This window comes from Serratia sp. P2ACOL2 (assembly GCF_003691565.1).
Classification (GTDB): Bacteria; Pseudomonadota; Gammaproteobacteria; order Enterobacterales; family Enterobacteriaceae; genus Serratia; species Serratia liquefaciens.
Genome location: NZ_CP033162.1, coordinates 2,003,787 through 2,231,885, shown reverse-complemented (window position 1 = coordinate 2,231,885; position 228,099 = coordinate 2,003,787). Strand labels below are relative to the sequence as shown.

Here is a 228,099-nt window from a genome sequence, read left to right as displayed (position 1 = left end):
CTGCCGGGCCCACGGTGGCGGCGGCAATCCTCTCGGTGGCCTCGTGGCAATGGCTGTTTGCCATCAACTTGCCGATCGGCATTGTGGCGTTGCTGCTGGGGATGAAATATCTTCCCGCCAATAGTCAGAAGAGCACCAATCAGCGTTTCGACCCAACCAGTGCGGTGATGAACGCCCTGACTTTCGGGCTGCTGATCACCGCCATCAGTGGCTTTGCCCAGGGCCAGAGCCTGACGTTGATTTTCAGTGAAATCGCCGCGCTGCTGGTCATCGGCTTCTTCTTTGTCCGCCGCCAGCTGCGCCAGGAATTTCCGCTGCTGCCGGTAGACCTGCTGCGTATCCCGATTTTCGCCCTGTCGATGGGCACCTCAATTTGTTCCTTTACCGCACAAATGCTGGCGATGGTCTCGTTACCTTTCTTTCTGCAAGGGACGCTGGGCCGCGATGAGGTCGCCACCGGGCTGTTGCTGACCCCCTGGCCGCTGGCGATTATCGTCATGGCACCATTGGCCGGGCGGCTGGTGGAGCGGATCCACGCCGGATTATTGGGTTGTATCGGCCTGGCGGTGTTTGCATTGGGGTTATTCTTGCTGGCATTGCTGCCGCATAACCCTTCCGATCTGGATATCATTTGGCGCATGATGCTGTGCGGCGCCGGCTTCGGGCTGTTTCAATCGCCCAACAACCACACCATTATTTCCGCCGCCCCGCGCAACCGCAGCGGCGGCGCCAGCGGGATGTTGGGTACCGCCCGACTATTGGGGCAGACTTCCGGTGCCGCACTGGTGGCGCTGATGTTCAATTTGTTCCCCACTTCCGGTACCCACGCTTCGTTGATTCTGGCCGGTACCTTTGCCACGCTGGCGGCGGCAGTCAGCAGCCTGCGCATTACCCAACCGCGTGCGCAAGCGGTAGAAAACAGTGAGCAAGCCAAATAGCAGGCATAAAAATGTTATCGGCCAGTAATTGCGTAGCGAAGATGACGTTGACGTTTTTTCCTGAGGTCTTGAGCCATTGCCGGATGCGGGCCGTGAAAGACGGCTCATCAAGGAATAGCCACGCTTCCTTGAGAATCAGCAACGCGGGCACGCTGTCGAAACAGACGCGCGGTTCAGGCGTGTGCCGGGCGTGGTTCGTGCGAACGAACCATGCCCAGTTCTTAGGCTACGGCAAGCAACGGAAATGCCGCAGCGCCATCGTCATTCCCTCTTGGAGGGTTGCATTGTGCGAGGTTCGCCAAGAACCGCCAACGCCTTGAACACGAACAATCCGCCCACGCCTGCGACCAGGGCCAGCGCGATGGCGAACAGCGTGGCGCCGCCCGCCAGCCCAAGCCTGTCGATCAGATAGCCGGCCGCAACCGGCAGCAGCCCCGCCGGGATATAGCCGCCGATGTTGAACACTGCATTCGCCTCGGCGCGCCGTCCGTCGGGCACATGCAGACCAATCAGGGTCAGGCCACCCAACTGACCCAGGCCCTGCCCGGCCCCCGCCAGCAGCGCCGCAACCACCAGCATCGATGCGAGCGAGGCATGCACGGCGATGCCCAGACTCGCCATCGCCAATACCGTGGCCGTGGTGCTGGCCAGGAAGATCGAGCGTATCGGCCAGTGGCGCACCGCGAACTGCACGCCTGTGGCGGTCAGGAACATGGCGCAGGCCATGCCGCCGGCGATAATGGGGCTACGCACGTCGAGCAGCCGGGACAGCAGCGATGGCCCCAGCGCCAACACAAACGAGGTTGCAGTGATACCCGGCCCAAAAGTGGCGATGCCGCAGGCCAAATGCCGCCGATTGGCGACGGGCACCGTGGGTAGCCGAAGGCGCAATGGTTGGCCGCCGGATCGAGCCGGACGGCACAAAGGCAGCAAGCAGGCAACGGCCAGCGCACTGCCGAGGACGGCCAGTTCGGTGGCGAACACCGACAGGATCGGATGCGCCCGCGTTTGCGCCAAGCCCCCCGCGAGCAGCGGGCCCAGTCCGGCTCCGAACACCATCGACACCGAAGCCAGCAACGCCGCCTGGCGCCTGCGATCGCTGCCGCCCAGATCGCCGACGGCCGCCATGCCAGCCGATACCATGACGCCCACGGCGATGCCCGTCAGCAGTCGGGCAATGCCCAAAGCCAGCACTGACTGCGCACCGGCGAACAGCAGGCAGGCCGTCAGCGCGGCCAGCAGGCCCGGCAGCAGGATCGGCCTGCGGCCATAGCGGTCGGACAACTGCCCGGCGACCAGCAAGGTGCCCAGCAACCCGGCGATGTAGAGGGCGAAGATAACCGTCAGCATGCCGGTGGAGAATCCGATTTCCTGCTGCCAGTAGACGTACAGCGGCGTCGGCGAGTTGGACAGCATGAACACGGCCGTCACCAGCCATGCCGCACCCCACATGGACACCGTCGATGGGCGGCCGGTCATGGATGAGCCTCTCCGGCGTTCTGCATCGCTGCGTCGACCACCCCGATGGGAAACTCCGACAGCGCGTATTCCGCCAAAACTTCGGCGGTGGTACGCCGCATCGGTTTCAGATTCAACGCGACGAGGGCCACCCCTTGCGCCTGTTGCCGCATCCAAAGGGAGACCCGCGCATAGGCCCGATGCTGGGTAAGGTCGCTCGGTAAGGAACCTGTCCCGGCCTGGCTCATACCGCCGCTCCCACATCTTCATGGGCACGCGAACGGCCGAGCAAGGCAAACACCAGCAATGCCGTCAGTGCCGACGACGCGGCCAGGACGTACAAGACCCAGCGGAATGCGTGGTCGTAGGTTGCCAACAGCAAGGCGCGTTCACCGGGCACCAGCGCGGACGCCTGCGCCAGATCGCCCAGCGCCGCACGGTTGGCGGCCTCGATCACAACGGCTGGAGCAGCCGCGTCCAAGGCGCCGAGCAATCCAGCCTGGAGCAGGAACGACAACAGCGCACCCGCCACTGCAATGGCAATACCGTCAGCCGAGACGCGCACGCAGTTGAAGATCCCTGTCGCCATGCCCGCGCGTTCTTTCTCCACTACGCTCACGGCCATGCCATCCATCAACCCCCACGGCAGGCCAATACCGATACCGATAAGCGCCAGCGGCACCACCAACGCGGCACCAGCCCCTCCCGCCAGCACCTGGCCCAGCCAGATCAGCCCGACCGCCACCAGCAGAAGCCCGACGCCGGACAATATGCCGGAGGTAAACCAGCGCGACAGTAGCGCGGCAAGGAACGGCACCACCAGCAGCGGCGCAGCCAGGGCAATCATCATTTGCCCCGCTTCGAGCGCGCCCAGCCCGTCGATACCGATGAAACGGCCTGGCAGCATCACGATCAGCGTGACGAAAAAGAAGGCCGGCGACGCGCCCAGCACCTGCACGCCGACGAAACGCGCACGGCTGAACAACGATAGGTCGAGCATAGGGCGGGCGACACGACGCTCGATCCGCACGAAGGCCACGAACAGCACGACCGCCGCCAGCAGCGAGCCGATGACCGCGGCGCTGCGCCAGCCGTCCTCCGGCGCCAGCAGGATGCCGTAGGTGAACAAAGTTAGTGCGGCGGTGAAGCTGATAGCGCCCGGCCAGTCCAGGCCCTTGGCCTGCGGGTCACGGGACTCCGTGGCGCTGGCCCAAACCAGCCCGAAGCCGGCCACACCGATCAGTGCCGTCGCCAGGAACACCCAGCGCCAGCCGGCAATTTCCACCAACCCGCCCGCCGCCAGCGGCCCGAAGGCCAAACCGATGCCGAACGTGGTGCCAAGCAGGCTGAATACCCGTGTGCGGATCGAGCCATGGAAGGTCTGCGCCAGCGAAGACATGGCGCCGGCGAAGGCGGCTGCGCCACCCAGGCCTTGAGCCAGGCGCAGGCCGTCGATCCAGCCGACCGAGGGTGCCAGCGGAATGGCGAACGTCACCAGCACGAACAGCGCCAGCCCAACCAGCCACACGCGCTTGCGGCCATAGGTATCGGTCAGACTTCCGGCCGCCATCATGGCGCTGCCGTAGGTCAGGATGTAGCCATTAACCACCCAGTTCAATTGCACTGCCGTCCCGCCCAGCTCCTGGCTGATGGACGGCAGCACGACGGCTGGCCCGGTGAAGCACAACGGGATCAGGATGCCGGTGAGGCAAGCGGCCAGCAGTTGCAGCCAGTCGCGGCCGTTAGTACCGCCAATGGCGGCCGAGGCGTGTGTCATGGAAAAACTCCGCTAAAGAATCCGTGAAGGGACAGGCAGACACCAAAGCCATAGCTCGAAAGACAAGACAGCCGCATCCAACCTGTGCAGCCGTCAGCGTATGCGTTCGCACGGTTAAGAAAAATAGGCTAAGGTTCCGAACATATCGGACAAATATTCCTAGATGGGCGACACAATGGATTTCCTCAACGGCATCGAGTTCTTCGTGCAGGCGGCCGAAGCCCGCAGCTTTTCTGAGGCTGGGCGAGTGCTCGGCATCTCGTCTTCCGCCGTAGGCAAGAGCGTAGCGCGGCTTGAAGAACGGCTGGGTGTGCGCCTGTTCCATCGCAGCACGCGCAGCATCACACTAACGGCCGAAGGCGCTTTGTTCCTTGAGCGTTGCCGGCGTATCCTCTCCGAAGTCGAAGCCGCGGAGCTGGAACTGTCGGAAACCCGGCAGGCGCCCCGAGGCAAGCTGCGCGTGAGCCTGCCGTTGGTCAGCGGCCTGGTCATGCCGGCGCTGACGGCCTTCATGCACCGCTACCCGGCCATCGAGCTGGATGTGGATTTCTCGGATCGGATGGTCGATGTGATCGAGGATGGATTCGATGCCGTCATTCGCACCGGGGAGCCAGCGGACTCCCGGCTGATGTCGCGTCCACTGGGCACCTTTAAGCTGCTGCTGATCGGTGCGCCCCGGTACTTCGCCGCACGCGGCACGCCAAGTGTGCCGTCCGGCCTCACGGGCCATTCCTGCCTGCAACACAAGTTCCCGAGCACCGGAAAGTTCGAGCCGTGGCCCTTGCGCATGCGGGAGGGCGAAGCGGAACCTGTCCTCCCGGCCTCGATGGTGTGCAATACCACCGAGGCCCTGGTTCACGTCGCCCGCGATGGCCTCGGGATCGCCTGCCTGCCGGACTTCATGGTGTGCGACGCGATCATGGCGGGCGAGCTGGTGACGGTGTTGGACGACTTCAACCAGCATCAGGGCACCTTCCGCATGCTCTGGCCGTCGAGCAAGCACCTGGCGCCGAAGCTGCGCGCGTTCATCGACTTCATGAGCGCGGAGCTTTTTAAGTCCTGATGGTTCACGATCGGCTCGAGGGAGATCGAATCAATCTTACCCAATGAACAGCGTGGCCTGCGCAGGCGTTCGCCTCTGTCTGCTTGTATGAAAGCTTCTCCATCAGCCCGGCGACGCCTGAAATAAAAAACCCCGGCAAGCCGGGGTTTTTTACGTTCTTTGGGTTACTTCAGGTACTGGCCTGAACGCAGCGCTTCGATACGCTTATCGAGCGGCGGGTGAGACATGAAGAGTTCGCTGAACGACTTGGATTTGCCGTTAATGCAAAACGCCATCATGCTGCCTGCTTCCTGCGGTTCATAGCTGGTTTTCAGCCGTTGCAGCGCCGCGATCATCTTCTCGCGGCCCACCAGTTTGGCGGAGCCTGCGTCGGCGTAGAACTCACGGTGACGCGAGAACCACATGGTGATGATGCTGGCCAGGATACCGAACACCAGTTCCAACACCATCGACACGGCAAAATAGATCATCGGGTTGCCGTTACCTTCCCCTTCACCGTCACGGTTACCCAGGAAGCCGGCGGCCACCTGCGCAATCAGGCGCGAGATAAAGATCACGAAGGTGTTCACGATACCCTGAATCAGCGTCATGGTCACCATGTCACCGTTAGCGACGTGACTGATTTCATGGGCGATAACCGCCTCCGCTTCGTCACGGCTCATGCTCTGCAGCAGACCGGTACTGACGGCGACCAACGAAGCGTTGCGACGCGCGCCGGTGGCGAAGGCGTTAATGTCCGGTGCGTGATAAATAGCGACCTGCGGCATGGCAATGCCCGCCTGCTGCGACTGACGACGTACCGTTTCCAGCAGCCAGTTTTCGGTTTCGTTACGCGGCTGTTCAATCACTTCCCCGCCAACGGAGCGCAGCGCCATCCATTTGGACATCAGCAGTGAGACAAAAGAACCGCCGAAGCCGAACAGACCGGCCATGATCATCAGGCCCTGAACGCTACTGGATTGGATTCCTGTCAGGCTGAGCACCAGCCCGAAAACCAACATCACCGCCAGGTTGGTGAGCAGGAACAGAGCTATACGCATCATAAAATGTTTACTTCCTCATAAATGTTAACAAAACGCTGCCTTGGATACCCTAGATCGTATGGGCATTCATCACAGTTTCAAGAGTTGCACGCCATTAACCTACTAAAAATACGAAACTTTACAAAAACGGCGCTTCAGCAATACTCCCCAAATTGTAAACGACTGTTGCGTAAAGCGGCGAGTTTTTATGGGAATTTTATCTGCGACCCAATCCGATCAACCGAACAAAATTCCGTCCTCTGCACAGGAAGCAAAGTGTCCGCCAGCCCCAGCCGGTAAGATTTACGTCACAAAGCGCTACCCTTACCGTCGCTCCCTGATCTATTTCCTCGCCGGCGGCAACTGGGCTTACGCAACCGCAAGAAAGTGGGCTGCACACCGGCCTCGCACTTCGAGGGGGCGGTATTTTAACGCTGTGGTTTACGTCCCAGCCCGCCCAGATGGGTATCTGCAAAGCCGCTAGCGTATTTCAGCCCATAACCCAAGGCTCGATCAAAACCGATATGCGCGCCCCAAATCAACGCCGCCATCAACCAGTGTGGCTGTTGGGTTCCCGCAAATACCAGGCCGCACAACGCCGGTCCAATATAAGAGTGGGCAAGGTTATAGCCGATGGCCCCCGCTTTTTTACCCAATACATAGGCCAGAAAAGAGATGTCGGGGATCAGGAAACAGGCGGCAAACAATCCCCAACTGTAGTGTTGTCCGTGGTATATCACCACGGACAGTATCAACACCAGCACGGCTTCAAAACGGAGTACAGCGCGCATTGGCGGGCTTAAGTCGCTCATCGTGACCTCACAAAACGTTTAATTTCGACTCGGGGCCCTGACCGCGCCCATTAAAAAACGCACCCGAAGGTGCGTTTTTCTTTTTGGTGCTTGGCTGCGTTACTTCGCTGCCGCTGGCTGCGCCTGTTCAAGGTGCGCCAGATCCAGAGCGATATGCACGGTTTCATCCAGGTATGGGTCGGGCTCCTGGTAATCCTTCGGCAGATCCTCCAGCTTCTTCAACGGCTTTTTACCGGCGCGCTGCAGGCGGTCATTAATGCGCTGCAGACGGGTAGCGTCATCATCGTGGTTTTCTTTCTCGCGCTGGGCAAGATTGAGTGAAACGATGTTGCGCTTGTCCTTCAGCGCCTTGTAATGCGCGATATCCTGCGCGATGTACTGGAACTCAGGATCCTTGGCGATACGCTGCTCGTGATCTTTCAGCAATTCAGGATCGAAAGGCTTCAGATCGCCAGTTTTGGTGTAGGTCGCCGCATTAATACTGTCCCACGGCATCGCATTGTCTTCAAAGGCTTCACCGGTTTCCGCCGGATCAATGCCGCTCGGCATCAGGATATCCGGGGTTACGCCTTTACGCTGGGTACTGCCGCCATTCACGCGGTAGAACTTCTGAATGGTGTATTGCACCGAGCCCAACGCCGGCCATTCCGGACGCAGCATCTGGTCGTAAATGCGGTTCAGCGAACGGTACTGTTGGACGGTGCCTTTACCGAAGGTCGGTTCACCGACGATCAGCGCGCGGCCGTAGTCCTGCATCGCCGCAGCAAAGATCTCGGAAGCCGAGGCGCTGAAGCGGTCAACCAGCACCACCAGCGGCCCTTTGTAGTAGGTCACGCCGTCGGTGTCCGCGTCTTCACGCACCTTGCCGTTGTTGTCACGCACCTGCACCACCGGGCCGCTCGGAATGAACAGACCGGACAGTGATACCGCTTCGGTCAGCGCGCCGCCGCCGTTGGTGCGCAGATCGATGATCAGGCTCTTGACGTTCTGCTTGGCCATCTTCTGCAACTGAACTTTCACATCATCGGTCAGGCCAACGTAGAAGCCTGGGATGTCCATCACCGCAACTTTCTCTTTGCCGACGGTCTTGATGGTCATCTTCACCGCGCGATCTTCCAGACGAATGCGCTCGCGGGTCAGCGTCACCACACGGGTTTTGGTGCCCTTGCCCGCAGGCAGGATATCCAGGCGCACCTTGCTGCCCTTCGGCCCTTTGATCAGCGAAACCACATCGTCCAGACGCCAGCCGATAACATCGACCATAGGTTTACCCGCCTGGCCAACGCCGACAATACGGTCACCCACGGTGATCGCCTTGCTCTTCGCCGCCGGGCCACCCGGTACCATGGAGTTGATCAGGGTGTAGTCGTCATCCATCTGCAGCACTGCACCGATGCCTTCCAATGACAGGCTCATCTCAGTGTTGAACTGTTCGGTATTGCGCGGGGACAGATAATTGGTATGCGGGTCGATTTCATGCGCGAAGGCATTCATCGCCAGTTGGAATACGTCTTCGCTGTTGCTTTGCGTCAGGCGCTTGATGGCGAACTGATAGCGTTTGGTCAGCGTTTCGCGAATTTCCTTGTCGGTCTTGCCGGTCAGTTTGAGGTTCAGCTCGTCATATTTGACTTTGGCATCCCACAGGCTGTCCAGTTCGGCCTTGTCTTTCGGCCACGGCGCTTTGCTGCGGTCGAGATCGATAGTGTCGTTGCCGGTGAAGCTCATTGGCTTTTCCAGCAGCGACAAGGCATAGGTGTAACGCTCAAAACGGCGTTTTTGGGCCAGATTGTACAGCGCGTATGGCGTATCCAGCTTACCGCTTTTCAGCTCATCGCCCAGCTGGTTGCGCTTGTCGGCGAATTGCGCCACGTCGGAGGCCAGCAACACGTTATGGTTGTAGTCCAGCATATTCAGGTAACGATCGAAGATCTTGCCTGAAAAGTCCGCATCGAGGGCAAACTGGCGGTAATGAGAGCGAGTGAAGCGCGACGTTACGCGCTCACTCACCGTTGCATGTTGCGGTTCCTGCTTAAGCTGGGGCAGTTGATCGATGCGGATGTTGGCTGTGTCCGCTCCGTAACTGACGCCCGCCCACAACAGACCCGCGACTGCTGTTAATCTGACAAATTTGTTCATGCCTTGGTTGGCCTCCGTATCAGAACTGCAAGTGTTCTGCGCGCACAATCATCGCCAGACCGGAAGAGAGCTGCACACGTACGCCATCTTTAGCGATTTCGAGTACGGTAGCATCCATCGCGCTCTTGCCTGCTCTGACTTTGATTTCTTGGCCAATTTGCAGTTTAGAGATATCCGTGACTGGCACATGGCGCTGCTGGCTTTCCTCTTTGACTTCACGAGGTTGACGAGCGGGCTGTGGGCGAGTTTGTGGGCGTGGCTTGCGGTTCTCCGGTGCGGCTCCGCCTTCGCGACGTGCAGCAGGTTTTTTACCGGCTGGACGTGGACGACGCGGTTGCGCATCGGCTGATTCGCCGGCAGCTTCACGTTTTTTGGCGTTTTGTTCGGCACGCTGTGCCTGAACGCGCGCTTTCGCTTCTTCAAGCTGTTGGCGGGCATGATCGACATGCTGCTGTTCGAGTTCACCGCACGGGTTGCCGTCTAAATCGACGCGCTGCGCGCCAACTTTGACGCCGTACAGGTAACGCCAGCTAGAGGTGTACAGGCGCAGGGCAGAACGCAATTGCGTTTTGCTGAGGTTCTCTTCCCCTTGAACACGCTCGACCAGATCCTGAAAAATACCGATTTTCAACGGGCGAGCTTCGCCCTCGGCGCTAAAGCAGAGCGGAAAACGCTCGGCAAGAAAAGCAATGACTTCTTTACTAGAGTTCAACTTAGGTTGATTTTCCATGAAATTTCCTGATTACAACGGGTTTGCCAACCAGCGCAGGCATGAACAGGCGTCATTATAATGACGCCATCGGTAAATGCCACGTTAACCGTAGATCAACTTGCTGCCACAGTGACATATTTCGCACTATCACACTGTTCCAGCTGCGCACAAAGCCCCGCCACCACTGCTTCCAGGCCCCTTTCGTCCTGTTCGTCGAAACGTTGATAAACTGTGCTGTCGATATCAAGAACGCCGATAATCTGACCGCTAACATTCAGCGGCAGCACAATTTCTGCATTACTGGCTGCATCACAGGCGATATGGCCTGGGAACGCATGGACATCACCAACACGTTGCACGCGGTTTTCCGCTACGGCAGTCCCGCACACGCCCTTGCCTACCGGAATACGGACGCAGGCGATTTTCCCCTGGAACGGACCGAGCACCAATTGCGCACCGTCCATCAGATAAAAACCTGCCCAATTGACGTCATCAAGGCGCTCGTTGATCAACGCACTGGCGTTGGACAACGCGGCGATAAAGTTGGTTTCCCCGTCAAGCAGCGCGCACAAATCACGTTTTAATTCCGCGTAGAATTGTTCTTTTGTCATGTGTTAACCATTAATACCGTGAAGATGGCCAGAAGCCCAAGTCTTAAGCCCTATAAAATAAGCATTAAATGCCTATAGCCACAAGGTTAATCATCTGTTGCTTCACAAAACCCTACCGGGCAAGGTATGTTTGCCGGTCTGAAACCCTGTTTTGCCGCCCGGCGCTTGAACCGATGAGCACGGACAGATTTATTTTTCAGCTACGCTAACTGTTGCGGCGAGCTATAGGGCAGCTTTTCTCATGATGAAAATACACGCTATCACCGGCCCACTTTCCAAAGCACGCCACCAGCGCTGTTACGAATGCGACCTGCTGTTTGTGTTGCCGCCGCTCAGCGGCAAACAGGCAGCCTACTGCCCGCGTTGTGATGCGAAGGTGGTCAGCGGACGCGACTGGTCGATGACTCGACTGACCGCCATGGCTGTCACCATGTTGCTGCTGATGCCCTTCGCCTTCAGCGAACCGCTGATCAGCATCCGCTTGCTGGGCGTACGTATCGACGCCAGCATGCTGGAAGGCATCTGGCAGATGAGCCGCCAGGGTGATCCTATCACCGCCAGCATGGTGGCGTTCTGCACCATAGGTGCTCCACTGACGTTGGCGCTGTCACTTCTGTACCTGCGTTTCGGCCATGCGCTGGGCATGAACCTGCGCCCGGTGCTGCTGATGCTGGAACGGTTAAAAGAGTGGGTGATGCTCGATATTTATTTGGTTGGTATGGCCGTGGCAACCATCAAGGTCAAAGAGTATGCCGATATCCAGGCCGGCAGCGCCCTGATCGCCTACCTGTCACTCACCCTGCTCAGCATCCTGACGCTGATCCACGTCAATCTGGAACAGCTGTGGGAACGCTACTACCCGCAAGAGCAACCAGAGGGCCCGCCGACGGCACTGCATATTTGTCTGTCGTGCCATTTCACCGGTTATCCCGATGAGCGCGGACGCTGCCCGCGCTGCCATGTGCCCATGTGTCACCGTCAGCCCTACAGCCTGCAAAAAACCTGGGCGGCGCTGATTGCGGCAATGATTTTACTGATCCCGGCCAACCTGTTGCCGATATCGATCATTTACGCCAATGGCGCCCGGATGGAAGACACTATATTCTCCGGGGTGGTGTCACTGGCAAGCTCCGGCAATGTGCCGATCGCCGCCATCGTCTTCATCGCCAGCGTGCTGGTGCCCTTTACCAAGGTCATTGTGCTGATCACGATATTGTTCAGTATTCATTTCAAAACCTCGCACAGCCTGAAAACGCGCATTCGCTTGCTGCGGCTGGTGACCTGGATCGGCCGCTGGTCAATGCTCGATTTATTCGTTATTGCACTGATGATGTCGCTGGTGAACCGCGACCAGTTGTTATCTTTTACTATGGGACCGGCAGCCTTTTACTTTGGGTCTGCGGTTATTTTAACTATTCTTGCCGTAGAGTGGCTGGATAGCCGATTGATTTGGGATGCACATGCAACAGGAAACGCCGAATACACCGACTGAAGCGCGGGTCAAAAACAAGCGCCGCATTTCGCCATTCTGGTTACTGCCGTTTATTGCCCTACTGATTGCGGGGTGGCTGGTCTATAGCAATTTCCAGGAACGCGGCACCACGGTGACCATTGATTTTCAGTCTGCGGCAGGCATCGTCGCTGGCCGTACCCCGGTGCGCTATCAAGGTGTAGAAGTCGGCACCGTGCAGAGCATCAGCCTAAGCAAGGATCTGCGCAGCATCGTGGTCGAAGCCAGCATCAAGAGCGATCTGGAAGACTCGTTGCGCGACGGCACCCAATTTTGGCTGGTTACGCCAAAAGCCTCATTGGCGGGTGTGTCAGGCCTGGATGCGCTGGTTGGCGGCAACTACATTGGCATGATGCCGGGCAGCGGGCAGCCGCAAACCCACTTCACCGCCCTCGATACTCAGCCCAAATACCGGCTGAACACCGGCGAGCTGATGATTCACCTGCATGCCGACGATCTGGGGTCGCTCAATACCGGCTCGCTGGTCTATTATCGCAAAATTCCGGTCGGCAAGGTGTATGACTACACCATCTCCGAAGGGAATAAAGGCGTCACTATCGATGTGCTGATCGATCGCCGCTTTGCCAATCTGGTGAAGGGCAACAGCCGTTTTTGGAACGTTTCCGGCTTTAAGGGCGATTTCAGCCTGTCGGGCGCCTCGGTGCAGATGGAAAGCCTGGCCGCGCTGGTTAACGGTGCCATCGCTTTTGATTCACCGCTCGACGGTCAACAGGCCAAGGCCGATCAAAGTTACACCCTCTACCCGGATCTGGCGCACAGCCAGCGTGGCGTTAACATTACGCTTGATTTGCCCAGCGGTAACAGTCTGAGTGAAAATCACACGCCGCTGATTTATCAGGGGCTGCAGGTAGGTACTTTGACCAAACTGACGCTGGAACAAGACAGTAAGGTCACCGGCGAACTGACCATCGATCCGTCGGTGGTGGATTTAATGCGCAGCGGTACGCGGATCGTCATGCGCAGCCCGCGCTTGAGCCTTAACGACGCTAAACTCAGCCAGCTGCTGACCGGCAATACGCTGGAGCTGGTGCCGGGCGAAGGCGAGCCGCAGCAGCACTTCAACGTGCTGGACAGCAGCGAAACCCTACTGCAACAGCCGGGCGTGCTGACCGTAACGCTTAACGCGCCGCAAAGTTACGGCATCGACGTCGGCCAGCCGCTGGTGGTTCATGGCGTCAAGGTCGGCCAAATAATGAGCCGCGCGCTAACCGACAGCGGCGTGGTATTCACCGCCGCCGTGGAAGCCCAATATCGCCGCCTGCTGCATAAAGACAGCAAGTTCGTGGTCAACAGCCGCGTCGACGTCAAGCTGGGGCTCGATGGCATGGAAGTGCTGGGTGCCAGCGCGCAGGAATGGCTGGACGGCGGCGTGCGCATCATCCCCGGCAGCAAAGGCGATCCAGTCGGCCAGTATCCTCTGTACGGCAACAGCGAAAAGGCCGAAGCCGGCATCGTCGGTAACAGCCCAACGCCGACCCTGACGCTGAACGCCGTCAGCCTGCCTGACGTTCAGGCCGGTTCGGTGGTGCTGTACCGCAAATTCCAGGTGGGCGAAATTGTTAACGTGCGGCCCAAAGCCAACGAGTTTGAAGTCGATGTTTATATCAGCCCGGAATACCGCAAGCTGTTGACCAGTGAAAGCATTTTCTGGGCCGAAGGTGGTGCCAAGGTGCAGTTGAACGGCAACGGTCTGACGGTACAGGCATCCCCGCTTAACCGCGCGTTGAAAGGCGCCATAAGTTTCGACAACCTGCAGGGCGTGACGCTGGACAAAGGCGCCAAACGCGTACTGTACGCCACGGAAACCGCCGCCCGCGCGGTGGGTAGCCAGATCATCCTGAAAACCTACGACGCCAGCAAACTGTCGCCGGGTATGCCGCTGCGCTATCTCGGCATCGATATCGGCCAGGTGGATTCGTTGAAGCTGGCGCCAGAGCGAAATGAAGTGTTGGCCAAGGCGGTGCTGTATCCGGAATACGTCCAGACCTTCGCACGCCTGGGCAGCCGATTCTCGATTGTCTCGCCGGAGATTTCCGCCGCCGGAGTCAGCAACCTCGATACCCTGCTGCAACCTTATATCAACGTGGAACCGGGTCGCGGGCGCGAGCTGCGCAGCTTTGAGCTGCAGGAAGCCAGCATCACCGACTCGCGCTATCTGGACGGTCTGAGCGTGATCCTTGACGCGGCCGAAACCGGCTCGCTGCAGATTGGGACCCCGGTGCTGTTCCGCGGCGTGGAAGTGGGCACCGTCACCGGTTTCTATCTGGGGGCCATGTCCGATCGCATCCACGTGGCGCTGCGCATCAGCAAGAAATACCAATATCTGGTTCGCAACAACAGCGTGTTCTGGCAAGCCTCCGGCTATAACCTGCAGTTTGGCCTGACCGGCGGCGTGATCAAGAGCGGCACCTTCCAGCAGTTCATTCGCGGCGGCATTGCTTTCGCCACCCCGCCAAGTATTCCGCTGGCGCCTAAGGCCACGCCGCACAAGCACTTTATGCTGAATGCGGAGGAACCTAAGGACTGGAGAGACTGGGGCACCGCCATCCCTAAAGAGTAAATAAGTCACCTTCTCAGGGGCTCAGCAATGCTGGGCCCCTACTGTTTCCAGCTTTGTGGTAAACTTCCGCCCTTATTTTGACAGCTGCCAGAGAGCTCACCCCGTGGCCAAACCTGCCTCCGTTTATTTGCCGCCCGCCTTTCTTGACGCGACGCGTGCCATCATGCCCGCCGACCTGTCGATGGACGATTTTATTGCCGCCTGCCAACGCCCGCTGCGCCGCAGCCTGCGAGTGAATACGCTGAAAATCAGCGTTACCCACTTTTTGACGCTGGTGCAGGATTACGACTGGCAGTTGGAGCCGATCCCCTGGTGCGCGGAAGGCTTTTGGATCGAGCGCAAAGACGAGGAACTGCGGCTGGGTAGCGCGGCGGAACACTTGAGCGGCCTGTTCTACATTCAGGAAGCCAGCTCGATGCTGCCGGTCAGCGCACTGTTCGCCGCAGGGGAAACGCCACGTCGGGTGCTGGACGTCGCCGCCGCGCCGGGTTCCAAAACCACTCAGATTGCGGCCTTGATGAACAACCAGGGTGGCATTGTGGCGAACGAATATTCCGCCAGCCGGGTCAAGGTGCTGCATGCCAACATCAGCCGCTGCGGGGTTAAAAACACGGCGCTCACCCACTTTGACGGGCGGGTATTCGGCGCCGCACTACCGGAAAGCTTCGACGCCATTCTGCTGGATGCACCCTGCTCCGGTGAAGGCGTAGTACGCAAAGATCCGGACGCCATGAGCAACTGGTCGCCGGAGAGCGTTGCCTCCATCGCCGAGACTCAGCGCGAGCTGATCGACAGCGCCTTCCATGCCCTGGCACCGGGTGGCGTCATGGTCTACTCCACCTGCACGCTCAACGCGCAGGAAAATCAGCAGATCGTCAACGGGTTGCTGGCGACCTATGGCGACGCGGTCAGCGTCGAGCCATTGGGCGAACTGTTCCCAGGCGCCAAACAGGCCCTGACCGCCGAAGGCTTCCTGCACGTGTTCCCGCAGATCTACGACAGCGAAGGCTTCTTCGTGGCCCGCCTGCGCAAACATCACTCCGTGCCCGCGTTGGCGAAACCAAGCTATAAGCTGGGCAAATTCCCGTTCGCGCCGCTTTCCGCCAAGGACTCTGCTGAAATCGCCCAGGCCGCCGCTGCTTCCGGGTTGGTGTGGGATGAAACCAGCCGCCTGTGGGCGCGCGATAAAGAGATTTGGCTGTTCCCCGCCGAGCTGGAAACGTTCGTCAACAAAGTACGTTTTTCCCGCATTGGGCTGAAACTGGCCGAACGCTTCACCAAGGGCTATCGCTGGCAGCACGAAGCGGTGATCGCGCTGGCGGCGGCTGACGGTAAGCAGCGCTTTGAGCTGGATGCCACACTGGCGCAGGAGTGGTATCACGGCCGCGACCTGTACCCGGACTCACCGCCGCTGACCGATGAATGCATCGTGACCTATCAGCAACAGCCGCTGGGGATCGCCAAACGCATCGGCAGCCGGATAAAAAACAATCTGCCCCGCGAACTGGTTCGCGACGGTGCGTTGGATTTTCATCAGTAGATGCGCTGAAACTGGCCGGAAAATGCCGGCCAGTTAATGGCGCTAATAATATTCCGATAGGGGAATATTATTATTCTAATCATTTACCCTTTTCGGCATTATCCTCCCGACTTGCCAAATATACCGACGCCTTTCAAAAATAAAGATAATTTTTGGCTCCTGACCAAGACAATTCAGCATTCTTATTCTATTAATTAAACTGTAAATAAATTAATGCGTTTAACCCGGTTCCGGGCGGCGCTTTTGTGGGATTCTCCCTTACACAGCAAGGAAACTAATATGAAAAAAACTCTGATGGCATTGACCTCGGTAGCCACCCTGCTGTGCGCAAACGGCGCAGCTAACGCAGCAGGCACTATTCAGGGCAACCTGGGCGTAACCTTAACCATCGGCGCGGGTTGCGTGGTCGGCGGTGGAAACAGCGCGGGTAGCGCCAACGACTTTGGCGCCATTAGCTTCGGGACTTACTCTTCCCTGTCCAACATTATTGACGCCAGCGCAACCGGTTCCGGCGGTGCAGGTACCCTGTCGCTGACCTGTACCACAGGCACCGCCTATACCGTGGCGTTGAATAACGGTCTGCACGTGGGTGCCGGTAACCAACGCCAAATGGCCAGTACGGCCGGCGCATTGATCAAGTACAACCTCTATCAGGATTCGGCCCGCGCTACCGCCTGGTCCAGCGGCGCCAATGCCCTGACCGGCACCGGTACCGGCTCAGCGGTTCCATTAATTGTCTATGGTCGTGTCCCGGCGGCGGCCACTACGCCAGATCCTGATACCTACAACGATACCGTGACGATGACGGTAACCTGGTAACAGTGCGGCAAGCCCTTTTTGTTTTTGGGTTGCTGACGCTGAGCCTGGCGGTGAACGCGGATAGCAAAACCGCCACCATCGGCGTCAGTGCTACCTTGTTGAAGGCCTGTGAAGCAGGCAGCAACTCGGGCGGCAATGTCAGCTTTGGTTCGCTGGACTTTGGTACGGTCTATTTCCTCACTACCAACGTCAGTATTGCCGGGCAACAAAACGCGGGCGCCATTCGTGTCAAATGCAACAACGGCACCAGTTACAACGTCCTGCTGGGCGGCGGACAAAGCGGTAACACCGCGGCGCGTTACCTGAAAAGTGCCGCTGGCCAACAGGTGAACTACAACCTGTATACCACCAGCGCCCACAGCACCATTTGGGATAATTTGACCGGAGTATCGCAAACCGCCAACGGTCAGGATAACTGGTTACCGGTGTATGGCATGATCCCGGTGCAATCCACTCCTCCGATCGGCAGCTACACCGACACCGTGCAGGTCACCATCAATTGGTAAGGGTAATGCGTATTTTAAGCGGTGGTTTACTGCTCTGGATGATAACGCCGCCGGTACTGGGCGACACGGGCGTCAACGATCAGCAAAAAACCCAGGCGCTTACCGTCAACGCGACGGTAGTGAAAGGCTGTATTTTGGGCAGCGGCAGCAGCGATGTCACCACCTTCGGCAACCTCAACTTTGGACAGATCTCCTCGTTAGCCAGCAATATCAGCATAGTTTCCAGTTCGGGGGCCGGTTCCGTGCTGTTTCGCTGCAACCCAGGTCTGAGCGTCACGTTGGCGCTTGGCATCGGCAACAATATCACCGGTTCTATCTCCGCCGGACGCAAATTGAAAAATACCCTGACCCCCGAGACCCTGATTTATCAGCTTTACCAGGACAGTAATTATTCCACCATTTGGGGCGATGGCAGTAACGGCGGCACCACAGAGGTCGTCGCCGCGACCGGTAGCACCCAGGAAATAAAAGTTTATGCCCGTTTGTTCTCGACCAGTACCCTGCCCACCAGTGGCACATACAGCGATACGGTCTTACTGACGGTCACTTATTAGTATTTTGAATAAGGATTTAGCCATGCGCATACCCTTCCGACTGCCACTGACGGCAGCGCTGCTGATTGTCGGCCAACAACAGGCTCTCGCCGCCGCGTCAATCCTGATTTGGCCCATAGATCCAGTGATTGAAGATCAACAACCCGCGACGGCGCTATGGTTGGAAAATCGGGACAGCAAGCCGGTCTATATGCAAGTGCGGGTGCTCGGCTGGAAACAGACCGCCGGTAAAGACGACTACAGCAACCAAAGCGAAGTCATCGCCAGCCCGCCGGTTGCCTCAATTGCACCAGGAAAACGCCAACTGATCCGGCTGGTTAAACAAACCCCGCCGCCCGCCGGGCAGGAGCGCGCCTACCGTATTCTGATTGATGAAGTCCCGGTAAAAGATTCAGGCAGTCAATCCGCGCCAGAAGGGGCGCAGATGGGGCTGAAATTCCAGATGCGCTATTCAGTCCCGTTGTTTGTCAGCGGTAAAGGGGTCTGGACCAAGCAAGACTCAGAAAAACCGCGCGATTACGCCACCGCCAACCAGCCGCAGCTCAGCTACCGTCTGTTGCAACAGAGTAGCCAACGTTGGCTGGAGGTGCGCAACCAGGGCATCGTACATGCACGTATCTCCAAAGTGACGATGCAGGGAAAAACGCTTAATGCCGGTCTGATGGGGTATGTGTTGCCCGGTTCGCAGATGCGCTTTGCCCTGCCGGCATCGGGCAGTTTCAGCAGCGGTCAGTTGCAAGCCACGGTCAACGATAACAAACAGCCGATAACCTTAACCGCTTATTGAGCTTGATGTGCCGTTAACCAGGATACCGTCCCCCAGGCGTAACGGGTTCGGGCTGAAGCCGTTAGCATTCGCCGTACTGTGCGCAGTGGCCACGCCGTGGCTACCGTACGCTTGCGCCGACGATTTGCCGCCGCCGCCCAGCGCCATCAGCATGCCGGATACCACCCTGTATCTGGAGCCGGTGGTCAATAGTCGTCAGACCGGGAAAGTGGTGCCAGTGACCTATCGCGGCGGCCACTATTACCTCACACCACAGCAGTTGCTCGACGCCGGCCTGCCGGTAGCGGATAAACAGGCGAAAGAAATCGCCGTCGACCAATTAGAGAAAGTGGACGTCACCTACAGCGGTGAAACCCAACAGTTGATGATCAACGTCCCCAACGACTGGCTACCCAATCAAAAATTCAACGCTCAGAACCCACTGGATCGCCTGCCGGCGCAGAGCAGCCTCGGCCTGCTGTTCAATTACGATTTGTACGCCAGCCAAAGCAGCGCCAACGGCCAGCCGGGCTCTCTTTCTGCCTGGACAGAACAACGGCTGTTCGATGGCTTTGGCGTGGTGTCGAACACCGGTATTTTCCGCGGCAGCTTTAACACCTCCGCCAACAGTGAGCAGGACAACCGTTATATCCGCTACGACAGTCAGTGGCGCTACAATGATGATGACCGCCTGCTTAGCTATACCGCCGGCGATCTCACCACCGGCGCCCTGACCTGGAGCAGTTCGGTGCGTATCGGCGGCGTCCAGCTGGCGCGTAATTTTGCTTCCCGGCCAGACCTGATCACCTATCCGCTACCGCAGTTCTCGGGCCAGGCGGCACTGCCCAGCAGCGTCGATCTGTATATCAACAGCTATAAAAACAGCAGCACCAGCGTTAACCCCGGTCCTTTCACCCTGGATACCGTGCCCTACATTAACGGCGCGGGCCAAGCCACCGTGGTCACCACCGATGCACTGGGCCGACAAGTCAGTACCGTGGTGCCGTTTTATGTCGCCAGTAACCTGTTGCAGACCGGCATGAGCGATTTCAGCCTGTCCGCCGGTGCCCTGCGACGCAATTATGGCATGAGCTCTGCCGATTATGGCCAGTGGGTGACCAGTGGCAGCGGACGTTACGGCGTCACTGACTGGTTGACTCTGGAAGGCCGCGCCGAAGGCGCAGCGGAATTGGCGGTGGGTGGCGCAGGTGCGAATATTCGCCTTGGTCAATGGGGCGTTTTCAATGCCTCGTACAGCTACAGCCAGGCCAGCGATAATGCCTTTAACGATTATCAACCTTCGCAACAACCCAACTACTACGATGCCCTGACCGGTCAACCTATCCCGCAGCCCGATCCGCAACCGGTCTATCAATACAGCTCCAATCATGGCGATCAAAGCAGCATCGGCTACACCTACAGCAACCGCTATTACAGTCTGAATGCTCAGCGCATCCTGCGCAGCGCCGGCTTCGGTGATATTTCGGTGTATAAAAGTGACTATCGTCTGAGCCGCCGTACCGATCAACTGACCGGCAGTATCGGTCTGAACCGATTCGGTAGCATTGGCGCCGGCTATTTCGATGTCCGTGACGCCATTGGCCAACGCACTCGTCTGGCCAACTTCTCCTACAGCATCTCGCTGTGGCGCAATACCAGTCTGTATGCGTCAGTGAACCGTGAAATCGGCAGCAGCGGCTATAGCGCCCAATTGCAACTGTCCATTCCCTTCGACAGTTGGGGTACCGCCAGCGTCAGCGCCTCTCGTGACAACAACAATCGCTGGAACCAACGCGTCAGCTACAGCCGTGCCGCGCCGACCGACGGTGGTTTGGGCTGGAACCTGGCCTATGCGGACGGACAGAGCAGCGACAGCTATAGCCAGGCCGATATCACCTGGCGTACCCGCCTGCTCGAAGCCCGCGGCGGGATGTACGGCAACAGCAATGATTATACCCGCTGGGGCGAAGTGAGCGGCTCGCTGGTGGCAATGAAAGGCGATCTGTATGCCACTAACACCATCAATGACGCCTTCGCCCTGATCTCTACCGAGGGCTACCCGGACATCCCGGTCCGCTATGAAAATCAGTTAATCGGGGTGACCAACGCCAAAGGCTATTTGCTGGTGCCAACCGTCACTTCCTACTACCACGCCAAATTCCAAATCGATCCGCTCAACCTGCCTGCAGACGTGGCGGTTCCCACCGTAGAGAAAACCGTGGCAATCCGCGATCACAGCGGTTTTCTGGTCGATTTTCCCATCCAGCACATTTCCGCCGCCGACGTCAAACTGGTCGACGCCCAGGGCAAACCACTGGCTAATGGCAGTGAAGTGGCCGTTATCGGCAGCAAACAGCAAAGCTACGTCGGTTGGGATGGCATGGTCTATGTGGATCCGGTGCAATTGCAAAACCGGCTGAGCGTTATCCCGGCAGACGGCAGTGCCCCTTGCCAGGCGCAATTCAACCTGACCAAAACCCAGGGTATCCAAAGTATCGGGCCGATCGTTTGCCAGTAACTCATTATGGAGACAAATATGATCCGTGGAACCAAGGCGTTATTGCTGGCGCTGCTCTTGCTCACAGCCCGCCAGGCGCTCGCCGACTGTACCACCACCAACGGTGCCGTGACGCTGCCCGGCAGCAGCTCTTTTGCCGTCTACAACGGTTCGCTCAGCGCTCAAGGTACCGCCGGGCTCAACTGCAGCGGCCTTGGCCTGTCGCTGCTGACGCAAAACACCGTGACGGTTAAAATCAACTCGACCACCCACAATATGGCGCTGGCTAACACCGACGGTTCCGGCGATCAGATTCCTTATTTGATTTACCCCGATGCGAATTACCAATATCCCTACAGCGTCGGACAAACCATCGATTACAGTTCACTGAACCTGTTGACGCTGATCCTGATCTCGCCCAACGTCAATTTCCCGCTGTATATCAAAACTACCGCCGGGGCTAACGTGCGCGCAGGTACCTATACCGATACCGTCAACCTGGTGTGGAATTACCATATCTGCGGCCTGGGTCTGATTGGGCTTTGCATCTGGTGGGACGGCACCAATAAGCCCAGCACCGTGAACATCAGCCTGACGATCACCAAAGATTGTTTGCTGGGTACTGCACAAAACGTCAATTTCGGCAGCATGGCATTGGTGGGTCAGTTTAATCCGGTGAACCAAAGCATCACCCTCACCTGCACTAAAACCGAGGGGTACAATACCTACTTTACCGATGGTAATAACCCCGTCACCGGATGGCGCCGAATGAAAAGTGGCACCAGCAACTATCTGCAGTATCAAATTTACCTGCCCAACACCACCACGGTGTGGAACAGCGCTAACAAGCAAGCAGGATCTGGCACAGGGCTGGCACAAAGCATTCCCTACCTGGCGCAAATCAACCAGGCGCAAACCGAAGTGCCGGTGGGCACCTACCAGGACAACCTGAGTTTTGTCGTGGAGTATTAAGCCCCTGCGCTAGCCGCTGAATGCTCATGTTGCCAGTTTGTATTTTTTATGTGGCATTTTTTGCTCATTTAGCTATGCTGATTAAGATGACCCAACTGGTCACACCTCATACCAGCACAGCAAGCAAGGAGTTCCAATGGGCAAAACCGTGGTGAAAATAGGCAGTTTCGAGGTTGATGACGCACATTTGTCCTCCTCGCCCGAGCAGGTCAGTACACTGGCGATCCCTTGCAAGTCGGATCCCGATTTGTGCATGCAGTTAGACGGTTGGGATGAGCACACCAGCATCCCGGCAATACTCGATGGCAAGCAATCGCTGCTGTATAAGCAGCATTACGATCGCCAGACCGATGCCTGGGTAATGCGGTTGGATTGAATGATGGAATATCTGAGAACGCGCGCTGTTTCGCTGGGAACAACGCGCGTTCTTTTATGCTATTGCGATACCGCGCCCGGCGAAAAAGCGGGCAAAGCTGCCCAACGGTAAGGTGACCTGTTGGCGCGATTGCGGCCGATCGCCAGACGGATTGTGGAATGTCACGCTCTGTACCTCAGCGGCGGTAATCAACACCAGATGGCCGCCCCGCTGTGGCGGTGTCTGTTCGGGCCAGCGGATGCCAGGGTGCACCGAGGCCATAAAATAGCGTCGCTGCGCCAACAGCTGTGGCAGCGCTTGCGCCTCAATACCCACCTGAACCTCCGCCTCCAGGGCGAACTGCTCACGCACAAAGTCGACAAAGGGCGCATAAATCAGCCCCTTGATGCGCTCCCCCTCACGCACGTAAGCCCCATAAGGCAAACTGCGGCGCGCCAGCTCCAACAGCGGCGGCGCATCGCCGTCGCGGTGGCTCAACACCATTTTCAGGCAGGCCATACCGCAAACGTGATTCGCCCATTCGATATATTCAGCCCGGTCGCGCGCGCCGCTGAGCGCCCAGTTAGCGTCATCCGCCAGCGTCACGCGCCCGGCAATCAGGTCGGCCGCCAGCTCAGGCGTCGCCCATTGGCAGACGTAAGGAACGGGGGACGTCAAATCAGAAAGTCTCTGTGACTTTGAAATTCATCAGCACCAGCGTCATGTCCGGTGAGAACAGCTCATATTCTTCAAAGAAGCTCTGCAGCTCTTTACGCCAATAAGCCAGCGAACGGTCACCTTCCCCTTCGGCAAAAGCATGGGCCTCATCAACCTGATCGTAGGTTTTCATCTCTACCGACGTCAGTTCCACCGCGCAAACCGGCTGACCTTTACCATCCACCACCACAAATACGTCACCGGCCAGCGGGATGCCTTCGCCGTCCAGATTGGAGCAGGTTGCCGTCTTGGTGCCGTCCAGGATCAGCTTGGCCACGTCGTCGGCCTGCTGCTCGGTCTTGCCGAACGCCCAACGCTCGGTGTTTTCATATTTCTTCGGAATTTCGCTCGCCATTGCCATACCTTTTTAAATAAATCATTGTGCAGACAGAATAGTACAACGTATCCGGCGCTGCCTGCACTGCCGAATTCAGCCCGCAGCCGCCTTATTGGGCTCTTTTAACGGCTGTTTGAGGTAAACCCCTGTGCCTATGCCGGGACAACAGGCATACTGTGAACGCAATTCACTCAATGGCTCTCGGCCAGGCGGTAAAATGAAGAATGACGACAAAGACCCCGATGACACCTTCAGCGACCTGTTAAAAGTTCTGGCGGTGGTGATGATTGTCATCTTTGCTATCGGCGGCTGGTATTTCAGCTGATCACTAAAACAGGAGGTCACATTGGCCACCAAACGCATGCGCAGCAAGCACTGGAAGATGTTTTTAATATTATTGCTGATCTGTCTCGCCCTACTGTTATTGCGCTGGGCGGCAATAGTTTTCGGCTAACGGCAAGGAGCAGGCCCCATGGCAAAACGAAATGGCAACGGCGTACAAATCGCCTTACTGCTGCTGGCGCTGGTTATTTTGGTCTGCGGTATTTTGATGATCACCACCGACCTGGGTCACCAGGTGCTTGAAGAGATCGAAGATATTCTCGAGTAACGCAGTCCGGCCGGATACTGACACGCCTTCTTTCAGTGTTCCCGCTTCGCGGGTTGCTTAGCCTCAGGCTCCAACAACTCGCGTAAATAGGTAATTCTCGCCTCCCCTTGCGGCAGCCATAAACGGTACAGCCAATGTTGCGCTTCAGCCCGCCGGCTCCGGCGATGGTACTCAGCCAGTTTATCGACCAGTCTCATCATTCACCCTCCAGATATTCGACACTGTTAGTATTGGACGAAAAAACCAGAAGAAATACTGATGGCTTGTTTTTTATGCATCCGGTTTTGGCATTGTGCGATCGGTACGGTGGCGCCCCCTGACCTCAACTGCTACATTGACCAAAAATCACCCAGCCGAGGTAACCCATGATGTTCTCGGAGCAGGAGATAAAAACCGTGTGGGATGAAGTGGCGCGTTTGATCGGCGACAGCGTGATGCAGTTGCGTCATCGCGGCGAGGTTTTATCGGTCGAAACGCTGGCAAAACACCTGGCGCAGCAACTGGCCGAAAGCAACGACATTGAACGCCGGATCCTGATAAGCGCGGCGATCAACATGCTGAAAGATGGAAAATGAATCGCCAACCGGATTGGTTGGCGATTCGGCAGAAGCCCGAGGTATGCAAGCCCGGCCTTCTGTGCGCTACTATGTCAGGCTAACATGACGAAATTAATAGGAATTGTCGTGTTTTTCCCAATAAAGCACTATTTTTGTTGCCTGCAACCGTCAAACCAGCACGAAATCGCTCTCCACCAGCGGCTGGCCAATCACTTTCACCAGGAAGTCACTGCTGTCGAACCCACCTCCCAGATTGATTGCCACATCGTTGACGTGATTGAGCTCATCGTAAGTTAACAAGGCTTCACCGGCCTTACCGCTGAACTGACTAACGAACTCGATGCCATTGCTGCTGCCGGTGTTGAACAGCGTCAGATCGATTTTGTCTTCACCGCTGACAAAATCCACGATCCAATCCGGCGCATCAGCACGTGATTCGTTGGCGGCGAAATAAACGAAGGTGTCCTTACCCTCATTACCAAACAGATGATCCGATTCACCGCCGCCGTACAGAATGTCGTCCCCCGCTCCGCCGATTAAAATGTTATTGGTGGCGTTGCCGATGATCACATCGTTGCCGGATCCCCCAAACGCATTTTCGATGGTCACACCGGCGGCAATTGACACGTTCCCTTCCAGGCCGCCCACGTCGGAGAAGGACTTCTCGTTGAGGTTAATACGTTGATTCTGGCTAAAGCCTGAGAAATCAAAGGTGTCCGTACCGCCTGCATCCCAGGCGCTGAACACGATTTTATCCTGCGCGTGGGTGGCGGAGAGAAAATCACGATCGGTATTGGAATTAAAGCCGTAAACCGTGTCGCCGCTGCGGGTAGACATATTGGCGCCATAGAACTGCTGGATCGCCGTAATGTCATTTAACAGCGGAGCCGAAGAGTAAGCGCCTTTGAAATCTTGGCCGGTGCTGCTTTCACCAAAGTAGCTCATCACGCTGTGGGCGCGGCTGTCTTCAAAATAGGTCGCGTCATTGTTGTAAGTGATGCTCACACCCGGGGCAGCGTTGTAATCCCCAGGGTGCTGGAGCCCCAGCGCATGGCCAATTTCATGCGTCAACGTCTGACGGCCATATTCGTTTTCATGGATCAGGTTATTGGCGAACACATTGCTTGTGGCGTTGTACCAGGTTTGCCCAGCCACCGATGGGGAGGTATCGGGGTTATAGGCGAAGGCATAGGAGCCGCGTGAACTGACATCGAACAGGCCAAATTTGATATTGGCACTTTGGGTATCGCTGGTTTCGGTAAACGTGATATTGGCCACATCCGACCAGGATTGCAGCGAAAGTTTCGCCTGTTCGCGCTGCTGTTCATTGAAACTGCTGAAGCCGCCGATCCCCATGCTAGACATGTTGCCTGGCGCCTGTTCCCAGAAGCTGTAACTCAGGTTAACCGCGGTATCGGTCACACCTTTGTCGTGCCAACTGCGGTCGCCGCGGATCAATGCCAACCCGGCATCTTCAAAACTTTTCGAAGGGTGAATGACGTTCAATTCAGGATCGCTGTCAGCCTTATAGGCTCCTTGAAGGGCCAATACGCTTGTAGCTTCTGCCGATGGGTTAACGCGTTGATTGCTTGATGACATTAGAGTATCTCCATATTCGTCATTTCAGTGAGTCGCTACGATCACTGTCGGATGGCCTTAATGGCCGTGTTCCGGTGCTGAATAAATACGGGGATCTCGCTAATGCGGTTGGCGCCCTCCATGAGCACTCTTAATGAGAACGATAATCCCTTAAAGAACAGGATAGACACTTTTTATTAAAATACAGAACTATCTGATTAAAATATTACCTTCAACTCCGACTCCGTTTGAGTGCTTATTATTAGCGGCAGGCGAAAATAAAAAAACCGGGGCAATCCACCCCGGCAATCCTTAATTTAGCCCGGATTCAAATTAACCAACCCAATAACAGCGTGGCGCCGATAACGGTAGAGGCACCGCCGATGCGCGTGGCGATTTGCGCGAACGGCATCAGCCCCATCCGGTTAGATGCGGAGAGAATGGCGACATCGCCGGTACCGCCTAAGCCACTGTGGCAGCAGGTAACAATCGCCGCTTCAACCGGGAACATTTTCAGGTAAGGCGCAATCAGGAAACTCACCAGCCCCATCGACAACACCACCGAACCGCATACCACCACATAACCGACCGAGAACACCGCCACGACACTTTCCAGCGGAACATACAGCATGCCGAGGCCAATCATCAGCGGCCACACCAACGCGGTGGAGACGAACTTATAAAAACTGTGCGCACCGGTTTCCATTGAGGTTGGGATCACCCGGCAATATTTGCACAGCACCGCAAACAGAATCATCAGCACCGGACCGGGAATATGCACGATATGTTCGAACAGGCCACCGACGATAAAGAAGGCACAAATCACCAGCAGGCCACCGCCCATCAGCTGGAAATCGACGTTGCCGCTGGTTTCCTTGATATCGAATACCGCGTTTTCCTCCGCCGAACGGATCAGCATGCCGTCGCCGCTCAACGCCTTGCGTTTCATGCCCAGTCGCGCCAGCACTCCGGCCGCGACAATGGCAAAGATATTGCCCAGCACCGCCGCCGGCGCCAGTTGCGCCACATACACGTCGGGTGTCGAACCCAGAATGGCGGAATACGCCAGCGACAGCGGCAAAATGCCCTCGCCGATACCGCCACCGATGATCGGCACGATGATAAAGAAAAAGGTGTGATAGAAGGTAAAACCAAACAGCTTGCCCACCAGCAATCCGGTTGCCACCGCCGTTACCGTGCCCACCACCAGCGGGACGAACATACGGATCATGCCCTGGATCAGAATCACCCGGTTCATGCCAAGAATACTGCCGACCACCAGGCTGGCGATCACAAAGTACAGCAGATTGGCGTCTTTCATCAGCAGATGGACGGTACCCATCACGTTCGGCTGGAAAAAATTAAAGTACACCAGCACCGAAGGCACCATCAGGCACAGAATGGCCGGGCCGCCAATATCACGCAGTACCGGAATGCTTTTACCTAAATGCGCCAGCGCAAAGCCCAGCGTCATGATCACCGCCAGGCCGCCGATCATATTCTTTGGCAGGAAGTTGGCGTAGGCCGATACGGCGACAATCGCGCAAATAGTGATAAACAGCGCAACCGGCACGGCACCGATATCCATTTTCCGCAGGTGGTTAATCAATCCTGATGAATCAGGTTGCGGTATTTCTTTCTCACAGGTCATTTCTGCATTTATCTGTTTCATTATTCACCCTGCTGACAAGCGTTCAGTGTGGAGCGGATCGACTAATGGCATATAAAATAATTTATAAGCTTTAAAAGGTACGTTTCGGAATGGGCTTATTTATAATAAATAAAATAGTGGACAGCACTGACAATATGATAAAAAATAAAAATACAAAACCAAATTACCTCTTATTAACTCAATATTGTGAGCCCCCGCCAATGTTGGCTTTAATTAATTATCGTCAGCGTTTTGTAATTAAATTAATCAGGCGCTAATTCACTGCTATGCTATAGATGGAAGTAAAAATCCGTGCGTTTATTAATGAGAACCGGAGCGGTAAATAGCTGAATCCGGTCAGCTTGTACCCGAGCCTTGCTCTGCACGCGGCACCGTGCGGAAAGCAGACACATAATATATGCCCTATCGCTTTCAAAGGCCGTGGTCAGAAAGGCGAAGGGCATAGAACTAATAAGGAAGTAGGATATGTCTTCAATCGCGATTACCCCACAAACGCTGGCCCGCTACGGTATCCACCAGGCTACCGAGATCGTCCATAATCCCAGCTATGAACAACTGTTTATCGAGGAAACCCGCGCCGACCTGCCGGCGCTGGAGCGCGGTACGTTAACGACGTTGGGCGCGGTCAACGTCGATACCGGCGAATTCACCGGCCGTTCTCCGAAAGACAAATACATCGTGCGTGACGACACCACGCGCGATACCGTTTGGTGGTCCGACAGCGGCACAGGCAAAAACGACAACCAGCCGCTGTCGCCGGAAGTGTGGCAACATCTGAAAACGCTGGTGGGTAACCAACTTTCCGGCAAGCGTCTGTTTGTGGTGGATGCCTTCTGTGGCGCCAACGCAGACACCCGCCTGAAAGTGCGTTTCATCACCGAGGTGGCCTGGCAGGCGCACTTTGTCAAAAACATGTTTATCCGCCCGTCGGATGAAGAGCTGCAGAATTTCGAGCCGGACTTTGTGGTGATGAACGGTGCCAAATGCACCAATCCTGACTGGAAACAGCAGGGGCTGCATTCGGAAAACTTCGTCGCCTTTAACCTGACCGAACGCATACAGCTGATCGGCGGGACCTGGTACGGCGGCGAAATGAAAAAGGGCCTGTTCTCGATCATGAACTACCTGCTGCCGCTGCAGGGTATTGCCTCGATGCACTGCTCAGCCAACGTGGGCGAACAGGGTGACGTGGCGGTCTTCTTCGGCCTGTCCGGCACCGGTAAAACTACCCTCTCCACCGATCCTAAACGCCAGCTGATCGGCGATGACGAGCACGGCTGGGACGACGACGGCGTATTCAACTTCGAAGGCGGCTGTTATGCCAAGACCATCAAGTTGTCTCCTCAGGCTGAGCCGGAGATTTATCAGGCTATCCGCCGGGACGCGCTGTTGGAAAACGTGCAGGTGCTGGCCGATGGCAGCATCGATTTCGATGACGCCGGCAAGACCGAAAATACCCGAGTCTCTTACCCGATCAACCACATCGAAAACATCGTCAAACCCGTGTCCAAGGCGGGACATGCCAAGAAAATAATCTTCCTGACGGCGGATGCCTTCGGCGTATTGCCGCCGGTATCACGCCTGACACCGGAACAAACCCAATATCACTTCCTGTCCGGCTTCACTGCCAAGCTGGCCGGCACTGAGCGCGGCATTACCACCCCAACCCCGACCTTCTCCGCTTGTTTCGGCGCGGCGTTCCTGACGCTGCACCCGACGCAGTACGCAGAAGTGCTGGTAAAACGCATGGAAGCGGCCGGTGCACAGGCCTATCTGGTGAATACCGGCTGGAACGGCAGCGGCAAGCGTATTTCCATTAAGGACACCCGCGGCATCATCGACGCCATTTTAAACGGGGAGATCGAGCACGCCGACACCTTCAACCTGCCAATCTTTGGCTTGGCGGTACCGAAAGCATTGCCGGGGGTAGACCCTTCGATCCTCGATCCGCGTAAAACCTACGCCGACGAATCTCTGTGGCAGGAAAAAGCCCAGGATCTGGCCCAGCGCTTTATCGATAACTTTGCCAAATACACCGTCACCCCCGCAGGGGAAAAACTGGTGAGCGCCGGGCCTAAACTTTAAGCCACAGCGCGCGTTATCATCCTTACAGGGGCCAGCAGGCCCCTTTTTTATGCCAATTGCTTATCCAGATTGATCAACGCCTGCGCCAGCACCCTGGCCCCGTCCGCCAACTGTTGCTCGGTAACCGACTCCTCGGGACAATGGCTGCGCCCATTCAGACAGGGAATAAACACCATCCCCACCGGCCCGGTCGACCCCATATAAACCGCATCATGCCCGGCACCGCTCGGCAGCCGGCGGCCGGCCAACCCCAGCGAATGAGCTGCCCCCTCGATCGCCTGCATCACCGTTTCCGCGCAGGCGGTGGGCCGTGCACGGCTGACATGCTGCAATTGCGTCTGTAAATCCAGACTCTGCAAACGTGGCCGACAGTTTTCCAACAGCGCTTCCGGGAAAGTCTCCAACAGCGCCTGACTGTCACTGCGCACCTCCAGCATCAGTTCTACCTGCCCTGGCACCGCATTGGGGACATTTGGCGTCATGGCGATGCGCCCTACGGTCGCCACCACATAATGTGGATTGCCGCTTTGCTGTAACGCCATCGCGTGCGCCTGCTCAATCACATGCGCTGCCCCGACCAAAGCATCGCGACGAATATCCATCGGCGTGGTACCGGAGTGATCCGGCTGCCCAAGCACCGTCACCAACACCCGGCGGATGCCGACGATGTGCGTCACCACGCCAATCGGCAGGTGCTGGCGCTCCAGCACTGGCCCCTGTTCAATGTGCAGCTCAACGTAAGCGGCGGTACCGCCCGGCAGGCGCAGCGGCCGGTTCAGTTTTTCCGGCTGAGCGCCAATACGCGTCATCGCCTCCGCCAGCGTTTCGCCTTGCGCGTTCCGGGAAGCCAGCATACCGCCGTCCAATTCACCGCTCATCGCCCGACTGCCCACGCAGGAAATACCGTAATCGCTGGGTTCTTCGGACAGAAAGTCGATAACCTCAAACGGGTGCTGCAAAACTATCCCCTGCTGGTGCAGACTATGGGCCATCTCAATCCCCGCTAGCACGCCGATAATGCCGTCATAGCGGCCACCGCCCACCACGGTATCGCAATGCGAGCCGGTCACCAGCGGTGGCAGATCGTTGCGCAGCCCGGCGCGCCGACCGATCAGGTTGCCGCCTTCGTCCAGCGTCACCGTCAGCCCAGCCTGCTTCATTTGTTCCGCCAGCCAGGCTCGCGCCTCGCTGAACAAGGGCGTAAAGGCCCGCCGCGTCCAGGGCACATCCGGCAAGGTCATTTGCGCCAGATGATTGACTCGCGCCCATAAGCGTTCACTGTTGATTAACTCGATCATTGGCCTGCTCCATTGGCAGCGTGCGGGCGCAGAAACTGTCCCGAGCCCGGCGAATTGAGAATGCGGCCCTCGGCAAAGACGGCCTGGCCGCGACAATAGGTGGCTTCCACCCGTACGCTGAACTCCATGCCTTCGAAGGCGCTCCATTTCACCGCCGACAAACTGTTCGCGGGATCGAATCGGTAGCGCTCGGGCCGCAATACCACAAAGTCGGCGTCCATACCTGTGTCAAACCCCCCTTTGCGATCGTCGAGCAGAAAATGCCGCGCGGGATTGCGACACAGCAGCTGCGCGACGGTGGTCGGCGCAATGCCGTGCTGCTCGCAGCCGGTCCACAACGCCGGCAACAGCGTCTCCAGCCCGGGGCCACCGGAGGCGTTTTTGAACACGTTGTCGTCCCCTTTACGCTCCAGCCCCCAACTGACGTGATCGGAAGAAACGAAGGTGCAGTCGCCCTGCGCAATATGGCTCCACAACAGTTCGGTTTCCGCTTTAGGACGGATCGGCGGGTAGTGTTTGGTCCTGGCACCAAACTGGCGCGTATGTTGTTCATGGTTGAGCATCAAATACTGTACGCAGGTTTCGATGCTGACCGGGTAGCCAGCCTGCCGATACATCCGATAAAGTTCGAAACCGCGTGAAGTGGAAACATGCACCGCATGGGCGCGAGCCCCGCTTTCCGCCCCCATTTCATAAATTAGCGCCGTTGCCAGATTTTCAATCAGCGGCGTGTGAGCACGCATAAATGCATCCCAGCCAGTGTCGCCGGCCTCGACCATTCGCTGGATATTTTTACGCGTCAGCTCCTGCATCTGGTTGTGTACCGCACAGGCCAGCCCGGTCGGCGCAATAAGTTCAAAAGCATGCATCAAGTCGTCTTCGTCCACCCGAGGAAACCGGCCCGGCGTAGCTTCAAAGGTGGAAAATTTAAAGGCACATACCCCACCTTCGATCAGTCCGGCAGCGGCATCGAACCCGTAGGTTGCGTTCAGGGTACCAAACAACGCCACGTCGACATGACAGTCACGCTCCACCTCGGCAATTTTTGCTTCCAGCAGAGCGCGGCACGCCACCGGCTGCGGATCGTCATAAGGCATATCGACCATCACGGTGATCCCCCCCGCCGCCGCCGCCCGCGACGCCCAGCCCAATCCTTCCTGATTCGCCTGACTGCCGGAATGCACCTGACCGTCAATCACCCCCGGCAGGATCCACTTGCCGCCAGCGTCGATCACCTGTGGGGCCTCCGGTGCCTGACCGCTGCCGCTGCCGCTGCCGATGATTTTACCGCCTGCGATGGCCAGCCAGCCGTCCGGAGTCACCCGCTCGGCATCCACCAGATTGCCCTTGACCACCAGCTCTGGCCGTTGACTCAGATTCATAGCGCCCCTCCCCTAATTCCATTGCATACAATAAATGCATAAAAATGCATATATCTCAGGTTATCAATCGGTCGATTGTGCCGATAGTCAGGCCAGTGTAGGGTGAGGCTGTCTATTCTGTCTTATGCTTGTTTATCACTCATGCATAACAAAATGTTAACCATTGTGGAGGGGCTGTGCGTTTAAATCTCAAGCAAATCGAAGTGTTCCGCGCCATCATGCTGACCGGCTCGATCAGCGGTGCCGCCAAGCTGCTGCACGTTTCACAACCGGCGGTCTCACGGCTGATTGGCTACACCGAACAGCGGTTGGGTCTGACGCTGTTTGAACGCATCAAGGGGCGTCTGTACCCGACCCCGGAGGCTCGTCACCTGTTTGTCGAGGTCAATTCGGTCTATCAGGGCGTTCAGCGGGTTAACGAAGTGGCTGAGGACCTGATCCAAAACCGTATGGGCCACCTGCGTATCGCCTGCAGCCCAAGTCTGGGGCAAGGCTTGATCCCCAGCGCCATCGCAAAATTCCACGCGCAATTGCCCGAAGCGCGGGTGATACTGCACACCATGATCCCGGACGTGCTGTTGCAGGCGGTGCTGACGCAACAGGTTGAACTGGGGGTCGCTTTTCTGCACGAAGGCCATCCCAACGTGCATTCGCGCCAGCTGTATGAAAACCGGCTGGTGGTGGCGTTGCCTGCTTCCCACCCATTAACCGCCAAAAATGTGATAGGTATCGAGGATCTGATCGACCAGCCTTTTATTGGCTATGGCGCCGAGATCCCGATCGGTCAACTGGTGCGCAAACTGTTAAGCGACGCCGATATCATTCTGCGCCCTACCGTCGAGGTGCAGCAGATCCACGTCGCCTGCGCACTGGTACAGGCCGGGGTTGGCATCGCGCTGATCGATGAAATTACCGCCAACGGCCCGGTGTGGACCAAGGTGGTTTTCCGGCCCATCGCCCCCACTGCCAAAACCCCCATCAGCATCGTACACGGCATGTACGAGCCCCTTTCACGACTGGCTCAGGCGTTTATTGCCACCCTCGAATCAGTGCAGATCCACTGGTCGCGCTAACGCATTTCATCACCGCTCCCCAGGGTGCTCGCGACTGATTTTTTGCGCCTGAAGCATGGGTTAACATTGTGTTATACGCAGGTGATAAAAAGTAATGCGACATTTTGGTTAACCGCCCCCTAGTATCGAATTCCGGTAGCGCAACTATTCACAGATTATTCATTCAAGCGCAATCTCACCGATACTTTCAGGAGCACAGACCATGGGGCGTGTTTTAACACTTAACGATGTGGAGGCCGCGGTAAAAGGCGGTTCGGTATTTGCCTGCGGCGGTGGCGGTTGGGTTGCCCACGGCCTGGAGCTTGGGCGACTGGCGGTGACCATTGGCCGACCGGAACTGGTCAGCCTTGAGGAATTGAACGACAACGACTGGATTGCTACCGCGGCAGCGATTGGCGCCCCCGGCGGCCTGACCGACTGGCAAATGCTCGGCGTCGACTACGTTAAGGCCGTGCAGTTGGTGCAGCAGGCACTGGGCGCCCCTATCGCCGGATTGATGGTTGGGCAGAACGGCATGTCCAGCACCCTCAACGGCTGGTTGCCTGCCGCGATCCTCGGTTGCAAGGTCGTCGATGCGGTCGGCGATCTGCGTGCCCACCCTACCGGTGACATGGGCTCCATCGGCCTGGCCTCGAGCCCTGAACCGATGATCCAGGCTGCCGTCGGCGGCAATCGGGCCAAAAACGCCTATATCGAACTAGTGGTGAAAGGCGCCACGGCGAAGGTGTCGCCGGTGCTGCGCAAAGCGGCAGACATGTCCGGCGGCTTTATCGCCAGCTGCCGCAACCCGATACCAGCCGGCTACGTGCGCCAACACGCTGCGCTGGGGGGCATCAGCCAGGCGATTGCCTTGGGCGAAAGCATTCTGGCGGCAAACGGCAACGGCATCGTCGAGACCATCTGTCGCCACACCGGCGGCAATATTATCGGCAGCGGCAAGGTTACCGCCAACAGCCTGCGTTATACCGAAGAGGCGTTCGACGTCGGCATCGTGACTGTCGGCCAGGGCAAGGACCTGCGCCGTATCCATATCATGAATGAACATATGGCGGTGGAAGACGCCCACGGTGAGCGTCTCGCCAGTTATCCAGACGTGATCACTACCCTCGACAAGGCCGGCAACCCGGTAAGCGCCGGGCAGTTAAAACCAGGCATGGAAGTGGTGATTTTCCATATGCATCATTCTCAGTTCCCGCTTTCCTCGTCGGTCACCGATCCGGCGGTTTATCCGCCGGTAGAGAAAACCCTCGGGATTGACTTACGCAGCTACCTGCCGACGGGAGATGCCGCATGAAAAGAGCCTTTAAAGTGACCTCGGGCACCGAGCTGCGCTGCCTGGGCTGGCGGCAAGAAGCGCTGTTGCGTCTATTGGAAAACGTGCTGGCCGTTGGCGAAAATCCCGACGAACTGGTGGTATATGCGGCATTGGGACGTGCGGCGCGCGACTGGCCGTCACACGATGCCATTGTTCATGCGTTAAAAACCATGCGTGAAGACCAAACCCTGCTGGTGCAATCCGGCACTGCAGACCCACGCTAATGCCCCGCTGGTGATCATGGCCAACTGCAATATGGTCGGCCAATGGGCGAAGGCGGAGAACTTCTACCGCTGGGAAAAAGAAAACCTGATCTGCTGGGGTGGACTGACCGCCGGCGACTGGCAATATATCGGTTCGCAGGGGGTGATCCAGGGGACTTATGAAATCTTCTCGCGTATCGCCGAACGGCATTTCGCTAACGATCTGCGCGGCCGCTTTATCCTCACCGCCGGGCTGGGCGGCATGGGCGGTGCGCAACCGCTGGCGGGCACCCTGGCCAACGCTGCGATTCTGACCGTCGAGGTCAATCAGGCCAGTATCGACAAACGGCTGAAAAACGGCTTTTTACAGCACCAGGCGAAAGATCTCGATCAGGCACTGGCGATGATCGCCGCCGCTCAGCAGCGCAAAGAGGCCTTGTCAGTTGGGCTGCTGGGCAATGCCGCCGAAGTCTACCCGGCGATTTTGTCCCGCGGCGTAGTTCCGGACATCGTTACCGACCAAACGGCAGCGCACGACCTGGTGTACGGCTACGTCCCCGCCGGTTACAGCCTTGAGCAAGTGGCGGCGCAACGCGAAGCGGATATCAATGCGCTGATGGACGCCAGCCGCCGCTCTATCGTGCAACACGTAGAAGCCATGATCGGCTTTATGGACCGCGGCGCGGTGGTGTTCGATAACGGGAATCTTATCCGCACCCACGCCCACCAGGGCGGCGTTGCACGCGCATTCGAGATCCCCATATTCACCGAGGCCTTCCTGCGGCCGCTGTTTTGTCGCGCCATCGGTCCGTTCCGCTGGATTGCGCTGTCCAACGACAGCAACGATATTCGGGTGATCGACGACTACCTGCTGCAGCGCTTTGCCGATAACCGCATCGTCAGCAACTGGATCACCCTGGCGCGCCAACATGTGCCCTTTGAAGGCCTGCCGGCACGCATCGCCTGGCTCGGTCACGGGGAACGCACCGAGCTGGCGCTGGAAGTGAACCGCATGGTAGCGGCCGGCCGTCTTTCCGGTCCTATCGCCTTCACCCGCGATCATCTCGACGCCGGGGCAATGGCTCACCCGAATATCATGACCGAAAAGATGAAGGACGGCTCCGATGCCATCGCCGACTGGCCGCTGCTCAATGCGTTGGTCAACTGCGCCTCCATGGCGGATTTGGTGGCAATCCACTCCGGCGGCGGCGGTTACAGCGGCTATATGACCAGTTCAGGCGTCACCACCATCGCCGATGGCAGCGCCGCTGCGGAGCAACGCCTGCAATTGTCGATGACCAACGACACCAGTACCGGCGTGATGCGATACGCCGACGCCGGTTATCAGGAGTCACTCGACGAGATTGCCGAAAAATCCCTGCCCTATATCTCACTGCCTCGCGGAGAACAACGATGAATAAAAGCACGGTTCCGCCCATCTCCCCCCTGTTGGCTGCCAACGCCGCCGATACGCCGCGCAAAAGCCGTGGGCGTAAAGCGATTGCTGCCGCTTCCATCGGCAACGCGCTGGAATGGTATGACTTCTCGGTGTACGCCTTTTTCGCCGTGTACATCGCGCAGAACTTCTTCCACCCCAACGATCCCGGCACCCAGCTGTTTGAGGCCTTTCTGGCCTTCGGTCTCGGTTTCGTCATTCGCCCACTCGGCGCCCTGGTGATCGGCGCTTATGGTGATAGGGTTGGCCGCAAGGCCGCCCTGACGCTGACCATCATGACCATGGCCGTCGGCACGGCAATCATTGCCTTTGCACCGCCGTACAGCGCTATTGGTATAGGCGCACCTTTATTGATCCTGTGTGGCCGGGTGCTGCAAGGGTTTTCCGCCGGGGGAGAGGTGGGCGGCGCGGCCGCATTTTTAATCGAGCACGCCCCCGCACACCAGAAAGGCCAATACGCCTCCTGGCTGCAGGCCAGCATGGGGATCTCCAATATCCTGGGCGCATTGGTCGCCACCGCGGTCACCCTGACGCTCAGTCACGAACAGGTAGGTGACTGGGGATGGCGTATTCCGTTCATCATCGGCTTGTCGATCGCCCCGATTGGCCTGTGGATGCGTAAAACCCTGGAAGAAACGCCGCTGTTTGCCGAAGAGCAAGCCCGGCGTCAGCGGGAACAATGCGCTCCGGAAAAGCCACTGAGACAGCTGTTCCGTACCCATCGTCAGGCCGTGCTGCTGGGCACCGGGTTGTCTATTCTGTGGGCAGTGAGCGTTTACGCGCTGATTATCTATATGCCGATTTACGTTCAGCGTGTGCTGCATTTCGAGAGCCATCAGGCGTTTTTGGCGGCACTGATCGGTAACTGCTTTATGGTGGTTTGCTGCGTAGCGGCAGGTGCCTGGTCCGATCGCATCGGTACCCTGAAAATCCTGCAGGCCGGTGCCGCCTTGTTACTGGTTGCCAGCTACCCCTTGTTATTGCTGCTTGACGCTTACCACACCACCGCAATGCTGATCCTGGTACAGACACTGTTTTGCATGCTGGTGTCGCTGTTCGTCGGCGTGGCCCCTGCGGCACTGTCCGATCTGTTTCCCACCCAGGTACGGGCCAGCGGAATGTCGGTGTCCTATAACCTGGCGGTGACGGTGTTCGGCGGCTTTGCGCCGGCGATCCTGACCTGGTTGACCCAGAATACCGGCACCCGCTTTGCACCGGCCTGGTACGTGATGATCGCCAGCTTACTGGCGCTGATCACCCTCTATTTTATCGCCCGCCGTCCGGCGCAGCAGCCCTGAAACGAATAACGCTACAACAACATAAAAATCAATAATAAGGGTTTACTTATCATGCCAGGAAAATTCGCTTTATCGCTGTTGGCCGCGCTGACGCTCGGTTACAACCCGTTTGGCTTGGCCACCGTCACGCTCGATGGACACTCTATTACCCCGCACCTGATTGCTCAGGTCGCCGACGGTGAAACGGTGAGCGTCACGCCCGTCGCCATGGAGCGCGTGACACGGTCACATCAGGTGCTGATCGAAGCTGCGCAGAGCGGGCTGAAAATCTATGGGCTGACGGTGGGCGTCGGATTAAACAAGGACCGGCCGATGGTCGACGTCCACGGAAAGCTGACGCAGGAGGTGATCGACGCATCGAAAAAATTCAACGTCGGCCTGCTGCATGCCCACTCTGGTGGCATTGGCGAAGCCATGAGCGTCCGCGTCGCGCGGGCCACCATGGTCACCCGGCTCAATGCCCTGTTGAGCGGTGGCGGCGGTGTCCAACCGGCGATTGTCGACGCCTATGTCGCTTTTCTCAACAAAGGCATCACCCCGGTGATCCCGGCGGACGGTTCGGTGGGCGAAGGAGATATCACGGTGATCAGCCACATTGGGCTGGCGATGCTCGGCGAAGGTGAAGTTTATTATCAAGGTAAAAAAGTGGCGGCCAAAGCGGTGCTGCAAAGCAGTCAGACACCGGCCATTGCCCCTTATGCCAAAGACGCGCTGGCGATCCTCAGTTCCAATGCCTATTCCGCAGCTAGCGGTGCTCTGGCTCTGGATTCGCTGTCCCACCTGATGCAGGTTAATACCTTGACCTATGCGCTCAGCCTGCAGGCGCTGAACGGTAACCTTTCTCCGTTTCTCGCCAATACTCTGGCGCTACGTCCTTACCCGGAAGTGGCGGCCATGGGGAAAAACCTGCGCGAGTTGCTGATCGGCTCCAGCCTGTGGCAGCACGATGACAGCCGTCCCTTGCAGGATCCGCTGAGTTTTCGCTCCGGCGTCTATCTGCTGGCGGAGCTCCAGCGCAGCTATCAGCAGGCTTACGACCAGTTGCTGGTGCAGTTAAACAGCTCCGACGACAACCCAGGAGTGGCACTCGACGTTACGGCACCGTCGCAGCGGCCGCAGGAGGCGGTAGGCTACGTCAGCAAAGGCAGCCTGCAAGGTGCAGTGCTGCCAAGCGCCAACTTTGAACCGCTGCCCTGGGTACTGGCCTTTGAGCAATTGGGATTGGCGCTGGCGCATAATTCGCTGGCCAGCGCTCAACAGGTGATCAAACTGAATAACCCGGCGTTTACCGGCCTGAGTCGTTTTCTCGGCACCGACCACACCGTGCACGCCTTTGGCGCGATGGAAAAGCCGGTCATGATGCTGGCGATGCGGAGCAAAGAACTCGCCATGCCGGTGTCGCTCGATTATTTCCCGGTCGCCGGCGATATTGAAGACATCGCCACCAATGCACCATCGGTGGTGGCTCGCGTTCAGCAGCAGGTGGACAACGGCTATCAATTGCTGGGGATCTTGTTGGTGCACGACGCTCAGGCAGTGGATTTGCGCCAGCAGCGACACAACGGCTTTACGCTATCCGCCCCTACCGCAGCACTCTATACCGCGGTGCGCAAGCAGGTGCCGTTTATCGAGGTTGACCGCCCGCTGGCGCCAGACTTCGCCGCGGCAGAACAGGTGCTGCGCCAGTACGGTAAAGAGTGACTTGACCACGATCAGCCTCAGGGCACGGACGACGGCGCCCTGATCAACCCCGGCAACACCAGTGCCAACGCCGCCGCTATGCGAGTGTCGATATCGCTGCCCGGCGGCAACAGGCCAAGCGCCATCTGGCGTAAGGGTTCTGCTATCACCATCGCCAGCAGCAGATCGCTGGTTTTCGCGCAATCCAGTTCACGCAGCCAACCACGCCGTTGCTGGCGCTGCAGCCAGTCAGCCACAATCGTCCTGCCCCGTTCAATGCCGTTGCGCTGATAAGCCGCCAGCAAATCTTCACGCCCCGGAAATTCACTCTGAAGCAGGCGAAACATCCCCACCGCCTGCTCGCTCAGCACCTGTCGCGCAATGGCCTGCAAGCCCTGAGACAACAGCGTCGGCAACTCTGTCGCCCGCTGGGCGTCCTGTTCAAACACCGGCGCAAAAGCGTCGGTCCAGCTAGCGATCGCCTGCGTCACCAGCGCATCGCGGTTCTCGGCAAAGCGATACAGGGTTTTCTTCGCCATGCCCGCCCGCTTCGCCACCGCGTCCACGGTGGTGGCGGTATAGCCCTGCGTCAGCAACAACGCCAGAGTGGCCTCCACTGCCGCCGCGCGTAACTCCCCTTCCGGAGCCGAGGGCCTTCCACGCGAACGCGGTTCGGCTTCCACTTTATTTGCCATCACAGTTCCTCGAAATTGTTGACAGAGTCATCATACCGGCATAGCTTTATTTAGGAAACAAATATCGTTTCCAAATAAAAAAGGATGAGCGTGATGACACATCAATCACTGATGCTGCCCTGGGGCGTAAATGATATCAACGAGTTGCTCAAACCTGAACCGCTGCGGCTGGAGATGGGGCTGACGCGCAATAGCGACGGGTGGTTGACCGTGGCAATCCGTACCGATCTGCACGGCTGCAAGGGCCGCATGCTGGATTGGTGGTTTACCTTTTTCGAAACCACCCAGCACATCCGTTGGTGGCATCCGCACGATCATGTCGAACACCGCGGCTGGGACCAGCACTGGAGAAAAGGCCAAAGCTACGTGGGTGCCAGCATCAACGCGGTGGAATGGTTAGCCGAATTGCCACCGGTTCCGGCCCGCCTCAAATTCCACGCGGCAGAAGACTTTTTTGCCCCACAAGCTTTGCAACAGGCGCGGGATGGTCAGGCGTTATCCGCCGCCGTATGCGCACGGATCGGCTTTGGCGAGCAGGTGGCGCTGGACGATAACGGCGATCCGCTCGACGGTGAAATGCTGCATCTGGCACGCGACACCTCCTATGGTTGCGTGCTACGCAGCCGTTTTCTGTTGGGGAAATCCTGTGCCAACGCACATGAAGAACTGCCGGACGAGGTTGGCTTTAATCTGATGCGCCATTGCTACAATGAATTCAGCTATCTGGCGCAATTCCTGCCTTCGCTGTACTACGCCGAAAACGGCCATGAGGCTGCCCCCTTACCCTGGTAATCATTCACCCCGGCGTTTTATTTTTCGCCGGGGTCGTTATAGTAAGCTCAACCTACAGGCTACAACGATAAACGACAGGTGAAGCGATGGAAAAACGGCGGTATTCAGGTGGCTGTCTTTGCGGGCATATCCGTTTTCAGGCCGTTGGCCAGCCCGGTAATCCCCACAGTTGCTCATGCGAGTTCTGTCAGCGCCACTCCGGCGCACCAACGTTGTGCTGGGTTGAGTTTCCGCGTGAAGCCGTCAGTTGGATCGGTACCGGCGGCGTGCCTGCCCTGTACCGTTCTTCGGACTATTCCAGCCGCGCCTTTTGCCCACGTTGCGGCAGTACTCTGGGCGCTGTCGATGACGCACCGACCGTCGCGTTGGTCACCGGCAGTTTTGATCGCGGTGAGCTAGCGGCGCTGCGCCCCACTGCGCATTCCTTTTCCGATGGCTGCCCCGACTGGTGGAAAATCGACGACATCATCTGAGGCCTTCACACTTCCCGCTTAAAATAATTGATTGTTTTGTCATAAGAATTTAGAACTGAATGACAATAATTCAAACGCACGGGAATGGGGATGGACACACAAACCACGGTTATCGACGCACGCCAGTCGCGTCAGGCCTTGCTGGCCGGATCGGTCGGCAACTTTATCGAATGGTACGAATTCGGCGTTTACGGTTTTCTCGCTACCGTGATCGCCGCCAATTTTTTCACCCTGCAGGGTGAAAGTGAAATTACCAGCCTGATCCTCACCTATGCCGCCTTCGCGCTGGCCTTTTTCTGTCGCCCGATAGGCGCCGTGATTTTCGGCCGCATCGGCGATCGCATTGGCCGCCGACCGACGCTGATCGCAGTCTTGTTGCTGATGACGGTGGCCACCGCCCTGATCGGCGTGATGCCGACCTATGCCTCCATCGGCGTTGCCGCCCCGCTGTTGCTGACCCTGTTGCGCATGTTCCAGGGGCTGTTCGCCGGCGGCGAATTCGGCGGTGCGGTTTCGCTGATGACCGAGTTCGCACCGAAGGGAAAACGTGGCCTGTTCGGGGCCTGGCAGTCGCTGACCGTGGCCTTCGGGCTGTTGGCCGGGGCCGGACTGGTAGCGCTGTTGGCTGCGCTTTTAACCCCTGAGCAGTTACATGACTGGGGCTGGCGCATCCCCTTTCTGCTGGCGTTGCCAATGGGCGCGGTAGCACTGTGGCTACGCTTAAAACTGCAAGAGACGCCGACCTTTACCCAGGCGCAACAAAACCTCGGCACCAAGGTGCAAGCCCCCGAGCTGAAGTTAAGCGGCGTGGTGAAAACTATCGCGATTGGCATTGGGCGCATGATGGGCTGGTCCGCTGCCGGTTACACCTTTCTGGTGGTGATGCCGTCCTACCTGCAAACCTCGCTGCACGCCACCTTCCAGCAGGCGCTGGTGGCGACGGTACTGGCTAACGTCGGTTTCGCCCTGACCATTCTGCCCGCCGGCATCCTCAGCGATAAGCTGGGGCGCAAAACGGTGATGCTGACGGCGGTAGTGGCGGTGATCCTGTTCACCTTCCCGCTGCTGCACCTGCTGCAGGATCCTCAAAGTTCGCTGCTGGCCAAAGGCATCGCGGTGATGATCGCCGGTGCTGTCGTCGGTTTACTGGCCGGCCCAGGTCCGGCAATGTTGGCGGAGATGTTCCCGACCCAGGTGCGTTATACCGGTCTGGGACTGGCCTATTCGCTTTCCAACGCGGTGTTTTCCGGCTCTGCCGGGCTAATCATCACCGGTCTGATCAAACAGACCGGCAACCTCGATATCCCGGCTTACTATGTGGTCGCCACCTCGGTAGTCAGCCTGTTCGCGCTGATGACCCTGCGGCGCGACGACCATCTCCGTTCACTCAACGAACGTTAACCCTGCGGGGCGCACTGCGCCCCTGTTTTATTGACAGGTGACTTGGATCACACCAACAAAATGTTAACGTTAACTTTTGTGATTAACATCGCAATCCCTGGCTTTGGCGGCTTTATTTGATTTAAAGTTAACGTTAACAATAGAGCCAATTTCATCCATCAGGGCATTCCCCATGAACCGCGAAACAAAAAAATATTATGTGCTTCTCAGCGGCCTGTTGTTTTTCTTCTTCTTCACCTGGTCATCCAGTTTTTCTCTGATCTCCATCTGGCTGAACCAAAAGATCGGCCTGAAAGGCACGGAAACCGGCCTGATCTTCTCGGCGATGTCAATCATGGCGCTGTGCGCACAGCCCCTGTACGGTTTTATTCAGGACAAGCTCGGGCTGCGTAAGCATCTGCTGCTGTTTGTCGGCGTGCTGCTGTTGCTGACCGGCCCGTTCTTTATCTACGTCTACGCCCCGCTGCTGCAAACCAACCTGGTGGCCGGTGCGCTGGTGGGCGGCGTGTTCGTCAGCCTGGCGTTCAATGCCGGCATTGGCGCGCTGGAGTCCTATACCGAAAGGGTCAGCCGGATCGTCGGTTTTGAATTTGGCCGGGCCCGCATGTGGGGTTCACTGGGCTGGGCCAGCGCGACCTTCTTCGCCGGCTTCATCTACAACATCAATCCGAATATCAACTTCTGGATCGCCTCGGCCTCGGCGGCGATATTTCTGCTGTTGCTGTGGCAGGTGCGCGAACTGAAGCCCAACGCCATGGCCGGTCTGGAATACGGCAAACCGGAAAATCTGAAGCTGCAGGACGCGCTGGCGCTGCTGCGCCTGCCGGGATTTTGGGCACTGGTGGTGTTCGTACTCGGTACCAGCATCTACGGCGTATTTGACCAGCAATTCCCGGTGTATTTTGCCTCGCAGTTCGCAACGCACGAAGAAGGCAACCGCATGTACGGTTTCCTCAATTCGCTGCAGGTGTTTCTGGAGGCTGGCGGCATGTTCCTGGCCCCCCTGCTGGTCAATCGCATCGGCATCAAACAGAGCTTGCTGCTGGCCAGCAGCGTGATGGCACTGCGCATGTTCGGTTCCGGCTTTGCCAGCGGCGCATTGATGATTTCCGCCATGAAACTGCTGCACGCCGTGGAGTTGCCTATCCTGCTGGTGGCAATGTTCAAATACATCACCACCCGCTTTGACAGCCGCCTGTCCTCGACGCTGTATCTGGTGGGCTTCCAGTTTATCAGCCAGATCGTCGCCGGCATCCTGGCGCCGCTCGCCGGTTACGGCTACGACCGTATCGGCTTTGCCGACACCTATTTGCTGATGGGCTGCGCAGTAGCCGGTACCACGCTGATTTCCTGCTTCCTGCTGCGCGGCGAAACCGTCGCCCGCACGCCCCAATTTCAATCAACGATAAAATCAAGTGAGCCAACCCAATGAAAAATGCTTTAGCTCAAGCCGATCACGCGGTCGAAGCGCTGCGCGCGCAACGTCAGGACGATTACTATCCGCAATTTCATCTGGCGGCGGCCGCCGGTTGGATCAACGACCCCAACGGTCTGGTGTACATCAACGGCGTCTACCATGCGTTCTATCAACATCATCCCTATGACCAAAACTGGGGCCCCATGCATTGGGGCCACGCCACCAGCAGGGATCTGGCGCATTGGCAGCATCAGCCGATCGCCCTGGCTCCCGGCGAAAGCTACGACAAAGACGGCTGTTTTTCCGGCTGTGCGGTGGATGACAACGGCGTATTGACGCTGCTCTACACCGGCCACGTCTGGCTGGGCAAAGAAGGCGATGACGACCAGGTACGCGAAGTGCAATGCCTGGCCACCAGCGAAGATGGCGTAAATTTCGTCAAACACGGGCCGGTGTTGCTGCCGCCGGAAGGCATTCAGCACTTTCGCGATCCGAAAGTCTGGCGTGCAGCTGATCGCTGGTGGATGGTGGTGGGCGCCAAAGAAAACGGGTTAGGCCAGGCTCGACTTTACCGTTCGAATGACCTGCGCGACTGGCAGTTCGATCGCGTCCTGGCGGGGGCACAATCGCCGCACCAGGGCTATATGTGGGAATGTCCGGATTTCTTCCCGCTCGCTGAAAAGCAGGTTCTGCTGTTCTCGCCGCAGGGACTGACAGCGCAGGGTTATCGCAATCGTAACCGCTTCCAGAGCGGCTATCTGCTCGGCCACTGGCGGCCCGATGAGGATTTCAGCGTCACCCAGTCATTCTGCGAGCTGGATGGCGGGCACGATTTCTACGCACCGCAAACCTTCACCGCCGCCGACGGTCGCCGCATGCTGTTCGCCTGGATGGACATGTGGGAATCGCCTATGCCGAGCAAACCCCACGGTTGGGCCGGTGCACTCACCCTGCCCCGTGAATTGACGCTGTCATGTGAAGGCAACGTACTGATGAGTCCGGCGCGTGAGCTGACAGCGTTGCGCGGCGAGCAACAGTCGTTTGACGCCGTGTCTGTACGTAACCAGCGGCAGGTGTTGACTGACGGGGTGCAAGAACTGACATTGACGCTAAACGTCGCCGCCAGCGATGCAGAGCGCTACGGCATCGTTATAGGCACCGCCGCACGGCTGTACGTCGATAATCAAACGCATCGACTGGTATTGGAACGTTTCAGTGAAGATCCGGGCCTGTGCGGCTGCCGCAGCGTGCCGCTGCCTGAGGCGGACATTTTGTCGCTGCGCGTCTTTATCGACCGCTCATCGCTGGAAGTGTTCGTTAATCAGGGCGAGGCCTGCCTGACCAGCCGTATCTACCCAACCGACGGGCAACGCAGCGTCACCCTGTTCGCCGAAGGCGGATTGGCGCAGTTTGGGGCGGCACAGGCCTGGGAACTGGAAAACATCTGGGAGTGATCTGAGACCAACTCAATGTGCAGGGCGCGGCGGTGAATAAACTGCGCCCTGTTGGGTTACAGCGACCCACGCAGTAATAACGGGCAGGCCACCTTCACCCTGTCGCTGTGATCCAATTGATTAATCAGATGCAGTGCCGCCTGTCGGCCCAGCTCATAATGCGGTAACTGCACCGTGGTCAGCGGCGGAAGGAACAACTGGCCAATACCAACCATATTGTCGTAGCCCAGCACCCCGACCTGTTGCGGGATTTCCCAGCCCTGCGCCAGCAACACCTGATACACCAAAAACGCCACCCGATCGTTGCCACACACCACCACATCGCAGTCGCGCCGCCCCGGCGAGAAGTGCCGTTCCAGCAATGCCACGCTGTCGCGGTAATGCTCGTCGCCTTCGGTCAGATCGAGATGATATTGCCGTAATTGATCGACGTCTCCACCCGCTTCACGCCAGGCGCGCTCCAGCCCGCGACGGCGCAACCCGGCCGCCAGGGTCGTTTCCGGCAGGTGAATACACAGCGGTGCGCGATAGCCTTTGGCGATCAAAGCACGCATGGCGTCATACTGGCCCTGCTCGTCATCGGGAATGTAACTGGCTACCGGGTGTTCCGGGCTGATGCAGTTGGCCAGCACCAGTTTTTTATCCAGCAACTTGGCCGGTATATCTACCTGGCGTAGCCCCATGGTAGTGAATATCACCCCGTCCGGCCGGTGTGCCAGCAGCAAATCTACGGTATGTTCCGCGCTGTCGTCGGCAAACAGGTTGACCACGAAGCTGTTCCAGCCGTGTTCACGCGCCGTTTTTTCAATCGACAGGATCATCTCTACCGAGAAGGGGGTTGTCGCGGTATCCAGCGCCAGCACGCCGAGGGTCTGAACCCGACTGCTGTCGCCGCGAATGCGTCGCGCCGCAAGATCGGGCACGTATTCCAGTTGGTCGATCGCCAGTTTGACGCGTTGGTAGGTTTCCGGCCGCAGCTTATCGGGCTCGTTGATGGCGCGGGATACCGTCATCAGGGATACCCCGGCAAGTTTTGCAACGTCTTTCAGCGAGGCCATGCGCCCTTCTCAATCTGGGATAAGTGTGGGATAGAAGTACAGATCATCCCACAACTTAGCGCTGGACTCTAGCCCGGTTTAGCAGGCTGTGATGTCGGCCCACAGAATGACGCTATCTTCCTCCAGAGGGGCCAGCGTCCCGCTAAACTCGCCCGCCGGCCACCAACCGCCCTGGCGTGCAGTCAGGGTAACGCCATCCGCCAGCAACCAGCGTCCCTGCAGCACGTACAGCACACCGGCATGCGGTGTCGGCAGCTCGATTGCCTTAGTCACTCGCTGCACGTCGGCTGCCCAGCGGCCGCGACGGGTCATGATATTGAAGTCCTGGCTACTGCCGCCCAACAAGGTCGCGCCCAACGCCACATCGCCGGAGAAGGCGAACGGTTCGCCAACCTGCGATAAATGATGGTCAACGTGCCCGGCGCTGAACAAATGCACGCCATCGCCTTCCAACAGCGTGATCGAACGATCTATGCCGTTGAAGGCCGAGAACGGGCCGTCTTGCGCGATGGTGGCGATACTGGCACGCCAGTCGAAATCCTGGGTGCCCACAGGCCAACTGGCGATCTCTCGGGTTTCCCCACCGCCATTGCGCCACGGCGTGACCGACAGTGAAGCAAAATCAAAACGCGTCAGGTTCATCACGCCTCCTGCTGGAAGGTTTTCAACACCTGCAAGAACTCGGCACTGCTGCGTTGCTGCAGTGCATGACGCCCTTGCTCGATCACCTGTCGTCCACCGACGAACACATCGCGGATCTGCTCTTTACCCCCTGCGAATAGCCAGCGGTTGAGGATGGAGGCGTCCGGCGCCGCTGCCAGGTACGGATCGTCGCCGTCCAGCACCAGCCAGTCGGCACGGTAGCCGCTTTGCAGCCGACCGATCGGTGCACCGCAGGCCTGTGCCCCACCCTGCAACGCCTGTTGGTAGAGGACGTCAGCCACGGCCGGTTGCTCCGGCGTGGTCAGCCGGTTACGGCGCTGATCGCGCAGGCGTTGACCGTATTCGAACCAGCGCAGCTCCTCCACCACATTGAGCGATACGTGGCTGTCAGAACCAATGCCCCAACGCCCCTGATGTTGCAGATAGGCGTCGCCGGGGAAGATGCCGTCGCCCAGGTTGGCCTCGGTAGTCAGGCACAGGCCGGCTACCGCTTGGCTGCGTGCCAGCTGCTCTAGCTCGTCACGATCGAGGTGGGTGGCGTGTACCAGACACCAGCGCTGATCCACCGGCAGATGCTCGTACAGCCAGGCTACCGGGCGACGTCCGCTCCAGGCCAGACAGTCGTTGACCTCTTTCTGCTGCTCGGCAATATGAATATGTACCGGCAGCGAACTGTCCGACGCCGCCAGGATCTGCTGCATCTGGCCCAGTTCCACCGCACGCAGCGAGTGGAAGCACAGGCCCTGATTCTGCAACGGTTGCTCTGCCAACTGACGCGCGATCGTCTGCTGTTGCTCCAGATAGCTGTCCGCATTTTGAATAAAACGCTTTTGCCCCGGCTGAGCGGGCTGGCCGCCAAATCCCGCATAGCTATACAGCACCGGCAGCAGGGTCATGCCGATCCCCGCCTGGGCCGCCGCCTGACTGAGTCGGCCGGTCATTTCGCCGCGATCGGCATAAGGGAGACCGTCGGCGCCGTGATGCAGATAGTGGAACTCGGCGACCTGGGTATAGCCCCCTTTCAGCATTTCGATATAGAGTTGGCGGGCGATCACCTCCACCTGCTCCGGCGTTAAACGCTGTACCAGGCGGTACATCAGATCGCGCCAGGTCCAGAAACTGTCCTGCGGATTGCCCGCCACCTCCGCCAGCCCGGCCATCGCACGCTGGAAGGCGTGGGAGTGAAGGTTTGGCATGCCCGGCACCGCATCGCCGTGCAGACGGGTGCAACCTTCGGGATCGGCGTCGGCAGTCACCTGAGTCAGGTAACCTTGCGCATCCACGTCCAACCGGACGTTATGCGCCCAACCTTCAGGAAGCAGAGCGCGTGAGGCAAAATATGCAGGCATGGCAGTATTCCACTGTTAGTGTAACGGCTAATAACGCGCGATAATCGCGCATCCGAAAATATACGGGCCCAGCGCATTGCTGTGGCGGACCGGCCCTTAGTTGTATATACATATACATACGCCGACATCAACAGTAAACTGATGTTATTATTTTTTTATTTGACGAGGTTAACGTCGTGGTTGATCAACAGACCGTGCTGCAACTGGCTGCTGCAATGAGCGATACCCCCGCCCCAATATATCAACGGGTCAAGCAGGCGATCGTGAACCAAATTCGTGCAGGTCATTGGTTGCCGCACCAACGCGTCCCCTCGGAAAGTGAGCTGGTCGCCGAATTGGGCGTCAGCCGGATGACCATTAATCGCGCCTTGCGCGAACTGACCACCGAAGGTTATTTAATCCGCATGCAGGGCGTCGGCACCTTCGTCGCAGAAGCTAAAGCGCACACCGCGCTGCTGGAAGTGCATAACATCGCTGACGAAATCGCCGCCCGGGGTCATCGCCACAGCAGCAAAATCCTGCAGTTGAAAGCGCGACCGGCCAGCGAGGAAGAAGCGTTGGCGCTGGGCATTCAACCGGGCCAGCAACTTTTCTATTCGCAGATTGTGCATTACGAAAACGATCTGCCGGTACAGGTGGAAGATCGCTGCGTGAATCCCCTGATCGCCCCCGACTACATGAAACAGGATTTCGACCGCGTTACGCCCTATATCTATCTGACGCAGGCCGCGCCGCTGACCGCAGGCGAACACATCGTCGAAGCGGTAGTGCCGACCCGCCAGGAGCGCGAACTGCTGCAGTTGGAAGACCACGAACCCGGCCTGTTGATCCACCGCCGCACCTGGTCCGGTAAAACCGTGGTCACGTCGGCACGCCTGCTGTACCCGGGCAGCCGTTATCAACTGTTCGGCCGTTTCACCAGCGAAGTCTGATCCCCTGCGGGTGCCGTTTTGGTACCCGCTCTTCCACAACGATCACATCCCGATAACAAATTTTTATCCCGCCCCTTGTGACAACCCGATGAATGCGCTAGGTTGTTTTTAATTGTATATACAACCATGTGGGAGCCACGGCTCCGGCGGAGAAAAGCCATGACCTCTGAGATTCACTGCGACAGCCTGTGGCACGGGGCCGACGTCGTCACCATGCGCGACGGTAAATATCACACCATCACCAACGGCGCGATCGCCGTGCGTGACGGCAAGATTGTCTGGCTGGGTGAACATGCGGCGTTACCGGCAAACTTGATAGCGGATGAAACCGTGAAATTCGACGGCGGTATCATCACGCCGGGCTTTGTCGACTGCCATACCCATCTGGTGTTCGGTGGCAACCGCAGCGGCGAATTCGAGCAGCGCCTGAATGGCGTAAGCTACGCCGATATCGCCGCCCAGGGCGGCGGCATCATTTCGACCGTCAAGGCTACCCGTGACGCCGACGAAGAACTGCTGCTGGAGCAGGCGCTGTTCCGGCTGAGACCGCTGCTGGCGGAAGGCGTGACCTGCGTGGAGATTAAATCTGGTTACGGGCTGACGCCGGAAAGCGAGCTGAAAATGCTGCGCGTGGCGCGCAAGCTGGGCGAACTGTTGCCGGTTGAAGTGAAAACCACCTGCTTGGCGGCGCACGCGCTGCCACCGGAATATGCTCATCGCGCCGACGACTATATCGATCTGGTGTGCAACACCATTATTCCTCAGGCTGCCGCTGCCGGATTGGCCGATGCGGTTGACGCCTTCTGCGAGCATCTGGCGTTCTCACCGGCGCAGGTGGCGCGAGTGTTCGCCGCAGCGGAAAAAGCCGGTCTGCCCGTTAAGCTGCACGCGGAACAACTTTCTGCCCTGGGCGGAAGTGAATTGGCAGCGCAGCACCATGCCCTTTCCGCCGACCATCTTGAATACGCTACCGAACAGGATGCGCGCGCAATGGGCGATGCAGGCACCGTTGCGGTGCTGCTGCCGGGCGCTTATTACCTGCTGCGTGAAACCCAATGCCCACCGGTAGAGCTGTTCCGCAAACACGGCGTAGCCATGGCGATCGCCAGCGATGCGAATCCGGGTACCTCACCGGCGTTGTCCTTGCGTTTGATGATCAACATGGCCTGCACGCTGTTCCGCTTGACGCCGGAAGAGGCGTTGGCGGGCGTCACGGTGCATGCGGCCAAGGCGCTGGGCCTGCAGGCAAGCCAGGGGACGCTGGAAGCCGGCAAGCTGGCGGATTTTGTGCACTGGCCGCTGTCCCGTCCGGCTGAACTGGCTTACTGGTTGGGCGGTCAACTGCCCTGTACGGTGATTTTCCGAGGAGAAGTACGTCAATGACCATTCGCGATGCTTTTGATTTCCACCCCGGCAGCCTGCCGCTGCTGATCAGTATTCCCCATGCCGGTACCCGATTGACACCGGCCGTCGAAGCCGGCTTGACCGACGATGCACGGCCACTGCCCGATACCGACTGGCATATCCCACAGCTGTACGATTTCGCTCGAGCCATGGGTGCCAGCATATTGGTCGGCAATTATTCGCGCTTTGTTATCGACTTGAACCGTCCAGCCGACGACAAACCGCTTTATACTACCGCCACCACCGGTCTGTATCCTGACGTATTGTTTGACGGCCGACCGAGCTTCCTTCCGGGTAAAGCCCCCTCTGACCAGGAGCGCACCGGCTATCTGGAACAGATCTGGCAACCTTACCACCAACAGTTGCAAGACGAACTGACGCGCCTGAAAGCCAAGCACGGTTACGCGCTGCTGTTCGACGCCCATTCCATTGCCTCCGTTATCCCACGTCTGTTCGACGGTAAGCTGCCAGACCTCAACCTGGGCACCAACGGGGGCGAAAGCTGCGCCCCGGCGCTGAGCGATCGTCTGGTCGCCTGCTGCGAACAGCAACAGCAGTTCACGCATGTGCTTAACGGCCGTTTCAAAGGCGGTTACATCACTCGGGCTTATGGCCGTCCGCAAGAGCAGCAGCATGCCATTCAACTGGAGCTGGCGCAGGTGAACTACATGTCCGAACAGTATCCCTATGCGTTTGAGCCCGAGCGTGCCGCATCTCTGCAACGCCTGCTAAAACAGATGATCGACAGCCTGCTTTCCGGTGGCGGTCAACTGCGTTGATCCTTTTCTCCTCCTGTCGTAGGGCAACGCTAATTGCCCTGCGACAATCAAGCCTTAAAGCAAGCACTCTCCCGCTTTAGTGCCCTGACGTTGCGGCACACAATTTGCCTCCTTGTTGCTTCCGTTTCAATTTGCGTACTGCATCGCAATTTTGACTGAAAATCAGTGAATCTGGTCGGAACAGCGCACAAAACAGCGGCCCGCCGTTTGCGCGGTCCGCCACAATCTGGCGAAAAGCCCATCAAGGCACAAATAAATAAAAAATACTCTGGAGGCCCTCTATGTCCGAAATCCCGCTGAACTGGCGCGCCGCGCAGGCCGTCGCTGACAGGCTGCTGGCCGATTGGCAGTCCGACAACCAACCCGGTGGCGCTATTACCCTGTTCGATGCCGCACAAGTACGCGCAACTGCCTATGCCGGGCGAGCCGATATGGCGCAAAATACCCCTTTTAACGCAGACACCTTGGTGCGCTACGCTTCCGTCACCAAACATATTTTCGCCACATTGGCGCTCAACGCTACGGATCAGGCCCTGAGCCTGAACGACCGCCTGGGTGACTTGCTGCCTGAGCTGCGAAAGCCGCTGGCAAATGTGACCGTCGGCCAGGCGCTGGATATGACCAGCGGGCTGCCTGACGTACGTGAAACACTGGGGCTGCTGGGCATTTCGGTGCATACCCGCAGCGAAGCACAACCAGTCATGCAGTTTCTGCAGGGACTAGAGGGGCTGAACTACCCGGCCGGCAGCGAAATCACCTATACCAATACTGGCTACCGGTTGGTTGAAGCGGCCCTACAGGCCAAAGGCTATGACTTCGACCAACTGGTTCAGCAGCACATTGCCCAGCCGCTGCAGGTGCAACTGCGGGCACCGGAAAGCTGGTATGACGTGGTGCCTGGGCTTGCCCCCGGTTACTGGCGTTCCGAACAGGGCTGGCAGTTGGCCTGCGCCGGTCTGCACCTTTCCGCCTCCGGCAGCCTGACCGGCAGCGCCAATGCCCTCACTCGCTGGCTGCAAACGCTGCTGGCCAATCAAGGCCCTGGCCGTGGCGTACTGGCGCAACTGAGTGCCCCACGCCATCTCAACCAAGGGCAGGTCAGCGCTTACGGGCTGGGGCTGGCGCAAACGCCGCTCGGCGAACACCGTCTGCTGGGCCACGGCGGTTCGCATGCCGGCTACAAAACTTATTTCCTGCTGGCACCCGACCGGCAATCCGGTGTCGTTGTGGTGGCTAACCGGGAGGACTGCGACAGTTTCGACATGGCACTGCAGGTGATGGCCGCCTTGCTGGGTGAAGCCCTGCCGAAACGCAGCACCGCCATTCCTGATGGCATTTACACCACGGTGGCAGATCCTTACTGGCTGGAAGTGAAAGACGGCAACGTCGCTTATCTGGGCAGTGAAGAGGCGCTGTATCAGGCCGATGACGGCTATGCGGTGTCGCTTTCCGCTCATATGCCGATGCGGCTGAAATGGACCGGTGAAGCGGTAGAAGGTGAAGTGTGCCACGTGCCGCGCAGCTTTCTGCCCGTCACACCAAACCGCGGTTGCCTGAAGCACGTGCAGGGCTTGTGGTACCACCCGCAGTACCGCACCGCCTTCGAGATCTGCGGCGATCGGGTTCACATTGGCGTGGGCCCGGCATCGCAAACCGGGAAGATCAGTTCGCTGGGCCAGGGCCGTATGCTGGTCGAAAGCAGCGACGGTCCGTGGTTGAAACGCTTTTGCCTCTATTTCCGCGGCTACAGCGTAGATTTGATTGCCAATCGCAGCCGGGTGCTGACCTTCCAGCGCAGCAGCGTCGGCCGCGATTAGCGGACGCCGGGATCACCCCGCCTTGGCGGCCCTGACGGCCAATAAGGCGGTAAACAGCCGCTGCTTGTCGGCCTCGCTGAGGTTGTTCTGATCAATAGCCTGAATAAAATGACTGCGCGCACTCTCCGTCAGCGCCCCGGCTTTTAATTCCTGAGCCAGTCGCTGCAAAATTCGGCTGCTGAGCTCAGCAATTTGCGGCCGCACCTGTTCCAACGGCCGTGGCTGCCAGCCGCTTTCCGGCTGCGCCAGCCAGTCCGCGCGGTAACGGTATTGAATCGCCTTGGCGGCGTCCATTTGCGCGATGATAAACGGTCGAACCGAAAGCGGATCCAGCCCTAAGCGCCCCGCCTCTGCCTGCGTGCTTGCCAGTACCTTCGCCTCCTGCGCCAAATCCTCGATCGGCAAATGCTGCTGCGCCTTATAGCCAGCAACGTCTTTCATATAACCCAGACGCTGATTGACCAGTTCACCCAGTGCCGTCCCTCCGTTGGCCAAAGCGGAAAAACTGACCAGGCAGCAGGCAATCAATAACATCCTGAACATCACAATTTCCTTATGCACCAAAATTACAGGAAAAGAGTTCACCACGATCCCCCGTTGCAGGCAAATAAAAAGCCCCACCGAAGCGGGGCCCTTAAAGCAGAGTCAGCGGGAATCAATCAAACACGCCGTTGATCACCGAGGCAACCAGTGCGGTACTCAACGCCACCAGCACCAGATCGTTACCGGCAATGCGCCACTCATAGCCTGGATAATAAGGCAGATCGTGCAGCATGGAGGATGGCACCATTTTTTTGGCGATGCCAAGAGGGAGAGGCTTGCCACGCGCCAGATTTTTGGCGATCCCCGGTGGCAAAGAACGGTAGCCGGTCAGACCATAGTTCAAGGCCAGAGAACGTGCCCGCTCATGGGAAAAACTGACGGAAACCAGCCCACGGTCGCCATCGTTATCTTTGGCTTTATTGCCATGCTTGCCATTGTTGCCGTTATTACCGTTATTACCGTGATTGCCGCTGTTACCATGGCCGTTACCCCCGCCGTTACCGTTGCCGCCTTTATCGGCCAGCGCCGGTGCGGATGACAGCCCCAGAGAAACAATCAGCGCCAATACGGTGAAAGTAGTACGACGTTTGCTCATTTTGTTACTTCCTGCATGGGTTATTACCTTCACTATAGGCACAATTCTCCGCACAAAGCATGAGGAAAACTCTGAGAGTTAGGTGCCATACAGAGATCGGCATCAGGCCAAATGACAGAAGATTATCCCAGCGCAAAACTATTCGAAAAAACCGAATTCCGGCCTAAGATTTTTCTTGCAGCGAAATAAGCCATGCAGTAGTTTGGAATTGTCACAAAAAAGAGTTAGCCCGCTCTTTTTCGTCGCACCTCAAATCATCTTTTTATCACCCAAAGTGATAACACTGAACCCTTCCCGCCTCTCCGTGCGGGATTCTTTTTTGCAGCTGAATCGACATTCGATGCACCACCGCGGTGCTTTTTGTTGAGATTTGGTTGCCAATACTTTAAATTCGGCGTCTGAGAAACCTTAACCTCCCGCGGTGGCCAGTTGGCAACGGGTGGGCGTTCAGGAGCAAAAGACATGCAAATGACCCTCATGGAATACATCACACAGCACTTTAATGGCGATCTTCACCGCTACGCACAATCCGAAGGCGTTAGCCGTGAACAAATCATCAATTGGATCGATAATGAATGCCACGTAATCAAAGGACGATTATTTATGCCGGTGCGGCATCTGCCCGGTGAACAAGCGCAGTGATGACGAAAAAAAACCCCGCCAAAGCGGGGTTTTCTGTCCTTGATAAACTTTGGTTTTTCCGAGCTATCAAGGGGTTGCTGAATTCTTGGGGTATCGGCGTTAACCAGCATTCACCATATCGATGGATGAAATATGGATGCCAGTCCGCAAAGGATTCAGCGCGATCGCATCGTTCAAATGGTCTGGCGCAAAGTGCGCATAAGCCATCGTTTGTTCAATCGTAGAGTGGCCTAATATCTTGTTTAAAGTAAGAATATTTCCGCCATTTATCATGAAATGAGCCGCAAACGTATGCCGCAGTACGTGGGTCGCCTGCCCCTTCGGGAGATCTGGCTTTAATGCCTTCAGCGTCTCCCGAAAATCCATGTAGTTCACCTCAAACAATCGCCCCGTTCCCTTAGTTTTGACATACCTCATCACCTCATCAGAAATCGGGACAGTCCGAGCCCGACCGTTTTTAGTCTTCGTGAACGTCACTTTCCCATGCATAACATTTTGAGCCAGCATGTTCTGTGATTCGCCCCAGCGGCCACCGGTACTTAAACACAGAACGGCCAGCCTTCGGGCATCACCTGACAAGACTGATAGCAAGCGGGTTATCTCCCCCTCCGTTAGGTATGACATTTCCGGCTTCTCTTCTTTCAAGATCGGAATACCTTTTAACGGGTTTTCATGGTGATAATCTTCCGCCTCAATCAGCACGCGGAACATACTCCGCAGCGTCGTCAACTCCCGATTGATTGTTGAGGCTTTAATTCCTTCGAACAATCGTTGCGACCTGTATTCAGTGATAAAGCCTTTTGCCACTTGCGAGGCCCGCGGGTTATCCATATCGCTGATCAGCTTCTCAAGCTCAACTTGCCGCTTCTCGCCATATTTATGGCTGCGCCCTTCAAGTTCCCACCACCTGGCAAGCAGCTCGCTTAACCGCCGGTGATCTGCCGGTTTATCCAGCCACTCTTTGTTATGCATGTTGCTGACAACATATTTTTCGAAAGCAACAGCATCAGCCTTCTTGTCAAATACTCGCTGGATACGGCGTCCTGCCGTTCCACGCGGTCGAATATCCACTTTATAGCGTCCACCTTCGAGCAGCTTAACGGTCATAGCTGACACCTCCGGTAAACACATTATTTCTCACAACGTAACAGGCAGTTACGCGATAATTTTCATATAGATAAGCAAGATGAATACTTAACCAATCTTTTGGTCTGAGCGCTGAGAGCTTTCTTTCTCTTGCCCAAAGTGTGCGAGAACCGGTGCGATTTGACCGGATTCAGGGGCTATCTTTCCGGTAATGAACCATAGGGCATATTTTTCGAACCTCGGATGATTAAGGATGTTCGTGATCACTTCGGTGTTTGGAACTGTTTTATCTTCTTCATAGCGCCACAACGCATCGTTCCCAATGCCAAGCATTTTAGCTACTTCCGGACGACTGGTTAGGCGTTCACTTTCGCGCATAAGCTTAAGTTTGACGCCAATTGTCATATGCATATTGCAAATCTCCTATATCGATCGTAATATCACTATACAAACCGCATGAATGGGGTAAATAATCGAGTAATACCCCAAAGATGGAGATTATCACATGAAAGATGCAGTTTTGAGCGCGTTGTTTAAGATTCCCGACCCAATCAATGCAGATGAGTTTTCCCGCCGTACCGGCAAGACTGCATCAGCAGTTCGTCACATGATGGACCGTCGCCTGTTACCGATGGTTACCGAACGTGAGGTGCTCGGCGCTGAAGGTAGCACCCGCCGGCTTTTCATTCTGTGGAATGAGTGGTTAGAAATGGTTCACGAAGCCACCGGGAAATTGCCACCGGAGCGCCAGGACTGGCGAGCTGGTTGGATTAAAAAGGCGAACAAGCTGGCTAACGACATGGGGGTAAACATGTTCAATAGTGAGCCAGCAGCATGAACCGCCCGCATGCTCTGATTCAGTTGTCGAAGCACACCTTCGTTTATCGCGGGTTCACTATCCATAAGTGCCCACGCCATAGCGAAACGAGCCGCACGGCCTATCAGCTGATGAGTAACGGGGATTATTTCGGTCGTGATTTCGCGCTGGCAGAAGCTATGCGCACCGTGGACAAAATGGTTAAAGGGCGGGGAAACATATGAAACAGCCTTACAGAATTCTCATTGAAGAACTGCTGCAGCACTACCACACCAAAGCGGCCAATTTGCAGATGGCAACCGCCACCGCGCCAGAGGTTCGCCAGGTATCACTTAACGATTACGCTTTCCGCCTGTGCATCGGCCTTACCGGATTGATGAGCACAGCAGGAGCCGCAGGCGATGGCCCGGCAGCTGAGGTAATTGATCGGTTGATCATGCGCTGCAACAACGGTGACATTCCACAGCCGGGTATTTCATCATAGCCGGGTACGCCCGGCCCTATCTGAGAGCGCACCCCTTCCATTAATGTGTGGGCGATGGGCGTCGCGGGGTGTGCTCCCAGATAGGTAATTAAACATCCGGTCGCGCCCTAATAAATAAATGGGCTGCAATAGAGCGGATAATTACCATCACCATGTGCCGGCATGGAAATACCGGCACATATTTCAGTAAGTATTTATCAGTGCTTACTGAAATATATAAATCACCAGTAATAAAAAATGCTGCCTTTCAGGTGGCGGGTTTCTTACACCCTGAATTTAGGAGGGGCTTATGCAAGACGACGATTTACACGCCGCGTTTATCGAGGCCCGCCGCTCTGAGCGATTGCAGTTGCTTGAACTACTGGAAAGCAAACTTGATCGCCTGGCCGCGGATAAGACCCAGCGTGAACAGATTTTTTCCACGCTGAAAGACTGGATCAGTGTTCGCCGGTCTGTCGGCGCACCAGAAGCGAGGAAGCCGCAATGATGGCGTTCTTTCTCACCCTTGCCGCCGTCTGGGCGGTTATCGCGTTTGGTCTGGTCGGTTGGTTCTCCTACCGCTATTGCAGATTCTGCCGTGCATTCAATCGGCAGTGTTTGCAGCCAGAACAGCGTAATTACGATTAATCACATTAAAGGTGAAATTATGAGCGACAAAAATAATACTATTCTCGGTCTACAAGCTGTCATTGGTTATATTAATGCGACTACGCCTAACGAGTGGATGACTTCTGAATTACGTCAGGCTATCGGTTTTATTGAGAATACAGAGCAACATGAAGAATATAAGGCTGCCTGGTTAAATATCGTTAATACCTTCCACTTCATAGACCCAAACTGGCTGGAAAAGTCACAGGGCGAGAGCGAGTGGGAAAAGGCAGTAGCATTTATTAGCCAGATGAATCAGGCATTACGACGCACTCAGGATCACAATAAACCTGAGGTCAGGTTATTTGCAGATTTCGACGCTGTCAAAATCGAAGACCTGCGCACGTATTTTAGAAAATACTACGCGAAAGGCATTCGGTCAGGCTATCTGACAGACCTGTCATTTTATTTGGCAAATCGAGAACCCATCACCACCGCAATCATCCAAGAAGCAATTTCCCAGATCAAAGAGGAGTTAACCGCCGCTGAGAGCAAGCATCCATCATGGCCCGCTGATGTCGTTCACGCTACAGCCATTCTCAACGAAGAGGCTGGCGAGCTTACCCAGGCCGCGATCGAGTACCACCACAACAACGGCTCACTTGAAGCGGTGCGCCGTGAGGCCGCCCAGGTCGGCGCGATGGCAATTCGTGTGCTGATCAACCTCCCCTATGCAGAACGTCCGGCAGTTCCTGCGGTTAAAGTCACCGGAGCCCCACGGTAATGGCTGACCAGATCGATATTGCGCAGGAGCAGGTTGAACTGACCCTCGCTGCTCAAATCGCCAACGCTCGCCCGCAGCAATGCGGGCCTTCTGCATTCATCTGTGAAGCCTGCGACGCGCCGATACCTGAAGCGCGCCGCGCCGCTATCCATGGCGTAACGCGCTGCGTTACCTGTCAGGAAATTCACGAAGCCAAATCACGGCATATCAAGGGGTAAGCCATGAACAAACCCGCCCTTAAATGGCTGGGCAGCAAAGCCCGCATTATCGACACACTGCGCCAGCACCTGCCGGAAGGTAGGCGCCTGGTTGAGCCGTTCGTCGGTTCCGGTGCGGTGTTCCTCAACACCGACTATGACAGTTATCTGCTGTGCGATATCAACAGCGATCTGATCAACTTCCACAACGTCGCTAAAAATATTCCGGACGTCCTGATCCGTGAAGCGCGCAACTTGTTCAAGGAGCACACCAGCGAGGCTGGATATTACGCCGTGCGGGCCGATTTCAATCTGCGCTGCGACAGCAATTTCCTGTACCGCGCAGCGCAGTTCCTTTACCTCAACCGCCACACCTACAACGGCGTTTGCCGTTACAACCTGCGCGGCGAGTTTAATTCGCCGTTCGGTCATCGAAAAGCGCCCTACTTCCCAGAAGACGAGATCAGAGCCTTCGCGGAAAAGGCACAGGCCAAGAAAGCCATTTTCCTGTGCTGCAGTTTCCCAGAGGCGATCAGGATGGCCCAGGCCGGCGACGTGATTTATTGCGATCCGCCGTACATCCCTGTCAGCGCAACCGCCAGCTTTACCAGCTATCACACTGACGGCTTTACCAACGAACAGCAGCGCAAGCTGGCGCGCATGCTTCGTATCGCCGCCAAGCTGGGCCGCCACATCGTGGCCTCGAACAGCGAGACGGATGCAGCCAAGGCGCTGTACGCCGATTTCGCTATCACCTCGATCACCGCCCGCCGCTCTGTCAGCGCCAAAGCTGCCAGCCGCGCAACAGCAGGCGAGATCATCGCAACCATGAGGGCATCAGCGTGAATAAGTTAATAGAAATCGGGGAATGTTTAGTCGATATCAGCATGATCGCTTCAGTTGAACCACATATGCACGGTTATCACTTGGGCAAGCAAGGGGCAAAAGTCACCTTGCAGAATGGCGTTGTGGTTTTCGAAACACGCAACTCCCTGCGAGAGGTGAAAGAGAAAATTCAAGGAGCTTATTCTCCGAATGGCTGGAAGGTCGTCCCATTGGAGCCAACACCAGAAATGATCGCCGCCGCCATGGACTGTGACGATGTGTCATTCGGTTCCGACGAAAGTTTCTGCGTGAACTTCGGCAACATCTATGCCGCCATGTTGGCAGCAGTACCGGAGAGGCGCTCAAATGATTAAAGCAAGCGATCTCTTTGCTGGTTTAGGTGGTTCATCTACTGGCGCAAAAATGGCAGGTGCCGAAGTGGTTTGGGCAGGCAATCATTGGCCTGCCGCAGTTGATGCCCATGAACGGAATCACCCCGGCGCAATTCATGTTTGCCAGGACTTGCATCAGGCCGATTGGTCGCTGATGCCAAAGCATGATCTGATGATGGCCTCACCATGCTGCCAAGGCCACAGTAAGGCGCGCGGAAAGAAAGCGGGAAATGCACAGCATGACGCCAGCCGGTCCACTGCATGGGCGGTAGTTTCCGCTGCGGAATACCACAAAATGCCGAAAATCATCGTCGAGAACGTGCCGGAGTTCCTCCAATGGGAGCTTTACCCAGCATGGGAAGCGGCGATGCAGGCATTAGGGTATTCGCTCGCACCGCACATCGTTGACTGTGCTGATCTCGGCGTTCCTCAAAATCGCGTGCGCCTGTTCATCATTGGCACCCGCAGCAAAAAACCGTTATTCCTGAAACTCCCCAAAATGCCACATGTGCCGGCCAGCACAATTATCGACTTCGAAGCCAGCCACTGGCAGCCCGTCGAAAAACCGGGTCGTGCTGCTGCAACACTTGAGCGGGTTAAAAATGGCCGCGCACAGTTCGGCGAAAGGTTCCTTTTTAGCTACTACGGCAACACTAAAACCGGACGTTCCCTTTCCCGCCCCATCGGCACGATCACAACCCGCGATCGGTGGGCGGTAGTCGACGGTGATCGCATGCGCATGTTGAACAAAGACGAAAACATGCTCGCAATGTCTTTTCCTGACGACTACATCAAACCGCCGTCGCACAAATTGTGCGTTCACATGGCGGGCAATGCCGTACCTCCGAAAGCCATGTGCGAGATCATCACAGCGCTGGAGGCTCAGGCATGAAAACACCTATCGCCGCCGCCATTGAAGCCGCTTATGGCAGCACTTTTTGTCAGCATATTTTCGCCACTACTGCGCGCATGCATCGCAAGAAACAACTGACGCGCCGCATCATCAAGGGCTGCAGCGTCGGGCCAAGTTGGTATTTTCTGAATGAGTAGACCTGCCCGTGGTCGCATAACTCCAACCCCGCCGCTACCCTATCCGGGCAGCGGCGCGGACGTTTCTGACTATCCCTATGCATGGAATAAGCCGAAAGCGGCTATCCATGTGGACAAGACTCCTTCTGTTGATCTCGTTGAGCTGGCTCAAGAGCAGGAATTTTGCGCATGGGTACAGCGCACGCTGGCACCATTGCCGCGCTTTATTCGGCGGCGACTGCGTGATCGAATCAATCATTTCCACAACACCAAAGGCCGGCACATTGCCCGCCTGAAGTTGCGCGATATTGTTCGCCGCGATCTGCCGATTATCGCCAGCGTCACTGATGAGTACGCAATCAAAGGCGATGGCGAAGACATACCACCATTTGTGCACCTTGACGCACTCTTCCATAACTTCCAGCACCTGCGAGTGCTGATCGAACGTTTTAATCGGCTCCCTGACTTTACCGATGAAGATATTGAGCTATTGGCGCAAGACATCGCCATTTATATGACCGGCGTATTAAGTGAAGTAAATGAGACGCTTGGTGCGCTAGGTGATCGTGAGCTGGCTATGCAGCTATATCGGGAAGCGTCCGCGCTTACCGCAATGTTCCAGGTCAACCCTCCGCTGTCGTCCAAAAAATCCATATGGGTAGATGAAGCGGTAGTGTCAGTGCAAAAAATGCGAGATGCGCGCTATTGGCAGCGCAACCTGCGTAAATACGCCATCCGCTGGCGTGAACATTTGCACATTGCCTTCGGTGACGTTCGTCGCGGTATTTCTCCCTACTGCAGCAAACACCTCGCCGAAGAGTGGGATCAGCGGCGCAAACGCAGCCGCGCGATCATGAGCAAGCTGGAGCTGGAAGATCAGGATACCGGCGAAAGAATATCGCTCATAGAACAAATCGATAAGAGCATTTCAAACCCGGAAAAGCGCCGCAACGAATTGATGACCCGCATCGGTGGGTTTGAAAAAGTCGCGACACTTGAAGGGTATACCGGCAGCTTTTTTACCCTGACAGCCCCATCCAGCTATCACGCGTACAGCTACAGCGGACACCGCAACAGCAAATGGAACGGCAAAAACCCGCGCCAAACGCAGCGCTATCTGAATCGCGTATGGCAACAAATCCGGGCAGAACTCAAGCGTAATGATATTCCGGCGTTTGGCTTGCGCGTTGCCGAATCACATCACGATGGTACGCCGCACTGGCACGGTCTGCTTTTCACCACACCGGAGCACGTCGAGCCACTGCGCGAGATCATGCGAGATTACGCCACGCGTGAAGATGCCGAAGAGCTGGCCGGCAATCACGGAAATCAACCCCGATTTGAAATGAAGCCGATCGATGAAAGCATCGGCAGCGCGACGGGTTATATCGTCAAATATATCTCCAAAAACGTCGACGGCTACGCGCTTGACGGGCAAACCGACGACGAGAGTGGCCGACCGCTGAAGGAAACAGCCAGGCATGCCACCGCCTGGGCGTCATGCTGGGGCATCCGTCAATTCCAGTTCCTCGGTGGCGCACCGGTAACTGTCTGGCGCGAGTTGCGCCGCATGCGAAATCAGGAGTTGGCAGACCAGATCAACCCGCTGTTCGGTGAATTGCATCGTGCTGCTGATGGCGGTGACTGGGATGAATACACATTACTGCAAGGCGGTCCGTTTGTTCTGCGCAAAGATCTGCGCGTCCGTACCTGGTATCAAACCAAAGACGAACCGAACGATTACGGCGAGCACCTTTCCGTGATCAAAGGCTTGGTAATGCCAACCGTAAACATTCCACCGGTTGAAACACGGCTTCGGAAATTCAGCATTGTCAGAATGAAGCCGCTGCCGCTGGCCGACGCCGATCAAGGGGTTGACCTTGACCTACAGGGCGCGTCTGCGCCCCCTTGGACTCGTGTCAATAACTGTACTGAGGTCAAAAAACAGTCAAATTCGAGCGGTGATCCACCACTGAATAACGAGCCGGAACAGCTTGAGATCGGCCAAAAATCGGCCAGCAGGCGAAAACAGCTTGCCGACAGCCTTCGAAACCACAAACCGGACCGGAAAAAATCCTCAGCCGAAGAGTTTGAGGCGCTGGCCTATGCTATTACGTCCGGCGAATGCACCGAACTGGAGCGCCAGCGGGCAGAAAGTTACCTGCGCGCAGCGCAATCGCTCAGGCAGATGGAGGAAAAGGTCACGCCGTTGGTCTCTGGCGTTGCAGAGCAGGTGAAACGCTGGGCGAAGATCCGAAAAGTCACCGTGAGCGAGCACCAGGCTATTCAGCTGGCTATGGGGAAAGAAGTCACCGTGCTGGATACGGTTTATCAGGCAAATCAGGTTACCGGTGAACTAATCGTTACCGGCATGGATAAGCAGTGGCGGAAATCCATTGCAAAACACAAAGCCACAGACCTGGTATCGCGCTGGAAAGCATTGACTAAAAACCGTGTAGCTCTGACGTAGATATCACCACTCACTTAGTGAAGACCACAAACATAACACTGTAATTACATATAGTATTTTTCTTTCCTGTCAGGAAAAAAAATGCAATACTATAAGTAGTCCACACAATAAAGTTTTAATTTACATGAAAAACAAGAGGTTACAAATCAAATGGGCGACTTGAGCGGAATTCAATCAGATTTAGCCCAGTTAGTCCGACTGGTGATCGCTGAACAATATGATGATGTGCGGCTATATGTCGCACGTTTAGTGCGTAAGTATCGTGAACCAATGCCAGCGCTGTCCGAACAACTGGATTTGTATTTACGTAGCAAACCACAGAAGCCAGCCCAAGGGTTAAGAAAAGCTAACCCTCCAGAGTTGGCTAAACAAACCATGCCTGTCGACGAAGACTCAAGGCTTACCTTGTTGAAAGCACCATCGGATAAAACACTAATTTCTAAACCGATGCTGACAAGTGCCATGGAAAATTCGTTGGACCAACTTATCCTCGAGCGTAAAAGTATCAAACGTCTCGAAGAGTTGGGGTTACTACCAACCCGCTCTGCTATCTTCGTAGGCCCCCCTGGTGTAGGTAAAACACTAACAGCTAGTTGGCTTGCGCAAAAATTAGGCGTTCCATTTTATGTACTTGATCTAACTGCCGTTATGAGTAGTTACCTTGGCAAAAGTGGTAACAATCTAAGAGCTGCTTTGGACTTCGCTAAGAAAAGTCCATGCGTATTACTTTTAGATGAAATCGATGCAATAGCTAAGAAAAGAAGCGATGATTCAGATGTTGGGGAGCTTAAGCGCTTAGTAACCGTTATTTTACAAGAAGTAGATGAGTGGCCATCATCAAGCTTATTACTTGCAGCGACTAACTATGCAGAACTGATAGACCCTGCACTGTGGCGTAGATTTGATCTCGTTCTGAACTTTGAAAAACCAGATCAAGATACCATTCGTGATGCAGTAAAAAGATTCTTAGGTCCTGATTATGCCATTTTTGGAAGATGGATGGATGTGCTAACCTTAGCTTTCAAAGATGAATCATTCAGTAATATAGAGCGTTCTATTAACAGATTTCGTCGTTCTGTAGCTTTGGGGATCGCATCTGATGAAGAATTAATTGAGGAGTTCATAAAAGGTAGACTATCAGAACTTGACAGAAACGAAAGAATTGAAATAGCAATTAGTCTTACTAAAAATTCCAAGCTTCCTCAACGCGCTATATCTGATTTGACTAGTGTTAGTAGGGATACTATTAGGAAATATCGTTCAGCTAATATTGGCTCAGCACAGTAAGGAATCATTATGCCAAAAACAAATTTTTTAATTGGTAGAGGTGAGTTATTAACTCATGACATCCCCGGACCAAGAAGAAGAATGGATAAATCTGAGGTATACACATTGTCTGAAGCTAGACAACGACTTGTACCACAAGTGCAATCTGCTATTAAGGCATTCGATTCGCTGCCTGCTTCTGCATGTCCAAATAATTTTGCTGTTGCAAAGCTAACACTAAACCCTAGTTACATTGCGAGGTCTTATTTCCCTTCGGCACTGTTAAAAGATACTGGTTTGGAATCTATTGGCAGTAAGACAGTTAAAATCACTCCGGAAAGTTGGAAACGAAAAGCTGAAGTGACAGAATATCCAACAACACAAATTTTCGTTGCGGGTAAGAGAACAGCGTTCTCAGCCCTAACTGAGTGGATTGCAGCACTAAAAAGCAATTCTACTGAGGCCATTGATTTTGCAAGAATAGAGAAATTCCAACCGTTCTTGCCAGAAGAGCGTATTGTAAATACAGGGATTGATAATGAATCTTATTTTGAAGTAGGAATACATTTATTATCAGATGAAGGGCGGGATTTTGTCCAGCAACAATTTATCACATATGCTAGTTCGCTAAATATTATTGCCCATACTGAATTAGCGTTTACTGCAGGAACCCTTTGGTTCCTGCCAGTTGAAGGCTCAGTAGAGCAAATTCGTAGACTTGCTGAATTTACTTTTGCGCGTGTTATTCGACCTGTTCCAAAACTTCGTGGAATTCGGCCAATGCGACGCGCTGGGGGGCAGAGGCGCAATGCACCCTTCCATCAGAAGGACCTTTATCCCCTGAAATAAGGGTTGCGATTCTAGATGGAGGCTTGCCCGAAAAACATCCAATTGCCCCATGGGTGAGATCTTACCGTGTATTAGATGACCATGCTGAAGATGATCCAGATGCGCTTGATCACGGCCTAGCTGTATCTTCTGCATTTCTCTTTGGACCTATAAATACTAAGGTAGAAGTCCCACGTCCATACGCTTATATTGATAACTTAAGGGTTTTAGACAATAAAACTTGCGAAGAAGACCCTCTAGAACTCTATAGAACTTTAGGGTTTATAGAAGAAGTATTGCTTTCCAGGCAATACCAGTTTTTAAATTTAAGCTTAGGGCCTGATTTGCCTATAGAGGACACCGAAGTTCACGCTTGGACCTCGGTTATAGACGATTTATTAAGTGACGGTGATACATTAATGACTGTCGCTGTCGGTAACAATGGCGAAATGGATCGCGAATCCGGTAACGCAAGAATTCAAGTACCTTCTGATAGCGTCAATGCACTTGCTGTTGGTTCTAGTGATTCAACTGATAATGCACAATGGAAAAGAGCTTCCTATAGCGCTATAGGTCCAGGGAGAAGTCCAGGTGTAATGAAACCTGACTTGGTTGCTTTTGGTGGGGAAACGACAGAATATTTCCATGTGCTTAGCAAAGGAACAAAACCTGTAGTTTCCCCTGAGAGAGGTACCAGTTTTGCGGCACCTTATGCTTTACGCTCAGCTGTTGGCATACGTTCCATATTAGGCAGTGAACTCAGCCAACTCGCTATTAAAGCGTTACTTATTCATGCAGCCAATCCCCTCGACCATGACTGCACTGAAGTAGGTTGGGGTAAGTTACCAGAAGATCTAAGTGATGTTATTATCAGTCCCGATGGAGTTGCACGCATTGTTTACCAAGGAGAGTTAAAACCAGGTAAGTATTTACGTGCACCTGTGCCCATTCCTGATTCAGGGTTAAAGGGAAAGGTAAATTTATCAGCTACGTTCTGTTACGCTACAGCGACAGATCCTCAAGACTCTGCATCTTATACGAAAGCAGGTTTAGAGGTCTCATTCAGGCCAAATGATGCAAAGGTAAAAGAAGGTAGTAAAAATGCTGATACGGTTGGTTTCTTTGATCTAAAAAAATTCTCTACAGAAAGTGAACGTCGTTCTGATATGGGAAAATGGGAAACCGTCCTACATAGTACAAAAACGATGCTTGGCACCTCGTTAAAAAATCCTGTTTTTGATATTCATTACAATGCACGAGATGCCGGAGCTAGCATCGTTAGCAGTAAGGCTGAGAAAATTAAATATGCCCTGATAATTACGGTTAGGGCTGCAAAACATCAAGATCTTTACAACGAAATCTTACGTGCTTACAACCAAATATTAGTACCTATTCAACCACAAACCTCTATCCCAATTCGACCATAACTTATCTTCGCCCCCTGCTTGCGGGGGGCACCTTATATTCAATACATCGCCAATGCAAAATTGCGCACAATTTTGCACAATAATTCGATCCTCCCTATTGCGAACCTGCGACAGTACTGGTGCGGGTTCGATCTACTTTGGATCTTGCACAATAAAGAGGGTGTGAGGCGCGCAGGCGAGGCGGGGGAGTAAGCGCGCGCGTTGGGTCATGGGGAGGGGGTCATGTGCTTCATGAGCGGGCGGCTGTGAGGCGCGCACTGTGATGGTGCGTAGATGCGGTGACACGTGACAAGCACGCCAGAGGACCGCATAGCGCGGCTGGCGAAGGGAAAGTGATTGATGCTGTGAATACCAGCGTTAGATCGGGTGGGATGAGGTCGAGCAATGGGGAGACGGCCGCCATAGACAGCGGCGGCCATGCTGCAGCGGTGGGGTTAGTCGACGTTCAGCAATGCATACGGGTTGAAGCGGATCACCTCCTCCCCCATCCAGTCATTGACGTGCTTCATGGCTTCCATGATCGGCGTCAGCTCGTTGATGGCGAACACCCTGGCCGCCTTCTCTACGTCGCCAAACGTGCCGTTACCTTCCGGCATGGCGCCCATCAGCTGCGGTGGCACGCGGTGGGCAGCGAGGATATCGTCACGCGTCGCGGACTTCACGCCCAGGAATTCATCCTTGGCTGAGATCTGGCTGAACGGCAGGATCTGCACCGAGTCCTTGCCGCCGTTTGGCGCATGCAGCAGGATGTTTTTGAATGCCCCACCGCGCCGCGTGTCGGTCAGCGTCTTCTTCAACTTGTCCAGGCTTTCCTGGTCAGCAATAGCGCTGTTGACGTAGACGATGCAGCCGGCATGGCTGCCGTTGTCGTAGTACAGCTTACGGAACGTGTCGGCCGAGTGGGACAGGTTGGCCGACAACAGACCGGCGAAGTACTCCGGCATGCCGTAGATCTCCTGGTGAATGTCCGGGTTGATAACATGGCAGACCGCGCCGGTCGGAAATTGGTAATCATCAAGCCCCGCCTGGATAAACCAGTAGGTATCCAGGTCGGAGCCGCGCCGGGTGTACTTCGCCAGCGTGTGATGCAGCGCCAGCGGCCCACCGAGTACATTACGACGCAACTCCAGATAGGCATTGCCGAATACCACCCAATCCATGGCGAAGGCAGAGAACGCCTGCCGCGACAGCAACCTGTGCGGGATGAAGCAACCGGCCAGCACGTTACGTTTGAAGATCAACGCCGACTGATGCCAACTGGCGTGACCGAACTGGCGGGCCAATCCATACCAGCTGATCGGCGTATCGTAGTACCGACCGTTGTCGGCGCAATACATCGAGTCCAGCAGGTCATAAGACGACGATACCGGCCAGGGGCCATCAAACGAGAAGGTACTCAGGCCAGGGAGTTTTTGCAGTTCGGCCGCCAGATCCGTCTGCGTTTCTGCTGCCGGCTGCTGGCGTGCCTGCGGGGATTTTCTTTTGCTCACGTTAATACTCCATAACCGTCATGTTGCCGCCGCCATCTTGTCCCAGCGGCTCGTTAATGATTGCCAGCATGGTCGCCCAAGCCAGGTCGCCATGGCTCACGCCACGGCTGCGGTCGGTGTCATAGGTGATCATCCCGCCGGGCGTCACCACCTTGCGCACCGCGCTAAATGCCGTGATCAAATCACGCTCTCCCCGGTCGAACTCCCAGCGACCACCGCGAACGATCTGCTGCATCTTCAGTACCAGCATGCGCTTGCTGGCCGGGTTGAACTGGTAACAGACTGCCGCGGGAAACTTCTTCTTAACCAACTGCCACACCGCCTCACCAACCCCCTGCCCATCAATGCCGATGTGCTGCACGTTGTAGCGCGATAGCATGCCGATGATCAGATCGGCCTGCGCCTCGAATTCCATCCCCCGGACGCGCTGTGTCTCGATGGTGCGGAATTTACCGCCGGCGACCAGCGGCACGGCGTTGACCGAAATCGCCCCGCTGTCGCCCTTCCCGCTGGCGCCGTTGGGATCGTAACCAATCCAGACCGGACGATCGGCCATGGGACGAGAAGCGTAGGGTTTCCAGTCCGGCCAGTCGTCATAACCATCTGCGCCGCAGGTCAGCAACATGTTGTAGTCAAAGGCCGATTCACCGTTGCGGATAAACTGGCAGCCGTAGAGGTTGTCGTACTCTTCCGGGCTGTTTTCATCGCGGATTTCATCGATATCCGTCAAATCCCAGCCGTGATCGATGGCATCCTGCAGTGTGACGATCTGGCGCCAGATTTTATCCGGGCACATCAGGCCGCTGTTCAGGGTCTTCCAGGACGTGTCGAACTCTACGCGGTTGCTGCTGGTGCGGCCTTTGTTGAAGGCTTCCCCCGTCCAGAACGGATAAGCTTCATGGCTTTCGGCTGACGGGGTGGAAAAGTAGGTACGCGTCAGCCCTTTCAGCGTTGCCATGGCGCCGGCCACCTTCTTCAGGTTGGCGAACTGGCCCACCCAGAAAAACTCATCAAAGAACAGGTTGCCGGTGTACGACTGTGCCGTCGCCGCTGACGTGCCGAGAAAGTGCAGCTCGGCGCCGTTGAACAACTGGATCATGTCGCCGCCTTTCAGTTCAACGTCGACTTCTGCGGCGGCGGAGCGAATGAAACTGCGGAACTGGTACGCCTGCCGGCGACTGGCTGACAGAAATATCTGGTTAAGTTGGTGCTTGTACTTCACATCGTCGGAGAGTGCGCGCACCAGTGCTTCGCGGGCAAAGTACCAGGTTGCCCCCACCTGGCGGCTTTTGAGCACCATGCGGTTGCGGTGATGGTGGTTGTCATACCAGCCCCGCTGGTGCCAGTGCAGCGAGCCAAGAATGTTTTCACGCAGCTGCGCGATCTGCGCTTCGGAGAAGAAGTTTTGCTTTTTGCGTACCTTCTTTTTCGGTTGCGTGGCTGGCGTGCCGTTGTCGAGCTTTTTCAACTGGCGCGTGAGCAGGTCAATTTCCTTGAAGTCCCCGCCGCTCTTTTTGTCCTTGCCGGTCAATTGCACCAGGCGCGCATCGAGTGAGGTGGTGACCCGCTGAATCGGGGGTGTTTCGTCCCATTCGTCGCGCTTCTTCCAGGCATAGACCGTGTTCTGATTGATCCCCATCAGGCGTGCAATTTCCGCCGGCGGGTAACCCTGCCAGTAAAGCTGCCTTGCCCGATGCCGGGTAAATGTTTCCTGAACCGTCATAGTCTCCCCCCATGTTCTGCCGGGGAGGTTAACCCGCGCGCGTGGGGGCTTTCTTGCGGTGCTGGCTGTCAGCGTTCTGCGACAACAACAACGCGTTGAGAGGGGGCCGGGCGCCCTGCCATCATCACCGGGAACTCAGAAACCGAGCGAGTAAACGAACATGGCAGGCACAGCAAAACCACGTAAGAAATTCCGTGTTGCCGTCTCCGGAAACACCGTTGATGGCCGCGAAATTCAACCGCAGCACCTTCGCGACGCGGCAGCAAATTACGACCCGGCGGTGTATGGCGCACGCGTCAACATTGAGCACTATCTATCCCCGTATCCCGGCAGTGATTTCGGGGCTATGGGGGATGTAGCCGCACTCAGTGCCGAAGACATTACCGAGGGGCCACTATCAGGACGTACTGCGTTGTATGCAGAGATTGAGCCCTCCGAGCGCATGAAGCAGATGACCGATAAAGGGGAAAAGGTCTACTCCAGCATTGAGTTGCATCCGCAATTTGCCCTCAACGGCAAAGCCTACGTAATGGGCCTCGCGATGACGGATACGCCAGCCAGCCTCGGCACTGAGCGCCTGAAGTTTGCAGCACAACAGCGTGCACAGGTCATGGCCTTCAATAACCAGCAGGCAGAACCGCCGATGTTCACCGAAGCCATTGAGGCGGAAGTGATCGAGCTCAACGCTCAGCGCGGTGAAGAAGGCAAGCAGTGGTTTAACCGCGTCATGGGCATCCTCGGCAAGGGTAAGAAAACCGACGACGAACGTTTCAGCCAGGTGCATCAGGCGGTCGAGGTAGTCGCGCAATCACAGGCCGACCTGTCCGACCAGTTCAGCAACGCCGAGCAAGTGGCCACCAGTAACAAACAGGCCATCGAGAAGCTGACCGCCGACCTCGCTGCACTGCAGCAGAAGGTTGAAGGCACGGACGGTAACTACAGCCGACGCCCGCCGGCCAGTGGTGGCAACAACGCGCAGCTGGCTGACTACTGAGCCAACGACTGATATTCACAACGAGAGAAATAGAGCATGGAAAATATTACCCGCGAGCTGTTTGATCAGTACGTTGCCCGGCAGGCACAGCTAAACCGCGTATCACCGGCAGCAGTCGCCGCAAAGTTTGCTGTTGACCCAGCGGTACAGCAGAAACTGGAGGCCGCAGCGCAGGAAAATGACTCCTTCCTGAGCAAAATTAATATGTTCGGCGTCACCCAGCAGATCGGCCAGAAAGTGCTGATCGGTAGCAAGGGCCCGCTGGCCGGGGTGAACAACAGCACCTCCGCACGCCGTAATCCTGTCGCCAACGACAAGATGGAGCCGTTCAACTACATGTGCCGCAAGGTCAACTATGACTACGGCATCAGCTACGAGCAGTTGGACGCCTGGGCACATCAGCCCAACTTCCAGCCGCTGATCAGCTCCGCGATGGCTCGCCAGATGTCACTTGACCGCATCATGATTGGTTTCAACGGCACCCGTTATGTCGACCCGTCAGACCGCGCAGCCAACCCGCTGTTGCAGGATTGCGGTATCGGTTTCCTTGAGAAAATCCGCAAGGAAGCGCCGCACCGCGTCATTTCCGACATCACCGTAACCTCACGTGATGAAGACAACAAAATCATTACCAAAGGCACCTACGGCAACGTGTCCGCCGCGGTCTATGACGCCAAAAACAGCCTGATGGATGAATGGCACAAGCGTAACCCGGATAACGTAGTGATCCTGGCCGGCGACCTGCTGACAACCAGCAACTTCCCGGCAATCAACGCCATGAGCCAGACCAACCCGAACACCGAAATGCTGGCCGGTCAGTTGATCGTGGCGCAGGAGCGTGTCGGGAACATGCCGACCTTTATCGCGCCGTTCTTCCCGGTCAACGGCATCCTGATCACGCCGTTTAAAAACCTGTCGATCTACTACCAGCGCGGTGGCCTGCGTCGCACCATCAAGGAAGAACCGGAGTACAACCGCGTCGCGACCTACCAGTCGTCGAACGATGATTTCGTCATTGAGGACTACGGCAACGTGGCCTTTATCGACGGCATCACCTTCGCACAACCTGCGAGCGGCGGTTAATCACCCGGGCGGGCGCCTGCCCGCCCCACTTCGGGGACAAAACAATGCTGACACCGGCACAAAAACATTTTCAACGCGTCATGGCGGAGCGCCACGGTAAGACCGAGGAACACTCGGACGCCGCGCGCACCGCGCACGAACAAATTCTTCACCGTCTGCGTATGGATCAGAGTGCACTGAAAAAAGTGCAGTCTGACCAGGCGAAAGCGGCGATGAAAAAGCAATTACTGCCGCATTACGAAGGCTGGATCGACGGCACCCTTGAGGGTGACAGCGGCCGCCAGGATGAAGTGATCGTCACCCTCATGATTTGGGCCATTGATACGGCTGATTATCCGCTTGCTGTGCGCATTGGCCGCTATGTCATCGCGCACGACCTCGCGATGCCTGACCGTTTCCGCCGTACAGCGGCCACCGCACTGGTAGAAGAGCTTTGCGATCCCATTCTGGTGCAGGTGAAGGCCGACGAAACCGCAGACCTGACCCCTTACCTGTCGGTGCTGGATGAACTTGCACAGATTGTCGACGGCAAGGATATGCCAGATCAGGTACTCGCCAAGCTGTTCAAGGTCCGCGGTTTCGCACTGCGTAGCGGCACCGAAGCCGACCAGGTTACCGCGCTGGGGTTACTGCGCCAGGCGATTAAGTTGGACGCTGGCGCCGGCGTGAAAAAAGAGATCGAACGCCTGGCGCGATTGGTTAAAAAAACCAGTCTGGCAACCGCTGGCGAAGGGGAAAGCAATGCTGAAGGTACTGACACAACTGGTGCTGATGCTAATACAGCAACAGGTGATGGTAATACCACCGCCGCTCCCGATGCCGACGCTGCAGCATCGTCAGAAACGACTGCGGTGGCCACGAACCCCAGCAGACAACGCCGCACCCCGAGCAAAGCGCCAGCGAAGAAAACAACCCGTAAGGCGCCAGTAAAGAAAACCAAGACGTCAGCCACTGAATAAAACGACTTGCGCCCCGTGCGCTGGCGGCGCGGGCGGAGATCTGCCGTGCATGGCACGTGCTTTTCTCCACTCGCTCACCGCCACCTTTTGAGGAGATTGGGCCATGAGCCTTGTTGCCGGACGTGCCGTCACCCCCGCCGCTGACGATGTGCCAGATACCGATGATAACGGCGAGAAGGTCACCGCCGGCCCTTTCTGGCCGGAGATAGCACTCAGCGCCATACGCATGGAAATGCGCATAAACGGCGCGGTGACCACCACCCGATTGAAGCACGCCGTGATCGAGGGCGTGGCCCATGTGATCGACCAGTTGACCCGCTGGCAAGCCGTCCAGCTAAAAGCCGGTTATGTCTCACTGGCGGCCGTCCCATCCGGTGAAATCAATGGCGAAAGCGTCAAGGTATTCCGTTATCGCCGTGCGGTGTACAGCCTCACCCGCGCGTATCTGATTGAGAATTACCGCGACGTTGACACCACCGGCGACGCCGGCGAGAAACACGCCGCCGCACTTACCCTGCAGGCTGCTGACCTGTGGCGCGATGCTCGCTGGGCTATCGCCGATATTCGCGACGAAGTGCGCAATTACGCGGAGGCATTCTAGTGAAAGTGCGAGCCATGCAGGGCGACACGCTGGATTTATTGTGCCAGCGCCATTACGGCACCACGCAAGGCGTCACCGAAGCCGTACTGGCGGCCAATCCGGGGATTGCCGAACAGATATTCCTGACCGCCGGCCAGGTGGTCGAGCTGCCGGAGATCGACCGGTCAACCCAACAGGAGACTGTGCAGCTATGGACGTAATCGATCGCCTTTGGAGCTGGATGATCTACTCCTACTCCACCGTGCTGATGGGCATCGGCATGATGACACAGCGCGAATGGCTGGCGACCGGCGGGCTGGTAATCGGCTTGATCGCCGCGGCGCTGGGCGAAATCCACCGCCGCCGGGTTGCGCGCAGCCAGGCGATCACCAACGCCCTGCTGGCGCAGCTGGTTGACGCGGTGCGCAGCGATGCCGAGAACCGGCAGGATGTGAAAGCGCTGATCAGCGAGCTGAAAGGGGGCCACCGGTGAGAAGAAAAAGTGTTATCGCCTGCAGTGTGGCCGCCATTGTGGCGCTGGCCGGTGCCCTGTGGCCCGAGAAGGTGCGCACCAGCCAGGCGGCACAGTTAAAAATGGCGAAGTACGAGGACTGTCGCAAGACGCCCTACTACTGCCCCGCTGGGGTGCTGACCATCGGCATGGGCTCAACGACCCGCGTCGAAGATCGGGAATACTCGGAAACAGAGATCGCCGAGCGCTGGGTAAACGACCTGGTACGCGCGGAAAAGTGTATCAACAGCAACTTTAACGGCGCCGCCGCTCCGCAATTCGTGTTTGAAGCGCTGACCGACGTCAGTTTTAACGTCGGTTGCACCGGGATCAGTTGGTTCACCGATCGCCAGGGCAAAAAACAGCGCACCACCTTGTGGAAGAACGCGCAGGTCGCGAACTGGCCCGGTGTATGCGACCGGCTGACCGATTTTGTGAACTCCGGCAGCAAGCGTCTTCAGGGGCTGGTGAATCGCCGCGAAGAGTTTAAAGCCTGGTGCTTATCAGACCCTGCGCTAAAGGCCGCCAAATGAAGGCGGTAGCGGTATTAATTCTGCTGTTTCTGGCGTCGTTGGCCGGTCTGGGCTGGCAGAAGCATCAGCGGGAGCTGGCCGAACAAGGCCGGGACAATGCAGAGCGTGCCCTTAATCAGGCTGGTGATGTGCTGGCCGAGGTTCGTGCCCTGCGCGCGGACGTCAGTGATATAGAAGCGAACATGAAGGCGCTGAGCGAGAAGCGAGGCGCAAGCGGAGAGCAACGACGTGAAACCATCAAAACCGCGCTGGCCGGCGAGACGTGCGCCACTGCTCTTGTGCCTGCTGCTGTCGCTGGCAGCCTGCAAAAGCGCGCCGCCGAAGTCCGCGCCGCAGATTATTCAGGAGCCTTTGCCGGCAAGCCGGACAGCAAACACTGATGCACCTGCAGCACCGTCACCCATGACTTACGGCAGCCTTGCGCCGTGGTCTGATGCGCTGCTGGATGCACTGGACAGCTGTAACGCCGACAAGGCCGCCATACGTGAATTGGAATTGAGGCGCATCGCCCGGGGGATCAAGTGAAAAAAGCCGAATTGCTACGCGACGCGCTGATCGCCAGTAACCAATGGTGCAAGGCCAATCCTGAACAGTTCACTGTGTGGGTGGAAAAAGGTCATATCGAGATCCAGGCCACCGGGGAAAGCTCGTTTATGTACCTATACCCCATTCAGGTGCTGGCGATGGACTTCCCCGGCCAGTTGGATGATCTCATGCTGCCGCTATTGGCCTGGGTGTGGGAAAACCAGCCCGACCTGCTGCTAAACCCGGACAGCAACAAAACAATTGAATTTGACGCCGATATCGTGAGCGACGACAGCGCCGATATTCTGCTGAAATTGCCGGTCTGGGAGCGCGTCATGGTGACCATCGAGAACGGCAAGCCGGTCGCGAAGCATCTGGCGGAAGATAAGCCACGCTTCGGCGGCGGCGATTGGCAGATGGTCTTTGACCCAGAGCAAGGCGGGGAGCTATTGCCATGACGGATGCCGCGCTGTTTCACCAGTTGGATCAGGTGTTCGCCGACATTCTGGGCGGCATGTCACCTGCCGGCCGTATTCGCACCGCGCGCGAGGTGGGCAGGATGCTGCGTCAGAGCCAGTCACGCCGTATCGCGCGACAGGAAAACCCGGACGGCTCGAAATTCGAGAAGCGTCGCCGCAAGGTGCTGCGCTCGCAGGCCGGGATCGGCTTCATCTGGAACGGTGAAACCCGCCGACTCAGAAACTGGCGGGCGACCAAGGGAAGCCGTGGCCGCATGCTGACCGGTTTCGATGAAGGGCGCGGTGCCATTCGCTCCTTCTATCGTGAGGATATCGAGCGTTATCTCGATATCAACTTTATCCAGACCCGCAAGGACACCACCAAGGCTGACCCGATGTTTAGGCGCCTGCGTACCGCCCGATTCCTGAAGGCGCGCGCCGATGCCGGCGGCGCAACAGTGGGATATTCCGGCGTTGCCGCCCGTATTGCCCGTACGCACCAGTACGGTCTACGTGACCGGGTGAACAAATCCGGCGCGGTAGCAACCTACCCACAGCGTCAGTTGCTGGGGATCACCAAGGCTGACCGCATGGCGATCGCCCGTTCGGTCATTGACTCGCTGGGGGTGAAGTAGTGGGTACCGCCGAGTTAATTCGCCTGCTGGAAAATGTGATACGCATCGGCGTGGTCACCGAAATCGACGAGGACACCTGGCGCGTACGCGTCGCCAGCGGCGAGCTGGATACCAATTGGTTGCGCTGGAACGCACAGCGCGCCGGTGAATTCAGCATCTGGATGCCACCATCCATCGGTGAGCAAGTGTGGTTGGTCTGTATTGGTGGCAACCCGGAAACGGCCATCATCGGTGGCAGCCTGTACAGCAACGAGCACCCTGCCCCCGGCAGCTCAAGCAACGAAATGGTGATCACCGCCCCGGATGGCGCCAAATTCCGTTATGACGCCGACGCCGGCGCGCTGGAAGTCAGCGGCATCAAGACGGCCAAGGTATCGGCAGAGGTAAAAATCATCCTCGATTCTCCTGTCGTCGAATGCACTGAGCTGCTGAAAACCAAAAATCTTGATGTCACCGAAGGCGGTGACATGCGTGGGGATATCACACACAGCGGCGGTGCCTTCATCTCTAACGGCGTGCAGGTCGACGACCACGACCACGGCGCCGTGCAGCGCGGTGGTGACTGGACGGAGGGCACCCGATGAGCGAGAAATACCGCGGTATGAATGCCACCGGCACCGGCACGCTGACCGATGAAGATCACGTTTGGCAGTCGGCGAATGACATTTTGCTGACGCCTATCGGTTCGCGCGTGATGCGCCGTAACTACGGTTCGCTTGTACCCGACCTGCTGGATGCACCACAGAATGACGTCACTCGCCTGCAGCTAATGAGTGCGACCGTGATCGCATTGGCAGCCTGGGAGCCGCGCCTTGCGTTGAACACTGTCAATATCAGCTATTCACCGACAGGGGCCGTCACCGCAGAAATGTCCGGCCTGCTGACGGAGAGCATGGAAAAGAGCACCGGCACGGTCACGCTAAGGAGTCACAACGATGCCAACGATTGATCTGTCACAGCTGCCATCGCCGCAGATTATCGAGGAACTCGATTTCGAGACAATCCTCATCGACGTGAAGGCGGTCATGGTTGCCGCTTTCCCTGCTGAGCAGCAAGCGTCGGTCATCGCGGTCCTGTCGCTGGAATCCGAACCGCTCAACGTAATCGCCCAGGCAATGGCCTACCGAGAGCTGCTCTTACGCCGCCGCATCAATGAGGGCGCCGCCGCCTGCATGTTGAGCCATGCCGAAGGCACTGACCTGGACAACCTCGCCGCCAACCTGGACACCAAGCGCCTGACGATCACCCCTGAGACGGATACCGCCGATGCGGTGATGGAAAGTGACGAGGCCCTGCGCCTGCGTGCGCAATCGGCATTCGAGGGGATGAGCGTCGCCGGACCGTCAGCGGCGTATGAATATTTTGCCCGCAGCGCCAGCGGCAAAGTTGCTGATGCCAGGGCGACCAGCCCGGCACCTGCGGAGGTGGTGATCGCCATCCTGTCAACCGAGGGCGACGGCACAGCCTCGCCGGAACTGCTGGCCGCGGTAACGGTAGCCGTTAACGATGAAGAAGTGCGCCCGTTGGGCGACCGCGTAACAGTCCGCAGTGCAGATATTGTCGATTATCTGATTGATGCCGAGCTGTTCTTGTATCCCGGTCCAGAATCGGAGCCCATCATCAACGCCGCCATGGCGTCGTTACGTGCCTTCCTGGTCGCAAACGATAAGAAGATCGGCCGGGATGTCGCACGTTCAGCGATATCCGCTTCGTTGCATGTGCAGGGGGTGCAGCGCGTGATATTGCGCTCGCCGGCCGCTGACTTGCCGATCTCCGACGTACAGGCAGCGCGCAACGTCGGTTATGCCGTCGAAAATGGCGGAACCGATGAATAACACCCTGCTCCCGCCATCGGCCGGCGCCTGGATGCGCCACACCGAAACGGTCACTGCGCGGCTGTCGGCGATCACGGTGGCCCTGCGCACGCTCTGGACGCCGACGGCCTGCCCGGTAGAGCTGTTGCCGTATCTCGCCTGGGCGCTGTCGGTTGACCGATGGGACAAAAGCTGGCCGGCTGAGAAAAAGATAGCGGCGATCCAGCAGTCCTACTGGCAGCACCGCCGTAAAGGCACGCGCGCCGCCGTGCGCCGGGTGATTGAGAGTATGGGATTTTCGGCCACCTTCGCCGAGTGGTTCGATACCGGCGACCAGCCGGGAACCTTTCGGCTTGAAGTCGACGTTAACGAAATCGGACTCACTGAAAAAACGCTGGCTGAATTAAACCGCCTGATTGCTGATGCAAAGCCGGTCAGCCGGCACCTTGCACAGATGAACATTGCGACGAAAGTCAGCGGCTTTATTTATTCCGCCGTCTCTGTACATGACGGCGATATTGTCACTGTCTACCCTGCCGATTACGAGCCGGACGACAGCATTAAATACAACGGTATTCCGCGCTTCGGCAGCGGTTATCACTATTCCGGGGGAAAAAATGTCTGAACTACGCGAAGAAGCAAAATGGGAAGACTCGATATATCAGATTAAGCGCGGTGATGAAGTATCAGGTGGCCGTGATGGTGTGGCAAATAAACCCACCCGGCAATTGGCAAACCGAACCCGGGCATTAAAAAACGACGTGGATAAGCTAAACACGTCCGTGATGAGCGATGCCAAGATTTACGACAGTATCGACGAGGCGCAGGCGGCAATCAACGCAGGCACCGAAACCCGCAGGCTGTTTACCGTCAACTCACCCATCACTGACTATTGGGTGGAGCAATACGAAAATGTTAACGGTATCGCCACACCGACCGGTAAGAAAATTGTCACGGCGGCATTCGTTGAAGCGGTCGAGCTGCTGGCGTCGACTACCGACAAACGCACGCGGGGCTTGCTGACGATGCCCCGCTCAAAAAAGCCGGTCGATTTTGTCAGCCGACAGGGTAAAAGCATGTTCTCAATCAATGGGAACAGTGAAAAGGAAATGCCCGGTAAAACCTTCTCCGATTACATGAATATTTTGCGTGAGCTAATTATCGGGCCGTCGGCATTGCGTCGCGCGCGGCCTGGTTATCTGTTTAATCTGGTCACGGGAGGCAAGCGCCTGCTGGCCGTGCGCGATGATGGCGCCGGCACCCTCGAATATCGCGGTATACCGTTAGAAACGCATATTGGGCTGTTGCAAAACACCCTGGGTGGCTTCGGGGATTCGATATCAGACAATGGCCGTAACCCGGCTGATGCAGGTAAGCCGCGCGGGTGGACCTATAACGCGCGTTCATGGCAGATGTGGTCATCGCTGTTTAGCAATGGTCGAATTAAATACGTCGGTCAGTGGGCGACGGGCGGTTATACAACGGCGGACATGATCCGAGATCACTTGAAGCCTGCCATCGCTGCGAAACCACGCTTCATGACGTTTCTCGGCGGGCGAAATGATGTTATTCAAAAAAACAGCGACGGCAGTTTCAAATTCTCAATCGCAGTAATTAAAAACAACGTCAAATACATTCTGACCGAATTCAGAAAGAACGGGATTATTCCCGTTGTCTGCTCGATGGCGGCTCAGAATAACGCTGACCCTACGTTAAAGGCGCGAGAAAATGAGATTAATGCGTTTTTGCGAGCATATGCTACGGAACAAGGGTTTCCGTTCGTTGATATGCGTACCGTCACCGTTGACCCGATGACTGATGGTTGGAAAGACGGCTATAACGACGTGCTGCAGAACGGACAGCCAGACCCATCACACCCTGTTGCGCTAGGGGCCTTTCACATGGGTAAAGCACTATCTGCAGCGCTTGAGCCATACACCATGCCAGTGTATCCGCAACTTGCAATCGCGAACCCAGTGACGCAGGGCGGACCAAACACCATTATTAACCCGCTGTTTTTGGACGTCGCCGCGGGCGTGCCCGCAGGCTGGATAGTGGGGGCCGGCAACGCCGCCATTACGACAGAGCCCACGGTCATCGGTAACGTTCTTACCGTAACCGGCTCAGGGAGTACGATTGCGCGCGTATCGCAAGTGGTAGCCGTCTCGCCCGGCGAGGTACGCACATTTAGTTTCAGGGTAAAAACGGACGTTACCGATAAAAACTCAACAGCCTGTTATCTCGAAGCCAACGACGCCAATAAAACGAACCTCGCCGGGATCAGGAAGTGGAATCATTCAACGGATGGGTTTATGACATTCAGCTATGACGTCCTTATCCCCGCTGAAGTAACAGAAATTAACGTCATTATCGCGGCTAATGCGGCAACAATCAGTGTCGGCCAGATGGGGTTATTAAAACAGGAGGCAGTATGATTATTATTTGTGATGGCGTTGTTAATGCCGGTGATTTGGAGTTAGCAGAGCCTGAGATGCTGCTGAATGACGATGCCAGCGTCGCCACATACGGGATGCAGGATAAATACGACTCCAGCGGAAACGCGCGCGACCTGGTGACAGAAAATGAATTCACTCAGCGCGGCATGGTCACCGTTGCTGACTCAGTGCACGGCGCTGACACAGGCATTATTGAAACAGACGAGATGACGTTTGCGCTCTGCATCAATATGGATAAACCCGGCGTTAGCGGTCGTCTCTTTTCCAATTTCTATCCCGGTGTAGCGCCGTTCTCGGGCATTCAGTTGCGCATTGAACCCAATGGCGTACTGATTTTGCAAATTGCCACCGGGGATGTAAATAACGGTCAGACGGGTACTATTTCCGTGACCTCGGTCGAGAACGGCGGAGCTGTCGGGGGATGGACGCGCTTCACAGTAACAATTTCGAATACCGAAGCATCGATCACACGCGCAGCGGGTAATCGTGCGGTAACGCCAATCGCGAAGCGAAACAAATCGACCCGACCGTTGATACTGAATGGTTCTCCCAGCCAGGAACAAAACATGGGCCTGCCTGGGATCATGGGGGTTGTCGCTGTCTATGACAGAGTATTGACCGCCGAGGAACAGACAGATAAACGTGACAAACTTAAGACGATCATGGGCCTGCGTGGCGAATTCGTTAATTAACAGGTGGGAATATGGCCGATAAAAAGTTTCTCACTCTGATCACTGCCGCGGGTGCCGAACGTCTGGCAAATGCGGCAGTCACAGGCACGCCGGTAGCCATCGCAGAAATGGCCGTCGGTGATGGCGGTGGCCTTTTGTCGATGCCGAATAGCGCCAGCACCGGCCTGATCGGTGAGCAGTACCGCGGCATACTGAATAAACTGACGATCGCGGACAGTGATGCCAGCGTCATCGAAGCAGAAATGATCATGCCGCCACAGATCGGTGGTTTCTGGCTTCGCGAGTTGGCGCTATACGCCGAAGATGGCGAATGCATCGCCGTTGGCAACATGCCGGAAACCTATAAACCGTTACTGGCTGAAGGTTCGGGCCGCTTCCAAATCATCAGGATGCAATTGAAAGTCAGCAGCACGGCCGATGTTGAGCTTATCGTTGACCCATCGGTAATCCTGGCAACGGTCGAAGACGTCAATACCCTGGAAGAAAAGGTCAAAGACTATACCGATGACCAACTGTCAGACCATGAGCAATCGCGCAACCACCCGGATGCAACGTTGACTGAGAAAGGCTTTACTCAGTTGAGCAATGCCACGGACAGTGACAGCGAGAAATTGGCTGCCACGCCAGCAGCAATCAAAGCTGCCATTGCAACCGCAATCCGCGAGGCATGGGAGCTGGACAACCCGGTTGGATCTTCTCGTCTGTTCAACCAGAACTTAAATCCCAATGAACGTTGGCCGTGGTCAACGTGGGAGTATGCCGGCGAACATCTGACGATCAGAACGGCGAAAGCTGACGGATCCGATGTTGGCGCTTTGGGTGGTAGCGACACCGTGACCATTTCGCGCGCCAATCTGCCGGCGGAAGAAATCAACGTATCGGGTACAGCACAAGATACCGACCTTGGGACTAAACGCACTAAGCTGGGCGGAAAGCACGTTCATCATGGCGTACCTAAACGCAACAGTGATTATGAGTTGGGCGGCAACAATCGGGTATTCTTCGACCCGTATCAGGAAGGTGACACGGACGAAGCCGGCGAACACGATCACGAATTGGAGTTAGGCCCGCACGGCCACCCCGTTTCGGGGAAAACTGACGCGCTGGGCCAGGGTCAGGCGGTCAGCGTCGTTGAACGCCACAAACTACAAATGCTGTGGCATCGCGTGGCCTGACCCATCAGCAAACAACAAAGCCCCTTTCGGGGCTTTTTCTTGTCCTGCAGTACAGCCGGCAGCAACTATGTCACCAGGTACCGGCACCATCATTTCACCCGAACAGACCGTTGACCGAATCCGATACCGAGTTAATCGCCTTTGTCGCACTGGTACGCAGTTCGCCCAGCACGTCGCTGGCGGATGTCGTTTGCAGCTTCTCCCTGAAATCGCTGTCGACTCGGCTCAGGCTGATAGTGAACTCAATTTTTTTCGCATTCCCATAGCGGTCAAACTCCGACTTCCCCCGCTCCAGTCGCGTCATGACATACATGCCGTAGATCCGGCCGTCGCCCTCAATCAGCGGCCAGGGACGCCCGGCATAGCCGATAGTCTCCAGCGTATACAGCGACACTCCCCCGCCGGTGACTTCAGGGTACAAAACACCGTCAAGCGTGATGTTTTCCTCTCCCGAGCCAATGTACTGCCAGGCGGCCGACTGGTTGATACGCTCGTTCTTTACGTGGCGCCACTCCTGTGAATGGCGCAACTGCTGATACGGAAGCGTGCGCAGCGTAAAAACAAACATCCCGAATACCATCATCATGATCCTAACCTCCGTTAATCTCGATCGCGGAATGACCCGCGGTTACCTCTGGCTGTGCTGGCCATCGCATCACGCACCGCATTTCGCACCATCCGTTCCAGTTCCTGATCCGAACGTTTGCCCACGTCGTTAAAATTCAACTGGAAGATGGGCGCCCCGCCTCCAGGTGCAGATACCGGCGACATAGCGGCTGGCTGCGTTGCAGACGGAACCGAGAGCACACCACCGCCCGCCGCAGCAACACGCGGTACAGGCTGCGGCATGACTCGCGCCTCCTGGTACGCTCCACGCAGCGCCAGCGCACGGGGAAGGTTTTTAAAGATGATATCCCCCGGACCAATACGTTTAGCGGCGGCTTTGGTATTGTCCGCGGTGGCCTTGGTACTGCCGGCAATCTCACTCAGCCGGCGCTGCGTGCCGGTATCGCCGGTAAGCGCCGGAGGCTTCGGGGCACCGGTGTTTACCGGTTCGGGTTTCGTTACCGCATTGAGATCACCGGTCAATACGTTGATGCGATTTTGCAGTAAAGCCAACCCTGAAGGGGTCAATTCCAGCTTCGCCTGCTCGGCTTTTTGCTTAGCCCGTTCGATGCCATCCGGGATTAAACCAAGTTTTTCAAGCAACCAGCCGACGGAATCCATCAGAAACGTGATTGGTGCAAACAGCAATTGCAGTGCTGAACCAAACACCCGGCCAAACGTTTCACCGGCGCTGGCGCACTTATCCAGCGTCTCTTTGCTGGTCTGCATCGGTGACAGCAGTTTGGTAAACCAGTCCCACACACGACCAATGGCGTCGCCAATCACGCCGAAAATTGGAGCAATGCGGGCAAACGCATCACGCAGAGGCGCCAGCGCCTGCATAAAACCGGCACCGAAGCCGACAAAGAACGCCTTAATTGGCTCCCAATAGCGCCAGATAAGCACGCCGGCCGCGACAAAGGCCGCACCAATCAGCCCGATCGGGCTTAGCAGAAAAGACAATGCCGCAGCCAGCGCCGAGATAGCACCGGTTATGACCCCCCAAAGCGTAGACAGCCCCGTCAGCCGTAACGCCAGCCCGACCACCCCACGCACCAACGAGCCCAGGGCAGCCGATGGCGCCATGAAAACGCCCATCAACATACCGCGCAACGGCACCAGCGAACTGAACAGCCCACGGAAACCGCCAGACAGTGACGCCAATATGCGCGACCAGCCGCTCACCCTCGCCATGGCATTGCCACCTACGCCAACAAAACCACGCAACGCGGCAATGGTTCCCACCACCCCGCGCCCACCCGTCAGCAAAGTAAAGCCCAGCCGCAGCTTAGCCAGAGGCCCAATCAACAAGCCGGTGGCGAGGCTGGCGATACCCAGCGACGCAACCAAGACAGTGAGAGCGCCAGCAACTAACAGAATTGACTGCGCTAAACGCGGGTTTAATTTCACCCACTCACTCGCAGTATTAATCGCCTCACTCAATCCTTGCGTCAGCTTGCGCAGCGGCCCGTCGGCGGTTTCCTCTACCTGAATACGGAAACCTTCCCACGCTGAGTCCAGTTCTTTCAGGTCACCTCCGAGGTTATCAGCCATCACCTTGGCGGCTTTTAATGCTTCCCCCTGAGCCTTCTTCAAATCACTCAGCAGCTTCTGCAATTCGCCACTGCCGGCAGACAGTACCAGCGACTGGAATGCCTTTGCGGCTTCCTCACCGGCAATATCCTTGAAAAAAGACAACTGATCGGTGTCGCCGTATTTCTTAATCTTTTTGTAGAGGTCGGACAGAACAACTTCGGCCGGGCGCATTTTGCCGGTGGCATCGGCCACGGTAACGCCCAGTTCTTTCAGCGCCGCTTTAGCTTTCCCTGTTGGCGCCGCCAGGCGGGAGAACGTAGTTTGCAAACCTGTACCGGCGATACTTCCCCGCAAGCCGACGTTAGCCATCACGCCAATCATCGCCGTCGTTTGTTCAACGCTGACGCCGAGGTTAGACAACCCCGTACCGGCGTACTTCATCGCCTCACCGATGTTCTGCAGATCGGTGTTTGTGCGGGTGAACGCCCCGGTCAATACGTCACTAACACGATCCATTTCCTTCGGGTCGAGACGGAACTGAGACAGGATGTTTGAGCTGATATCCGCGGACTCACCGAGATCCATGCCGCCGGCCAGCGCCATATTGAGCACGCCAGGCAGTGCGGCCTGAATCGCCTGTGGCGTAAAGCCGGCCATTGCCAGGAATGCCTGTCCGCTGGCGGCGTCGCGGGTGGTGAAGGCGGTTTCGGCGCCGAGTTTTTTCGCTTGGGCGCGCAAGTCCCCCAACTGTGAGGAATTTTTATCCAACCGCGTCAGCGCTTGAACGCGTGACATTTCGGCATCGAACCCAACGGCCGGAGCCAGGAAGCGGCCACCGGCGTACCCAGCCGCTGCGGCGCCGACAGCCATTCCCATGCCAGAACTGCGCAGTTTGCCGGCGGTGTCTTTGGCGCGGGTGTAACCGGCTTGCGCCTGAGTAACTGCCGCCAGTTGGCGCCGTTCCCGCTCCAGTTGCTGGTTATATTGTGCCGTTCGCCGGATGGCACTTTGCACCGCGCCGCTGCCGGCCGACAGATTGACGCCATGCTGCCGCACAGCCTGGGAGGCTTCGCGCAGTTTTGCAGTCTGCAGGCTGTAGGTTTGCGTCAATCGTGAGAGCTTGCCACGCAGGGTTTCCAGGTGCACAGCCTGGGCGTCGGTCAGTTGCCCGCCTTCTCGCACAACCTGATTCAGGCCGTTAAATTCGCGCTTTGTGCGATTAATTTTCTGCGCAGTATCGTTGGCCTGCGTGCGCAGCCGATCGAAGCTGGCAGCCTGTTTATCCAGGTCTTTGACGGCACTTTGGGTTTTCTTGAGGGAGTCAGAAAGGCCGCTAACAGCTTTACTAGCGGCTTTAACCGGGCGGGTGAGTTTGTCAATCGCGCTGAACGCGACGCGAATACTAAGATCCATGATCGTCCTCTTCGTCTTCATCGTCATGGTTGCCGCTGCGGATGGCGGCGCGCTGACGCCAGGCCATCAACTCGCGCAGCTCCATGCCGTACATCTCGGAGGGCGGCCAGTGGAAAACAACAGCAATATCAGCGATGAGTTCCTCAACGCTGATAAAAAGGGGTTGCCTTACTTGCTCACCGTCTCCGCTGAGTTCGGTACGGACGGCGCCGCTTTGGTCAAAAAAGGCGTCAGCTCTTCGATGAACGAAACAAAATCCCCGGTATCCAGAGTGGAAATTTCCAGCGAGGTCAGGGCCGGCGAAGTCACGCGGGTGAGCAGCGTAGAAATAGCGTCATAATCAAAGTTGAGCACATCGACCAGACGTAGACCGCGCAACGAGCCCGCTTGCTTAATGGTGTCGGTGATAGCGACGGTGCTGATTTCATTGCCGTTGCGCTTGATCGGGGTGGTAAGAGTAACTGACATTGTAAAGTTCTCCAGGCGGTAACCTGTACCGCCGTCATAGTAAGTGAGGGTTAAGCAGCCGAATCAGCTACCCATGCCAAGCGCTGAAGTGATGCGGTCCGGGTACAGATTTTTCCCGTTACGCTTATAGATAAAGTTCAGCAGGTCAATTTCCAGCAGCGCCTTGTCATCCACCGACAGCTTGTAATAGGTGTTTTTGATGGCATAGGTGTGATTGGTGTCGTCGCCCTGCTTGGCTTCACCCGGATCGATTTCGGTGATACGGCCGCGCATCTCGACTTCCATCAGCGAACTGGTGCCGCCGCTGTAGATTTCGCCGACAAAGCGCAAGCGCATTTCGTCAATATCGCCGCCGTATTTCAGGATCAGTTCCTCAACAACACCACCGACCACCATGGAAGCATCCAGGGCGCCGCCATCCAGGCCGAGATCAACCGCTACCGCCCCCAGCATCCCGCCGCCCTGATAATCCTCAGTTTTGCGGGTGACCTTTGGCAAGGTGACGCTGGGAACTTTGCCGATGTGATTGGTGCCATCGATAAACACCGTAAACAGCCGAAGTTTCTTAGGGATAGCCACTTATGCCCCTCCCAGCGACGCAAAGGCCGCTTCGTAATATTGATCGGTGAAGGTCTGGATCATGGTCAAATCTTCCAGCGGCGGCACCGGGCTGTAGTTGTAACGCACCACCGCCTTACCCTGACGAATGCCCGTCGTTGGGTTATCCACGATATCGAACCAGCACGCGGCGCCAATCAGTTTGCCGGCGGTGACCAATCCTTGCAGCTTGGCGTCAATACCGCTGACCACATCTTTGACGTTGGCCGGCGTTAGCGGGGTATCCACCGTGGTGAACTGCGCTTCCGCAATAGTGTCAGCCAGGATCTGCGCGGTACGGGTGTACACCTCAAAAATGTACTTTTCCGTGTCCGTGGTGCGGTTGCCCCAGAATCGGAAGCCGTCACGCTTTATCAGCGTGGTGACCTCGTTTGCATTCAACTCGTTGGCGTCTGAATCTTCCGCCTGCAGCGCCCAAAACACATCTTTGGAAATGCCGAGCACGTTACTGACCGCCACGTTGGAAAGCGATTTATGCCAGCCCTGCTCGTTGTCGATTTTCGCCCTGAGCCCCAGCGCATAGGCTACAGACGGAAACTCTTCGTTTTCGCCGGACTGCTGGTTATAGGCGATGAAGTTCGGCCAGAGCAGCATGCCTTCACGCTCAGCAAACTGCTCACGATAGGCTTTTGCCTCGACGATCGTCTCGCAACCATCGCAATAGCTGTAGGAGAACGCCCGCAGTTGCTTGGCGATCACACGCAACTGAGCGGTGACCTCCTGCGTGTCATACATCGGCACACCGAGAATGCGCGGGCGGTAGCCTACTTTCTGCTCGGCGGTCAGCAATGCAAACATACCGGTATAACTACCGTCAGCCTGGGAGCCGCCGATAATCAGTTGGGACTGCGTAGGCGCTCCCTCTTCCGTGCCGGCAGCAGCAACGCGCACCACAATGACTCGCGTGCTTACCTGGTCGGAAATAGCCTTTAGTGATTTGTACAGGGAGCCGGTTTTGCCCGCTTTGCCAAGTACGCTGATAACCCGCGTAATCAAAACCGGAGTGTTTAAGGGGAAAGTGGTAGCGTCAGCATCGTCCGCCACCGCAACCAGACCGATGACCGTTGAGTCAACGTCGTTGATCGCGGTTTGCAGGTCGGTGTTCTCCTTGACGCGCGCACCGTGGAAAAAATTGTCGGTCATACTGTACCGCCATCATGCTTGTGAGTTCGTGATGATATTCGCCGAAAAATGCCCCTGCGACACGCGACGCCGGTTGTCATGCCTCGGCGACAACAACGCGCGGTTTTCCCCATCGCGCGCGCATGAAACCATCAGCGCCGGAGGGATAACTCATGGCACTGATTACAGACTCGATCGACAAGGCAAAGTCGCTACTGGATGAAGGAACGGGGGGGATTAAGGATTACCAGGCAGAACTGTCCCGCGTGCCGGCATTCGGTGTATTGCTGGGCGGCAAGGCGTTGGCCGTATTGGATGAACGGATAATGTCACTGGAGATGACGGACAACCGCGGCTTTGAAGCCGATGAATTAACGATCACCGTGGATGATAGCGACGGCCAGCTCCAACTGCCGCCGCGAGGTGCTGAGCTTTCTGCATCGCTGGGATGGCGCGGTGAGGCGCTGATCTACAAAGGCGTTTTCATTGTTGACGAAGTGGCGCACTCCGGGCCGCCAGACACCATGACGATCACCGCTCGCAGTGCAGATTTTCGCGATGAGTTTAACGTTAAACGTGAGGTGTCCTGGCACGACGTTACCGTTGAGCGAGTTGTGTCTGCTATTGCTCGGCGATATAGCCTGAAACCGATCATATCCGAGTCGCTAATGGGGCTGGAGATCGACCACGCCGACCAGACGCAAGAAAGTGATATGTCCTTCCTGACGCGCATGGCTGAAATGCTGGGTGCCATCGCCACAGTGAAGAACGGCAGCCTGCTGTTTATCCTGCCCGGCGGCGGCGTCAGCGCATCAGGTGAGGCACTCCCCTCCTTCGCTATCACCCGCAGCAGTGGCGATCGACATTCATTCCGTATTGCCGACCGCGACGCCTATACGGGCGTACGCGCTTACTGGCTGGATCTGGAGTTTGGGAAGAAGAAAAAAGTTACGGTAAAAAAGCGCAAACCTGAGAAAAAGAAGGTGGAACGCAGCAGCAACCGCGAGGGTGATTATCTTGACGGTGAAGACGGCAATGTTTATGTGCTGCGCAAAACCTACAATAACGAAATCGCCGCAAAGCGCGCCGCCGCTGCAAAGTGGCAACAGCTAAAACGCGGCGCTGCTGAATTTACCCTCACGTTGGCTTATGGCCGCGCCGATTTATACCCGGAAATGCACGGCACCGTTACCGGATTTAAAACGGATATCGATAATCAGGACTGGATTATAGCCAGGGCAAGTCATTCTATTGATGGAAACGGCTTTACCACCCGGCTTGAATTTGAGGCAAAAATACCCGAATGGATTGCAGAAAGTGGAGAGTGACGGCCATAATGTCAGGGAGTTCAACTCCCGCCATGGGAGGCCATCATGTTTGTTTGCCCGATCTGCGGTGCCGTCGCTCGCACGCGTACCAGTCGCCGTCTCAGTGAAATGACGATCCGACAATATCATCAGTGTCAGAATTTCGAATGCAGCATCACGTTCACGACGCTAAACAGCGTTGAAAAATTGGTAACCAAGCGCGGCCCTAGTGATGTGTTACCGCCCGATTTTATCCCGCAAGACGCCTTCCCTACATCCCACTATGGGCGTGATCAACTTAACTTGATGTTGTAGCTACTTCCGCCCCGCAATCTCAAATATTGCGGGGCTTAAAGAAGATGATAAAACGCTTTTTACAGCTTAATTATCTTTGATAACATCATGCTCAATTATTACTAATTAAAATTGGATAGGGACATGAAAAGAATATTATTTTTTCTTGCTTTAGTATCTCTGGTCGGATGCAAACCAAATGCAGATAAAGCTTTAGAGCTTGCCCAAAAGGAAGTTGCAGCAGATACAAAAGATCCTGACAGCGCAAAGTTTAGATATCTGCGATTCGTACAGAAGGACGACATGCCAGATGGCACTGTAAACGGTTTAGTTTGTGGTCAGTTAAATGCGAAGAACGGCTTCGGTGCGTATGCAGGGTTTTCGCCGTTTATGCTGGAGATTCGTATGAAATCGAAAGGTTTTTTCTCTTCTAAAGTAACCTACTCAATTTTAGGTAAAAGAATTTATACCGAATACAACCAGCCTGACCTGGCTAGCTACCAGAAAGAATGCGGCCCTGATGAGTGATCGAAAATAACTTACTGCTTATCAGAAAGAAGCCCCGCACTGCGGGGCTTTGTCATTGTTGCATGAACACTTTTATCAAAGCATGGATGCTATGTGGATAGCGAGAAATATAATCCTTTATATTTCATAACATTAGGTTCATAACAAACCCCGCCAAAGCGGGGTTTTCTGTTTCTGATACCACGGAAAATCAGAAGTTATAACCGGCCACGATGTAGTAACCCCAGCCGGTGGATTTGATTGGGCCCTGTGGGGTGCCAATATCCACGCCGTCCTGCCACTGGCCGCCGTTATGGAAATAACGAGCCACGAACGAGTAGTGCCAGTGATCGTAGTTCAACGCCAGAATATGGCTGGAAGCGATAGAGTTGCTGGTACGCGCCTGACGACCGTTCACGGTGAAGTCGTCTTTGCCCAGATCGGAACCAAAGTCAAAGTTGGTGAAACCGATGTAGCTCAGATTGCCGCCCCACACCTGGGTCAACGGCACAAAGTATTTCACTTTGAAGCGGTAACCGTCCCAGCTGTTTTCGTTGGCAGCCTGGTAGTTTTCCCACTGGTATTTGGCATAGATGTTCATCGACAGGCTCATTGGCAAACCGGTGTCGATGTCGGTACCCAGACCCATATACCAGGTGTTCTGGCGACCGTCGGCGTTGTGGCCCAGGTCATAGATGTAGTTGTTGGCGAAGTACCATTCTTTGAACGGGCCAAAGCTCAGATCGGTGCCGGTCAGTTTGTCGATGGAGAAGCGAGGTTCAATTTCCATAAACATCGGAGAACCTTTGTCCCAGATACCACGGTCAGGGGTGTTGCCCACGCCGAAGAATTTAGGCACGTCGATGTAGCCGTAGAAGTCGAACCAATCTTTTTTGGCGAAGGCTTCATATTCCAGGTACAGATCGTTGTTCAACTGAGGTCCGAAACGGGTGTGGTAACTGCCCACCACGTTAACGCTTTGGTGCCACCAATCCGAGACGTATTGGCTGTCTTTGCTATCAGCCATTGAAGATGCACTGTAAGACGCTGCGAGCAGTACACCTGCTGCGAGAGCTATTTTTTTCATTTTATTACCACATGCTTAAAGGGCCATTTCCTGCCCGTTAGAAAAGATGACAATCAGTCTGACGACACCTGGCGTTGCCTCCGCTTACAAACTCTCGGGCGACGCGCGCATTATAGAAATCACTGGGTGTAAGAATCTGTGATCCAGTTATGCATTTCGCGAATAGGTAATCGATTGCGTTCACATTTGTCAAATTATGTTTCATGCAAATTCACGATCGCTGTGATTTTTGTCATGCCCGGTGATTTTTAAAGCATTTTTTGTGCCAATTGTAATCAATAAATAAAGTAACCGTCTCTGTCGCTGAAATGAAAATGCCGGCGCTAAAAGACGCCGGCATTTCTTGGAAATCTACTGCGGTCAATGGACGTGAAAACGCCTCACATGGGGGAAGCTCAGCTCACCGAAGGCAGTGCTTTGGCAATATTTTCCTGGCGAAAAACCACCTCCTGCCCCGGAGCTATCTCCCACTCTTTGGGCGGGATATCCACTTTCGGTGCAGCGGCGATGACCGAGCCAAAAATCAGTTTGCCTTCCCGGCGTAAAATACTGACATCAAGCTGGTATTCGTGACGTAAATTGGCGGTGGTCAGGCGCACGGTATCACCGCGCATAAAACGTTCGTCGTCAATCACTGGCTGCTGAATGAATTGAATATCGTCTCTCATTTTTTATGTTCCTTCAGGCAGAATCGCTAGTTAAATTCTAGTTCAACATTGGGCGACAGGCAGATAATTTCCGTTAATTTCCTCGGGTTGCCCGCCAACAGATCAACGAACCTGCCGTGACCATCACCACACCCTGCCAAAAATTGGCGGTCAGTGCAGTATTCAGCACCAGCGCGGCAAACACCGCCGACAGCACCGGCGTAAAGTAAGACGCCGTCGCCAATAGCGTCATATTGCCGCGCAATATACCCACGTTCCACGCCGCATAGCCTGCTCCCATTGCCATGCCCGCGCACAGCAACGTCAGGGTTACCGGCAACGTGAATTGCATACCGTTTTCGCTGCTGAATGCATATTTCAACCACAGTGCCAGGGCGGTCAGCGTAATGAACAACACCACGCCGTTATGACCCTGGGCAATTTTCTTGGTCAGATTGCAATACAGCGCCCAAATAACTGCACCGCCAAAAGCCAACGAATAACTCAGCGGATTGCTGCGCACGTTTTCCAGCATTTGCGCCGGCGACCAGCCGCCCTCGCCGCTCATGATCCAGCCAATGCCGAACAAGGACAGCAACAGCCCCGGCAGCAGCCACCACTTGGCTTTTTGCCCATTAAACACCAGGGCCATCAGCACGGTGAAACAGGGCCACAGGTAGTTGATCATTCCCACTTCAATCGCTTGCAGACGGGTATTGGCATAGCCCAAAGACAACGACAGGCAGATTTCATAGCTGACAAACAGCAGGCTGCCGAGGAGCAGGTAGGGGCGTGGGAACAGGCGTAAATTCGGCATGCGCAGCGCCAACAGCAAAAATACCGCGCTGACGCTGTAGATCATTGCTGCCCCGCCAATCGGCCCCAGTCCTTCGCTGACGCTGCGTATCAGGCCAACCACGCTGCTCCACAGCAGGATCGCCAACAGACCGAGCAAGGTGGCTTTATATTGGGCGGACAGAGAAGACATGAAAGCGTTCCAATCAGTTATTTTTTATCAGGATTTTCACTCTACTGCCCGGTGATAAAAAAAGAAAGGCGGGAAAGCCCGCCTCGGAGTACCTATCGTTTCCTGGTGGGGGCGCTGCATACTGCGCCCTATAGCATAATCAATGAGTTGAATCGGGGCGAAGATGGCCGCCCCCCTACCGATTTACCCCTGGATGGGTTCATCAACAGCCTTGGCCTTATTGCTGCGGCTGCCGTTCAAACTGCGGCGGCGGCTGACGGAAACGCCGGGTGAGATATACCAGGTAGGCAAAACCCAGCCCGGCCCAGATCAGCCCCATGGTCAGCGAGCTTTTTTCCAGGTTAAGCCACAGCACGCCAACCGTTAACGCCCCCACCAACGGCAGGAACAGGTAGTTAAATCGGTCCTTCCAGCTTTTGTTGCGCCCCTCGCGAATGTAGAAATGGCTGATCACCGACAGGTTAACGAAGGTGAAGGCCACCAGCGCACCGAAGTTGATCAGCGCGGTCGCGGTGACCAGATCGAAAGACAGCGCCGACAGCGCCACCAGCCCAACCAGCAACACGTTCAATGAGGGGGTGCGCCATTTCGGGTGGATATAGCCGAAATACTTTTCCGGAAACACGTTGTCGCGCCCCATCACGTACAGCAGTCGCGAAACGCTGGCGTGCGAGGCCAGCCCCGATGCCAGGGTATTGATAAAGGTAATACAGAGGAAAATTGACTGGAACAGCTTGCCGCCCACGTACAGCGCGATTTCCGGCAGCGCCGCGTCCGGTTGATGGAAGCGCTGAATAGATGGGAAAAACAGCTGAATAAAGAAGGAAACGCTGATGAAGATTACCCCGCCGTACAGCGCAGTCAGGAAGATGGCCTTCGGGATCACCTTGGCGGCATCGGGCGTTTCCTCACACAGGGTGGTGACCGCGTCGAAGCCGAGAAACGAAAAGCACAAAATAGTGGCGCCGGTGATAATCGGCAGCAAATGCGCATTCTCATTGATGAAGGGTTGCAGACTCCACACCGTCCCCAGTCCTTCACCGTTATGCAGACCGCGCACGACCAGGAAGATAAACACCACGATGATCGCTATCTGGGCCAAAACAAACAGGGTGTTAAAGTTAGCCACCAAATTGACGCTTTTCAGGTTGATGGCAGTAATGATGATCACAAAGCCTACCACCCACACCCACGGCGGCACCTCGGGGAACAGCGCGGTCAAATAAATCTTTGCCAACAGGGTGTTGATCATCGGCAGGAACAGGTAGTCAAGCAGCGAGGACCACCCCACCAAAAAACCGACGTGCGGGTTAATGGCCTTTTGCGCATAGGTATAGGCGGAACCGGCGGTCGGAAACTTGCGAACCAACTTGCCGTAGCTGATGGCGGTAAACAACACGCCGGCCAGCGCCAACAGATAAGCGGCCGGGACGTGGCCGTCGGTCAGGCCGGAGACAATGCCGAAGGTGTCAAACACCGTCATGGGCGTCAGGTAAGCCAACCCCATCATCACCACTTGCCACAGCTTCAGGCTTTTACGCAGTTGCGGCTTGGCCGCCTCATTAACCTCGATCGCATTAATCGCCATGGCGTTTCCCCCCTTTGTCCTCTGCTGGTAACCGTTTAACGTCATTCAGAGAGGCCGCGGGGAAACTGCTGCTCAGGCGGCGGTAGGGACGATGCAAAGACAAAAAAACGCGGCCAGCGGAAGGCCCATATTTACTGCGGCACAGGCAACCGCCCGCGCAGGTTGATGGAACAGTTATGGCTGTCATGGTTCTTTCCTCGCCGGCGTCCTGTACGCCAAGTAGAAGAAATGCTTTACCGCTGCGCGCAGCTTCGCAGGCCACAGGATAGCCGGCGGAATGCGCCAGACGCGCGCGGTATCATCGAGGATGAGCGGGTTCAGGCGTTTTTCAGCATCCACTCGATTTCGGTATCGGTGATCAGGCGCTCAAACTGCACCAGCTCATCCGTTTTACAGGCCAGATAAACATGGCTGAACCTTTCACCCAGCAGCGCATTCAACACCGGCTGATGCTCGAATTCATACAGTGCATCGCTCTGGCGGATAGGGAATGGCAGTCCGTCCTGCTCCAGCCCGTTGCCGGTTACCGGCTCTTGCAGCGGCAGCGGTGTTTCCAGCCCGTAGACGATGCCCGCCAGGATGGTCGCCATCACCAGATAAGGGTTGGCATCGGCACCGGCCACGCGGTACTCCACCCGGTGGCTATCACGGTCGCCGCAAGGGATACGCAGTGCCACTGTGCGGTTGTTATGGCCCCAGGATGCCTGAGTCGGCACGTACATGCCCGGCTGGAAGCGGCGGTAGGCGTTAACGTTTGGCGCCAACAGCGCAATAGAAGAAGGCATCAGGGCGATCATTCCCGCCAGAGCCTGTTTCAACAATGCAGAGTCTTCGCCGTCATCATCGGCGAGGACATTGTTGCCCTGACGGTCCAGCATGCTGATATGCACGTGCATGCCACTGCCGGCGTGCTCTTCATACGGCTTGGCCATGAAGGTGGCCTGCATGTTGTGTTTTTCTGCCACCATGCGGATCAGGCGTTTCAACGCCAGCGCATGGTCGCAGGCCTGCAGCACGTTGTCGGTATGGTGCAGATTGACTTCAAACTGACCGGGCGAGGCTTCGGCCACCGCACCGTCAGCCGGCAGCCCCTGCAGGCGTGCCAGTTCGTCGATCTCACTTAACACGTCGGCAAAGTTGTTAAGGTTGTCTACCGAATAGACCTGGCTTTGGGTGTTACGCTCCTGCGTACCCGGCGCACACGGCGGCTGCAGATACCCTTCCGAATCACGCTGACGATCGATGAGATAGAACTCCAACTCTACCGCTACTACGGGGGATAGCCCGCGCTGACGCAAACGCTGCCACACTCGGTTCAGCACATTGCGCGGTTCAACGTCAAAGGGAGTACCATCTTCATCCAGCATGGTGAGAAGTACCTGGCCGATATATTGTGGATCTGCCGCCGACGGCGTCAGCGTGCCCAATACCGGTACACAGATGTGGTCCGGCTCACCGAGCTCTTGCCCCAATCCGGCCTCTTCAACCACGTTGCCAAGAATATCCATCGCAAACACCGACGCTGGGAAGTAACAGCCCTTCTCCAGTTTGCTCAGCCCGCCAACCGGTATCCGTTTGCCGCGGAAGCTGCCGTTAAGGTCGGTCAACAGAACGTCAACGTGCTGAGTTAATGGATAACGTTCCAGATACTTCTTCACTTCACGTTGGAACGCGCTACTTCGCTTTTCTTCGTGGTGCTGAACAAAGTTTTCCACTTCTACTATGTTGGTCTGCATGATTCACCCGCCATGTATGTTTTTGTCTGTGGTTCTCACACTTATTGCCGTCGATGTTTTTTGACCATCTTGCTCAATATAATGTCCACCAATGAAACATAGATGCAACAAAATTGTTTTGCAAGTGTTACTTTTAGTTTGAATATTGCCCATCTCACTGCTAGATTTATAAAATATTGAACGGAAACGGCAGTGGAGAAGCTTATCGTTCATAATTTCGAACATACCAAGGGGACAGCATGGGCAATATATTTAACAGACCAGTGGTCGGCGTAGTGATGTGCAGGTATAGGTTAAACGGGCACCTCACTCAGACCTTGCAAGAAAAGTACCTAAATGCCGTTATCGCTGCGGGCGGGTTGCCGATAGCCCTGCCACACGCGCTGGCAGAACCGAAACTGCTCGAAGAGTTACTGCCACAACTCGATGGCATTCTGTTGCCAGGCAGCCCCAGTAATGTGCAGCCGCACCTTTATGGTGAAAACGGCGATGAGCCTGACGCCGATCCCGGGCGAGACGAATTGAGCCTGGCGCTGATCTGCCACTCGCTCGACAGGCGCATTCCCCTTTTCGCCATTTGCCGTGGCATGCAGGAAATGGTGGTCGCCACCCAGGGCGCCCTGCACCGCCGGCTGTATGAACTGCCCGAGCTGCTGGAACACCGTGAAGATCACGACCTGCCGCTCGAACAGCAATATGCCCCTGCCCACGAGGTCATCGTTCAGGAAGGGGGCCTACTCTCGCAACTGATACCGGATTGCAACAGATTCTGGGTGAACTCACTGCATGGCCAGGGCGCGAAGACGCTGGGATCCAGCGTACGTATCGAAGCCCACGCCGCCGACGGGTTGGTAGAAGCCATCAGCCTGCGCGATCAGCCCTTTGCGCTGGGCGTGCAATGGCACCCGGAATGGAACAGCGAGGAATATGCTCTGTCACGCCTGCTGTTTGAAGGTTTCATTAACGCCTGCCGGAACTATCAAAAGGAAAAACGCCCATGAGCGATGTCAGCTTGGCACCGGGCAAACGTCTGTCGCAAATCCGCCAGCAATTGGGATTATCGCAGCGCCGCGCGGCCGAACTGTCTGGGTTAACTCACAGCGCCATCAGCACCATCGAACAGGACAAGGTCAGTCCGGCCATCAGCACCTTACAAAAGCTGCTGACGGTGTACGGGCTGTCCCTGTCGGCATTTTTCGCCGAACCGGAGAAGCCGGCCGAGCCACGGATTGTTATCGACTACCAGGATCTGATCGAGATTGGCAGCCAGGGGGTTTCTATGAAACTGATCCACAACGGCGATCCTAATCGCACCCTGGCGATGATGATCGAAACCTATGAGCCGGGTACCACCACCGGTGAACGCATCAAGCATCAGGGGGAAGAGATTGGCACCCTGCTGGAAGGCGAAGTCGTGCTGCAGGTCAACGGGCAGGCTTATCCCCTGCTGGCCGGCCAGAGCTACGCCATCAATACCGGCATTCCCCACAGTTTCAGCAACACGTCGGCGCGGATTTGCCGGATTATCAGCGCCCATACGCCGACGACATTCTGATCAACGGAGCAAGGTATGGACTTCCACCACCTGCAGTATTGGCAACACCGGGCGCAAGCCCTGAATATTGAGAACCGACTGTTTATCAATGGCCGCTATCAGCAGGCGGCCGAAGGCGAAACCTTTGCCGTGGAGGATCCTGCCGGTCAGCGAGAGCTGACTCAGGTGGCCCGAGGAAGCAGCGTAGATATTGACCTGGCGGTCAGCGCCGCCCGCGAGGTGTTTGAGCGGGGCGACTGGTCGCGCGCGGCTCCGGCGCAACGCAAGGCTACGCTGCTCAAGCTGGCGACATTGATGGAACAACACTGCGAAGAGCTGGCGCTGCTGGAAACGCTGGACACCGGCAAACCGATTCGTCACAGCCTGCGCGATGATGTGCCTGGCGCTATTCGTTGCCTGCGTTGGTATGCCGAAGCGATCGATAAGGTTTATGGCGAAATCGCCCCTACCGGCAGCGATGCGCTGGCGTTGATCGAACGCGAACCCATTGGCGTGGTCGGCGCCATAGTGCCGTGGAATTTCCCGTTATTGCTCGCCTGCTGGAAGCTCGGCCCGGCGCTGGCCACCGGCAACAGCGTGATCCTCAAACCTTCAGAGAAATCGCCACTGAGCGCGATCTATCTGGGGCAACTGGCGCAGCAGGCCGGGCTGCCGGACGGCGTGCTGAATATCGTTCCCGGTTATGGTCACGATGCCGGTAAAGCGCTGGCGCTGCATAACGACGTCGACGCGCTGACCTTCACCGGTTCAACCCAGGTTGCCAAACAACTGATGATCTATGCCGGCCAATCCAATATGAAACGGGTCTGGCTGGAAGCCGGTGGCAAAAGCGCCAATATCATCTTTGCCGACTGCCCGGATCTGGATAAGGCCGCACAAAGCGCCGCCGCCGGGATTTTTTATAACCAGGGGCAAGTGTGCATCGCCGGTACTCGACTGCTGGTGGAAGAGAGCATACAGCAAGAATTTTTACAGGCGTTGCGCCGCCATGCCGCAGCCTTTGCACCAGGCAATCCGCTCGATCCGGCGACGGTGATGGGCACGCTGATTGATCAGGGCCACTGCGAGAAAGTGGCCGACTATATCGAACAGGGTTTGACTCAGGGCGCTGCGCTGTTCCTCGACGGTCGCGATCATCCACAAGGTGAACACGGCGGTTATCTCGGCCCAACTATTCTCACCCAGGTAGACAACGCCATGAGCGTGGCGCGCGACGAAATCTTCGGCCCGGTATTGGCGGTCACTTCATTTAGCGGCGAGCAGCAGGCCATGCAGTTGGCTAACGACAGCGACTACGGCCTGGGGGCTGCAATCTGGACCCGCGACCTGTCCCGTGCCCATCGTTTGGCGCGTCAGCTAAAAGCCGGCACGGTGTTCGTCAATAACTACAACGACGGGGACATGACCGTTCCTTTCGGTGGTTACAAACAAAGCGGTAACGGCCGCGACAAGTCACTGCACGCACTGGACAAATTCACCGAGCTGAAAACCACCTGGATTTCATTGGAATAAGGGCAGAGATCATGACTGAACACGTAAAAAGCTATTATGCGGCTTCGGCCAACAGCCACGCGCCCTACCCGCAGCTGAATGAATCCATTGAATGCGACGTCTGTATCGTCGGCGGCGGCTACACCGGTTTGTCATCGGCGCTGTTTCTGGTAGAGGCGGGGTACAACGTGGTGGTGCTGGAGTCTGCCCGCATCGGTTTCGGTGCCAGCGGACGTAACGGCGGGCAATTGGTGAACTCCTACAGCCGCGATATCGACGTCATTGAACAGCGTTATGGCGCCGAAAGCGCCCGCCTGCTCGGCAGCATGATGTTTGAAGGCGCAGAGATCATTCGCAGCCGTATCCAACGGTACGCCATCGAATGTGACTATCGCCCTGGCGGCATCTTCGCCGCGCTGAACAACCGGCAATATCATGCGTTGATCGAACAAAAACAGCACTGGGAGCGCTACGGCAATACCCAGCTTGAATTGCTGGACGCCGAGCGTATCCGCCAGGAGGTCGATAGCGAGCGCTACGTCGGCGCGCTGCTGGATCACAGCGGCGGCCATATTCACCCACTGAATCTGGCGCTCGGTGAAGCCGAAGCCATTCGCCTGCAGGGTGGACGGATCTTCGAACAGTCTGCGGTCACCCACATCCGTCATGGCGAACCGGCAATCGTCAGCACCGCCAACGGCCAGGTGACAGCGCGTTATGTGATTGTCGCCGGCAACGCTTATCTGGGCGATAAGCTGGAACCGCGGCTGGCGAAACGTAGCATGCCGTGTGGCACCCAGGTAGTGGCTACCGAACCGCTGGCGCCGGAAGTGGCGCGATCGCTGATCCCACAAAATTACTGCGTCGAAGACTGTAACTACCTGCTGGATTATTACCGTATCACCGGCGATAACCGCCTGTTGTACGGCGGCGGCGTAGTGTATGGCGCCCGCGATCCGGACGATATCGACAATCTGATCCGGCCAAAGCTACTGAAAACCTTCCCGCAGCTCAAAGGTGTGCGTCTCGACTATCGCTGGACCGGTAATTTCCTGCTGACGCTGTCGCGCATGCCGCAGTTTGGTCGGCTGGAAAATAACGTGTATTACATGCAGGGCTACAGCGGCCACGGGGTGACCTGTACTCATTTGGCGGGCAAACTGATTGCCGAGCTGATGCGCGGCGATGCGGAAAGGTTCGATGCGTTTGCCAAGCTGCCGCACCTGCCGTTCTTCGGCGGTCGCAACCTGCAAATTCCTTTCACCGCGATTGGTGCAGCTTACTACCAGCTGCGGGATCGGATTGGGGTGTAACGCTATCGGGCCCGGTATACCACCGGGCCCGAAATTACCGCTTAAACAATCTTCGGCTGGCCGTCAGAGGCGGTCGCCCCGCCGTCTACCGGGATGTTGGCGCCATTGATAAAACTGGCGTCGTCACTGGCCAGAAATGCCATTACTGCCGCCACCTCTTCCGGCTCCGCCGCTCGGCCTAACGCAATACGCTCGTTAAACTTGTCGCGGATCTCCTGCGGCCAGCCGTTGGTCATATTGGTTTTCACCAGGCTCGGACATACCGAGTTGACCCGCACACCGTCACCGCCATGATCCAGCGCCATGGCACGCGTCAGGTTAACCACCGCCCCTTTCGCCGCGCAGTAGTACGCCGCGCCCCAGTCACCACCCAGCCCGGAAACCGACGCGGTGTTAACGATGCAGCCTTTGGTTTTCAGCAGATACGGCATGGCGAATTTGGAACAGAACACCACGCCATCGATATCCACCCCGGCAATGCGTCGCCAGTCGGCAACGCTGGTTTCCAATACGCTGCCGGCCACGTGCACGCCTGCGTTATTGAGCAGCACGTCGATGCGGCCTAATTTTTCGGCCACCTCATTCATCATTTTTTCAACCGCAACGTGGTCGGAAACGTCAATATGTACCGCCAGTGCCTTGCCTTTAGGCAGCGAAGCGGCAACTTTGTCCACCGCCTCCTTCGCCCAGTCAGCCAATACCACGGTAGCCCCTTCGGCAGAAAAACGACGCGCTGCCGCCTCTCCCATCCCATTGCCTGCACCGGTGATCACTACCACTTTATTGTCAAAACGCATGAGACCTCCTCCATGTGAATGTATTTCTATAAATCATACAAATCCTAATGGTTCGAGGATAAAACTCATGGACGACGAGTGACAGTCAAAATGTGCGCTTTATTAATCACAAAGAGGTATTCAGTGCGAATTCAATGCGCTAGGTCAGGCATTATCGGAATTAAGCCAAGCATTTGATAGAGTTAATAAAATTCATATCAGTGACTATTGCCAACGCGCATTATCACCTATCAATAAGTCCCGTACCGTCGCGTTAGTGCAGTTGGCGAGGTTCATTACTTCGCAATGGGGATCACCAACAGGTCAACGTTAAGGTTATTGATCGCCTGCCGGGCCGAAGATATCCATCTGCTCCAGATATCGTGATGATGGCCAAAGATAATCAGATCAATGCCTTTCTCTTTCGCCGCCCGGTTCAATTCTTCCGTCAGTTCGCCGCGGCTGATAATCACCTCTTCAACCGGGTAAGACGACTGATCCTTGATCGCATTCAGCATGTTTTTGACACGCTCCGAAAAAGTTCTGTCGGTGTAGTTGTATTCACCCACGCCCAGCTCAGCGTAATAGCCGCCACGGTGGATATCGATATAAATCAGGGATAGCCTGGCATTCAGTGCGCTTGCTAACTTGGCGCCTTTGCCGAGCAAAAATTCAGCGTCTTCGCTGAGATCGGTTGCCACAACGATATGATGATAAGCCATGATTACAGCCCTCCGCATTGCGCTGGTGAACAAAGTGGCGCTCCCTGCCAGGGCCTTTCCGCATGTTTGTTATGCTGTTTAAGTTTAGTTCAGCGCTGAAATAATCGCCTGCCCCTGGCCTTATTGTTCTTTTTATAGAACGATGCATCCTGAGTTAGCCCTCTAGTGGAATTTTCCTCTGGCCCTACACTGTTAACAAGCACTGAGATTAACCCTTGGTTAAACAAAGTTAATTGTTGTCTACGTCCCGACCACAGAGGAAAGAAAGATGAGCTCTCCAGCAAACTTTAATGGCCAGCGTCCTGTTATTGATGCCAATGACGCGGTGATGTTGTTGATTGACCACCAGAGCGGCCTGTTCCAAACCGTCGGCGATATGCCGATGACTGAACTGCGCGCTCGCGCTGGCGCACTGGCCAGTATCGCTACGCTAAGCAAATTGCCGGTCATTACCACGGCTTCCGTTCCACAGGGTCCTAACGGCCCCTTGATCCCAGAAATCCACCAAAATGCACCGCATGCGCAATATGTGGCGCGCAAAGGCGAAATCAACGCCTGGGATAATCCAGATTTTGTTGCGGCCGTAAAAGCGACCGGGCGTAAAACCCTGATTATCGCCGGAACCATCACCAGCGTTTGCATGGCCTTCCCGTCGATCAGCGCCGTGGCAGAGGGTTATAAGGTCTTTGCCGTTATCGACGCCTCCGGCACCTACTCTAAAATGGCGCAGGAGATTACTATGGCGCGAGTGGTGCAGGCCGGAGTGGTACCGATCGATACCGCCGGCGTGGCCTCTGAACTGCAGGGCAGTTGGAACCGCGAGGATGCACAGCAATGGGCTGAGGTTTACACCAAAATCTTCCCGGCATATCAGTTGCTGATTGAAAGCTATGTTAAAGCTCAGGACGTGGTGAAGAATAACGAAGTGCTGGATTCCCGGCGCAGCTAACGGTCACGTCAGGCTGGCCTGCTTCATTCTGGGCCAGCCTGTTTACCGGGGCAACAGGCATAAAAAAACCCGGCTTTCGGCCAGGTCATCAATGTTTGTCGGTTACTTTCCCGACCGTCATGTTATGGCGTAAGCGTCCATCGAACACTCCAACCTTACGCAGCCTAAGCACAACTTTTTCACAACAGAAAAATAGACTGGATCGGACTTATAACTTTATGGGCCAATCTTCTTTTCTGTTGCCAATAACTTCGGTTATTGAAAATGGTGAAGCTAATTATTTTAGATAAACTCCGGGTAATCCCGGAGTTTATTCAGGCAATTATTTTATTTCTCATCTGCTCCGGCTTAAACCATCATCGCTATCGCAAGAAATAAAGCACTACCTTGAAATTATAAAACGACTACGTTGCCTGCAGACGGGCCTTTCATACCGTTTTCGACAGTGAACTCAACGCGCTGACCTTCATCAAGCGTTTTGAAATCATTGCTTTGGATAGCGGAGAAGTGTACGAACACGTCTTTGCTACCGTCTTCCGGAGAGATAAAACCAAAACCTTTACCTGCATCAAACCATTTTACCAAACCAGTCATTTTATTAGACATAGATATTTCCTTTATATTTTTGAGACGCCATAAGGCGATAGAGGTCTGTTTTTATTGGAAACTTATTGGGCACTAGAGAAGGAAATTCGCGGGAGAAGAGCTATCTATGGGATATCACTAATACTGAGAACTGCTTTACTAAAACTGCTTTCATAAGGTCTGTACTACAAACCGATGACGCTATTTACACATAGCTAGATTATTTAAGCAAGGAATATTTAACATTATATTTATACGCCCAGCTTATTATTTCCCAGATTCTGCAGCCCCACCCCCGCCCAGCAAGGCCTGGTTGCCCTTTGCGGGATCGTCGCCTTAGCCGATAATGGCAATGCCCAGGCGTTCCATTAGCTGGAACACCTGGTAACTGTCCAACTTCACGCCCTGCAGATCGGTTCCGCGCAGATCCAACTCACCCAGTTCAGAGTTGGTCAGATCACAATGGGTAAAGTTGGCAGCCCGCCAGTCGAAGGAGGAAAACTCGCCGCCGGACAGATCTGAGCCGCTAAAGGTCGCGCCGAGAATTTGCGCGCTGTTCCAGCGATTTTCCCACAGCTCACACTTTTCCAGCACCACTTTGGAAAAGTTGGCGTAACTCAGGTTGCTTTTGGTGATGTAGGCACTGCAAAACCAGGTGCGCGAGGTAATCATGTTCATAAAGCTGGCACCGCGGAAGTCTGCGCCCTGAGCCCGGCACTCACGAATTTCGATGCCTAAAGCGTTGGCATTTCTAAAATCTGCCATCGACAGATCGCAATTCTTGAAGCTGGCGTCCTTGAGCACGGCGCGGCTGAAGTTACCGCCCTGCTGGCTCTCGCGGTCGTAAAACTGGCAGTCGATAAATTCGGTGCCGGTCAGGTCGGCGCCCGAGAAATCGCAGTTAATAAAGCTGCCATTTTCGACTTTCTCACCGGTAAACCGGTTACGAGCAATCTTTTCACCCTTCAGAGCCAGCACCATTCCATTCACCTGTTTATTTGTACAGTCAATGGCGCAGTATAATCCTATTTACATGACAGATTAAACCGCTTTAACGTGGTTTATCTGCCTCTGAGCACAAAAAAATAACCCGTGGGATAGGTGAGTTTTAAGCCTGTTTGACCTGGATCCGGTTCATATTCAAGCTGGCGTTCTGCGCCTGCACCACTCCTTGTTCAATCAGGGCATACAATCGGAAATTCAAAAAAGTATCCCCCACCGGATAAGGTGAATTTACCATCGCATCACCGACCACCCGTGAGCCCTGGGTATAGTCATTCGGGCATGCATCTAACAAAGGACGGTCATGGAAATCGAGCGCCTGCCCCTGCACCCGGTTTTCCGCAAAAATCCGTACCAGTGAGTTTTCCGCCAACAGGCGATGCCAATCGGCAATCAGCCTGGCTTTCTCTTCCTCAGACAGCTCGCGCCGCAAGATCCACAGTGGTTCCAGCATTTCTGCCGGGCACCAGTTGGTGGCAACCCGCCCGGTGTGTTCGGTTACGTTAACCACGAAAACGCGACGTTCCCCCAGCAACGGCAACAGTGCGCGCAGCATCAGTTGCTCGTCGGGATTAGCACCAGCCCACAACGTCACCTGCCCGCTTACAGCAGCGAGTTGCGTTTTTAACGTGGTCATCGCCAGCGGCAGCCCTTCAGAGGTATCCCACTCGGGAGCATGAACAGATTGGTGCAGATCGCGCAACCAGCGGCATCGGGTTTGCAGGGCCTGATCATCATCCAGCCCATACAGCGGCCCAAACGATAGGCTATCGGCAAAATCCAGTACGTTTTCTCCCGGGTAGGCTAACCGCACGCAGCCACCCGACAGTGCGATATGCACATCCTTCATCAATGCTTCTCCTTCGCTATTGCTTAAGTCAATCCTGAGCTGAATTTTGCCCCCTTTCCCCCTGCATCACCAGGCAAATAATCTGATTTTTTGCGTTTAAGCGACATAAAAAAACCGCCCTTGGGCGGTTGATGATAAGCATAAAGATTTACTTCAGCGCTTCCTGAATGGCATCGGCCAGCGGGCCAACGTGCTTTTCAGCGGCCTTAAGCTGGAAGTCTACGCCGTTGCCGTCGTTAGTGTCAGACAGCGTCGCCTTGATCAACTCCAGTGCCGCTTGCACTGCCACCAGCCTTTTATGCTGTTCGTCCGTGATAGGTTTGGAACTCATGGTGGCCGGGTAATATTGCTCTAACATCGTTCTCTCCTTGTGATTACGCTAATAAGTAACTTAACAGAATTTAAAGGTTTATCTAATGAAGCGAACCACAGAATCCCCCATTGCCGCTGAGGATAAGTTGCCGGTACATCGATATGGCAGAAAAATACATTAGTCGAGATGATTAGCGGAACGCCACCCAACTGGCACCGGCATCGGCGGAGCGCACGCAGTTTTCCACCCAGCGTACCCCCATCGCGCCGGCATGCACGTTGGGGTACCAAAAACCAGCCAGAAACGCCTCGTCTCGCCGGTCGGTGGCGTCCATCGCCAACGCAAAGCGCCGGTAAAGATTCGACCAGGCTTCGAACAGCCCTTCGGAATGACCGCCGCCGATGCGATCCTCCGCCAATGCCATAGGATCGAGGTAGGACATACCACGCTCCAGAATACGCACCGGCTCGCCCTGCACTTCAAAGCGCAGTTGGTTAGGCTGTTCGTCCCACCATTCCAGGCTGGCCTTTTCCCCCACAATACGCACCTTTTGGCCATGCATAGAACCGCTGTTAACTGCCGAACACCACATTGAACCGACAGCGCCATTATCGTACTCCATCAGTACATAGGCATTGTCTTCCAGCGGCGCACGAGTTTTGACAAAGCTCTGGCGGCTGCACATCAACCGTTTGATCTTCAACTGCGGCACCATGGTTTCCGCCAAGAATAACGGGTGGGTGGCTAAATCACCCAATACATAGCTGGGGCCGACAAAACGCGGGTCCACCCGCCAACGCGTGCTGGGGTTGTCCAGTTCCACCGGCGCGGCATGGAACCCGTGAGAGAACTGCATGTTGATGATACGGATCTCACCCAGTTGGCCATCGGCAATCATCTGACGCGCCTGAAGGATCAGTTGATGCCCGGCATAGCCGTAGGTAACACCGATAATTTTATGCTGCCTTTGGCTCAGTTCCACCAGTGCTTGCGCTTCCTGCGCCGTGAAACACAGGGGTTTTTCGCACACCACGTGCAGGCCGGCTTCCAGTGCCGCCTGGCAAATAGCGAAATGGGTATTGTTTGGCGTAGCGATGGAAACCGCCTCTATGCCGTCCGCCCTGGCGGCTTCTTCACGGAATAACGTGGCGTAATCCGGATAACAGCGCTCCGCTGCCACGCCCAGGCTTTGCCCAAAGCTGCGCCCGCGCGATGCGTCAATGTCAAACGCGCCGGCCAGTAGGGTGAAAGTGCCGTCGCGCAATGCCGCAGAACGATGGATATAACCGATCTGACTGGTACCCCCGCCGCCCACCATGCCCCACCGCAGAGATCTTTCCAGAGGTTTAATACCGTTAATCATCTCGTTGCTCCTGATTAAAAACCGACGCTGCGTAAATAAGTAAGGCTATCCGTTACGTCGCGCAGGCTGTCTTGCGCCTGACGCGGATCCCGTTCCTGCTCAATGGTGATCCACCCCTGATAGCCGCGCGCAGCCAATAAGTCGCGCACGGCAGGGTAATCAATCGCTCCCTTCCCCAGCGGGCACATAACCCCTTGCGCGCAGGCGGTAAAGAAGTCCAAACCACGCGCCAACACATTGCGGAACACCTGCGGGTTAACGTCTTTGAAATGCAGATAATCAATCCGGGAGAAGTAGCGCTCGAGCCAGGTGAGCGGATCCATGCCGGAGTAGTACAGATGTCCGGTATCCAGACACAACCCCGCAGTGTGGTGCGGGATCTGCGCGGCCAGCAGTTCGATTTCATCAGCGAACTCAATACAGCCTCCGGCGTGCGGGTGTACCACCGGTCGTACCCCATATTCCCGCCAGGCAATCTCGCTAACGGCAATAATATGGCCGATCATGCGGTTCCAATCGGCTGTATCCAGCCGCGGTGCCTGCATTGATTGCCCGGCAAACCTGGCCCGCTGCGGATTGCCGAAGTCGATAATCACCAGATACGGCGGTGAAAAATGGCCTTCGCAAATGGGTTGCGCCTGGGGCGCCTGCGAGAGGTTGCGGCATATGTTGTGGGTCAGTGCCAGTATGTGCTCGAAGTTATGCTCGCTGACCAAATCATCAAAAATGGTGCCCCCCACCAGCGACAACGAATGCCGTTGCAACTCAGTGGTCAGAGTTGCGGCATCGGTAGGCAGGTAGCTCCAGGGCCCCAGTTCAATGCTGTGATAACCTGCTGCGCTCGCTTCCTGCAGCACTTTGCTATAAGGCGGTAGGTCAGGATTTTTAGGATCATCCACTCCCCAGCTGCAGGGAGCGTTGGCAATAGGCAAAGTCATTTTTCAGTCCGTCTCTTGGTGTTGTGTAGCGCCAGTATCAAACGAAAATTTCGAAACCAACAATGATGGAATTTTCATTCTTTGATGGCGATCGCGTTATTTTTGATAGATAAAATGATGTTTTTCTATCAAACATAGACAGGCCGTGACTTCACGGGAGTGCAATATTTTTAGCGAGGGAATTGGCTCCCATGCCGGGAGCCGATAATCAGATATTTTCTTTGGTGATCAGATCAAAACGGTTGATGCAGTGGGTAAACCCGGAAGCGTCGCCGCTGGCGGCAGAAATAAAGGTGTTGACGATCGAGGCGGCGAATTCCTGGATCCTGTGACTCAACATCAGGTCCAAAGTGCCGTCAATCAACGCCATCTCGCCCCCCTCAACCGGGCCATGGCAAATCAGCATGACCTCATGCTGCCTGCCGCTCTCGCGCAATGCGGCAATGATTCCCTCCACGCCGCCGCAGGGTGCATACAGAGCGACCAGGTTCGGATGCTGCTCCAGCAGAGTATGAGTCACTTGCCTGGCACTTTCGGCCTGTTCATGACTGCGGACCGGCTCAAGCACCCGCTGCGTACTTAAATGCTCACGCAGATAAGAACGGAAGCTGCTTTCACAGGTTTCCTGACACTGAAAGCGGTTGTCACCGATGATCACCCCCACTTCGCCCTGCCGCCGGCACAGGCGCTCCACTGCCCAGGCGGCCGTACGGCCGGCCTGCTGATTATCCAACCCGATATAACCGGCGCGGCAGTGTACCGACAGATCGGACAGCAGCGTGAACACCTTCACGCCCTGGCGAGTGGCTTCTTCAACCGCATAGCGGATCATCGGATTATCCAGCGCCAACACCCCGATAACATCCACGCTCTGGCTTAACTGCGTAATGGCGGCGGCGGTGTCGCTGACCGCGCTAATATCATGAAAAATAAACTGCGGCGGACTCTCGCGATCGTGATAAGGCATAGCCTGCTCCAGCAAGCTTTCCGCCAGCTGCGAGTAGAATGAATGCTCCTTTTTCAGCAGGATAAAACCCATTTTGAGGCGCACGGCAGGCTGTCTGGCGGCTTCAAACAGCCGGTGGGATTTCTCCAGCGCAAACCCCAGCTTTTGTGCCGCGGCTATGACTTTACGCTCGGTTTCCGGCCGCACCGGTGCGCGTTGGTTGATCACTCGATCGACCGTCGCGACACCGACGTGCGCCTCTCTGGCGATAGCTGCCAGCGTCGTTTTTTTGCCCGCCATAATCATTCCCATCACTGTTTTGATAGAAACTATCATGGCAGGCAGGTTGAAAGAAAGCCGATGCGGAGTTTGTGTGATCGGGCGCGTTAATCACCCAGCGCGGAGGAAACCTCAGCGGTAAACGGAGAATTTCTTCGTCAGCGGCTTAAGTTGTTCGCTATCCCCGTACAGCGCCACCCCAACGAACTCCAGCTTGTCATACTCGGTATTGGCGGTATCGGCAATTTGTTGCTCTGCGGAATGGGACAGCATGGTGGTGGTAAAGAAGTTGGCTAACACCCCTTCCTCCTTGCATTTGAGCATCAGATTGCTGAGCTGGCTGCTGTTTTTCGCCTGCAGGATCACGATCGGATAATGACTCATATTGGCGCTTACGCCTTCAATAGCGCTGGGATAATGGTCGAATTCACGCTGTTCGATCAGATCGGTAATGCCGGCGGTTAAATGGCAGGAAGCGTTAAATAAGGTGGCCGGTTCGTGGTTGCGGTTCAGGATGATATAGAACTTTTTCTCGTTGTCGCTGTACATCTTTTTCTCCTTGAATAGGGGCTCCAGTGTTATTCAGACGCGCAATCGCCTTCAATGATATTGATCATTGGCAAGCTACTTCCCGAGCGGCCAAGTCGTAGCCAGGCAGATTGCAGACATTGTTGCGAATGAATATCATATGCATCTTAGCAACAGGAGGTTGCCATGAAAATATATTGGTCGCGACGCCAAATCCCAGAGCTGCAGACACTACCCCGCAGGATACGCAATCGTAATTACCGCAATGCCTATTTTAGAACTTTTCGCCATTGGGAGGGCTGGGCTGGTTTGATGATCTACATCGCGTTGATTTGGCTATTTCTTCACGTATCCCATTTTATTTACCCACATGTCGAGGGCGAAATGGGGCGTTTGCTGCAGATCCTGGTCACAGTCACGATCCCCGTCTTTATATGGAGCCAGATATCAATCCATCTGATGCGGAAATACTATCGACATCTTCTTATACGCAGTACCTAAGCCAAGGCCATTCCCCGGCTTAAAGACGTGCCCCGATAAACAGCGGCTCTGCGATGGTGTACCAACGTTTCCAGTGCGATTGCGCAATTAAGCTCGAAATATGCGGTTGCGCCAAAAAACAGAGCAATAATTGAACTGCTACTAGTCGCGCCCAGGCGCATAGTCTGGTCTTTGTCGTCGCTGGAGACCGCCATGTCCGCCATCAAACCTGAAACGCTGAACGCAACCCTCGATACCCCGACCACTCACTGGCCGGCTATCGCCAATGTGGTGCTCGCCGGTATTGCCGTTGCCCTGCACGTGGGTAAAGCGACTATTGCCTTACCTGAGCTGCAACGCGAATTCGGCCGTTCGCTGGAGTCGCTGAGCTGGATCATTTCGGCCTTTCCCTTTATCGGCGTGTTCGGTGGCATCGCCGCCGGCCTGCTGGTGCGCCGTTGGGGCGACCGGCGTTTGTTGGGGCTGGGATTGGTGATCGTCAGCATAGCCAGCTTCGTTGGCGCGGCTCAACACAACTTCATCGGTTTGATCGTCACCCGCGCGATTGAAGGGATAGGCTTCGTTATCGTCGTGGTCTCAGCGCCAACCGTGCTCACACGCGTGGTTTCAGCGCAAAAACGTAATCTGGTCTTCAGTATTTGGAGCACCTTTATGCCGGCGGGCATGGCCATTTCGCTGTTTTTCGGCCCGCATTTTAGCAACTGGCAACAAAGCTGGATCGCCGGCGGTATCCTCACCCTGCTGGCCGCGCTGCTGCTGCCATTCACCACTCCGCGAGCCGCTGTCACCACGTCTTCCGCTGTTGCCTTGAAACTGCGTCAGGCGTTGGTCAGCATCCTGCGCGCACGGCAGCCCCTGCTGCTGGCCTTGATATTTACTACCTATAACCTGCAGTTCTTCGCCGTGATGGCCTTTCTGCCGATTTTCCTGATGCAGCGTATAGGGCTGACGCTGGCTGTCGCCGGTGGGATCAGCGCGGCGGTGATAGCCGTCAATATCCTCGGCAATCTTGCCGCTGGGGTACTGCTTTCGCGCGGCCTGCGGGCTCGAAATCTGCTGGCCGTTGTCAGCCTGCTGATGGGGCTTGCCGGTACCGGCGTTTTCCTGTCCGTTACACCAAACGCTTTACTGATCCCACTGTGCTTAGTGTTTAGCGCCATTGGCGGCATGATGCCCGCCACCATTCTGGCCGCCACTCCGGCGGCGGCGCCAGAACCGGGTTTGATCCCGTTGAGCCTGGGGCTGGTGATGCAAGGCATTTATCTCGGTCAGGTGATCGGCCCCATCGTACTGAGTGCGCTTGTCGCCTATGCCGGTTGGTCCGCTCCCGCGGGTATGGTGCTGGCCGCCGCGCTGTTGGGCAGTATCCTGGCACTGGCGCTCGCATCGAAAACCAGAGCCTAGGCAATGCATGCCCTGCCACTACCTCATCAGCTTAATGTCCTCATAACATGAGGCACTATTAGTAAATTCTATTAACTGTTCACCGATAAAATCCGCTACCTGTTAACCGTTTGTGATGATAGGGTTTATTCTTCAAGAAGTGTCAATGCCGGTGAATACCGAGATCCACCGGCAAAATCTATCATCTGAGGGACGGGTATGATGTCTAAAGGTATTTCAAAGGGATTCTTTCTTCTGATCCTTTTTATCGTTACCGCTGCTTTTATGGACGTCTTGGGTCCCTACTACTCATCTGTGCTGTGGGCTATCATCCTGGCGGTGATTTTCCACCCTGTGAAACAAAAACTTAAACAGTATCTGGGCGACCGAAACGGCCTGGTTTCTTTGATAACGCTCGCGGTGATCTGTTTGATCGTCTTTACGCCGTTGGCGATCATCGCTTCTTCATTGGCGATTGAACTGAACGTCGTTTACACCAAGCTGCAGACCAATAACACGCAGTTCCCGGTTATTGTTGCCGACACCCTGAAATTGCTCCCCGGATGGGCACGGCATTTTCTGGCGGAACATAATCTGGATAGCGCCGCGGAAATACAGAAACAGCTTTCCGAAGTGGCACTCAAGGGCGGCCAATACCTGGCCGGCAGCGTCTTTTTGATTGGTAAAGGCACCTTCAACTTCGCCGTGGGTTTTGGCGTCATGCTGTATCTGCTGTTCTTCCTGCTCAAAGACGGCCCATACCTGGTCAATCTGACGCTCGAAGCCCTGCCGTTATCCCAGCACGTTAAACACCATTTGTTTGTGAAATTCGCTGCCGTGTCGCGCGCGACGGTGAAAGGCACGGTGGTCGTGGCCGTGGTGCAAGGTGCGCTTGGCGGTCTGGCATTTTACTTCACCGGGATCGACGGCAGCCTGCTGTGGGGCGCGTTGATGGCATTCCTGTCCATCATCCCTGCGGTGGGTTCCGCTATTATCTGGGTACCGGCAGCCATCTATTTCTTCGCCACCGGCATGCTGTGGAAAGGCCTGTTCCTGGTCGGTTTCTTCGTGGTGATCATCGGATTGGTCGACAATATTCTTCGCCCGCTGTTGGTCGGCAAAGACACCAAAATGCCGGACTACCTGATCCTGATTTCAACCCTGGGCGGCATGGAGATTTACGGTATCAACGGCTTCGTTATCGGCCCATTGATCGCCGCCCTGTTCATCGCCTGCTGGAATATTCTTTCCGGCCGCGACAGTGCAGAAACCACCGATGAGATCGACGAAGATTTTATCGAGGAAGGCAAGAATCACCCAGACGCCACCAAGGCGGAGTGAAAAAGTATTCTCTGTTAAAGGGCATTAGAAACTGCAACGCAAAACGGGAACCATGGGGTTCCCGTTTTTTTATCTCTTCATATCCCTTCCCTGGGCGATCGCTCCGTTTACCTTAGCATTAATTAATAAGTCATAAACGATGCAACTTTCTATTCTGTCATTTACAGAATCCGTTAGGCCGTTGCCTGCGATTAAATATTCATACCCAGCAACCAATGCATTAACCCTTCTTTTTGAGCGGGTAATTCATTTATACTCTATTTCCTGAAAAATAAAAATTCACAACATTATGATAAAAAAATTAACAAATTTAGCTTCTGGATGGAAGCCAGGCACGGCAGCCGACTACAAGAAATGTTTTGATTTATATGGCGGGAATTTTATCACTCACCCCGAAGTATTGGCCTTCCTGCATAGCAGGCTCGATTGCCGCCCGCACTACTCTATCAAGAGAAATAGCAATGGTACTTTACTGGGTGCATTTTGCTCTTGGCGAAACAGCAACTTTGCCTGTGATGGCAAGACGGCGAAAGCGATAAAGCTCGGGCATTATCAGTTCAACAAAGATGAAATAACGCTCCCATTTCATCCTAAGCTCAGAATTGCATTGCCCTTTAAAACGAAAATACTCTCCTCTTTAAATAGAAGAAATGTTCTAAACTCAAGCTTCAAGCTAAACAGTCATCGCGCTGTTTGCCTGGCAAAAGGTTGTGGTAAAGACGGATTCTCTTCATCGACGAAAAACAGCAGAAAAAGAGAGCTAAACAAATTTATCAAGGCCGGTGGTGAAATTTTCGACCAAAGTCATTTTCCCCCACAGGAGCTCATCACAATATACTTCGATCTGTTTGAAAAACGCTGGGGGCACCGGCCGAGCCATTTTCTAGAAACCGTAGATATGTTTACATCCTTGCGGCAATTTCTCTTTGGCCATATTTTATTTCTAGCCGGAGAGCCGTGCGCATTTCAGCTCATAACCAAAGCAGAAAGCCCTAAATGGATTAATTTTGATTATGTTAATGGCGGATATGACCAGCGTCATGACTCATTCTGCCCAGGGACCATCGTCACCTGGCTAAATGTCAAATCCGCTTATGAGCTGTGCGAAGCCGTGGGAAAAACCATGCGTTACTCGTTTGGCAAACCGACGGCAGGTTATAAAGACCGTTGGTGTTATCAGGATCCGCTTGGCCGGGTGTTATCCCTTTAAAAATACCGGGCAATGCCCGGTATCAATCAAACGACACATCGTCCCTGCTAACCCTGCCAGACTATTAACCGCAGTTCCTGTCAACTGCATTAGCGCCACTGAGCCATCGGTTCAATGATAGACAGATGTGATTGTTTCAACTTTTAGACAGATAGGGACGCACAGGCAGAAAATGACACACTTTGACTACAGCAACTTTGGAGCTAATGATAAGATAGTAAGTAAATGTGTCCAAGAATGATAAATAGAGCGAATGCAAACCGAAGTTGATTCATTGCCTTACCAGTCCAAATAAAAAATTATAATCATACGTTCGTAACATTTACGCAACAGGAATATTCTTAGAACCGAGGGAAAACATGAATTTCAACAGGGTGTTGACCAGACTGGCAGCTGCAGTCTCGATTGCTTCGATAGCGACTGGATTCACTAAATGGCCGGATGTCATGTTCATCTCAAGCTGTGTGATGCTGATCATTTGGGCTCATGCCGAATGGGACTGGCGTAAACGGAAATAACAATAATCCGAATTTCAACTTGTTTAAGACGCCCATCAGATCACATATCGCGTAATGACTAACAAAAACGGGAACCATCAGGCTCCCGTTATCATTTGACGCTAAAACACCATTACATGTGTTTAACGATAGCGTCGCCAAACTCTGAACATTTCAGCAGTTTAGCGCCTTCCATCAGGCGTTCGAAGTCATAGGTCACGGTCTTGGCGGCGATTGCGCCTTCCATGCCCTTAACAATCAGGTCAGCCGCTTCGAACCAGCCCATGTGACGCAGCATTAGATTGCAGCCTAGTTCATAACCAATTGAATGTAGGAATAAAAACCACATTGAATCTATGTGGTTGTATCATTTTAGGTAATTCGTAAGCCTTTGATTATAATTAATCTTTATCTGGTTTTGATAATGCCTTTGACTGCGCTCACCGTCATGGAGCAGCCGACAGAGAGGGTATCGAGGAAATGCGGCAGGAAGCGTGAGAAAGTACAGATGACTGATTTCAACCATGACTCAAGTGTATTAGCCCAGACTTGATCTGACACAGCTAAGGCCCAGAGCCAATCCGACAGGCAGCTCAGTGCCAGAAGGGGAAGCTGTTTGCCAACTTATACCCTGGTCCTGTGTAAAACCTCATTTTCCTTCCTTAAATTCTCAATGTATCAATAACCGCTCGCAGAGCGGGCGACACATTGCGATGCGGATAATAGAGAAATGAACCTTCCAGACGCTGGCTGTAACGTTGCAGGACCCTGATAAGCTTCCCTCGTTCTAAATCATCGGCAACCAACTCTTCCGGGACATAGGCCAGTCCCAGGCCCAGAATGGCGGCTTTGGCTTCCATATAGCTGTCAGCAAAAACCCACTGCCCCTGTGGTCGGTGGGTGATTTTTTTACCATCCTGATGGAGTTCCCATGCGTACAGGCTGCCGTCGCCAAACTGATAGGCGATGCAGGGATGTACGACTAAGTCTGCCGGGGTTTGCGGAAAGCCGTAGCGACGAAAGTGTTCTGGCGTACCGACAACGGCCATCTCCATATCGGGCGAAATGCGAACCGCAATCATGCCACTGCCAACTTCCGGCCCCAGACGTACACCGGCATCGAATCTCTCCGCAATAATATCGACAAACCGGCTTTCGCTGATGAGTGCCAGTCGGATATCGGGATAGCGTTGCTTAAACAACGCAAGCTTCGGCAGGAGCACTTTATCAATAGCGTGCTGGCTGGCATTGATGCGTACCGTACCGGATGGGGTCTGGCGATAATGGGCCAGCGTGGAGAGCCCCGTATCTAAAGCGTCAAAACCTGACTCAATGGTCCGATAGAGCTGTTCGCCAGCATGGGTGAGCGATAATCTGCGCGTGGTGCGTACCAGAAGTTGAACGCCCAAACGTTCTTCCAGCTCGCGTACAGCACGGCTGATTCCTGATTGCGCCAGGCCAAGGCGTTGTGCCGCGGCGGTAAAACTCCCCTCCCGCACCACCATCATAAACAGGTATAGATCGTTATAGTTTTCCCGCTTCGCCATCATCCCGCTCTCGTAACTGCACCACTATTTAGAACAATATGATATCAATCCTAGCATTTTTTAGCCTCTAATCAGCACTATTACTGCTGACTATAATGAGCGCATTGCAACAAAACACAGCAGCGTTGTCCGCATGAAACCTGTCTCCAACCCGTTTTTCAGGAGCATTTTGATGACTGTTTTCACTAAAAAACTGACAGCCGCGATACCCGCCATGCTGCTATGCGCATCATTAAGTGGAGTCACAACGATGAGTTATGCTGATACAACTAATCCGAACGCACCCGTTTCGCTGGTCGAAAAGTGGGATAAAACCTTTACTGAAAGTAAGAAAGTTGATCACCGTAAAGTGACCTTTCAGAACCGCTACGGTATCACCTTAGTCGGGGATCTCTATCTGCCGAAGGATCGCGGCGAGCACAAACTGGCAGCCATTGCCATTAGCGGGCCTTTCGGTGCGGTTAAAGAGCAATCCAGCGGCCTGTACGCACAGACGCTGGCTGAACAGGGTTTTATTACCCTGGCGTTCGACCCTTCCTACACGGGTGAAAGTGGCGGCCAACCACGCAATGTCGCTTCTCCGGATATCAACACCGAGGATTTCAGCGCGGCGGTTGATTTCTTAGGTCTGCAAAAAGAGGTGGATCGCAACCGAATCGGGTTGCTCGGTATCTGCGGCTGGGGCGGCATGGCCTTAAACGACGCTGCAATGGATACCCGCGTCAAAGCGGTGGCAACCAGCGTGATGTATGACATGAGCCGCGCGATGGGTCATGGCGTGGGCGATGGCAAAGACCGCTACACCACAGCCGATCGTCGTGCCGTGTTGCAGTATCTGAACGCGCAGCGCTGGAAGGATGCGGAAAACGGCACTTTCGCGCCCGGCGGGCACGATATTTATGTTGATGAGAAGGGCAAAGCCACCGCGTCTGAGCGTGTTCTGCCGGAAGCCTTACCCGCCAACCCGAACCCAGTTTTAAAAGAATTCTTTGATTATTACCGTATGCCGCGTGGTTTCCATGTGCGTTCGGTCAACTCAACGGGTGCATGGAATGCGACAATGCCGCTGTCGTTTATGAATATGCCGCTGCTGAGTTATGCAAATGAAGTCACTATTCCAACGCTTATCGTGACCGGCGAAAAAGCCCATTCACGCTATTTTGCTGAAGATGCCTTTAAGGCGATCGGCAGTAAAGAGAAAGAGCTGGTGATTATTCCTGGGGCCAACCATGTTGACCTGTACGACAACGTTGCCGGTAAGACCCCCTTTGCTAAATTTGAAGAGTTTTTCAGGACCAACTTAAAATAACCACCAAGCCACCCGTCATTCACGGGTGGTGTTAACCTGCCCGATGTGACGCAAAATACGCCCATCGCACACTATTTTCACCCACCTTTTATGGTGTTACTCCCTGAGTAACGCTTGCCCCGACAGCACCTGAATCTCGTCGGGCTGATATAGAGATGTTGATAATGTCCACAGTAAGCCTCAAACCATCATACGAAAAAGCAGATGCACACTGGGGAGGCGTATTTGCCATGACGCTCTGCGTGTTTGTGCTGATCGCTTCTGAATTTATGCCGGTCAGCCTGCTTACCCCAATTGCCAGTGATTTGAACGTCACCGAAGGGCTGGCAGGCCAGGGAATTGCCATCTCTGGCGCGCTGGCGGTACTGACCAGCCTTACTATCTCGCCTATTGCCGGGGATCTGAATCGTAAATACCTCCTGCTGGGGCTGACGGTACTGATGGCGATATCCGGAATAGTTATCGCACTGGCGCCCAACTACCCGGTGTATATGCTGGGGAGGGCTATGATTGGTGTCGTCATCGGTGGATTCTGGTCAATGTCGGCTGCAACCGCCATTCGGCTGGTGCCGCAGCACCAGGTTCCCCGCACGCTGGCAATTTTTAACGGCGGTAACGCGCTGGCTACCGTTGTGGCGGCGCCGTTGGGTAGCTACCTGGGGGGACCATCGGCTGGCGTGGGGCCTTTTTGTGTCTCGTCCCCCTTGCGATAGCCGCGTTCATCTGGCAATGCGTCAGCCTGCCTTCGATGGAAAGCGATAAAAAACAAAAACCACAGGGGTCTGTGCTTCTTCTGTTCAGGGTTTCCATCGTACCAACGGGGCTGCTGGCCTGCGGGCTCTTCTTTATGGGGCAGTTTGCCTTATTCACCTACGTGCGCCCCTTCGTGGAGACCGTGACCAGAGTTAATACTTCTGCCCTCTCTTTGATTTTGCTCGCCATAGGCGTGGCAGGTTTTGTCGGCACCATGATCGTATCGACATTCCTGAACGCAAGGTTTTACCAGACCTTAATCATGATCCCTCTATTTATGGCAGCGATTGCCGGTACGTTACTGCTGGTCGGACACAGCATCTGGGCAGTTGCCGTTTTGCTGAGTCTGTGGGGGCTGCTTGCGACGGCTGCGCCAACGGGATGGTGGACATGGATAGCGCGGACGCTACCCGAAGACGCAGAGGCGGGTGGTGGGCTGATGGTCGCTGTCATCCAGCTCTCAATTGCGCTTGGTTCAACGGCAGGAGGTCTGGTATTCGACAGTCTGGGATGGCGAAGCGCTTTTGGCCTGAGTGGTTTGTTACTGCTGGGTGCGGTAGCGATGACATTTGTCACATCCCGTCAAAACAGCAAGACGCACTAGCGCAATCCATTTCTTCCTGGCGTGCTCTTTGTCATGGCCTACGGCAGAGAGCCGAATGTCCGCTCTTCGCTCAAAGCTGACTGCCAGATGCAATTTTGTCACTGGTTTAGTACACCCGAGCGCGTGGAAGATCACTTAGCCGTGTTGTGTATGCTGGTGATAGTAGCTCGCGCTTCATCGACCATGACTGGTGTGCCCCTTGCCCAGCGAACCATAGCTGGGCCCTCCCCGAGTTATTGATGCGGTCAAGAACACCCATCAGTTGCTCACTGTTCTTCCGTGGCTGATATTCATCGAACAGCCCAAGCTGGGCTACACCTTGGCTGAAAAAGTCCTGCAGCATCACCCCACCTTTCTGATACCGATGACCGGATTGCCAAATCGCGTCAAGACAGCGCATCGCGGCGGCAATAATGTCTCGGGTATCCTGTGTCGGCGTGCTCAGTTTTATACTGGCCGTGTTTCCGTAGTATTCCTCATTAATGGAGAATGGACTGGTTTTAAGCCAAGCACTAACATGCCGGCAATACTGACGTTCTTCTCGTAATTTCTCCGCTGCACGTGTCGCATACATGCAGATTGCCTGATGCATCTGGTCATATTCAGTGATTCGATCACCAAAGCTTCGGCTGCAAATGATCTGCTGCTTCGTCGGCGCGAACTCCTCAAGTTCAAGGCAAGGCTGACCGCGTAACTCTCTCACCGTACGCTCTATCACAACACTAAAATGCTTGCGGATCATCGTCGTGCTGGCATCAGCCAACTGCAGCGCGGTTTCGATACCCATCATGTTGAGTTTTTTCGATATCCGCCGGCCGATACCCCAGACCTCATTCACCGGCAGTAAGTCCATAAGTTTGCGCTGGCGCCCTTCGTTGGACAGGTCCACAACCCCGCCAGTCTTGTCCCACTTCTTCGCCGCAAAGTTGGCCAGCTTCGCCAGTGTCTTGGTTTGAGCAATGCCAACCCCGACTGTTAGGCCGGTATTGCGTAACACTTTAGCCCTCACCTGGCGGCCAAAGGTTTCAAGGTCGATACAATTACGCACGCCGGTCAGATCCATGAAACTCTCATCGATGGAGTAAATTTCTACGCGCGGCGCCATCTCTTCTAAAACGGCCATCACTCGCTGTGACATGTCAGCATAAAGCTCGTAATTACTGCTGAACGCTATTCCCCCAACGCTCTCAAATTCACGCTTAATTTTGAAATAGGGTTCCCCCATTTTCAGGCCCAGAGCCTTCGCCTCCTTGTTCCTGGCAACAACGCACCCATCATTATTCGAAAGAACGACAACGGGCCGGCCGCGCAGGTCTGGACGCCACAAGGTTTCGCAGCTCGCATAAAAGCTATTCACATCAGCAAGCGCATACATTACTTAAGCCTCGTTATCGATGACACCACGACGCCTATCACCTCCAAATCGTCGCCGCTGTCATGGAGTAGGATCGGCTCATATTTTGGATTCATTGGCTCCAGCTGCGCGCGCGGATGTAAGCAGAGACGTTTCACAGTGAACTCGCCGGCGATGCTGGCAATAACTATATCGCCATGAGCTGGGCTGATACTGCGATCGACAACGAGCATAGAGCCCTCCGTGATGCCCGCCTCCAGCATCGAGTCGCCAGTCGCATAGAGGAAATAGGTCGCGTTAGGGTGGCTGATGCAGTACTCGTTCAAGTCGATACGTGAACTGACGTAATCAGCTGCAGGACTGGGAAAGCCCGCAGGTACCTTATCGGAAAACAGCGGGATCTCTAGTTTGGTGGGGTTTGGTGTTGGATAAAAGAAAGTCATAATGTTGCCCTGATACTGTGTTTTTATACAGTATAAACGCAAGTTTTTAGCGGGGGAAAGTTCGGAAATCTCTCAGAAAGGTAGGATATTGATCGGTAAAGAAAGATAGTTTTGATGAATGAAGATGAAGTTCTACCAGTATCTTGCCTACGTGAATAAGTACACAAGCACGATAAAAACTTAAGCCATTATACGTTCCCCCAACACAACTGAAGTTCTGTGGCCCCTACCGAGACATTTCAATGTACAGACAAGCCTGGTAGTCACCTGGCTAATCATAAGCGATCGTTTTCAACGATCAATCTGCAACTAATTGATCGGCAATACCCATTTGCAACTCCAAGATAATACACGCACCATTAATAATGATTTTCATATGGAGGTGTATCATGTCTGCACACAACATGACGTTTTGCAGAACGTGCGGGTTATGGATAGCTGAAACCACCGGTTGGGCAAACGGCGAACCGAGCTACTGTGAGAAATGCAAGCCACCATCAATTTTAAGACGTGCTGCGACAAGATTCGGAAACATTATCCGAACGATATTTATTGGTATGATTAAAAGATAAAAAATCCACCAGCACCAGGGATACTAAAAGAGGCAGATTATCTGCCTCTTTTTCTTTATAAACTTCAATGTAATTATGGTACCGATGGGGCCATATCCCCAAACGTATATTTAACGCTCACCCCCCACGCTACTCCCTCTTTGTAATCTTCTAAAACTCCGGAAACGATATCCATTAATTTAATGGGAGCGCCAACAATGGCCAATATCATAACAGAATGCTGACGCCAGACTCCGCCGACCTTTTTACTTGTTGTCCCGATACTTAACGTATACTGCAAAGGGATCCCGGAACTGTCACAGGGTATTTTTCCCAGCGTGATATCAACAATGACCGCACCATTAGCCGTACTTGGTACTCGGCTAAGCATGAGAGTGTTTTTTACTCGCCAAACGCCTCCGGTTTCACTAAACGCATTATCCTGAGTAAAGTCAGGCCCCGCGCCGGTGCTTACATATGTGCCGGTAATACCCACGCAAGGGGCCTTGTAACGGTCTAACAGAAGTCCCGCGTTACTCTTACTTAGCAGGTTATTCGGGCTAGGGTCTAACTTGATATCACCAGGCGCCCCCCCATCGAGTAAATCAACGATATCTTGTATTGTCGCCGCCTCAGTCACCCCTTCATTAACAACGGGAACTAAAGCAGTGAGGTTTAATTTATCAGTAGGTGGCAGCTTGGATATTGACAATGATAATTCATTATCTTGAATGTTTTGGTAAGCTGATTTTGATTGTTGTGCAGAACGGACAAGCCTTAACTTTTCCATCATTTTACCTTACTTGAATAGCGTTAATCGAAATAGCCAATGCCATCGGATTTCTTTTCTTTCTTCGCAGCTTTCGCTTTGCTCTCTGCTGGCGGTTTAATATCAGTGACCAAGTTAAACGCCATCGCCAGGCCTGAGCTGCTCAAAGAAAACGCGAGGGACTCGATTAACCAGGTGCGATCCTCCTCCTCACCAAATCCCGCCGTTGTTATCCGACTTTCGGCAGTCAACGGCACATACTGCGGCCGGCCCGGCCCGCTTAGCGTCATTCGCCTTTCGTTCCGGTTGGCCTGCGTCATTTTTGACTTGGCGCTGCTGTCCGCCTGGGCTTTGCTCGGCTGCGTGAAGGGGTTGGCCTGGTCGGGTCCGTCATGCTCCAGGGATTGAGTTTTCGTTCGACCATCAGCGGGATCGAAATAGGACACGCTCACCTTGCCCTTTTTGCCTTTACCGTCTGCCGTCTTCGCCGGCTTTCCCGTTGTGGCCCCGCGCTGGCCATCTGAATAACTCCAGGAGGACAGCACCTCCCGGGTGATCGTGACGTTACTGAGGGCGCCCCCGCTGACAGTGGTCGCCTCCCCCTGCTCGAGGAACAACCAATAGCCGCCGGCGGCCTTGCTTACCGCGTTATGCGCACGCGCCAGGCGGGTCATCAGCGCCGCGTCGGACTCTCTCACCTGGTCAATGTGTTCTATCGCGATGCTGGCCAACTGCGTGGCTATTTTGGGGATGAGGCCATTATCAGTTGCCACCGTTTTCACAATGTCCCCCAGCGTCACGCCGTCCCAGCTGCGGCTTTTCTGGCTCTGTACATCACCTGGCTGTTTTTGCGCGTTCATTGGGGCCGATGTGGCGTAAAGCTGGATCTTGCGCGGTGGCCCGCTACTGGCGCGGCCAGACACCACAAACCAGCCCTTATCGACCAACTGACCATTAAAGCCCAGGGCAACACTCAGGCGGGCGCCTTTGGGCGGGAGTTTTAGCGTTTCCGACAGGAGGGTAATTTGCAGCTCGTCAGTTTTGCCTGTGGCGCCGCCGTTGTCCGTTAAGCTGATATCCACCAGGTTTTCACGAATGATCGCGGTTATATCCTGCCCCTCCGCAATAATGCGGAATTCTGGCCGGAATTCGGCTGGCTGTTTTTGTTGCATCGGTTAATCCCATAGTTGGATCGGTGATTCAGGCGTTGGCGTCTCTATGTCCGGCAGGGTGATGATTAACCCTGCCGGATAAACAGCCCCCAGCGCCGCCAGTTCGCGATTAGCGTCTAAAACCGTTACAACGGTCTGCGAAAGGTTCTCTGTGCCGTAGTGGGCCGCACAGACGGCATCCAGTACGTCACCCTCACGGGTTAGATAATTCGTCGGCATAGTGTTTTATGGTGATCGAGTAGGTTTTCTTGCGAGGAGCGCCGCCAGGCAAAAACGCCGGCGTCGTGTCGGTAAAATCGGTAATAACCCACCAGCCCAACACATCACCGGCGCTGCTCACCAGTTGTTGAGGTTCGGCCTTGTCGGCCAGGTCATAAAGCGTATCAATGCTGGCCACACCGTTTCGAAACTGGGAATGCGCCTCCCCGTCCATTTTGACCGTCCGGGCGGATTTCCCTGTGTACTGCAGCAAGTCCTGTTTGCCGATCCGCTCCTGCTCACTCCAGCGCCAACGGGCTTCCCGCGTCAACTGGTTATAGGTCGTCGTGTCGATAGAAAATTCAAAGGTGCCGAGCATCATCATAATGCTGGCGCTGTCCGCCGGCCGCCGTGCATCATAGGCGCCCGTGATCGTGCCAATAATGTCCACCATTACCAGGCCTCCGCTGGGTCATGCATCGCATTGTTGCCGTTGAATACATCCATATTTTTCATTGACGACACCGCGCTATCCGCCACCGCTTGCGCATCCTGGCCAGGTTGAGCGATCACCGTCATATTGACCTCTTGCCTGCGATTGTCTGTCATCGCAGGCTTGTCGCCAGCGGCGCCTTGATTGGTCAGTGAAGACAGGAAAGAAAAGGCCCCTTCTAACGGATCATCACCTTTGTCAGTTTCCCCGATAGCGGCCAGCATCCGATCGTCGGCCTTATCCCAATACGCACCAGGACTCATAATCCGCTCGCTGGACAATGAATATTGCGCATCGCTGTAAATGCCCTGCAGTGCCTTCTGCTTCTCCGGGTCCTTCAAAAGGGATTCCAGCCAGGCAGACTGGCCCCGCGTTTGGGCAAAATCACGCGCTCCCTCGATGTCCCCTTTGCCGAGAGAGCGCACAATGGCTTTTTTGTCGCTCTGCTCATCGGGCAACAGCCAGGCTAATTTTCTGGCGATGGCCAGAAACAACTTTGTGACAGTCATGATGCCGTTGGCGAACTCCACCAGGTTCGGGATCCATTTGTTCCTTATCGTGGTGGAAATGATGTCGATGCCGCCATTTTTGAACCAGGCGGAAAGCTCATCCGCCAGCTGCGTCACTTTCGGCGCCAACGAGCCGCCCAGTTTTCCGGCAATTTCCTCCACGGCCGATCCCCACACGCTGCGCAGATTACTAAAAGCAATATTGCCGCGAATGGCGCCATCAGCGCCCTCCTTCGTGACCAGGTTGTAACGCTTCTGCTGATCCATCATCTCCTTGTAGCTTTTGCCGGTCAGGCGCATGTACGTCAGGATTTTATTGGCCTCGCCCCCCATCAGCATATCGACCGCGGACGCCGCCTCCTGCTCGTCTTTGTGCTTTAGGGCGCGCTCCATTATTTTTTCAAACTGCTGCTCATTGGTCAGGCCGGCAAAATCGCCGGCGCCAAATTTCAGCATCTTGAAAGCATCGTTAAGCGAGGATTGCTCCCCGGTAGCCTTGTATTCGCCGGCCTTGTTTTTTAGCTCCTCCAGGAGGTCCCCAAAGTTCTCCCCGTTAAGTCCCATCTGTTTTCCGAAACTGTCCCAGGCGTTATACGTCTCGATGCCCACGCCGTAGGTTCTCGCCTTGCCGACGGATTCAGCAGTCCGGGCGTTCATATTCACGGGGGAAAGTATGGCGCCGGCCGCTGCCGCCAGCGCCCCACCGCCGAGGGTCATCCCGATCCCCGCTTTCAACGTTCGGCCAACCGCCGTTTTAGCTCCGGCGCCAAATCGGCGCAGACGTTCGGATCGTTGCAGGTCACGATTTAAGGCCACCTGCGCAGCATCCGCTTTTTTTATCTCACGCGTGACGCCGGCATAATCTCGTTTTAAGCCGGCAATATCCTTGCCGGCTAATTTGGCCTGCTTCATCTCTAAAGCCAGGGCCTTCTGTTGTTTGGTCAGCTTCTCAGACTGTTTTTCAACAGAACTCAGCCCCTTTTTCAGACCGTCCGTAGACCGGCCCCAGGAGGAGTCGATATTGCCGCCGAAACTGATAACGGCCTTTAATTTTTGGCTAAGTCCGGCCACGATTGATTATCTCCACTTCAAGCACCAGAAAATCACTAAACACGCTGAAAGGCATGTTCAGCCAGTCGCCCAGCGTGTAATGCAGCCGGCGCCCCAGTAGCCTTAGGCCTCGCTGGATGTCGATTTCTCCCGCTTTTCGGGCGGTAGCAAAAAATCGTTAAACATATCCTCCAACTGGGAGAAGTCCGCCGAGGTTAGGTTCTCTACGTCCCTTACGTTCATATCGCAAAGGTTAGCGATCATGGCCACCTCGTTCTCCAGGTCATTCCCTTTCATCCGGGAGAACTCGATACGGTCCCGCACCAGCGGCTCCCGCATGAAAATACGGGTAAGCGCGCTGCCGTCTTCGAGAGTCAGCGGGGAATAGAAAGTGATCTCTTGTTTGTTGGCGGGGTAACTCATAAATAGCTCCAATAAAAAAGCGGCCCGGGGGCCGCTTTATAGCGATAAGGAAAGGTTTAAAGGCGGATTTTGGCAGCAATGCCGCGCAACTGATCCACGCCATTCACACGGCGAATAAAGCGCTCCGTGTCGATTTCGAACAGCTCGCGGCCTTCAAACATTTGTTTGTAGTAATTGATCGCGATTTCGACCGTGGTGGCCTTTTCTGACAGCGCCTGGTTATCCCGGGCGTCAGGCGTAATTTTCGAAACAAATCCCTCTATCTCGTCAATCGCCCCCAGCGCGCGGCCGTTGCTGAGATAGCCCTCATAGGCCGCAAAGCGATTGCGATTGCCCGTCACAAAACCAAAGCGGGTCAGCATGTCCGTATCGATGCCATAAAACTTGATCTGGCAGGTTAGCGCCTCCATCCCGTCATCCATCGGCGTGGGGGCATCCTGCGCGCCAGTGCGCAGGTCTGTTTTGACGATAGACAGTTCCGGCGGCGTGTACTCATGCGCGCCCTGGATACGGAAACCGCCGGCAAAAAATGTCCAGGCTCTTACCGTTGCTTTATCGCTCATACCGTCCCCAGCTCCTCTACTGCATATTGGTTGTTAATGCGAACCCGCATCGTGATCCGTTCTGTCGGTGATTTCGGCCCAAAGTCATAATCGATATAGACCTCACCGGCCGCCAGGGTTTCGGCGGTGTTCAGCTCCTCATCCAGCCAGGCCCGGCCGCCAAAAATGGCTTTGAGCTTGGTCAGCGTGCGCATGTAGGAATTAATCGTGCCCAGAATGTCATCGATATTTTCCAGGTCGAGCGGGCGATCGACGTACAGCAAGGCCGTCTCCTGAATGCTATCCTCGATAACGTCAGCCGTTCGGCGCACAGACTCAAATTGCCATTGCGGATCCTGAATACACAGGCGGTTGCCCCAATGCCGGAAACCATCACGGCGAATAATGGTTGTGACGTTTTCCATGTTCAATAAGTTGGCCTGGCAGTTACGATCGCCGAGGATAAACTCGTCCACTTGTTCAACGCCGAGGATGTTCGCGATCGCCTGATTGGACTTGCTCCACCACCAGCCCTTTTCTAAATCAATCCGCGCGCGCAGACCTGCAGCCAACGCGGAATAAGGGCGAAAGGTGATTTCACCGTTGGCTTTCACTTTCGAGACTCGCGGGCGTAACAGCTCCACCCGGGCGCCATACATTTGGCGACGGGTCACAACCTCCTGAGCCGTGGCCATCGACTCGCAATCAACATAAGCCACCGCGCGCAATTTGTTTGCGGCCGTTTCCAGCGCCTTCCCGATCGCATCGTCTTCACTGAAACCCGGAGCAATCAAAATGCGCGGCCGGTAACGGGTGACAGATTCGCTTAATGACCAGGCGCCCATAGCGGCGACCAGACTGGCCCGCACATCTGGATCCACCGCAAATTTCTGCTCTGTGAGCAATTTCGCCCCGTCTTCGGTCGTTAACTTCACGCCCTTTTCCGTACTCAGCACGGCAGCGGCTTTACCTTCCGCTTTATCCGCCGCACGCACGACAATGATCAGCGCGTTCGTTTGGTCGGTGATGTCCGTGATCGCCTCGCCCAGGGTGCCGCCGGCGCCGAGGGCGCTTAGTTGGGTGCCACCAATCACGGCTACCGGCGTATTCAGCGGAAACGGCTCATCGGTCCCGCCGGCTAACAGGGCGGTGAATGGCGCCACAATCCCCGGCGCCGTGGTTTCAACGGCAATGATTTTGCTATCAGCCACCGCCTTCACCGATGCAGCCACCTCGGCCGCGGTCGCGGTTATCACGCCCTCAGTATCTGCGCCCAGGATGATCGACAGCACCCCGGCCGCATAGCTGGCCGAGGTTTTCGCCTCTGCAGCGCCGGCGACTGCCTTAACACTGTACTGATTGCCCATGCGCCCCGGCTCTGAGGCGTTAAACGTCAGCTCATTATCCAGCAACGGGGTGCCCGTGGTCCGGCTTGCTACCGTCCCTTTAGACGCGTTTGGCGCCGTACCCACCAGCCCGATAATCGCGGTCTGAATGGTTGTCACGGCTACCGAGCCGATATTCAGCTCTATTGTTTCCACACCATGTAAATCTGCCATTGTTATCTCCAGGCATAAAAAAACCGCCGGCGGCGGTCAGGGGGGTTGTTTTATCAGGCTGGCAACGCGGGCCAGGGGATATCGGGGGCCTGGCCGATATCAACACGGCTTAACAGCACGCGGTATTTTTTCCAGTTGGCCAGGCGTTGATCGTCGCCCTCTTCGCTCATTCCTGTCTCTGCAGCGTCGTTAAGCAATTCAATCTGCTGATCTGCCTGCTGCCGCAACTGCTGCCGGGTTTGCGCGGCTTGCTCTACAGCGGCCAGCTGTTTGGCGGCGGTATCTGTTACCCACTGCTCACCGTCCCACTGGTCCCAGGGCGTTACCGGCGGCGTAAAGGTACAGTCAGGGGGCAAGATAAAATAGGCGTCGGGCACAGCCTGAGGGCGACCGTCGGCGGTGTAATAAGTCTGCCCGGTCCGGTCTTCAATTTGCTGCCAGGCGTCGCCCGTATACAAAACAGCATGGCCAGGTTCTGCAGCCGGCGGCGCGACGGTCACAGCCCATTCAGGCAGCGCGGCCAGCTCCATCATGACAAACTGATTTCCACGCTGATCCCAATAGGTGGATCCGCGCACATCGGGAATATACGCCCAGTTCGAGCCGTCCCATACCCCCGCCTGGCCTGCCTTCGGATTGCACTTCAACGGGGTGCAATTCGCCGGCAATCCCGTGTGTGGTGCCACGTAAAAATTGAGGGAGCCGGTAAAAATGCCGGCATCATCAAAGCGATAAACCCATACCCAACGGGGAATATCCGAAAATTCAAAGCTCTCTGTCATGCCAGCCTCACAATGTAGTTAAATGCTATGTTATCAACGGTGTTTTTCGCGGCGCCAAAGGCATCAATACGTAAACCGTGACCGTGCCACCCTAACGGGAGGTTGTGTTTATGCGGGGGAACACCTTCAATCAGCCCGTAATCAGTAAACCCGCGATCCTGGTCAATGGTGTGACGGCTACTTGTCCCACCATCCAATGAGGTATTGGAAGGGTAAGAGCGCAGTTTCGGGCTATATCCTCCGCTCTCTGTTGTTTCTGGTGAACCCAGGTCCGTTCCGACCACCTCACCGCCATGCCCGTGGCTTTTAACCTCACCATCAGCCAACGATAACGGGCCGCGATCATCCGGTTTCCCCAAAATGGTCCGGCCTCGCATGTCGGGAAAAACACCCGACGGGAACGCCTGCGCCGTGCGCGGATAGGCGTTTTTATCAAAGGCCTGTCCCAGCATTAAGGCATGGCCAGGCGGCGGGGAATCACCCGAAAACGGCAGAGGCACAATCGGTTGCTGTTCTTCTATCGCAAACGTCCCGGCTTTACTTCTTAGGCCTCCGGTTTGGGTATCAAACTCCCATATGCATTCCTGGCCACTGTCGCCAATTGCATGGATAACCGGATGGGCGTGCATATCAACGCCGGGCATGAGATAGCCAAAGCTAACGGCCGTTGGCCATCCCTTAGCCTTTCTTGTTCCGCGCCCCTTCACCAGGGGAACATACGCCCCCCAGAATTAACGGGCCATTGATAATCAGGCGAATAAAATGGGGCGTGGTTGTTTAACTGGTCCTTATACATGCCAGAACCTTCCGGCACGCCGCTTGTGCCATTTGCCTGGAACATTGGCGCGCCCAGATCGCCCGTCGCCGTGTCGCCCTTCCTGAAAAGATAACGGGCGTCCGCTTCTTCAATCGTCAGCACCGATACATTCGGATCAATCTCCAGTACCACGCTTTCCGCGTGTACCAACGGCATAGCAAAGCTCACCACCAGCTCTTTTACTATTGAGTCGTTCTGCTCCGGTAGATAGGTATCGGGATAGGCGCCATAGGCAATCAGAACGCCGGCGCTACTCATCAGCCCAAACTCCCGGACCACTTTCCCTGGATAATCGCGGGCGTTTATAACTGCCTGGCCGGCAATCATGCCGCTACCCGATTCCCCCTGCGTAAAGGGCACATCCCCAAATTTATTGACCAGTTTGGTTACTGCAGGGTCAGGGGTCACAGATACGCCACCACCATCACCGAATGCGACGATCGGGATAGTGACCACCTCGCCGGCCTGATAAGCCGTCTCTATCGCCTCGGCGCCGACAGCGGTTAAAATTAATCCTGAGGCCATTATTTTTTCTCCACTTCAATCACTGCAGCCGTCGAATAATCGTTAGGGTCCCACGGCGAAACGCTGCCGGTTGTCGCAGAGGTCAACCGCACAAACCGGCTGAAATTTGAGGGACTCCCCGGGGAGGCACTGACCCAGCGAGCTTCCTCCGAGGTTGAACCCATCCAAAACTTGCGCCAACCGTAGGCAACCATGTTTCCCCACTCCCCCCACAGATGCCCCATTTCGCGGACCTTTGTTCCGCCGGCTTGCGGCCAGCGAATTAAATCCTCAACCAGGCACATTCTGCCGCCCTGTTTTTCAATAAACGCGGGCATCTCAGACTGGCTAAGCTGAATATCTGCCGGCGTGGGAACAAGGTAACGAACAGGGTTGATTGCGTGGTTGATCGAGCGGTTACGAGCATCTGTCCCCGTGATAGCGACTGCCCCGGGACCGGTGATTGTTACCGTTCCGTCACTGGCCACCGTCGCCGGGCCTGTTACGTGCCAGGTGATCGCGCCAAAGTTGCCTTGCGTTACCAGCGTGTAAACAGCCCCATCAAACGACGACGTAGGCGCAAACTCCGACGTCATCCAGCCGTTGATATGTACGCCGATAAACTCAAACACAGGGATGATTGAGAATGACTCAGATGCAATCATGTAGCCGGCTAAAATCGCCTTACCGTCCAGGCTGCCTTTAAACGACACATCGAACCAGGAGCGCAGGTTTTTACCTTTCATTACCGCGCTTTTCAGGTCCTGCACGTCCGTTAAGGTGATCGGCCGGTCGTCCTGGGTCACATCGAGAGAGAACGTGTAAGGCTCTCCCCGGGGCGTTTTTTCGAACCACTCGACTACATCGCTAGCGAACGGTGAAGAGGATAACGACATTTCGATCGCCGCCCGGGTCCCCCTGTGTCGATGGATATACGCCGCCCGGGCGATTGCCGCCCGTTTCTCCGCCTCTGTCCAATCCGTGTTCCAAGTATCCACGCTGTACTCCCACGCCAGCCACGGCAGCAGCTCAACAGGGCACAACGCCGGATTTTTCACTATCCGGATCAGGTCAGGGATAGAGAGCACCTCCTCAATTGTCGCCTGTTCCAGGGCGCGCTCTGGCGGGATGGCATTGGGCGGGAGGAGGGTTTTAAATTTATTCGGCATTAATGATCACCTTACGCAGCGTGACTTTTGAACATCGCGGCGCTTGCCCCATTGCCATGCTGATATCTGCAGCGGGTGAAGTGAGTTTTACCGTCACTATTCCGGCTTGATGCAATGCGCGGTCAATGGCCGAGCGCGACACCAGCCGGCCGAGACGGTTAACAATGGCCAGGTACTTGGCCAGCTCATCCTCTGCCGCTTTCATCACCGTGTCAGTGTCCGGGCCGTAGGGGATCTGGATATCTGCGGTGACTTCAAAATCCACCATTTCCGCCGGCTTCACCGTGACAAAATCGGTCAGCGGCCGGACCTCTTTTTTATTGACCGCTTCGGCAACCTTTTTCAGCACCTCCGCCGACGGGATCCCCCATTGGTCCGGGACAGCACATAGAGATACACCTCTCCAAGCCGTTGATGATCTTCGGGGCCGTATGCCCGAACATCTAAAACGTCAGGGTCTGCAGACGCGGCAAAAAAGGTGTAGGTGTTTTCGGCGCCGGCGGTACTTAACCGGGACCAAGCCAGTTGTATCCGGGTTCTAAACGCCTCGTCGTCTTCATAGACTGGTGCCACTGGCGGGACGGCGTTCGGGTCGCCCGGTGTTATCAGCAAGCGCAACACATCAAAATTAGCGCCCAACTGATCCAGGTCGTTCCCTTGGGCGCTGGCCAACAGCACCGCACGAATAGAGTCATTCATGCCCTGGCGGATCAGTGTTGAGTGATACGCCAGGACCTCCCCTTGTTTAAACACCGGGTCAGACTCCAGCAAGGCATCATAATCCGGGTCCAGCTCGCGGAGTCGCGCCAGCCAGCCGGCAAAAATCAGCGCGGGGTCAGGGACTTTCACCGCGTCAGGAACGGGCAATTCTGAAAGGTTAATCGTCGCGGAATTGGTCGCCATTTATCGTTAACTCCTCCAAAGTGATCGGGTAGCCCGTTTCTGTGTTAATGCCGTAAATCGTCAAATCAAATTGCCCGGCACCGTCAAACTGTACCGCCACCGTTTTCACCTGCAGACGCGGCTCCCACTTCGCCAGGGCGCTGGCCGTGGCGGCGATGATATGCACCCGCGTGCTTTCGTCCTGGGGATTGTCCACCAGGTCCAGTAAATCGCTGCCGTAATCCCGGACCAGAACGCGGCTACCGATCGGCGTGGTCAGGATGTCAAAGACGGACTGGCGCAAGTGAGCGGTTCCCGCCAAGCGTTTACCGGTGGCTGCATTAACTCCCTGCATAGTGCCCCCATAAAAAAACCCGCCGGAGCGGGTTACATTTCGTTGTTCGGTTTGTCGGTGTCCCCGCCATGCGGATCGGGATGTGTGTGGTCGTTGAAAATTTCCCGGATCCGGGCCAGCGTGCTTTTGCCGTCGGAAATTTCTCCCGTGGCGGACAGGTCCCCGGAGACTGCAGTATCCGCCTGCAGCTCCGTTTTTCCTTTAACCGACAACGTGTCCGTTATCTCTACCGGCCCGCGCAACGTCCCTTTACCGATAATTTCATAGGTGCCGCCCTCCGGCAGTGCCAGCGTAAAGGCGTGGTCTTCGCGGTTGTAGCGAAGCTCGGCGCCGTCGCTGTATCGGGTGATGTGCTCCGCCTCGCTGCCTTCTGGCGCCGGCATGGCGCCCGTATTCCAGCCAGGGAAAACCCGGCCGTTATTCAGTTCGCCAGCCTCAGATAACACGGTCACAGGGTCCCCAACTGCGCAGGGGTTGGAGTCGCTGCGATGGGCGCCAGCGAAACCCTGGCACATCGGGAGCCAGGTTGTGATGTTATCGCCTATATCCACCCGGCAAAACGGCTGCTTGCCATGCTTTACCGAATGAATAACCCCTCGGCGGACCATATTGGCAACCCGGCGCTGCAGGTCTGATAACGCGTCATCACTCATCGCCGGGGCCCTCTTTTTTCTCGTAGATCAGCCGATAGCCGTCAATGTGCGCGCTGCCGATATTCGGAGCCTTGCCCAAAAATACCTTTTTCAGTGGGCCAGCTTTCGATTCAAACGGATCTTCACCCATCGCGGCCACCTGGGTGAAGGTGATCCGCCAGACGATGTAATCATCCATCGCCACATCAAAATCATCGGGCCCGGCTCTGACAAACTCCGCCGGCTCCAGCCCTTCAAGCCCAAACGTTTTACCCTCTATCCATTGGCTAAGGTCAGCTGCAGCCGTGCGAATATAAATCTGAGGTTTTGAAATGTCGGCCGTCGCTGAGCGGTCCACAACAACAAAGAGATCGTGCTCAAATTCAACGCGCAACTGACCATCAGAGCCGGGAGAATTCTCCCAGCCGGCGATAGACAAATACACCGCCGGCGTTTCCAACTGCGTGATCACTTCCGGGTAATCGTCAGCATTGACCACCCACGCAATTTCGCGCAGCGCAGACAATATCGCATCGTGATAGCTGGCCATTAAAATCGGTGTTGGCATACGTCCCTCACACGTTGATCCCCATCTTCACGCGGCCTTTTAAATCCGTTTCAAAGTGATGGAAGAAAATTCGCGAAACATCTGAAAAGGCGTTGTCCTCGATGTAGTCCAGCATCGGGGCGTAAATATCGACCTCGGCCTCTTTCGCGCGGCGGGTCTGCGGATCCCGAATTAATACCGTTCGCCGACCGGCGCGCGTTCGGCCCACCTCGCCATCAGGGAAGTTTATGGCCGTCAGCAATTCACCTTTAGGCTCAAAACCGACTTCCGCCGATGCCCTACGCCTGGCGGCAATAAATCGCCCTGTCTGGGGGTCCCTGCGGTCATGGTGGGGACGGAGCCGGCCCTTAACACGGCCTTTGAGATCCTTAACCTTGATTGCATTCAGACCAAACCACAATTTCCCCTCGTCCAGCTGCGCGCCACGGGTTAAGCGAAACGACAACAGACGCTTACGAATAAGGGATAAGTTACGGGGCGCTATACCGGCTTTCATATCCCCAACAACGCGTTTTTTTAGCGTTGTCATGGTGCGATTTAAGGCCCTGCTATACGCGCGCATGTATTGCGTATGGTTGGCGCCGGCAGAAATAGCGATCCGCTGCAGTACCTGCAGATCGATATCAAAGGGTAAATCTCGCCTTAACCTGCTTGCTCGGGCCATATCATTTACTCCATTTGTCGATCGCCGGCGCGGGCTTCCCTGGCACTCCGCGCGCCAATGTAACAACACAGGTTCCTGTGTCGTCCGGGCCGACCTTCACCACCCAAAAGGACTCTGCGCCAATCTCCACCCGATCTTTCGGTTTCAGGCCTGCAATCAGCGCCGTTTTAACAAATAGCCGAGGGGCGACGTCCTGAACCGTTGCGGCGCCATAAGGCAGGGAAGTATCAGCGGCAGGCTCATCGAAAACGGCACGGACAGGCGTCGGCGCACCATTGATAGACACCACCATTTCCCGCCCCATCACCTCAATAATTCGGCTGTCAGCATCGAAAAGGGCCTCATCAAAAAGGTTATCGAACCCATCCATGCCGCCCCCTTAAAGCTCTGTCGCGTGGCCAGCGTCTTCCAGCTCGTCCACGTCCGAGGCCAGAACGCGGACCGTATCGCCGGCATACGCCATTTTCACCGGTTGATTTCGCGTTTCATGCAATGCATTGATATGCAACGTCGTCAGCACGCGAACCGGTACCCACTCGATTTCGCCTTCTGATTTTGGCGCCATTGGCTGGCGTTGTTCGGTGGTCGTCTGCAGCAACGGACCGGAACCAGACGCCCCACCGGTGCCACCGTCTGTACCGTCGCCGTCTTCCTCCAGAGCCTCGATTTCCTCTTCGGCTTCACGGATCCGCAGTTGCAGATCTGCGATAGTCCCTTCTGTGCTCAGCTCACGGCCCAGCACCTTACCCAGCTCGTCCAACTTGGTGATCAACTCGTCTTTATTAGCCATTGTGTTCTCTCTCTAAAACAGGGGAAAAGGGGCCGTAGCCCCTGCCTGATTAATCGGCGTTATGCGATTGTGATGACAACGAAATTGTCAGGCTCTGGCAGCACCATGAGCGGGGCGGATTGAGTCATCGTGTATTCGCTGCTCACGTCGCCTTTTGTGATCCAGTTTTTCGGATAACGTTTAGCGACGGTGATCCCTTCTGCGACAAATTCCGCATCATGGATCATGCCGTAACAGCGGATACCATCAGCCAACGTATTCCCCAGCACAATGGTGTTATCCGGCATATAGCGCGCTGTTTTGCCGTCCTCTTTCGCGTATTGGCCTTTTGTCACAACAATAGCCAGGTCGCCGTAATAGCCTTTGAAGGAGACAATCGCCCCCAGGTCTTTCAACGCCGTTTCCAGCTGAGAATTAGACCCGCGACGGGTATCCATCTTTTCACGGAACAACTTGAACCCGTTCAAGACGCGCCAGGACAACCCGTCCATCACGGCAATATTGATGGCCCCGTTACTTTGGTCAGCGTACATATCCAGATCAAACGTTGGGTCAAAGGTGTCCTGGTCCTGTTTTGACCAGGCCGCCGCGCCGCTCTGAATAATGTTGTTTGCAGGGTTCCGACCAAAATCGACTTCAACTTTCTCGAATTGCTCCCCCTCCATCAGATATTTACCCTTTAATACCGCCTGAACAGCCTGCATTTCTTCAACCTGAACAATGGATTCCTCTTCCTGTTTCAGATTCTGCGCAATAACACGTTCACGCCTGTACGCCGGATCCGCCAACATTGCAGGGTCCTCGCCCGGCAAACGGTCAACGACCATATCCGGTGTAACCTGGTGTTTCGGTTTGACATACCCGGGCTTTAGCGTGCGTGTCATCCCCCCCAAATTACGTAAAACCTTGCCCTCTACCTGAGGAGAAACGTACATGGCTATCGGCGCCCGACCGGTAATTTTGTCCAGCATCACCTCTTTGGTATCGAAAGTGATTTCACGCTTAAAAAACAAATTCAGGAACAACGCATTAAACTTGAGTTTGTCCTGGGTTACGCCAATCAGTTGACGCGTGGTAAACAGGCCCATAGGCCCTCCTTCTGGTAATAAAAAGGCCGCCAATTGGCAGCCTTTAGTTATGAGGGGGAAACCGTCTTAAGCAACGCTGATGGCGGTACCGATAAACGCATTTTGTTTTAACTGTTCGGTCACACCGTCAGGCCAGGCGATAGCCTCAATAGCAAACGTCCCCGACTTGTAATAGGTCAGCAAGGGTGCGATACCATCATGTGCTAGCGCCAACACGGCGACAGCCGTTCCTGCCGCTGCGCCATCCCAGGCCACCAGTAAACCGCCTTCGGCCGCAAGCATCAGAGGCGTCAGTGCCAGAGTTGCCTTGGTCAGCCCACTGCTGGCCTTTGCGGTGTGTGCCGTATCGCTGCCGGCAAAAACTCGATGATCATTACGCTGTTCTACGGTCATGCATTTTCCCCTTGCGTTAAGAATGACGCTAAACGCGATACCCCGTCTTGCGCCTTGTTTTCACCGCTCCCCTGGCCCAGCGCTTCGGGAGAATCAGCCATCAGGCGATCAAGTCCCGTTTCAGTCCGGGCCTGAGCGCTTTCCGGCATACTGGCAAGAATGCGCTGGGCATTTTCTACCGTCATGCCTGGCGTAGCTGCCAGGGCACGCGCAGAGACGCCCCGGCCTTTGGCCTCATCACAATCTAAAATCCCCATGATGCGGGCATTTTCGGCCTGAATGGCATCATTAACGGCCGCTGTTACACTTCCTGCGGGCTGAGCCGCTGCCGGATCCGCTGCCGTTTGTGCTGTGGCCACTTCCGACCCGGTTGGCGTATCCGCTACGGTTTGGGTTTGATTTACTGACATTTGGCCTCCTATAGACCGGGTTACTTTTGAGTGACTGATAGCCTCACGCATGACCGCTAACGCATCGGTGTTGATAACCAACTCATCAGACAGACCTGCGTCTATCGATTCCTGGCCGGTATACACGGCCGCTTCGGTATCGAGCACCGCCTGAACGGAAATACCGGTATAGCCCGATACTTTTTCCGCAAAGGATTGTCGGATCGCGTTCATTTTTGCCTGAAATGTTGCCCGGACCTCCTTTGGCAAGGCTTCCCAGGGGTTCCCGTCCACCTTGTGAGCACCGGCAAAAATCAGGGTGATATCGACGCCGGCTTGTTCCAGATTGCCGGCGTAATTACTGTGGGCCATCAGCACCCCAATAGAGCCGGCTTTAGCCGTTTGCGTGACCAGGCGCCGAGAGCACGCGCTGGCCAGCAACTGACCGGCGCTGCAGTTCATATCGTTGGCCAATGACCAGATCGGCTTTTGACTACGCAGACGGGCTATAATATCGGCCGCATCAAATCCGCCGGCGACCATCCCTCCCGGGGTGTCCATATCAAGCAAAATCCCGTCAACGTCGGGATCGTTAATTGCCGCTGTTACCCTGGAAACAATCCCGTTGTAGCCGGTCATGCCAGAATACGGACGCAAAGCGGCGGACTTACTGACCAACGTCCCCGATATCGGGACAATGGCGATCCGACCCTGGATGTCATAGCCGTTATCCGAGATAGTCACGCGTTCGGGACCATAGGACGCGGCTAATTCGGTCATTTGCGGCGGTGATAAGACCGTGTTTGTTGTGCCATCAATCAGGCGCCCCACGCCCAGCTCGTTACCCAACGCGCAAAAGAAAACCCGCGCGTAGGCGGGTTCTAATAAAAGCGGCTCATTGAGTGCCATGCTGGCGATATGGGGTAAGTTACGCGCTTGATCCACGCTGACCTCCCTCGTTTTGTGTTGAGTTCTGCAGCTGAGCCTGAAAAGCTGCAGCCACCCACGCAGGCTGTGTTAAGCCAGCTGCCTTCCGTTCTTCTGCCTCCCGCACCTGCTGGCGGAAAATCTCCTGATAGTCTTCGCCCAGCTTGCCGCATTCCTTTTCAAAGGTACTTAAGCCCGCCTCTATCAGCATGACGGACTCCTGCACTTCTTTCAGGCCATCAATGGCCATGCGGCCGGCGCCGATCCATTCTGAATTACTCCAGGCACATCGCGCCTCACTGAATGAGAAACGGGCGCGGGATGGCATTTTTACCACCCCACGGATCAATGCTTCTTCCAGCCAACAGGAAAACATCATGCTCGCCTGGCGTGACGCAATAAACTTGCGGCGACCAAGGAAGTAACGCCAGGATTCATTAGCCGATGCCCGGGCACTGGAGTAACTCACCTGCGAATAATCGCGGGAAAGCTGTTCATAGGACACACCCAGACCGGCAGCGATGTATCTCAGCAGCGATTGTTCAAAGACTGAATAGCCGTTATCCGCGTTCTGCGCGGTTTTCAGTTCCAGTTTGTCCCCTGGGAACAGGTGCGGGACTTTGGCGCCGCCAAACTTCACTTGCGCGGCCTGGTAATAAATCAGGTATTGCTCCAGGAATTTATTCATCGGGGGTTCCTGGCCTTTCACGTTCCCTGCCCCCAGGATGTAATCAAACGCCTTTTCTGTATCCAGCTCAGATTCAATGGTTGCGGCATACATCGCCTTAACGATCGCACTCTGCAGCTGCGTATTCTGCAGCGTATCGAGCATCTTCATTTGCTCCATCACGCTGTAAAACCGGTTGGCTCCACGCGTCTGGCCATCCTCCAGGGGTTCAAAAATGTGGATCATCGCCGGCCGACCATTTGCCAGCTCACGGGGCACGTAGGAAACGCGGCGGGTGCCCCAGCTCGGATAGCTGTCATCCACCACGTTGTAACCAATGGCGGCACCATATTTGTCCAGCGAAACACCGGCGCGCTGCGTTTTGCTGTCGAGCACTCCGGGCGCGTTTCGGATACGTTTGGGGCTGACCATTTTAAACTGTGTTCGAAACAGCCGATGCGGAGCACGATCCCAGCAAGGCTGGGTAAAGACCTCCCCGTTAAACGCGTGCATGGCCACGCCTTCACGGATCATCATCGTAAAGGTTCGTTTGCGCTCCACGTCCAGGCAACAATCAGGGTCCTCTGCGTACTCTCGCCAGGCCGCCTCTATCTCGTCAGAAAACGCCCGGGATTCTTCCTCTGCGATACCGAGATATCGCCAGTTTGGTCGATAGCTAAGACGAAAGAAGGAGCCGACGATATGATCCTGGTGCAACTGCACGCCATTGGCCGCATAACCGTTATTTCGTACCAGGTCATCCGCCCGGGCGTTCCCCCGTTCAAATTGCGGCAGTAATGCGGCGTCTACGCTTTGTGAAGACGGTTGCCAGCCGGCAATTTGGCCACCAAAGCCCACACCGCCACCGGTATAACCGGCGTATTCACGCAGCGGCGTCGCGCCATCCGGGCCAAGTAAAGTTTGATTTTTATTCATACCCCGAACCCCGCCGGACCTCGGCGCCGACTGGCTAACCCCAGTTGAACCTCTAAATCAGAGATATAGGCGCGCAGCTCGTTTAACGTGGCGGAGGTGAATGTCACGGCGCGCCCGTCTTTTTGAATCGATGCCACACGTTTACCCGTTAGCAGTTCGTGTAAGGCTTTTCGGGCTTCTTCCAATTGTGCCAGTGTCGCCACGTTATCCTCCCAATTGAGCCGCAATAGCGGCGAGGTCATTATTACTTCTGGCCTGCTGGCCGGACGGTGATTGTTGACGACTGGCCAGTAACACATCCAAATCCAGCTGCCAGCGCGAAACGCTGATACGCAAAGCCGCTAGGGCATAAACAAAACAGTCGAGGGCCTCGTTTCGGCGTTTTTTGGCGTCCCAGAGCAATTTAATTTTCCCTTTCTCATATTTTTCTATGAGTTCCTCTGCCGTCATCTGCTCGGCTTCGGCCAGGTCGAAAACCGCCGGATTATTCGGATAGTGGATAAGCCCAGGAACGGGGGAGCCATCAGCGGAACGTTCTAGTTTGTAGCGGCTGTAAATGACTTCTTTGGCGACGTCAGTGCCGATTTCTGTCAGAAAAACGCCATGGCTGTTTTTCTTTCGCGGCATGTTGGCCACAGGCTTCCCATAAACGCTGGCTCCCTTGATCGGTATTACCCGGAAGAGGCCCAGCTTTTTCGAACGGTTATAAACAATCGCCGGATCAATACCGCCGGAGTCCCAACAAACGCGGCCAATGGTCATGATCGTACCGTCGCCTAACTGGTACTGTTTGTTGATGGCCTCATCAACACGCAGCAACGTTTCCTCTTCATCGTGCCTACCCATGATAATCACGCGGTCGATCAGGAATGCTTCTTCTCCCGGCGCCCAGCCCCAAACACGCATTTCGTAACGGTCAAGCTGTGAGTCAATGCCGGCGGTGAGGTAAACCACACGATCGGGCACTTCTGCCCGGTAATGTTCGGCCAGCTCGAGCAGGGTTTCAGGTAACGGCCGCTCCCCCACTTCCTCGGCCCAGGTTTCGCCAAGCGTCGTGTTGGTGAACGTTTTCAGCTTGCCCGGGTCGCCCTTCGTCTTTCTAAAGTCCTTAACGATTTGCGCCCAGGTGGTAAACGAGCTGTAAGCGGTCCAGATGTGAAAGGATACTGATTCAGGTGGATCAACCTCCTGCCCCGTCGATTCGAACCAGCGGAGGCCATCAGACGTGTAAAGGCCCGTGTTTGCACAGATATAACGCGCATCACTAAAATTAAGTTCCTGCTGGCGTATCACGCAGGCGTTATGCTCACAGAGATAAAAAACCGTCTTCGGCTTCCCTGATTCCCACTTAAAACCGTATGGCGTTTCACGATCGCCGAACTTTAAAAACTGTTCCTCGCCGCAATGTGGGCATTTCACATGAAAACGCATCAAATGCCCGGATTCACTGGCAGCGCGTTCTATCTGGCATATGCCCCGGATTTTCGGTGTAGATCCGCGTATCGACTTTGGCCACACTGACCCTTCTATGCGCTTATCGCCCAGGAACGTCGGCGAACCCTCTTTCTCCACATCCTCATCAAAGGCGGCCAGTTCGTCATAGCCAACATAATCGACCGATTTTTCACGGTAGTTTTTTGCCGCTTTACCTCCCAGGCACCAGAAACCCCGACCGTTCGAAAAACGCTTCATCGAAAGCGTGTTATCGCGGTGTTTTTTTCCGTACCAGGGCGCCATTGCCAAGAGACTGGGAACGTCGCGGATCGTCGGTTCGACGTGCGACTTCATAAAATTTTCAGCGTCGCCATCCGTCGGCTGCCACAACAGCCCGTTTCGCTGTTTGTGCTGGATAAAATACGCCACGACGGCCAGCAACATTTTTGAATAGCCGACTCGCGCCGACTTAATCAGGTTCACCTCCCGGATGTCATCACTCCCCATTGCGTTCATGATCGCAACCTGGAACGGCATCGTTTCCCAGCGCCCCTCTTGATAGGAGGATTCTTTGGGGAGGTAATAAAATTCGTTAGCCCATTCGACCGCCGTCATAGGAACGGGGCGGAATAGCGAACGCAGACCGGCGGCAACCCAATAACGCAGCCGATCAATCCGTTTGTTCGATATACTCATTCAGCAACCCCGGAAGAATTTCATCCAGCGCAGCCGCTTTATTCATGGCTTTAACCACATCCCGCTTTAAAAATTCGATATGCCGATTTTCCAGGCCAGGAAAGCGCCGCTGCATTGAGAGAGGAATGCCGTCAAGAATGCCGGCAATCTCCCCCGCAACCTTTGACAGGACAAACATGCAGAAGCCGGTTTCCACTACCTCGGCGGAGTCTTTAGCATTCTTTAATTCCTGGCCGTCGGCCTGAGCGCGGGTTAAACGGTAGCGCTCATAATCGATAGTGCCGGGCTGCAAGGCCTCTTCCCCGCTTTGCTGCAGGGCATCCAGCTCTTTACGCAATATCTCGTTTTCTAACGAGGCCTCGCGGTCGGCGTACCAGGTAATAACGTCCTTTGTCGAATAGGTGTTTTCCCCGCCTTTACCACCATTACCAGCGCCGGCCACAACCGGCATCCCTTGCGATTGCCAAGTGGTGATAGTGCGTGTTGAAACTTCGAAGAGATCCGCCAGTTGTGCCTTTGTTACATTCATAAATCCCCCCGAAACTCCTTTTTATTAACATTTTTTTAACCGGGAAGTAATTTCCCGAAAATCGAGAGGATCCGGACAGGATCACTTCCCACTCTGGCTATAGGTGAATTAAGTAAAAACAATGGGTTAGGTATTAAGTGAGAAGGAAGTGGGATCCGCGTCCAAAAAGCTCATAAATAGCGACTTTTCGCGCGTCTCCCGCCCCTCGGTGTTTTCAGCTCCAGGAAGGACCCGTAAAATTGAGAGTGATTCTCACTTATGAGACGAGAAAGAACCACCAGCCTGCCGATGCTCTTGGAGCGCGGTAGGTGCAGGGTGATGGCTTTGGTTAAAGCTCATTATGCAACGTCAGATTTGGCACTCTGTGATGGGCAATAAAAACCCGCCGTAGCGGGTCGTTAGAGATGTTGTGTTACCACTTACCGTTGACCTCAGCCATTTGCTGATTAATTCATCGGTAACAAACATCTGCTAAGATAGCTTTTCTTTACGATAGTCATGGAGGGCGCCAATGAAGATGTTTTTACTCACCGTAGTTTTACCACTCGTAGCTATTGCGGGATGCTCTGACAAGCAGCAAGAAAGTTTTAACCCATACCCCGATGAGACACCTGAATGCCGTAGCTACCGCGTTATGACTGGTGCACCGATGTTGCCTGATGCATACGCAAGACTCAAAGATAAGTGCGAAGCATCTATGAAAAAATAGTTATCTCTCGGCGGCCGGCCGCCATTGGTTCAGCGTGGCCACTTGGCCGGCGCAAATTGATAAAGATGTTTGCAACGCCAGCGCGTAGCTGAGTGCATCGCCCCAGGTGTCACCCTGAAGCGTTGGTTGCTCGCATGGAATGAATACGGTCTCAGGGGGTAACAACACTACCTGTTGCGGCGGCACCGGTGTTTTGCTGCAGGAGGTCAATAACAGCGGTAGGCATAGGACTATTGCCACATTTATCACTTTTAAGTGCATCGCGTAATTTCCTCTGGTACGTTTCCCCCTGCTGGCGCAGTTGCTGATTATTCTTTTGTTGTTCTGCCATCAGCGCGCGGTTACGGGCGTCCTGTTCCTGCATGGTGGCAATCAGCCCTGACTGCTGCGCCAGCGCCTCTTTCTGTTGCTTAACCTTCTCACCTGCCTCTACCGCATTACCGTGGAAGTAAAAAGCCAGCTTTCCTACAACAATCAAAGCCACGAGCAGTAAGCCGATCGCAGTCGTGCGAAAACTGAATGAGGTGTTCATGACAAAAACAACTCACGTTCTGCCGCCCTACGCATTACCAAGCCGTTCAGTTTCACGCCACCAGCATTCACCCACCTGCCGAACTCATTAGCAGCGCCTTGCTTGTCACCAGTATTCATTTTTTGCAGCAGAGTTGAGGTACTAAGCGAACGCAAACCGAGGTTATAAGCAAAGCTTACCAGCGCATCAAACTGGCCCTGAGTGATTTTCACCTTCACCAATTGATTAACGCCCTGCTCAAACTGAACAACGCCACATTTCAACAGACGATCCGCAGTGGCCTGGTCAATCACCATGCCGTGGCCTATCTTCTTGCCGTCCACCGGCTGAGTCCAGCCATAGCCAATTGTCCAGACACCAACCGAGTCTTGATAAGCTTTCAGCTCTAAACCCTCGAAGCGCTTAATCAGCTCAATACCTGTTTTACTTATCTGCATCACTAACCCCCTTCCTGTTCAAGCCGCTGATGCGCTGCAATAGTGAAATAGCCGCCTCGCGGATTACCCTGGCACCGATAACTCCCAGCACCGAGAACACGAACAGTTCGATTTTCATCGTCTCGGTTTTGGATAGCACGTCACCCATGCCCGGTAGAATCTCAATGGACCGAACTAATAAAGGGGAAAGGACTGGAACCGTAGTTACTGCAATCAAGCCGGTGAGTAATGCATCCACCAAGGCTGTGCGGATTTTGCCGCCGTAGAAAAGGACGCGACCAAATGCCAAGGCTGATGTAATCACCATGCCGTTTATCCAGTTGGAATTGTTCGAATAGAGGTTTGCCAACCAACTAAGGAGGGCATTGTCATTGTGGGGCATTTTCATACCTCCCCCTTCCGGGGCTCTGTCCCGGTACCGGGTAATGAACGAAAAAATCCCGACGTAAGCCGGGATTGATTTATTTTGGTTATGCCGGTTGCGCAACCGGAATATGTTGAGTAATTACTTGGTCGGCGTAACTTTCGAGCAAGTAAAATGGATACTTGAATTCCCAGGAGTCTCCTGCTGCTGATACCGTCGGAGCACCTACACCAGAAAAACAACGCCCTTCGACAGAGATGGCCAGCGAATAAGCAGGTACGGTGTTCAGTACCTCATCGAATTCAGTACCTGGTTCCATTGGAACAGACATACGACCAAGGTATTTGTTCAGCAGTACAGCATTTTCAAACTGCCCTGCGACTTCAACTTTAGTAAGAGCTTTAGCTTGCTCTGGGGTCAAAGTAATGTCGTTGTTTTCGCTAATAATCAGATTTGCCATGTGAGGCTCCTTGTAATTGACACTGTATCCATATACAGCACATGAACATTATCAATTAAGAGGCTAAGCATCACATGGTGACCGTTGTCTCAAAGGCCGCACAACGCAGGGTAATCACTGTAGAAAATAGGGTTCAGCCACCATCCGTAAACGAGTTGGCGATACGGGATGTACCACGTGTGTGTCAGATGTTGGCTGGAGCTGAAATACAAAAAGGCTACACCGGAGTGCAGCCCTGTAGTTACCGTATCAGTAATCAGCCTTTCGATGATGAATGCCGCTAAATGGCATTACTGGCCAGATTACAGGTTGGTACATTTGCCTGTGACATCACTAAGCCAAGATTTGCCCCGATCCTTGACCTTGCAGTTATGCGCGTCTCTATTGCTTAAAACTTTTCCAGAACAGTTCTTAGCGCTGTAGCACTTGCCGGACGCCGCCGACGCGGTTAGAGGAAGTAAGAGGCATGAAGATAGAACAACTAAAATCGACAAATTTTTCATAGCATGTGTCCTTATGCGTGAATTCATAAATTGGTCTTTTCGTTGCGCGCACAACAACTTTAAAATAGCCTCCTCACACATCCTGTCACGCTTTTATGCCACTTCGTATATTGAATGTTTAGGTGAAATTCCGACAAAAATAGACATTTTGGAGTTTTCATCCACGAGCTTATTGCCAAAAATCACCGTATCCATGCCCCTTATGGCTCTTCCCTCCGAAATCACTCAGAGAAAGGATGTGTTTGCGTTGCGGTTGACTGTTTTGGCAAGGAGGCTAAAAACGACAAAACCCCGCCGAAGCGTGGTTTTTTAATTGGATAAGCTACGTGACTGCGTAACCACTCTTATCACAATAGACAGTAAAATTCGTAACGAAAAGCAGAATTTTACGCTCCAAACGATATTAATGATTATCATTAACTCGAATTTAAGCTGACACTTTACTACACTAAGCACTTTTAACCTGATAGGAGCTCTGTAGCAGAAACAGAAGTTGCCAACATCGGCATATACTAATCTTCGGGGAGCTGTACGCATTGCCTTGCAATCGTACCAAAATCAACAGGGCCGTTTTTTCAAACTACATACAGGAGAGAATGCCGGAAATGGCCATCCTGCAACATAATCGCGCTGAGGGCGCCTGCGGGGCGCCGCTAACATACAATATTTTAAATAGAAGCTGATTTAGGCAAATTTCTCTTAGAGATTGCAAAAAATTACTTGCGTTACTATCTTTATTTTTTGGTCAGCTATACAGCTGACCTGAATTTCAACTACGTTTCTCAACGCCAGATATTTCATTGATTAAATCATTCACAGATGGCGTCTTTTCCTTGTATTTAATAATCAAAGATGTAATGACTGAAACTATTAAACCCAGAATGAATAGCCCTTTCCAAACTACAGCTGGTATTAGCAAGAACTCCTTGAAATCAGATGTTAACAAAGACACTAAAAGTGTCATAGCCACACTAAAATATGTTACTGCCTTACCCTTTCCTGAAATATTCCTTTCATACCTATCCAGTATATTACGTAACTTATCCTCATTGGTAGTGATGATATGAGTGCTCAAATTCTCTGAAATTTTCTCAACAGGAATTGAGTCTGTATTAAAACGAGGTTGACTGAACGGTCTATTCATCATTCAGATCCTTTCGTCCAGAACTGTAAAGTCAAAATATTGGTTTCGCTAATCCGCACATTATGTATCATCATATCAATGGTTTGGTTGGATTCAAATGCAATAATCGGATACATTGCGTTGAGCGTAGTGCCCAACGGATTTCCCCAGTTTTTAATAAACATCGTCATTCTTTGATCGGGGCCAACCTTAAATACTACGTTCTGTTCTTCTGAAGAGTCATCTTCAAAGACAATGCTCATTGCCATTTTAATATTTTCTGTTACTCCACTAATGTCTTGAGGAGTGATTTCTAAAGAAACTTTTAACTCTTCACTTTGGGGGATAAGGTATGTATTGGTAGATAATAATTTCCTTCCACCCAATAATGCTTCTATTTTCATAAAATCCTCTAAATATTAGGTTTTGTTGAATGCAATGCATAAGAAAACTTAACATAGCCATTTGCATTAATGTTTATAATAACTCAAATTCTTTTACATTTCACCGCACATCGGTCGCTAAAGCACTGTTATGTTCAATGTAATAGTCATCCTTGAATGCCATGAGCTAAACGTCCACTTATGCTCAAAGCAGACCTGATGCCCTTCAGAGCGAAAGTTTTGAAAAAATTTGGACTTCAACTGGGTAATTACCCTGAGTAGTCAATATTAACCACCACTACTGGATACCCGTTACTAATCGCCACAACATAATTACCAATTGATTACATTGCCTTTTTTTTCCGGACTGATACGGGTATCCAATCCAGGGATACAATATCTTACGATACATCGTGCAGACTGAAACTATCGTTATTCGCTTAATGCCAATACGGATGATTTGTGCGTCAAAGCATCTATTTCCAGTGTGGTACCAGTCATTGCCAAGCACCCTTCAATGAAGCTTTCAGCCATCATCAGTTTTTGTCTTACGCTTCCCTCTGATATTTTCCAGCGGCGCGCTATTGCCGATTTTGATACACCGTGACGGTAATGCAGCATAATCACACCCAGCTCCTTCTCGTCCCTCACCTTCTTCAGTCGCCCGACAGCACCATCAATAATCAGGCCGTCGTTATCACAACAGGATGGTTTGTTCTTGCTTGTGTCTACCAACAACCCCTTAAAACCGGCGGCAATCGGTGAGTAGTCCACACCACTGTTATCCTTTGCCCACTGTCCCCAACGCTCTAAAACCAACTGAATATCTCTCATGCTTTAATCTCCAGGCGTCTGGCCCGCATGCCAGCTCGCCTATACTCCACACTTATGAAATGGCACCGATCGATAACGAGTGGTCAATGAACCTGAACCACACCTCGATCTGAGTACCGTGCTCCTCTTCCCACCGTGACATGTCACGATGCAAGTCATCGTGATGTTTTCGGCAAAGCGGAATGGTAAAAAAATCGTGCGCCTTAGTACCCATGCCGCCCTGGCCATGACCAATGATGTGATGGGGATCATCTGATGGGTTGCCACAGCAAGCACACGGCTGAGACTTAACCCAGCGAGTAAACTTTTCACTCGTCCAGCGCTCACGCTTTGGCAACTTCAGGAATGACTTTGGCGGGGCCGGGTCAATAACCAGTGTCTTTGCCGCCTTCTTGGCTATCTCGGCGATAATCTGACTTGGCGCTACGCCAGGAGTGATATCGGCCTCTTTCCGATGTCCTGATGGGATTGTGATCGGCTTGATACGCAGTGATGCAGCCGCGACATCCTCAGGTAGCAGATCGATGACTTCTTTCACCCAAGCCCACCAGCACAATTCAGGCAAGGTTAGTTGATGGCTCTCTTCAAACATGAAGTGAATTCTGGCCCGATACACCACAAAATCAGCAATATTTTGTTCTGCTGTGACTGATAGCTCATCCACCGTCTTATCACGGTACATATGCGAATGGTGCCAGCACAGACGAATAGCACCGGTGCCATAACGCATGGTCTCCATGTTCTTGTCGTGATAATCGTCCTTGGTACACTGCCGCTGGCATTCAGTACGGCGATCCAGCCAACTCTCCAGGCTGTTGATGCCACCAGCGGCAGAAAGAACACGCTCATGCTGGAAGAACGGAAGGAAGCGCGGATCACTGACAAGTTGCTGTTCAGTGGCCGGGAGTGCGCCTGATGGCAGTTCACGGAATTCAGCTGGAACTGTGGCCACCATCACCCGGTCACCGAACATCGTCAGCAAGTCATTGCCTGGTTTTAAGATGACCTGCCCCAGTTCGCGGACAACTATCGGCTTCAGTATCCCTCTCATGCCTGCACCTCGCTGATCCGTAGTTCTACCTTGCCGCCTTTGGTCACTGGCCCCCACTTGGCATCGATGTGTTTAATTTGGCTGTCATCGAGCCACACACCAGCCTGTGTCATCGCATCAAACAGAGCCTTGAAGAAGTTATCCAGATCCCGACGGGCCTTTGTTGGCGGGTAGAACACTACCGCTACAGATATGTCTGCGCTGATTGGCTTCGGGCGGCGGCGCAGTTGTTTCATTACCTGAGCGATAGCCTCTGCCTGGAATGCCCTGCCGCGCTCACTGACCAAAGTGCGACCACGGGATGATCCCTTGTTCGGTGAACGCCAGTAGCCGTTAACTCTTGGGGAGAATGGCAACGTCAAATTCATTCTGGCTGCTCCTCTACGGCTACCAGGCGGTAGAAATAAACCAGCTTGCCCGTGTCCGGATCCTTCAACGTGCATTTTTCCTTCACCAGCCCATGCAGTTTGGGGTCAACCTCACGCAGCCTGGCGCTAATCGCGGCTTGTGTGTCGGCCACGAAAAACATCATGAATACGGTTCTTTCCAAATCGCGTAACGTCATCCACTGAGCACCGGCAGCGGCCTGAATTACTCGCCCCATCTGGTTTTCTGGGTTGTCCTTCAGCATGCCTGCGAGGATTAGCCGACGGATGCCGCTGTTTACGCGCTCGCTTTCGAACACGTCCACTGGAATCGTTAATTTTTTCATGATGCCAACCTCGCTAAGTCGTTCTCGCTTGCCTTGGTGACCGCTTGAGCCCAAATGCCTACGAATGCCCGACGTGCGTCGTAATCACTCATGCGGCCCAATGACCCGGCCATTTCTTTCGCCAGACGCTCCACCTCGTTTTGTGGTTTACGACGCTGAGAGATCAGGCGGGTGTAAGCCTCGTCTCGTGCAGCGTTGTCAAACTTCTGAACTTTTGGCAGGTCATTAGCCCGCTCCTCTTTCACGCTTAGATAGCACGCCTCGGTGATCAGGTAGTCGAAGTCCTTTTTGCGCCAGGTCTTGCCAATGTTGGTGTCTGCTCGGTCTTCCAGCATCCAACGGCATTTTTTAGCGATGTAGCGGAGGTAAGCGCCCCATTTTTCTTCGGTCAGGTCGTATTCTTTCCAGAGCTTGCGCAGCACCTTACGGCGGCTATCAGTGATTTTGATAACCTTGGGCAATTCCGGCAGCGTGGTGTGGAATGTTTCGAGAACAACCTGATAATCGATTTTCAACGAATCGGCGGGTTGCGGGTCGGCTGGCGTAGCCGGTTGACCAACAGGTTTTAATACTGATGGATCTTGTTTTGAATTTACTGACGGATCCCCCCCAGATTCTGGCGGGTGAGAACTGCCTTTTTTCGTGTTTTCTGAACGGTCGGATTCTGAACGTTCAGATCCTGACATGTCAGATTTTGAATGGTCAGATTCTGACGTGTCAGAAACTGGACGGTGAGACTCGACGCTTAATGCCGCGGCCTTCAGCTTTGGCACATTCAGGGTGTAAATATTGCTGTCGTTGCGCTGCCCTCTACGGCGTTCCTTGCGTGTCAGCCATCCATCACTTTCTAATTCACCGATCGCAGTCGTAACCGTACTCCGGCCAGCACCGATCTCACGGGCGATTTTCTCAATCCCCGGATAGCAGATCCCCTCATCGTTTGAGAAGTCAGCCAGACGAAGCATTACAAGCAGCTTGGTACCCTTCACACCGTGCGCAGCGCAGCCGTCCCATACATAGCTGGAGACTTTGACGCTCATGCCACAACTCCTGGCGCCGGTAGTGCCAAATATTTAAAGCGATCCACAACTTCCTGCAATGCGCTGTGGGTGACAGGCAACCAGCCGCCCGGTATTCTCATCACATAACGCAACGGCACTGGCGGTTTAGCGCAGCTCGCAGCTACACAACGAAATTGCCCACGCAAACGAGATTCTGTTACTCTGTTCATGCGTTAATTACTCCACACGTTTAATTGATGCACTCGACGCCCGGGACCGCATATCCTGGGCGTCACCCTCTCCAAACATCATCACCGTCACGGCGTATATCTCCGCCACCAGCGATTGGATCCGGTAACCCTTAGCTTTCAGTTTTTTACTCTCGTTATTGTCCAGTACCCCATCAGCTGTGAACTCGTTATGTGCCTTGGCGAACAGGCCCAGCGCTGACATCAGTTCGTTGAACTTGATCAGCAACTCTTCGTTGTCCACCTGTTCGATTTCCGGCAGCTTCACGAACACTCCACCAGCGTGCTTACACATCGCCTCGGTGATATCGCTTCGGCCTGAGATTGATTCCATTTCTACAGCCATACCCAGCGGCACTACCTGCCCTGATACCTGGCGGACGCGGTTACGTAGTGCGTTTTCAGTACCGGCTACCGGATCCAACTCTTTCGCCATCGCGCTGTACTTGCCTGGGAACTGAGTGATCAGCTTGTGTATCGCGTCGCTGATTTCGTCCTGGGTAGGGAAGTCTTTGTTGTCCACAAGGTTTCTCCGCTTCTGTGGTTTTGGTTAAGCTGCTGGGGCGTTAAAATTTTTCTCGGGGGGAAATACATCATCGAGAAAGCACTCGGCCCCTAGGCTGTTCAGTGCGGAAATGATGATTCGGCAGTCCTTAAGTCCAGGAGTCCTAATGCCAATTTCATAATTGGCGATTCGGGACTTACCCATCCTGCAGGCTTCCGCTAGTTGGGATTGAGTGATGCCGAGCTTATTCCGCTGTTCAGCGATATTGTTCATGTAAGCTCCTTTGTGATTACGAAGCTCATTAGACACAATATGTGATTAACAGTCAACGACAATATGTGAGCGGATTATGACCACGGTATGTGGTAAAAAGGACGGATGAAAACATTGTCTGAAATCATTGGCGAACGCCTGAAGGCGCTGCGCGAAGCTAAGAAGTTGAGCCAGGCCGATCTAGCCAAGCTGATCGGTTGGTCTTCTGCTTCCAGGATTGGAAACTACGAGCTAGGTGCTCGTAAGATCAGTGCGGATGATGCAATTATATTAGCCTCATCATTGGGCGTTAGCCCTGCAGAGTTGTTGTTTGGTGACTCAGCACACCAATTGGCATCTCAGTACCAATACCCACTATATGCAAAGATCTCTGCAGGCGGGTTTAATGACGTTGGAAGCTATACAGAAAAGGATTCAGTACGCCTCATTCCTACCACCGTTAAAGCAAGTGATGACTCTTTCTGGCTATTGGTCGATGGACACTCGATGACCGCCCCCCAAGGTGCTAAGCCAAGCTTCCCTGAGGGCATGTTAATCCTGGTTGACCCAAGCGAAGTTCTAAATATCAAGTCTGGGGATTTCTGCATAGCTGGTCTGAACAATGACGAGGTGACGTTTAAGCAATTCTCGATTTATGGTGGTAAGCCACAACTTGAGCCGCTAAACCAACGTTATGACATCATCCCATTTGATGAGAACTGCAAGCTAATAGGTAAAGTTATAACCGCTCAGTGGCCTGAAGAAACCTTCAAGTAACTCCTTCCCCCTAAAATGAAGGCCGCTTATGCGGCTTTTTTTACTTCAAAATCAAACACAAAAATAAACACACCCAACCAATCACATTTAGTGATTGACAACATGCACACATTTTGTGACTATCACTCCATCTGCAGCGAACAGGAAGGACGCCCACTAAAACCCACCGCGCCCTAAGGGGCGTACTGAGGCAATCATGAGCGCAAAGGGTTGGAAGGTAGTGGTCTATAGCATTGTGGCTTGTATCCCGTTCTGGTTGTTGGTTTTTGTGTAGTTGTGGTAGTCGCCTGGTAACCGGCGCACATCGGAATGCTCACTCGCCCTTTCCCTCAGTTCTGGGAGCGGTGGAGGATCCTAACTCATGAGTGAGCATCTCGATGTGGTATCCGGTGATAGACGGGCTCCCTCTCCGTCTGTGGGTTCGACTCCCATCACCACACAGTATGCGCCGCGCCGGCGGCACTGCAGCGAAAGCAAGCGCAGATATCCGGCAAGAATTTTGCTGTGTGTAGAAGCCTTTGCGGCTGTTCCATGGGTTGGTGTCAGCCGCACTTTTTTCGCTCTTTAACAGAATAATGGAAAACCTTTTAGCCTCTCAATAGAAGCTATTACTTATCATCAATTTTGTTTTTCTTTCTTCCTTTCTTTCTTTCTTTTAACCATAAGTTTAATTTTTGATAATTACCAACAAAAATGAGGATAGCTATGGATGCCCCTATAGAAAAAATCAAGTCATGCTTATCCAAGAATTTAATTATTTCCTCAACGGACAAGTAGCCCGTGATAAAACTAACAAATACAAGCATGAATGATATCAAATTCAGAGCTGAAGATTTTATATAGTAATTTTCCAAATCATTAGTGATTTCGTTCATACTTTTTATTGTTACTGCCAATTTCCCCGTATCAGATTCATCTGAGATGAAAAAATCATTTATTATTTCATTGGCATTTTTCAATTCAGTATTAGATGCAAAGAATCCATAAGTGAAAGCGCCTGACAAAGTGAAAAATGTAACAATCCCCCATGTTGAAAATGCTTTCCAGTTAAAATCAATATGAATTGCCGTGTTTAAACTAGCATTACCTAAAGATAAATCTATCACCTTAAAAACAAATATGCACAATGCCATCCAAACTGTCATTATTGCTATTGAAAGCTGTACGGATTTTCGCCCTCTATCAATTGCATTGTTGTATCTATACATAGCTAAATTAATATTCATGAGTCACCCATTGTATTTTAAAAGAAATACTATACTGGACACCCATTAATTATGACAATGTTACAACCGTTGATAATTTCACCTAGCATTAATTAGCACCCTATTTTTAATATTACTTATAATTTTGCGAATCAATCTTTGTTATGGACATGTCTAATAGAAAACTTGAGGATTAACTATGCGGGCTATTGCCCTCAAAACCGAACTATTTTTACTTAGGCGAAGCATAACGGTCCTGGCCAAGTTTTACATTTCCTAAGAACAGTGTGGAGTAATTAATAATGATCAACACAATCACGATCGACACGGAAACAATGGACGTTCAGGCATCAGCAGTGATCTTATCTATCGGTGGTTTTGCATTTGATATCGAAGATGTCGATGGCGTGCAGGACTCAATCATGGAGGTGGTTCGGAATCCTGAGCTGGCCGACTATTCTAAGTCTGCATTTTATGGGTTGGTTGATACCTTTGGTCAGTTAATGCAAGGCCGAACTGTCAACGCCGAAACGCAACAATGGTGGATAAAACAAGATGAAGATGCCCATGAGGCGCTGGCTGGAAATCGGGAACCGCTGAGTCAAACACTCGTAAATCTGACTTCTTGGATTCAACAACACCCAGGCACGCGTATCTTTTTCCGTGGTACCGATTTTGATGGGTCTATCCTCGAAAGTGCATACCGTTATTGCGGTCTAACATGCCCGTGGCATTTTGCTGGCAAGCGCGATGTTCGCACCTACATTGATGCAATGGTTAAAGGAACCAAAGGTTATCTGCCCAATACCCATCAACCATGCTTTGCTACGGTTAAACACCACTCTCTACATGATGCCATGAATGATGCAGAACAGATGGCCATTGCCTACCGTCTGAATAGCAGACAGGTAGGTGTCTAATGCTGCAGATGCTGACGTTAGAAGAATGGGCTGCGGAGCGATACCGCAGCAAACCGCCCTCTCTTAATACCTTGCGGCGTTGCGCAAAAGAGGGCCACTTCGCCCCTCCCGCTCGTAAAGAAGGCAAGTTATGGCGTGTGCGAGAAGATGCTGAGCTAGTTGGCCCACTCACTACTCCGGTCATTAAGCACAATGACAATCCGAAGCTTCAAAGGATATTGAACGATGGCAGCCAGACCGCGTAAGAACAATGTTGATATTCCTAACCTGTATCCCCTATTTAGCCGCAAGGTCAATAAAGTGTACTGGCGGTACCGGCATCCAGTTACAGGGAAGTACCATGCTCTTGGTGACAATGAGCAGGAAGCTCGTGAGATTGCGATAGAAGCCAATAGCCGACTAGCGGAGCAGCGGAGCCGGCAGATCTTGGCTCTTAGCGATCGCGTGGCTCAAATTAAGGGTAAAAACATAACTGTCAGTACCTGGCTCGACCGGTATTGGAAAATACAGGAAGAACGACTGAGCACAGGTGATATCAAGCCCAACACGTTTAAACAAAAACGTAAACCTGTGGACCTTCTACGTCAAAAGTTCGCTATGAAATGCTTGCCCGAAGTTGATGCCAGAGATATCGCTTCGTTGTTAGATGAGTACACAGACGCCGGACAGCCACGTATGGGCCAGGTTGTTCGCTCAGTGTTGATCGATGTATTCAAAGAGGCTCAGCATGTTGGTGAGGTTCCGCCTGGCTACAATCCCGCACTCGCAACAAAGCAACCGCGCAGGAAGGTTACCAGGCAGCGTTTGAATTTAGAGGAATGGCAGAAGATCTTCGACATTGCTGATAAAAAGCATCGATACATGGGCAATGCGATGCTATTGGCCGTAGTTACAGGACAGCGCTTGGGTGATATTTCAGCAATGAAATTCAGCGACATCTGGGATGACCACTTACATGTTGTGCAGGAGAAAACTGGTGCAAAATTGGCATTACCTCTCTCCCTTCGTTGCGATGCTTTGAACACGAGCTTACGTGAGGTCATCTCGCGTTGCCGAGATTATGCTGTGAGCGAGCATCTTGTACATTACTTCCGTTCGACATCAATGGCTCAACGTGGTGCCAAAGTGCCAGCCAATACACTGACAACCAACTTTAGCAAAGCCAGGGACAAAACTGATATTGATTGGGGTGACGGCACACCAGCAACGTTTCATGAACAACGATCGCTTGCTGAAAGACTGTATAAGTCCCAAGGGGTAAACACTCAGATACTTCTGGGTCACAAAACACAGTTTCAGACTGACCGTTATCACGATGACAGAGGGAAGGAGTGGATAAAAGTGAGTTACTAGCCTAATGGGATACCCTCAATAATTTGTTTATATTAGTTATTTTAGGTTCTACTTAATTTCATATGCTTTACGGTCAAGGATCGATCTGACCTTTAGCCTTAGTGCTAAAATCGGACATTGGCATACCTTATAATTCCCGAAAGAACTGTATTTATGTTATCCTGCATTCTTACACATTCATCTGATTAGACTGGCAGTTTAAAGGTTAAATGAGCAGCTTGATTGCAAGCTCCTTTCAAAGCCCTTTATCGGTTACATTTGTTATTTTTATAGACATGGTTTATTTGAAGTTAGTGAAATGAACACGTTACATCTTTATAAACCCTTCAGGCTTATTTTAATATATTAAATGATGTCATGCTTTCTATCTTTATCATTATTTTTGGTGCTGGAGTAATTGTTAATCTGGCTGAACCGAAAGGCATCATTGAATCCTAAAAAAGATGAGGGCTACCTGGCTGGTTTTTCTTCATCACGGCCGCGTTTGAAGCACTGTCATTTACACTAGTATTCACGAACCTGTCGCTAATTAGTTACACTCTTGCCAAAATTTTTTTGTGGTGCTATAGCAATTCTTGTATTTAACAGAGATTATAAACCCATCATAGCTCCGGAAATTACGCGTGCATTTATTCTTTATCTGATGAATATAAAAAAACCGCCATTATGGCGGTTTTTTTATCAGTAAATGGCCAGTACCCTGAGCGGGCTGCCTGAACCATCTTCTATTTTCAGCGGCGCTGACACGATAATAATATCTCTTGCCGGTAATTCAGAAAGATTATTCAGACACTGTAATCCAAAACGCCCTGAACCCAGCATCAGATTGTGACAGGGATAGGCGATGGGCCAGCCATAGGAAAGACCCGCATCAATATTGATAGTTTCAACGCCGAAGCCACGTACATTTCTTTCCTCGATCATCCACTGTACGCATGCCTGATCCGGACCCGGAGTGTGAGGTTTACCGTCAATCAGATTGGCGAATTTTTCTGGATCGTTAATCCTTTCTGACCAGCCGCTCTGGAACAGAACCCAGGCATTATCCGGGATCTGCCCGTGTTTTTTCTCCCATTCCAGTAGAAACCCCTTGGTCAATACCCAGTTACTGTTCTGGCGCACTTCTTCGACTGCATCGATAACGACGGCTTCGCCAATAAAGTTACTGACATCGATAGTGTCTACGGTGTTATTCTCACGTTCACGTCCGCTTATCCAGTGCGCTGGCGCATCAAAATGCGTACCGGTGTGTTCGCCGCAGGAAAAATTATTCCAGTACCAGGCCGGGCCATTTTCATCGTAACTGGAAATGTTTTCTTTTTTGAATGCCCAGGTCTGGCCATACTCGGGCGGAAGCGAGAGCGCCGGGAAGGAAGAATTCAATTGATGAGTTAAATCGACAATCCGGATATCGTTCGATTTAAAGCTTTTAATGATGGACTGTATTAAAGAAAGGGACATATTCTCACCTTAGATTACAAGCAGAGCCTGCGCTCTGTTACATCAGAATTCAGAAAGGAAGGACTACGCCTCCCTCTGATTGTCGTACAGATTACTTCGTCTGCATATCGTGCAGGGCACCCCAGGTTTCAACTTCGATAAGAGCCGGTTTACTTGACTGACGAGCGCTGGCAATAGCGCGTTCAAGCTCTTCAGGTTTGCCCGCTGTGTATGCCTGCAAGCCATAACCTTCAGCAATCTTCGTAAAATCAATGGACGGTACGTCAAAGGCCGGAATATCACCAATCTCCAGTACGGAGGCGAACCAGCGCAGGGCACCGTAGGTTCCATTTTTCATGACAATGAAGATGACCGGCACATTATACTGAGCCGCAGTCCAAAGAGCCTGAATACTGTAATTTGAAGAGCCATCACCGATGACCACGAAGACTTGGCGATCGGGGCGCGCCATCTGGATGCCCACGCCGGCCGGCATTGCAAAGCCCAGGCCGCCTGCGGCTGCATAGAAATAGCTTCCCTGGCTTTCAAAGTTCAGGCGTTCCCACATGGCCGCGGTTGTGGACGTGGACTCGTTGACGAAAATTGAGTTGTCCGGTGCCGCCCAGTTCAGGATGTCAAAGACGGTCTCAGGGCACATGGGCGACGTCAGGTTTACTTGTACCGAGGATTTTCTGAAGTCAGGCATTTCATTCGCTTTCTCTTCCACAGATGCCAGCAGCTGCTCCATAGCGGGTTTCATATCAGCAACCCAGGCATCTCCCGCCGGGGCGCGAGCAGCTTCGTTGATATCGCAGGTTATGTGGATGAGTTTAGCGTCTGCTGGCAGGTATTCCCCGGTTTCATACTGATGATATCGGAAGACTGGTGCTCCGATAACCAGAATTAAATCATGTGCAGAAAGCTGTTCTGAAATCGAGTTGATACCCGAGGTCAGCAACCCTTTAAAACAACGGTGCTTATTCGGGAACGGACTGCGCGGCGTGGACGGTGCGGCCCACACCGGGCATTTCAGTTTTTCGGCAAGCTGTACTGCAATATCATTGGCGTCATCAGCATCCACGTCAGAGCCCAGGACCATCACCGGATTTTTAGCAAGGCGGATATCCTCCGTGATGCTCTTCAGGGACATGGGATCCAGCGCGCGGCGGCTGGTGACTTTACGGCTTAGCAGAGATTTACTCTGCGCTTCCGCCTCCTGTGCCCAGTCGTTATAAGGAACGGATACATATACCGGACCTTTCGCCTCTGACATAGCGGTGTGAATGGCGCGGCTGATCGAATACGGAACTTCCTGCGCCGTGGACGGTTCGTAGCTCCACTTCACCAGAGGACGCGGCAGCTGCGTTGCATCAATATTGGTCAGATAGGGTTCTACCGAGACCATGGCGCGGTGTTGCTGGCCTGCAGTGACGATAAGCGGGGAGTGCGAGTTCCAGGCATTGGCCAGAGCGCCCATCGCGTTACCGGTACCCGCAGCAGAGTGTAAGTTAACCAGCGCCGGCTTGCCGGATGCCTGAGCATAGCCATCTGCAATGCCCAGAACGACAGCTTCCTGAAGGCCGAGAACGTAGGTGAAGTCTTCCGGGAAATTTTTCAAAAACGGCAGCTCATTCGAGCCGGGGTTTCCGAAGATGATATTCATATCGTTACTACGAAGGAGGTCGTAGGTCGCTTGTTGTACGGTTTTCATGGTAACTCCTCTTCTGTTGTTGAAGCGAAGTCTAGATCCTGATAGATTCATAGATCCAATCAATATTTTAAAATTTATTTATAAATAGTATCTATATGGATATGAATCTGGTTAAAGTTTTTGTGGCCATCTATGAACAGGAAAGCGTTTCCGGGGCAGCAGATATACTGAACATTACCCAGCCATCAGTAAGTTACGCTCTTAAGAAGTTGCGCGATGAACTTAACGATGAACTGTTTGTGCGTCAGAATACCGGCATGAAACCCACGCGACAGGCCATTGAGATATACCGCACATTCAGCAAAGTGGTCGGAGATATAGATGCGGTTGTTGCCTCACGTAAAGCATTTGATTACCGGATCTCAAAGCATAAGTTTGTGCTCGCTATGTCGGACCTGGGAGAACACTATTACCTTCCGTTAATTTTTCGTGAAATAAGCAACATAGCACCCGGCGTAGAAATTGAAATCCTGCCGCTTGAAATCTCAAAGCTCCAGGAATGGCTTGATAAAGGATTTATTGACGCCGCAATCTGCAACCGGACCTATGCCGTACAGGATGTTCACTGCGATCTTCTGCTTAAGGACAGATATGTGTGTCTGAAAGGCAATGCACATACGCGCGTTGGCGACGCCATTACGCTTGCCCAGTTTCTTGAGGAGAAACATATCATGGCCTCTTCTCAGGCAGGGCATAACTTCTATCAGGAATGGTATGCCAGAACTAATAAAAAACTGCCGATCGCACTTAACGTGCCGGACCTGAACATTGTAGCGCCCCTCGTCGAATCGTCGAACTGTATCAGCGTCGTACCCGAAACCTACAGCCTCCGGGGAGGAGAACATTTTGCCGTCACTTCACTCCCGTTGCCGATCGATTCTCCCAGCATAGAAGTATGCCTTTATAGCCAGAAGACGCTGCGCCATGGAAAAGAGAAACTCTGGTTTCTACAAAAACTGAAAGATATTTGCCTTCACGATAATCAGGAAGGTTCTCAGCTACTCTGACCCTTTCGGATAGCTGCATACTGAATCAAAAGCGCAAAAAGCTCCCGAGCCGCAGGACCAGTATTCTCACCTTTTGGCAGGGTAATGTGCAAAGGAACCTGGTAATCGAACCCTTCCTGTAGACTGAGCGTAATAATGTCTGGGTTGTTGAGCCGCTGGATCATATGTTCTGGCAGGCGACAAAATCCCAGCCCAGCGCTTACGGCATCAATGGCATAGTCAAAGCTGTCCACGGTTATTCTGCGTTGGGGCTTTAACCACCCTACGTTTTCCCCGTGTCTATTATCTTCATTACCCAGGTCTCGCAGCACAATCTGCGTCGTATTAACCAATTCGTTCTGGCTGATTTCCTTTTGCCCTGCAAGCTCATGCCGAGAAGAGATAACGGGCAGCATTTTAACGTGACCAAAAAATGAAGAAGGAAAGTTTTCCACAGGAAGATTAATAATGGCGATGTCAGAAATTTTTTCTTTGACGTAGCGCCGCGTTGAACTCAGTGAAGTCTCACGCAGTTTGACCGATGTTAACGGATTTTCAGCACAAAACTGGGTCAGAGGATCGTAAACCCACATCCGATTGCACAAATGGTCAACAGATACGGTGATACTGGATTCATAGCCTTCTGACAGCAGACTGCTCAGACTTTCCAACTGCCTCGCTGTTTCAATCATGGTGCCAGCCTTACGCAACAGCATAGTGGCACTGGCTGTTAGTCGCGTTTTTTTACCTATAACCTCGACCAGCTCGGTACCAAGCTGACTTTCAAGTTTTCTGACCGAATACAGTAAGGTGGTATGGCTTTTATGCAGCCGTGCAGCTGCAGCCTGAACGCTACCCTCCTCACTTATAGCAACCAGATTCATCCATTGATCAAGCGTGGTCTTGAGTCTTTCTGTCATAATAGTGAACACTTAATGACTAAATTATGAAGTTTATTGTGCAATAAATAAAAAATAAGATACAGGAACATTCACTGACCCCATATCCCTGGAGGATTTATGTCGAACATACTGTTGCAGTTGCACTTTGATTTTCATGGCCCATTTGGTGCTGAGATGTCTCATCAGCTGGTCGAACTGGCCGAGTCCATTAACCATGAGCCGGGTTTTATCTGGAAAATATGGACAGAGAATGAAACGAATCAGGAAGCGGGGGGTATCTATTTGTTTCAGAATGAAGAAACGGCACTTGCCTATGTTAAAAAACATTCTGCTCGCCTGAAAAATTTGGGTGTAGACGAAGTAAGCTACAAGATTTTTAATGTTAACGAGCCATTAACTAACCTGAATCATGGCAAAGCCAATTAACAACTTAGTGTTGATAATTCTAAAATTGCTTAATAAATCAAGTTCGCTTTTCGCTCAAAACTGCCCTTCAAACTTGACTTGTGCAGTTACTGATTTTGTTTAAAGCAAACAAGTAATTTGCGAACGGAACTACCCCATTCCTATGGTTTGGACTGAACCACTCTTTAGAGTGATACACTTACAAATGCCAAAATGGCCGAGTTTTGATAACTTATTTTGATAATATTTTGATAACCGTTGCAGTTTGAATAATAAAAAACGGGAACCATCAGGTTCCCGTTTTCATTGAACGCTTAAACACACTTACATGTGTTTAACGATAGCGTCGCCAAACTCTGAACATTTCAGCAGTTTAGCGCCTTCCATCAGGCGTTCGAAGTCATAGGTCACGGTCTTGGCAGCGATTGCGCCTTCCATGCCCTTAACAATCAGGTCAGCCGCTTCGAACCAGCCCATGTGACGCAGCATCATTTCTGCAGACAGGATGATGGAACCTGGGTTCACTTTGTCCTGGCCGGCATACTTAGGTGCAGTACCGTGGGTGGCTTCGAACAGCGCGCAATCGGAACCGATGTTGGCACCAGGTGCGATACCGATACCACCAACCTGTGCGGCCAGGGCGTCGGAGATGTAGTCACCGTTCAGGTTCATACAGGCGATCACGTCGTATTCAGCCGGACGCAGCAGGATTTGCTGCAGGAAGGCGTCGGCGATCACGTCTTTAACCACGATCTCTTTACCGGTGTTCGGGTTCTTGATTTTCAGCCATGGACCGCCGTCGATCAGTTCGCCACCAAACTCTTCGCGCGCCAGTTCGTAGCCCCAATCCTTGAAGGCACCTTCGGTGAACTTCATGATGTTGCCTTTGTGAACCAGGGTCACAGAGTCGCGGTCGTTGGTGATCGCGTATTCGATCGCCGCACGTACCAGACGTTTAGTCCCTTCTTCAGAACATGGCTTCACGCCGATACCACATTGCTCTGGGAAGCGGATTTTTTTCACGCCCATTTCGTCGCGCAGGAACTTGATCACTTTGTCTGCTTCTGCAGAACCGGCTTTCCACTCGATACCTGCGTAGATGTCTTCGGCGTTTTCGCGGAAGATCACCATGTCGGTCAGCTCTGGCTGTTTAACCGGGCTTGGAGTGCCCTGGTAGTAACGCACCGGACGCAGACACACGTACAGGTCCAGTTGCTGGCGCAGGGCCACGTTCAGGGAGCGAATACCGCCACCGACAGGGGTAGTCAGCGGGCCTTTGATGGCAACGCGGTAGTCACGGATCAGATCCAGGGTTTCTTCCGGCAGCCACACGTCTTTCCCGTAAACGTGAGTGGATTTTTCGCCGGTATAGATTTCCATCCAGGAGATTTTACGTTCGCCGTGGTAGGCCTTTTTCACTGCTGCATCAACCACGTGAATCATAGCAGGGGTAACGTCAACGCCAATGCCGTCGCCTTCGATAAACGGAATGATCGGGTTATTCGGAACAACCAGTTTACCCTGGGCATCGACCGTAATCTTTTTACCTTCTGCCGGAACAACTACTTTGCTTTCCATCAACCTCTCCTTCAAGCGCAATTTTTGTTAATGCTTTGTAAGATGCGTGTAGATACTACTGGAATTTTCAGTCCGCGCCAATCCGAAACGGATTCGGTTATAATGCGCCTATCATCCGTAATCTCAACTGTTATGAAAAAATTCTCTGTTAAAAATCACAAAGTTAAACGATTCAGCAAGCCTGCCCCCGCCAAACCCGCAGTCGCACAGGGGCCGCGTCGCGTGGTGTTATTCAATAAGCCGTTCGATGTGCTGCCGCAATTTACCGATGAAGCCGGCCGCACCACCCTGAAAGAATTCATTCCATTTCCCGATGTTTACGCCGCTGGGCGTTTGGATCGCGACAGCGAAGGTTTATTGGTGCTAACCAATGACGGCAAGCTGCAGGCGCAACTCACCCAGCCGGGCAAACGTACCGGAAAAGTCTATTACGTGCAGGTCGAAGGCGCCCCGCAGGAAAGCGACCTGGCCCCCTTGCGCAATGGCGTCACGCTCAAAGACGGCCCAACGTTGCCGGCAGGCGTTGAGCTGGTCGCAGAACCGCAATGGCTGTGGCCGCGCAATCCGCCCATTCGCGAACGCAAATCAATCCCCACCGCCTGGCTGAAAGTCACCCTTTATGAAGGCCGAAATCGCCAGGTGCGTCGCATGACTGCACACATCGGCTTTCCTACCCTGCGGCTGATTCGCTACAGTATGGGTAATCTTTCATTGGGCGAATTGCAGCCCGGTGAATGGAAAACCCTGGACTCACTGTAACCAGCCCGAGGAGCAGCAACGATGAAAACATTAACCGCGCTACTGTTCACCGCCCTGCTTTCGGTTCCTGCCGTTCAGGCCGCCAGTTTTGACTGCGCCAAAGCCGTCAGTGCCGACAAAAAGGCCATCTGCGCCAGCCGTACGCTGAGTGACAAAGACGTGGAAATGGCGACCAAGTACCAGTTTTTACATGGTCTGTTCGCCATGGGAGTGCGCGGTGAGATGCAAGACCAGCAACAGCGCTGGCTGGCGCAGCGGAAATTGTGCGGCAGCGACGTCAGTTGTCTCTCAGGCAGCTATCAGGCCCGTATTACCGAACTGGATGATATCTATCAGCATATCAATAAGCCGCTGTAAGGGACCTTTATGTTTAAACCGCACGTCACCGTTGCCTGCGTGGTTCACGCCGCCGGCAAGTTTTTGATCGTCGAAGAGACGATTAATAACAAGGCGCTCTGGAATCAGCCGGCCGGGCACCTTGAAGCCGACGAAACGCTGGTGCAGGCCGCCGAGCGCGAGCTATGGGAAGAAACCGGCATCCGCGCCACGCCACAGTCATTCCTCAAGCTGCACCAGTGGATCGCACCGGACAATACGCCGTTTCTGCGCTTCTGCTTTGTCATCGAGCTCGAACAGCAGTTGCCGACCGAACCGCACGACAGCGATATCGACCGCTGTTTGTGGCTGAGCGCCGACGAGATTTTGAAGGCCCCTAACCTGCGATCCGCACTGGTCGCGGAAAGCCTTCGTTGTTACCAACAGCCGGAACGTTACCCGCTATCGCTGGTCAGCAGCTATAACTGGCCGTTCTGAGATGAATAAGTGCCGTGCGCCGGCGCAGGCAACGTGGTAAAATCCTGCGCTTGTTTTTTATCAGCACGGTTCGTGTTCAAGTTCGTGAGATCCCCATGTCAGACAACAGCCAGAAAAAAGTAATCGTCGGTATGTCCGGCGGCGTCGACTCTTCCGTTACTGCCTATCTGTTACAGCAACAGGGCTATCAGGTCGCTGGGCTGTTTATGAAGAACTGGGAAGAAGACGATGATGAAGAGTACTGCTCCGCAGCGACCGATTTGGCCGATGCACAGGCGGTATGCGACAAACTCGGCATCGAACTGCATACGGTGAACTTCGCGGCAGAGTACTGGGACAACGTCTTTGAACTGTTCCTGGAAGAGTACAAGGCCGGCCGCACGCCGAACCCGGACATCCTGTGCAATAAAGAAATCAAATTCAAAGCCTTCCTGGAATTCGCCGCCGAAGATCTGGGGGCCGATTTTATCGCCACCGGCCACTACGTGCGCCGCCAGGACGTTGACGGCAAAAGCCGCCTGCTGCGCGGCGTCGACGGCAATAAAGACCAAAGCTATTTCCTCTACACCCTGAGCCACGAGCAGGTTGCGCAAAGCCTGTTCCCGGTCGGTGAACTGGAAAAACCGGAGGTGCGCCGCATCGCCGAACAGCTGGATCTGGTCACCGCCAAGAAAAAAGACTCCACTGGCATCTGCTTTATCGGCGAACGCAAGTTCCGCGACTTCCTTGGCCGCTACCTGCCTGCACAGCCGGGCCCGATTGTCAGCGTTGACGGCCAGACCGTCGGTGAACATCAGGGCCTGATGTACCACACCCTGGGCCAGCGTAAAGGGCTCGGCATTGGTGGTATGAAGGACAGCAGTGAAGATCCGTGGTACGTGGTGGACAAAGACGTCGCCAACAACGTGCTGGTGGTTGCCCAGGGGCATGAGCATCCGCGCCTGATGTCCGTCGGTCTGGTAGCGCAGCAGCTGCATTGGGTCGATCGCCTGCCGCTGAGCGGCCCCTTCCGCTGTACGGTAAAAACCCGTTATCGCCAGCAGGACATTCCGTGCACCGTTACCCCGCTTGACGAAGAGCGTATTGAAGTGCGTTTCGACGAGCCGGTCGCTGCCGTGACCCCAGGCCAGTCAGCCGTGTTCTATCAGGATGAAATCTGCCTCGGTGGCGGCATTATCGAACAGCGTTTACAGGAGTAATCGTGGCGAAGAATTATTATGACATTACGCTGGCCATGGCTGGAATCAGCCAGGCGGCGCTTATGGTTCAGCAGTTGGCGCACGAAGGCCAATGCGACCGTGAAGCTTTCCATACTTCGCTGAACAGCCTGCTGCAGATGGACCCCTCTTCCACGCTGGCGGTGTTCGGCGGAGAAGAGCGCAATTTGAAAGTCGGCCTCGAGACGCTGATGAGCGTGCTCAACGCCAACAATAAAGGGTTGGGTGCCGAACTGACCCGCTACACCATCAGCCTGATGGTGCTTGAGCGCAAGCTCAACGCCAATAAGCAGGCGATGAACCAGCTTGGCGAACGTCTCGGCCAGCTTGAGCGCCAACTGGCGCATTTTGATCTGGAATCAGACACCATTATCAGCGCGCTGGCCGGCATTTATGTCGACGTGGTCAGCCCGCTCGGGCCGCGCATCCAGGTGACCGGCTCGCCGGCCATTCTGCAGAATCCGCAGGTGCAGGCCAAGGTTCGTGCCACGCTACTGGCCGGCATCCGTGCCGCCGTACTGTGGCAACAGGTTGGCGGCAGCCGCCTGCAGTTAATGTTTTCCCGTAATCGTCTGTTTAAACAGGCGCAAAATATCGTTGCTCATTGTTAATCGATCCCAGGAGTTGCTACCGATGGAATTATCCTCACTGACCGCCGTCTCACCCGTTGATGGACGCTACGGTGATAAAGTCAGCGCACTGCGCGCCATTTTCAGCGAATACGGTCTGCTGAAATTCCGCGTGCAGGTTGAAGTACGTTGGCTGCAAAAACTGGCCACCTGTGCAGAAATCAAAGAAGTTCCGGCTTTTGACGCCGACGCAAACGCTTTCCTCGACAAGATCGTCGCGGAATTCAGCGAAGAAGACGCGCAGAGCATCAAGACCATCGAACGCACCACCAACCACGACGTCAAAGCGGTTGAGTATTTCCTGAAAGAAAAAGTGGACGCGATCCCTGCGCTGCAGGCGGTGTCCGAGTTTATCCACTTTGCCTGTACCTCAGAAGACATCAACAACCTGTCACATGCACTGATGCTGCAAACTGCGCGTCAGGACGTGGTGCTGCCGTACTGGCGCAAAATCATCGATTCAATCAAGGGCCTGGCGCTGGAATACCGCGATATTCCGCTGCTGTCCCGTACCCACGGTCAGCCGGCAACCCCGTCAACCGTCGGTAAAGAATTCGCCAACGTGGCCTACCGTATGGAACGTCAGTTCCGTCAGCTGGAGCGCGTGGAGATCATGGGTAAAATCAACGGTGCGGTCGGCAACTATAACGCCCACATCGTGGCTTACCCGGAAGTGGACTGGCATGCGTTCAGCGAAGACTTCGTGACTTCACTGGGCATTACCTGGAACCCGTACACCACCCAAATCGAACCGCACGACTACATTGCCGAGCTGTTTGACTGCGTGGCGCGTTTCAACACCATTCTGATCGACTTCGACCGTGATATCTGGGGTTATATCGCCCTGAATCACTTTAAGCAGAAGACCATCGCCGGTGAAATCGGCTCTTCCACCATGCCGCACAAGGTCAACCCTATCGACTTCGAGAACTCCGAAGGCAACCTGGGCCTGTCTAACGCGGTGCTGGGCCACCTGGCCAGCAAACTGCCGGTGTCTCGCTGGCAGCGCGACCTGACCGACTCCACCGTGCTGCGTAACCTGGGCGTGGGTCTGGGCTATGCGTTGATCGCCTATCAGGCGACCATGAAAGGCATCAGCAAGCTCGAAGTCAATCAGGCACATCTGCTGGATGAGCTGGATCACAACTGGGAAGTCTTGGCCGAGCCGATCCAGACCGTGATGCGTCGTTACGGCATCGAAAAGCCGTATGAAAAGCTGAAAGAGCTGACCCGCGGCAAACGCGTGGATGCCGCCGGTATGCAGGCATTTATCGATGGCCTGGCACTGCCGGAAGAAGAAAAAACCCGCCTGAAAGCCATGACCCCGGCTAACTACATTGGCCGCGCAGCGACCATGGTCGATGAGCTGAAGTAAGCGTTTTGTTCCGATAGCAAAGAGGCGGCCTTTTGGCCGCCTCTTTTATTTCTGTGGCATAAAATCCTGCAGGCGTTTTATCTGCTGCCCTTGCGCATTGAAATTATCGGGACTCAACCACTGCTCGAATCCCGCCTTGATTGCCGGCCAACGGTCAGCGGTTATGGCAAACCAGTCGGTATCCCGAGTGCGGCCCTTGGTGACCACCGCATAGCGGAAAGTCCCCTCATGCAGAAAACCAAATCTCGCCGCCGCCTGTTTGGAGGGCGCGTTGTGACTGTCGCACTTCCATTCGCAACGGCGATAGCCCAAATCCTCAAACAGGTGCCGCAGCATCAGATAAATCGCCTCGGTGGCACTGGAGCGCTGTTTCATCGCCGGTGACCAGCTGACATGTCCAATCTCAGCCACGCCATTACCTTCGTCGATGCGCATATAAGCTACCGTCCCGACCGGTGCCTGGCTAACAGCGTCGAACACCGTCAGATTCACCAGCGTAGCGTTCGCCTGCAAGGTGGTCAGGTGTTGCAACATCGCCGCAGAGCTTTCTGGTCGTTCTATCGATAAATAAGTCCAGTCCCGGCCATCAACCGCCTGCTGGAAAGCGCTGAACAACGCCGCATAATCCCGCTGCGGATCGAGTTGCTTCAGACAGCAAAAACGTCCGTTAAGCGTCTCGCCACCAGGGCGCTTCGCCGCCCGCCAATCGGATAATGGCTCGCCCACCGGCTGCCCAAACTGATTGATCACCATACACTTCCTCGCAGCCTGTCGTTAACGGGTATAGACGATAAACGAACTTCTCTTGCCTATCTTGTCGTACAGCGACCGCGCCGGGGCGTTATATTCCTGCGTCATCCAATAAACTCTGTCGCTGCCCTTCTCATCCGCCAACTGATAGGCCTGTTCGAAGAGTTTTTCGGACACTTTCTTGCCGCGGCCCGCCGGTGAAACGTAAAGATCTTCAATATAACAATAGCCGGCCGAGCTCCAGGTTGAAGGATGGAAAATAAGATGCATGAACCCCAGCAGGTTGCCGTTTCTATCTTCCGCCACCAGGCCATAGACCTGCTGATCTTCGCATAAACGCTCGAAGGTATGATCGGTAACCTGCGCCGAGACGTCCGCACGGTAAAAATGGAGGTACCCCTGCCACAGTTCCAACCACTGCGGCTTATCGGCGTTTTGTATTTTACGTACTGCTGCTTCATGAGTTATTGGGAGCATGGTGCCTCTCTGGTATTAAGTAAGTGAACCCGCAGCCTTTAAGCCACCCTGAGGGTGATGGCGATCAAAGCGTCATCGGGGCTTTTCTGAGAAAAAATAACGTAATACCAGTAGGATACCCGCACCATTGCGAACTGAATACAGACCAATTAATAACAGTGAACAGACCAATTTTGATGTGCAACCGCAGTCAGATCTCAGCCGGCAGTTCGCTGAAAATAGCAGCTAACTTTTTGATGAATCTTACAATCTCATCAGGGGAATAAGCGGCAAAACCCAATACCAGCGCCCCCTCCGTGGGCTGCCCGGTATAAAAATCTATCAGGCCATAGACCTTTATCCCCTGCGCGGCGGCGGCCTGAATCAGGCGCCGCTCAGTTGCTGCGTCCGCCAACGGACAAACCAGTTGCAACCCGCCCTGCGGCAAACGTGGCTGAGTCCAGGCGCCAAGATGCTGATGAACCGCTGCATGCAAAATCTCCAGCCGCGCCTGATAGGTTTTGCGCATGTTCCTTAAATGTTCAGTATGGCAATCTTCATGGATAAATTTGAATAACGTCATTTGCGGCAATGCGGAAGTATAACCATCCTGGAATTGCTTGGCGGCGACCATAGGTTTAATCAGCTGAGGCGGAACGATAATAAAACCGATGCGCAACCCCGGGAATAACGTCTTGCTAAAGGTGCCGATATACAAGGTTCGCTGGTTCTGATCCAGCCCCTGCAGCGATGCCCTGGTCAGGCCGTCGTAATTGAACTCGGAATCGTAATCGTCTTCAATAATCCAGGCTTTTTCACGTTGCGCCCAGGCCAACAGCTTTAACCTCCGGTCGATGCTGAGCGAATGCCCCAACGGATAATGATGTGAGGGCGTGATGTAAACGCCCCGCCCGCCCCCGTCTGCCCGTATCAATGCATCGATATCCAAACCGGATTGATCTACCCCAATCGGTTGGGCGAGTATCCCTGCCGACTGAACCAATTTTTTGGCCCCCTGGTAGCCCGGCTCTTCCACGAACACCCGGTCGCCAGGATTAAACAACACCTGCGTACACAGCGATAGCGCCTGCTGTGAACTGGTCACCACGATCACCTGCTCCGCGCTGGCCTTCACGCCCCTTTCGCGCCGCAAATAGTCAATGATCTCCTCCCGCAGTTCCACCAGCCCCTGAGGATCGGCATACCCCAGCAGGCGCTCGGCTCCCTGTCGCACCGCCTGCCTTTCCAGCTGCAACCAGCTATCGATGGGAAACAGCCGCAAATCGGGCACGGAAGGGGTCAGCGAGTCGCTTCGACTGGTGTGCGGAGTGTGGGCTGCCAGCAGCAAAGAGCGGCCATGCACACTCAGTTCCGACTCCGCCAGTTGAGCGCTTTCGGCAGAGTTGTCAGTCAGCAGCTCGCGGCCAATCAGGGTATTTTGCTGGTAGCTGACAAAACTGCCGCGCCCCACCGCGCGGGCAATATAGCCTTCGGCCTCCAGTTGGGCATAAGTCAGTTCAACCGTATCGCGCGAAACCACCAGCCGCGCAGCCAGTACGCGGCTGGGCGGCAGTTTTGCCAGATAGTCCAGCTCCCCCGCCGTCACCAGTTGCTTGATGGTCAGATGCAGCGCGGCTTTGCGCGTCATGCCTTGACGTAGATGCCGACTAAAGGTGGCCAGGATGATATCCGGCCGGCTGTCACTACTGTGCTTCATGCTGCTCCGGGTCGAAGGCCTGCCGAAGACAAACCTGCGGTATGTATGTTGATAAGTTGATCTGAATCAACTTAGTTGTGAACAAAATGTTTTGAAACAGATCATCGATTGTTTCATTCAGTTCGCCAGTCCTACACTAAAACAACCATACAAGTAGCTTGCTATTTATATGGTTGTTTACTATTCATTTACCCATCCCCGCCTGTTTACCGCTGCTGGAGAGCCGCGGCGTAGGCCGCTATTGCCTGCGCAGGCATTAATTGTGAAGCATGTTCAAGGTGGAATTATGTCACAACAGCACGACGCTACGCCGCCCAGGCGTAACTTTCTAAAAAAGACACTGGCGTTAATCCCGCTCGCCGCCGCAGGCAGCAGCATTATGGCACTGGAAGCCAAGGCGGCACCCGCTCCCGGCGTATCGAGCCACTATGTCCCGGTCTATTTCAACGGTGACGAATGGCGTTTTCTGCTGGCCGCCTGCGATCGGCTGATCCCGACGGACGCTAACGGCCCCGGCGCGGTGGATCAGGGCGTACCGATATTTATCGACCGACAAATGGAAACGCCTTACGGCCACGGCGGACTGTGGTACATGCATCCGCCCTTCGTTCCCTCTCCGCCGGAACTGGGCTATCAGTCCAAGCTGACGCCGCGCGAGACTTACCGTATCGGTATCCGTGAAGTGAATGCGCACTGCCGTCGGCAGTTTCAAAAGGTGTTTGCCGAACTGGGCCACGCTGAGCAAGAACAGCTGCTGAAGGCGCTGGAACATGGCCAATTGGACTCGGAAGCCCTGTCCGGTAAGGCGTTTTTCGACCAGTTGCTGACCAATACCAAAGAAGGCTATCTGGCCGATCCGCTGCATGGCGGTAACCAGACGTTAGCGTCCTGGAAACTGATTGGTTTCCCCGGCGCACGCGCGGATTACACCGATTGGGTCAATCGCCCCAATCAGCCTTATCCCCTCGGCCCGGTCAGTATTTCAAGCAAAAGGAATGCCTAAATGAGCACAATTAAAAAACCACCGGTAGACGTGGTTATCGTTGGGTTTGGCTGGACCGGCGCCATAATGGGGATGGAATTGACCGAAAGCGGCCTGAGCGTGCTGGCGCTGGAACGCGGTGAGCAGCGTGAAACCTACCCGGACTTTGCCTATCCGCGCATTGCCGACGAACTGACCTACGGCATTCGCCTGAAACTGGCACAGGAAATGGCGCATGAGACGGTCACGGTGCGCCACACCCCGGCAGATTTTGCCGTGCCCTACCGCCAGCTCGGGTCTTTTCTGCCCGGTAACGGCGTCGGCGGTGCCGGCGTGCACTGGAACGGCATGCACTGGCGTGCCTTGCCATCCGACTTAAAGCTGCACACCACCCTCAATGAAAAGTACGGGGCCAAATGGATCCCGGAGGGCATGACGCTGCAGGATTATCCGCTGAGTTATCAGGAACTGGAGCCTTACTTCGACAAGTTCGAAAAAGTGTGCGGCACTTCTGGTCGAGCCGGCAATCTGCAGGGAAATATCATCAAGGGAGGCAATCCGTTTGAAGGGCCACGAGCCAGCGAATACCCGACGCCGGCGCTGAAACAGCTCTATTCCGGCTCGCTGTTCGGCAAGGCCGCGGAATCGCTGGGATATCACCCGTTCGCCATCCCCGCCGCCAACTGCTCCGAGCCCTATACCAATCCTTACGGCGTGCAGCTGGGTCCCTGTAATTTTTGCGGCTACTGCGAGCGCTTCGGCTGCTTTATGTACTCCAAGGCTTCGCCGCAAACCACCATTTTGCCGGTACTGACCCAGCGCAAAAACTTTGAGCTGCGCACCCAGTCGCAGGTAATCAAAGTGAATCTGGACAGCACCGGCAAGAAAGCCACCGGCGTCACCTACATCAACGCCCAGGGGCAAGAGGTGGAACAACCGGCCGATCTGGTGATCCTCAGTGCTTTCCAACTGCATAACGTTCGCCTGCTGCTGTTGTCCGGCATTGGCAAACCTTACGATCCGGTGACCGGTGAAGGCGTGGTCGGCAAGAACTACGCCTATCAGATGAACAGCGGTATATCGCTGTTTTATGACCAGAATACCCACTTCAATCCGTTTATCGGCGCAGGCGCGGCCGGCACAGTGATCGACGATCTGAACGGCGAGAACTTCGATCATGCCGATTTGGGTTTTATCGGCGGTGCCTACATCTCGGCCACCCGCACCGGTGGCCGACCTATCCAGCAAATGATGCTGCCGCCGGGTACGCCTGCCTGGGGCGGCGGCTGGAAACAGGGCATCAAGGATAACTACCCGCACTCAATGAGCATCGGCTCCGAAGGCTCGGTGATGCCGTACCGCGACTGCTATCTGGATCTCGACCCAACCTATAAGGACGGCTACGGCCTGCCGCTGTTACGCATGACGTTTGACTGGAAAGACAATGAAATCAAAATGACACAGCACATCACCAGCAAAATGGCGAATATCGCCAATGCCATGAAGCCCAAACAGATAGCAGTATCGGTGAAAAAAACCGGCGATCATTACGATGTGCGCCCCTACCAGTCGACTCACACCACCGGCGGAGCCATTACCGGTGACAACCCTGCCACCAGCGTGGTGAATAAATACCTGCAGTGTTGGGATGTACCTAATGTGTTCGTCACCGGCGCCTGCGCCTTTCCGCAGAATCTGGCCTACAACCCCACCGGCATCGTCGGGGCGCTGGCCTATTATTCGGCCGAGGCGATCCGCACGCAGTATTTAAAAAACCCCGGTCCGCTGGTTCAGGCCTGAAAGCATAAGGAGCTTCATATGAAAGGATTTACTCCCTCGCTGCTGGCGCTGTTGATGCTGGGCACCGCGACGGTACAGGCGGCCGATGACCCGCAATTGGCCGCCCGGCTCCTGCACGGCGAATATCTGGCGCGTGCCGGTGACTGCGCCGCCTGCCACACTGCCCCTGGCGGTGCACCCTTTGCCGGCGGCCTCAAAATGACCACGCCAGTGGGGGCCATCTACTCCACTAACATCACCCCGGACAAACAGACTGGTATCGGCGAATACAGCCTGCAGGAGTTCAGCGACGCATTGCGCAAAGGTGTCGCCCGCGACGGCACCCGACTCTACCCGGCGATGCCCTATCCCTCTTTTGCCAAAATCAGCGATGAGGATGTGCGCGATCTGTACCTGTATTTCACCCATCAGGTTCACCCCGTGGCGCAACAGAATAAAGACAGCGATATTCCCTGGCCGCTGAATATGCGTTGGCCGCTGGCAATGTGGGATCTGGTGTTCCGAGAGGACGGAACTTACCAGCCGGATGCCACCCAAAGCGCCGAATGGAATCGTGGAGCCTATCTGGTGCAGGGGCTGGGCCACTGCGGAAGTTGTCATACGCCACGCGGTATTGGCTTCCAGGAGAAAGCGCTCAACCAAAGCGACAGCGCCTATCTGAGCGGCGGTACGCTTGAAGGCTGGCATGCCGCCAACCTGCGGGCGGATGCGGTAATCGGTTTGGGCAGTTGGAACGCGGAAGATATCACCCGCTTTCTGAAAACCGGCCACAACAACCGATTTGCCGCTTTTGGCTCGATGGTTGACGTGGTTCAGGACAGCACGCAATACCTGAGTGATGAGGACCTACGCGCTATCGCCGGCTATCTGCAATCATTACAGGCAGATAATCAGGAGAAGCCATTGCTGCAAGACGGCAGCACGGCTGCTCTGCTGGCAAAAGGGGATGTCAGTCGCCCGGGCGCTCAAGCCTATCTGGATAATTGCGCCGCCTGCCACCGCAGCGACGGGCAGGGCTACCGTGATACCTTCCCGCAGTTGGCACACAATCCGGCGCTGTTAAGCGATGATCCTTCCTCACTGATCAGCATTGTTATCAATGGTTCCCGTACCCCCATAACCGTTGGTGCCCCTACAGGGTTGACCATGCCGGACTTTGGTTGGCGGTTGAACGACCAGCAAATTGCCGAACTCGCGACTTTCGTACGCAGCAGTTGGGGCAATCATGCGCCGCGAGTTACCGCTGCCGAAGTGCAGGAGATCCGTAAAAACAGCGTCAGCAAACCGACCCATCCTTAACATTTGCGGGCCCGGCATCCGGGTCCGGTTCTCTCATCGCAGCCTCTTCCGTTTAAGTTTGGTTTAACTTTCCCTCGCCATTGTTTATCCAACGTTTATTTGACCTTGTCGATAATGACAGCGAACTAAATATCGATAGCGCTTATTTCCTGCCAAGGTTCTGCGTCCCTTGCGGTAAGAGCCGGTTATACCTACCATAACGTCAAGATCACGATCGGATGGCTTAGGTTGTCGCACGCTATCCCTCACACGCTGCTGAGCGTGTTACCTTTACTGCGTGGGTGACAGGATGTTCACCCGCCGATCCACAGGAGTTCGCCATGCGAGTACTGGTTGTTGAAGATAACGGTTTATTACGCCACCACCTCTCCGTCCAGATGCGTGAAATGGGCCATCAGGTTGATGCGGCAGAGGATGCCAAAGAAGCCGATTATTTCCTGCAAGAGCATGCGCCTGACATCGCCATTGTCGATCTCGGCCTGCCGGGTGAAGACGGCCTGAGCCTGATCCGCCGCTGGCGCGCCCACCAGATGAAGCTGCCAATCCTGGTGCTCACCGCGCGTGAAAGCTGGCAGGACAAAGTGGCGGTGCTGGAAGCCGGTGCCGACGACTATGTGACCAAGCCGTTCCATCTGGAAGAAGTGATTGCCCGTATGCAGGCGCTGATGCGCCGTAACAGCGGTTTGGCCTCTCAGGTGATCGTATTGCCCCCGTTCCAAATCGACCTTTCGCGTCGCGAACTGAGCGTCAACGAACAGCAGATCAAACTGACTGCGTTCGAATACACCATCATCGAAACCTTAATCCGCAACGCCGGCAAGGTGGTCAGCAAAGACTCGCTGATGTTGCAGCTGTACCCGGATGCCGAACTGCGCGAGAGCCATACCATCGACGTACTGATGGGCCGTTTACGCAAAAAATTGCAGGCCGAATACCCTCAGGAAGTGATCACCACGGTTCGTGGTCAGGGCTATCGTTTTGATGCGAAATGATCGCCATGTTCAACAAGGGTAAAAAACCTTTCTCACTGCGCGCCCGCTTTTTGATGGCCACCGCTGGGGTGATCCTGGCGCTCTCGCTGTCCTATGGTCTGGTGGCGGTAGTCGGTTATATTGTCAGCTTCGACAAAACTGCCTTTCGCCTACTGCGCGGTGAAAGTAATCTGTTTTTCAGCCTGGCCCAGTGGAAAGATAACAAACTCACCATTGCCATTCCGCCCGATATCGATCTCAACTTCCCAACCCTGGTGTTTATTTACGACGATAAAGGCAATCTGCTGTGGAGCCAGCGCCAGGTACCCGAGCTGGAAAAACGCATCAATAAAGAGTGGCTGGAAGAGTCCGGCTTCTACGAAATCGATACCGATACCCGTATCAGTAGTGAAGTGTTGGGCAACAACCCCAAGGCGCAGGATCAGCTTAAAGACTATGACGACAACGACCAGAACGCCCTGACCCACTCAGTGGCGGTCAACACCTACGCGGCCACCGCGCGGCTGCCGGCTTTGAGCATCGTGGTGGTCGATACCATTCCGCAGGAATTACAACGCTCCGACGTGGTATGGGAATGGTTCAGCTACGTGTTGCTGGCCAACCTGCTGCTGGTGGTCCCCTTGCTGTGGCTGGCGGCCTACTGGAGCTTGCGTCCCATCAAGGCGCTGGTGAATCAGGTTGGTGAGTTGGAAAACGGCGAGCGAGAACAACTCGACGAAAATCCCCCCAGCGAGCTGCGTGGGCTAGTACGTAACCTGAATATTCTGGTGCGCAACGAGCGCCAGCGTTACACCAAATACCGCACCACGCTTTCCGATCTGACCCACAGCCTGAAGACGCCGTTGGCGGTGTTGCAAACGACGCTGCGTTCATTACGTACCGGTAAGCAGACCACGATCGAGGAAGTCGAGCCGATCATGTTGGACCAGATCAGCCGTATTTCTCAGCAAATCGGTTACTACCTGCACCGGGCCAGCATCAATTCGGGGCAAACGGTGCTGACGCGCGAGATCCACTCGGTCCCAGCGCTGCTCGACAGCCTGAACGTAGCACTGAACAAGGTGTATCAGCGCAAAGGTGTGGTGATCACGCTGGATATTTCGCCGGAAGTGACCTTTATGGGGGAGAAAAACGACTTTATGGAAGTGATGGGCAACGTGTTGGAAAATGCCTGTAAATACTGCCTGGAGTTCGTTGAGATCACCTCCCTGCACTCCGACAAATACCTTACTATCGTCATCGATGACGACGGGCCAGGCATTCCGGAAAGCAAGCGTGAATTGATCTTCCAGCGCGGCCAGCGGGTAGATACGCTGCGCCCTGGTCAAGGATTGGGATTGTCGGTGGCGGCGGAGATTATCGAACAGTACGACGGTTCCATTACCATCAGCGACAGCCCGCTTGGCGGCGCTCGCATGCAGGTCACTTTCGCCCGTCAGCACGATTCCCATCATCACGAGTAAATTCTGTCGCTCTGGCCCCGATCCACGGGGCCAAACTTCCGTTATAATCGCACTCAGGCTCACTCCTCTATCCTGGAATAGAACATGGATTATCAATTAGATCTGGACTGGAACGACTTTTTGCAGCGTTATTGGCAAAAGCGTCCAGTTATTCTGAAGCGCGGCTTCAAAAACTTTATCGATCCGATCTCCCCGGATGAGCTGGCCGGACTGGCGATGGAGAACGAAGTGGACAGCCGTCTGGTCAGCCACCAGGACGGTCGCTGGCAGGTTGCGCACGGCCCTTTCGAGAGCTTTGATCACCTGAGCGAAAACAACTGGTCGCTGCTGGTGCAGGCTGTGGATCACTGGCATGAACCTTCCAGTGCGCTGATGCTCCCGTTCCGTAAGCTGCCTGACTGGCGAATGGACGATCTGATGATCTCGTTCTCGGTCCCGGGTGGCGGCGTTGGCCCGCACCTCGATCAGTATGACGTCTTTATCATTCAGGGTACCGGCCGCCGTCGCTGGCGCGTGGGTGAAAAAGTGCCGATGAAACAGCACTGCCCGCACCCGGACCTGCTGCAGGTTGAGCCTTTCGACGCCATCATCGATGAAGAAATGGAACCGGGCGATATTCTGTATATCCCACCGGGCTTCCCGCATGAAGGCTACGCGCTGGAAAATGCGCTGAATTACTCGGTAGGTTTCCGCGCCCCGAACGGCCGCGAGTTGGTCAGTGGCTTTGCCGACTACGTGCTGGCCCGCGAACTGGGCAGTAAGCGCTACAGCGATCCGGATATTCAGTTGCGTGAGCATCCGGCAGAAGTGCTGCCGCAGGAAGTCGATGCGCTGCGCCAGATGATGGTGGATTTGGTTCAGCAACCTGAACACTTCCAGCAGTGGTTCGGCGAGTTTATCTCCCAGACCCGTCATGAGCTGGATGCTGCGCCGCCGGAGCCGCCTTATCAGGCCGGTGAAATCTACGAACTGCTGCAACAGGGCGAGCCTTTGCAGCGCCTTGGTGGCCTGCGCGTACTGCGCATTGGCGACCAGTGCTTTGCTAACGGTGAACTGATGGATACCGAGCATCAGCAGGCTGCCGATGCGATGTGCCAGAATTTCAGCGTGGATGCCGCCAAGCTGGGCGACGCGATCGAAGATCCTTCGTTCCTGGCACTGCTGACCTCGTTGGTCAACAGCGGTTACTGGTACTTCAAAGACTGAGGCATGGCCTTTAGCGACCAGAGCCACCCGCGTTTCGGCGGGTGGCTTTTTTATGCCCGCAACGCCCTGGTCTGATAACCGTCCAATTCGGCGTCCGACATGCCAGCCTGGGTTGCCGCAGCACAGATCTGCCGCCAGCTGTTGTCGTCTATCGGGATCCCCTGCCGCAACCGCGCTTCACGGTTGGCATCTTCCCACTCACCCGGCACTTCAATCGGTTGGCCGTCACTTGGCGGTGAAGCCTTCACCCAATCGATAAAGGCCTCGGCCTCGGTTTGCATCTCTGGCGCGTCGAAGGCTTCCGGATTGAGGATGATGGTGGTCATGCAGTTGAAAATAGCATCGCTGTTGGATTTCACCGTCGCCGCATGAGTAGTGCGGCCACCGGACAGCGCACCGCCGAGGATTTCGCATAACGTGGCTAACGCATAACCCTTATGGGCACCGAAAGGCAGCAACGAGCCATACGGCTGTTCGTGCATCACCTTGGGTTCCGTCGTTGGCTGGCCGTGTTGGTCGATCAGATAACCCGGCGCGACGCTCAAACCTTTGTTGTAGGCCACGCGGGTTTTACCAAACGCGATGCCGCTGGTGGCAAAATCCAGCAGCAACGGTTTTTTATCCTTACGGGGAAAAATAACGCAGAAGGGGTTGGTGCCGAAACGACGGTCACTGCCGCCGAACGGTGCCACCATAGGATCGCCCACCACATTGACGAAATGGATAGAGATAAAACCGGCTCGCGCACACTGCTCGGCCCAGTGGCCAATGCGGCCAATGTGATGTGAGTTGTGCAACGCCACCGCAGCCAGCCCCAACTGCCGGGCGCGCTCTATGCCTTTTTCCATCGCCTCACAGGCGACGACCTGGCCAAAACCCTGTCCGCCGTCCACCGTCAGCACCGCTCCGGCATCGCGTACCACTTTGGCATGAACGTTAAGCTGCAAATGCCCCTGTGCCAATGACGACATATAGCTGGGGATCATGCCTACGCCGTGGGAATCGTGCCCGGCCAGATTCGCCTGAACCAGGTGATCCGCCACCCGCGCGGCCTCCTGCTCGGTACTGCCGGCGTGGCGCCAAATAGCCTGCACAAACTGCTCAAGACACTGGCGATCGATACGGTGCTCGGTACTGCTCATGATACGGCTCCTTGTGCTGGAAATATATCCTACACTAGGAGCAAATCATTGTTACGGCAAGCAATTATACTCAATCTCATCGAGGTTATTTGGCGCGTTCGGCGGTCAGCGCGGCGATGCGCATAATAACCGAAACCGCCTGTTCCATCCCTTCCAGCGACACAAACTCATGCTTGCAGTGGTAGTTATATCCGCCGGTGAACAGATTTGGGCAAGGCAAGCCGCGAAACGACAGCTGAGCGCCATCGGTACCGCCGCGAATCGGCTTCATGATCGGTTCGATATCACAATCACGCATTGCCTGCTGTGCCAATGCAATCACATGCGGATGCTCTGCCACCTGTTCCCGCATGTTGTAATAGCTGTCTTCAATCGTGACTTCAATATAACAATCGCGCGGCAGACCTTTGCCCACCTGTTGAGCGACCTCTATCATCCGGCGTTTACGTGCCTCAAAACCCTCACGCTCAAAATCACGCAGGATGTACTGCATCTCGGCGCGTTCAACGCTCCCCTTAAAGCTGCTGAGGTGGTAGAACCCCTGATAGCCGCTGGTGGTTTCCGGGGTTTCATCCGCCGGTAACGCCTGCTGAATACGCGTCGCCAACGACAAGGCATTCACCATCACCCCTTTGGCGCTGCCCGGGTGGACATTGTTACCGACAATTTTCACCGTCACCGATGCTGCGTTGAAGTTTTCGCACTCCAACTCACCCACGCCGCCACCGTCCACGGTATAGGCCCATTCGGCATCGAACTGCGCCACGTCAAACAACCGCGCCCCTTTCCCCACCTCTTCATCCGGTGTAAAGGCTACGCGGATATCGCCGTGTGGAATGTTGCGCTGCTGCAGTCGCACCATGGCGGTCAGGATTTCGGCGATGCCCGCCTTGTCATCGGCACCGAGCAGCGTTTTACCGTCGGTGGTGATCAGCGTCTGCCCCAACATCTGGTGCAGGATCGGGAACATCACTGGCGACAGCACTTCATCACCAATGCCCAAGGCAATATCGCCGCCGCGGTAATTTTCGACGATCTGCGGGTTGACGTGCTTACCGGTAAAATCCGGTGAAGTATCCAGGTGGGCAATAAAGCCTATCGCCGGCACGGGCCAGGTAACGTTCCCCGGCAAGGTGCCCATCACACAGCCATGCTCACTGAGCGACACCCGTTCAAACCCCAGTTCAATCATTTCCTGCTGCAACGCACGCGCCAGCTTCAATTGCCCGTCGGTGCTCGGCACATGTTTGACGTTCGCTTTAGATTGCGTGTCGAATGAGACGTAGTTAAAAAAGCGATCAAGTAGTTTATCCATGGTATCCGCCCTCAGAATTTCGCGTTTCATTATGCGGAACCGATCGAGATCAAATATTGAGACAGGTCATTTTTAACCAGATTTAACGGAAATCATTAATTCTTGTGGTGTTTGATATGTCGCCTCCTCCCTTGGTGTACCGTCCATCTTACCTTTCACTCCCCCCCTTATGTGATCCTCTTCACGCCTGGTACCGGTTGTCAGTCATTGACCACCGGTACCTTTTTCCGGCGGCTGATTGCATCGCTAAATCATTCCACCTATAACTGGTTTAAGGCAGGGGTTGCCGCATTCAAAATCATTTTTATTTCGCCATACCAGGGAGTATTACCAGCAACGTCGTTATCCACTAAAATATAAAAAAGGAACTGCCATGAAAGATATTATTGATAATATCTTAAGCAAGCTGCAGATTTTCTCCAAAGCCATGATGGGGCCAATATTCTTTCTGCCGGTAATTGGTCTGATTCTGGCATTAAGTTCTATTCTCACCAATGCCACGCTGGTGAATGAAAACTCCGGCGTATTTCATATCGGCAAAATGATCGGTGATACCTTTTGGCCGCTGTTTGGTAATCTCGGGCTGATTTTTTGCATCGGTATTACCTACGGCCTGGCGAAGGATAAAAAAAGCGAAGCGGCGCTGGTTGCCGTGATGTGCTTTATTATGTTCCTGGGCGCCAACTCATCCTATCTGCAATTAAGCGGTCACATAGCGCAGAAAATCAATGGGGAATATTACGGCACCGGACAAACCGAACTGCTGGGCTTTACCGTGGTGGATATGGGCATTTTCCTCGGCCTGATCCTCGGTGTCACTATCGCCTGGGTGCACAACAGATTGTGTAACGTGGAGCTGAACGGCGTACTTTCCGTCTATGGCGGTTCCAAGCTGGTGCTAATCGCCATGACGCCGGTGATCATGCTGTATGCCGTCGGTTTCAGCTACCTTTGGCCGGCCATTTCACACGGGCTGATTTCCCTGACCGGCTTTATGAAAAGCTCAGGCTCGCTCGGGGTCTTCGTCTATGGCTTTTTCGAAAAATTCCTGATCCCCACCGGTCTGCATCATTTTATCTGGTCGCCGTTTCAGTTGACCAGCATCGGCGGTTCAATTGTACAAGACGGCCATACTGTGTCGGGCTCGCAGGCCATTTTCCTCGCTTATATGCGCGACCCGAGCATCTCCCCGCTGATGAACGAGGCACTGCGCTTTTCGCAACAGGGCATGGTGACCATTTTCGGCCTGTCAGGCGCTGCGTTGGCGTTCTATCACACCGCCAAACCGGAGAAAAAAGTGCTGGCCAAGGCGATATTGATCCCGGCCATCACCACTTCCATTCTGGTAGGCATAACCGAACCGATCGAGTTCACCTTCCTGTTTATCTCACCGTTACTGTGGGTGATACACGCAGTGCTGACCGCGCTTTCGCAAGTTGCGTGTAACCTGTTCGACGTTCGACCCTGGGGTGCCAGCGGCCTGATCGAATTCCTGGTTTACAACCTGCCGTTACCGGTCGCCCTCACCCGCTGGCCACTGTACGTGGTGATTGGTCTGGTGCAGTTCGCGGTGTATTACCTGGTGTTCAAAACCCTGGTGCTGAAGCTTAATTTAAAAACGCCGGGCCGTGAGGATGACGACGGGGTCAAGCTCTATTCCAAACAGGATTATCAGAACAGCAAAAATACACCCAATGAGTTAAGCGGGATTATTATTCGTGCCCTGGGTGGCAAAGAAAACATTATTTCCGTCGACAACTGCTTCACCCGATTACGCGTCGAACTAAAAGACATGCAATTAATTGATGAGGCCGCATTAAAAAGTACCGGAGCAAAAGGCGTGGTGAAAAGCCGGCGTGAAGTCCAGGTGATTTATGGTGTCACCGTCGGAAAAGTGAAGAGTCAGGTCGAAAAAAATTTAGCAGCATTATAACTTTATTTATTGGGAGAAAATTCATGAAATTAACCGTTCTGGGCGGCGGTGGCGTACGCTCACCGTTCCTGGCCAAGTCCATTGCCTATAACGCCCACCGCATCGGCGTCACCGAAGTGGTGTTTATGGATACCGATCGGGAGAAATTGGCGGTCTACGGCGCCATCGCACAGGGTGTCTTCGAGCGTATCCGCAGCGACATCAGGTTCAGCCTGAGCAGCGACGCCCATCAGGCGCTGAGCGGAGCCGATTATATCATCACCACCCTGCGTATCGGCGGTGAAGAAGGCCGCATTCATGACGAACGTATCGCACTCAATCATCAGGTCCTGGGGCAAGAAACCACCGGTGCCGGCGGTTTTGCCATGGCGATGCGTTCTATTCCGGCAATAGTGGAATATTGTCGGCTCATAGAACAGGTGTCATCACCGGACGCGGTACTGTTCAACTTTACCAACCCTTCCGGCATGGTGACCGAAGCCATCATCAAATCCGGCTTCAAACGCAAGGTGTACGGCATTTGCGACGCCCCCAGCGAGTTTATCCGTGAGCTGGCGGAACTGCTGGGCTGTCGTGAGTCCGAGCTTAGCGTCGACTGCTTTGGGCTAAATCACCTGTCATGGTTCCGCAATGTGCGGGTCAATGGCCAGGAGGTTAGCGAGCAACTGCTGGCCGACCCACGCCTGTACCGTGATACCTGCATGAAATATTTCTCGCCAGAGCTGGTCGCGCTGTCCGATAACCTGATGCTCAATGAGTATCTGTATTACTACTATTACCGGGAACAGGCGATCGCCGCCATCGTCGATGCCGGAGAAACCCGTGGCGAACAGATTGCGCTGATAAACCAGCAAATGCTGGCCGACCTTGCCAGGCTGGATATCGCCACGCAGCTGGATCAGGCTTTCAGCGTCTATTTCGCTCACTATCTGACGCGGGAAAACTCCTACATGCAGCGAGAATCCAGCCAGGGTAAAGTCAAAGAGCGTGAGATGCTGACGCTCCAGCAGTTTATCGAACAGCCTGACAGCGGCGGTTATGCCGGGGTGGCGATAGACATTTTGGAAGCGGTAAATAACGGCCAGCAAAAACGCGTGGTGGTGTCGATGCAGAACAACGGGACGCTCGACTTCCTGCACCCGGAAGACGTGATTGAAATCAGCTGCGAACTCAGCAACGCGGGCATTCACCCGGTAAAAATGAATGATATTCCCGACACCCAGAAAAACCTGATCTCCCAGGTCAAAGAGTACGAACGCCTGGCGGTTGCCGCCATTCTGGAAGGGGACCGTCAGAAGGCCATCAAGGCACTGATGGTGCATCCGCTGGTCAACTCTTACTCGCTGGCAAAAACGCTGGTTGAAGAGTACCTGCAGGCTCATCACCAGTATGCCAAGCATTGGCATTAAGCAGGGCTGAAACGGCGCAGGCCTCAACGGCTGCGCCGTTCAAACCAGGCTTTGATCAGGTTCTCAAATCCCAGCAGGCAGTGGCCGAAAAACGGGTTGGGATAGTAAATATCGTGGTCGTACTTTTGCCGGTCCTCATAAATAAAGGTCATATCGGCCTGCTGCGCCAGCGGGCTGTTTCCGTCGCCGCAAAACGCCGCCAGCCGGATATTATTGCGTTTCACCGCGTCGCTCCAACTCAGCGCCGAGCTGCTGTTGCCCGATTTTGAAATCACAATCACCATATCAAACCGGAAACGCATCTCTCGATCGAGGATCTCGAAATCCGGCCACAGCGACAGGTAGCTGTCGATGCCCAGCGTCATAAATTTGTTGTACATGTACTGCGCCACCAGCTGCGAGAAACCGCTGCCGTGGATCAGGATTTTGCCGCTGTCGAGCAGATCAAGGAATTGGGTCTGCTGTTTTAAGCTGGCCGGTGCCGTCGGCTGCGGCTGCTCCTGAAAAGCCGGAGCCATCACCAGGTTGAACTTGATGAAATACACCAGTTCCAGATAGCCGCGAAAGCCCAGCTTTTTCGCCAACCGCACCAGGGTCGAGGGTGAACTGTGGCAACGAACGGAAACCGCACGGATACCCTCGTCAATGCAGGCGTCCGGGTTGTCGAAGATAGCGTTGAGGATGGTGAGATCCGTTTTGCTCAGATCCGCCTGGCTGAATACCTGCTTGAAATTCACCGTCGCCCCTGCTCATTTAACCAAAGAAAGGCCGGCGTCAAACGGCCGGCCAGTTACCCGAGTCAGACAGCGCATTGACCTGGGCTTAAGGCCTATCAGCCCTTTCAACTTTCCCTACCAGGAATTTGTGCACAAAACGTGGTACCACCGCGCTGGCCTGGCCGTAGTGTTTTTCATCAAACTGACTTTCCACCTGGCTGGGCTCCAGGTTGAGCTCCATGGTATGCGCCCCACCCAGCCGCGCTTCATGCACAAAGCCCGCCGCCGGATAAACGTGGCCCGAGGTGCCGATAGCGACAAAGAAGTCGGCCTTGGCCAGCGCCTGATAAATTTCATCCATGCCCAGCGGCATTTCGCCGAACCACACCACGTGTGGGCGCAACGGGGCCGGGAATTGGCAACAATGGCAGCGGTCGTCCACGCTAAGGTCTTCGGGCCAGTCAAAGACCTGCCCGGAGCTGGTGCAGCGTACTTTCAACAGCTCACCGTGCATATGCAACACCCGCGAGCTGCCTGCGCGCTCATGCAGGTTATCGATATTTTGCGTTACCAGCAGGAAGTTATCCCCCAACCAGGCTTCCAGATCCGCCAGGGCACGATGCGCAGCGTTAGGCGCAATGTCCGACGATTGCAGCTGACGACGGCGTTCATTGTAAAACGCCTGTACCAGCTGTGGATCGCGCTGATAACCTTCCGGCGTAGCAACATCCTCCACGCTATGATCTTCCCACAACCCGTCCGCCGCCCGGAAGGTACGAATACCCGACTCAGCCGAGATCCCGGCGCCGGTCAACACCACGACAAACGGCTTTTTCAGCTCGGCCGCCGCCATGGTATCGCGATGAAAAATCCGCGAACGAAAGCGCTGATGCAGCACATGCTTACTCTTGCGAAACTGACACAGCCGATGACGAGTGTGCATTAACTCTCTCCTTACTTTTCCCTGTTAACCAAATTGAGGAACGCCGCCCCGCGTACGCCACCGGCGTCCCCGTAACGGGCTTTTTCAATTCGTGGCAGCTTGGCCACGCGCAACACATGCGCCGGCAAACGCTGCGGTAACGCCTGGTAAATAGCGTCAAAATTCGACAAGCCACCGCCAATCACCACCAGATGCGGATCGATGATAGTCAGCAGATTGCCCAGGCATATCGCCAGGACGTCCATGAAACGTTCGACATGAGCCACCGCCTGCGGCTCACCTGCCTGATAATGCGCAATGATCTGCTGCGCAGGCAAGTGCTGCTGGTAAAAGTGGGCGTACATCCACTCAAAACCGCGGCCAGAAATGTAATTTTCGATGCAACCCTGATGACCGCACCCGCAAGGAACGCGAGGTATATCACGTCCCAACACCTCCAGCGCATCCACCGGCAGACGGAAATGACCAAATTCACCGGCGATATAGTTACGCCCGGAGAGCACCTTACCGTCGACGATTAGCCCGCCGCCTACCCCGGTACCGAGGATAATGCCCAGCACCGTCGGATAGCGACGAAACTCCTCGTCCCAGGCCTCCGACAGCGCAAAGCAGTTGGCGTCGTTATCGATGCGTACGTCACGGCCAATCAACTCGGCCAGGTCATGCGGCAAGCGCTGGCCCATCGCCGCCGGGACGTTGGCGGTGAAAACCGTACCGTCATCGTCGTTGGGCAGACCGGGAATACCGATACCTACCATGCCTTTCTGGCCACAAAACGCATCCGCTTCAAACGTCAGATCGCGCAGCGTCGTCAGCAGTTGTCGATAATCCTCACGTGGCGTCGGCACCCTTTTTTGCCAGATACGCTGCAGATCTGCATCGAACACGCCCAGCTCAATCTTGGTGCCGCCCATATCGAAACCGTAGTACATAACCCACCCTCAGGCTAAAAAAAGGGGCGGCATCTCTGCCTCCCCTGATTTTCATTATTGTCCGCTCAACACTCGCGCCGGATCGATACGGCTGGCGCGCCTGGCCGGATACCAGCTGGCCAACAGGCTGAGCACTAGCGCGGTCACCAGTACAATCACCACGTCCAGCCAGTGCAGCTCAGAAGGCAGGAAGTCGATGAAGTAGATATCTCCCGACAGGAATGAATGCCCCATCAGCTTTTCCAAGCCTTTGATGATGTTGGTCAGCTGCAGTGAGGCGATAACCCCGACCACTACGCCGCTGAGGCTACCCACCAGCCCGGCCAGCAGGCCGTACCAGATAAATATGGCGCGGATAAAACCGTCTTTGGCCCCCAAGGTGCGCAGTACGGCGATATCACCACTCTTGTCCTTCACCGCCATCACCAGCGTGGAGACAATGTTAAAACAGGCCACGCCGATCACCAGCACCATCGCCAAATACATAATCGCGCGGATCATCTGGATATCGCGGTACATATAGCCGTAGGTGCCGATCCAACTCTTGATATACACGTAGGAATTGGTGACTTCACCAGCGTCGCGCACCAGCTTGTTGGCGGCAAACACGTCGTTAACCTTGATGGCAATACCGGTGACACTGTCCCCCATATCCAGATACTGTTGGGCATCGGCCAGTGGCACCATAGCCAGACTGTGATCGAGCTGACCGCTGAGCTGCAAAATCCCGGTGACGTGTAAACGAATGCGCTTCGGTTGCAACAGCTTCATCTGCGGGTCGCTGTTGGGGATCATCACCGTCACATAGCTGCCCTGCTTGACGCCCAAAGCGTCGGCGACGCCCTTGCCGAGGATCACCTGTTGCTCACCGCTTTTGAAATTGGCCCAGGCGTCGCCCTGCACATATTTCGGCAGCGCGCTAAGCTGGTTTTCCTGCTGAGGATCCACCCCTTTCACCCCGACCGCCCGCAGCTGTGCGCCGTTTTCCATCAGACCGGTAAAGTTGATATAGGGAGCGGCGGCCAAAATGCCGGGTACTTTCTCCACCCGTTGCAAAATTGACGACCAGTCTTTGAACGGCTGCTTCACCGGCTCTATTTCACCGTGCGGCACCACCGCCAAAATGCGATTTTTCAGCTCGCGCTCAAAACCGTTCATGGCGCTCAGGCCGACGATCAGCACCGCCGCGCCCAACGCGATACCTATGGTGGAAATCACCGAGATCAGCGACACCATGCCGCCGCGCTTGCGCCCACGGCTGAAGCGCAGGGCCGTCAGAAACGAAAGTGACGCTCCCGCCATTACTCAGCCCCCAACAGCGTCAACTGGGCCTGCAGATGGCCATCGGCCATTTCCAACTGGCGGCTGAGGCGCTTGGCCAACTGCAAGTCATGAGTGACCACCAGAAACGCAGTGCCCTGGCGCACGTTCAATTCGCCGAGCAGATCGAAAATGCTGTCGGCAGTGCGTTTATCGAGGTTACCGGTAGGTTCGTCCGCCAATACCAGCGACGGGTTATTGACCAGCGCACGGGCAATCGCCACGCGCTGACGCTCACCGCCGGAGAGTTCTGACGGCCGGTGCTTGCTGCGCTTTGCCAGCCCGACCGCCGTCAGCATTTCCAGCGCCTTTTCCTGCGCCTGCGCCGGTTTCATCCCGCCGATCAGCAAAGGCATCGCGGCGTTTTCCAGCGCGGTAAAGTCAGGCAACAGATGATGGAACTGGTAGATAAAGCCCAACTGGCGGTTACGCAGCTCCGCCTTGGCGGCCGATGACAGGGTATTCAGAGACTGCCCTTTGTAAATCACCTCGCCGGAGGTTGGTGAGTCCAGCCCACCCAGCAGATGCAGCAAGGTACTTTTACCGGAACCCGAGCTGCCGACAATCGCCATCATCTCGCCCGGCTGCATGGCAAAGCTGACATTGCGCAGTACGTCGGTATGCAGGTTGCCTTCCTGATAGGTCTTGCACAGGTTGTCGCACTGCAACAAAAGATGGTTACTCATAACGTAAAGCCTCAGCGGGTTGTACGGCGGCAGCGCGCCATGAAGGGTAAAGCGTGGACAACAGAGACACCGCCATCGCCGCTACGGCGATAATCGTCACCTGTAGCGGATCCACCGCCACCGGCAGCGATGCGCCGTCAATCAAAGCGCCGAGGATCGGCATCAGGTTATTCAGGTTGCTGGCCAGCAACACGCCCAACAGCGTACCGAGCAGCGAGCCGATAATGCCGGCGCTGGCGCCTTGCACCATAAATACCGACATGATCTGTCGACGCGTCAGGCCCTGGGTCTGCAGAATGGCAACTTCGCCCTGCTTCTCCATCACCAGCAGGCCGAGTGAAGTGATGATGTTAAAGGCCGCGACGGCCACGATCAGGCTAAGCAACAGCCCCATCATGTTTTTCTCCATACGCACTGCCTGGAACAGCTCGCCCTTGCGCTCGCGCCAGTCTTTCCACTCGGTGCCCTGCGGCAATTTCTGTTGGCTGAGAGTATCGACCGTCAGCGGCTGCTGCAGGAACAGGCGCCATCCGGTGATATTGCCCGCCGGGTAGCGTAGCAGACGTGAGGCATCCTGCTGATTGACCAGCATCTGGGTGCCATCCACTTCGCTGTTGGCATGGAAGGTGCCGACCACGGTAAACAGGCGTTGAATAGGGATGCGGCCCATCGGCGTGAACTGGCTGGCGCTGGGCACCATCACCCGCAGCGGATCGCCGCGTTTTACGCCAAGTTGCCCGGCCAACTGCTCGCCGATAATGATGTTGTACTGGCCCGGCTGCAACAGCTGCTGCTTGACGTTGACCAGGAACGGCGTCAAAGGATCGGCTTCGTCCGGATTGACCCCCAACATCACGCCGACCGCCACGCTGCGAGCGCTTTGCAGCACTACGTCACCGGTGGTCAGTGGCGCTACGCGGCTAACGCCCTGCAGGCTTTGTACCGCCGATGCCGGGATCTGCTGAGGGTTGATCGAGCCCTGTGGGCTGGTGATCAACGCCTGCGGCATCAGACCGAGTATGTTGTTTTCCAGATCCTTTTCAAAACCGTTCATCACCGACAAGACGGTGACCAACGCCATCACCCCCAGCGTAATGCCGATGGTGGAAAGCCAGGAAACAAACCGTCCGAAGCGGTCTGATGCCCGCCCGCGCATGTAGCGCAGGCCAATGAATAACGCGACAGGTTGATACATGAAATCCGTTTTGTTGCCGTAGCTTAAGCAAAGTGATCAAGGATAATAAAGGCTATACCCCGTTTAGGGAACCACCCTGACGCCTTTTATTCCGTCGATCGCGCCAGCGGCAGCACGTCACCCGGCATCGCGCTTTAACAGGTTGTAAACCGAGACCCGGGAAATCCCCAGCGCCTCCGCCGCCATGGTGGCTGCCCCCCGCAGTTGCAGATAGCCCTGCTGCTTTAGTTGCTGGATCACCTGAACACGCTGCTCAGACGTAAGCGCGCGCGGTGCAGTGGCATGCGAAGCGGCAAAGTTGTTGATCACTGAAGCAATGTCGGACAGTGAGCGAGCCCCTTCATCCGCCGCCTGCGGCGTGCTCTGTACCACCGCGGTCAGTTGTTGCAGGATGGCGTTGACGCTGTTGAAGATTGAAACGTCCAGGTTAAGGCAGATTGCCGCCACGTAGACCCCCTGGCTGTTGCGCAGACCAATGGAGGTGCTCTTGGCCGGACGCCCATCCGGGAACGCATTGGCATAGTTTTGCACCACGTCCGGAAAATCCGGCGAGGCAATACGCTCAAGCCCCATTTCACTGGCGGCATCGCCGATACTGCGGTTCGACAGGTTATTGGCGATGCTGACGATGGCATGATTCGGTTGCGTCAGATCGTGCAATACCACTTCACAGCTGGGCGCAAACATCGCGCCCAGTGCCTGAACAATTTTTTCCGCTTCGCGCAACAGCAGCGCATTTTCCTGCCTGAGATCGCTCATAAACTTAACCATTTGACAATAACTTTACAAAGAGTAAATTAAAATAATCGGGTAATCAATCAACCTTTCACCAGACGAGGTCGCCATGAGTTCAACGCCCCACTGCATCACCGCCGCCGATATCTCTAACGCCGCCGAAATCCTGGCAGGACATGCCCTGCGCACACCGGTCATGACCTCGCAGCAGGCCGACAACATCGCCGGGGCGCAGCTGTTCTTCAAGTGCGAAAACTTCCAGCGTGTAGGCGCCTTCAAGTTTCGTGGCGCGTACAATTCTATTGCTCAATTGAGCCCGGCGCAGCGCCAGGCTGGCGTGATTGCCTTCTCTTCCGGCAACCATGCGCAGGCAATGGCATTGGCGGCACGGGAACTGGGGGTCAAGGTGACCATAGTGATGCCGCACGACGCACCGGCAACCAAGCTGGCAGCAACGCGCGGCTACGGCGCCAACGTCGTGATTTATCAGCGTCACAGTGAAGACCGTGCTGCCATAACTCAACGGCTGGCAGCAGAACAGGGGCTGACGATAGTGCCGCCTTATGATTACCCGCAGGTCATCGCCGGCCAAGGCACCGCTACCAAAGAGTTGATTGAGGAAGTCGGGCCGCTGGACGTTTTGTTGGTGTGCACCGGCGGCGGTGGTTTGCTGGCGGGCAGCGCGGTGGCGGCACACCACTGGTCGCCCGGGTGCCGCGTTTTCGGCGTTGAACCACAGGCAGGTAACGACGTTCAGCTGGCATTCCGTAGCGGCCAGCCGGTCCAGATCCCGGTGCCAAAAACCATCGCCGACGGTGCGCAAACGCAGCAGGTGGGCACGCTGACGTTCCCGATCATTCAACAGTATGTAGAAGATATTTTAACGGTCAGCGACCAGCAGCTGTGCCGACAGATGCGTTTCTTTATGGAACGGATGAAAATGGTGGTCGAGCCCACAGGCTGCCTGGCCGCGGCGGCGGCGATGAATTCACTGCTCGACCTGCGGGGCAAAAAGGTCGGGGTGATCGTCAGCGGCGGCAACGTCGACGTTGATAAAATCGCCGACTATCTTGCCATGGGCGCGCAGGAATAACGCCGCATTACGGGCACCACAACCTTCAATCTCTGGTCTATGGCTGAGTCATCGGGGCGAATTTATTCGCCCGCTAACGTTACTGGAGCGACTAATCTGCCTGCAGTACATTTGAAAGTCGCCGCTTGAAAGACGACGGGTTTCGCGCTTTTACCTATGTCAGTTTATGGCTCAGTGGGCTAGTATTACCGGGTAAAGGCGCGTTGTAATCTGTGCCGGGCGAAATTTAACACATTGATTAAAGATACCTTAATGAGCACCTCCGATAACCCTAACCGTTCTTCATCGTCATCCTCCCGTTATTCCCTGCCTGAACGCGCAGGCGATTTGCGCCAGTTGGGGCAGCTGACCGGCTCGGCCTGCGCCGTGGAGTGCGCCGAGATCGTCGAACGTCATAACGGGCCGGTGATGTTGATCGCCCCGGACATGCAAAATGCCCTGCGGCTGCGCGATGAAATTCAGCAGTTTACCGACCAGATGGTAACCACCCTGTCCGACTGGGAAACCCTGCCTTACGACAGCTTCTCGCCGCATCAGGAAATCATCTCTGCCCGTCTGTCGAGCCTGTACCATCTGCCGACCATGGCCCGTGGCGTAATTATTCTGCCGGTCAATACCTTAATGCAGCGCGTTTGCCCGCACGAGTTTCTGCACGGCCACGCGCTGGTGATGAAAAAAGGCCAGCGCCTGTCACGCGACAAACTGCGCGCCCAACTGGAACAGGCCGGCTACCGCAGCGTCGATCAGGTGATGGAGCACGGTGAGTTCGCCACCCGCGGCGCGCTGCTCGACCTGTTCCCCATGGGCAGCGAAGAACCCTACCGCATCGATTTCTTCGACGATGAGATCGACAGCCTGCGCACCTTTGATGTCGACAACCAGCGTACGCTGAACGAAGTCGAGGCCATCAATCTGCTGCCGGCCCATGAATTCCCTACCGACAAAAACGCCATCGAACTGTTCCGCAGCCAGTGGCGCGAGCAGTTTGAGGTGCGCCGCGACGCCGAACATATTTATCAGCAGGTCAGCAAAGGCACCTGGCCGGCCGGTATCGAATACTGGCAACCGCTGTTCTTCAGCCAACCGCTGCCGTCACTGTTCAGCTACCTGCCGGAGAACACGCTGATCGTCAATACCGGCAATCTGGAAAACGCAGCCGATCGTTTCTGGCTGGACGTTAACCAACGCTACGAGAGCCGCCGGGTCGATCCTATGCGCCCACTGCTGGCGCCGCCAAGCCTGTGGCTGCGGGTTGACGAGCTGTTTAGCGAATTGAAAGCCTGGCCACGTATGGCGCTGAAAACCGAAGAGCTGCCCGCCAAAGCCGGCAACACCAATCTGGATTATCGCACCCTGCCTGATCTGGCGGTGCAAGCCCAACAGAAAGCGCCGCTGGACAACCTGCGTCGTTTTACCGAAAGCTTCGACGGCAGCATCATTTTCTCGGTGGAAAGCGAAGGCCGCCGTGAAACGCTGCAGGATTTGCTCGGCCGCATCAAGCTCAGCACCGCCTTGATCCAGCATCTCGATCAGGCCGAGCCGGCTGGTCGCTACATGATGGTCGGCGCCTCCGAACGCGGCTTCCTCGACGGCATGCGCAACCGGGCGCTGATCTGCGAAAGCGATCTGCTCGGCGAACGCGTTAGCCGCCGTCGCCAGGACAACCGTCGCACCATTAATACCGATGTGCTGATCCGCAACCTGGCGGAGCTGCACCCTGGCCAGCCTGTGGTGCACCTGGAGCACGGCGTCGGGCGTTACGTTGGCCTGACCACGCTGGAAGCCGGCGGCATCAAGGCCGAATACCTGATCCTGGCCTACGCCGGCGAAGACAAACTCTACGTGCCGGTCTCTTCATTGCATCTGATCAGCCGCTACGCCGGCGGTGCGGACGAAAACGCCCCGCTGCACAAGTTGGGTGGAGACGCCTGGACGCGCGCACGGCAAAAAGCCGCCGAACGGGTGCGGGACGTTGCGGCGGAACTGCTGGATATTTACGCACAGCGCGCGGCCAAAACCGGCTTCGCCTTTAAACATAACCGTGAGCAGTATCAGCTGTTCTGCCAAAGTTTCCCGTTTGAAACCACCCCAGATCAGGAGCAGGCAATCAACGCCGTGCTGAGCGACATGTGCCAACCCCTGGCCATGGATCGTCTGGTCTGTGGCGACGTCGGCTTCGGCAAAACCGAAGTGGCGATGCGTGCCGCCTTCCTGGCGGTAGAAAACGGCAAGCAGGTGGCGGTGTTGGTGCCAACCACCCTGCTGGCGCAGCAGCATTTTGACAACTTCCGCGACCGCTTCGCCACCTGGCCGATCCGCATCGAGATGATGTCGCGTTTCCGTAGCGCCAAAGAGCAGCAACAGGTGATGGACGATGCCGTCGACGGTAAGGTAGACATCATCATCGGTACCCACAAACTGCTGCAGAGCGATCTGCGCTGGAAAGATTTGGGGCTGCTGATCGTCGATGAAGAACACCGCTTCGGCGTTCGCCACAAAGAGCGCATCAAGGCGATGCGTGCCGATGTGGATATTCTGACGCTCACCGCGACGCCAATCCCGCGTACGTTGAATATGGCGATGAGCGGCATGCGTGACCTGTCGATTATCGCTACCCCACCGGCGCGTCGTTTGGCGGTGAAAACCTTCGTGCGCGAATACGACAGCCTGGTGGTGCGCGAGGCTATCCTGCGTGAAGTGCTGCGCGGCGGTCAGGTTTATTATCTGTATAACGACGTGGAAAATATCGAGAAGGCGGCGGAAAAACTGGCTGAGCTGGTGCCAGAAGCGCGTATAGCAATTGGCCACGGCCAGATGCGCGAACGCGATTTGGAACGGGTGATGAACGATTTCCACCACCAGCGCTTTAACGTACTGGTCTGTACCACCATTATCGAAACCGGTATCGATATTCCCAGCGCCAATACCATTATCATCGAACGCGCCGATCGTTTCGGGCTGGCGCAATTGCATCAGTTACGCGGTCGCGTCGGACGTTCTCACCATCAGGCCTATGCTTATTTGCTGACGCCAAATCCGAAAGCCATGAGCACCGACGCGCATAAGCGGCTGGAGGCCATCGCGTCACTGGAAGATCTGGGCGCCGGTTTTGCCCTGGCTACCCACGATCTGGAGATCCGCGGCGCGGGCGAATTGCTGGGTGAAGATCAGAGCGGCCAGATGACCACCGTCGGCTTTTCGCTGTACATGGAACTGTTGGAAAGCGCGGTGGATGCACTCAAACACGGGCGCGAACCTTCGCTGGAAGATCTTACCAGCAACCAGACCGAGGTGGAGCTGCGCATGCCGGCCCTGCTGCCAGATGACTATATCCCAGACGTCAACACGCGCCTGTCGTTCTACAAACGCATCGCCAGCGCGAAAAACGACGCCGAGCTGGAAGAGTTGAAAGTGGAGTTGATCGACCGTTTCGGCCTGCTGCCTGATGCGGCGCGCAACCTGCTGCAAAGTGCGACGCTGCGTCAACATGCACAGAAGCTGGGGATCAAGCGCATCGAAGGTAATGAGCGCGGTGGTTTTATCGAGTTTGGTGAGAAGAATCGGGTCGATCCGGGCTATTTGATTGGCCTGTTGCAAAGCAACCCGCAGATCTATCGCCTGGATGGGCCGACCAAGCTGAAGTTTATGCTGGACCTGACCGACCGCCAGAAACGCCTTAAGTTTACCGAGGAACTGCTGACCGCATTCCGCGAACATACTCTGGCGGCCTGACCTATCCCCCTCCTGAACCTTCAGGAGGGGTTATTCCTGCCGAAAACCAGCACCCAGCGGGGCAAGCTGCATCAGCCTGCTGCAGACCACCCGATTTTTCCCCTGCCGCTTGGCGTCATACAGCGCCTCATCCGTGACCTCTATTGCCTTGTCCAACGCCATGCCGGGCAGGTATAACGACGCACCGATAGAAACCGTGATACGTGCCTCGACGTCTTCATCCAGCAAAAATAACGTCGTTTCCACGCTGCGTCGTATGCGCTCCGCCACACCGCCAATCACCGTCGGATCATAACTGGCGGTGATCACGATAAATTCCTCACCGCCATAACGACCGACGAAATCCTCACTGCGCACGCTGCTTTGCAACAGTTGTCCGACGCGAGCCAGCAGCAGGTCGCCGGCCAAATGGCCGTAGGTGTCGTTGATTCGTTTGAAATTATCCAGATCGAGGATCATCAACCCGCAGGGGCTGCGCTCCGCCTGCTGCTGGATGAGTCGATAGTCTACACTAGCGCGATTATTGATATGGGTGAGGCTGTCGGTGGTGGCTTTATCACGCATAGAGAAATAAGCGTGGATATGGCGCTCTTTGAAATTCAGCCCGTGGAAGCATATTGCCAGACACAGGGCCGAGACCGCCTGATACAACAACACATCTCCCCATAGCGCGCGTATATCTGCCAATAACCAGACCACTCCGATACGGTACAGCGCAATGATGCCAATGGTGAGATAAAACACCCGATTCGACTTTCTCAACCACACACGCGACAACAGCAATGGAATGATGATCGAGCCGATAAACAGATTATCGACGGTCAAGCCTCCCGTAAATGCCAGCGACATCAGGTAGCAGACCAGTCCACTGACCGCCCCGCCATAAAAGGTCACCAGTATCATCGGGATCATGGCAAAGCTGAAATGCAGGTTACCGCTCAACTCCAGCCGGTCCTGATTGAGAAACAGCACCGCCAGCCCGGCAAGCAGGCCAAAGACTATACGCCTCCATCCTTCGGACTGATAAGAAAAAGGCGCATTTTTACTGAGGGCAAAATAGCTGACGGACAGCGTGGCATAGGTAATGCAGGCGTCACTATACAGGGTGGGTATTGACGCGACGTAAGTCATAAATATTCGATAGGCTCCACGGAATCGACAGGGGGATTTAGCGACGAATTTTGAGCATTCCCTGTCTCATCCATTTCGGCATCGTACATATTATTACTCAGGTTAATAATAGATTAGCAGTTCTATGTTATTTCCAAGGTATCTATCCCATAAATTCTGTTCAGGATAATCTGTTGGCAACCAATAAAGGGGGCGACCATGAATATCGATGATGACTTGCATGTGCTTAGCGAACAAGAAACCGCGTTGACCTTCAGCCATTTTGACCATAACACCGCCTGGGAGCTGGGCTCTGCATTGAAATCAGCGGCCGAACAGCGCCGCCTGTCGATCGCCATTGAGATCCAGCTCGCGGGGCAAACGCTGTTTTATTACGCCATGCCCGGCACTACCCCCGATATCGCCGATTGGGTACGGCGCAAACGCAATGTGGTGAAGCACTTCCACAAGAGCTCTTACGCGATTGGCCTGCGCCTGCAGCAACGACAATCGACCCTGGAAGAACGCTATGGCCTGAGCGTCAGCGATTACTCAGCACACGGTGGCGCCTTCCCGATCAATCTTGGTGGCGTGGGCTGCATTGGCACCATCAGCATTTCTGGCTCACCCCAGTTGGAAGATCACAATCTGTTGGTCGGCACCCTGGCGCATTTTCTCGGATTATCCCTACCGGCGGTTCACTAAGCGGTATAACCTGGCCTATTCTTTCTGCGCAGGCCGCCTGACCCGCGGCCTGTCTGTAACTTGTCATTTATCCCGTCCCTGAAAGAGTATAAGTCTGATTTTCCGAAGTGCATTGATGTATATCTAGGAATCGCCGCCACAACAGGCGTATGGTGTCTATCAGCTATTCGAGACGGACCGCATCCGGCCCGCCATTCCGTTCTCTTTTATAGACTTGGTTTACACCTCAGATGAAAACGCATGAAATTAACGGCATCAGGCCGTTCAGCGCGCTGATTGATGCTTGTTGGCGAGATCCTTATTCCCTGCAACGCCTGCTAAAAGATGCCATCGCCGGCGTCACCGTCGGTATTATCGCCATCCCGTTGGCAATGGCACTGGCAATTGCCAGCGGCGTTCCCCCCCAATATGGACTCTATACGTCGGCGGTTGCCGGGATTGTCATTGCCATCAGCGGCGGCTCGCGCTACAGCGTTTCCGGGCCTACCGCCGCGTTTGTGGTGATCCTCTATCCGGTGTCGCAGCAGTTCGGCCTTTCGGGCCTGCTGATCGCCACCCTGCTTTCCGGACTGTTTTTGGTCATCATGGGACTGGCGCGTTTCGGCCGCCTGATTGAGTACATTCCCCTGTCGGTGACGCTGGGCTTTACCTCCGGTATCGCCATCACCATTGCTACCATGCAGGTGAAGGATTTCTTTGGCCTGCAAATGGCGGTGGTGCCGGAACACTATGTGGGCAAGGTTTACGCCCTGCTGCAGGCGCTGCCGACGCTGGACTTCGGCGATACGCTGATTGGCGCCGTCACGCTGCTGATCCTGATATTCTGGCCTAAGCTCGGCCTGCGGGTGCCGGGCCATTTGCCCGCGCTGCTGGCAGGGACGGCGGTGATGGGCATTCTGGCGCTGTTTGACCATCCGGTCGCGACCATTGGCTCACGCTTCAGCTACCTGCTGGCCGATGGCTCTCAGGGGCAAGGCATTCCGCCGATACTGCCGCAGCTGATGCTGCCGTGGGATTTACCGGCCGGTGACGGCAAGCCCATGGCGCTGAGCTGGCAAACGCTGTCCGCCCTGCTTCCGGCCGCCTTCTCCATGGCGATGCTCGGGGCCATAGAATCCCTGCTGTGCGCGGTGGTGCTGGACGGGATGACCGGCAAGAAGCACAACTCCAATACCGAACTTATCGGCCAGGGCGCGGGCAATATCATTGCGCCTTTCTTCGGCGGCATTACCGCCACTGCGGCCATTGCACGCTCTGCCGCCAACGTTCGTGCCGGTGCCACCTCCCCGGTCTCCGCCATCATTCATGCCTTGCTGGTGCTGTTGGCGCTGCTGGTGCTGGCGCCGTGGCTGTCCTGGCTGCCGCTGGCAGCCATGGCGTCGCTGCTGCTGATGGTTGCCTGGAATATGAGCGAAGCGCACAAGGTGGTTTATCTGCTGCGGCGAGCGCCGAAAGACGACATTCTGGTGATGCTGCTGTGCATGTCGCTGACGGTGCTGTTCGATATGGTGATCGCCATTACCGTAGGCATTGTCCTGGCCTCGCTGCTGTTTATGCGCCGCATTGCTCGCATGACACGCCTGAGCGAACTGAGTGCCGACAACGGCCGATTGGTGCTGCGGGTGAATGGTCCGCTGTTCTTCGCCGCCGCCGAGCGCATTTTTAACGAACTGCTGGTGCGCAGCGAAAGTTATGACGTGATCGTATTGCAGTGGGATGCGGTACCGGTGCTGGATGCCGGGGGGTTGGATGCCTTGCAACGCTTTATCGAAGCCCTGCCGGCCGGCAAGCAGTTGGCCATCACCGACATGCCTTTCCAGCCGTTGAAAACGCTGGCTCGGGCACGGATACAGCCGATTGAGGGGAAACTGCATTTCTACGCGACGCTGCCTGAAGCCCTGACGGCGCTGGATGCCTGAATAACAAAAAGCCCGACGAATCGGGCTTTAAACCATAGCGGGCGCAGCATGCTGCGCCCCTACAAATAACAGCTGTGAAAATGTTTAGTTGCTGGTATCCAGCTCCGGGAAGCTCTTCACCAGATCGTCGATGGCTTTCATCTGCACCAGGAACGGCTCCAGCTTGTCCAGCGGCAGCGCGGACGGGCCGTCGCATTTGGCGCTGTTTGGCTCCGGGTGCGCTTCAATGAACAGGCCTGCCAGGCCAACCGCCATACCGGCACGCGCCAGTTCGGCAACCTGCGCACGACGGCCGCCAGAGGCTGCGCCAAAGGGATCGCGAGTCTGCAGAGCATGGGTCACGTCAAAGATCACCGGATGGCCACCCGTCACGTTTTTCATAACGTTGATGCCAAGCATGTCGACCACCAGGTTATCGTAACCAAAGTTACTGCCGCGATCGCACAGGATCACCTGATCGTTACCGCCTTCCTTGAATTTGTCGACGATATTGCCCATTTGGCCCGGGCTGACGAACTGTGGCTTCTTGACGTTGATCACCGCACCGGTTTTCGCCATCGCTTCCACCAGGTCAGTCTGACGCGCCAGGAATGCCGGCAGTTGGATCACGTCAACCACTTCGGACACCGGCTGAGCTTGTGACGCTTCGTGAACGTCGGTAATGATTTTCACGCCGAAGGTTTTTTTGATTTCTTCGAAGATCTTCATCCCCTCTTCCAGGCCTGGGCCGCGGTAGGAGTGGATAGAAGAACGGTTGGCTTTGTCAAAGGAGGCTTTGAAAACGTAAGGGATGCCCAGTTTTTGCGTCACGGTGACGTAGTGTTCACAGATGCGCATCGCCAGATCGCGCGATTCCAGCACGTTCATACCGCCAAACAGCACAAACGGCAGATCGTTCGCTACGTCGATGTCACCAATGCTAACCACTTTCTGTTTCATGCTTTCGCCTTTATTGAAGTTACCCGTCGTGCCGCAAGCCTTGGCCTGTCGCGTTCAGGGCATAGTAAATGAATTAATGCAGCGTGACCTGTTTCGGTTCAATCGAGTGGATCTGTACCTTGATCACTTCGCTGACTGGGTCTTCAGGACACTGTTCGACAAAATAGTTAAGATCGGAAATCGCGATATGGTTGCATTCCAACTGGGCGTAAATCAGCCCGCGGTCACGGATTTCGTAAGGGTCTTCCGGATCGAAGCACAACACCGTTTCGCTGGCGCGCAGCGCCATTTCCATCTGTTTTTCTTCCATCAGGGCGGCTTTGAGCGTATCCAACATCTTACGCACCACCATGACGTTTTCTGACTCATCGAGATCGTCGTCTTCAAGTTCGGCGCCCAGACCCAGGTTGCCCTTGATCCACACTTCCAACTGGTGTTCGTTCAGCGTCTCGCCGTTCAATGGATTGATCAACCACATCTCTTCATCCAGCCAGTCTGCCCGCAGGATCAGTTGAGTGGGGAAAATAACCGGCAGCAGCGGTAAATCCAGATGAGCGGCGATATGAAGGAAAATGGTGCCGAGCGAAACCGGCGTGCCCTGACGACCTTCCAGCACCTTGTCGAGCCAAATAGCGTCGGACAGGCGATACACGCCGCTGGCGCCCCCAAAACCCCAGGTTTTGAAGAACAATTCAATGAGTGCGTCCAGTTGCTGTTCCTGGCTGAGATCCTGCGGCACGGCCGCACGCGCTTCGTCGACCAGCTGTTGCAGCTTGCGTTCGACCTCAGCGGCGGGGAAATCACGCCGCACGGACTGCGATACCAGGATCACGCCCTCGCTCAGCAGCGAGGTGTTAAATTCAAAATCAGCAATACTACTCATAAGTATCCCATCAGAAAGGGTATTTTCGTCGTGGCAAGTTTAATTATCAGGTACAAACAGCCCAATGCCAGCACAAACGCCAGAGTGCGCAGGTTCTGGTTTTTGGTCTTCTTGCCCAATGCGACGTAGCCAAGCAGGATATAGATAATAACGCCAAACAGCTTCTCGGTCAGCCACGAGTCCATACCCAACAGCGGATATAACTTGAACATCACCACCAGCGCGATGCCGCTGACGAACAACACCGTATCATTTATATGCGGGGTTATCTTCACCCAACGTTTGTTCATCATAGCCGAATTGCGCCATTTCCAGAAGAAACGCAATACAAACAAGACAATACTGATGGTGACCGTCAACAAATGCAGATGTTTTAACGCCGAGTAGCTGCCATATCGCTTCCTTATTTAATCGCTGTGTGCTTCGTTATTGTTGATTTTCAGTGATTGCTGCGGCCATTGGCCAAAGGTGACGCGATCGTTACCGCCATAATCGCGTCGGGTATCGATCGAAATAAAACCGGCGGCCTGCAGCAGTGCGCGTACGCTTTCTCCCTGCTGCCAGCCATGTTCAAGCAGCAGCCAGCCCTGTGATTGCAGGTGGTGTGGCGCCTGCTGCACGATAGCGGACAAATCCGCCAGCCCCTGCTGTGGCGCCACCAGCGCGCTACTGGGCTCAAAACGAACGTCGCCCTGTGCCAAATGCGGGTCGGCGGCGTCGATATAAGGAGGGTTGCTGGCGATCAGAGCAAAAGTTTCGCCAGCCAGTGGGGCAAACCAACTGCCCTGAAGGAACTGCGCGTTGCCGATCGACAGCTTCTGCGCATTGTGCCGGGCCAACGCCACCGCATCCGGCTGTAAATCCACGCCGGTCACTTTGCAGTCTGGGCGTTCGCTGGCTAACGCCAGGGCGATGGCGCCGGTACCGGTACCGAGATCGAGAATGGCGCAAGGGGATGAGGGCAAAAGCTCCAGCGCCAACTCCACCAGGCATTCAGTGTCCGGACGCGGGATCAGGGTGGCGGGCGATACCGACAGCGGCAACGACCAAAATTCGCGCTCGCCAATCAGATAAGCTACCGGCTCACCGCGTTCACGGCGCGCCAACAATCTCTCCAACTGATCTTGCTCTTGCGGCGTCAGCACGGTTTCGCCAAACGCCATCAGGAAAGTTCTGGCCCGGCCGGTCACGAAACCCAGCAGGATTTCCGCATCGCGTCGGGCGCTTTCACTCTGCGTCAGGCGGGCAACCGCCGCCTTCAGCCAGGATTGATAGTCCATTACTCCTGCTCGGCGGACAGCGCAGCGAGCTGGTCGGCCTGGTATTCCTGCACAATCGGCTGGATCAGCATGTCGAGCTTGCCTTCCATCACCTCGTCCAGACGGTACAGCGTCAGGTTGATACGGTGGTCAGTGACACGCCCCTGCGGGAAGTTATAGGTGCGGTTGCGGTCTGAACGATCGCCACTGCCCAGCAGATTACGACGGGTTGAAGCTTCCGCCTGCTGGCGCTTGGCCATTTCTGCTGCACGGATACGCGCCCCCAACACCGCCATCGCTTTGGCTTTGTTCTTGTGCTGTGAGCGTTCGTCCTGACACTCCACCACAATGCCGGTCGGCAAGTGGGTAATACGGATCGCCGAGTCGGTGGTGTTAACGTGCTGACCACCTGCGCCTGAGGAACGGAAGGTGTCGATTTTCAGATCGCCCGCGTTGATCTCCGGCAGTTCAGCCTCCGGTATTTCCGGCATCACCGCCACGGTGCACGCGGAGGTATGAATACGCCCCTGCGACTCGGTTTCCGGCACGCGCTGTACGCGATGACCGCCGGATTCAAATTTGAGCTGGCCGTAAACACCGTCGCCAGAAACCTTGGCAATCACTTCTTTATAACCGCCATGCTCGCCTTCGTTGGCGCTCATGATCTCGACGCGCCAGCGGCGCATTTCGGCATAGCGGCTGTACATGCGGAACAGGTCGCCGGCGAAAATCGCCGCTTCGTCGCCGCCGGTCCCGGCGCGCACTTCCAGGAAACAACCGCGCTCGTCATCCGGATCTTTCGGCAACAGCAGCAGTTGCAGCTGCTGTTCCAGCTCTTCCGTCGCGGCCTTGGCCTGTTTCAACTCTTCCTGCGCCATTTCACGCATTTCCGGATCGTCCAGCATCATTTCCGCCGTAGCCAGATCGTCCTGCACCTGACGCCATTCCAGGAAACAGCGGCTGACATCGGTCAACTGTGCATATTCGCGCGACAGCGCACGGAACCGATCCTGCTCGGCAATAACGCCGGCATCGCCGAGCAGCGCCTGCACTTCTTCATGGCGCTCTTGTAACGCTTCCAGTTTGGCAACAATAGAAGGCTTCATGCGTGGTATTAAACCCTGTTAAAAGAGAAAACTAATGCTGATCCAGCCCGAGGCTGTCGCGTAATAATTGCAACCGCTCCACGTCGCCATCGCCGGCGGCCTGCTGGAGGGATTTGGTAGGGGCATGAATAAGACGATTGGTCAGCCGATGGGCCAGCTCGTGGATAACCTGCTCCACGTCGGCGCCCTGCGCAATCGCGGCCAAGGCTTTGGCTTCCATTTCCGCACGGATCTGATCGGCCTGCGAGCGGTAGTCGCGGATGGTTTCCACTGCGCCCTGTGAGCGCAGCCAGGCCATAAAGTTGGTGCTTTCCTGCTGAACGATCGATTCCGCCTGCACCGCCGCGGCTTTGCGCTGCGCCAGGTTGCTTTGAATGATGGCGTGCAGATCGTCCACGCTGTACAGATAGGCGTTGGCCAGCTTGCCCACTTCCGGTTCGATATCACGCGGTACGGCGATATCCACCAGCAGCATCGGCTGGTTGCGACGCGCTTTCAGCGCGCGCTCCACCATCCCTTTACCGATGATCGGCAGCGGGCTGGCGGTAGAACTGATGATGATATCGGCGTCCGCCAGGCGTTCGTCGATTTCCGGTAATGTGATCACTTCCGCGCCAACTTCGTCCGCCAGCAGTTGCGCACGTTCGCGGGTACGGTTGGCAATAATCATATGCCGTACCTTGTGCTCGCGCAGATGGCGCGCCACCAGTTCAATGGTTTCACCGGCGCCCACTAACAGCACGTTCAATTCGGCAAGTGATTCGAAGATTTGACGCGCCAACGTACAGGCTGCAAAGGCCACAGAGACCGCACTGGCACCGATTTCTGTTTCGGTACGTACGCGTTTGGCGACAGAGAAGGATTTTTGGAACAGCCGTTCAAGCTCACCGGAAAGCGACTGGCCGCGTTGCGATTCGGCAAAGGCTTTTTTCACCTGGCCGAGGATCTGCGGTTCACCCAACACCAGCGAATCCAGCCCGCTGGCTACGCGCATCAGATGGCTGACGGCGTCGTTGCCATGGTGCCAATACAGGCTTTTGCTCACTTCTTCCGGGCGCAGATGGTGGTATTCACACAGCCAGGCAACCAGCTGTTCATGAATATGTTCCTGTTGTTCCACGCTAAGATAAAGTTCGGTGCGGTTACAGGTAGACAACACGACACCGCCCTGCACCAACGGTTGTTGGAGCAAGCTGGTTAGCGCCTGTTCGATAGACTCTGGGGAGAAGGTCACCCTTTCACGCAGAGAAACCGGAGCGGTTTTGTGATTTATACCTAACGCCAGCAGGGTCATTGCTTCGAGTAATACTTCTTTTGGTACGGGTTCTCGTTGAACGGCATTCTACTTGATGCGCGGGCTCAATAAAAGTAACAACCGCATCTTCCGTTCAATCGCTGAAATAGTCAGCATCAATCGATAAATCGCTAATAAATACAGCGGGATGACTATTAATTCGACGACATAACATACTGAATTTTAGTGCAGTATGCGATATTCCGCACAGTATTCAGCAATAACGATAGCCCCTAAGCCGCCAGGCGGCGATCAAATATCCGGCGTTTACCAACCTAAAGTGCCGCAACGAAAGGTGGGATCCAAAAGAAAAGAGACCTGTTGGCAAAAAACATGCTTTGCCTGAAGATAAAAAAATGCCGCGCCCGCGAAGCATAACAGCGAAATAACAATGCGTACTGACAGCTTCATGACCTTGTATTCTCCTCCGGCGATAAACTATTGCAGCATACCGCTAGCAACCTCAACTAAACGCCAACGGCCTCCGCCCGACCAGAGAGATATTCTTGTGCCCACAGCGGCAGGGTTGGGCGATTGTGTTAATCTTATCTGCAAACGCAGCGCATACCCCCGAGGCTAACCGCGGTGACAAAGCCGGGCAGATTCAAAGCGATGCAGCAAAAAATTGACGCGCCGGCGCTGCCCCGCTAGCGTAAACGCTGATACCAAGGTCTCGCTGTGCGTGCCCGTAAGGACAAAAGGACAAGAGAAAGTTATGCCAATCCGCAAAGTTAGTTTGCTACGCCTGATCCCGCTGGCCAGCCTGGTGCTGGCTGCCTGTACCACCACCAAACCCAGCGGCCCGGCCACCAGCCCGACATCACCGCAATGGCGCGCCCATGAGCAAGCGGTGCAACAGCTTGAGCAGTATCAGACCCGGGGCTCTTTCGCCTACCTGTCCGATCAGAAAAAAGTCTACGCGCGCTTCTTCTGGCAGCAGTATTCGTCTGATCGTTACCGCCTGCTGCTGACCAACCCACTTGGCAGCACCGAGCTTGATCTCAACGTGCAGAAAAATGTGGTGCAGTTGACCGACAATCAGGGCAAGCGCTATGTCAGCGACAATGCCGAAGAGATGATCCGCAAACTGACCGGTATGGCAATCCCGCTGGATAACCTGCGCCAATGGATGCTCGGCCTGCCGGGTGAAGCCAACGACTTCAAGCTGGATGACCAGTATCGCCTGAACTCGCTGACCTACCAGCAAGGCGGACAGACCTGGACCGTCGACTACCAGGACTACAACAACAGCCTGCAACCGCAGTTGCCAAGCCGACTGGAGCTGAAACAGGGTGACCAGCGTATCAAACTGAAAATGGATAATTGGACGCTCAAATGATCCGTCAGTGGCCATCGCCAGCAAAACTTAATTTGTTTTTATACATTACCGGCCAACGTGAAGACGGCTATCACCTGTTGCAGACGCTGTTTCAGTTTCTGGATTACGGCGACACGCTGACCATCGATGTACGGCAGGATGACCGTATTCGCCTGCTCACCCCGGTGGCGGGCGTGCCGGATGAAGAAAACCTGATTGTCCGCGCCGCACGTCTGCTGCAACACTATTGCGATCGCCATGGGCTGAATACCGCGCCACGCGGCGCCGATATCAGCATCGAAAAGCGGCTGCCGATGGGCGGCGGGCTGGGCGGTGGCTCCTCCAACGCCGCTACGGTGCTGGTTGCGCTGAATGAACTGTGGCGCTGCGGTTTGAGCGACGACCAGCTTGCTGAACTGGGGCTGGCGCTTGGTGCCGACGTCCCTGTCTTCGTGCGTGGCCATGCGGCGTTCGCCGAAGGCATCGGTGAACGTTTGCAGCCGGCCAACCCGCAGGAAAAATGGTATCTGGTGGCGCATCCGGGAGTCAGCATCCCTACCCCGGCGATTTTCGGCGATGCGGAATTAAAAAGAGACACCCCGGTTCGTCCGTTAAGTGTGCTGTTACAGGCAACTTACGCAAATGATTGCGAACCTATAGCAAGAAAACGTTTTCGCGAGGTTGAACAGCTTGTTTCTTGGCTGTTAGAATACGCGCCGTCACGCCTGACTGGCACAGGTGCTTGTGTGTTTGCTGAATTCGACACAGAAACCGCCGCCCGTCAGGTGTTAAATCAAGCCCCGGAGTGGATACGTGGTTTTGTAGCGCGTGGCGTTAACGTCTCTCCACTACATCGCATCCGTTCCGGGCAGATGAAACCGTAGTTCTCGTTTCGCTGCGCAGGGTCATTCACACCTGGCCCTGTAATCCCTGCGCCGCTTCGGTTTCACGTTGTTTTTTTACACACCCGTATGATATTGCGCCGGCGTCGCTAACTGCCCTTAGCGAAGGCCGAATGACAATATCTTCTCTGGACGCATGCCTGAGGTTCTTCTCGTGCCTGATATGAAGCTTTTTGCTGGTAACGCCACCCCGGAACTAGCACAACGTATTGCCAACCGTTTGTACACCAGCCTTGGTGACGCCGCAGTAGGTCGTTTTAGCGACGGCGAAGTGAGCGTGCAAATCAACGAAAATGTACGCGGCGGTGATATTTTCATCATCCAGTCCACCTGTGCCCCTACCAACGACAACCTGATGGAACTGGTCGTTATGGTAGATGCCCTGCGTCGCGCCTCCGCAGGTCGTATTACTGCTGTTATCCCTTACTTCGGTTATGCCCGCCAGGATCGCCGCGTGCGTTCTGCTCGTGTGCCAATCACGGCCAAAGTTGTAGCCGATTTCCTCTCCAGTGTAGGGGTTGACCGCGTTTTGACGGTGGATCTGCACGCTGAACAGATCCAAGGCTTCTTCGATGTTCCTGTAGATAACGTGTTCGGTAGCCCGATCCTGCTGGAAGACATGCTGCAACAGAATCTGGAGAACCCAATCGTGGTTTCCCCAGACATCGGCGGCGTAGTGCGCGCCCGCGCAATCGCCAAACTGCTGAACGACACCGATATGGCTATCATCGATAAACGCCGCCCGCGCGCGAACGTTTCTCAGGTGATGCACATCATTGGTGACGTAGCAGGCCGTGACTGTGTACTGGTTGACGATATGATCGATACCGGCGGTACCTTATGTAAAGCGGCTGAAGCGTTGAAAGAACGCGGTGCCAAGCGCGTATTTGCCTACGCGACGCACCCGATCTTCTCCGGTAACGCCGTGGAAAACATCCGCAACTCGGTAATTGATGAAGTGATTGTCTGCGACACCATTCCGCTGTCTCCAGAAATCAAGGCCCTGAAAAACGTACGCACTCTGACGCTGTCTGGCATGCTGGCTGAAGCCATCCGCCGTATCAGCAACGAAGAGTCAATTTCTGCGATGTTCGAGCATTAATCAGTTCTCTTTTCGGTGCGGCGCCCTGCCGTACCGAAGGGATTGATGGCCCGAAAGCAGAAAAAGAAAAACCCGTTGGTGCATAGCAGCAACGGGTTTTCTACGGGTAGTCAAACATGACCTTAAGCCTTAATGCGCGGCAGATTTCCTTTGCCGTAACGCCTGTTCCCTTCTCTCTTTCTAATCAATGTGACGAACGATGATGATCGTTGCGGCAACGTTTATCAAAGTGTTTTACCCACCAGTAACGATCCGCTACCTGCTCACGACCGCCAATACGCGCACCTACCAGCCACAACAACGCACCCACGAAGATACTCATGATTGCGCCATGGGCGAAAAACTGCGGCAGGTTGAACTGCGAAACTTCAGCAACAATGGAGTATCCGACACCGCCGATCATCACGACCAGGCCCAGCCCCATAAAAAAGTTGCCCATTCTGTCCGCGTTTCTACGTTTCATATGCCACCTCCATAGTGCCATGTGCCAACCGGGATAACTCTCTAACTGGTTAACCCACTTTGATTAGTTAAGTATAGTCTCAGGTTGGACAGGGTGATTGCGGAGACGATCACAAATGGTAAAGAAAACATGACAAAACTTTACCAGAATGAGTCTATTAGCGATCAAATTGAATGATTCCGCTAATGAATTATTCTCTTTTCTGTATATAGTTTCGTCAATGCACGAACGGGCATATCAGGATTTTGTCATTCATGGCGTCGACAGGTAGACTATTGCCCTTTCCATTATATCGATCATAGCGAATCTCCCAGTGAGCAGTATTAAATTGATAGTCGGCCTGGCGAATCCGGGCGCTGAATACGCGCAGACGCGGCACAACGCCGGCGCCTGGTACGTCGATTTACTGGCCCAGCGCCATAACCAGCAGCTAAAAGAAGAGAGCAAATTCTTCGGCTACACCGCCCGACTGAACCTGGCCGGTAACGACGTGCGGCTGTTGGTGCCTACCACCTTTATGAACCTCAGCGGCAAAGCGGTATTGGCAATGGCCAATTTCTATCGCATCGAGCCGGACGAGATCCTGGTGGCGCATGACGAGCTGGATATTCCCCCTGGCGTTGCCAAGATCAAACTGGGCGGCGGCAACGGTGGCCACAACGGGCTGAAGGATATTCAGAACAAGTTTGGCAATAACCCGAATTTCTATCGCTTGCGCATCGGCATCGGCCACCCGGGCGATAAAAACAAAGTGGTGGGTTTCGTGCTCGGCAAACCGCCGGCCAGCGAGCAAAAAATGATTGATGAAGCGATCGATGAAGCCGCACGCTGTACGGAAGTGCTGCTGACTGACGGGTTGGAAAAAACCGTTCGTCGCCTGCACAGCTTCAAGGCGCAAGCCTGATAAACGTTGCAGCGGGCATCGCGCCCGCTGCTGTCGTGCTTAGGTACGTAGTTTGAAGGTTTCTTCGCCGACGTTAGCGTCATCGGTTTGGTAGCCCTCTTCCGCCACGTAATATTGCGGATCGTCCAGTTCATGGCTGCAAAACGGGCCGGCCTGTTTCAACAGGCGTACACAGTCACCGCTCAGATGACGTAGCCGAATGGTTTTCCCCGCCGCCAGATAGCGTGCCGTCAGCTTATCAATCGCCTCCACGCCGCTGGAATCCATCACCCGGGTACCAGCAAAATCCAGCACCACATTTTGCGGATCGTTTTTCGGTTCGAACAGTTCGGCAAAGGCCGTGGCAGACCCGAAGAACAGCGGCCCGTCCAGCTGATACACCGCCACCTCTCCTTCCACCCGATGCTGACGCGCGCGAATACGAGCCTGCTGCCAGGCAAATACCAGCGCCGAAATGATCACCCCGCTGATCACCGCCATCGCCAGATCGGTAAAAATGGTAATCAGGGTCACCAGCAGCATCACCAGCGCATCCGCCTTCGGCATCCGGCGCAGACGGCGCAGCGAGCTCCACTCAAAGGTGTTGTAACACACCACCAGCATCACCCCGGCCAGCGCCGCCACCGGCAGCAGGCCGATATAGCCCGACAGGCTGACCACAAACAGGATCAGCAGTATCGCGCCAACCACGCCGGAAATACGCCCACGCCCGCCTGAAGTGAAGTTGATGATCGACTGGCCAATCATTGCGCAACCGGCGAAACAACCAAACAGGCCACAAACCGCGTTGCCGGCCCCCTGAGCGATGCTCTCGCGGTTGCCGTTGCCTTTCTTGCCGCCCATTTCATCCAGCACCGTCATGGTAAGCAGCGATTCGATCAACCCTACCAGCGCAATCACCAATGCGTATGGCAGCACCACTTTCAGCATGTCCAGGGTAAAAGGCGCCATCGGCAGGCTAAAGTGCGGTAATGCCCCGGAAATGTCCGCCAGATCGCCGACCCGCAGCGTTTGCAGGTTAAAGCCGATTGCCAGCGCAGATACCACGATTAGCGCTGCCAGCGACGCCGGGATAACGCGCGTCAACCGTGGGAAGAACACCACCACCAGGATCGCCAAGGCCACCAGCCCATACATCAGCGGCCCCTGCCCGGCAATCATATGCAGTTGCGCCAGCATAATGACAATCGCCAGCCCGTTCACGAAGCCGTGAATAGCGGGCAGCGGCACCAGTCGGATAAATTTGCCCAGGCGGAAAATACCGATCAGGATTTGGATAACGCCGGCAAAAATCGTCGCCCACAGCACGTACCCCATGCCGTACTGCGCCGCCAGGCTCATCAGCACCACCACGATTGAACCGGCCGCACCCGACACCATGCCCGGCTTGCCGCCAAACAGCGCGGTGACCAGCCCGATAATAAAGGCGGTGTGCAACCCGACGATCGGAGAAAGCCCGGCGACCAGCGAAAAGCCGACCGCTTCCGGGATCATTGAAACCGCCACCACAAAGCCCGCCAGCACCTCGTTCTTGACGGCCGACAGCCTGAAATTGTTCAGGTTAAACATGGATTATTCACTTCTGACAGATAAAACACATTCCCGCAGCACGGGAACCAAGGCCGCAGGGCGCGGCAAACCTCAGGAGGGGGATAGCTTAGGGTGGACTGGGCAAGAAGGACATCCGGCACGTTTCCTGTAGGTTAATCAGAAGTGTCAGTATGTGTAAATGTGATCCAAATCTCAATCAAAAACCGGCACTGCCTCGGCATTTACCCATCACACACAGCCAGATCGAGAAAAACGGCCATTACGTGTATAATGGCGCCATTATTTCGTCCTTTATGCAGTGGGTTAAACCTAACCTGCTGATAGTTAAGATATTTAAGGTGATAACAACATGGGATTCAAATGCGGTATCGTCGGCCTGCCTAACGTAGGCAAATCCACCCTGTTCAACGCGTTGACCAAAGCGGGTATCGAAGCAGCCAACTTCCCGTTCTGCACCATTGAACCTAACACCGGTGTGGTGCCGATGCCCGATCCGCGTCTGGACCAGCTGGCCGAGATCGTCAAGCCACAGCGTATCCTGCCAACCACCATGGAATTCGTCGACATCGCCGGCCTGGTCAAGGGCGCGTCCAAAGGTGAAGGTCTGGGTAACCAGTTCCTGACCAACATCCGCGAAACCGAAGCGATTGGCCACGTGGTTCGCTGCTTCGAAAACGACAACATCATCCACGTTAACAACAAAGTTGACCCGGCTGACGACATCGACGTCATCAACACCGAACTGGCCTTGTCGGATCTCGACACCTGCGAACGCGCGATCCACCGCGTGCAGAAGAAAGCCAAAGGCGGCGACAAAGACGCGAAAGCGGAACTGGCAGCTCTGGAAAAATGCCTGCCACAGCTGGAAAACGCCGGCATGCTGCGTGCGCTGGATCTGTCCGAAGAAGACAAGGCGGCCATCCGCTACCTGAGCTTCCTGACGCTGAAACCAACCATGTACATCGCCAACGTCAACGAAGACGGTTTCGAAAACAACCCGTACCTGGACAAAGTGCGTGAAATCGCTGCGGGCGAAGGCTCGGTTGTGGTTGCCGTGTGCGCCGCGGTAGAATCCGACATCGCCGAGCTGGAAGACGAAGACCGCGAAGAATTCATGGCGGAACTGGGCCTGGAAGAGCCGGGTCTGAACCGCGTGATCCGCGCCGGTTACGAGTTGCTGAACCTGCAGACCTACTTCACCGCCGGTGTGAAAGAAGTCCGTGCCTGGACCATCCCGGTTGGCGCTACCGCCCCGCAGGCAGCCGGCAAGATCCACACCGACTTCGAAAAAGGCTTTATCCGCGCCCAGACCATCGCTTTTGAAGACTTCATCACCTACAAGGGTGAGCAAGGTGCCAAAGAAGCCGGCAAGATGCGTTCAGAAGGTAAAGACTACATCGTTAAAGACGGTGACGTGATGAACTTCTTGTTCAACGTCTAACTCCCGCCTCTGCAGCAAACTCCAAAATCCACGCCCCGGCGTGGATTTTTTGTTTTAACCGGTAATGTTGATTTTGGGCCATACCAACGCAATAATATACATCGTATAAATATAGAGCATTCAATGATCACTACACACGTTTTCATCGCCACCAGCCTGGACGGTTTTATCGCTCGGCAAGATGGCGACATCGACTGGTTATTGCAACGCGACACCTCGGCCGAAGATCATGGCTTCGATACCTTTATCGCTGACAAAGACATGATCCTGATGGGGAGAGGGACTTATGAAAAGGTACTCACCTTCGATAGCTGGCCTTATGACCTCCCGGTACTCGTACTGTCCAAACAACTGGCCAATGAGCCGGTCCCTCCTGCCCTGACAGGTAAAGTTCGGTTCGCCAACCTCACGCCAAAGTATGCGCTTGAGCAGTTAGCCGCGCAGAATGTGCACCGTGTCTATGTTGATGGCGGGCAATTAATACAGTCCTTTCTGCGCGAGGGGTTGATTAGCGATATGGTGATCACCAAGGTTCCCGTACTGCTTGGCTCGGGCAGGCCTCTGTTCGGCTCACTGCAACAGGACATTGATTTAAAATTACTGTCGAACCGGAGCTTTCCTTCGGGCCTGGTGCAATCCCACTATCAGGTATTGCCCCAATGACTCGTCCACGCGGGCGCCCAACCAACGGAAAAGGAGTAACGCGGGATGACATTCTGGATTCCGCTCTTGGCCTGCTGGATGAAAGTGGCGGACAAGGGCTGACGATGCGTACCCTCGCCACTCGGCTGGGCGTCACGCCGATGAGCCTCTATCACCATATTGGTGATCTGGCCGGGCTATTGCGCGCTTTATCCGATCGCGTCTATGCCGAAGCCATGGAGGGGTTGAGCGGATTGGCTGATCCGCGGACAGAAATTCGAACATTGCTCACGCGCTATCATCGCGCAGTCGGCTACCACTCCCAGCTCACGCTGGCAATCTTTGCCACGCCTGAGGCCTTTGCCGGGGTCACCCGGCAGATTACCGCTCGCCTTACGGCCTTGCTGGCTGAGATGACGACAGAGCCCCTACAGTGGCGCGATATTTTGGTTGATCATGCCCATGGCAGCGGTTTGGCCCTTGTCGCGGTGCGGGGAGACTCTCTACGGGCGCAGAGCCTGCAAGAACAGTATCTACAGGCCCTTGATCGTCTGCTGAGCAGCGTGTCAGCGCGCCCGTAGCACCTTATCCACAAGCCCCCACTCTACCGCTTGCTCGGCGCTCATAAAGCGGTCGCGATCGAGCGCGCGCTCAACCTCTTCGTAGCTACGACCGCAGTGTTCGGCGTACAGGCGGATCACGGTGTGCTTGGTGCGTTTCATCTCTTCGGCGTGGATAAGGATATCTGACGCTTGCCCCTGAAAACCGCCCAGTGGCTGGTGCACATGCAGGCTGGCATTAGGCAACGCCATCCGGTGGCCGGCTTCTCCCGCCATCAGCAGGAATGACCCCATCGAGCGAGCGGTACCCATACACAGCGTATGCACCGGTGCGTTGATGTACTGCATGGTGTCGTAGATGGCGAAGCCACTGGTAATCACCCCGCCCGGTGAATTGATATATAAATTTATCGGTTTCTCCGGGTTCTCAGCTTCGAGAAACAGCAGTTGAGCACAGAGCATCTCTGCCACCTGATCGTTGACCTCCCCATTGAGGAAAACGATGCGGTCGCGCAGCAGCCGCGAATAAATGTCGAACGAACGTTCTCCCTGGCTGGTCTGTTCAACCACCATCGGGACGAGCAGCATCGATTCACGCATCGGTGAACTCCCGTTTTTAGATTGGAATAATGTGTTAAACGTCAGGCTGCGTGCATCAGGTGCAATCCACCGTCGTTCGCTGCCGTCAACCTGGCGTCGTCGAGTCGGTGAATGACGCGTAACAGGCTTCCGCCGTCGTCAGCGGGCAGAATTTGCAAAGTCACGGTGCTCTCAAGGTACGGCGGTCGATCATCACGCATTCGATAGCTGATTTCTTCACCCGGCGTTATCGCTAGCGGTTCGGTATCGGCCAGTTCGGCATTCGGTAACCATTGTTCGCGCAATGCCGGGATCCCCATAGCCCGCCAGACTTTCTCTGGCGACGCATCGAGTTGATACTCCAGCACCAGCGGCGGCAGCTGGGCGTCGGTCGGGTTCATTGATCCATGTCCTTTAGCAAAATGTTCAGCCTGTCGATGCGTGCCAGCCAGAAGGCGCGGTATTTGTCCAGCCATTGCGCAATGACCGCCAACCCTTGCGGGTCAACCTGATAATTGACGAAACGGCCCTGCCGCGCCTCGCACACCAGGCCCGCCTGCCGCAACACGGCCAGGTGTTGAGACATCGCCGACTGGCTGATCGTCATGCCTTCACGCAGTGCGCTGGCATTCATGCCGCCAGCGGCCAGTTTTTCGAAGATGCTGCGCCGGGTGGGATCCGCCAGCGCTTTGAAGAGGTCATTTTCATTCATGACTACACATTAGTAGTCACTTATCTAATGCGCAAGTTTAGCGCGGAAAATAATCACGCTCACGCCAAAGAAAGGGCGTAATCATAACGTCACGCTCAAAGCACCGAGACCGATAAACAGCCCGGCGATGGTGGCGCTCATCAGATTAGACAAGGTGGCGGCCAGCAGCGCGCGCAGGCCCAGGCTGGCAATATCCGAAGCGCGTTCCGGTGCTACCGCGCTGAACGCCCCCACCACCACGGCTATCGAGCCAAAGTTGGCGAACCCGCACAGTGCGAAAGAGATGACGGCGATGGTTTTAGGATCGAGCACCGCGACGCTGTCTTTGAGATAGGCTGAAAAATTCACGTAAGCGACGAATTCGTTGATCGCCAGCTTCTGGCCAATCAGCCCGCCGACCACCCCAGCGTTATCCCAGCTAACCCCCATGATATAAGCCAAAGGCGAGAACACATAACCGAACAGCCTTTCCAGGCTAAGCTGTTGCCAGCCAAACAGGCTGCCGACGCCGCCAATCAGGCCATTAATCAGCGCAATTAACGCCACAAAGGCCATTACCACGGTAGCGACGCCCACGGCTATTTTCAGCCCGAGCATCGCTCCACTGGCCGCGGCTTCGATAATGCTCGCCGGGCGTTTTTCACTAAACGCCATCTGGCTGAACTCGACCTGCGACGCCTCTGTTGCCGGGCTCAGCATACGTGCGAACAGAATGCCGCCGGGGATCGCCATCAACGATGCCGCCAGCAGATATTCAATCGGTACGCCAAGGCCGGCATACCCCACCAACATTGAGCCGGCGATCGACGCCATTCCGCTGCAAATGACGGTAAACAGCTCATTGCGGCTCATCTTGTTAATAAAAGGCTTAAGCACCGCAGGCAGCTCGTTTTGCCCTAAAAAGATGGTGGTCACCGCGGCAAAAGCCTCAACCTTGCTGATGCTCAGCATCTTTTGGAATACGTAGCCCAACAGATTAATCACCCACCCCATCACGCCGAGGTAATAGAGAATCGAAATCAGTGCGGTAATAAAAATAATGGCCGGCAGAACATGAAAAGCGAAAACAAAACCTGCGCCGTCAAACAAGACATTCATTTTAGGGCCGACCAGTCCGCCAAAAATAAATGAGCTACCGGCATCGCTGTACGAAATGACTTTATTGACTCCACCGGCAATAGCATTAACCCCCCACTTACCGGCGGGCACATATAACATAATTGCGCCCAACAGCACTTGCAGTATTAATGCGCTGAAAACGGTTCTCAGGCTGATTCGTTTACGGTTGTTGGAAAAAATAAAAGCAATAAGGAGAAGAATACAGATACCTGACAGGCTGCGTAGTAAGTCCATAAATCCGTCCCTTAATACCCGTCGTATTTCAGCGGTAGCGGAAAAGTCATTGGGTATGTAAATGTACCTGTCCTGAAAGGTGAAAAGGGCAAAGCACTCCCCTCCACCTTTCAGGCTGGCGTTTTTATTTAATGTTGTTTATAGGGTAAAACTTAAGGAATAACGCGTCGTCTTAGGCGGCGGCCTCCTGATAACAACAGGCAATTTGCGCGGCCAGCTTGGCGTTGTTGAACACCAATTGAATATTGGCGGTCAGGCTGTCGCCCCCGGTCAATTCAGCCACTCTGGCCAGCAAAAATGGCGTGCTGTCCTTGCCCTGAACGCCTTGTTCAACCGATTCCCGCACGGCACGCTCAATGGCGGCATTAATTTTTTCCTCCGGCACCGCATACTGCGCCGGGATCGGGTTGGCAATCACCATGCCGCCCTCCAGCCCGGTCTGCCACTTGGTGGCCATGGCGCGGGCGATCTCCGCCGGGGCATCTAGCTGAATGCTGACCCTGAAGGGGCTGGTACGGCAAAAGAATGCCGGCAGCGTTTGGGTCTGGTAGCCGATCAGCGGTACGCCGTGGGTTTCGAGGTATTCGGTGGTCAGCCCCAAATCCAAAATAGACTTTGCACCGGCGCAGATCACCGCGACATTGGTGCGTGCCAGCTCCTGCAGATCCGCCGAGATATCAAACGTGTGCTCTGCGCCGCGGTGCACGCCGCCGATGCCACCGGTGGCAAAGACGTGAATGCCCGCCATCTCGGCAATAATCATGGTTGAGGCCACGGTGGTCGCCCCGTGTTTACCGGCGGCGACGATGAACGGCAGATCGCGACGGCTCACTTTCGCCACCTTATGGCCCTCTTTACCCAGCAGCTCTATTTCCTCACGGCTCAATCCCGCCTTCATTCGGCCGTTAATGATGGCGATGGTCGCGGGCACCGCGCCGTGATCGCGGATTTTTTGTTCCACTTCCAGCGCCGTCTGCGCGTTCTGCGGGTACGGCATGCCGTGAGAAATGATGGTGGATTCCAGAGCCACAACCGGGCGTTTGTGGGCCAAAGCCTCGGCAACCTCCGGCGAAATGTCCAGATAGTCATGGGAAATCATGTTATTTTTCATGCTTGTAGCTCCAACAGTTTTTGTACGCTGCCATTCGACAGGTTCGGGTTATTGGTAAATTCGGATGCCAGCGTCAATGCCGAGCAGCCCTGCGCAAAACGAATGCTGTCCGCCAGCGTCATATCTTCCAGCCAGCAATGGGCCAGGCCCGCCATCATGGCGTCGCCGGCCCCAGTCACATTGACGATGTCAACGACCAGTGGCTGCGACCAGCCGTTTTGCCCATCAATTTCGCTGTAATAAACCCCGGCTGGCCCCATGCTGAGCGCCAGGCGTTGTACCCCTTGTTGATGGAACCAGCGGGCCACCGCTGGCGCATCCTGCGGCCCGTGGATCGCCATGCCGCTGAGGATCTCGGCTTCGAGGCGATTGGGCTTGAGAGTATGGATATGCGAGAGCCAACGGCGGATTTTGGGCGCTTTAAATGCCGATACGGTGTCAACAAACACCGGCACGCTGCCGGAGTGCCCGAATAGCCAGGCCAGTGCGTCCTCGGTCAGGTTGCAGTCAACCACCAGCACGCCCGCATGCAGGATCAACTCTTTAGACGTGGTCAATAACGCCGGTGTGAGTTTCTCGAGAATGCGCATGTCGTTAATCGCCACCAGCATTTCGCCGTTGTTATCGAGTAAGGAGACATAGGTCGAAGTATTTTCACCGTGCAATTTATGGAAGCTGTCGACATGTACCCCCGCCAGCTTTGCCTGTTCGAATAAGGTTTCGCCATAGAAGTCGTCACCGACGACGGAAATAAGGTGACACTCCCGGCCTAATAAGGCGACATTCTGCGCAATATTTCTGCCGACCCCACCTGGCGTGCATTTTATTTTTCCCGGGTTGGAATCTTCATACACTAATTTAGAGGAAGCATAACCGCAGACATCCATATTGGTAGAACCTACGGTTACCACATAGCTGTGCTCCGACAATATATAACCCTTACCCTTTATATATCCTTTATTCATTAAATTCATAATGTGCCCGGCGACACCAGAGCGGCTAATACCTAAAACATCGGCAATTTCCTGCTGTGGGATCAAAGGATCACGTCTCAGAAGATGCAATATCTGTTTCTCTCTGCTGGTCATATTGGACACTTGTTTGTTTTTAAACATACGTTTGTTTTATATCGGGCATGAAAAACAGTAAAGTGGGATTAAAGGCTTTAGCGAAGATTTGGGAAGAGGATCGTAAGATGAATGAACCGGGTTTCAGCGTTAATTCTGTGATACCCATCAAATAATAAATTCGGTTTTATCCTTCAAAAAGAGTCAAAAATAATCATTAGCCGAGACACAGCATTTTATTCTTATAATAATCTCAACAAAACAACCGGATAGAGTTTTCCGTGACGCAACCTAACATTTGTTGGGTTTACCGAACCTTACCCTTTTCTGATGGAGCTTGGGCAAGCCGTGTTGTCCCCGAAAAGAGATACCTTTCACATTTGTATTGAAATGAAGTCGCGTTCTGGAAACTTGGTGCCCCTCAGCGGATGCCGAGGGGGCGTGGATAAATCACTAATGCGCTTACAAAGGGGTACAGCCCAGATCGCCACTTGGGGTCTTTTTACCCTCCTGCGACTCCAGCGCAATCCTTGCTAATGGCGTGTCCTCATCATAGCGGGCTTGGGCGCCCAGGCTCTTCGAATAGCGGTTGTATTTCCACCAGGCGTAGCCGAGGAACACCACCAGGCCCCCTACGTTATAAAACACAATGGTCATGATACTGGCGCCGGTCGGGAAGGTTGACGCGATAAAGCCTACGGTAAAAATGACAATCAGCGTGCTGACAATCGCAATCCCCTGCAGCCGGGAGCCCATTTTAAAATCACGCTCCACGCGGTCGTACTTCAAACGCAGGTTCAGATAGGCCAGCATGATGAACAACGGCGGCAACATCGAAGCGGCAGCGGTCATGTTTATCAGCGTATTCATTAACTCCTGCACGCTGTCCGAACCCAACGTCGGGATCAGCATCAGCGGGATCACGATAAAGAACTGCAGCCAGGCGGCGCGGGTTGGCACGCCATGCTTATTCAACCGAATGGTCTTCTCGCCAAAGATGCCCTTGGGGATCTCGGTGAAGAAGATTTTGACCGGTGCGGCGGTCCACATCAGCAATGAGCCAAACATCGCGGTAAAGGAAACCAGCCCGACGAAACGGTTCATCAGCACCGCAGGCAGGCCAAAGTGCGCCGACAGGCCTTCGAATACCTGCACCGTGCCACCGGTAAAGTGCAAATCGGCACGGCTAACGAACACGTTAAGCAGCAAGGACGCTACCGAATACAGCACGCCAATCACCAGCCCGGAAATGACAATCACCTTAACAAAAGAGCGGCTGCCGCCCTTGACGTCGTTGACGTACACCGCAACCGACTCTGCCCCGCCCGCGGCCTGAAAAATCCAGGCGGTAATGCCGAGGAAGGCCCAGCTAAAGCTTGGGGTCATGGCTTCTACGGTAATCGGGTTAGCCGGCTCTATACCGCCAATTACCGCCGCACCGGCCAGAATGATGTAGGAAAACGTCAGCAACAGCATCAACGATGAGGTCACAGAGGTCATCGGGCCCAGCAGTTTGGCACCGCTGTTTGAGATATAGGTCGAAAATGCGAACAGGAAAATACTGATGATCGCGGTAGTTAATGGCGTAAAGACGTAGTCATACCCCAAAAACGCGTAGGAGGCGTAAGCGATGACCCTCGGCAGCAGCGCGGTGAAGAAGAATAAATTCACGAACCAGTAGGTATAGGCGGTCATAAATGCCCAGCGTCCGCCTAACGCGCTTTTTACCCAAGCGTATACGCCCGCCTCGGAGTTTTTATTCAACGAGACGAACTCGGCAATGATCAGGCAGAAAGGAATAAAATAGATAATGGTCGCCACCAAAAATACCGGGGCGGATGCGATGCCAAGCTGGATATTATTATTTATCACATTATTGAAGCTGAACACTGCCGCGAACGTCATCGCCAGCAGGCCAAACTTGCCGATAGTATTTCTATTCGACACAGCCATAGACACTCTCCGAAATTTGTAGGGTACTTATACCCGTCATACTTCAAGCTACATGGGTGTTGGCTGCACTATTCGGCCCATCCTTGGGCCTCACCCCTTACGGGGCCGCTGCAAGCAACGTTCAAATCTGCTCCCGGCAGATTTGCCACTCACCCCAGGATCGATCTTGAGTAAGCTCCTGGGGCTTCGCTCAGTTGCCGCCTACAAGCAACTCGAATTATTTTGGGTATATATTGGAATAAGAGATTGCCGCTATTTATTCATAAAATAGCTGTCTTCGATGGTCACTTTTAAAATGACTTTTTTTACCTGGTGACTTTCTTTGAATCGGTGCGCCTGATGGTTCTCAAAAATAACCACGTTGCCCTCGCCTACGCGGTATATTTCCCCCTGCCCGTTGAAAATTTCGCGGTCGGTTTCATCCTGATAGGCCACTACCGAAGTCAGTTCGCTTTTATCAGCAACCTCAATGTTCTCCTGGCCGGCCAGGTAATAGTGCAGATCAAAATAGCGGCGATTCCCCTCCAATCCACCATGTTGCTGCCCAGGGCCGGACGCCAGTCGGTAGACCAGCGAGTCGCCGACAGAATGAAAGACATTCGGCTCGATATTATTAATATTATTGATGGCCTCCATGCAGCGTAGCCATTTTTTCCCTGAGCGGTAAATGCGCTGAAACTCCGCTAATGATTCGACAATAATCATGAGTTCGCCTTTTCTGACTGAGCGTTATTATTGACCGGCGCGTAATTAAACTCGGCCAGCTTCTCTGCCTGGGTTTCCTGCCGATTGAAAGGCACCAGCGTAAAGCCGTAGCTGAACGGCGACAGATAAACCCGATAAGAATCCAGCACCTCCGATCCCCAGGAGTTGGAACCAAGGCCCAGAATTTGATCGTCAAGGTTTAACGTCAGGTAATCACTTTCTTGCAGCTCGTTAATGTGCTGAGCCTGATGCAGCATGTCGGCGCTATAAGGCCACAGGCTGAAGTTGATCGGCCGTCGCGGCTGAATAAATATCCCTTTGCCTTCGCCATCCTGCAGGCTCAGCCAACGGACTTCTTGGCGGTTGCCGTTATCCTGCGGGAACGGATAGTGTTCAAACAGCTCGCCCACCCGCTGCTGATAATGGCCGATCAGGTTGGCCTGGCAGCTGTCCTGATAGTTTTCACCCGGCCCGCGGCCATAGTATTCCACCTGTTCAAAGCGGCGGCTGAGGCCGAAATCCAGCCCAATCTTCGGAATGACCTGTTGGAAGTCGCCATAAGGTGCACCCGACAGATCCAGGCTGATATGCCCTTGCGGCGATATCTGCCAGCGGTAACGGCAGCGCATGCCGAAATCGAACACCGGCGGTGCAATCAGGGTGCAAACCTCAATCACCAGGTCGTCGCCCTGACGCTCCCAGCGCAGACTGCGGAAGTGATGCTGCATAATCTGCAGGTGATGCGGATGCCAAATCCCTTCGTACTCTTGCTTATGGTTGTCGATCACCGGTTTGAAGAAGGAAAGGTGTGGCGCACGCCCCACCACTTCGTCCCCCGCCACCTGCCAAGAGATCAGTTCACCGCTCAGACGTGAGAAGGCCAGGCTGAAATTGTCGCCGCTGACCACCAACCGGTGGTTTTCTTCATGGCATTGCAGCGGCGAAGCGCGTTTATCTCCCGGCGGCGCAATGAGTAGCGGCGCAGCGGGTTGCAACAGATGCTGATACTGTCCAAGCAAATCACCACTTTCGCTGTAACGGGTGGCGCTGTCCTTATACACGGCAACGTCAATAAAGGTTTCTTGCGTGCCCAGCGCCAACTCAGGAAAATGCAGTTCTTCAGACTCGCCCGGCTGCAGGTGCGGCAGTTTGATGTCATAGCTGGCCAGTTGACGCCCCCCGGCCTTCACGCTGACGACCAGCGTAATATCGGCCAGCGAACTGAACCAATAGCGGTTTTTAACTCGCAGCACCGGCGTCCTCTCGCCTGCGCCGCTGACCTCTACCGGACACAGCACCTGCTTATATTCACGCAGGCCAGGACCGGGGCGCTGATCCGGGTAGATCAGGCCATCCATGCAGAAGTTATAGTTATTCGGGTAATCGCCGTAATCACCACCGTACTGATAGCGTTCGCGTCCCTGCGCGTCATGACTGAGCAAACCGTGATCGCACCACTCCCAGATGTAATGCCCCTGAAGGCTGGCATGGCGGTTAAACACCGACTGATATTCGAACAGGCCTCCCGGCCCATTGCCCATGGCATGGGCGTATTCACACAAAATTCGCGGCTTGGCATGGGGATACTCGCCAAAGGCATTCATCATCGCCACGCGCGAATACATGGTGCTGATCACATCGACCACTTCCGCATCGCGGTCTTCTTCGTAATGCACCAGCCGAGTGGGATCCAGCGCCTTGCAGCGTTTAGCCATGGCGCGGATGTTGCAGCCATAACCGGACTCGTTGCCCAGGGACCAGATAATGATTGAGGGATGGTTTTTCTGCGCCATCACATGGCGCTCAATGCGCTCGACGTAGGCATTTTCCCAGCGAGGATCGTCGGTGATGCGGCTAATATCGCCAACGTTAGCGAAACCGTGGCTTTCCAGGTCGGTTTCCGCCATCACAAACAGGCCGTAGATATCACACAACTCGTAAAAGCGCGGATCGTTCGGGTAGTGGGCGGTTCGCACCGAGTTGATGTTGTGTTGCTTCATCAACACGATGTCGCGCTCAACCCGCGCCATGTCCACCGCGCGCCCTTTGCGATGATCGTGATCGTGGCGGTTCACGCCATGCAGCTTTAAATAGCGTCCGTTGACATAAAATAGCCCCTCACGCACGCCGATCTCACGGAACCCGACGCGCTGCGGCACCACCGACACCAGATTACCGGCGTGGTCATACAGGCTAAGCAGCAATTGATACAGATAAGGGTTTTCTGCATTCCATTGCTGCGGCTGGCTGACCGGGATCTCAAATCGGCAGCGGGAACTGGCCCCGATACTGAGCTCATTTTCCCAGCGTTCGGCGACGCAGGCTTCACCGTCAAAAAGCTGAGCCTGCAGGCGATAACCGCTTGCCACGGACGGGTTCAGGTTGCCAAGCTCGACATCCAGTGCCAGCACTGCGTCGCAATACTGTTCATCGAAATGCGTGACCAGCGTGAGATCATGAATATGGGTGCGTTGTTGACCGATCAGGTAAACGTCGCGGAAGATGCCGGCCATCCACCACATGTCCTGATCTTCAATATACGTCGAGTCTGCCCACTGCATAACGCGAACGGACAGCAGGTTTTCGCCTGCTTTCACATAGTCGCTAAGATCAAACTCGGCGGACAAACGGCTGCCTTTGCTGAAACCGACGTAGCGGCCGTTGAGATACACCTCAAAGTAGGTTTCCACGCCATCAAACTTAATGATGACCTGCTGGTTTTCCCAGTCGCCGTCCAGCGTAAACTGGCGTTGATAGGCACCGGTCGGATTGTTGGTCGGCACGTAAGGCACGTCGATCGGGAAGGGATAGCCCTCATCGGTATACTGCAATTGGCCGTGACCTTCCATCTGCCACATGCCCGGCACGGTGATGTCGCCCCAGTCCGCCATCAGTTGGCTATAGAACGCCGCCGGCACCCGATCAGGGTGTTCGAAGTAACGAAACTGCCAACGGCCGCTCAGCAGTTGAAATGCCGCACTGGCGTTGCGATCGAAGCTTAATGCCTGCGTGGCATTACGATAGCTGAAGAAGCTCGCTCGCGGCGGTAAGCGATTCTCTGACTGTTTTTCTATGTTTTCCCAATGATTCACGTCACGTCTCCCGACAACTTTCAATGGGAGAACGATAGTAAATATTTAGTAAAAACTACAGATCATATTTACCTAATGACGACGGGATCACAATAAATATGAAATGTCTTTTTTAATCATGACGTTAATTTTTGGCCGTTCGGCCTCCCTGTGCTGCCGCAATCGGCATAGGGCACAGGGGACCTTTTCAGGCAACGGTGGTATCGCGCAACTGAAGCGAGCTGGGAACAAAGATCGATAATGGAATGGTCCGTTCGTCACGAATACGCTCAGTCAACAGATTAACGGCCTGAGCGCCCATGGTTTCGGAGGGTATGCGAACGGTTGATAATGCGGGGAAAATAAAGCGTGCCGTGGGGATATCGTTCACGCTGATCAGCGCAATCTGGCCAGGAACCTGAACCGAATGCTCGTGCAAGGCACGCAGTACCCCGATGGCGATAGAGTCGGTCGCGACCAACAGAGCTGGCGGATAACCGCCCTTCTTCTCCAGCATTTGCCTGGCACACTGGTAGCCCGCCTGGCTGCTGAAGTCGCCGGTGTAAATATCCTGCGGCCGCACCACGTTTTTCAAGCGGCCGTATTCCACAAAGGCTTGCTCACGCTGATCGGCCAGCGCCGGATCGTCACGTCCGCCGATAAACCCAATGCGCGAGTAACCGCATTCGATGAAATAGTCGATCACCTTCTGGCTGATCTTGGTCAGATCGACATTGACACAGTCGAACTGCGGATCGTCGATGACACCGTCCACGAACACCACCGGCACTCGCTGCTGGCTTAGCTGTTCGTAAAGCGCAGGCTGTGGCCGGCCGATGACCAGCAGCGCGTCAGCCGCAGGCAAGGGTTTTTCACCGTTGAAGTCGTAGCAGGCCACCAGCGAAACATCCAACTTTTCGCATTGAGTTTCAATGCCATAGCGCATCGCCAAATAGTAGGGGTCGTTAATCTCTATGGCTTGTTTATAGGTGAAAAGCGCGGCGAAAGTCAGCCGATGCCCGCTGTGACGTTTTGAGGGCTGGACTTTGTATTCGAGACGCTCCGCCGCTTCCAGGATTTTTTGCCGGGTTTGCGCCTTCACGCTCAGCGTGGGGTCGTCATTCAGCACCCGCGAAACGGTAGCGACAGACACGTTTGCAGCTTCTGCGATTTCTTTCAGTGTGGCCATAGAGTCTCAACGAATAGACAAAAACGCTAGCTTACCGGGACAGCTCAACGAGGTATACGCCTCGATACTCTCCCCCCTTTAAACCGCCAGAAACGTCCTTTTACCTCCAGCGCGGCGGTAGCTGGTGCTATGCGTAGCTCTGCGGTTCGCAACGCCCGTAGCGAAGATACCCATTTCACCCTTTGTGATCAAGTTAACGATTTACTGATTTTTCGGTATTTTTTACTAAAACATTTACTAATATATTCTCCGTTTACCGCCGCTATGCGACGGTATTTTTATCTCCTCCCAGGGAATGGGGCCGGCCCACATGGCGTTAACGGTTCGAGTTGGCGGGTCCCCCCGCAGGCTCGCCATTGACCCAAACCCAATGCGTGTCCAGATGAAAATTAAATCCAATAATAAAATATTGCCCACGTTACTGCTGATGTTGCCGCTGCCGCTGTTAGCTCAGGAATCCGTGGTGCCAGCGGAACATAACGTTCTGCCGCCCCCCGAACTGACAAATACCGGCCCGACCGCCCTGCGCTTTTACGGCGAGTTGGGTATCGGCGGCAGCGTCTATTTAAACGGGGAGCACCAACACAAATACAGCGATGGCACCTATATCGAAGGCGGACTGGAGATCAAGCACGGCCACTGGTTCGGCCTGCTCTACGGCGAAGGCTGGACGGTACAGGCCGACCATCAGGGTAATGCCTGGACGCCGGACCACAGTTGGGGCGGGTTTGAGGGCGGCATCAACCGCTTTTACGCTGGATACCGCACCGATGACGGCACCGAAATGATGCTTAGCCTGCGTAATGATTCTTCGCTGGACGATTTGCAATGGTGGGCAGACTTTACCCCGGAATACGGTTATGTGATCCCCAATACCCGCGATCTCACCTATGCAGCCAAGCTACAGAACCTGACCGGTAAATTCCGCTACAGCCTGACTGCCGCGCCAGAAAGCCGCATCGACGAGAGCAAGGCGCTGTTGCACTTTGGCAAATATGACCGCTATTCGGATAAGTACCGCTACCGGGCTATGGTCAACGGCTATACGCAATACGATCTGCAGGAAGGCCTGACGTTGTTAAACGGTCTGGAAATCACCGACGGCATGGGACAACTCTATTTGCTGGGGCTGAAAGGGAAAAACCTGGCCGGTCGGGTCTGGCAGCACACCGGCAAGGGGGACGGCAATCACCCGGGCTCGGAGTCGGGCCTGATGCTGAGCGCCATGGTTGAAGCCGCCAAGGGGCTGTATTTCTCGACGGCCTACAGCTACGCCCGCCATCGGCTGGACAATGCGCCGGACACCGCAACCTCTTACGCGCAGGCCGGTATCTGGTACGAATATGCCGGCGGCAAGCTGGCCACCGCGTTGGACAGCAAATTTTATATGACCAACGACAGCACCGACGCCAGCAACTCGGTGTTTCTGATGCAGTATTTTTATTGGTAACGCATAAAGGCAAACATAATGAAGATGATTAATAAACTGCCGCCTCTGGCCCTGGCTATCTCCGCGGCCCTGACGATACCAGGCTGCATCTCTCACCCGGGTAACGAAAGCCCCCTGCGGGCGGAAGCC

At 54.9% G+C, this 228,099-nt stretch carries 231 protein-coding genes and 4 pseudogenes (2 of these 235 running past the window's edge); 109 read left to right on the top strand and 126 right to left on the bottom strand.

The genetic code is table 11. The annotated features are described in order from the left end of the window. Positions 1–938, top strand: partial view of an MFS transporter gene (locus EBA31_RS11020; RefSeq protein WP_122080610.1) — the 3' portion only. Its footprint begins 457 nt before the window's first position; only the last 938 of its 1,395 coding nucleotides appear in the window; the start codon falls outside the window, past its left edge; its stop codon occupies positions 936–938. A gap of 261 nt (positions 939–1,199) precedes the next feature. Here the strand turns inward: EBA31_RS11020 and EBA31_RS11010 are convergent, their stop codons facing one another. The 3 genes from EBA31_RS11010 to EBA31_RS11000 are packed head-to-tail and all read right to left on the bottom strand — an operon-like array spanning position 1,200 to position 4,173. Continuing rightward, entirely contained in the window at positions 1,200–2,417 is a 1,218-nt protein-coding gene (locus EBA31_RS11010) for an MFS transporter (RefSeq protein WP_122079023.1), read from the bottom strand. Further along, positions 2,414–2,644 (bottom strand): hypothetical protein, encoded by a 231-nt coding sequence (locus EBA31_RS11005; protein WP_122079021.1) that lies wholly within the window; start codon positions 2,642–2,644, stop codon positions 2,414–2,416. The genes EBA31_RS11010 and EBA31_RS11005 overlap by 4 nt, the downstream gene beginning before the upstream one ends. Then, on the bottom strand, positions 2,641–4,173 hold the full coding sequence (locus EBA31_RS11000) for an MFS transporter (protein WP_122079019.1): 1,533 nt from the start codon (positions 4,171–4,173) through the stop codon (positions 2,641–2,643). The genes EBA31_RS11005 and EBA31_RS11000 overlap by 4 nt, the downstream gene beginning before the upstream one ends. Before the next feature lie 175 nt (positions 4,174–4,348). On the opposite strand from EBA31_RS11000, the gene EBA31_RS10995 reads away from it, so the two are divergent. Beyond that, on the top strand, positions 4,349–5,236 hold the full coding sequence (locus EBA31_RS10995; RefSeq protein ID WP_122079016.1) for a LysR family transcriptional regulator: 888 nt from the start codon (positions 4,349–4,351) through the stop codon (positions 5,234–5,236). 164 nt (positions 5,237–5,400) lie between these two features. Here the strand turns inward: EBA31_RS10995 and htpX are convergent, their stop codons facing one another. From htpX to EBA31_RS10970, 5 genes are all read right to left on the bottom strand, one after another. Next, complete coding sequence (gene htpX / locus EBA31_RS10990) at positions 5,401–6,279, bottom strand: protease HtpX (RefSeq protein ID WP_020826553.1); 879 nt, start codon at positions 6,277–6,279, stop codon at positions 5,401–5,403. A 407-nt stretch (positions 6,280–6,686) separates the two neighbouring features. Then, positions 6,687–7,070: a DUF4260 domain-containing protein gene (locus EBA31_RS10985; protein WP_116690653.1), complete on the bottom strand. Its 384-nt coding sequence runs from the start codon at positions 7,068–7,070 to the stop codon at positions 6,687–6,689. A gap of 99 nt (positions 7,071–7,169) precedes the next feature. Continuing rightward, on the bottom strand, positions 7,170–9,206 hold the full coding sequence (prc, locus tag EBA31_RS10980; protein WP_122079013.1) for a carboxy terminal-processing peptidase: 2,037 nt from the start codon (positions 9,204–9,206) through the stop codon (positions 7,170–7,172). A gap of 19 nt (positions 9,207–9,225) precedes the next feature. Further along, positions 9,226–9,936 carry an RNA chaperone ProQ gene (gene proQ, locus EBA31_RS10975; protein WP_020826550.1) on the bottom strand — a complete coding sequence of 237 codons (711 nt, stop codon included), beginning with the start codon at positions 9,934–9,936 and terminating at the stop codon, positions 9,226–9,228. Positions 9,937–10,031: 95 nt separating this feature from the next. Further along, positions 10,032–10,529 carry a GAF domain-containing protein gene (locus EBA31_RS10970; protein ID WP_020826549.1) on the bottom strand — a complete coding sequence of 166 codons (498 nt, stop codon included), beginning with the start codon at positions 10,527–10,529 and terminating at the stop codon, positions 10,032–10,034. Between the two features lie 244 nt (positions 10,530–10,773). Here EBA31_RS10970 and yebS point away from each other — a divergent pair, with 244 nt between their 5' ends. The 7 genes from yebS (at position 10,774) to EBA31_RS10935 (ending at position 18,826) form a co-directional block, all read left to right on the top strand. Further along, positions 10,774–12,021 (top strand): membrane integrity lipid transport subunit YebS, encoded by a 1,248-nt coding sequence (yebS, locus tag EBA31_RS10965; RefSeq protein ID WP_122080609.1) that lies wholly within the window; start codon positions 10,774–10,776, stop codon positions 12,019–12,021. Beyond that, positions 11,990–14,620, top strand: a complete 2,631-nt coding sequence (locus EBA31_RS10960) for a PqiB family protein (RefSeq protein ID WP_020826547.1) — start codon at positions 11,990–11,992, stop codon at positions 14,618–14,620. The genes yebS and EBA31_RS10960 overlap by 32 nt, the downstream gene beginning before the upstream one ends. A 103-nt stretch (positions 14,621–14,723) precedes the next feature. After that, the gene (rsmF, locus tag EBA31_RS10955; RefSeq protein WP_122079011.1) at positions 14,724–16,160 is read left to right on the top strand and encodes a 16S rRNA (cytosine(1407)-C(5))-methyltransferase RsmF; all 1,437 of its coding nucleotides are present in this window, start codon (positions 14,724–14,726) and stop codon (positions 16,158–16,160) included. A gap of 279 nt (positions 16,161–16,439) precedes the next feature. Further along, a complete protein-coding gene (locus EBA31_RS10950; protein WP_122079008.1) occupies positions 16,440–16,979 on the top strand; it encodes a spore coat U domain-containing protein in 540 nt (179 codons plus the stop codon). A gap of 2 nt (positions 16,980–16,981) precedes the next feature. Beyond that, entirely contained in the window at positions 16,982–17,485 is a 504-nt protein-coding gene (locus EBA31_RS10945) for a spore coat U domain-containing protein (protein WP_020826544.1), read from the top strand. A gap of 5 nt (positions 17,486–17,490) precedes the next feature. Further along, positions 17,491–18,039 carry a spore coat U domain-containing protein gene (locus EBA31_RS10940; RefSeq protein WP_122079005.1) on the top strand — a complete coding sequence of 183 codons (549 nt, stop codon included), beginning with the start codon at positions 17,491–17,493 and terminating at the stop codon, positions 18,037–18,039. A 22-nt stretch (positions 18,040–18,061) separates the two neighbouring features. Beyond that, positions 18,062–18,826, top strand: coding sequence for a molecular chaperone (locus tag EBA31_RS10935; RefSeq protein WP_020826542.1), 765 nt, complete (start codon positions 18,062–18,064; stop codon positions 18,824–18,826). Here the strand turns inward: EBA31_RS10935 and EBA31_RS26915 are convergent. Beyond that, entirely contained in the window at positions 18,812–18,979 is a 168-nt protein-coding gene (locus tag EBA31_RS26915) for a hypothetical protein (protein WP_020826541.1), read from the bottom strand. The two genes, EBA31_RS10935 and EBA31_RS26915, sit on opposite strands and share 15 nt — an antisense overlap. Here EBA31_RS26915 and EBA31_RS10930 point away from each other — a divergent pair. The 3 genes from EBA31_RS10930 (at position 18,978) to EBA31_RS10920 (ending at position 22,650) form a co-directional block, all read left to right on the top strand. Then, positions 18,978–21,323, top strand: a complete 2,346-nt coding sequence (locus tag EBA31_RS10930; protein ID WP_122079003.1) for a fimbria/pilus outer membrane usher protein — start codon at positions 18,978–18,980, stop codon at positions 21,321–21,323. The two genes, EBA31_RS26915 and EBA31_RS10930, sit on opposite strands and share 2 nt — an antisense overlap. A gap of 18 nt (positions 21,324–21,341) precedes the next feature. Beyond that, complete coding sequence (locus EBA31_RS10925; protein ID WP_020826539.1) at positions 21,342–22,274, top strand: spore coat protein U domain-containing protein; 933 nt, start codon at positions 21,342–21,344, stop codon at positions 22,272–22,274. Between the two features lie 136 nt (positions 22,275–22,410). Continuing rightward, positions 22,411–22,650 carry a DUF1480 family protein gene (locus EBA31_RS10920; RefSeq protein WP_044550237.1) on the top strand — a complete coding sequence of 80 codons (240 nt, stop codon included), beginning with the start codon at positions 22,411–22,413 and terminating at the stop codon, positions 22,648–22,650. A 54-nt stretch (positions 22,651–22,704) separates the two neighbouring features. Here EBA31_RS10920 and EBA31_RS10915 read toward each other — a convergent pair whose 3' ends face one another. Beyond that, positions 22,705–23,307 (bottom strand): hypothetical protein, encoded by a 603-nt coding sequence (locus tag EBA31_RS10915; protein WP_122079001.1) that lies wholly within the window; start codon positions 23,305–23,307, stop codon positions 22,705–22,707. Between the two features lies 1 nt (position 23,308). Then, positions 23,309–23,701, bottom strand: coding sequence for an ASCH domain-containing protein (locus tag EBA31_RS10910; protein ID WP_020826536.1), 393 nt, complete (start codon positions 23,699–23,701; stop codon positions 23,309–23,311). 343 nt (positions 23,702–24,044) lie between these two features. On the opposite strand from EBA31_RS10910, the gene yniD reads away from it, so the two are divergent. From yniD to EBA31_RS10905, 3 genes are all read left to right on the top strand, one after another. Further along, the gene (gene yniD / locus EBA31_RS27075; RefSeq protein ID WP_369982358.1) at positions 24,045–24,137 is read left to right on the top strand and encodes a small membrane protein YniD; all 93 of its coding nucleotides are present in this window, start codon (positions 24,045–24,047) and stop codon (positions 24,135–24,137) included. 18 nt (positions 24,138–24,155) lie between these two features. Next, positions 24,156–24,293, top strand: a complete 138-nt coding sequence (locus EBA31_RS26785) for a hypothetical protein (protein WP_153263172.1) — start codon at positions 24,156–24,158, stop codon at positions 24,291–24,293. Positions 24,294–24,658: 365 nt separating this feature from the next. Further along, positions 24,659–24,868: a hypothetical protein gene (locus tag EBA31_RS10905; RefSeq protein ID WP_041414492.1), complete on the top strand. Its 210-nt coding sequence runs from the start codon at positions 24,659–24,661 to the stop codon at positions 24,866–24,868. A gap of 150 nt (positions 24,869–25,018) precedes the next feature. On the opposite strand, the gene EBA31_RS10900 is transcribed toward EBA31_RS10905, so the two are convergent. Both EBA31_RS10900 and EBA31_RS10895 read right to left on the bottom strand, forming a co-directional pair. Beyond that, positions 25,019–26,449, bottom strand: coding sequence for a serralysin family metalloprotease (locus tag EBA31_RS10900; protein ID WP_122078999.1), 1,431 nt, complete (start codon positions 26,447–26,449; stop codon positions 25,019–25,021). 307 nt (positions 26,450–26,756) lie between these two features. After that, complete coding sequence (locus tag EBA31_RS10895; RefSeq protein WP_020826531.1) at positions 26,757–28,100, bottom strand: 2-hydroxycarboxylate transporter family protein; 1,344 nt, start codon at positions 28,098–28,100, stop codon at positions 26,757–26,759. 465 nt (positions 28,101–28,565) lie between these two features. Between EBA31_RS10895 and pckA the strand changes: the two genes are divergently transcribed. Continuing rightward, entirely contained in the window at positions 28,566–30,185 is a 1,620-nt protein-coding gene (pckA, locus tag EBA31_RS10890; protein ID WP_122078997.1) for a phosphoenolpyruvate carboxykinase (ATP), read from the top strand. 47 nt (positions 30,186–30,232) lie between these two features. Here pckA and EBA31_RS10885 read toward each other — a convergent pair whose 3' ends face one another. Together EBA31_RS10885 and EBA31_RS10880 are read right to left on the bottom strand one after the other, a co-directional pair. Further along, entirely contained in the window at positions 30,233–31,483 is a 1,251-nt protein-coding gene (locus EBA31_RS10885) for a Zn-dependent hydrolase (protein WP_122078995.1), read from the bottom strand. Then, positions 31,480–32,865, bottom strand: a complete 1,386-nt coding sequence (locus EBA31_RS10880) for a dihydroorotase family protein (RefSeq protein ID WP_122078993.1) — start codon at positions 32,863–32,865, stop codon at positions 31,480–31,482. The genes EBA31_RS10885 and EBA31_RS10880 overlap by 4 nt, the downstream gene beginning before the upstream one ends. A 176-nt stretch (positions 32,866–33,041) precedes the next feature. Here EBA31_RS10880 and EBA31_RS10875 point away from each other — a divergent pair, with 176 nt between their 5' ends. The 5 genes and pseudogenes from EBA31_RS10875 to hutH all read left to right on the top strand — a co-directional run bounded on the left by EBA31_RS10875 (position 33,042) and on the right by hutH (position 39,911). Further along, the gene (locus EBA31_RS10875; protein ID WP_122078990.1) at positions 33,042–33,938 is read left to right on the top strand and encodes a LysR family transcriptional regulator; all 897 of its coding nucleotides are present in this window, start codon (positions 33,042–33,044) and stop codon (positions 33,936–33,938) included. A 202-nt stretch (positions 33,939–34,140) separates the two neighbouring features. Next, positions 34,141–35,232, top strand: a complete 1,092-nt coding sequence (locus EBA31_RS10870; RefSeq protein ID WP_116690662.1) for a DUF917 domain-containing protein — start codon at positions 34,141–34,143, stop codon at positions 35,230–35,232. Then, positions 35,229–36,873: pseudogene (locus EBA31_RS10865) on the top strand (urocanate hydratase). The gene EBA31_RS10870 and the pseudogene EBA31_RS10865 overlap by 4 nt, the downstream one beginning before the upstream one ends. Continuing rightward, a complete protein-coding gene (locus EBA31_RS10860; RefSeq protein WP_122078987.1) occupies positions 36,870–38,210 on the top strand; it encodes an MFS transporter in 1,341 nt (446 codons plus the stop codon). Before EBA31_RS10865 ends, EBA31_RS10860 begins: the two are co-directional and overlap by 4 nt. 51 nt (positions 38,211–38,261) lie before the next feature. Beyond that, a complete protein-coding gene (gene hutH, locus EBA31_RS10855) occupies positions 38,262–39,911 on the top strand; it encodes a histidine ammonia-lyase (protein ID WP_122078985.1) in 1,650 nt (549 codons plus the stop codon). 17 nt (positions 39,912–39,928) lie between these two features. Here hutH and EBA31_RS10850 read toward each other — a convergent pair whose 3' ends face one another. Next, complete coding sequence (locus EBA31_RS10850) at positions 39,929–40,585, bottom strand: TetR/AcrR family transcriptional regulator (protein ID WP_122078982.1); 657 nt, start codon at positions 40,583–40,585, stop codon at positions 39,929–39,931. A 93-nt stretch (positions 40,586–40,678) separates the two neighbouring features. Here EBA31_RS10850 and EBA31_RS10845 point away from each other — a divergent pair, with 93 nt between their 5' ends. The 5 genes from EBA31_RS10845 (at position 40,679) to EBA31_RS10825 (ending at position 46,122) form a co-directional block, all read left to right on the top strand. Next, a complete protein-coding gene (locus EBA31_RS10845; protein ID WP_122078980.1) occupies positions 40,679–41,377 on the top strand; it encodes a DAPG hydrolase family protein in 699 nt (232 codons plus the stop codon). Between the two features lie 86 nt (positions 41,378–41,463). Continuing rightward, complete coding sequence (locus EBA31_RS10840; protein ID WP_122078977.1) at positions 41,464–41,850, top strand: GFA family protein; 387 nt, start codon at positions 41,464–41,466, stop codon at positions 41,848–41,850. A 90-nt stretch (positions 41,851–41,940) separates the two neighbouring features. Then, positions 41,941–43,251, top strand: a complete 1,311-nt coding sequence (locus EBA31_RS10835) for an MFS transporter (RefSeq protein WP_048762649.1) — start codon at positions 41,941–41,943, stop codon at positions 43,249–43,251. A gap of 172 nt (positions 43,252–43,423) precedes the next feature. Further along, on the top strand, positions 43,424–44,683 hold the full coding sequence (locus EBA31_RS10830) for an MFS transporter (RefSeq protein ID WP_122078975.1): 1,260 nt from the start codon (positions 43,424–43,426) through the stop codon (positions 44,681–44,683). Continuing rightward, the gene (locus EBA31_RS10825) at positions 44,680–46,122 is read left to right on the top strand and encodes a glycoside hydrolase family 32 protein (protein WP_122078972.1); all 1,443 of its coding nucleotides are present in this window, start codon (positions 44,680–44,682) and stop codon (positions 46,120–46,122) included. The genes EBA31_RS10830 and EBA31_RS10825 overlap by 4 nt, the downstream gene beginning before the upstream one ends. Before the next feature lie 56 nt (positions 46,123–46,178). Here EBA31_RS10825 and EBA31_RS10820 read toward each other — a convergent pair whose 3' ends face one another. From EBA31_RS10820 to EBA31_RS10810, 3 genes are all read right to left on the bottom strand, one after another. Further along, complete coding sequence (locus EBA31_RS10820; protein WP_122078969.1) at positions 46,179–47,180, bottom strand: LacI family DNA-binding transcriptional regulator; 1,002 nt, start codon at positions 47,178–47,180, stop codon at positions 46,179–46,181. 78 nt (positions 47,181–47,258) lie between these two features. Further along, the gene (locus tag EBA31_RS10815) at positions 47,259–47,822 is read right to left on the bottom strand and encodes a HutD family protein (protein ID WP_122078967.1); all 564 of its coding nucleotides are present in this window, start codon (positions 47,820–47,822) and stop codon (positions 47,259–47,261) included. Then, positions 47,822–49,192, bottom strand: a complete 1,371-nt coding sequence (locus EBA31_RS10810; RefSeq protein WP_116690670.1) for a formimidoylglutamate deiminase — start codon at positions 49,190–49,192, stop codon at positions 47,822–47,824. The genes EBA31_RS10815 and EBA31_RS10810 overlap by 1 nt, the downstream gene beginning before the upstream one ends. A gap of 176 nt (positions 49,193–49,368) precedes the next feature. On the opposite strand from EBA31_RS10810, the gene hutC reads away from it, so the two are divergent. The 4 genes from hutC to EBA31_RS10790 all read left to right on the top strand — a co-directional run bounded on the left by hutC (position 49,369) and on the right by EBA31_RS10790 (position 54,124). Further along, positions 49,369–50,124: a histidine utilization repressor gene (gene hutC, locus EBA31_RS10805; protein ID WP_020826513.1), complete on the top strand. Its 756-nt coding sequence runs from the start codon at positions 49,369–49,371 to the stop codon at positions 50,122–50,124. A 159-nt stretch (positions 50,125–50,283) separates the two neighbouring features. Further along, positions 50,284–51,507: an imidazolonepropionase gene (gene hutI / locus EBA31_RS10800; protein WP_122078965.1), complete on the top strand. Its 1,224-nt coding sequence runs from the start codon at positions 50,284–50,286 to the stop codon at positions 51,505–51,507. Then, positions 51,504–52,307 carry an N-formylglutamate deformylase gene (gene hutG / locus EBA31_RS10795; protein ID WP_115059045.1) on the top strand — a complete coding sequence of 268 codons (804 nt, stop codon included), beginning with the start codon at positions 51,504–51,506 and terminating at the stop codon, positions 52,305–52,307. The genes hutI and hutG overlap by 4 nt, the downstream gene beginning before the upstream one ends. Before the next feature lie 281 nt (positions 52,308–52,588). Beyond that, positions 52,589–54,124: a serine hydrolase gene (locus tag EBA31_RS10790; RefSeq protein WP_122078962.1), complete on the top strand. Its 1,536-nt coding sequence runs from the start codon at positions 52,589–52,591 to the stop codon at positions 54,122–54,124. 12 nt (positions 54,125–54,136) lie between these two features. Here EBA31_RS10790 and EBA31_RS10785 read toward each other — a convergent pair whose 3' ends face one another. After that, complete coding sequence (locus EBA31_RS10785; protein ID WP_046373789.1) at positions 54,137–54,667, bottom strand: chorismate mutase; 531 nt, start codon at positions 54,665–54,667, stop codon at positions 54,137–54,139. Between the two features lie 112 nt (positions 54,668–54,779). After that, entirely contained in the window at positions 54,780–55,262 is a 483-nt protein-coding gene (locus EBA31_RS10780) for an anti-virulence regulator CigR family protein (protein WP_122078960.1), read from the bottom strand. A gap of 462 nt (positions 55,263–55,724) precedes the next feature. On the opposite strand from EBA31_RS10780, the gene EBA31_RS10775 reads away from it, so the two are divergent. Next, positions 55,725–55,904, top strand: a complete 180-nt coding sequence (locus tag EBA31_RS10775) for a hypothetical protein (protein WP_020826507.1) — start codon at positions 55,725–55,727, stop codon at positions 55,902–55,904. Positions 55,905–56,003: 99 nt separating this feature from the next. Here the strand turns inward: EBA31_RS10775 and EBA31_RS10770 are convergent, their stop codons facing one another. Continuing rightward, a complete protein-coding gene (locus tag EBA31_RS10770; RefSeq protein WP_122078958.1) occupies positions 56,004–57,011 on the bottom strand; it encodes a tyrosine-type recombinase/integrase in 1,008 nt (335 codons plus the stop codon). A gap of 87 nt (positions 57,012–57,098) precedes the next feature. After that, complete coding sequence (locus EBA31_RS10765) at positions 57,099–57,401, bottom strand: helix-turn-helix transcriptional regulator (protein WP_122078956.1); 303 nt, start codon at positions 57,399–57,401, stop codon at positions 57,099–57,101. Between the two features lie 94 nt (positions 57,402–57,495). Here EBA31_RS10765 and EBA31_RS10760 point away from each other — a divergent pair, with 94 nt between their 5' ends. The 15 genes from EBA31_RS10760 (at position 57,496) to EBA31_RS27060 (ending at position 68,097) form a co-directional block, all read left to right on the top strand. Then, positions 57,496–57,828, top strand: coding sequence for a Cox family DNA-binding protein (locus EBA31_RS10760; protein WP_122078954.1), 333 nt, complete (start codon positions 57,496–57,498; stop codon positions 57,826–57,828). Next, positions 57,825–58,031: a DUF4761 family protein gene (locus EBA31_RS10755; protein WP_122078951.1), complete on the top strand. Its 207-nt coding sequence runs from the start codon at positions 57,825–57,827 to the stop codon at positions 58,029–58,031. The genes EBA31_RS10760 and EBA31_RS10755 overlap by 4 nt, the downstream gene beginning before the upstream one ends. Continuing rightward, entirely contained in the window at positions 58,028–58,291 is a 264-nt protein-coding gene (locus EBA31_RS10750) for a hypothetical protein (protein ID WP_122078949.1), read from the top strand. Before EBA31_RS10755 ends, EBA31_RS10750 begins: the two co-directional genes overlap by 4 nt. 289 nt (positions 58,292–58,580) lie before the next feature. Continuing rightward, positions 58,581–58,778, top strand: a complete 198-nt coding sequence (locus EBA31_RS10745; RefSeq protein ID WP_122078946.1) for a hypothetical protein — start codon at positions 58,581–58,583, stop codon at positions 58,776–58,778. After that, a complete protein-coding gene (locus EBA31_RS26780; RefSeq protein WP_162302883.1) occupies positions 58,775–58,918 on the top strand; it encodes a hypothetical protein in 144 nt (47 codons plus the stop codon). Before EBA31_RS10745 ends, EBA31_RS26780 begins: the two co-directional genes overlap by 4 nt. A gap of 19 nt (positions 58,919–58,937) precedes the next feature. Continuing rightward, on the top strand, positions 58,938–59,663 hold the full coding sequence (locus EBA31_RS27070) for a hypothetical protein (RefSeq protein ID WP_238387453.1): 726 nt from the start codon (positions 58,938–58,940) through the stop codon (positions 59,661–59,663). Continuing rightward, a complete protein-coding gene (locus tag EBA31_RS10735; RefSeq protein ID WP_006324706.1) occupies positions 59,663–59,881 on the top strand; it encodes a TraR/DksA family transcriptional regulator in 219 nt (72 codons plus the stop codon). Before EBA31_RS27070 ends, EBA31_RS10735 begins: the two co-directional genes overlap by 1 nt. A 3-nt stretch (positions 59,882–59,884) precedes the next feature. Further along, positions 59,885–60,706, top strand: coding sequence for a Dam family site-specific DNA-(adenine-N6)-methyltransferase (locus tag EBA31_RS10730; RefSeq protein ID WP_122078943.1), 822 nt, complete (start codon positions 59,885–59,887; stop codon positions 60,704–60,706). Further along, positions 60,703–61,059: a hypothetical protein gene (locus EBA31_RS10725; protein ID WP_122078940.1), complete on the top strand. Its 357-nt coding sequence runs from the start codon at positions 60,703–60,705 to the stop codon at positions 61,057–61,059. Before EBA31_RS10730 ends, EBA31_RS10725 begins: the two co-directional genes overlap by 4 nt. Continuing rightward, complete coding sequence (locus EBA31_RS10720; RefSeq protein ID WP_122078938.1) at positions 61,052–61,969, top strand: DNA cytosine methyltransferase; 918 nt, start codon at positions 61,052–61,054, stop codon at positions 61,967–61,969. The genes EBA31_RS10725 and EBA31_RS10720 overlap by 8 nt, the downstream gene beginning before the upstream one ends. After that, a complete protein-coding gene (locus tag EBA31_RS26775; protein ID WP_162302882.1) occupies positions 61,966–62,127 on the top strand; it encodes a hypothetical protein in 162 nt (53 codons plus the stop codon). The genes EBA31_RS10720 and EBA31_RS26775 overlap by 4 nt, the downstream gene beginning before the upstream one ends. A gap of 109 nt (positions 62,128–62,236) precedes the next feature. Next, positions 62,237–64,576 (top strand): replication endonuclease, encoded by a 2,340-nt coding sequence (locus EBA31_RS10715; protein ID WP_238387452.1) that lies wholly within the window; start codon positions 62,237–62,239, stop codon positions 64,574–64,576. A 150-nt stretch (positions 64,577–64,726) separates the two neighbouring features. Continuing rightward, positions 64,727–65,863, top strand: coding sequence for an AAA family ATPase (locus tag EBA31_RS10710; protein WP_122078934.1), 1,137 nt, complete (start codon positions 64,727–64,729; stop codon positions 65,861–65,863). Positions 65,864–65,872: 9 nt separating this feature from the next. Continuing rightward, positions 65,873–66,691, top strand: coding sequence for a hypothetical protein (locus EBA31_RS27065; RefSeq protein WP_238387451.1), 819 nt, complete (start codon positions 65,873–65,875; stop codon positions 66,689–66,691). 23 nt (positions 66,692–66,714) lie between these two features. Continuing rightward, a complete protein-coding gene (locus EBA31_RS27060) occupies positions 66,715–68,097 on the top strand; it encodes a S8 family peptidase (protein WP_238387450.1) in 1,383 nt (460 codons plus the stop codon). 434 nt (positions 68,098–68,531) lie between these two features. On the opposite strand, the gene EBA31_RS10700 is transcribed toward EBA31_RS27060, so the two are convergent. Further along, positions 68,532–69,587: a phage portal protein gene (locus EBA31_RS10700; RefSeq protein ID WP_122078932.1), complete on the bottom strand. Its 1,056-nt coding sequence runs from the start codon at positions 69,585–69,587 to the stop codon at positions 68,532–68,534. Between the two features lies 1 nt (position 69,588). Next, complete coding sequence (locus EBA31_RS10695; protein ID WP_122078929.1) at positions 69,589–71,310, bottom strand: terminase large subunit domain-containing protein; 1,722 nt, start codon at positions 71,308–71,310, stop codon at positions 69,589–69,591. A 160-nt stretch (positions 71,311–71,470) separates the two neighbouring features. Between EBA31_RS10695 and EBA31_RS10690 the strand changes: the two genes are divergently transcribed. The 17 genes from EBA31_RS10690 to EBA31_RS10610 all read left to right on the top strand — a co-directional run bounded on the left by EBA31_RS10690 (position 71,471) and on the right by EBA31_RS10610 (position 83,725). Next, positions 71,471–72,304, top strand: coding sequence for a GPO family capsid scaffolding protein (locus EBA31_RS10690; RefSeq protein WP_122078927.1), 834 nt, complete (start codon positions 71,471–71,473; stop codon positions 72,302–72,304). A gap of 36 nt (positions 72,305–72,340) precedes the next feature. Next, on the top strand, positions 72,341–73,387 hold the full coding sequence (locus EBA31_RS10685; RefSeq protein WP_122078925.1) for a phage major capsid protein, P2 family: 1,047 nt from the start codon (positions 72,341–72,343) through the stop codon (positions 73,385–73,387). Positions 73,388–73,431: 44 nt separating this feature from the next. Further along, positions 73,432–74,346: a phage terminase small subunit gene (gene gpM, locus EBA31_RS10680; protein ID WP_122078923.1), complete on the top strand. Its 915-nt coding sequence runs from the start codon at positions 73,432–73,434 to the stop codon at positions 74,344–74,346. Positions 74,347–74,449: 103 nt separating this feature from the next. Further along, positions 74,450–74,947, top strand: a complete 498-nt coding sequence (locus tag EBA31_RS10675) for a head completion/stabilization protein (RefSeq protein ID WP_122078920.1) — start codon at positions 74,450–74,452, stop codon at positions 74,945–74,947. After that, a complete protein-coding gene (locus EBA31_RS10670; RefSeq protein WP_122078918.1) occupies positions 74,947–75,147 on the top strand; it encodes a tail protein X in 201 nt (66 codons plus the stop codon). Before EBA31_RS10675 ends, EBA31_RS10670 begins: the two co-directional genes overlap by 1 nt. Then, positions 75,138–75,419 carry a hypothetical protein gene (locus tag EBA31_RS10665; protein WP_122078915.1) on the top strand — a complete coding sequence of 94 codons (282 nt, stop codon included), beginning with the start codon at positions 75,138–75,140 and terminating at the stop codon, positions 75,417–75,419. The genes EBA31_RS10670 and EBA31_RS10665 overlap by 10 nt, the downstream gene beginning before the upstream one ends. Next, complete coding sequence (locus tag EBA31_RS10660; protein WP_122078912.1) at positions 75,416–75,970, top strand: lysozyme; 555 nt, start codon at positions 75,416–75,418, stop codon at positions 75,968–75,970. Before EBA31_RS10665 ends, EBA31_RS10660 begins: the two co-directional genes overlap by 4 nt. Continuing rightward, the gene (locus EBA31_RS10655) at positions 75,934–76,350 is read left to right on the top strand and encodes a DUF2570 domain-containing protein (RefSeq protein WP_202914201.1); all 417 of its coding nucleotides are present in this window, start codon (positions 75,934–75,936) and stop codon (positions 76,348–76,350) included. Before EBA31_RS10660 ends, EBA31_RS10655 begins: the two co-directional genes overlap by 37 nt. Before the next feature lie 141 nt (positions 76,351–76,491). Further along, positions 76,492–76,953 carry a phage tail protein gene (locus tag EBA31_RS10650; protein ID WP_122078907.1) on the top strand — a complete coding sequence of 154 codons (462 nt, stop codon included), beginning with the start codon at positions 76,492–76,494 and terminating at the stop codon, positions 76,951–76,953. After that, the gene (locus EBA31_RS10645) at positions 76,950–77,588 is read left to right on the top strand and encodes a phage virion morphogenesis protein (RefSeq protein ID WP_122078904.1); all 639 of its coding nucleotides are present in this window, start codon (positions 76,950–76,952) and stop codon (positions 77,586–77,588) included. Before EBA31_RS10650 ends, EBA31_RS10645 begins: the two co-directional genes overlap by 4 nt. Then, positions 77,588–78,172 carry a phage baseplate assembly protein V gene (locus tag EBA31_RS10640; RefSeq protein ID WP_122078902.1) on the top strand — a complete coding sequence of 195 codons (585 nt, stop codon included), beginning with the start codon at positions 77,588–77,590 and terminating at the stop codon, positions 78,170–78,172. The genes EBA31_RS10645 and EBA31_RS10640 overlap by 1 nt, the downstream gene beginning before the upstream one ends. Then, positions 78,169–78,537, top strand: a complete 369-nt coding sequence (locus tag EBA31_RS10635) for a GPW/gp25 family protein (RefSeq protein ID WP_122078899.1) — start codon at positions 78,169–78,171, stop codon at positions 78,535–78,537. The genes EBA31_RS10640 and EBA31_RS10635 overlap by 4 nt, the downstream gene beginning before the upstream one ends. Then, positions 78,524–79,423: a baseplate J/gp47 family protein gene (locus EBA31_RS10630; protein ID WP_122078896.1), complete on the top strand. Its 900-nt coding sequence runs from the start codon at positions 78,524–78,526 to the stop codon at positions 79,421–79,423. The genes EBA31_RS10635 and EBA31_RS10630 overlap by 14 nt, the downstream gene beginning before the upstream one ends. After that, positions 79,416–80,027, top strand: coding sequence for a phage tail protein I (locus EBA31_RS10625; RefSeq protein ID WP_122080608.1), 612 nt, complete (start codon positions 79,416–79,418; stop codon positions 80,025–80,027). The genes EBA31_RS10630 and EBA31_RS10625 overlap by 8 nt, the downstream gene beginning before the upstream one ends. Then, positions 80,020–81,837, top strand: a complete 1,818-nt coding sequence (locus tag EBA31_RS10620) for a GDSL-type esterase/lipase family protein (RefSeq protein ID WP_238387449.1) — start codon at positions 80,020–80,022, stop codon at positions 81,835–81,837. The genes EBA31_RS10625 and EBA31_RS10620 overlap by 8 nt, the downstream gene beginning before the upstream one ends. Next, positions 81,834–82,550, top strand: coding sequence for a LamG-like jellyroll fold domain-containing protein (locus EBA31_RS10615; protein WP_122078891.1), 717 nt, complete (start codon positions 81,834–81,836; stop codon positions 82,548–82,550). Before EBA31_RS10620 ends, EBA31_RS10615 begins: the two co-directional genes overlap by 4 nt. 11 nt (positions 82,551–82,561) lie before the next feature. Next, a complete protein-coding gene (locus EBA31_RS10610) occupies positions 82,562–83,725 on the top strand; it encodes a phage tail protein (RefSeq protein ID WP_122078889.1) in 1,164 nt (387 codons plus the stop codon). A 94-nt stretch (positions 83,726–83,819) separates the two neighbouring features. Here the strand turns inward: EBA31_RS10610 and EBA31_RS10605 are convergent, their stop codons facing one another. From EBA31_RS10605 to EBA31_RS10580, 6 genes are all read right to left on the bottom strand, one after another. Further along, positions 83,820–84,311, bottom strand: a complete 492-nt coding sequence (locus EBA31_RS10605; RefSeq protein WP_122078886.1) for a phage tail protein — start codon at positions 84,309–84,311, stop codon at positions 83,820–83,822. 14 nt (positions 84,312–84,325) lie between these two features. Beyond that, a complete protein-coding gene (locus EBA31_RS10600) occupies positions 84,326–87,280 on the bottom strand; it encodes a phage tail tape measure protein (protein ID WP_122078883.1) in 2,955 nt (984 codons plus the stop codon). Continuing rightward, positions 87,270–87,407: a GpE family phage tail protein gene (locus EBA31_RS27055; RefSeq protein WP_255417493.1), complete on the bottom strand. Its 138-nt coding sequence runs from the start codon at positions 87,405–87,407 to the stop codon at positions 87,270–87,272. Before EBA31_RS27055 ends, EBA31_RS10600 begins: the two co-directional genes overlap by 11 nt. Positions 87,408–87,448: 41 nt before the next feature. Beyond that, positions 87,449–87,748 (bottom strand): phage tail assembly protein, encoded by a 300-nt coding sequence (locus tag EBA31_RS10590; RefSeq protein WP_122078877.1) that lies wholly within the window; start codon positions 87,746–87,748, stop codon positions 87,449–87,451. Between the two features lie 63 nt (positions 87,749–87,811). Further along, on the bottom strand, positions 87,812–88,327 hold the full coding sequence (locus EBA31_RS10585; RefSeq protein ID WP_122078874.1) for a phage major tail tube protein: 516 nt from the start codon (positions 88,325–88,327) through the stop codon (positions 87,812–87,814). Then, a complete protein-coding gene (locus EBA31_RS10580) occupies positions 88,328–89,509 on the bottom strand; it encodes a phage tail sheath subtilisin-like domain-containing protein (protein WP_122078871.1) in 1,182 nt (393 codons plus the stop codon). Between the two features lie 152 nt (positions 89,510–89,661). On the opposite strand from EBA31_RS10580, the gene EBA31_RS10575 reads away from it, so the two are divergent. The 3 genes from EBA31_RS10575 to EBA31_RS10565 all read left to right on the top strand — a co-directional run bounded on the left by EBA31_RS10575 (position 89,662) and on the right by EBA31_RS10565 (position 91,617). Then, on the top strand, positions 89,662–90,816 hold the full coding sequence (locus tag EBA31_RS10575) for a phage late control D family protein (RefSeq protein WP_122078869.1): 1,155 nt from the start codon (positions 89,662–89,664) through the stop codon (positions 90,814–90,816). A 45-nt stretch (positions 90,817–90,861) separates the two neighbouring features. Continuing rightward, positions 90,862–91,110 carry an ogr/Delta-like zinc finger family protein gene (locus EBA31_RS10570; RefSeq protein ID WP_122078867.1) on the top strand — a complete coding sequence of 83 codons (249 nt, stop codon included), beginning with the start codon at positions 90,862–90,864 and terminating at the stop codon, positions 91,108–91,110. A 123-nt stretch (positions 91,111–91,233) separates the two neighbouring features. Beyond that, entirely contained in the window at positions 91,234–91,617 is a 384-nt protein-coding gene (locus EBA31_RS10565) for a hypothetical protein (RefSeq protein ID WP_122078864.1), read from the top strand. A gap of 190 nt (positions 91,618–91,807) precedes the next feature. Here EBA31_RS10565 and EBA31_RS10560 read toward each other — a convergent pair whose 3' ends face one another. The 5 genes from EBA31_RS10560 to EBA31_RS10535 all read right to left on the bottom strand — a co-directional run bounded on the left by EBA31_RS10560 (position 91,808) and on the right by EBA31_RS10535 (position 97,642). Next, positions 91,808–92,683 (bottom strand): nucleoside-specific channel-forming protein Tsx, encoded by an 876-nt coding sequence (locus tag EBA31_RS10560; protein WP_041414482.1) that lies wholly within the window; start codon positions 92,681–92,683, stop codon positions 91,808–91,810. Positions 92,684–93,078: 395 nt separating this feature from the next. Next, positions 93,079–93,351, bottom strand: coding sequence for a hypothetical protein (locus EBA31_RS10555; RefSeq protein ID WP_020826505.1), 273 nt, complete (start codon positions 93,349–93,351; stop codon positions 93,079–93,081). 73 nt (positions 93,352–93,424) lie between these two features. Beyond that, entirely contained in the window at positions 93,425–94,318 is an 894-nt protein-coding gene (gene yddG / locus EBA31_RS10550) for an aromatic amino acid DMT transporter YddG (RefSeq protein ID WP_122078862.1), read from the bottom strand. Between the two features lie 217 nt (positions 94,319–94,535). Continuing rightward, positions 94,536–95,906: an APC family permease gene (locus EBA31_RS10545; RefSeq protein ID WP_020826503.1), complete on the bottom strand. Its 1,371-nt coding sequence runs from the start codon at positions 95,904–95,906 to the stop codon at positions 94,536–94,538. Positions 95,907–96,223: 317 nt separating this feature from the next. Next, a complete protein-coding gene (locus EBA31_RS10535; protein WP_020826502.1) occupies positions 96,224–97,642 on the bottom strand; it encodes a glutamine synthetase family protein in 1,419 nt (472 codons plus the stop codon). Between the two features lie 239 nt (positions 97,643–97,881). Here EBA31_RS10535 and puuD point away from each other — a divergent pair, with 239 nt between their 5' ends. Genes puuD through EBA31_RS10515 form a run of 4 tightly spaced genes read left to right on the top strand, consistent with a single transcriptional unit; the run spans position 97,882 to position 102,001 of the window. Further along, positions 97,882–98,643: a gamma-glutamyl-gamma-aminobutyrate hydrolase gene (gene puuD / locus EBA31_RS10530; RefSeq protein WP_122078857.1), complete on the top strand. Its 762-nt coding sequence runs from the start codon at positions 97,882–97,884 to the stop codon at positions 98,641–98,643. Beyond that, positions 98,640–99,197, top strand: coding sequence for an HTH-type transcriptional regulator PuuR (puuR, locus tag EBA31_RS10525; RefSeq protein WP_020826500.1), 558 nt, complete (start codon positions 98,640–98,642; stop codon positions 99,195–99,197). Before puuD ends, puuR begins: the two co-directional genes overlap by 4 nt. Positions 99,198–99,212: 15 nt before the next feature. Beyond that, positions 99,213–100,709 (top strand): aldehyde dehydrogenase PuuC, encoded by a 1,497-nt coding sequence (puuC, locus tag EBA31_RS10520; protein ID WP_122078855.1) that lies wholly within the window; start codon positions 99,213–99,215, stop codon positions 100,707–100,709. 11 nt (positions 100,710–100,720) lie between these two features. After that, complete coding sequence (locus tag EBA31_RS10515) at positions 100,721–102,001, top strand: FAD-binding oxidoreductase (protein ID WP_122078852.1); 1,281 nt, start codon at positions 100,721–100,723, stop codon at positions 101,999–102,001. Between the two features lie 41 nt (positions 102,002–102,042). Here EBA31_RS10515 and EBA31_RS10510 read toward each other — a convergent pair whose 3' ends face one another. Both EBA31_RS10510 and EBA31_RS10505 read right to left on the bottom strand, forming a co-directional pair. Continuing rightward, complete coding sequence (locus tag EBA31_RS10510; protein ID WP_020826497.1) at positions 102,043–102,798, bottom strand: SDR family NAD(P)-dependent oxidoreductase; 756 nt, start codon at positions 102,796–102,798, stop codon at positions 102,043–102,045. Positions 102,799–103,073: 275 nt separating this feature from the next. Then, positions 103,074–103,499, bottom strand: coding sequence for a universal stress protein (locus EBA31_RS10505; RefSeq protein ID WP_020826496.1), 426 nt, complete (start codon positions 103,497–103,499; stop codon positions 103,074–103,076). 268 nt (positions 103,500–103,767) lie between these two features. On the opposite strand from EBA31_RS10505, the gene EBA31_RS10500 reads away from it, so the two are divergent. Beyond that, positions 103,768–104,448 (top strand): hydrolase, encoded by a 681-nt coding sequence (locus EBA31_RS10500; RefSeq protein ID WP_122078849.1) that lies wholly within the window; start codon positions 103,768–103,770, stop codon positions 104,446–104,448. A gap of 393 nt (positions 104,449–104,841) precedes the next feature. On the opposite strand, the gene cspA is transcribed toward EBA31_RS10500, so the two are convergent. The 8 genes from cspA to EBA31_RS10460 all read right to left on the bottom strand — a co-directional run bounded on the left by cspA (position 104,842) and on the right by EBA31_RS10460 (position 111,273). Then, entirely contained in the window at positions 104,842–105,054 is a 213-nt protein-coding gene (gene cspA / locus EBA31_RS10495) for an RNA chaperone/antiterminator CspA (RefSeq protein ID WP_020826494.1), read from the bottom strand. A 315-nt stretch (positions 105,055–105,369) separates the two neighbouring features. Then, positions 105,370–106,014 carry a Qnr family pentapeptide repeat protein gene (locus EBA31_RS10490; protein WP_020826493.1) on the bottom strand — a complete coding sequence of 215 codons (645 nt, stop codon included), beginning with the start codon at positions 106,012–106,014 and terminating at the stop codon, positions 105,370–105,372. Between the two features lie 127 nt (positions 106,015–106,141). Next, a complete protein-coding gene (locus tag EBA31_RS10485; RefSeq protein WP_122078847.1) occupies positions 106,142–106,885 on the bottom strand; it encodes a DUF3658 domain-containing protein in 744 nt (247 codons plus the stop codon). 148 nt (positions 106,886–107,033) lie between these two features. After that, on the bottom strand, positions 107,034–107,243 hold the full coding sequence (locus EBA31_RS10480) for a hypothetical protein (RefSeq protein ID WP_020826491.1): 210 nt from the start codon (positions 107,241–107,243) through the stop codon (positions 107,034–107,036). 145 nt (positions 107,244–107,388) lie between these two features. Beyond that, positions 107,389–108,561, bottom strand: coding sequence for a Gfo/Idh/MocA family protein (locus tag EBA31_RS10475; RefSeq protein ID WP_122078845.1), 1,173 nt, complete (start codon positions 108,559–108,561; stop codon positions 107,389–107,391). 14 nt (positions 108,562–108,575) lie between these two features. Next, complete coding sequence (locus tag EBA31_RS10470; RefSeq protein ID WP_122078843.1) at positions 108,576–109,499, bottom strand: TIM barrel protein; 924 nt, start codon at positions 109,497–109,499, stop codon at positions 108,576–108,578. 208 nt (positions 109,500–109,707) lie between these two features. Then, entirely contained in the window at positions 109,708–110,745 is a 1,038-nt protein-coding gene (locus EBA31_RS10465; RefSeq protein WP_122078841.1) for a LacI family DNA-binding transcriptional regulator, read from the bottom strand. Positions 110,746–110,856: 111 nt separating this feature from the next. Further along, complete coding sequence (locus EBA31_RS10460; protein WP_020826487.1) at positions 110,857–111,273, bottom strand: DUF2000 domain-containing protein; 417 nt, start codon at positions 111,271–111,273, stop codon at positions 110,857–110,859. A gap of 672 nt (positions 111,274–111,945) precedes the next feature. Between EBA31_RS10460 and EBA31_RS10445 the strand changes: the two genes are divergently transcribed. From EBA31_RS10445 to EBA31_RS10435, 3 genes are all read left to right on the top strand, one after another. Next, the gene (locus tag EBA31_RS10445; protein ID WP_122078836.1) at positions 111,946–113,157 is read left to right on the top strand and encodes a CynX/NimT family MFS transporter; all 1,212 of its coding nucleotides are present in this window, start codon (positions 111,946–111,948) and stop codon (positions 113,155–113,157) included. Positions 113,158–113,355: 198 nt separating this feature from the next. Then, positions 113,356–114,477 carry an AI-2E family transporter gene (locus tag EBA31_RS10440; protein WP_020826483.1) on the top strand — a complete coding sequence of 374 codons (1,122 nt, stop codon included), beginning with the start codon at positions 113,356–113,358 and terminating at the stop codon, positions 114,475–114,477. Positions 114,478–114,766: 289 nt separating this feature from the next. Beyond that, positions 114,767–115,687: a GNAT family N-acetyltransferase gene (locus tag EBA31_RS10435; protein ID WP_122078833.1), complete on the top strand. Its 921-nt coding sequence runs from the start codon at positions 114,767–114,769 to the stop codon at positions 115,685–115,687. A 322-nt stretch (positions 115,688–116,009) separates the two neighbouring features. Here the strand turns inward: EBA31_RS10435 and EBA31_RS26770 are convergent, their stop codons facing one another. The 3 genes and pseudogenes from EBA31_RS26770 to EBA31_RS10425 all read right to left on the bottom strand — a co-directional run bounded on the left by EBA31_RS26770 (position 116,010) and on the right by EBA31_RS10425 (position 117,731). Continuing rightward, entirely contained in the window at positions 116,010–116,165 is a 156-nt protein-coding gene (locus EBA31_RS26770) for a hypothetical protein (RefSeq protein ID WP_162302881.1), read from the bottom strand. A gap of 152 nt (positions 116,166–116,317) precedes the next feature. Then, positions 116,318–116,497: pseudogene (locus EBA31_RS10430) on the bottom strand (isocitrate/isopropylmalate family dehydrogenase); the annotation flags it as partial. 349 nt (positions 116,498–116,846) lie between these two features. Next, a complete protein-coding gene (locus EBA31_RS10425; protein ID WP_122080607.1) occupies positions 116,847–117,731 on the bottom strand; it encodes a LysR family transcriptional regulator in 885 nt (294 codons plus the stop codon). A 172-nt stretch (positions 117,732–117,903) separates the two neighbouring features. Here EBA31_RS10425 and EBA31_RS10420 point away from each other — a divergent pair, with 172 nt between their 5' ends. Then, a complete protein-coding gene (locus EBA31_RS10420) occupies positions 117,904–119,040 on the top strand; it encodes an alpha/beta hydrolase (protein WP_050329082.1) in 1,137 nt (378 codons plus the stop codon). A gap of 164 nt (positions 119,041–119,204) precedes the next feature. Beyond that, positions 119,205–120,397, top strand: a pseudogene (locus EBA31_RS10415) (MFS transporter). A 106-nt stretch (positions 120,398–120,503) separates the two neighbouring features. Here the strand turns inward: EBA31_RS10415 and umuC are convergent. From umuC to EBA31_RS10205, 41 genes and pseudogenes are all read right to left on the bottom strand, one after another. Then, positions 120,504–121,772: a translesion error-prone DNA polymerase V subunit UmuC gene (umuC, locus tag EBA31_RS10410; RefSeq protein ID WP_122078831.1), complete on the bottom strand. Its 1,269-nt coding sequence runs from the start codon at positions 121,770–121,772 to the stop codon at positions 120,504–120,506. Continuing rightward, entirely contained in the window at positions 121,772–122,194 is a 423-nt protein-coding gene (umuD, locus tag EBA31_RS10405) for a translesion error-prone DNA polymerase V autoproteolytic subunit (protein WP_044550118.1), read from the bottom strand. The genes umuC and umuD overlap by 1 nt, the downstream gene beginning before the upstream one ends. Positions 122,195–122,839: 645 nt before the next feature. Then, positions 122,840–123,538 carry a hypothetical protein gene (locus EBA31_RS10400; RefSeq protein ID WP_162302879.1) on the bottom strand — a complete coding sequence of 233 codons (699 nt, stop codon included), beginning with the start codon at positions 123,536–123,538 and terminating at the stop codon, positions 122,840–122,842. A gap of 20 nt (positions 123,539–123,558) precedes the next feature. Next, complete coding sequence (locus EBA31_RS10395) at positions 123,559–124,686, bottom strand: contractile injection system protein, VgrG/Pvc8 family (RefSeq protein ID WP_122078826.1); 1,128 nt, start codon at positions 124,684–124,686, stop codon at positions 123,559–123,561. A gap of 3 nt (positions 124,687–124,689) precedes the next feature. Beyond that, entirely contained in the window at positions 124,690–124,905 is a 216-nt protein-coding gene (locus tag EBA31_RS10390) for a tail protein X (protein WP_122080606.1), read from the bottom strand. Next, positions 124,880–125,338, bottom strand: a complete 459-nt coding sequence (locus tag EBA31_RS10385) for a phage tail protein (protein WP_122078824.1) — start codon at positions 125,336–125,338, stop codon at positions 124,880–124,882. Before EBA31_RS10385 ends, EBA31_RS10390 begins: the two co-directional genes overlap by 26 nt. Then, positions 125,338–126,957 carry a hypothetical protein gene (locus EBA31_RS10380; RefSeq protein ID WP_122078822.1) on the bottom strand — a complete coding sequence of 540 codons (1,620 nt, stop codon included), beginning with the start codon at positions 126,955–126,957 and terminating at the stop codon, positions 125,338–125,340. The genes EBA31_RS10385 and EBA31_RS10380 overlap by 1 nt, the downstream gene beginning before the upstream one ends. Before the next feature lie 102 nt (positions 126,958–127,059). Next, the gene (locus EBA31_RS10375) at positions 127,060–127,359 is read right to left on the bottom strand and encodes a phage tail assembly protein (RefSeq protein ID WP_122078819.1); all 300 of its coding nucleotides are present in this window, start codon (positions 127,357–127,359) and stop codon (positions 127,060–127,062) included. Between the two features lie 56 nt (positions 127,360–127,415). Continuing rightward, positions 127,416–127,922, bottom strand: a complete 507-nt coding sequence (locus EBA31_RS10370) for a phage major tail tube protein (protein ID WP_122078817.1) — start codon at positions 127,920–127,922, stop codon at positions 127,416–127,418. Further along, positions 127,919–129,460 (bottom strand): phage tail sheath C-terminal domain-containing protein, encoded by a 1,542-nt coding sequence (locus EBA31_RS10365; protein WP_122078815.1) that lies wholly within the window; start codon positions 129,458–129,460, stop codon positions 127,919–127,921. The genes EBA31_RS10370 and EBA31_RS10365 overlap by 4 nt, the downstream gene beginning before the upstream one ends. Before the next feature lie 53 nt (positions 129,461–129,513). Continuing rightward, entirely contained in the window at positions 129,514–130,242 is a 729-nt protein-coding gene (locus EBA31_RS10360) for a tail fiber assembly protein (RefSeq protein WP_122078812.1), read from the bottom strand. Continuing rightward, on the bottom strand, positions 130,239–130,886 hold the full coding sequence (locus EBA31_RS10355) for a phage tail protein (RefSeq protein WP_122078810.1): 648 nt from the start codon (positions 130,884–130,886) through the stop codon (positions 130,239–130,241). Before EBA31_RS10355 ends, EBA31_RS10360 begins: the two co-directional genes overlap by 4 nt. 59 nt (positions 130,887–130,945) lie before the next feature. Next, on the bottom strand, positions 130,946–131,584 hold the full coding sequence (locus tag EBA31_RS10350; protein ID WP_122078808.1) for a phage tail protein: 639 nt from the start codon (positions 131,582–131,584) through the stop codon (positions 130,946–130,948). After that, positions 131,584–132,732, bottom strand: coding sequence for a phage tail protein I (locus tag EBA31_RS10345; protein WP_122078805.1), 1,149 nt, complete (start codon positions 132,730–132,732; stop codon positions 131,584–131,586). The genes EBA31_RS10350 and EBA31_RS10345 overlap by 1 nt, the downstream gene beginning before the upstream one ends. Continuing rightward, a pseudogene (locus EBA31_RS10340) lies at positions 132,722–133,635 on the bottom strand (baseplate J/gp47 family protein). The gene EBA31_RS10345 and the pseudogene EBA31_RS10340 overlap by 11 nt, the downstream one beginning before the upstream one ends. Beyond that, positions 133,610–133,969: a GPW/gp25 family protein gene (locus tag EBA31_RS10335; RefSeq protein ID WP_122078803.1), complete on the bottom strand. Its 360-nt coding sequence runs from the start codon at positions 133,967–133,969 to the stop codon at positions 133,610–133,612. The pseudogene EBA31_RS10340 and the gene EBA31_RS10335 overlap by 26 nt, the downstream one beginning before the upstream one ends. A 32-nt stretch (positions 133,970–134,001) precedes the next feature. Continuing rightward, a complete protein-coding gene (locus EBA31_RS10330) occupies positions 134,002–134,577 on the bottom strand; it encodes a phage baseplate assembly protein V (protein ID WP_369982357.1) in 576 nt (191 codons plus the stop codon). A gap of 37 nt (positions 134,578–134,614) precedes the next feature. Further along, positions 134,615–135,169 (bottom strand): hypothetical protein, encoded by a 555-nt coding sequence (locus tag EBA31_RS10325; RefSeq protein WP_238387448.1) that lies wholly within the window; start codon positions 135,167–135,169, stop codon positions 134,615–134,617. A gap of 7 nt (positions 135,170–135,176) precedes the next feature. Then, a complete protein-coding gene (locus EBA31_RS10320) occupies positions 135,177–135,833 on the bottom strand; it encodes a hypothetical protein (protein ID WP_122078797.1) in 657 nt (218 codons plus the stop codon). A 1-nt stretch (position 135,834) separates the two neighbouring features. Beyond that, positions 135,835–136,203 carry a head-tail joining protein gene (locus EBA31_RS10315; RefSeq protein ID WP_122078795.1) on the bottom strand — a complete coding sequence of 123 codons (369 nt, stop codon included), beginning with the start codon at positions 136,201–136,203 and terminating at the stop codon, positions 135,835–135,837. Positions 136,204–136,212: 9 nt separating this feature from the next. Next, entirely contained in the window at positions 136,213–136,623 is a 411-nt protein-coding gene (gene gpFI / locus EBA31_RS10310) for a DNA-packaging protein FI (protein ID WP_122078196.1), read from the bottom strand. Positions 136,624–136,682: 59 nt separating this feature from the next. Next, positions 136,683–137,711 carry a major capsid protein gene (locus tag EBA31_RS10305; RefSeq protein WP_122078792.1) on the bottom strand — a complete coding sequence of 343 codons (1,029 nt, stop codon included), beginning with the start codon at positions 137,709–137,711 and terminating at the stop codon, positions 136,683–136,685. Positions 137,712–137,777: 66 nt separating this feature from the next. Beyond that, positions 137,778–138,104: a head decoration protein gene (locus EBA31_RS10300; RefSeq protein WP_122078790.1), complete on the bottom strand. Its 327-nt coding sequence runs from the start codon at positions 138,102–138,104 to the stop codon at positions 137,778–137,780. After that, on the bottom strand, positions 138,101–139,402 hold the full coding sequence (locus EBA31_RS10295) for a S49 family peptidase (protein ID WP_238387447.1): 1,302 nt from the start codon (positions 139,400–139,402) through the stop codon (positions 138,101–138,103). The genes EBA31_RS10300 and EBA31_RS10295 overlap by 4 nt, the downstream gene beginning before the upstream one ends. 19 nt (positions 139,403–139,421) lie before the next feature. After that, entirely contained in the window at positions 139,422–141,023 is a 1,602-nt protein-coding gene (locus tag EBA31_RS10290) for a phage portal protein (RefSeq protein WP_017892532.1), read from the bottom strand. Beyond that, positions 141,020–141,226, bottom strand: a complete 207-nt coding sequence (locus EBA31_RS10285) for a phage head-tail joining protein (RefSeq protein WP_026142328.1) — start codon at positions 141,224–141,226, stop codon at positions 141,020–141,022. The genes EBA31_RS10290 and EBA31_RS10285 overlap by 4 nt, the downstream gene beginning before the upstream one ends. A gap of 1 nt (position 141,227) precedes the next feature. Continuing rightward, positions 141,228–143,153, bottom strand: coding sequence for a phage terminase large subunit family protein (locus EBA31_RS10280; RefSeq protein WP_122078786.1), 1,926 nt, complete (start codon positions 143,151–143,153; stop codon positions 141,228–141,230). Beyond that, positions 143,128–143,682, bottom strand: coding sequence for a terminase small subunit (locus EBA31_RS10275; RefSeq protein WP_122078784.1), 555 nt, complete (start codon positions 143,680–143,682; stop codon positions 143,128–143,130). The genes EBA31_RS10280 and EBA31_RS10275 overlap by 26 nt, the downstream gene beginning before the upstream one ends. An 860-nt stretch (positions 143,683–144,542) precedes the next feature. Further along, on the bottom strand, positions 144,543–144,923 hold the full coding sequence (locus EBA31_RS10265) for a DUF2570 family protein (protein WP_122078778.1): 381 nt from the start codon (positions 144,921–144,923) through the stop codon (positions 144,543–144,545). Beyond that, a complete protein-coding gene (locus EBA31_RS10260; RefSeq protein WP_122078775.1) occupies positions 144,920–145,360 on the bottom strand; it encodes a lysozyme in 441 nt (146 codons plus the stop codon). The genes EBA31_RS10265 and EBA31_RS10260 overlap by 4 nt, the downstream gene beginning before the upstream one ends. Then, positions 145,347–145,748: a phage holin family protein gene (locus EBA31_RS10255; RefSeq protein ID WP_122078773.1), complete on the bottom strand. Its 402-nt coding sequence runs from the start codon at positions 145,746–145,748 to the stop codon at positions 145,347–145,349. The genes EBA31_RS10260 and EBA31_RS10255 overlap by 14 nt, the downstream gene beginning before the upstream one ends. 82 nt (positions 145,749–145,830) lie before the next feature. Next, positions 145,831–146,184 (bottom strand): hypothetical protein, encoded by a 354-nt coding sequence (locus EBA31_RS10250; RefSeq protein WP_122078771.1) that lies wholly within the window; start codon positions 146,182–146,184, stop codon positions 145,831–145,833. A 1,272-nt stretch (positions 146,185–147,456) separates the two neighbouring features. Continuing rightward, on the bottom strand, positions 147,457–147,834 hold the full coding sequence (locus EBA31_RS10245) for a hypothetical protein (protein WP_162302878.1): 378 nt from the start codon (positions 147,832–147,834) through the stop codon (positions 147,457–147,459). Then, complete coding sequence (locus tag EBA31_RS10240; RefSeq protein ID WP_122078768.1) at positions 147,831–148,214, bottom strand: hypothetical protein; 384 nt, start codon at positions 148,212–148,214, stop codon at positions 147,831–147,833. Before EBA31_RS10240 ends, EBA31_RS10245 begins: the two co-directional genes overlap by 4 nt. 411 nt (positions 148,215–148,625) lie before the next feature. After that, the gene (locus EBA31_RS10235) at positions 148,626–149,027 is read right to left on the bottom strand and encodes an antiterminator Q family protein (RefSeq protein ID WP_122078767.1); all 402 of its coding nucleotides are present in this window, start codon (positions 149,025–149,027) and stop codon (positions 148,626–148,628) included. A 52-nt stretch (positions 149,028–149,079) separates the two neighbouring features. Next, a complete protein-coding gene (locus EBA31_RS10230) occupies positions 149,080–150,078 on the bottom strand; it encodes a DUF968 domain-containing protein (protein ID WP_122078766.1) in 999 nt (332 codons plus the stop codon). Then, complete coding sequence (locus EBA31_RS10225) at positions 150,075–150,446, bottom strand: RusA family crossover junction endodeoxyribonuclease (RefSeq protein WP_122078764.1); 372 nt, start codon at positions 150,444–150,446, stop codon at positions 150,075–150,077. The genes EBA31_RS10230 and EBA31_RS10225 overlap by 4 nt, the downstream gene beginning before the upstream one ends. Continuing rightward, on the bottom strand, positions 150,443–150,790 hold the full coding sequence (locus EBA31_RS10220; protein WP_122078762.1) for a hypothetical protein: 348 nt from the start codon (positions 150,788–150,790) through the stop codon (positions 150,443–150,445). Before EBA31_RS10220 ends, EBA31_RS10225 begins: the two co-directional genes overlap by 4 nt. After that, the gene (locus EBA31_RS10215; RefSeq protein ID WP_122078759.1) at positions 150,787–151,830 is read right to left on the bottom strand and encodes a helix-turn-helix domain-containing protein; all 1,044 of its coding nucleotides are present in this window, start codon (positions 151,828–151,830) and stop codon (positions 150,787–150,789) included. The genes EBA31_RS10220 and EBA31_RS10215 overlap by 4 nt, the downstream gene beginning before the upstream one ends. Positions 151,831–152,028: 198 nt before the next feature. Continuing rightward, positions 152,029–152,562, bottom strand: a complete 534-nt coding sequence (locus EBA31_RS10210; protein WP_122078757.1) for a YmfL family putative regulatory protein — start codon at positions 152,560–152,562, stop codon at positions 152,029–152,031. Positions 152,563–152,589: 27 nt separating this feature from the next. After that, the gene (locus tag EBA31_RS10205) at positions 152,590–152,817 is read right to left on the bottom strand and encodes a helix-turn-helix transcriptional regulator (RefSeq protein WP_122078754.1); all 228 of its coding nucleotides are present in this window, start codon (positions 152,815–152,817) and stop codon (positions 152,590–152,592) included. A gap of 105 nt (positions 152,818–152,922) precedes the next feature. Here EBA31_RS10205 and EBA31_RS10200 point away from each other — a divergent pair, with 105 nt between their 5' ends. Next, complete coding sequence (locus tag EBA31_RS10200; RefSeq protein ID WP_122078751.1) at positions 152,923–153,573, top strand: LexA family transcriptional regulator; 651 nt, start codon at positions 152,923–152,925, stop codon at positions 153,571–153,573. Positions 153,574–154,181: 608 nt separating this feature from the next. Here the strand turns inward: EBA31_RS10200 and EBA31_RS10195 are convergent. Then, positions 154,182–154,799, bottom strand: coding sequence for a hypothetical protein (locus EBA31_RS10195; protein ID WP_122078748.1), 618 nt, complete (start codon positions 154,797–154,799; stop codon positions 154,182–154,184). A 281-nt stretch (positions 154,800–155,080) separates the two neighbouring features. On the opposite strand from EBA31_RS10195, the gene EBA31_RS10190 reads away from it, so the two are divergent. From EBA31_RS10190 to EBA31_RS10180, 3 genes are read left to right on the top strand one after another with little or no spacing between them, the layout of a single operon-like run. Beyond that, the gene (locus EBA31_RS10190) at positions 155,081–155,698 is read left to right on the top strand and encodes a 3'-5' exonuclease (RefSeq protein WP_122078745.1); all 618 of its coding nucleotides are present in this window, start codon (positions 155,081–155,083) and stop codon (positions 155,696–155,698) included. Further along, the gene (locus EBA31_RS10185; RefSeq protein WP_072270415.1) at positions 155,698–155,943 is read left to right on the top strand and encodes an excisionase; all 246 of its coding nucleotides are present in this window, start codon (positions 155,698–155,700) and stop codon (positions 155,941–155,943) included. The genes EBA31_RS10190 and EBA31_RS10185 overlap by 1 nt, the downstream gene beginning before the upstream one ends. Beyond that, entirely contained in the window at positions 155,924–157,051 is a 1,128-nt protein-coding gene (locus EBA31_RS10180) for a site-specific integrase (RefSeq protein WP_122078742.1), read from the top strand. Before EBA31_RS10185 ends, EBA31_RS10180 begins: the two co-directional genes overlap by 20 nt. Positions 157,052–157,732: 681 nt before the next feature. Here EBA31_RS10180 and EBA31_RS10175 read toward each other — a convergent pair. Both EBA31_RS10175 and mdlC read right to left on the bottom strand, forming a co-directional pair. Continuing rightward, positions 157,733–158,512, bottom strand: coding sequence for a cyclase family protein (locus EBA31_RS10175; protein WP_122078740.1), 780 nt, complete (start codon positions 158,510–158,512; stop codon positions 157,733–157,735). Between the two features lie 91 nt (positions 158,513–158,603). After that, positions 158,604–160,202, bottom strand: coding sequence for a benzoylformate decarboxylase (gene mdlC / locus EBA31_RS10170; protein WP_122078737.1), 1,599 nt, complete (start codon positions 160,200–160,202; stop codon positions 158,604–158,606). A 95-nt stretch (positions 160,203–160,297) separates the two neighbouring features. On the opposite strand from mdlC, the gene EBA31_RS10165 reads away from it, so the two are divergent. Then, on the top strand, positions 160,298–161,209 hold the full coding sequence (locus EBA31_RS10165) for a LysR family transcriptional regulator (RefSeq protein ID WP_122078735.1): 912 nt from the start codon (positions 160,298–160,300) through the stop codon (positions 161,207–161,209). On the opposite strand, the gene EBA31_RS10160 is transcribed toward EBA31_RS10165, so the two are convergent. Continuing rightward, the gene (locus EBA31_RS10160; protein ID WP_122078733.1) at positions 161,197–162,108 is read right to left on the bottom strand and encodes a LysR family transcriptional regulator; all 912 of its coding nucleotides are present in this window, start codon (positions 162,106–162,108) and stop codon (positions 161,197–161,199) included. The two genes, EBA31_RS10165 and EBA31_RS10160, sit on opposite strands and share 13 nt — an antisense overlap. 99 nt (positions 162,109–162,207) lie before the next feature. Between EBA31_RS10160 and EBA31_RS10155 the strand changes: the two genes are divergently transcribed. Next, positions 162,208–162,516, top strand: a complete 309-nt coding sequence (locus EBA31_RS10155) for a monooxygenase (protein ID WP_122078730.1) — start codon at positions 162,208–162,210, stop codon at positions 162,514–162,516. A gap of 303 nt (positions 162,517–162,819) precedes the next feature. On the opposite strand, the gene icd is transcribed toward EBA31_RS10155, so the two are convergent. Beyond that, entirely contained in the window at positions 162,820–164,073 is a 1,254-nt protein-coding gene (icd, locus tag EBA31_RS10150; protein ID WP_012006449.1) for an NADP-dependent isocitrate dehydrogenase, read from the bottom strand. Positions 164,074–164,205: 132 nt separating this feature from the next. Here icd and rluE point away from each other — a divergent pair, with 132 nt between their 5' ends. From rluE to purB, 6 genes are all read left to right on the top strand, one after another. After that, the gene (gene rluE / locus EBA31_RS10145) at positions 164,206–164,832 is read left to right on the top strand and encodes a 23S rRNA pseudouridine(2457) synthase RluE (RefSeq protein ID WP_122078727.1); all 627 of its coding nucleotides are present in this window, start codon (positions 164,206–164,208) and stop codon (positions 164,830–164,832) included. A 21-nt stretch (positions 164,833–164,853) separates the two neighbouring features. Further along, positions 164,854–165,189: a lysozyme inhibitor LprI family protein gene (locus EBA31_RS10140; RefSeq protein ID WP_122078725.1), complete on the top strand. Its 336-nt coding sequence runs from the start codon at positions 164,854–164,856 to the stop codon at positions 165,187–165,189. 9 nt (positions 165,190–165,198) lie between these two features. Then, complete coding sequence (locus tag EBA31_RS10135) at positions 165,199–165,645, top strand: NUDIX hydrolase (protein ID WP_122078723.1); 447 nt, start codon at positions 165,199–165,201, stop codon at positions 165,643–165,645. Between the two features lie 95 nt (positions 165,646–165,740). Next, positions 165,741–166,844, top strand: a complete 1,104-nt coding sequence (gene mnmA, locus EBA31_RS10130; protein WP_041415331.1) for a tRNA 2-thiouridine(34) synthase MnmA — start codon at positions 165,741–165,743, stop codon at positions 166,842–166,844. A gap of 2 nt (positions 166,845–166,846) precedes the next feature. Next, on the top strand, positions 166,847–167,473 hold the full coding sequence (hflD, locus tag EBA31_RS10125; protein WP_020826477.1) for a high frequency lysogenization protein HflD: 627 nt from the start codon (positions 166,847–166,849) through the stop codon (positions 167,471–167,473). A 22-nt stretch (positions 167,474–167,495) separates the two neighbouring features. Beyond that, the gene (gene purB, locus EBA31_RS10120; protein ID WP_122078720.1) at positions 167,496–168,866 is read left to right on the top strand and encodes an adenylosuccinate lyase; all 1,371 of its coding nucleotides are present in this window, start codon (positions 167,496–167,498) and stop codon (positions 168,864–168,866) included. A 45-nt stretch (positions 168,867–168,911) separates the two neighbouring features. Here the strand turns inward: purB and EBA31_RS10115 are convergent, their stop codons facing one another. The 3 genes from EBA31_RS10115 to EBA31_RS10105 all read right to left on the bottom strand — a co-directional run bounded on the left by EBA31_RS10115 (position 168,912) and on the right by EBA31_RS10105 (position 171,789). Beyond that, on the bottom strand, positions 168,912–169,619 hold the full coding sequence (locus EBA31_RS10115) for a GNAT family N-acetyltransferase (RefSeq protein ID WP_122078717.1): 708 nt from the start codon (positions 169,617–169,619) through the stop codon (positions 168,912–168,914). A gap of 21 nt (positions 169,620–169,640) precedes the next feature. Beyond that, positions 169,641–170,093 (bottom strand): GNAT family N-acetyltransferase, encoded by a 453-nt coding sequence (locus tag EBA31_RS10110; RefSeq protein WP_020826474.1) that lies wholly within the window; start codon positions 170,091–170,093, stop codon positions 169,641–169,643. A 190-nt stretch (positions 170,094–170,283) separates the two neighbouring features. Further along, the gene (locus EBA31_RS10105) at positions 170,284–171,789 is read right to left on the bottom strand and encodes a PLP-dependent aminotransferase family protein (RefSeq protein WP_122078714.1); all 1,506 of its coding nucleotides are present in this window, start codon (positions 171,787–171,789) and stop codon (positions 170,284–170,286) included. Between the two features lie 286 nt (positions 171,790–172,075). Here EBA31_RS10105 and EBA31_RS10100 point away from each other — a divergent pair, with 286 nt between their 5' ends. The 6 genes from EBA31_RS10100 to EBA31_RS10075 all read left to right on the top strand — a co-directional run bounded on the left by EBA31_RS10100 (position 172,076) and on the right by EBA31_RS10075 (position 179,531). Further along, on the top strand, positions 172,076–172,792 hold the full coding sequence (locus tag EBA31_RS10100) for a gluconate 2-dehydrogenase subunit 3 family protein (protein ID WP_122078711.1): 717 nt from the start codon (positions 172,076–172,078) through the stop codon (positions 172,790–172,792). Further along, positions 172,793–174,571 carry a GMC family oxidoreductase gene (locus EBA31_RS10095; protein WP_122078708.1) on the top strand — a complete coding sequence of 593 codons (1,779 nt, stop codon included), beginning with the start codon at positions 172,793–172,795 and terminating at the stop codon, positions 174,569–174,571. 18 nt (positions 174,572–174,589) lie between these two features. Next, positions 174,590–175,870: a cytochrome c gene (locus EBA31_RS10090; RefSeq protein WP_122078705.1), complete on the top strand. Its 1,281-nt coding sequence runs from the start codon at positions 174,590–174,592 to the stop codon at positions 175,868–175,870. Between the two features lie 320 nt (positions 175,871–176,190). Then, positions 176,191–176,862, top strand: a complete 672-nt coding sequence (gene phoP / locus EBA31_RS10085) for a two-component system response regulator PhoP (protein WP_020826469.1) — start codon at positions 176,191–176,193, stop codon at positions 176,860–176,862. 5 nt (positions 176,863–176,867) lie between these two features. Then, positions 176,868–178,325 (top strand): two-component system sensor histidine kinase PhoQ, encoded by a 1,458-nt coding sequence (phoQ, locus tag EBA31_RS10080; protein WP_041415330.1) that lies wholly within the window; start codon positions 176,868–176,870, stop codon positions 178,323–178,325. A gap of 84 nt (positions 178,326–178,409) precedes the next feature. After that, on the top strand, positions 178,410–179,531 hold the full coding sequence (locus EBA31_RS10075; protein WP_046373817.1) for a cupin domain-containing protein: 1,122 nt from the start codon (positions 178,410–178,412) through the stop codon (positions 179,529–179,531). 50 nt (positions 179,532–179,581) lie between these two features. Here EBA31_RS10075 and EBA31_RS10070 read toward each other — a convergent pair whose 3' ends face one another. Further along, positions 179,582–180,673, bottom strand: a complete 1,092-nt coding sequence (locus tag EBA31_RS10070) for a malate/lactate/ureidoglycolate dehydrogenase (RefSeq protein ID WP_122078702.1) — start codon at positions 180,671–180,673, stop codon at positions 179,582–179,584. Between the two features lie 85 nt (positions 180,674–180,758). Further along, a complete protein-coding gene (gene pepT, locus EBA31_RS10065; RefSeq protein WP_046375051.1) occupies positions 180,759–181,988 on the bottom strand; it encodes a peptidase T in 1,230 nt (409 codons plus the stop codon). 373 nt (positions 181,989–182,361) lie between these two features. On the opposite strand from pepT, the gene EBA31_RS10060 reads away from it, so the two are divergent. Then, on the top strand, positions 182,362–183,921 hold the full coding sequence (locus tag EBA31_RS10060; protein WP_122078699.1) for a PTS transporter subunit EIIC: 1,560 nt from the start codon (positions 182,362–182,364) through the stop codon (positions 183,919–183,921). 23 nt (positions 183,922–183,944) lie between these two features. Next, on the top strand, positions 183,945–185,330 hold the full coding sequence (locus EBA31_RS10055; protein ID WP_122078696.1) for a glycoside hydrolase: 1,386 nt from the start codon (positions 183,945–183,947) through the stop codon (positions 185,328–185,330). 23 nt (positions 185,331–185,353) lie between these two features. Here EBA31_RS10055 and EBA31_RS10050 read toward each other — a convergent pair whose 3' ends face one another. The 7 genes from EBA31_RS10050 to EBA31_RS10020 form a co-directional block, all read right to left on the bottom strand. Continuing rightward, a complete protein-coding gene (locus tag EBA31_RS10050) occupies positions 185,354–186,067 on the bottom strand; it encodes a MurR/RpiR family transcriptional regulator (RefSeq protein WP_116690697.1) in 714 nt (237 codons plus the stop codon). A gap of 85 nt (positions 186,068–186,152) precedes the next feature. Next, positions 186,153–186,989, bottom strand: coding sequence for a Sir2 family NAD+-dependent deacetylase (cobB, locus tag EBA31_RS10045; RefSeq protein WP_122078694.1), 837 nt, complete (start codon positions 186,987–186,989; stop codon positions 186,153–186,155). Between the two features lie 11 nt (positions 186,990–187,000). Further along, positions 187,001–187,921, bottom strand: coding sequence for an N-acetylglucosamine kinase (gene nagK / locus EBA31_RS10040; RefSeq protein WP_122078692.1), 921 nt, complete (start codon positions 187,919–187,921; stop codon positions 187,001–187,003). Positions 187,922–187,975: 54 nt separating this feature from the next. Then, on the bottom strand, positions 187,976–189,223 hold the full coding sequence (gene lolE / locus EBA31_RS10035; protein WP_122078690.1) for a lipoprotein-releasing ABC transporter permease subunit LolE: 1,248 nt from the start codon (positions 189,221–189,223) through the stop codon (positions 187,976–187,978). Continuing rightward, complete coding sequence (lolD, locus tag EBA31_RS10030) at positions 189,223–189,927, bottom strand: lipoprotein-releasing ABC transporter ATP-binding protein LolD (RefSeq protein WP_020826458.1); 705 nt, start codon at positions 189,925–189,927, stop codon at positions 189,223–189,225. Before lolD ends, lolE begins: the two co-directional genes overlap by 1 nt. After that, the gene (gene lolC, locus EBA31_RS10025; RefSeq protein WP_044549980.1) at positions 189,920–191,122 is read right to left on the bottom strand and encodes a lipoprotein-releasing ABC transporter permease subunit LolC; all 1,203 of its coding nucleotides are present in this window, start codon (positions 191,120–191,122) and stop codon (positions 189,920–189,922) included. Before lolC ends, lolD begins: the two co-directional genes overlap by 8 nt. Before the next feature lie 117 nt (positions 191,123–191,239). Next, on the bottom strand, positions 191,240–191,881 hold the full coding sequence (locus tag EBA31_RS10020; RefSeq protein ID WP_048760668.1) for a transcriptional regulator: 642 nt from the start codon (positions 191,879–191,881) through the stop codon (positions 191,240–191,242). An 85-nt stretch (positions 191,882–191,966) separates the two neighbouring features. Here EBA31_RS10020 and EBA31_RS10015 point away from each other — a divergent pair, with 85 nt between their 5' ends. Continuing rightward, positions 191,967–192,950 (top strand): threo-3-hydroxy-L-aspartate ammonia-lyase, encoded by a 984-nt coding sequence (locus EBA31_RS10015; RefSeq protein ID WP_122078688.1) that lies wholly within the window; start codon positions 191,967–191,969, stop codon positions 192,948–192,950. 252 nt (positions 192,951–193,202) lie between these two features. Beyond that, positions 193,203–196,682: a transcription-repair coupling factor gene (gene mfd / locus EBA31_RS10010; RefSeq protein WP_122078686.1), complete on the top strand. Its 3,480-nt coding sequence runs from the start codon at positions 193,203–193,205 to the stop codon at positions 196,680–196,682. A gap of 30 nt (positions 196,683–196,712) precedes the next feature. On the opposite strand, the gene EBA31_RS10005 is transcribed toward mfd, so the two are convergent. Continuing rightward, positions 196,713–197,813: a GGDEF domain-containing protein gene (locus EBA31_RS10005; RefSeq protein ID WP_122078684.1), complete on the bottom strand. Its 1,101-nt coding sequence runs from the start codon at positions 197,811–197,813 to the stop codon at positions 196,713–196,715. Positions 197,814–198,011: 198 nt separating this feature from the next. On the opposite strand from EBA31_RS10005, the gene EBA31_RS10000 reads away from it, so the two are divergent. Beyond that, complete coding sequence (locus EBA31_RS10000; RefSeq protein WP_116690702.1) at positions 198,012–198,497, top strand: heme-degrading domain-containing protein; 486 nt, start codon at positions 198,012–198,014, stop codon at positions 198,495–198,497. Between the two features lie 230 nt (positions 198,498–198,727). Further along, entirely contained in the window at positions 198,728–200,416 is a 1,689-nt protein-coding gene (dauA, locus tag EBA31_RS09995) for a C4-dicarboxylic acid transporter DauA (protein WP_122078682.1), read from the top strand. Positions 200,417–200,500: 84 nt separating this feature from the next. On the opposite strand, the gene kdsA is transcribed toward dauA, so the two are convergent. The 6 genes from kdsA to hemA all read right to left on the bottom strand — a co-directional run bounded on the left by kdsA (position 200,501) and on the right by hemA (position 205,897). Further along, positions 200,501–201,355, bottom strand: coding sequence for a 3-deoxy-8-phosphooctulonate synthase (kdsA, locus tag EBA31_RS09990; RefSeq protein WP_020826450.1), 855 nt, complete (start codon positions 201,353–201,355; stop codon positions 200,501–200,503). 73 nt (positions 201,356–201,428) lie between these two features. Continuing rightward, entirely contained in the window at positions 201,429–202,238 is an 810-nt protein-coding gene (sirB1, locus tag EBA31_RS09985) for an invasion regulator SirB1 (protein WP_020826449.1), read from the bottom strand. Next, positions 202,235–202,645 (bottom strand): SirB2 family protein, encoded by a 411-nt coding sequence (locus tag EBA31_RS09980; RefSeq protein WP_122078680.1) that lies wholly within the window; start codon positions 202,643–202,645, stop codon positions 202,235–202,237. The genes sirB1 and EBA31_RS09980 overlap by 4 nt, the downstream gene beginning before the upstream one ends. Then, positions 202,646–203,518: a peptide chain release factor N(5)-glutamine methyltransferase gene (gene prmC / locus EBA31_RS09975; protein ID WP_122078678.1), complete on the bottom strand. Its 873-nt coding sequence runs from the start codon at positions 203,516–203,518 to the stop codon at positions 202,646–202,648. Then, on the bottom strand, positions 203,518–204,603 hold the full coding sequence (prfA, locus tag EBA31_RS09970; protein WP_020826446.1) for a peptide chain release factor 1: 1,086 nt from the start codon (positions 204,601–204,603) through the stop codon (positions 203,518–203,520). Before prfA ends, prmC begins: the two co-directional genes overlap by 1 nt. A gap of 31 nt (positions 204,604–204,634) precedes the next feature. Beyond that, positions 204,635–205,897: a glutamyl-tRNA reductase gene (hemA, locus tag EBA31_RS09965; protein WP_037420462.1), complete on the bottom strand. Its 1,263-nt coding sequence runs from the start codon at positions 205,895–205,897 to the stop codon at positions 204,635–204,637. A 715-nt stretch (positions 205,898–206,612) separates the two neighbouring features. Here hemA and lolB point away from each other — a divergent pair. From lolB to prs, 3 genes are all read left to right on the top strand, one after another. After that, positions 206,613–207,236: a lipoprotein insertase outer membrane protein LolB gene (lolB, locus tag EBA31_RS09960; RefSeq protein ID WP_020826445.1), complete on the top strand. Its 624-nt coding sequence runs from the start codon at positions 206,613–206,615 to the stop codon at positions 207,234–207,236. Next, entirely contained in the window at positions 207,233–208,099 is an 867-nt protein-coding gene (ispE, locus tag EBA31_RS09955; protein ID WP_122078676.1) for a 4-(cytidine 5'-diphospho)-2-C-methyl-D-erythritol kinase, read from the top strand. The genes lolB and ispE overlap by 4 nt, the downstream gene beginning before the upstream one ends. A 172-nt stretch (positions 208,100–208,271) precedes the next feature. Next, positions 208,272–209,219: a ribose-phosphate diphosphokinase gene (gene prs / locus EBA31_RS09950; RefSeq protein WP_041414469.1), complete on the top strand. Its 948-nt coding sequence runs from the start codon at positions 208,272–208,274 to the stop codon at positions 209,217–209,219. Between the two features lie 184 nt (positions 209,220–209,403). Here the strand turns inward: prs and ychH are convergent, their stop codons facing one another. After that, the gene (gene ychH / locus EBA31_RS09945; protein ID WP_041414467.1) at positions 209,404–209,682 is read right to left on the bottom strand and encodes a stress-induced protein YchH; all 279 of its coding nucleotides are present in this window, start codon (positions 209,680–209,682) and stop codon (positions 209,404–209,406) included. 313 nt (positions 209,683–209,995) lie between these two features. On the opposite strand from ychH, the gene pth reads away from it, so the two are divergent. Then, positions 209,996–210,586, top strand: coding sequence for an aminoacyl-tRNA hydrolase (gene pth, locus EBA31_RS09940; RefSeq protein ID WP_020826441.1), 591 nt, complete (start codon positions 209,996–209,998; stop codon positions 210,584–210,586). Between the two features lie 39 nt (positions 210,587–210,625). Here pth and EBA31_RS09935 read toward each other — a convergent pair whose 3' ends face one another. Further along, the gene (locus EBA31_RS09935) at positions 210,626–212,155 is read right to left on the bottom strand and encodes a SulP family inorganic anion transporter (protein ID WP_122078674.1); all 1,530 of its coding nucleotides are present in this window, start codon (positions 212,153–212,155) and stop codon (positions 210,626–210,628) included. A gap of 331 nt (positions 212,156–212,486) precedes the next feature. Here EBA31_RS09935 and ychF point away from each other — a divergent pair, with 331 nt between their 5' ends. From ychF to EBA31_RS09920, 3 genes are all read left to right on the top strand, one after another. Next, positions 212,487–213,578, top strand: a complete 1,092-nt coding sequence (gene ychF / locus EBA31_RS09930; protein WP_020826439.1) for a redox-regulated ATPase YchF — start codon at positions 212,487–212,489, stop codon at positions 213,576–213,578. Positions 213,579–213,701: 123 nt separating this feature from the next. Further along, the gene (locus EBA31_RS09925; RefSeq protein ID WP_122078672.1) at positions 213,702–214,241 is read left to right on the top strand and encodes a dihydrofolate reductase family protein; all 540 of its coding nucleotides are present in this window, start codon (positions 213,702–213,704) and stop codon (positions 214,239–214,241) included. Continuing rightward, positions 214,238–214,801, top strand: a complete 564-nt coding sequence (locus tag EBA31_RS09920) for a TetR/AcrR family transcriptional regulator (RefSeq protein WP_122078670.1) — start codon at positions 214,238–214,240, stop codon at positions 214,799–214,801. The genes EBA31_RS09925 and EBA31_RS09920 overlap by 4 nt, the downstream gene beginning before the upstream one ends. On the opposite strand, the gene EBA31_RS09915 is transcribed toward EBA31_RS09920, so the two are convergent. The 10 genes from EBA31_RS09915 to ebgR form a co-directional block, all read right to left on the bottom strand. Beyond that, entirely contained in the window at positions 214,787–215,380 is a 594-nt protein-coding gene (locus tag EBA31_RS09915) for an ATP-dependent Clp protease proteolytic subunit (RefSeq protein WP_122078668.1), read from the bottom strand. The two genes, EBA31_RS09920 and EBA31_RS09915, sit on opposite strands and share 15 nt — an antisense overlap. Positions 215,381–215,421: 41 nt before the next feature. After that, positions 215,422–215,760, bottom strand: coding sequence for an SRPBCC domain-containing protein (locus EBA31_RS09910; RefSeq protein ID WP_122078666.1), 339 nt, complete (start codon positions 215,758–215,760; stop codon positions 215,422–215,424). Then, a complete protein-coding gene (locus tag EBA31_RS09905) occupies positions 215,757–216,071 on the bottom strand; it encodes a helix-turn-helix transcriptional regulator (RefSeq protein WP_122078664.1) in 315 nt (104 codons plus the stop codon). The genes EBA31_RS09910 and EBA31_RS09905 overlap by 4 nt, the downstream gene beginning before the upstream one ends. Before the next feature lie 81 nt (positions 216,072–216,152). Beyond that, positions 216,153–217,424 (bottom strand): NupC/NupG family nucleoside CNT transporter, encoded by a 1,272-nt coding sequence (locus tag EBA31_RS09900; protein ID WP_122078662.1) that lies wholly within the window; start codon positions 217,422–217,424, stop codon positions 216,153–216,155. Positions 217,425–217,596: 172 nt separating this feature from the next. Then, entirely contained in the window at positions 217,597–218,535 is a 939-nt protein-coding gene (locus EBA31_RS09895) for a pseudouridine-5'-phosphate glycosidase (RefSeq protein WP_046373838.1), read from the bottom strand. Next, on the bottom strand, positions 218,532–219,650 hold the full coding sequence (locus EBA31_RS09890) for a PfkB family carbohydrate kinase (protein ID WP_122078660.1): 1,119 nt from the start codon (positions 219,648–219,650) through the stop codon (positions 218,532–218,534). The genes EBA31_RS09895 and EBA31_RS09890 overlap by 4 nt, the downstream gene beginning before the upstream one ends. A gap of 414 nt (positions 219,651–220,064) precedes the next feature. Further along, on the bottom strand, positions 220,065–221,555 hold the full coding sequence (locus EBA31_RS09885; protein WP_122078658.1) for an amino acid permease: 1,491 nt from the start codon (positions 221,553–221,555) through the stop codon (positions 220,065–220,067). A 252-nt stretch (positions 221,556–221,807) separates the two neighbouring features. After that, the gene (locus EBA31_RS09880; protein ID WP_122078656.1) at positions 221,808–222,260 is read right to left on the bottom strand and encodes a beta-galactosidase subunit beta; all 453 of its coding nucleotides are present in this window, start codon (positions 222,258–222,260) and stop codon (positions 221,808–221,810) included. After that, entirely contained in the window at positions 222,257–225,352 is a 3,096-nt protein-coding gene (gene ebgA / locus EBA31_RS09875) for a beta-galactosidase subunit alpha (RefSeq protein WP_122078654.1), read from the bottom strand. Before ebgA ends, EBA31_RS09880 begins: the two co-directional genes overlap by 4 nt. A gap of 187 nt (positions 225,353–225,539) precedes the next feature. Further along, positions 225,540–226,520, bottom strand: a complete 981-nt coding sequence (gene ebgR, locus EBA31_RS09870) for a transcriptional regulator EbgR (protein WP_048760622.1) — start codon at positions 226,518–226,520, stop codon at positions 225,540–225,542. Positions 226,521–226,947: 427 nt separating this feature from the next. Here ebgR and ygjJ point away from each other — a divergent pair, with 427 nt between their 5' ends. After that, positions 226,948–227,970: a protein YgjJ gene (gene ygjJ / locus EBA31_RS09865; protein WP_238387507.1), complete on the top strand. Its 1,023-nt coding sequence runs from the start codon at positions 226,948–226,950 to the stop codon at positions 227,968–227,970. Positions 227,971–227,988: 18 nt separating this feature from the next. Further along, positions 227,989–228,099, top strand: partial view of an alpha-glucosidase gene (gene ygjK / locus EBA31_RS09860; RefSeq protein ID WP_122078650.1) — the beginning only. 2,268 nt of this gene lie beyond the right edge of the window; 111 of the gene's 2,379 nt are visible here — the first part of the coding sequence; the start codon lies at positions 227,989–227,991; the stop codon falls past the right edge of the window.

Excerpts from the sequence above, each read along its gene's own strand:
- EBA31_RS11010 (WP_122079023.1), bottom strand. The coding sequence starts at position 2,417 with ATGACCGGCCGCCCATCGACGGTGTCCATGTGGGGTGCGGCATGGCTG.
- EBA31_RS11005 (WP_122079021.1), bottom strand. The coding sequence starts at position 2,644 with ATGAGCCAGGCCGGGACAGGTTCCTTACCGAGCGACCTTACCCAGCAT.
- EBA31_RS11000 (WP_122079019.1), bottom strand. The coding sequence starts at position 4,173 with ATGACACACGCCTCGGCCGCCATTGGCGGTACTAACGGCCGCGACTGG.
- EBA31_RS10995 (WP_122079016.1), top strand. The coding sequence starts at position 4,349 with ATGGATTTCCTCAACGGCATCGAGTTCTTCGTGCAGGCGGCCGAAGCC.
- htpX (WP_020826553.1), bottom strand. The coding sequence starts at position 6,279 with ATGATGCGTATAGCTCTGTTCCTGCTCACCAACCTGGCGGTGATGTTG.
- EBA31_RS10985 (WP_116690653.1), bottom strand. The coding sequence starts at position 7,070 with ATGAGCGACTTAAGCCCGCCAATGCGCGCTGTACTCCGTTTTGAAGCC.
- prc (WP_122079013.1), bottom strand. The coding sequence starts at position 9,206 with ATGAACAAATTTGTCAGATTAACAGCAGTCGCGGGTCTGTTGTGGGCG.
- proQ (WP_020826550.1), bottom strand. The coding sequence starts at position 9,936 with ATGGAAAATCAACCTAAGTTGAACTCTAGTAAAGAAGTCATTGCTTTT.
- EBA31_RS10970 (WP_020826549.1), bottom strand. The coding sequence starts at position 10,529 with ATGACAAAAGAACAATTCTACGCGGAATTAAAACGTGATTTGTGCGCG.
- yebS (WP_122080609.1), top strand. The coding sequence starts at position 10,774 with ATGAAAATACACGCTATCACCGGCCCACTTTCCAAAGCACGCCACCAG.
- EBA31_RS10960 (WP_020826547.1), top strand. The coding sequence starts at position 11,990 with ATGCAACAGGAAACGCCGAATACACCGACTGAAGCGCGGGTCAAAAAC.
- EBA31_RS10950 (WP_122079008.1), top strand. The coding sequence starts at position 16,440 with ATGAAAAAAACTCTGATGGCATTGACCTCGGTAGCCACCCTGCTGTGC.
- EBA31_RS10940 (WP_122079005.1), top strand. The coding sequence starts at position 17,491 with ATGCGTATTTTAAGCGGTGGTTTACTGCTCTGGATGATAACGCCGCCG.
- EBA31_RS10935 (WP_020826542.1), top strand. The coding sequence starts at position 18,062 with ATGCGCATACCCTTCCGACTGCCACTGACGGCAGCGCTGCTGATTGTC.
- EBA31_RS10930 (WP_122079003.1), top strand. The coding sequence starts at position 18,978 with ATGCCGGATACCACCCTGTATCTGGAGCCGGTGGTCAATAGTCGTCAG.
- EBA31_RS26915 (WP_020826541.1), bottom strand. The coding sequence starts at position 18,979 with ATGCTGATGGCGCTGGGCGGCGGCGGCAAATCGTCGGCGCAAGCGTAC.
- EBA31_RS10925 (WP_020826539.1), top strand. The coding sequence starts at position 21,342 with ATGATCCGTGGAACCAAGGCGTTATTGCTGGCGCTGCTCTTGCTCACA.
- EBA31_RS10920 (WP_044550237.1), top strand. The coding sequence starts at position 22,411 with ATGGGCAAAACCGTGGTGAAAATAGGCAGTTTCGAGGTTGATGACGCA.
- EBA31_RS10910 (WP_020826536.1), bottom strand. The coding sequence starts at position 23,701 with ATGGCGAGCGAAATTCCGAAGAAATATGAAAACACCGAGCGTTGGGCG.
- yniD (WP_369982358.1), top strand. The coding sequence starts at position 24,045 with ATGCGCAGCAAGCACTGGAAGATGTTTTTAATATTATTGCTGATCTGT.
- EBA31_RS26785 (WP_153263172.1), top strand. The coding sequence starts at position 24,156 with ATGGCAAAACGAAATGGCAACGGCGTACAAATCGCCTTACTGCTGCTG.
- EBA31_RS10905 (WP_041414492.1), top strand. The coding sequence starts at position 24,659 with ATGATGTTCTCGGAGCAGGAGATAAAAACCGTGTGGGATGAAGTGGCG.
- EBA31_RS10900 (WP_122078999.1), bottom strand. The coding sequence starts at position 26,449 with ATGTCATCAAGCAATCAACGCGTTAACCCATCGGCAGAAGCTACAAGC.
- EBA31_RS10895 (WP_020826531.1), bottom strand. The coding sequence starts at position 28,100 with ATGAAACAGATAAATGCAGAAATGACCTGTGAGAAAGAAATACCGCAA.
- pckA (WP_122078997.1), top strand. The coding sequence starts at position 28,566 with ATGTCTTCAATCGCGATTACCCCACAAACGCTGGCCCGCTACGGTATC.
- EBA31_RS10885 (WP_122078995.1), bottom strand. The coding sequence starts at position 31,483 with ATGATCGAGTTAATCAACAGTGAACGCTTATGGGCGCGAGTCAATCAT.
- EBA31_RS10880 (WP_122078993.1), bottom strand. The coding sequence starts at position 32,865 with ATGAATCTGAGTCAACGGCCAGAGCTGGTGGTCAAGGGCAATCTGGTG.
- EBA31_RS10870 (WP_116690662.1), top strand. The coding sequence starts at position 34,141 with ATGGGGCGTGTTTTAACACTTAACGATGTGGAGGCCGCGGTAAAAGGC.
- EBA31_RS10860 (WP_122078987.1), top strand. The coding sequence starts at position 36,870 with ATGAATAAAAGCACGGTTCCGCCCATCTCCCCCCTGTTGGCTGCCAAC.
- hutH (WP_122078985.1), top strand. The coding sequence starts at position 38,262 with ATGCCAGGAAAATTCGCTTTATCGCTGTTGGCCGCGCTGACGCTCGGT.
- EBA31_RS10850 (WP_122078982.1), bottom strand. The coding sequence starts at position 40,585 with ATGGCAAATAAAGTGGAAGCCGAACCGCGTTCGCGTGGAAGGCCCTCG.
- EBA31_RS10845 (WP_122078980.1), top strand. The coding sequence starts at position 40,679 with ATGACACATCAATCACTGATGCTGCCCTGGGGCGTAAATGATATCAAC.
- EBA31_RS10840 (WP_122078977.1), top strand. The coding sequence starts at position 41,464 with ATGGAAAAACGGCGGTATTCAGGTGGCTGTCTTTGCGGGCATATCCGT.
- EBA31_RS10835 (WP_048762649.1), top strand. The coding sequence starts at position 41,941 with ATGGACACACAAACCACGGTTATCGACGCACGCCAGTCGCGTCAGGCC.
- EBA31_RS10830 (WP_122078975.1), top strand. The coding sequence starts at position 43,424 with ATGAACCGCGAAACAAAAAAATATTATGTGCTTCTCAGCGGCCTGTTG.
- EBA31_RS10825 (WP_122078972.1), top strand. The coding sequence starts at position 44,680 with ATGAAAAATGCTTTAGCTCAAGCCGATCACGCGGTCGAAGCGCTGCGC.
- EBA31_RS10820 (WP_122078969.1), bottom strand. The coding sequence starts at position 47,180 with ATGGCCTCGCTGAAAGACGTTGCAAAACTTGCCGGGGTATCCCTGATG.
- EBA31_RS10815 (WP_122078967.1), bottom strand. The coding sequence starts at position 47,822 with ATGAACCTGACGCGTTTTGATTTTGCTTCACTGTCGGTCACGCCGTGG.
- EBA31_RS10810 (WP_116690670.1), bottom strand. The coding sequence starts at position 49,192 with ATGCCTGCATATTTTGCCTCACGCGCTCTGCTTCCTGAAGGTTGGGCG.
- hutI (WP_122078965.1), top strand. The coding sequence starts at position 50,284 with ATGACCTCTGAGATTCACTGCGACAGCCTGTGGCACGGGGCCGACGTC.
- hutG (WP_115059045.1), top strand. The coding sequence starts at position 51,504 with ATGACCATTCGCGATGCTTTTGATTTCCACCCCGGCAGCCTGCCGCTG.
- EBA31_RS10790 (WP_122078962.1), top strand. The coding sequence starts at position 52,589 with ATGTCCGAAATCCCGCTGAACTGGCGCGCCGCGCAGGCCGTCGCTGAC.
- EBA31_RS10785 (WP_046373789.1), bottom strand. The coding sequence starts at position 54,667 with ATGTTCAGGATGTTATTGATTGCCTGCTGCCTGGTCAGTTTTTCCGCT.
- EBA31_RS10780 (WP_122078960.1), bottom strand. The coding sequence starts at position 55,262 with ATGAGCAAACGTCGTACTACTTTCACCGTATTGGCGCTGATTGTTTCT.
- EBA31_RS10775 (WP_020826507.1), top strand. The coding sequence starts at position 55,725 with ATGCAAATGACCCTCATGGAATACATCACACAGCACTTTAATGGCGAT.
- EBA31_RS10770 (WP_122078958.1), bottom strand. The coding sequence starts at position 57,011 with ATGACCGTTAAGCTGCTCGAAGGTGGACGCTATAAAGTGGATATTCGA.
- EBA31_RS10765 (WP_122078956.1), bottom strand. The coding sequence starts at position 57,401 with ATGCATATGACAATTGGCGTCAAACTTAAGCTTATGCGCGAAAGTGAA.
- EBA31_RS10760 (WP_122078954.1), top strand. The coding sequence starts at position 57,496 with ATGAAAGATGCAGTTTTGAGCGCGTTGTTTAAGATTCCCGACCCAATC.
- EBA31_RS10755 (WP_122078951.1), top strand. The coding sequence starts at position 57,825 with ATGAACCGCCCGCATGCTCTGATTCAGTTGTCGAAGCACACCTTCGTT.
- EBA31_RS10750 (WP_122078949.1), top strand. The coding sequence starts at position 58,028 with ATGAAACAGCCTTACAGAATTCTCATTGAAGAACTGCTGCAGCACTAC.
- EBA31_RS10745 (WP_122078946.1), top strand. The coding sequence starts at position 58,581 with ATGCAAGACGACGATTTACACGCCGCGTTTATCGAGGCCCGCCGCTCT.
- EBA31_RS26780 (WP_162302883.1), top strand. The coding sequence starts at position 58,775 with ATGATGGCGTTCTTTCTCACCCTTGCCGCCGTCTGGGCGGTTATCGCG.
- EBA31_RS27070 (WP_238387453.1), top strand. The coding sequence starts at position 58,938 with ATGAGCGACAAAAATAATACTATTCTCGGTCTACAAGCTGTCATTGGT.
- EBA31_RS10735 (WP_006324706.1), top strand. The coding sequence starts at position 59,663 with ATGGCTGACCAGATCGATATTGCGCAGGAGCAGGTTGAACTGACCCTC.
- EBA31_RS10730 (WP_122078943.1), top strand. The coding sequence starts at position 59,885 with ATGAACAAACCCGCCCTTAAATGGCTGGGCAGCAAAGCCCGCATTATC.
- EBA31_RS10720 (WP_122078938.1), top strand. The coding sequence starts at position 61,052 with ATGATTAAAGCAAGCGATCTCTTTGCTGGTTTAGGTGGTTCATCTACT.
- EBA31_RS26775 (WP_162302882.1), top strand. The coding sequence starts at position 61,966 with ATGAAAACACCTATCGCCGCCGCCATTGAAGCCGCTTATGGCAGCACT.
- EBA31_RS10710 (WP_122078934.1), top strand. The coding sequence starts at position 64,727 with ATGGGCGACTTGAGCGGAATTCAATCAGATTTAGCCCAGTTAGTCCGA.
- EBA31_RS27065 (WP_238387451.1), top strand. The coding sequence starts at position 65,873 with ATGCCAAAAACAAATTTTTTAATTGGTAGAGGTGAGTTATTAACTCAT.
- EBA31_RS10695 (WP_122078929.1), bottom strand. The coding sequence starts at position 71,310 with ATGACGGTTCAGGAAACATTTACCCGGCATCGGGCAAGGCAGCTTTAC.
- EBA31_RS10690 (WP_122078927.1), top strand. The coding sequence starts at position 71,471 with ATGGCAGGCACAGCAAAACCACGTAAGAAATTCCGTGTTGCCGTCTCC.
- EBA31_RS10685 (WP_122078925.1), top strand. The coding sequence starts at position 72,341 with ATGGAAAATATTACCCGCGAGCTGTTTGATCAGTACGTTGCCCGGCAG.
- gpM (WP_122078923.1), top strand. The coding sequence starts at position 73,432 with ATGCTGACACCGGCACAAAAACATTTTCAACGCGTCATGGCGGAGCGC.
- EBA31_RS10675 (WP_122078920.1), top strand. The coding sequence starts at position 74,450 with ATGAGCCTTGTTGCCGGACGTGCCGTCACCCCCGCCGCTGACGATGTG.
- EBA31_RS10665 (WP_122078915.1), top strand. The coding sequence starts at position 75,138 with ATGGACGTAATCGATCGCCTTTGGAGCTGGATGATCTACTCCTACTCC.
- EBA31_RS10645 (WP_122078904.1), top strand. The coding sequence starts at position 76,950 with ATGACGGATGCCGCGCTGTTTCACCAGTTGGATCAGGTGTTCGCCGAC.
- EBA31_RS10635 (WP_122078899.1), top strand. The coding sequence starts at position 78,169 with ATGAGCGAGAAATACCGCGGTATGAATGCCACCGGCACCGGCACGCTG.
- EBA31_RS10630 (WP_122078896.1), top strand. The coding sequence starts at position 78,524 with ATGCCAACGATTGATCTGTCACAGCTGCCATCGCCGCAGATTATCGAG.
- EBA31_RS10625 (WP_122080608.1), top strand. The coding sequence starts at position 79,416 with ATGAATAACACCCTGCTCCCGCCATCGGCCGGCGCCTGGATGCGCCAC.
- EBA31_RS10620 (WP_238387449.1), top strand. The coding sequence starts at position 80,020 with ATGTCTGAACTACGCGAAGAAGCAAAATGGGAAGACTCGATATATCAG.
- EBA31_RS10615 (WP_122078891.1), top strand. The coding sequence starts at position 81,834 with ATGATTATTATTTGTGATGGCGTTGTTAATGCCGGTGATTTGGAGTTA.
- EBA31_RS10610 (WP_122078889.1), top strand. The coding sequence starts at position 82,562 with ATGGCCGATAAAAAGTTTCTCACTCTGATCACTGCCGCGGGTGCCGAA.
- EBA31_RS10605 (WP_122078886.1), bottom strand. The coding sequence starts at position 84,311 with ATGATGATGGTATTCGGGATGTTTGTTTTTACGCTGCGCACGCTTCCG.
- EBA31_RS10600 (WP_122078883.1), bottom strand. The coding sequence starts at position 87,280 with ATGGATCTTAGTATTCGCGTCGCGTTCAGCGCGATTGACAAACTCACC.
- EBA31_RS10590 (WP_122078877.1), bottom strand. The coding sequence starts at position 87,748 with ATGTCAGTTACTCTTACCACCCCGATCAAGCGCAACGGCAATGAAATC.
- EBA31_RS10580 (WP_122078871.1), bottom strand. The coding sequence starts at position 89,509 with ATGACCGACAATTTTTTCCACGGTGCGCGCGTCAAGGAGAACACCGAC.
- EBA31_RS10575 (WP_122078869.1), top strand. The coding sequence starts at position 89,662 with ATGGCACTGATTACAGACTCGATCGACAAGGCAAAGTCGCTACTGGAT.
- EBA31_RS10570 (WP_122078867.1), top strand. The coding sequence starts at position 90,862 with ATGTTTGTTTGCCCGATCTGCGGTGCCGTCGCTCGCACGCGTACCAGT.
- EBA31_RS10565 (WP_122078864.1), top strand. The coding sequence starts at position 91,234 with ATGAAAAGAATATTATTTTTTCTTGCTTTAGTATCTCTGGTCGGATGC.
- EBA31_RS10560 (WP_041414482.1), bottom strand. The coding sequence starts at position 92,683 with ATGAAAAAAATAGCTCTCGCAGCAGGTGTACTGCTCGCAGCGTCTTAC.
- EBA31_RS10555 (WP_020826505.1), bottom strand. The coding sequence starts at position 93,351 with ATGAGAGACGATATTCAATTCATTCAGCAGCCAGTGATTGACGACGAA.
- yddG (WP_122078862.1), bottom strand. The coding sequence starts at position 94,318 with ATGTCTTCTCTGTCCGCCCAATATAAAGCCACCTTGCTCGGTCTGTTG.
- EBA31_RS10545 (WP_020826503.1), bottom strand. The coding sequence starts at position 95,906 with ATGGCGATTAATGCGATCGAGGTTAATGAGGCGGCCAAGCCGCAACTG.
- EBA31_RS10535 (WP_020826502.1), bottom strand. The coding sequence starts at position 97,642 with ATGCAGACCAACATAGTAGAAGTGGAAAACTTTGTTCAGCACCACGAA.
- puuD (WP_122078857.1), top strand. The coding sequence starts at position 97,882 with ATGGGCAATATATTTAACAGACCAGTGGTCGGCGTAGTGATGTGCAGG.
- puuR (WP_020826500.1), top strand. The coding sequence starts at position 98,640 with ATGAGCGATGTCAGCTTGGCACCGGGCAAACGTCTGTCGCAAATCCGC.
- puuC (WP_122078855.1), top strand. The coding sequence starts at position 99,213 with ATGGACTTCCACCACCTGCAGTATTGGCAACACCGGGCGCAAGCCCTG.
- EBA31_RS10515 (WP_122078852.1), top strand. The coding sequence starts at position 100,721 with ATGACTGAACACGTAAAAAGCTATTATGCGGCTTCGGCCAACAGCCAC.
- EBA31_RS10510 (WP_020826497.1), bottom strand. The coding sequence starts at position 102,798 with ATGCGTTTTGACAATAAAGTGGTAGTGATCACCGGTGCAGGCAATGGG.
- EBA31_RS10505 (WP_020826496.1), bottom strand. The coding sequence starts at position 103,499 with ATGGCTTATCATCATATCGTTGTGGCAACCGATCTCAGCGAAGACGCT.
- EBA31_RS10500 (WP_122078849.1), top strand. The coding sequence starts at position 103,768 with ATGAGCTCTCCAGCAAACTTTAATGGCCAGCGTCCTGTTATTGATGCC.
- cspA (WP_020826494.1), bottom strand. The coding sequence starts at position 105,054 with ATGTCTAATAAAATGACTGGTTTGGTAAAATGGTTTGATGCAGGTAAA.
- EBA31_RS10490 (WP_020826493.1), bottom strand. The coding sequence starts at position 106,014 with ATGGTGCTGGCTCTGAAGGGTGAAAAGATTGCTCGTAACCGGTTTACC.
- EBA31_RS10485 (WP_122078847.1), bottom strand. The coding sequence starts at position 106,885 with ATGAAGGATGTGCATATCGCACTGTCGGGTGGCTGCGTGCGGTTAGCC.
- EBA31_RS10480 (WP_020826491.1), bottom strand. The coding sequence starts at position 107,243 with ATGTTAGAGCAATATTACCCGGCCACCATGAGTTCCAAACCTATCACG.
- EBA31_RS10475 (WP_122078845.1), bottom strand. The coding sequence starts at position 108,561 with ATGATTAACGGTATTAAACCTCTGGAAAGATCTCTGCGGTGGGGCATG.
- EBA31_RS10470 (WP_122078843.1), bottom strand. The coding sequence starts at position 109,499 with ATGACTTTGCCTATTGCCAACGCTCCCTGCAGCTGGGGAGTGGATGAT.
- EBA31_RS10465 (WP_122078841.1), bottom strand. The coding sequence starts at position 110,745 with ATGGCGGGCAAAAAAACGACGCTGGCAGCTATCGCCAGAGAGGCGCAC.
- EBA31_RS10460 (WP_020826487.1), bottom strand. The coding sequence starts at position 111,273 with ATGTACAGCGACAACGAGAAAAAGTTCTATATCATCCTGAACCGCAAC.
- EBA31_RS10445 (WP_122078836.1), top strand. The coding sequence starts at position 111,946 with ATGTCCGCCATCAAACCTGAAACGCTGAACGCAACCCTCGATACCCCG.
- EBA31_RS10440 (WP_020826483.1), top strand. The coding sequence starts at position 113,356 with ATGATGTCTAAAGGTATTTCAAAGGGATTCTTTCTTCTGATCCTTTTT.
- EBA31_RS10435 (WP_122078833.1), top strand. The coding sequence starts at position 114,767 with ATGATAAAAAAATTAACAAATTTAGCTTCTGGATGGAAGCCAGGCACG.
- EBA31_RS26770 (WP_162302881.1), bottom strand. The coding sequence starts at position 116,165 with ATGATCAGCATCACACAGCTTGAGATGAACATGACATCCGGCCATTTA.
- EBA31_RS10425 (WP_122080607.1), bottom strand. The coding sequence starts at position 117,731 with ATGGCGAAGCGGGAAAACTATAACGATCTATACCTGTTTATGATGGTG.
- EBA31_RS10420 (WP_050329082.1), top strand. The coding sequence starts at position 117,904 with ATGACTGTTTTCACTAAAAAACTGACAGCCGCGATACCCGCCATGCTG.
- umuC (WP_122078831.1), bottom strand. The coding sequence starts at position 121,772 with ATGTATGCGCTTGCTGATGTGAATAGCTTTTATGCGAGCTGCGAAACC.
- umuD (WP_044550118.1), bottom strand. The coding sequence starts at position 122,194 with ATGACTTTCTTTTATCCAACACCAAACCCCACCAAACTAGAGATCCCG.
- EBA31_RS10400 (WP_162302879.1), bottom strand. The coding sequence starts at position 123,538 with ATGATGGAAAAGTTAAGGCTTGTCCGTTCTGCACAACAATCAAAATCA.
- EBA31_RS10395 (WP_122078826.1), bottom strand. The coding sequence starts at position 124,686 with ATGCAACAAAAACAGCCAGCCGAATTCCGGCCAGAATTCCGCATTATT.
- EBA31_RS10390 (WP_122080606.1), bottom strand. The coding sequence starts at position 124,905 with ATGCCGACGAATTATCTAACCCGTGAGGGTGACGTACTGGATGCCGTC.
- EBA31_RS10385 (WP_122078824.1), bottom strand. The coding sequence starts at position 125,338 with ATGGTGGACATTATTGGCACGATCACGGGCGCCTATGATGCACGGCGG.
- EBA31_RS10375 (WP_122078819.1), bottom strand. The coding sequence starts at position 127,359 with ATGAGTTACCCCGCCAACAAACAAGAGATCACTTTCTATTCCCCGCTG.
- EBA31_RS10370 (WP_122078817.1), bottom strand. The coding sequence starts at position 127,922 with ATGAGCGATAAAGCAACGGTAAGAGCCTGGACATTTTTTGCCGGCGGT.
- EBA31_RS10365 (WP_122078815.1), bottom strand. The coding sequence starts at position 129,460 with ATGGCAGATTTACATGGTGTGGAAACAATAGAGCTGAATATCGGCTCG.
- EBA31_RS10360 (WP_122078812.1), bottom strand. The coding sequence starts at position 130,242 with ATGACAGAGAGCTTTGAATTTTCGGATATTCCCCGTTGGGTATGGGTT.
- EBA31_RS10355 (WP_122078810.1), bottom strand. The coding sequence starts at position 130,886 with ATGCCCGGCGTTGATATGCACGCCCATCCGGTTATCCATGCAATTGGC.
- EBA31_RS10350 (WP_122078808.1), bottom strand. The coding sequence starts at position 131,584 with ATGGCCTCAGGATTAATTTTAACCGCTGTCGGCGCCGAGGCGATAGAG.
- EBA31_RS10345 (WP_122078805.1), bottom strand. The coding sequence starts at position 132,732 with ATGCCGAATAAATTTAAAACCCTCCTCCCGCCCAATGCCATCCCGCCA.
- EBA31_RS10335 (WP_122078803.1), bottom strand. The coding sequence starts at position 133,969 with ATGCAGGGAGTTAATGCAGCCACCGGTAAACGCTTGGCGGGAACCGCT.
- EBA31_RS10330 (WP_369982357.1), bottom strand. The coding sequence starts at position 134,577 with ATGGTCCGCCGAGGGGTTATTCATTCGGTAAAGCATGGCAAGCAGCCG.
- EBA31_RS10325 (WP_238387448.1), bottom strand. The coding sequence starts at position 135,169 with ATGCCAACACCGATTTTAATGGCCAGCTATCACGATGCGATATTGTCT.
- EBA31_RS10320 (WP_122078797.1), bottom strand. The coding sequence starts at position 135,833 with ATGGCCCGAGCAAGCAGGTTAAGGCGAGATTTACCCTTTGATATCGAT.
- EBA31_RS10315 (WP_122078795.1), bottom strand. The coding sequence starts at position 136,203 with ATGGATGGGTTCGATAACCTTTTTGATGAGGCCCTTTTCGATGCTGAC.
- gpFI (WP_122078196.1), bottom strand. The coding sequence starts at position 136,623 with ATGGCTAATAAAGACGAGTTGATCACCAAGTTGGACGAGCTGGGTAAG.
- EBA31_RS10305 (WP_122078792.1), bottom strand. The coding sequence starts at position 137,711 with ATGGGCCTGTTTACCACGCGTCAACTGATTGGCGTAACCCAGGACAAA.
- EBA31_RS10300 (WP_122078790.1), bottom strand. The coding sequence starts at position 138,104 with ATGACCGTAGAACAGCGTAATGATCATCGAGTTTTTGCCGGCAGCGAT.
- EBA31_RS10295 (WP_238387447.1), bottom strand. The coding sequence starts at position 139,402 with ATGGCACTCAATGAGCCGCTTTTATTAGAACCCGCCTACGCGCGGGTT.
- EBA31_RS10290 (WP_017892532.1), bottom strand. The coding sequence starts at position 141,023 with ATGAATAAAAATCAAACTTTACTTGGCCCGGATGGCGCGACGCCGCTG.
- EBA31_RS10280 (WP_122078786.1), bottom strand. The coding sequence starts at position 143,153 with ATGAGTATATCGAACAAACGGATTGATCGGCTGCGTTATTGGGTTGCC.
- EBA31_RS10275 (WP_122078784.1), bottom strand. The coding sequence starts at position 143,682 with ATGAATGTAACAAAGGCACAACTGGCGGATCTCTTCGAAGTTTCAACA.
- EBA31_RS10265 (WP_122078778.1), bottom strand. The coding sequence starts at position 144,923 with ATGAACACCTCATTCAGTTTTCGCACGACTGCGATCGGCTTACTGCTC.
- EBA31_RS10260 (WP_122078775.1), bottom strand. The coding sequence starts at position 145,360 with ATGCAGATAAGTAAAACAGGTATTGAGCTGATTAAGCGCTTCGAGGGT.
- EBA31_RS10255 (WP_122078773.1), bottom strand. The coding sequence starts at position 145,748 with ATGAAAATGCCCCACAATGACAATGCCCTCCTTAGTTGGTTGGCAAAC.
- EBA31_RS10250 (WP_122078771.1), bottom strand. The coding sequence starts at position 146,184 with ATGGCAAATCTGATTATTAGCGAAAACAACGACATTACTTTGACCCCA.
- EBA31_RS10245 (WP_162302878.1), bottom strand. The coding sequence starts at position 147,834 with ATGATGAATAGACCGTTCAGTCAACCTCGTTTTAATACAGACTCAATT.
- EBA31_RS10240 (WP_122078768.1), bottom strand. The coding sequence starts at position 148,214 with ATGAAAATAGAAGCATTATTGGGTGGAAGGAAATTATTATCTACCAAT.
- EBA31_RS10235 (WP_122078767.1), bottom strand. The coding sequence starts at position 149,027 with ATGAGAGATATTCAGTTGGTTTTAGAGCGTTGGGGACAGTGGGCAAAG.
- EBA31_RS10230 (WP_122078766.1), bottom strand. The coding sequence starts at position 150,078 with ATGAGAGGGATACTGAAGCCGATAGTTGTCCGCGAACTGGGGCAGGTC.
- EBA31_RS10225 (WP_122078764.1), bottom strand. The coding sequence starts at position 150,446 with ATGAATTTGACGTTGCCATTCTCCCCAAGAGTTAACGGCTACTGGCGT.
- EBA31_RS10220 (WP_122078762.1), bottom strand. The coding sequence starts at position 150,790 with ATGAAAAAATTAACGATTCCAGTGGACGTGTTCGAAAGCGAGCGCGTA.
- EBA31_RS10215 (WP_122078759.1), bottom strand. The coding sequence starts at position 151,830 with ATGAGCGTCAAAGTCTCCAGCTATGTATGGGACGGCTGCGCTGCGCAC.
- EBA31_RS10205 (WP_122078754.1), bottom strand. The coding sequence starts at position 152,817 with ATGAACAATATCGCTGAACAGCGGAATAAGCTCGGCATCACTCAATCC.
- EBA31_RS10200 (WP_122078751.1), top strand. The coding sequence starts at position 152,923 with ATGAAAACATTGTCTGAAATCATTGGCGAACGCCTGAAGGCGCTGCGC.
- EBA31_RS10195 (WP_122078748.1), bottom strand. The coding sequence starts at position 154,799 with ATGAATATTAATTTAGCTATGTATAGATACAACAATGCAATTGATAGA.
- EBA31_RS10190 (WP_122078745.1), top strand. The coding sequence starts at position 155,081 with ATGATCAACACAATCACGATCGACACGGAAACAATGGACGTTCAGGCA.
- EBA31_RS10185 (WP_072270415.1), top strand. The coding sequence starts at position 155,698 with ATGCTGCAGATGCTGACGTTAGAAGAATGGGCTGCGGAGCGATACCGC.
- EBA31_RS10180 (WP_122078742.1), top strand. The coding sequence starts at position 155,924 with ATGGCAGCCAGACCGCGTAAGAACAATGTTGATATTCCTAACCTGTAT.
- EBA31_RS10175 (WP_122078740.1), bottom strand. The coding sequence starts at position 158,512 with ATGTCCCTTTCTTTAATACAGTCCATCATTAAAAGCTTTAAATCGAAC.
- mdlC (WP_122078737.1), bottom strand. The coding sequence starts at position 160,202 with ATGAAAACCGTACAACAAGCGACCTACGACCTCCTTCGTAGTAACGAT.
- EBA31_RS10165 (WP_122078735.1), top strand. The coding sequence starts at position 160,298 with ATGGATATGAATCTGGTTAAAGTTTTTGTGGCCATCTATGAACAGGAA.
- EBA31_RS10160 (WP_122078733.1), bottom strand. The coding sequence starts at position 162,108 with ATGACAGAAAGACTCAAGACCACGCTTGATCAATGGATGAATCTGGTT.
- EBA31_RS10155 (WP_122078730.1), top strand. The coding sequence starts at position 162,208 with ATGTCGAACATACTGTTGCAGTTGCACTTTGATTTTCATGGCCCATTT.
- icd (WP_012006449.1), bottom strand. The coding sequence starts at position 164,073 with ATGGAAAGCAAAGTAGTTGTTCCGGCAGAAGGTAAAAAGATTACGGTC.
- rluE (WP_122078727.1), top strand. The coding sequence starts at position 164,206 with ATGAAAAAATTCTCTGTTAAAAATCACAAAGTTAAACGATTCAGCAAG.
- EBA31_RS10140 (WP_122078725.1), top strand. The coding sequence starts at position 164,854 with ATGAAAACATTAACCGCGCTACTGTTCACCGCCCTGCTTTCGGTTCCT.
- EBA31_RS10135 (WP_122078723.1), top strand. The coding sequence starts at position 165,199 with ATGTTTAAACCGCACGTCACCGTTGCCTGCGTGGTTCACGCCGCCGGC.
- mnmA (WP_041415331.1), top strand. The coding sequence starts at position 165,741 with ATGTCAGACAACAGCCAGAAAAAAGTAATCGTCGGTATGTCCGGCGGC.
- purB (WP_122078720.1), top strand. The coding sequence starts at position 167,496 with ATGGAATTATCCTCACTGACCGCCGTCTCACCCGTTGATGGACGCTAC.
- EBA31_RS10115 (WP_122078717.1), bottom strand. The coding sequence starts at position 169,619 with ATGGTGATCAATCAGTTTGGGCAGCCGGTGGGCGAGCCATTATCCGAT.
- EBA31_RS10110 (WP_020826474.1), bottom strand. The coding sequence starts at position 170,093 with ATGCTCCCAATAACTCATGAAGCAGCAGTACGTAAAATACAAAACGCC.
- EBA31_RS10105 (WP_122078714.1), bottom strand. The coding sequence starts at position 171,789 with ATGAAGCACAGTAGTGACAGCCGGCCGGATATCATCCTGGCCACCTTT.
- EBA31_RS10100 (WP_122078711.1), top strand. The coding sequence starts at position 172,076 with ATGTCACAACAGCACGACGCTACGCCGCCCAGGCGTAACTTTCTAAAA.
- EBA31_RS10095 (WP_122078708.1), top strand. The coding sequence starts at position 172,793 with ATGAGCACAATTAAAAAACCACCGGTAGACGTGGTTATCGTTGGGTTT.
- EBA31_RS10090 (WP_122078705.1), top strand. The coding sequence starts at position 174,590 with ATGAAAGGATTTACTCCCTCGCTGCTGGCGCTGTTGATGCTGGGCACC.
- phoP (WP_020826469.1), top strand. The coding sequence starts at position 176,191 with ATGCGAGTACTGGTTGTTGAAGATAACGGTTTATTACGCCACCACCTC.
- phoQ (WP_041415330.1), top strand. The coding sequence starts at position 176,868 with ATGTTCAACAAGGGTAAAAAACCTTTCTCACTGCGCGCCCGCTTTTTG.
- EBA31_RS10075 (WP_046373817.1), top strand. The coding sequence starts at position 178,410 with ATGGATTATCAATTAGATCTGGACTGGAACGACTTTTTGCAGCGTTAT.
- EBA31_RS10070 (WP_122078702.1), bottom strand. The coding sequence starts at position 180,673 with ATGAGCAGTACCGAGCACCGTATCGATCGCCAGTGTCTTGAGCAGTTT.
- pepT (WP_046375051.1), bottom strand. The coding sequence starts at position 181,988 with ATGGATAAACTACTTGATCGCTTTTTTAACTACGTCTCATTCGACACG.
- EBA31_RS10060 (WP_122078699.1), top strand. The coding sequence starts at position 182,362 with ATGAAAGATATTATTGATAATATCTTAAGCAAGCTGCAGATTTTCTCC.
- EBA31_RS10055 (WP_122078696.1), top strand. The coding sequence starts at position 183,945 with ATGAAATTAACCGTTCTGGGCGGCGGTGGCGTACGCTCACCGTTCCTG.
- cobB (WP_122078694.1), bottom strand. The coding sequence starts at position 186,989 with ATGCACACTCGTCATCGGCTGTGTCAGTTTCGCAAGAGTAAGCATGTG.
- nagK (WP_122078692.1), bottom strand. The coding sequence starts at position 187,921 with ATGTACTACGGTTTCGATATGGGCGGCACCAAGATTGAGCTGGGCGTG.
- lolE (WP_122078690.1), bottom strand. The coding sequence starts at position 189,223 with ATGGCGGGAGCGTCACTTTCGTTTCTGACGGCCCTGCGCTTCAGCCGT.
- lolD (WP_020826458.1), bottom strand. The coding sequence starts at position 189,927 with ATGAGTAACCATCTTTTGTTGCAGTGCGACAACCTGTGCAAGACCTAT.
- lolC (WP_044549980.1), bottom strand. The coding sequence starts at position 191,122 with ATGTATCAACCTGTCGCGTTATTCATTGGCCTGCGCTACATGCGCGGG.
- EBA31_RS10020 (WP_048760668.1), bottom strand. The coding sequence starts at position 191,881 with ATGAGCGATCTCAGGCAGGAAAATGCGCTGCTGTTGCGCGAAGCGGAA.
- EBA31_RS10015 (WP_122078688.1), top strand. The coding sequence starts at position 191,967 with ATGAGTTCAACGCCCCACTGCATCACCGCCGCCGATATCTCTAACGCC.
- mfd (WP_122078686.1), top strand. The coding sequence starts at position 193,203 with ATGAGCACCTCCGATAACCCTAACCGTTCTTCATCGTCATCCTCCCGT.
- EBA31_RS10005 (WP_122078684.1), bottom strand. The coding sequence starts at position 197,813 with ATGACTTACGTCGCGTCAATACCCACCCTGTATAGTGACGCCTGCATT.
- EBA31_RS10000 (WP_116690702.1), top strand. The coding sequence starts at position 198,012 with ATGAATATCGATGATGACTTGCATGTGCTTAGCGAACAAGAAACCGCG.
- dauA (WP_122078682.1), top strand. The coding sequence starts at position 198,728 with ATGAAAACGCATGAAATTAACGGCATCAGGCCGTTCAGCGCGCTGATT.
- kdsA (WP_020826450.1), bottom strand. The coding sequence starts at position 201,355 with ATGAAACAGAAAGTGGTTAGCATTGGTGACATCGACGTAGCGAACGAT.
- sirB1 (WP_020826449.1), bottom strand. The coding sequence starts at position 202,238 with ATGAGTAGTATTGCTGATTTTGAATTTAACACCTCGCTGCTGAGCGAG.
- prmC (WP_122078678.1), bottom strand. The coding sequence starts at position 203,518 with ATGGACTATCAATCCTGGCTGAAGGCGGCGGTTGCCCGCCTGACGCAG.
- prfA (WP_020826446.1), bottom strand. The coding sequence starts at position 204,603 with ATGAAGCCTTCTATTGTTGCCAAACTGGAAGCGTTACAAGAGCGCCAT.
- hemA (WP_037420462.1), bottom strand. The coding sequence starts at position 205,897 with ATGACCCTGCTGGCGTTAGGTATAAATCACAAAACCGCTCCGGTTTCT.
- lolB (WP_020826445.1), top strand. The coding sequence starts at position 206,613 with ATGCCAATCCGCAAAGTTAGTTTGCTACGCCTGATCCCGCTGGCCAGC.
- ispE (WP_122078676.1), top strand. The coding sequence starts at position 207,233 with ATGATCCGTCAGTGGCCATCGCCAGCAAAACTTAATTTGTTTTTATAC.
- ychH (WP_041414467.1), bottom strand. The coding sequence starts at position 209,682 with ATGAAACGTAGAAACGCGGACAGAATGGGCAACTTTTTTATGGGGCTG.
- EBA31_RS09935 (WP_122078674.1), bottom strand. The coding sequence starts at position 212,155 with ATGTTTAACCTGAACAATTTCAGGCTGTCGGCCGTCAAGAACGAGGTG.
- ychF (WP_020826439.1), top strand. The coding sequence starts at position 212,487 with ATGGGATTCAAATGCGGTATCGTCGGCCTGCCTAACGTAGGCAAATCC.
- EBA31_RS09925 (WP_122078672.1), top strand. The coding sequence starts at position 213,702 with ATGATCACTACACACGTTTTCATCGCCACCAGCCTGGACGGTTTTATC.
- EBA31_RS09920 (WP_122078670.1), top strand. The coding sequence starts at position 214,238 with ATGACTCGTCCACGCGGGCGCCCAACCAACGGAAAAGGAGTAACGCGG.
- EBA31_RS09915 (WP_122078668.1), bottom strand. The coding sequence starts at position 215,380 with ATGCGTGAATCGATGCTGCTCGTCCCGATGGTGGTTGAACAGACCAGC.
- EBA31_RS09910 (WP_122078666.1), bottom strand. The coding sequence starts at position 215,760 with ATGAACCCGACCGACGCCCAGCTGCCGCCGCTGGTGCTGGAGTATCAA.
- EBA31_RS09905 (WP_122078664.1), bottom strand. The coding sequence starts at position 216,071 with ATGAATGAAAATGACCTCTTCAAAGCGCTGGCGGATCCCACCCGGCGC.
- EBA31_RS09900 (WP_122078662.1), bottom strand. The coding sequence starts at position 217,424 with ATGGACTTACTACGCAGCCTGTCAGGTATCTGTATTCTTCTCCTTATT.
- EBA31_RS09895 (WP_046373838.1), bottom strand. The coding sequence starts at position 218,535 with ATGAAAAATAACATGATTTCCCATGACTATCTGGACATTTCGCCGGAG.
- EBA31_RS09890 (WP_122078660.1), bottom strand. The coding sequence starts at position 219,650 with ATGTTTAAAAACAAACAAGTGTCCAATATGACCAGCAGAGAGAAACAG.
- EBA31_RS09885 (WP_122078658.1), bottom strand. The coding sequence starts at position 221,555 with ATGGCTGTGTCGAATAGAAATACTATCGGCAAGTTTGGCCTGCTGGCG.
- EBA31_RS09880 (WP_122078656.1), bottom strand. The coding sequence starts at position 222,260 with ATGATTATTGTCGAATCATTAGCGGAGTTTCAGCGCATTTACCGCTCA.
- ebgR (WP_048760622.1), bottom strand. The coding sequence starts at position 226,520 with ATGGCCACACTGAAAGAAATCGCAGAAGCTGCAAACGTGTCTGTCGCT.
- ygjJ (WP_238387507.1), top strand. The coding sequence starts at position 226,948 with ATGTTGCCGCTGCCGCTGTTAGCTCAGGAATCCGTGGTGCCAGCGGAA.